193 protein-coding genes, 6 tRNA genes, 2 other RNA genes, 6 pseudogenes and 1 riboswitch (1 of these 208 cut by a window edge) are annotated in these 230,686 nt (G+C 48.8%); of the genes and pseudogenes, 123 read left to right on the forward strand and 84 right to left on the reverse strand.

What is annotated here, in order from left to right; all coding sequences use genetic code 11:
• Window positions 1-45 precede the first annotated feature (45 nt).
• The 4 genes from HA49_RS20740 to HA49_RS01120 all read left to right on the forward strand — a co-directional run bounded on the left by HA49_RS20740 (window position 46) and on the right by HA49_RS01120 (window position 2,647).
• Window positions 46-165: non-coding RNA, RtT sRNA (locus tag HA49_RS20740), on the forward strand.
• A gap of 36 nt (window positions 166-201) precedes the next feature.
• A tRNA-Lys gene (locus HA49_RS01115) sits at window positions 202-277 on the forward strand.
• Between the two features lie 57 nt (window positions 278-334).
• Window positions 335-454: non-coding RNA, RtT sRNA (locus HA49_RS20745), on the forward strand.
• A gap of 1,086 nt (window positions 455-1,540) precedes the next feature.
• Window positions 1,541-2,647: an SDR family oxidoreductase gene (locus HA49_RS01120; protein ID WP_038019573.1), complete on the forward strand. Its 1,107-nt coding sequence runs from the start codon at window positions 1,541-1,543 to the stop codon at window positions 2,645-2,647.
• 258 nt (window positions 2,648-2,905) lie between these two features.
• Here the strand turns inward: HA49_RS01120 and HA49_RS01125 are convergent, their stop codons facing one another.
• Entirely contained in the window at window positions 2,906-4,360 is a 1,455-nt protein-coding gene (locus tag HA49_RS01125) for an AlkA N-terminal domain-containing protein (RefSeq protein WP_038019574.1), read from the reverse strand.
• Between the two features lie 160 nt (window positions 4,361-4,520).
• On the opposite strand from HA49_RS01125, the gene HA49_RS01130 reads away from it, so the two are divergent.
• The gene (locus tag HA49_RS01130) at window positions 4,521-5,006 is read left to right on the forward strand and encodes a methylated-DNA--[protein]-cysteine S-methyltransferase (RefSeq protein WP_038019577.1); all 486 of its coding nucleotides are present in this window, start codon (window positions 4,521-4,523) and stop codon (window positions 5,004-5,006) included.
• A gap of 48 nt (window positions 5,007-5,054) precedes the next feature.
• Here the strand turns inward: HA49_RS01130 and zitB are convergent, their stop codons facing one another.
• Window positions 5,055-6,041, reverse strand: coding sequence for a CDF family zinc transporter ZitB (gene zitB, locus HA49_RS01135; protein ID WP_038019579.1), 987 nt, complete (start codon window positions 6,039-6,041; stop codon window positions 5,055-5,057).
• Window positions 6,042-6,314: 273 nt separating this feature from the next.
• Here zitB and aroG point away from each other — a divergent pair, with 273 nt between their 5' ends.
• Window positions 6,315-7,370 carry a 3-deoxy-7-phosphoheptulonate synthase AroG gene (gene aroG, locus HA49_RS01140; RefSeq protein WP_038019581.1) on the forward strand — a complete coding sequence of 352 codons (1,056 nt, stop codon included), beginning with the start codon at window positions 6,315-6,317 and terminating at the stop codon, window positions 7,368-7,370.
• Window positions 7,371-7,430: 60 nt separating this feature from the next.
• On the opposite strand, the gene gpmA is transcribed toward aroG, so the two are convergent.
• From gpmA to HA49_RS01170, 6 genes are all read right to left on the reverse strand, one after another.
• Entirely contained in the window at window positions 7,431-8,183 is a 753-nt protein-coding gene (gene gpmA, locus HA49_RS01145) for a 2,3-diphosphoglycerate-dependent phosphoglycerate mutase (RefSeq protein WP_038019583.1), read from the reverse strand.
• Between the two features lie 151 nt (window positions 8,184-8,334).
• Entirely contained in the window at window positions 8,335-9,366 is a 1,032-nt protein-coding gene (galM, locus tag HA49_RS01150) for a galactose-1-epimerase (protein WP_038019586.1), read from the reverse strand.
• Window positions 9,342-10,508 carry a galactokinase gene (gene galK, locus HA49_RS01155; protein ID WP_038019589.1) on the reverse strand — a complete coding sequence of 389 codons (1,167 nt, stop codon included), beginning with the start codon at window positions 10,506-10,508 and terminating at the stop codon, window positions 9,342-9,344. Before galK ends, galM begins: the two co-directional genes overlap by 25 nt.
• 1 nt (window position 10,509) lies before the next feature.
• Window positions 10,510-11,553 (reverse strand): galactose-1-phosphate uridylyltransferase, encoded by a 1,044-nt coding sequence (galT, locus tag HA49_RS01160; protein ID WP_038019592.1) that lies wholly within the window; start codon window positions 11,551-11,553, stop codon window positions 10,510-10,512.
• A 219-nt stretch (window positions 11,554-11,772) separates the two neighbouring features.
• A complete protein-coding gene (modF, locus tag HA49_RS01165; protein WP_038019594.1) occupies window positions 11,773-13,254 on the reverse strand; it encodes a molybdate ABC transporter ATP-binding protein ModF in 1,482 nt (493 codons plus the stop codon).
• A gap of 110 nt (window positions 13,255-13,364) precedes the next feature.
• A complete protein-coding gene (locus tag HA49_RS01170) occupies window positions 13,365-14,138 on the reverse strand; it encodes a TOBE domain-containing protein (protein ID WP_038019599.1) in 774 nt (257 codons plus the stop codon).
• Window positions 14,139-14,298: 160 nt separating this feature from the next.
• On the opposite strand from HA49_RS01170, the gene HA49_RS20750 reads away from it, so the two are divergent.
• On the forward strand, window positions 14,299-14,457 hold the full coding sequence (locus HA49_RS20750; protein WP_038019602.1) for an AcrZ family multidrug efflux pump-associated protein: 159 nt from the start codon (window positions 14,299-14,301) through the stop codon (window positions 14,455-14,457).
• Between the two features lie 48 nt (window positions 14,458-14,505).
• On the opposite strand, the gene HA49_RS01180 is transcribed toward HA49_RS20750, so the two are convergent.
• Window positions 14,506-15,324: a pyridoxal phosphatase gene (locus tag HA49_RS01180; protein WP_038019605.1), complete on the reverse strand. Its 819-nt coding sequence runs from the start codon at window positions 15,322-15,324 to the stop codon at window positions 14,506-14,508.
• A gap of 156 nt (window positions 15,325-15,480) precedes the next feature.
• Between HA49_RS01180 and pgl the strand changes: the two genes are divergently transcribed.
• Complete coding sequence (gene pgl / locus HA49_RS01185) at window positions 15,481-16,473, forward strand: 6-phosphogluconolactonase (RefSeq protein WP_038019608.1); 993 nt, start codon at window positions 15,481-15,483, stop codon at window positions 16,471-16,473.
• Window positions 16,474-16,528: 55 nt separating this feature from the next.
• Here the strand turns inward: pgl and HA49_RS01190 are convergent, their stop codons facing one another.
• Both HA49_RS01190 and bioA read right to left on the reverse strand, forming a co-directional pair.
• Window positions 16,529-17,005 (reverse strand): kinase inhibitor, encoded by a 477-nt coding sequence (locus HA49_RS01190; protein ID WP_038019611.1) that lies wholly within the window; start codon window positions 17,003-17,005, stop codon window positions 16,529-16,531.
• A 114-nt stretch (window positions 17,006-17,119) separates the two neighbouring features.
• Entirely contained in the window at window positions 17,120-18,418 is a 1,299-nt protein-coding gene (bioA, locus tag HA49_RS01195; RefSeq protein ID WP_038019614.1) for an adenosylmethionine--8-amino-7-oxononanoate transaminase, read from the reverse strand.
• A gap of 81 nt (window positions 18,419-18,499) precedes the next feature.
• Here bioA and bioB point away from each other — a divergent pair, with 81 nt between their 5' ends.
• Genes bioB through bioD form a run of 4 tightly spaced genes read left to right on the forward strand, consistent with a single transcriptional unit; the run spans window position 18,500 to window position 22,122 of the window.
• Entirely contained in the window at window positions 18,500-19,531 is a 1,032-nt protein-coding gene (gene bioB / locus HA49_RS01200) for a biotin synthase BioB (protein ID WP_038019616.1), read from the forward strand.
• Window positions 19,531-20,682, forward strand: a complete 1,152-nt coding sequence (bioF, locus tag HA49_RS01205; protein ID WP_038019619.1) for an 8-amino-7-oxononanoate synthase — start codon at window positions 19,531-19,533, stop codon at window positions 20,680-20,682. Before bioB ends, bioF begins: the two co-directional genes overlap by 1 nt.
• Window positions 20,666-21,442, forward strand: a complete 777-nt coding sequence (gene bioC, locus HA49_RS01210) for a malonyl-ACP O-methyltransferase BioC (protein WP_038019622.1) — start codon at window positions 20,666-20,668, stop codon at window positions 21,440-21,442. Before bioF ends, bioC begins: the two co-directional genes overlap by 17 nt.
• Window positions 21,439-22,122 (forward strand): dethiobiotin synthase, encoded by a 684-nt coding sequence (bioD, locus tag HA49_RS01215; protein WP_038019625.1) that lies wholly within the window; start codon window positions 21,439-21,441, stop codon window positions 22,120-22,122. Before bioC ends, bioD begins: the two co-directional genes overlap by 4 nt.
• On the opposite strand, the gene HA49_RS01220 is transcribed toward bioD, so the two are convergent.
• Complete coding sequence (locus HA49_RS01220) at window positions 22,115-22,831, reverse strand: ATP-binding cassette domain-containing protein (RefSeq protein ID WP_038019627.1); 717 nt, start codon at window positions 22,829-22,831, stop codon at window positions 22,115-22,117. The two genes, bioD and HA49_RS01220, sit on opposite strands and share 8 nt — an antisense overlap.
• An 851-nt stretch (window positions 22,832-23,682) precedes the next feature.
• Between HA49_RS01220 and uvrB the strand changes: the two genes are divergently transcribed.
• Window positions 23,683-25,713 (forward strand): excinuclease ABC subunit UvrB, encoded by a 2,031-nt coding sequence (gene uvrB / locus HA49_RS01225; protein WP_038019630.1) that lies wholly within the window; start codon window positions 23,683-23,685, stop codon window positions 25,711-25,713.
• Between the two features lie 2 nt (window positions 25,714-25,715).
• Here the strand turns inward: uvrB and HA49_RS01230 are convergent, their stop codons facing one another.
• Window positions 25,716-26,618, reverse strand: a complete 903-nt coding sequence (locus HA49_RS01230; RefSeq protein WP_038019633.1) for a gluconeogenesis factor YvcK family protein — start codon at window positions 26,616-26,618, stop codon at window positions 25,716-25,718.
• A 206-nt stretch (window positions 26,619-26,824) separates the two neighbouring features.
• A riboswitch (molybdenum cofactor riboswitch) is annotated at window positions 26,825-26,962 on the forward strand.
• On the opposite strand from HA49_RS01230, the gene moaA reads away from it, so the two are divergent.
• The 11 genes from moaA (at window position 26,952) to HA49_RS01285 (ending at window position 36,193) form a co-directional block, all read left to right on the forward strand.
• Window positions 26,952-27,938, forward strand: coding sequence for a GTP 3',8-cyclase MoaA (gene moaA, locus HA49_RS01235; RefSeq protein ID WP_038019636.1), 987 nt, complete (start codon window positions 26,952-26,954; stop codon window positions 27,936-27,938). Its footprint overlaps the riboswitch before it by 11 nt.
• Before the next feature lie 14 nt (window positions 27,939-27,952).
• Window positions 27,953-28,468 carry a molybdenum cofactor biosynthesis protein B gene (gene moaB / locus HA49_RS01240; protein WP_038019639.1) on the forward strand — a complete coding sequence of 172 codons (516 nt, stop codon included), beginning with the start codon at window positions 27,953-27,955 and terminating at the stop codon, window positions 28,466-28,468.
• A gap of 2 nt (window positions 28,469-28,470) precedes the next feature.
• Window positions 28,471-28,956, forward strand: coding sequence for a cyclic pyranopterin monophosphate synthase MoaC (moaC, locus tag HA49_RS01245; RefSeq protein ID WP_038019641.1), 486 nt, complete (start codon window positions 28,471-28,473; stop codon window positions 28,954-28,956).
• Window positions 28,949-29,194, forward strand: coding sequence for a molybdopterin synthase sulfur carrier subunit (gene moaD, locus HA49_RS01250; RefSeq protein WP_038019643.1), 246 nt, complete (start codon window positions 28,949-28,951; stop codon window positions 29,192-29,194). Before moaC ends, moaD begins: the two co-directional genes overlap by 8 nt.
• A gap of 5 nt (window positions 29,195-29,199) precedes the next feature.
• Entirely contained in the window at window positions 29,200-29,664 is a 465-nt protein-coding gene (gene moaE / locus HA49_RS01255; protein ID WP_038019646.1) for a molybdopterin synthase catalytic subunit MoaE, read from the forward strand.
• Between the two features lie 68 nt (window positions 29,665-29,732).
• Window positions 29,733-30,800, forward strand: coding sequence for a DUF1615 domain-containing protein (locus HA49_RS01260; protein ID WP_038020337.1), 1,068 nt, complete (start codon window positions 29,733-29,735; stop codon window positions 30,798-30,800).
• Window positions 30,801-30,873: 73 nt separating this feature from the next.
• Entirely contained in the window at window positions 30,874-31,584 is a 711-nt protein-coding gene (locus tag HA49_RS01265; RefSeq protein WP_038019649.1) for a Bax inhibitor-1/YccA family protein, read from the forward strand.
• 453 nt (window positions 31,585-32,037) lie between these two features.
• Window positions 32,038-32,430, forward strand: coding sequence for a YbhQ family protein (locus HA49_RS01270; protein ID WP_046791629.1), 393 nt, complete (start codon window positions 32,038-32,040; stop codon window positions 32,428-32,430).
• 223 nt (window positions 32,431-32,653) lie between these two features.
• Complete coding sequence (gene rhlE / locus HA49_RS01275) at window positions 32,654-33,970, forward strand: ATP-dependent RNA helicase RhlE (RefSeq protein WP_038019652.1); 1,317 nt, start codon at window positions 32,654-32,656, stop codon at window positions 33,968-33,970.
• A gap of 4 nt (window positions 33,971-33,974) precedes the next feature.
• A complete protein-coding gene (dusC, locus tag HA49_RS01280; RefSeq protein ID WP_038019654.1) occupies window positions 33,975-34,922 on the forward strand; it encodes a tRNA dihydrouridine(16) synthase DusC in 948 nt (315 codons plus the stop codon).
• Between the two features lie 74 nt (window positions 34,923-34,996).
• Window positions 34,997-36,193: an MFS transporter gene (locus tag HA49_RS01285; protein ID WP_038019657.1), complete on the forward strand. Its 1,197-nt coding sequence runs from the start codon at window positions 34,997-34,999 to the stop codon at window positions 36,191-36,193.
• 252 nt (window positions 36,194-36,445) lie between these two features.
• On the opposite strand, the gene HA49_RS01290 is transcribed toward HA49_RS01285, so the two are convergent.
• Both HA49_RS01290 and HA49_RS01295 read right to left on the reverse strand, forming a co-directional pair.
• Window positions 36,446-37,522, reverse strand: coding sequence for a L,D-transpeptidase family protein (locus tag HA49_RS01290; protein WP_038020343.1), 1,077 nt, complete (start codon window positions 37,520-37,522; stop codon window positions 36,446-36,448).
• 147 nt (window positions 37,523-37,669) lie between these two features.
• Entirely contained in the window at window positions 37,670-38,245 is a 576-nt protein-coding gene (locus HA49_RS01295; RefSeq protein ID WP_038019659.1) for a DedA family protein, read from the reverse strand.
• Between the two features lie 265 nt (window positions 38,246-38,510).
• Here HA49_RS01295 and pbpG point away from each other — a divergent pair, with 265 nt between their 5' ends.
• The 8 genes and pseudogenes from pbpG to rlmF all read left to right on the forward strand — a co-directional run bounded on the left by pbpG (window position 38,511) and on the right by rlmF (window position 50,659).
• Window positions 38,511-39,419: a D-alanyl-D-alanine endopeptidase gene (pbpG, locus tag HA49_RS01300; RefSeq protein ID WP_038019662.1), complete on the forward strand. Its 909-nt coding sequence runs from the start codon at window positions 38,511-38,513 to the stop codon at window positions 39,417-39,419.
• A gap of 187 nt (window positions 39,420-39,606) precedes the next feature.
• A complete protein-coding gene (locus tag HA49_RS01305) occupies window positions 39,607-42,057 on the forward strand; it encodes a DUF3772 domain-containing protein (RefSeq protein ID WP_038019664.1) in 2,451 nt (816 codons plus the stop codon).
• 127 nt (window positions 42,058-42,184) lie between these two features.
• On the forward strand, window positions 42,185-44,479 hold the full coding sequence (bglX, locus tag HA49_RS01310) for a beta-glucosidase BglX (protein WP_038020346.1): 2,295 nt from the start codon (window positions 42,185-42,187) through the stop codon (window positions 44,477-44,479).
• A gap of 51 nt (window positions 44,480-44,530) precedes the next feature.
• Complete coding sequence (locus HA49_RS01315; RefSeq protein ID WP_038019667.1) at window positions 44,531-45,406, forward strand: oxygenase MpaB family protein; 876 nt, start codon at window positions 44,531-44,533, stop codon at window positions 45,404-45,406.
• Window positions 45,407-45,469: 63 nt separating this feature from the next.
• Window positions 45,470-45,988 carry an isopentenyl-diphosphate Delta-isomerase gene (idi, locus tag HA49_RS01320; RefSeq protein WP_038019670.1) on the forward strand — a complete coding sequence of 173 codons (519 nt, stop codon included), beginning with the start codon at window positions 45,470-45,472 and terminating at the stop codon, window positions 45,986-45,988.
• A 416-nt stretch (window positions 45,989-46,404) separates the two neighbouring features.
• Window positions 46,405-48,607 (forward strand): annotated as a pseudogene (gene dinG, locus HA49_RS01330) (ATP-dependent DNA helicase DinG).
• 51 nt (window positions 48,608-48,658) lie between these two features.
• Window positions 48,659-49,627: a DNA-binding protein YbiB gene (gene ybiB, locus HA49_RS01335; protein WP_038019675.1), complete on the forward strand. Its 969-nt coding sequence runs from the start codon at window positions 48,659-48,661 to the stop codon at window positions 49,625-49,627.
• Window positions 49,628-49,720: 93 nt separating this feature from the next.
• Window positions 49,721-50,659 (forward strand): 23S rRNA (adenine(1618)-N(6))-methyltransferase RlmF, encoded by a 939-nt coding sequence (gene rlmF, locus HA49_RS01340; RefSeq protein WP_038019678.1) that lies wholly within the window; start codon window positions 49,721-49,723, stop codon window positions 50,657-50,659.
• 52 nt (window positions 50,660-50,711) lie between these two features.
• Here rlmF and dps read toward each other — a convergent pair whose 3' ends face one another.
• Entirely contained in the window at window positions 50,712-51,215 is a 504-nt protein-coding gene (dps, locus tag HA49_RS01345; protein WP_038019680.1) for a DNA starvation/stationary phase protection protein Dps, read from the reverse strand.
• 857 nt (window positions 51,216-52,072) lie between these two features.
• Here dps and ompX point away from each other — a divergent pair.
• Entirely contained in the window at window positions 52,073-52,585 is a 513-nt protein-coding gene (gene ompX, locus HA49_RS01350; RefSeq protein ID WP_038019682.1) for an outer membrane protein OmpX, read from the forward strand.
• 58 nt (window positions 52,586-52,643) lie between these two features.
• Here ompX and HA49_RS01355 read toward each other — a convergent pair whose 3' ends face one another.
• From HA49_RS01355 to HA49_RS01370, 4 genes are all read right to left on the reverse strand, one after another.
• Window positions 52,644-53,942, reverse strand: a complete 1,299-nt coding sequence (locus HA49_RS01355) for a c-type cytochrome (RefSeq protein WP_038019684.1) — start codon at window positions 53,940-53,942, stop codon at window positions 52,644-52,646.
• 10 nt (window positions 53,943-53,952) lie between these two features.
• Window positions 53,953-55,731: a GMC family oxidoreductase gene (locus HA49_RS01360; protein WP_038019686.1), complete on the reverse strand. Its 1,779-nt coding sequence runs from the start codon at window positions 55,729-55,731 to the stop codon at window positions 53,953-53,955.
• Window positions 55,731-56,459 carry a gluconate 2-dehydrogenase subunit 3 family protein gene (locus tag HA49_RS01365; protein ID WP_038019688.1) on the reverse strand — a complete coding sequence of 243 codons (729 nt, stop codon included), beginning with the start codon at window positions 56,457-56,459 and terminating at the stop codon, window positions 55,731-55,733. The genes HA49_RS01360 and HA49_RS01365 overlap by 1 nt, the downstream gene beginning before the upstream one ends.
• Before the next feature lie 199 nt (window positions 56,460-56,658).
• Entirely contained in the window at window positions 56,659-56,892 is a 234-nt protein-coding gene (locus HA49_RS01370; protein ID WP_038019690.1) for a hypothetical protein, read from the reverse strand.
• Window positions 56,893-57,115: 223 nt separating this feature from the next.
• Between HA49_RS01370 and mntR the strand changes: the two genes are divergently transcribed.
• The 3 genes from mntR to HA49_RS01385 all read left to right on the forward strand — a co-directional run bounded on the left by mntR (window position 57,116) and on the right by HA49_RS01385 (window position 60,506).
• The gene (gene mntR / locus HA49_RS01375) at window positions 57,116-57,583 is read left to right on the forward strand and encodes a manganese-binding transcriptional regulator MntR (RefSeq protein WP_038019694.1); all 468 of its coding nucleotides are present in this window, start codon (window positions 57,116-57,118) and stop codon (window positions 57,581-57,583) included.
• 667 nt (window positions 57,584-58,250) lie between these two features.
• Window positions 58,251-58,649: an H-NS family histone-like protein gene (locus HA49_RS01380; RefSeq protein WP_038019697.1), complete on the forward strand. Its 399-nt coding sequence runs from the start codon at window positions 58,251-58,253 to the stop codon at window positions 58,647-58,649.
• A gap of 264 nt (window positions 58,650-58,913) precedes the next feature.
• A complete protein-coding gene (locus HA49_RS01385; protein WP_038019700.1) occupies window positions 58,914-60,506 on the forward strand; it encodes an ABC-F family ATPase in 1,593 nt (530 codons plus the stop codon).
• A gap of 89 nt (window positions 60,507-60,595) precedes the next feature.
• Here HA49_RS01385 and HA49_RS01390 read toward each other — a convergent pair whose 3' ends face one another.
• The 3 genes from HA49_RS01390 to rimO all read right to left on the reverse strand — a co-directional run bounded on the left by HA49_RS01390 (window position 60,596) and on the right by rimO (window position 64,180).
• Window positions 60,596-61,354, reverse strand: coding sequence for a molybdopterin-synthase adenylyltransferase MoeB (locus HA49_RS01390; RefSeq protein ID WP_038019704.1), 759 nt, complete (start codon window positions 61,352-61,354; stop codon window positions 60,596-60,598).
• Window positions 61,355-61,357: 3 nt separating this feature from the next.
• On the reverse strand, window positions 61,358-62,593 hold the full coding sequence (gene moeA, locus HA49_RS01395) for a molybdopterin molybdotransferase MoeA (RefSeq protein ID WP_038019707.1): 1,236 nt from the start codon (window positions 62,591-62,593) through the stop codon (window positions 61,358-61,360).
• Window positions 62,594-62,821: 228 nt separating this feature from the next.
• Window positions 62,822-64,180, reverse strand: coding sequence for a 30S ribosomal protein S12 methylthiotransferase RimO (gene rimO / locus HA49_RS01400; RefSeq protein ID WP_046791630.1), 1,359 nt, complete (start codon window positions 64,178-64,180; stop codon window positions 62,822-62,824).
• 464 nt (window positions 64,181-64,644) lie between these two features.
• On the opposite strand from rimO, the gene HA49_RS01405 reads away from it, so the two are divergent.
• Complete coding sequence (locus HA49_RS01405; RefSeq protein WP_072055907.1) at window positions 64,645-65,844, forward strand: serine hydrolase; 1,200 nt, start codon at window positions 64,645-64,647, stop codon at window positions 65,842-65,844.
• Window positions 65,845-65,887: 43 nt separating this feature from the next.
• Here HA49_RS01405 and ybjG read toward each other — a convergent pair whose 3' ends face one another.
• A complete protein-coding gene (ybjG, locus tag HA49_RS01410) occupies window positions 65,888-66,493 on the reverse strand; it encodes an undecaprenyl-diphosphate phosphatase (RefSeq protein ID WP_038019710.1) in 606 nt (201 codons plus the stop codon).
• A 559-nt stretch (window positions 66,494-67,052) separates the two neighbouring features.
• Window positions 67,053-67,316, reverse strand: coding sequence for a GrxA family glutaredoxin (locus HA49_RS01415; protein WP_038019711.1), 264 nt, complete (start codon window positions 67,314-67,316; stop codon window positions 67,053-67,055).
• Between the two features lie 170 nt (window positions 67,317-67,486).
• Here HA49_RS01415 and HA49_RS01420 point away from each other — a divergent pair, with 170 nt between their 5' ends.
• From HA49_RS01420 to HA49_RS01455, 8 genes and pseudogenes are all read left to right on the forward strand, one after another.
• The gene (locus HA49_RS01420; protein ID WP_038019714.1) at window positions 67,487-67,726 is read left to right on the forward strand and encodes a DUF1418 family protein; all 240 of its coding nucleotides are present in this window, start codon (window positions 67,487-67,489) and stop codon (window positions 67,724-67,726) included.
• 34 nt (window positions 67,727-67,760) lie between these two features.
• The gene (gene nfsA, locus HA49_RS01425; protein WP_038019717.1) at window positions 67,761-68,483 is read left to right on the forward strand and encodes an oxygen-insensitive NADPH nitroreductase; all 723 of its coding nucleotides are present in this window, start codon (window positions 67,761-67,763) and stop codon (window positions 68,481-68,483) included.
• Between the two features lie 261 nt (window positions 68,484-68,744).
• Window positions 68,745-69,224 (forward strand): YbjN domain-containing protein, encoded by a 480-nt coding sequence (locus HA49_RS01430; RefSeq protein ID WP_038019720.1) that lies wholly within the window; start codon window positions 68,745-68,747, stop codon window positions 69,222-69,224.
• Between the two features lie 375 nt (window positions 69,225-69,599).
• Window positions 69,600-70,709, forward strand: coding sequence for a spermidine/putrescine ABC transporter substrate-binding protein PotF (gene potF, locus HA49_RS01435; protein WP_038019723.1), 1,110 nt, complete (start codon window positions 69,600-69,602; stop codon window positions 70,707-70,709).
• 91 nt (window positions 70,710-70,800) lie between these two features.
• The gene (potG, locus tag HA49_RS01440; protein WP_046791631.1) at window positions 70,801-71,931 is read left to right on the forward strand and encodes a putrescine ABC transporter ATP-binding subunit PotG; all 1,131 of its coding nucleotides are present in this window, start codon (window positions 70,801-70,803) and stop codon (window positions 71,929-71,931) included.
• Between the two features lie 91 nt (window positions 71,932-72,022).
• Window positions 72,023-72,903: pseudogene (gene potH, locus HA49_RS01445) on the forward strand (putrescine ABC transporter permease PotH).
• Window positions 72,900-73,751: a putrescine ABC transporter permease PotI gene (gene potI, locus HA49_RS01450; RefSeq protein WP_038019732.1), complete on the forward strand. Its 852-nt coding sequence runs from the start codon at window positions 72,900-72,902 to the stop codon at window positions 73,749-73,751. Before potH ends, potI begins: the two are co-directional and overlap by 4 nt.
• 42 nt (window positions 73,752-73,793) lie before the next feature.
• Window positions 73,794-74,252 (forward strand): YbjO family protein, encoded by a 459-nt coding sequence (locus tag HA49_RS01455; RefSeq protein WP_038019733.1) that lies wholly within the window; start codon window positions 73,794-73,796, stop codon window positions 74,250-74,252.
• A 95-nt stretch (window positions 74,253-74,347) separates the two neighbouring features.
• On the opposite strand, the gene artM is transcribed toward HA49_RS01455, so the two are convergent.
• Genes artM through artP form a run of 4 tightly spaced genes read right to left on the reverse strand, consistent with a single transcriptional unit; the run spans window position 74,348 to window position 77,212 of the window.
• The gene (gene artM, locus HA49_RS01460; protein ID WP_038019736.1) at window positions 74,348-75,016 is read right to left on the reverse strand and encodes an arginine ABC transporter permease ArtM; all 669 of its coding nucleotides are present in this window, start codon (window positions 75,014-75,016) and stop codon (window positions 74,348-74,350) included.
• Complete coding sequence (gene artQ, locus HA49_RS01465) at window positions 75,016-75,732, reverse strand: arginine ABC transporter permease ArtQ (RefSeq protein ID WP_038019739.1); 717 nt, start codon at window positions 75,730-75,732, stop codon at window positions 75,016-75,018. Before artQ ends, artM begins: the two co-directional genes overlap by 1 nt.
• Window positions 75,733-75,738: 6 nt before the next feature.
• The gene (gene artJ, locus HA49_RS01470) at window positions 75,739-76,470 is read right to left on the reverse strand and encodes an arginine ABC transporter substrate-binding protein (RefSeq protein ID WP_038019741.1); all 732 of its coding nucleotides are present in this window, start codon (window positions 76,468-76,470) and stop codon (window positions 75,739-75,741) included.
• Window positions 76,471-76,483: 13 nt separating this feature from the next.
• Window positions 76,484-77,212 carry an arginine ABC transporter ATP-binding protein ArtP gene (artP, locus tag HA49_RS01475; protein ID WP_038020357.1) on the reverse strand — a complete coding sequence of 243 codons (729 nt, stop codon included), beginning with the start codon at window positions 77,210-77,212 and terminating at the stop codon, window positions 76,484-76,486.
• 176 nt (window positions 77,213-77,388) lie between these two features.
• Here artP and HA49_RS01480 point away from each other — a divergent pair, with 176 nt between their 5' ends.
• Window positions 77,389-78,213 carry an N-acetylmuramoyl-L-alanine amidase gene (locus HA49_RS01480; RefSeq protein ID WP_038020360.1) on the forward strand — a complete coding sequence of 275 codons (825 nt, stop codon included), beginning with the start codon at window positions 77,389-77,391 and terminating at the stop codon, window positions 78,211-78,213.
• 20 nt (window positions 78,214-78,233) lie between these two features.
• On the opposite strand, the gene ltaE is transcribed toward HA49_RS01480, so the two are convergent.
• Together ltaE and poxB are read right to left on the reverse strand one after the other, a co-directional pair.
• Entirely contained in the window at window positions 78,234-79,235 is a 1,002-nt protein-coding gene (gene ltaE / locus HA49_RS01485; RefSeq protein ID WP_038019744.1) for a low-specificity L-threonine aldolase, read from the reverse strand.
• A 65-nt stretch (window positions 79,236-79,300) separates the two neighbouring features.
• Window positions 79,301-81,022: a ubiquinone-dependent pyruvate dehydrogenase gene (gene poxB / locus HA49_RS01490; RefSeq protein ID WP_038019747.1), complete on the reverse strand. Its 1,722-nt coding sequence runs from the start codon at window positions 81,020-81,022 to the stop codon at window positions 79,301-79,303.
• A gap of 356 nt (window positions 81,023-81,378) precedes the next feature.
• Here poxB and HA49_RS01495 point away from each other — a divergent pair, with 356 nt between their 5' ends.
• Window positions 81,379-83,013, forward strand: a complete 1,635-nt coding sequence (locus tag HA49_RS01495) for a DUF2813 domain-containing protein (protein WP_038019749.1) — start codon at window positions 81,379-81,381, stop codon at window positions 83,011-83,013.
• A 50-nt stretch (window positions 83,014-83,063) separates the two neighbouring features.
• On the opposite strand, the gene cspD is transcribed toward HA49_RS01495, so the two are convergent.
• The gene (gene cspD, locus HA49_RS01500; RefSeq protein ID WP_038019752.1) at window positions 83,064-83,291 is read right to left on the reverse strand and encodes a cold shock domain-containing protein CspD; all 228 of its coding nucleotides are present in this window, start codon (window positions 83,289-83,291) and stop codon (window positions 83,064-83,066) included.
• 304 nt (window positions 83,292-83,595) lie between these two features.
• Here cspD and clpS point away from each other — a divergent pair, with 304 nt between their 5' ends.
• Together clpS and clpA are read left to right on the forward strand one after the other, a co-directional pair.
• A complete protein-coding gene (gene clpS / locus HA49_RS01505; protein ID WP_038019755.1) occupies window positions 83,596-83,919 on the forward strand; it encodes an ATP-dependent Clp protease adapter ClpS in 324 nt (107 codons plus the stop codon).
• Between the two features lie 52 nt (window positions 83,920-83,971).
• The gene (gene clpA / locus HA49_RS01510) at window positions 83,972-86,254 is read left to right on the forward strand and encodes an ATP-dependent Clp protease ATP-binding subunit ClpA (protein ID WP_038019758.1); all 2,283 of its coding nucleotides are present in this window, start codon (window positions 83,972-83,974) and stop codon (window positions 86,252-86,254) included.
• A gap of 86 nt (window positions 86,255-86,340) precedes the next feature.
• Here the strand turns inward: clpA and infA are convergent, their stop codons facing one another.
• The 5 genes from infA to trxB all read right to left on the reverse strand — a co-directional run bounded on the left by infA (window position 86,341) and on the right by trxB (window position 92,215).
• On the reverse strand, window positions 86,341-86,559 hold the full coding sequence (gene infA, locus HA49_RS01515) for a translation initiation factor IF-1 (RefSeq protein ID WP_002211347.1): 219 nt from the start codon (window positions 86,557-86,559) through the stop codon (window positions 86,341-86,343).
• Between the two features lie 346 nt (window positions 86,560-86,905).
• On the reverse strand, window positions 86,906-87,598 hold the full coding sequence (gene aat, locus HA49_RS01520) for a leucyl/phenylalanyl-tRNA--protein transferase (protein WP_038020362.1): 693 nt from the start codon (window positions 87,596-87,598) through the stop codon (window positions 86,906-86,908).
• Window positions 87,599-87,612: 14 nt separating this feature from the next.
• The gene (gene cydC / locus HA49_RS01525) at window positions 87,613-89,346 is read right to left on the reverse strand and encodes a heme ABC transporter ATP-binding protein/permease CydC (RefSeq protein WP_038019761.1); all 1,734 of its coding nucleotides are present in this window, start codon (window positions 89,344-89,346) and stop codon (window positions 87,613-87,615) included.
• On the reverse strand, window positions 89,343-91,115 hold the full coding sequence (gene cydD / locus HA49_RS01530; protein ID WP_038019764.1) for a heme ABC transporter permease/ATP-binding protein CydD: 1,773 nt from the start codon (window positions 91,113-91,115) through the stop codon (window positions 89,343-89,345). The genes cydC and cydD overlap by 4 nt, the downstream gene beginning before the upstream one ends.
• A gap of 137 nt (window positions 91,116-91,252) precedes the next feature.
• Entirely contained in the window at window positions 91,253-92,215 is a 963-nt protein-coding gene (trxB, locus tag HA49_RS01535; RefSeq protein ID WP_038019767.1) for a thioredoxin-disulfide reductase, read from the reverse strand.
• A gap of 507 nt (window positions 92,216-92,722) precedes the next feature.
• Between trxB and lrp the strand changes: the two genes are divergently transcribed.
• The 13 genes and pseudogenes from lrp (at window position 92,723) to HA49_RS01600 (ending at window position 108,445) form a co-directional block, all read left to right on the forward strand.
• The gene (gene lrp / locus HA49_RS01540; RefSeq protein WP_038019770.1) at window positions 92,723-93,217 is read left to right on the forward strand and encodes a leucine-responsive transcriptional regulator Lrp; all 495 of its coding nucleotides are present in this window, start codon (window positions 92,723-92,725) and stop codon (window positions 93,215-93,217) included.
• Between the two features lie 115 nt (window positions 93,218-93,332).
• Window positions 93,333-93,992 (forward strand): annotated as a pseudogene (locus HA49_RS21925) (DNA translocase FtsK 4TM domain-containing protein); the annotation flags it as partial.
• The gene (locus HA49_RS21565) at window positions 93,976-96,936 is read left to right on the forward strand and encodes a DNA translocase FtsK (RefSeq protein WP_281177678.1); all 2,961 of its coding nucleotides are present in this window, start codon (window positions 93,976-93,978) and stop codon (window positions 96,934-96,936) included. The pseudogene HA49_RS21925 and the gene HA49_RS21565, both read left to right, overlap by 17 nt.
• Before the next feature lie 178 nt (window positions 96,937-97,114).
• Window positions 97,115-97,726 carry an outer membrane lipoprotein periplasmic chaperone LolA gene (gene lolA, locus HA49_RS01555; protein WP_038019776.1) on the forward strand — a complete coding sequence of 204 codons (612 nt, stop codon included), beginning with the start codon at window positions 97,115-97,117 and terminating at the stop codon, window positions 97,724-97,726.
• 7 nt (window positions 97,727-97,733) lie between these two features.
• On the forward strand, window positions 97,734-99,077 hold the full coding sequence (locus HA49_RS01560; RefSeq protein ID WP_038019779.1) for a replication-associated recombination protein A: 1,344 nt from the start codon (window positions 97,734-97,736) through the stop codon (window positions 99,075-99,077).
• A gap of 90 nt (window positions 99,078-99,167) precedes the next feature.
• Entirely contained in the window at window positions 99,168-100,460 is a 1,293-nt protein-coding gene (serS, locus tag HA49_RS01565; RefSeq protein ID WP_038019781.1) for a serine--tRNA ligase, read from the forward strand.
• Window positions 100,461-100,700: 240 nt separating this feature from the next.
• Window positions 100,701-101,107, forward strand: a pseudogene (gene tnpA, locus HA49_RS01570) (IS200/IS605 family transposase).
• Between the two features lie 875 nt (window positions 101,108-101,982).
• Window positions 101,983-102,462, forward strand: a complete 480-nt coding sequence (locus HA49_RS01575) for a Csu type fimbrial protein (protein ID WP_038019783.1) — start codon at window positions 101,983-101,985, stop codon at window positions 102,460-102,462.
• A 20-nt stretch (window positions 102,463-102,482) separates the two neighbouring features.
• Window positions 102,483-103,202: a fimbrial biogenesis chaperone gene (locus tag HA49_RS01580; RefSeq protein WP_038019786.1), complete on the forward strand. Its 720-nt coding sequence runs from the start codon at window positions 102,483-102,485 to the stop codon at window positions 103,200-103,202.
• Between the two features lie 187 nt (window positions 103,203-103,389).
• Window positions 103,390-105,513, forward strand: coding sequence for a fimbria/pilus outer membrane usher protein (locus tag HA49_RS01585; protein ID WP_169748761.1), 2,124 nt, complete (start codon window positions 103,390-103,392; stop codon window positions 105,511-105,513).
• Complete coding sequence (locus tag HA49_RS01590; protein ID WP_038019789.1) at window positions 105,504-106,460, forward strand: Csu type fimbrial protein; 957 nt, start codon at window positions 105,504-105,506, stop codon at window positions 106,458-106,460. The genes HA49_RS01585 and HA49_RS01590 overlap by 10 nt, the downstream gene beginning before the upstream one ends.
• A gap of 284 nt (window positions 106,461-106,744) precedes the next feature.
• A complete protein-coding gene (locus HA49_RS01595; protein WP_038019792.1) occupies window positions 106,745-107,029 on the forward strand; it encodes a hypothetical protein in 285 nt (94 codons plus the stop codon).
• A gap of 264 nt (window positions 107,030-107,293) precedes the next feature.
• Window positions 107,294-108,445 carry an MFS transporter gene (locus HA49_RS01600; RefSeq protein WP_038020368.1) on the forward strand — a complete coding sequence of 384 codons (1,152 nt, stop codon included), beginning with the start codon at window positions 107,294-107,296 and terminating at the stop codon, window positions 108,443-108,445.
• Window positions 108,446-108,510: 65 nt separating this feature from the next.
• Here HA49_RS01600 and pflA read toward each other — a convergent pair whose 3' ends face one another.
• From pflA to ycaO, 4 genes are all read right to left on the reverse strand, one after another.
• Complete coding sequence (gene pflA / locus HA49_RS01605; RefSeq protein ID WP_038019795.1) at window positions 108,511-109,251, reverse strand: pyruvate formate lyase 1-activating protein; 741 nt, start codon at window positions 109,249-109,251, stop codon at window positions 108,511-108,513.
• Window positions 109,252-109,391: 140 nt separating this feature from the next.
• Window positions 109,392-111,674 (reverse strand): formate C-acetyltransferase, encoded by a 2,283-nt coding sequence (gene pflB / locus HA49_RS01610; RefSeq protein WP_038019798.1) that lies wholly within the window; start codon window positions 111,672-111,674, stop codon window positions 109,392-109,394.
• Between the two features lie 90 nt (window positions 111,675-111,764).
• Window positions 111,765-112,625 (reverse strand): formate transporter FocA, encoded by an 861-nt coding sequence (gene focA, locus HA49_RS01615; protein ID WP_038019800.1) that lies wholly within the window; start codon window positions 112,623-112,625, stop codon window positions 111,765-111,767.
• Between the two features lie 324 nt (window positions 112,626-112,949).
• Window positions 112,950-114,722, reverse strand: a complete 1,773-nt coding sequence (gene ycaO, locus HA49_RS01620) for a 30S ribosomal protein S12 methylthiotransferase accessory factor YcaO (protein WP_038019803.1) — start codon at window positions 114,720-114,722, stop codon at window positions 112,950-112,952.
• A gap of 298 nt (window positions 114,723-115,020) precedes the next feature.
• Here ycaO and serC point away from each other — a divergent pair, with 298 nt between their 5' ends.
• The 11 genes from serC (at window position 115,021) to HA49_RS01675 (ending at window position 127,816) form a co-directional block, all read left to right on the forward strand.
• Window positions 115,021-116,106, forward strand: coding sequence for a 3-phosphoserine/phosphohydroxythreonine transaminase (gene serC, locus HA49_RS01625; RefSeq protein WP_038019806.1), 1,086 nt, complete (start codon window positions 115,021-115,023; stop codon window positions 116,104-116,106).
• A 77-nt stretch (window positions 116,107-116,183) separates the two neighbouring features.
• Window positions 116,184-117,467, forward strand: coding sequence for a 3-phosphoshikimate 1-carboxyvinyltransferase (aroA, locus tag HA49_RS01630; RefSeq protein ID WP_038019809.1), 1,284 nt, complete (start codon window positions 116,184-116,186; stop codon window positions 117,465-117,467).
• A 208-nt stretch (window positions 117,468-117,675) separates the two neighbouring features.
• Window positions 117,676-118,359 (forward strand): (d)CMP kinase, encoded by a 684-nt coding sequence (gene cmk, locus HA49_RS01635; RefSeq protein ID WP_038019811.1) that lies wholly within the window; start codon window positions 117,676-117,678, stop codon window positions 118,357-118,359.
• A gap of 126 nt (window positions 118,360-118,485) precedes the next feature.
• Complete coding sequence (gene rpsA / locus HA49_RS01640) at window positions 118,486-120,165, forward strand: 30S ribosomal protein S1 (RefSeq protein ID WP_038019813.1); 1,680 nt, start codon at window positions 118,486-118,488, stop codon at window positions 120,163-120,165.
• A gap of 88 nt (window positions 120,166-120,253) precedes the next feature.
• A complete protein-coding gene (ihfB, locus tag HA49_RS01645; RefSeq protein ID WP_038019815.1) occupies window positions 120,254-120,538 on the forward strand; it encodes an integration host factor subunit beta in 285 nt (94 codons plus the stop codon).
• A 226-nt stretch (window positions 120,539-120,764) separates the two neighbouring features.
• A complete protein-coding gene (locus tag HA49_RS01650) occupies window positions 120,765-123,017 on the forward strand; it encodes a DNA internalization-related competence protein ComEC/Rec2 (protein ID WP_245610136.1) in 2,253 nt (750 codons plus the stop codon).
• Window positions 123,018-123,051: 34 nt separating this feature from the next.
• Complete coding sequence (msbA, locus tag HA49_RS01655) at window positions 123,052-124,800, forward strand: lipid A ABC transporter ATP-binding protein/permease MsbA (RefSeq protein WP_038019818.1); 1,749 nt, start codon at window positions 123,052-123,054, stop codon at window positions 124,798-124,800.
• Window positions 124,797-125,777 (forward strand): tetraacyldisaccharide 4'-kinase, encoded by a 981-nt coding sequence (gene lpxK, locus HA49_RS01660; protein WP_038019821.1) that lies wholly within the window; start codon window positions 124,797-124,799, stop codon window positions 125,775-125,777. The genes msbA and lpxK overlap by 4 nt, the downstream gene beginning before the upstream one ends.
• Window positions 125,778-125,930: 153 nt before the next feature.
• Window positions 125,931-126,113 carry a Trm112 family protein gene (locus HA49_RS01665; RefSeq protein WP_038019824.1) on the forward strand — a complete coding sequence of 61 codons (183 nt, stop codon included), beginning with the start codon at window positions 125,931-125,933 and terminating at the stop codon, window positions 126,111-126,113.
• Entirely contained in the window at window positions 126,110-126,862 is a 753-nt protein-coding gene (kdsB, locus tag HA49_RS01670) for a 3-deoxy-manno-octulosonate cytidylyltransferase (RefSeq protein WP_038019826.1), read from the forward strand. The genes HA49_RS01665 and kdsB overlap by 4 nt, the downstream gene beginning before the upstream one ends.
• Window positions 126,863-126,922: 60 nt before the next feature.
• The gene (locus HA49_RS01675; RefSeq protein WP_038019828.1) at window positions 126,923-127,816 is read left to right on the forward strand and encodes a phosphotransferase; all 894 of its coding nucleotides are present in this window, start codon (window positions 126,923-126,925) and stop codon (window positions 127,814-127,816) included.
• Between the two features lie 4 nt (window positions 127,817-127,820).
• Here the strand turns inward: HA49_RS01675 and elyC are convergent, their stop codons facing one another.
• On the reverse strand, window positions 127,821-128,576 hold the full coding sequence (elyC, locus tag HA49_RS01680) for an envelope biogenesis factor ElyC (protein WP_038019831.1): 756 nt from the start codon (window positions 128,574-128,576) through the stop codon (window positions 127,821-127,823).
• 123 nt (window positions 128,577-128,699) lie between these two features.
• On the opposite strand from elyC, the gene cmoM reads away from it, so the two are divergent.
• The 7 genes from cmoM (at window position 128,700) to HA49_RS01715 (ending at window position 139,356) form a co-directional block, all read left to right on the forward strand.
• A complete protein-coding gene (gene cmoM, locus HA49_RS01685; RefSeq protein ID WP_038019834.1) occupies window positions 128,700-129,479 on the forward strand; it encodes a tRNA uridine 5-oxyacetic acid(34) methyltransferase CmoM in 780 nt (259 codons plus the stop codon).
• 2 nt (window positions 129,480-129,481) lie between these two features.
• Window positions 129,482-130,804 (forward strand): chromosome partition protein MukF, encoded by a 1,323-nt coding sequence (mukF, locus tag HA49_RS01690; protein ID WP_038019837.1) that lies wholly within the window; start codon window positions 129,482-129,484, stop codon window positions 130,802-130,804.
• A complete protein-coding gene (mukE, locus tag HA49_RS01695) occupies window positions 130,785-131,510 on the forward strand; it encodes a chromosome partition protein MukE (RefSeq protein ID WP_038019840.1) in 726 nt (241 codons plus the stop codon). The genes mukF and mukE overlap by 20 nt, the downstream gene beginning before the upstream one ends.
• Window positions 131,507-135,961 (forward strand): chromosome partition protein MukB, encoded by a 4,455-nt coding sequence (gene mukB / locus HA49_RS01700; RefSeq protein WP_038019843.1) that lies wholly within the window; start codon window positions 131,507-131,509, stop codon window positions 135,959-135,961. Before mukE ends, mukB begins: the two co-directional genes overlap by 4 nt.
• Before the next feature lie 159 nt (window positions 135,962-136,120).
• On the forward strand, window positions 136,121-137,965 hold the full coding sequence (ldtD, locus tag HA49_RS01705; RefSeq protein WP_046791633.1) for a L,D-transpeptidase: 1,845 nt from the start codon (window positions 136,121-136,123) through the stop codon (window positions 137,963-137,965).
• A 173-nt stretch (window positions 137,966-138,138) separates the two neighbouring features.
• Entirely contained in the window at window positions 138,139-138,690 is a 552-nt protein-coding gene (gene mepK / locus HA49_RS01710) for a peptidoglycan L,D-endopeptidase MepK (protein WP_038019849.1), read from the forward strand.
• Window positions 138,691-138,726: 36 nt separating this feature from the next.
• The gene (locus HA49_RS01715; RefSeq protein ID WP_038020375.1) at window positions 138,727-139,356 is read left to right on the forward strand and encodes an MBL fold metallo-hydrolase; all 630 of its coding nucleotides are present in this window, start codon (window positions 138,727-138,729) and stop codon (window positions 139,354-139,356) included.
• Window positions 139,357-139,410: 54 nt separating this feature from the next.
• Here the strand turns inward: HA49_RS01715 and HA49_RS01720 are convergent, their stop codons facing one another.
• The 4 genes from HA49_RS01720 to pncB form a co-directional block, all read right to left on the reverse strand.
• Window positions 139,411-140,601, reverse strand: coding sequence for an amino acid aminotransferase (locus tag HA49_RS01720; protein WP_038019852.1), 1,191 nt, complete (start codon window positions 140,599-140,601; stop codon window positions 139,411-139,413).
• Between the two features lie 246 nt (window positions 140,602-140,847).
• Window positions 140,848-141,936: a porin OmpF gene (gene ompF, locus HA49_RS01725; RefSeq protein ID WP_038019854.1), complete on the reverse strand. Its 1,089-nt coding sequence runs from the start codon at window positions 141,934-141,936 to the stop codon at window positions 140,848-140,850.
• Window positions 141,937-142,233: 297 nt separating this feature from the next.
• Window positions 142,234-143,634, reverse strand: a complete 1,401-nt coding sequence (asnS, locus tag HA49_RS01730; protein WP_038019856.1) for an asparagine--tRNA ligase — start codon at window positions 143,632-143,634, stop codon at window positions 142,234-142,236.
• A gap of 148 nt (window positions 143,635-143,782) precedes the next feature.
• Window positions 143,783-144,988: a nicotinate phosphoribosyltransferase gene (gene pncB, locus HA49_RS01735; RefSeq protein WP_038020378.1), complete on the reverse strand. Its 1,206-nt coding sequence runs from the start codon at window positions 144,986-144,988 to the stop codon at window positions 143,783-143,785.
• Window positions 144,989-145,251: 263 nt separating this feature from the next.
• Here pncB and pepN point away from each other — a divergent pair, with 263 nt between their 5' ends.
• The 3 genes from pepN (at window position 145,252) to HA49_RS01750 (ending at window position 149,806) form a co-directional block, all read left to right on the forward strand.
• Window positions 145,252-147,867, forward strand: coding sequence for an aminopeptidase N (gene pepN / locus HA49_RS01740; protein ID WP_038019858.1), 2,616 nt, complete (start codon window positions 145,252-145,254; stop codon window positions 147,865-147,867).
• Window positions 147,868-148,080: 213 nt separating this feature from the next.
• On the forward strand, window positions 148,081-149,091 hold the full coding sequence (pyrD, locus tag HA49_RS01745) for a quinone-dependent dihydroorotate dehydrogenase (RefSeq protein ID WP_038019860.1): 1,011 nt from the start codon (window positions 148,081-148,083) through the stop codon (window positions 149,089-149,091).
• Between the two features lie 172 nt (window positions 149,092-149,263).
• Window positions 149,264-149,806: a cell division protein ZapC gene (locus HA49_RS01750; protein WP_038019863.1), complete on the forward strand. Its 543-nt coding sequence runs from the start codon at window positions 149,264-149,266 to the stop codon at window positions 149,804-149,806.
• Window positions 149,807-149,808: 2 nt separating this feature from the next.
• Here the strand turns inward: HA49_RS01750 and HA49_RS01755 are convergent, their stop codons facing one another.
• Complete coding sequence (locus tag HA49_RS01755; protein ID WP_038019866.1) at window positions 149,809-150,921, reverse strand: YcbX family protein; 1,113 nt, start codon at window positions 150,919-150,921, stop codon at window positions 149,809-149,811.
• 107 nt (window positions 150,922-151,028) lie between these two features.
• Between HA49_RS01755 and rlmKL the strand changes: the two genes are divergently transcribed.
• The 6 genes from rlmKL to rmf all read left to right on the forward strand — a co-directional run bounded on the left by rlmKL (window position 151,029) and on the right by rmf (window position 159,026).
• Window positions 151,029-153,143 carry a bifunctional 23S rRNA (guanine(2069)-N(7))-methyltransferase RlmK/23S rRNA (guanine(2445)-N(2))-methyltransferase RlmL gene (rlmKL, locus tag HA49_RS01760; RefSeq protein WP_038019869.1) on the forward strand — a complete coding sequence of 705 codons (2,115 nt, stop codon included), beginning with the start codon at window positions 151,029-151,031 and terminating at the stop codon, window positions 153,141-153,143.
• A gap of 6 nt (window positions 153,144-153,149) precedes the next feature.
• Window positions 153,150-155,069, forward strand: coding sequence for an ABC transporter ATP-binding protein (locus HA49_RS01765; protein ID WP_038019873.1), 1,920 nt, complete (start codon window positions 153,150-153,152; stop codon window positions 155,067-155,069).
• 5 nt (window positions 155,070-155,074) lie between these two features.
• Window positions 155,075-156,358 carry a membrane integrity-associated transporter subunit PqiA gene (gene pqiA / locus HA49_RS01770; RefSeq protein ID WP_046791634.1) on the forward strand — a complete coding sequence of 428 codons (1,284 nt, stop codon included), beginning with the start codon at window positions 155,075-155,077 and terminating at the stop codon, window positions 156,356-156,358.
• Complete coding sequence (gene pqiB, locus HA49_RS01775; RefSeq protein ID WP_038020383.1) at window positions 156,345-157,988, forward strand: intermembrane transport protein PqiB; 1,644 nt, start codon at window positions 156,345-156,347, stop codon at window positions 157,986-157,988. The genes pqiA and pqiB overlap by 14 nt, the downstream gene beginning before the upstream one ends.
• Window positions 157,985-158,554, forward strand: a complete 570-nt coding sequence (pqiC, locus tag HA49_RS01780; protein ID WP_038019877.1) for a membrane integrity-associated transporter subunit PqiC — start codon at window positions 157,985-157,987, stop codon at window positions 158,552-158,554. The genes pqiB and pqiC overlap by 4 nt, the downstream gene beginning before the upstream one ends.
• A gap of 304 nt (window positions 158,555-158,858) precedes the next feature.
• Entirely contained in the window at window positions 158,859-159,026 is a 168-nt protein-coding gene (gene rmf, locus HA49_RS01785) for a ribosome modulation factor (protein WP_038019880.1), read from the forward strand.
• Between the two features lie 505 nt (window positions 159,027-159,531).
• On the opposite strand, the gene fabA is transcribed toward rmf, so the two are convergent.
• Both fabA and HA49_RS01795 read right to left on the reverse strand, forming a co-directional pair.
• Entirely contained in the window at window positions 159,532-160,050 is a 519-nt protein-coding gene (gene fabA / locus HA49_RS01790) for a bifunctional 3-hydroxydecanoyl-ACP dehydratase/trans-2-decenoyl-ACP isomerase (RefSeq protein WP_038019883.1), read from the reverse strand.
• Between the two features lie 68 nt (window positions 160,051-160,118).
• Entirely contained in the window at window positions 160,119-161,879 is a 1,761-nt protein-coding gene (locus HA49_RS01795; protein WP_038019887.1) for an AAA family ATPase, read from the reverse strand.
• 170 nt (window positions 161,880-162,049) lie between these two features.
• Between HA49_RS01795 and matP the strand changes: the two genes are divergently transcribed.
• Complete coding sequence (gene matP, locus HA49_RS01800; protein WP_038019889.1) at window positions 162,050-162,514, forward strand: macrodomain Ter protein MatP; 465 nt, start codon at window positions 162,050-162,052, stop codon at window positions 162,512-162,514.
• 88 nt (window positions 162,515-162,602) lie between these two features.
• On the opposite strand, the gene ompA is transcribed toward matP, so the two are convergent.
• A complete protein-coding gene (ompA, locus tag HA49_RS01805) occupies window positions 162,603-163,658 on the reverse strand; it encodes a porin OmpA (protein WP_038019891.1) in 1,056 nt (351 codons plus the stop codon).
• 346 nt (window positions 163,659-164,004) lie between these two features.
• Window positions 164,005-164,496 carry an SOS-induced cell division inhibitor SulA gene (gene sulA / locus HA49_RS01810; RefSeq protein WP_038020385.1) on the reverse strand — a complete coding sequence of 164 codons (492 nt, stop codon included), beginning with the start codon at window positions 164,494-164,496 and terminating at the stop codon, window positions 164,005-164,007.
• Window positions 164,497-164,714: 218 nt separating this feature from the next.
• On the opposite strand from sulA, the gene HA49_RS01815 reads away from it, so the two are divergent.
• Window positions 164,715-165,365, forward strand: coding sequence for a TfoX/Sxy family DNA transformation protein (locus HA49_RS01815; RefSeq protein WP_038019893.1), 651 nt, complete (start codon window positions 164,715-164,717; stop codon window positions 165,363-165,365).
• Here HA49_RS01815 and yccS read toward each other — a convergent pair.
• The gene (yccS, locus tag HA49_RS01820) at window positions 165,340-167,439 is read right to left on the reverse strand and encodes a YccS family putative transporter (protein WP_245610137.1); all 2,100 of its coding nucleotides are present in this window, start codon (window positions 167,437-167,439) and stop codon (window positions 165,340-165,342) included. The genes HA49_RS01815 and yccS overlap by 26 nt on opposite strands.
• A 59-nt stretch (window positions 167,440-167,498) precedes the next feature.
• Entirely contained in the window at window positions 167,499-167,942 is a 444-nt protein-coding gene (locus HA49_RS01825; RefSeq protein ID WP_038019898.1) for a YccF domain-containing protein, read from the reverse strand.
• Between the two features lie 124 nt (window positions 167,943-168,066).
• On the opposite strand from HA49_RS01825, the gene helD reads away from it, so the two are divergent.
• A complete protein-coding gene (helD, locus tag HA49_RS01830) occupies window positions 168,067-170,121 on the forward strand; it encodes a DNA helicase IV (RefSeq protein WP_038019901.1) in 2,055 nt (684 codons plus the stop codon).
• A 5-nt stretch (window positions 170,122-170,126) separates the two neighbouring features.
• Here the strand turns inward: helD and HA49_RS01835 are convergent, their stop codons facing one another.
• Window positions 170,127-170,606, reverse strand: a complete 480-nt coding sequence (locus tag HA49_RS01835; RefSeq protein WP_038019905.1) for a methylglyoxal synthase — start codon at window positions 170,604-170,606, stop codon at window positions 170,127-170,129.
• A gap of 68 nt (window positions 170,607-170,674) precedes the next feature.
• On the reverse strand, window positions 170,675-171,280 hold the full coding sequence (locus tag HA49_RS20530) for a YccT family protein (protein WP_052752416.1): 606 nt from the start codon (window positions 171,278-171,280) through the stop codon (window positions 170,675-170,677).
• Between the two features lie 171 nt (window positions 171,281-171,451).
• On the opposite strand from HA49_RS20530, the gene HA49_RS01845 reads away from it, so the two are divergent.
• Complete coding sequence (locus HA49_RS01845) at window positions 171,452-171,874, forward strand: CoA-binding protein (RefSeq protein ID WP_038019907.1); 423 nt, start codon at window positions 171,452-171,454, stop codon at window positions 171,872-171,874.
• Window positions 171,875-171,893: 19 nt separating this feature from the next.
• Here HA49_RS01845 and hspQ read toward each other — a convergent pair whose 3' ends face one another.
• Complete coding sequence (gene hspQ / locus HA49_RS01850) at window positions 171,894-172,208, reverse strand: heat shock protein HspQ (RefSeq protein WP_038019909.1); 315 nt, start codon at window positions 172,206-172,208, stop codon at window positions 171,894-171,896.
• A gap of 58 nt (window positions 172,209-172,266) precedes the next feature.
• Window positions 172,267-173,457: a 23S rRNA (cytosine(1962)-C(5))-methyltransferase RlmI gene (rlmI, locus tag HA49_RS01855; RefSeq protein WP_038019912.1), complete on the reverse strand. Its 1,191-nt coding sequence runs from the start codon at window positions 173,455-173,457 to the stop codon at window positions 172,267-172,269.
• An 85-nt stretch (window positions 173,458-173,542) separates the two neighbouring features.
• Between rlmI and HA49_RS01860 the strand changes: the two genes are divergently transcribed.
• Window positions 173,543-173,818, forward strand: coding sequence for an acylphosphatase (locus HA49_RS01860; protein ID WP_038019915.1), 276 nt, complete (start codon window positions 173,543-173,545; stop codon window positions 173,816-173,818).
• A gap of 11 nt (window positions 173,819-173,829) precedes the next feature.
• Here HA49_RS01860 and HA49_RS01865 read toward each other — a convergent pair whose 3' ends face one another.
• Together HA49_RS01865 and yccA are read right to left on the reverse strand one after the other, a co-directional pair.
• Window positions 173,830-174,156 carry a TusE/DsrC/DsvC family sulfur relay protein gene (locus tag HA49_RS01865; RefSeq protein ID WP_038019917.1) on the reverse strand — a complete coding sequence of 109 codons (327 nt, stop codon included), beginning with the start codon at window positions 174,154-174,156 and terminating at the stop codon, window positions 173,830-173,832.
• A 98-nt stretch (window positions 174,157-174,254) separates the two neighbouring features.
• Complete coding sequence (yccA, locus tag HA49_RS01870; RefSeq protein WP_038019919.1) at window positions 174,255-174,911, reverse strand: FtsH protease modulator YccA; 657 nt, start codon at window positions 174,909-174,911, stop codon at window positions 174,255-174,257.
• A gap of 225 nt (window positions 174,912-175,136) precedes the next feature.
• Here yccA and HA49_RS01875 point away from each other — a divergent pair.
• From HA49_RS01875 to agp, 3 genes are all read left to right on the forward strand, one after another.
• Window positions 175,137-175,224 (forward strand) — tRNA-Ser (locus HA49_RS01875).
• Window positions 175,225-175,283: 59 nt separating this feature from the next.
• Window positions 175,284-175,371, forward strand: a tRNA-Ser gene (locus HA49_RS01880).
• Window positions 175,372-175,636: 265 nt separating this feature from the next.
• Window positions 175,637-177,145, forward strand: a complete 1,509-nt coding sequence (gene agp, locus HA49_RS01885) for a bifunctional glucose-1-phosphatase/inositol phosphatase (protein WP_084706352.1) — start codon at window positions 175,637-175,639, stop codon at window positions 177,143-177,145.
• 292 nt (window positions 177,146-177,437) lie between these two features.
• Here agp and cycA read toward each other — a convergent pair whose 3' ends face one another.
• Window positions 177,438-178,829, reverse strand: a complete 1,392-nt coding sequence (cycA, locus tag HA49_RS01890; protein ID WP_038019921.1) for a D-serine/D-alanine/glycine transporter — start codon at window positions 178,827-178,829, stop codon at window positions 177,438-177,440.
• A 304-nt stretch (window positions 178,830-179,133) separates the two neighbouring features.
• The gene (locus tag HA49_RS01895; protein ID WP_038019923.1) at window positions 179,134-179,358 is read right to left on the reverse strand and encodes a DUF2594 family protein; all 225 of its coding nucleotides are present in this window, start codon (window positions 179,356-179,358) and stop codon (window positions 179,134-179,136) included.
• Window positions 179,359-179,695: 337 nt separating this feature from the next.
• Between HA49_RS01895 and uvrY the strand changes: the two genes are divergently transcribed.
• From uvrY to HA49_RS01940, 9 genes are all read left to right on the forward strand, one after another.
• Window positions 179,696-180,355 (forward strand): UvrY/SirA/GacA family response regulator transcription factor, encoded by a 660-nt coding sequence (gene uvrY / locus HA49_RS01900; protein WP_038020388.1) that lies wholly within the window; start codon window positions 179,696-179,698, stop codon window positions 180,353-180,355.
• Window positions 180,348-182,180 carry an excinuclease ABC subunit UvrC gene (gene uvrC / locus HA49_RS01905; protein WP_038019925.1) on the forward strand — a complete coding sequence of 611 codons (1,833 nt, stop codon included), beginning with the start codon at window positions 180,348-180,350 and terminating at the stop codon, window positions 182,178-182,180. The genes uvrY and uvrC overlap by 8 nt, the downstream gene beginning before the upstream one ends.
• Before the next feature lie 69 nt (window positions 182,181-182,249).
• Window positions 182,250-182,798, forward strand: coding sequence for a CDP-diacylglycerol--glycerol-3-phosphate 3-phosphatidyltransferase (gene pgsA, locus HA49_RS01910; RefSeq protein WP_038019927.1), 549 nt, complete (start codon window positions 182,250-182,252; stop codon window positions 182,796-182,798).
• A gap of 132 nt (window positions 182,799-182,930) precedes the next feature.
• Window positions 182,931-183,006: transfer RNA gene (locus tag HA49_RS01915), tRNA-Gly, on the forward strand.
• A 751-nt stretch (window positions 183,007-183,757) separates the two neighbouring features.
• Window positions 183,758-183,831, forward strand: a tRNA-Cys gene (locus HA49_RS01920).
• Window positions 183,832-183,836: 5 nt separating this feature from the next.
• Window positions 183,837-183,923, forward strand: a tRNA-Leu gene (locus HA49_RS01925).
• A gap of 1,002 nt (window positions 183,924-184,925) precedes the next feature.
• On the forward strand, window positions 184,926-185,606 hold the full coding sequence (locus tag HA49_RS01930) for a type 1 glutamine amidotransferase domain-containing protein (RefSeq protein ID WP_038019930.1): 681 nt from the start codon (window positions 184,926-184,928) through the stop codon (window positions 185,604-185,606).
• A gap of 96 nt (window positions 185,607-185,702) precedes the next feature.
• Window positions 185,703-186,308: a TetR/AcrR family transcriptional regulator gene (locus tag HA49_RS01935; RefSeq protein ID WP_038019933.1), complete on the forward strand. Its 606-nt coding sequence runs from the start codon at window positions 185,703-185,705 to the stop codon at window positions 186,306-186,308.
• A 491-nt stretch (window positions 186,309-186,799) separates the two neighbouring features.
• A complete protein-coding gene (locus tag HA49_RS01940; protein ID WP_156994505.1) occupies window positions 186,800-187,261 on the forward strand; it encodes a hypothetical protein in 462 nt (153 codons plus the stop codon).
• Between the two features lie 179 nt (window positions 187,262-187,440).
• On the opposite strand, the gene HA49_RS01945 is transcribed toward HA49_RS01940, so the two are convergent.
• Entirely contained in the window at window positions 187,441-187,776 is a 336-nt protein-coding gene (locus tag HA49_RS01945) for a DMT family transporter (RefSeq protein WP_038019939.1), read from the reverse strand.
• 472 nt (window positions 187,777-188,248) lie between these two features.
• On the opposite strand from HA49_RS01945, the gene HA49_RS01950 reads away from it, so the two are divergent.
• Both HA49_RS01950 and HA49_RS01955 read left to right on the forward strand, forming a co-directional pair.
• The gene (locus tag HA49_RS01950; protein ID WP_038019943.1) at window positions 188,249-189,424 is read left to right on the forward strand and encodes an amidase; all 1,176 of its coding nucleotides are present in this window, start codon (window positions 188,249-188,251) and stop codon (window positions 189,422-189,424) included.
• Window positions 189,424-190,695, forward strand: coding sequence for a Zn-dependent hydrolase (locus HA49_RS01955; protein ID WP_038019946.1), 1,272 nt, complete (start codon window positions 189,424-189,426; stop codon window positions 190,693-190,695). Before HA49_RS01950 ends, HA49_RS01955 begins: the two co-directional genes overlap by 1 nt.
• 124 nt (window positions 190,696-190,819) lie before the next feature.
• Here the strand turns inward: HA49_RS01955 and HA49_RS01960 are convergent.
• The 4 genes and pseudogenes from HA49_RS01960 to HA49_RS01975 form a co-directional block, all read right to left on the reverse strand.
• Window positions 190,820-191,014: pseudogene (locus tag HA49_RS01960) on the reverse strand (hypothetical protein); the annotation flags it as partial.
• Between the two features lie 88 nt (window positions 191,015-191,102).
• Entirely contained in the window at window positions 191,103-192,725 is a 1,623-nt protein-coding gene (locus HA49_RS01965) for a GMC family oxidoreductase (RefSeq protein ID WP_038019951.1), read from the reverse strand.
• Window positions 192,718-193,266, reverse strand: coding sequence for a sugar dehydrogenase complex small subunit (locus HA49_RS01970; protein ID WP_052752417.1), 549 nt, complete (start codon window positions 193,264-193,266; stop codon window positions 192,718-192,720). Before HA49_RS01970 ends, HA49_RS01965 begins: the two co-directional genes overlap by 8 nt.
• Window positions 193,263-194,678, reverse strand: a complete 1,416-nt coding sequence (locus tag HA49_RS01975) for a c-type cytochrome (protein ID WP_038019952.1) — start codon at window positions 194,676-194,678, stop codon at window positions 193,263-193,265. Before HA49_RS01975 ends, HA49_RS01970 begins: the two co-directional genes overlap by 4 nt.
• A 734-nt stretch (window positions 194,679-195,412) precedes the next feature.
• Here HA49_RS01975 and HA49_RS01980 point away from each other — a divergent pair.
• The 4 genes from HA49_RS01980 to yqfB all read left to right on the forward strand — a co-directional run bounded on the left by HA49_RS01980 (window position 195,413) and on the right by yqfB (window position 199,579).
• Window positions 195,413-197,488 carry an FUSC family protein gene (locus HA49_RS01980; RefSeq protein WP_038020391.1) on the forward strand — a complete coding sequence of 692 codons (2,076 nt, stop codon included), beginning with the start codon at window positions 195,413-195,415 and terminating at the stop codon, window positions 197,486-197,488.
• A 35-nt stretch (window positions 197,489-197,523) separates the two neighbouring features.
• Window positions 197,524-198,231: an alpha/beta hydrolase gene (locus HA49_RS01985; RefSeq protein WP_072055906.1), complete on the forward strand. Its 708-nt coding sequence runs from the start codon at window positions 197,524-197,526 to the stop codon at window positions 198,229-198,231.
• 162 nt (window positions 198,232-198,393) lie between these two features.
• Window positions 198,394-199,197, forward strand: coding sequence for a lipoprotein NlpA (nlpA, locus tag HA49_RS01990; RefSeq protein ID WP_038020393.1), 804 nt, complete (start codon window positions 198,394-198,396; stop codon window positions 199,195-199,197).
• A gap of 73 nt (window positions 199,198-199,270) precedes the next feature.
• On the forward strand, window positions 199,271-199,579 hold the full coding sequence (gene yqfB / locus HA49_RS01995) for a N(4)-acetylcytidine aminohydrolase (protein WP_038019955.1): 309 nt from the start codon (window positions 199,271-199,273) through the stop codon (window positions 199,577-199,579).
• 57 nt (window positions 199,580-199,636) lie between these two features.
• On the opposite strand, the gene HA49_RS02000 is transcribed toward yqfB, so the two are convergent.
• Window positions 199,637-199,825, reverse strand: a complete 189-nt coding sequence (locus HA49_RS02000; RefSeq protein WP_046791636.1) for a hypothetical protein — start codon at window positions 199,823-199,825, stop codon at window positions 199,637-199,639.
• Window positions 199,826-200,368: 543 nt separating this feature from the next.
• Between HA49_RS02000 and HA49_RS02005 the strand changes: the two genes are divergently transcribed.
• Genes HA49_RS02005 through HA49_RS02015 form a run of 3 tightly spaced genes read left to right on the forward strand, consistent with a single transcriptional unit; the run spans window position 200,369 to window position 203,606 of the window.
• Complete coding sequence (locus HA49_RS02005) at window positions 200,369-201,340, forward strand: HlyD family secretion protein (protein WP_038019959.1); 972 nt, start codon at window positions 200,369-200,371, stop codon at window positions 201,338-201,340.
• Window positions 201,322-202,476: an ABC transporter permease gene (locus HA49_RS02010; protein ID WP_038019960.1), complete on the forward strand. Its 1,155-nt coding sequence runs from the start codon at window positions 201,322-201,324 to the stop codon at window positions 202,474-202,476. Before HA49_RS02005 ends, HA49_RS02010 begins: the two co-directional genes overlap by 19 nt.
• A complete protein-coding gene (locus HA49_RS02015; RefSeq protein ID WP_046791637.1) occupies window positions 202,473-203,606 on the forward strand; it encodes an ABC transporter permease in 1,134 nt (377 codons plus the stop codon). Before HA49_RS02010 ends, HA49_RS02015 begins: the two co-directional genes overlap by 4 nt.
• A 37-nt stretch (window positions 203,607-203,643) precedes the next feature.
• Here the strand turns inward: HA49_RS02015 and HA49_RS02020 are convergent, their stop codons facing one another.
• Window positions 203,644-204,795, reverse strand: coding sequence for an iron-containing alcohol dehydrogenase (locus HA49_RS02020; protein WP_038019961.1), 1,152 nt, complete (start codon window positions 204,793-204,795; stop codon window positions 203,644-203,646).
• A gap of 159 nt (window positions 204,796-204,954) precedes the next feature.
• Here HA49_RS02020 and HA49_RS02025 point away from each other — a divergent pair, with 159 nt between their 5' ends.
• Window positions 204,955-205,779 carry an aldo/keto reductase gene (locus HA49_RS02025; RefSeq protein WP_038019962.1) on the forward strand — a complete coding sequence of 275 codons (825 nt, stop codon included), beginning with the start codon at window positions 204,955-204,957 and terminating at the stop codon, window positions 205,777-205,779.
• Between the two features lie 34 nt (window positions 205,780-205,813).
• Here HA49_RS02025 and HA49_RS02030 read toward each other — a convergent pair whose 3' ends face one another.
• The 7 genes from HA49_RS02030 to HA49_RS02060 all read right to left on the reverse strand — a co-directional run bounded on the left by HA49_RS02030 (window position 205,814) and on the right by HA49_RS02060 (window position 212,651).
• Complete coding sequence (locus tag HA49_RS02030) at window positions 205,814-207,160, reverse strand: PTS ascorbate transporter subunit IIC (RefSeq protein WP_038019963.1); 1,347 nt, start codon at window positions 207,158-207,160, stop codon at window positions 205,814-205,816.
• A 43-nt stretch (window positions 207,161-207,203) separates the two neighbouring features.
• Window positions 207,204-207,485, reverse strand: a complete 282-nt coding sequence (locus tag HA49_RS02035; protein ID WP_038019965.1) for a PTS sugar transporter subunit IIB — start codon at window positions 207,483-207,485, stop codon at window positions 207,204-207,206.
• Window positions 207,486-207,559: 74 nt separating this feature from the next.
• Window positions 207,560-208,000 carry a PTS sugar transporter subunit IIA gene (locus HA49_RS02040; RefSeq protein ID WP_038019967.1) on the reverse strand — a complete coding sequence of 147 codons (441 nt, stop codon included), beginning with the start codon at window positions 207,998-208,000 and terminating at the stop codon, window positions 207,560-207,562.
• Window positions 208,001-208,206: 206 nt separating this feature from the next.
• Window positions 208,207-210,171 carry an FUSC family protein gene (locus tag HA49_RS02045; protein WP_046791638.1) on the reverse strand — a complete coding sequence of 655 codons (1,965 nt, stop codon included), beginning with the start codon at window positions 210,169-210,171 and terminating at the stop codon, window positions 208,207-208,209.
• Window positions 210,172-210,447: 276 nt separating this feature from the next.
• On the reverse strand, window positions 210,448-211,008 hold the full coding sequence (locus HA49_RS02050) for a DsbA family protein (RefSeq protein ID WP_038019971.1): 561 nt from the start codon (window positions 211,006-211,008) through the stop codon (window positions 210,448-210,450).
• Window positions 211,009-211,186: 178 nt separating this feature from the next.
• Window positions 211,187-211,930 (reverse strand): aspartate/glutamate racemase family protein, encoded by a 744-nt coding sequence (locus HA49_RS02055; protein WP_038019972.1) that lies wholly within the window; start codon window positions 211,928-211,930, stop codon window positions 211,187-211,189.
• Window positions 211,931-211,946: 16 nt separating this feature from the next.
• The gene (locus HA49_RS02060; protein ID WP_038019973.1) at window positions 211,947-212,651 is read right to left on the reverse strand and encodes a GntR family transcriptional regulator; all 705 of its coding nucleotides are present in this window, start codon (window positions 212,649-212,651) and stop codon (window positions 211,947-211,949) included.
• 136 nt (window positions 212,652-212,787) lie between these two features.
• On the opposite strand from HA49_RS02060, the gene HA49_RS02065 reads away from it, so the two are divergent.
• Window positions 212,788-214,272, forward strand: coding sequence for an NCS1 family nucleobase:cation symporter-1 (locus HA49_RS02065; protein WP_046791639.1), 1,485 nt, complete (start codon window positions 212,788-212,790; stop codon window positions 214,270-214,272).
• Window positions 214,273-214,420: 148 nt separating this feature from the next.
• Window positions 214,421-215,023 (forward strand): 2OG-Fe(II) oxygenase, encoded by a 603-nt coding sequence (locus HA49_RS02070; protein WP_038019974.1) that lies wholly within the window; start codon window positions 214,421-214,423, stop codon window positions 215,021-215,023.
• 46 nt (window positions 215,024-215,069) lie between these two features.
• Here HA49_RS02070 and HA49_RS02075 read toward each other — a convergent pair whose 3' ends face one another.
• Window positions 215,070-216,488 carry an MFS transporter gene (locus HA49_RS02075; RefSeq protein ID WP_038019976.1) on the reverse strand — a complete coding sequence of 473 codons (1,419 nt, stop codon included), beginning with the start codon at window positions 216,486-216,488 and terminating at the stop codon, window positions 215,070-215,072.
• A 126-nt stretch (window positions 216,489-216,614) separates the two neighbouring features.
• On the opposite strand from HA49_RS02075, the gene HA49_RS02080 reads away from it, so the two are divergent.
• From HA49_RS02080 to HA49_RS02090, 3 genes are all read left to right on the forward strand, one after another.
• The gene (locus HA49_RS02080) at window positions 216,615-217,775 is read left to right on the forward strand and encodes an MFS transporter (RefSeq protein WP_245610138.1); all 1,161 of its coding nucleotides are present in this window, start codon (window positions 216,615-216,617) and stop codon (window positions 217,773-217,775) included.
• A 206-nt stretch (window positions 217,776-217,981) separates the two neighbouring features.
• The gene (locus HA49_RS02085; RefSeq protein ID WP_038020398.1) at window positions 217,982-218,587 is read left to right on the forward strand and encodes a cupin; all 606 of its coding nucleotides are present in this window, start codon (window positions 217,982-217,984) and stop codon (window positions 218,585-218,587) included.
• Window positions 218,588-218,615: 28 nt separating this feature from the next.
• A complete protein-coding gene (locus HA49_RS02090) occupies window positions 218,616-219,308 on the forward strand; it encodes an NADPH-dependent F420 reductase (protein WP_245610139.1) in 693 nt (230 codons plus the stop codon).
• 62 nt (window positions 219,309-219,370) lie between these two features.
• Here the strand turns inward: HA49_RS02090 and HA49_RS02095 are convergent, their stop codons facing one another.
• From HA49_RS02095 to mdoC, 8 genes are all read right to left on the reverse strand, one after another.
• Window positions 219,371-220,795: a cytochrome c gene (locus tag HA49_RS02095; protein ID WP_038019980.1), complete on the reverse strand. Its 1,425-nt coding sequence runs from the start codon at window positions 220,793-220,795 to the stop codon at window positions 219,371-219,373.
• Window positions 220,792-222,447: a GMC family oxidoreductase gene (locus HA49_RS02100; protein WP_038019982.1), complete on the reverse strand. Its 1,656-nt coding sequence runs from the start codon at window positions 222,445-222,447 to the stop codon at window positions 220,792-220,794. Before HA49_RS02100 ends, HA49_RS02095 begins: the two co-directional genes overlap by 4 nt.
• Window positions 222,448-222,475: 28 nt before the next feature.
• On the reverse strand, window positions 222,476-223,045 hold the full coding sequence (locus HA49_RS02105; RefSeq protein ID WP_038019984.1) for a sugar dehydrogenase complex small subunit: 570 nt from the start codon (window positions 223,043-223,045) through the stop codon (window positions 222,476-222,478).
• 189 nt (window positions 223,046-223,234) lie between these two features.
• The gene (locus HA49_RS02110; protein ID WP_038019986.1) at window positions 223,235-224,017 is read right to left on the reverse strand and encodes an ABC transporter ATP-binding protein; all 783 of its coding nucleotides are present in this window, start codon (window positions 224,015-224,017) and stop codon (window positions 223,235-223,237) included.
• Entirely contained in the window at window positions 224,014-224,778 is a 765-nt protein-coding gene (locus tag HA49_RS02115; RefSeq protein WP_038019987.1) for an ABC transporter permease, read from the reverse strand. The genes HA49_RS02110 and HA49_RS02115 overlap by 4 nt, the downstream gene beginning before the upstream one ends.
• 9 nt (window positions 224,779-224,787) lie before the next feature.
• On the reverse strand, window positions 224,788-225,804 hold the full coding sequence (locus HA49_RS02120) for an ABC transporter substrate-binding protein (RefSeq protein WP_038019990.1): 1,017 nt from the start codon (window positions 225,802-225,804) through the stop codon (window positions 224,788-224,790).
• A gap of 177 nt (window positions 225,805-225,981) precedes the next feature.
• Complete coding sequence (locus HA49_RS02125) at window positions 225,982-227,490, reverse strand: SulP family inorganic anion transporter (protein WP_038019993.1); 1,509 nt, start codon at window positions 227,488-227,490, stop codon at window positions 225,982-225,984.
• 143 nt (window positions 227,491-227,633) lie between these two features.
• Complete coding sequence (mdoC, locus tag HA49_RS02130) at window positions 227,634-228,758, reverse strand: glucans biosynthesis protein MdoC (protein WP_038019995.1); 1,125 nt, start codon at window positions 228,756-228,758, stop codon at window positions 227,634-227,636.
• Window positions 228,759-229,016: 258 nt separating this feature from the next.
• Here mdoC and HA49_RS02135 point away from each other — a divergent pair, with 258 nt between their 5' ends.
• Window positions 229,017-230,552 (forward strand): glucan biosynthesis protein G, encoded by a 1,536-nt coding sequence (locus HA49_RS02135; protein WP_211259039.1) that lies wholly within the window; start codon window positions 229,017-229,019, stop codon window positions 230,550-230,552.
• A pseudogene (gene mdoH, locus HA49_RS02140) lies at window positions 230,545-230,686 on the forward strand (glucans biosynthesis glucosyltransferase MdoH); it runs 2,410 nt beyond the window's last position. Before HA49_RS02135 ends, mdoH begins: the two are co-directional and overlap by 8 nt.

The raw sequence follows: 230,686 nt of genomic DNA on the forward strand, positions 1-230,686 counted from the left end.
GAGCGAAGCGAGTCATCCTGCACGACCACCAGTTTTAGAAATACGCAGTGATAGTAGACGTGCAGCATGAGAACCTGCTGCAGGTTCGAGTCGAACGCAGTCAGACAACGTTGTTAGCAACGGCCCGCAGGGCGAGCGAAGCGAGTCATCCTGTACGACCCAGCATTTAGAAAGAGTGTCGCAATACAAAAATCCCTTAAGGGGTCGTTAGCTCAGTTGGTAGAGCATTTGACTTTTAATCAATTGGTCGCAGGTTCGAATCCTGCACGACCCACCAATTTAGAAAAGAGCACCCCGTTGTTATAAACAGCGGCGTGCTTTTTTCGTTTCAGAGCTCAGAAGCAAAACGTGCAGAATGAGAACCTGCTGCAGGTTCGAGTCGAACGCAGTGAGACAACGTTGTTTACAACGGCCCGAAGGGCGAGCGAAGCGAGTCATCCTGCACGACCCTCCCATTCAGAAAATACCCCCCGTTTTTGGTTAAAAATAGTTCTGTTCGCTGAAGCAGCATGACTCTGGATAGCTGAACGCTGTCACCCTGTTTAGTCAGAAGGTACGAAGGGCTGATAATATGAATAACCCCTGTGTGCGATCCTCTCAGACGCTGTCAGAGCAATAATAATGTTGCTGGTCCGGGTTATATGGTGATCAAGCACTTCTGTGTCAATGAGTGCGTGGCATGGCTACGGAAACGGGTGCCTTGTTATGTTGAATCTGTGAAACACAGAAGTCTTTCCTGCCTCTTATTAGCCCAGAAGCTCATCGCCAGATAAGTATTCAATTGTAATATTCTTTATATCGTGAAGATTAATCAGAAGAAGACTGCACTGGTTTATGTAAATAGCCTGCTAAGTTTGTAGGGTAAAGGTTAGCTCTGAATTCAAGGAGTTTAAACTTCCGGGGTGAGATTATTTCTAAATAAATCTTAAGCGGAATGTCATTAATTATAGTTTTGAACTTATTAATTATTAAGATTAAATTATGAATGTTAATAAATCACCTGCGGTGAATTAAATATTTTTACTGTTTTTCAGGCCAGGAAGATCAGCATCTCTGATATTAAACCGAAATTAAACCATGACGTTTTTTCTCGTGTGAAATATCAGGGTTGATACTATTCTTGTACAGAAGGTGATTTCTGTTATTACATGGGTTTTTGAGTGTATTTTTAGTGTAACAATATGATTGTATGTTTTTTTAGTGGTGGTGATTGGTATGTTACGGTGACGATAGTGATTTGTTCGTAAGAAATTTTTTTTCCGTGAAATAATTAAAAACACATCTGTCAGATTTTTAAAAATTGAATAAGATTACCAGGCGTATTTCCAAGGGTGATTTAATGTTCTTTATTACAGTTTGCTATTGGGTGAATGGTTTGCTGTCGTGGAGTGAACGTCGCGTACATAAAATAGGGGAGAGGTGTTTTCTCTGCCCGGCCAGGTAAAACAATAATTGCAGTAGAATGCAGGCATAACTACACCGGTAGGCCGGATAAATTTTTTATCTGGCCCTGTGAAGTTTATTTAACAATGATATGGTTATGAAAAAAATATTAATTACAGGTTCTACAGGTTTTCTTGGCGGAGCAGTTGTTGCCAGCCTTATCAAAAATCATCAGGACAGTCTGTTTCTACTGGTCAGAGCGAACTCAGCAGAAGAGGGCTGCCATCGGGTGCAGGCCAATCTGAAGAATTTTGGGCTGACTGAATCACAAATAAGGCGTATCACCCCTGCAGATATCATTCCAGGTGATCTTAGCTGTCCTCAGGATTTTATTGAGGATAACCGACTGGATGAAGTTACCCACGTTATTAATTGTGCTGCGGTAGCTTCGTTTGGTAATAATCCATCCATATGGAAAGTTAATGTCGATGGCACTTTTTTGTTTGCGCAACGGATGAGCAGGGTTGAAACACTGGAAAAGTTTATCCATGTTGGCACTGCGATGTCATGCGTCCCTCAACCAAATAGTCTTGTCACTGAAAACAGCCTGAATTCTACCCGCGAGCAACACGTTGTTGAGTACACCTGGAGTAAAGCAGCCATTGAAAAAAAACTCACGGAGTCTCTGGAAAACTTTCCGTTAGTGATTGCCAGGCCTTCGATTGTGGTTGGACACTCTGATCATGGTTGTTTACCTTCTGCAAGTATTTTCTGGGTATTCCGGATGGTGCTGATGCTGGGGAAATTTACCTGCGGGCTGCAGGATCGTATTGATGTTATCCCGGTAGATTATTGTGCCGATGCTTTAGTCATGTTGCTGGATGCTAAAGATGTTGTGAATGAGGTTATACATATTTCTGCTGGCACTCACAGTAGTGTGACTTTTGCTGAAATTGATCAGGCGATGGCGAAAGCTTCCGGAAAAAAAGCGTTGGGGGTTGATTACCAGAGAGTGTCTTATGAACAGCTCTCCGCCAGCCGCAAAAGTTTTAAAACAGTATTCGGTCCCTGTAATGAACGGATTGTATTACGCGCCATGAAGTTATACGGACATTTTTCTGAACTTAATGTTGTGTTTGATAATACAAAACTACTGAATCTTGGTATGCAAAAACCTTCCCGTTTCACTGATTACCTGGATAGATGCGTGATATCTACGCAGAACTCGACGATTGCTGATCTGATGCAGGTGGATTTCAAATAACTCTTCCAGCTCTTTGATTAAAATATGCTATCAGGGATCGTTTCACTGTTACTGGCGGGTCAGTCAGTAACAGAGTTTATTGCTGGCTAAAAAAGCAGCTCTGGTATTCAGTCAGCGTTGTTATCCCCCCGGACTCATTTTGGTTGTTGTGGCTGACAGTTATATGGGCGAATCATGAATTTTCTTCAAACTCCATTTATCAAAAGAGCATGAACCGTAATCAGTCATTTCACAGGGGGAAGGTCTGGTTGTTGCAGATTATTGTGTTCCCAGTGAGCGCCATAGCAGCATAACAGCATAGCTGCGCCACGGGCGCCATGGTTGTGACAACTCTTCGGCCTGCCGGGCGGTGACGCCACCTAATGCTTTTCGTATTGCAATATCTTCTTTCGGAAATGCGTCTGTCCATGAAAATGCACGCATCACAATATAGTGTGCGGTCCACGGACCTATGCCCGGCAGGCTGGTCAGGGAGTCCAACAGGTGCTGGTGGTCGATAGTATATTTTTCACTGAATAGTCCCCCACGGCAGGCTTCTGCCAGCGCGAGAATAGCTCTGATCCGACTACCCACGATTCCCAGAGAGCCAATGTCATCCGCGACGGCGTCACTAAAATTCTCTGGTCGCGGCGACAAGCGACTCAGTTCCGGAAACGGGGTGGTAACTGGCTGACCAAATCTGCGGGCCAGCCTGCTGCTCAGAGTGGTCGCTGCCGCGACAGTGACTTGCTGCCCAAGAATCGCCCTCAGTGCCAGCTCAAAGCTATCAAAGCAACCCGGGACTCTTTCCCCGGGATAAGCCTCTACCAGAGGTGCCAGTCTGGAGTCAGTTGCCAGTTGTGCTGCAATCAAATCTGGCTGGCAATTTAGGTCAAACAGTTGTCGCAGCCTCTGCAGTAGCAAAGGCAGTACCGGCGCCAGAGAATGACTGAATTCTACCTCAAGGCAGGATTGTTGAGGATGCTGACCCACTCGGATCCATCCTGAATATTCGCCGATAGCTACCGTTCGCAGGTAATGGCCATTATCGATCCACTCAACTTCTTTAATGCGTCTTTTTTCAAGAAATCGTAACAGAGCCGCCCAGTCAAAAGGAGGCCGATAAAACAACCTGACACAGGAAGTATCAGCGAAGCCGGTTGAAGGTTGCTGCGGCGCATTCTTTCTGAATGCCCCAGGAGATAAATGATACTGTTGCAGAAATACTGCATTAAACTGACGAATGCTGCCGAATCCACTGGCAAAAGCGATACTGGTGACCGGCAATTGGGTCTCACTAAGTAACTGGCGCGCCAGTCTCAGTCGTCTGCTCTGGCGAAGTTCGCCCGGGGTAACCCCTAACTGCTGGCTGATTATACGGCGTAGCTGGCGTTCACTGAGAGAAAACTGGCTGGCAATGGTCGCAATCCGGAAGTGTTGCTCCAATAATCCGGCTTCAACGGCATCGATTAATTGCTGACATAAAACGCCAGACTGGTCTATAGGCGCATGGCCCGGGGCCAGCTCCGGACGGCAACGCAGGCATGGGCGATAGCCCGCTTTTTCTGCCTGTTCGGCATAACGAAAAAACTGACAATTCTTGCGCAGCGGTGTTCTCGCCGGACAGACCGGGCGGCAGTAGATTCCGGTTGAGCGTACCGCGGTAAAAAACAGACCGTCAAATCGTCTGTCTCGACTTACCAGCGCCTGGTAAGCACTCTTCTCATCAGTCATAAGTCTCTCCCTTGAAACCTGATAAGTATAGAGCTGATTGCGTCAGTTACTGGCGGTATTCGGACATCAAAACAAAATAGACTGATGTCCGAAAACCGCCAGCGTATGCCCGAAACAGTGGCATAATAGGTTATCTGATTAAGTCACCGGAGCTCACTTCATGTACCGTTATAAACTATTGCTAACCCCGGTAGGAGAACTGACATTGATTGCCGGAGGTCAGGGGCTGGCGGCTGTGGCATGGGAAAATGAACGCCCGGCGCGTATCAGGGCCAGCGCTGAGCTAATGTCTCCGAATCATCCGTTACTGCGACAAGCAGCGGAACAACTCACCGAATATTTTGCCGGAGAAAGGCTGCGGTTTGAATTGCCTTTGCAGCCGGAGGGGACTGATTTTCAGTTGCAGGTCTGGCAGGCTCTTGCAGAAATACCTTACGGCGAAACCCGCAGCTATCGTGATATCGCCATCCGTATTGGTCGTCCGAAAGCGGTCAGGGCAGTCGGGGCTGCGAACGGGAGAAATCCTTTGTCGATTATTGTTCCGTGCCACCGGGTTATTGGAACTAATGGCAGCCTGACAGGTTTTGCCGGCGGTCTGCGGGTTAAACAACAGTTACTGGAACTGGAAGGGATTTATCCCGGTTAAATAACCTGTTTCAGAGGTTATTCCGGCAGTCACCTGCCGGTATTGAGGTCAGTGGTCGTGGCTGTCTTTTTGTGCCTCATGTGTATGTGCCCGATGAGAATGCGTTGAATGAGAGTGCGTTGAATGCGTCTCTGTGCGATGCATCAACAGGCATTCCATTTGCGGGCAGGGTTGGTATTCTATCTGCACTGTGGCATGATCTATCGAGTAATGATTCTGTAACCACTGGTGAATACGTTGCAACAGCAGGTCATGCTGATAATTAGGGATGACCTGAGCATGCAGGGTCAGTATATTCTGTTCCCCTACCTGCCAGAAATGCACATGGTGGACATGGCGTACTTCAGCAATATTCAGCGTCAGTTGCCTGGCCAGTTTATTCACATCGATTTCTGTGGGAGCACTTTCCAGCAGTTCCCGTGAACTTTGCCGCAACAGTTGCCAGGCGCTGCGGACTATCAACAGTGATACCAGTACAGACAGGATCGGATCAAACGGCGTCCATCCGGTCCAAATAATTAACAGCGCTGCGATAATTGCCCCGACCGATCCCAGCAGGTCTCCCATTACATGAAGTGCCGCACTCCGCACGTTCATATTCTGCTCTCCGTCGCCCTGGCGCAGCAGGAAAAAACAGAGAATATTCGCCAGTAAACCGGCCACCGCGATGGCTATCATCAGCCACCCTGAGACTGGAGCAGGGGAGAAAAAGCGCATGATTGCCTCCCGGACAATCAGCACCGTAATCACCAGTAAAGCCAGCGCATTGACGAATGCAGACAGCGTGGTCAGCCGTAACATGCCATAAGTCTGATGCGCAGAGGCTTTGCGTTGCGCAAAATGTGTAGCGAGCAAAGAGAGTAGTAATGCTCCGGCATCGGTCAACATATGTCCTGCGTCGGCCAGTAATGCCAGAGATCCTGATAACCAACCACCAATCACTTCAATCAGCATAAAAATCACAGTGACAATAAAAGCCGCAAATAGCCTGGAGCGGTTTAGGTTGCTCTGTGTGTGGGGATGAGTATGGGCCATAGCTGCGGGGTCCTGAAATTATTTTAGGATGTTAGTTAAACAGCTACCGTAATCCGGTGACTGAGGTGTTGTTGGACTTCAGTATGGCATAAGCCTGCAGGGAGTAAAAAACTGCGCAATTTTTTAGTCGAAAATATTTCTTTTCTCTGGGAGCAAATTAACAGACAGTGGTGATTATCCGGGCAAAATTGTCCTGTTGAAGCTGATTTACTCCTCTGGTACAGCAAGTTAGAGTACAGGGGACCATGTTGACTTATTTTTAACGGAAGTATTATGAACTATCAGAATGACGACTTAAGGATCAGAGATATTAAAGAGCTGCTGCCTCCGGTAGCCCTGTTGGAGAAATTTCCGGCTACCGCGGAAGCTGCCTCGACAGTATATCGTTGCCGCGAGGCGATTCAGAATATATTACAAGGACAGGATGATCGTTTGCTGGTAGTCATTGGACCGTGCTCAATCCATGATCCGAAAGCGGCTCTTGAATATGCCGGACGTTTATTGTCACTGCGTAACGAATTGGCTGCCGACCTGGAAATTGTTATGCGGGTCTATTTTGAGAAGCCACGCACTACGGTTGGCTGGAAGGGGCTTATCAATGACCCGGATATGGATGGCAGTTTCAGAATTAATGATGGTCTGAAAATTGCCCGGAAACTGCTGCTGGAGATCAATGACAGTGGATTGCCAGCCGCAGGAGAGTTTTTGGATATGATTACTCCACAGTATCTGGCCGATATGATGAGTTGGGGAGCGATTGGTGCCCGTACTACTGAATCGCAGGTTCACCGCGAACTGGCTTCAGGCTTGTCCTGCCCGGTGGGTTTTAAAAATGGGACCGACGGTACAATTAAGGTCGCTATCGATGCTATCAATGCCGCTTCAGCCGGACACTGTTTTCTGTCAGTGACCAAATATGGGCATTCGGCGATCGTCGAAACTCAGGGGAATAAAGATTGCCATATTATTCTGCGTGGCGGAAAAGTTCCGAATTACAGCGCAGGGGATGTTGAATCTGTTCGTCAGGGGCTGGTAAAAGCCGGTCTTAAGCCACAGATTATGATCGATTTCAGCCATGCGAATAGTCTGAAGCAGTTTCAAAAGCAGATGGATGTTGCCGATGACGTCGCAGCCCAGATTGCCGGCGGAGATCGTGACATCATGGGGGCAATGATCGAAAGTCATCTGGTAGAAGGAAATCAGAATCCGGACAGCGGTAAACCACTGGTTTATGGCCAGAGTGTGACTGATGCCTGTATTGGCTGGGAATCCACCGAAAAGGTGCTGAAACAGCTGGCATCCGCCGTACGTGAACGGCGTCAGAAGTAAAGAAAAAAACGGCCGGGTATTTATCCCGGCCGCGGATCGCTAACTGATATCAGTCGCGGATTACTTCGCTTTACCCTGATTCGCGACGGCAGCGGCTTTAGCTGCAATTTCGTCGGCATTCCCCAGGTAGTAGTGTTTCAGTGGTTTGAAGTTTTCATCAAACTCGTACACCAGTGGAACCCCGGTAGGGATGTTCAATTCCAGGATTTCATCTTCAGACATATTGTCCAGATATTTGATCAGTGCCCGCAGAGAGTTACCGTGCGCTGCAATAATCACTTTCTCACCACTTTTAATGCGCGGCAGAATGGATTGTTCCCAGAATGGGATAACGCGCTCAATAGTCAGAGCCAGGCTTTCTGTGGTCGGTAACTGTTCAGCGGTCAGTGAAGCATAACGCGGGTCATGGCCAGGGAAACGTTCATCACTGCGTTCCAGTTCCGGTGGAGTCACGGCGAAACCACGGCGCCACTGTTTCACCTGCTCATCACCGTATTTTTCTGCGGTTTCTGCTTTGTTCAGGCCTTGCAGAGCACCGTAATGACGTTCGTTCAGACGCCAGGATTTTTCAACCGGCAGCCACACCTGATCGAGTTCATCCAGCACATTCCAAAGAGTGTGGATAGCACGCTTCAGCACCGATGTGTAAGCAAAGTCAAAGCTAAAACCTTCATCTTTCAGTAACTTCCCTGCGGCTTTTGCTTCTCCGCGGCCCTTTTCAGACAGGTCCACATCGTACCAGCCGGTAAAGCGGTTTTCCTGATTCCACTGGCTTTCGCCGTGACGTACCAGAACAAGCTTGGTTACTGCCATCGCTTAACTCCTTAATGCTTGAAAAGTTCTATGATAATGGAAACTGTGCCAAAACCGGAAATATGCCCCGGACAGTATACTGGTTAACATAGCCGAAAACCGTCTCTGGCGTAAGTCCGGGCTGCCACTCTGCAGATGATTTCTCTGCAAATTATCGGACAACAAACTGATAACGGGTACAGGTGTTCATTTTTTCACCTGGCTTTAGCCAGCAATCTGGTTGTGGCCATTCAGAGTGGTTAGGGGAGTCAGGAAGAAAACCGCTTTCTAATGCGATCCCCTGATAGTCCTCATATTCTCCCTGCCTTGCCGGTGTTCCGGCCAGATAGTTACCGGAATAAAATTGCAATGCTGGTGCATCCGTAAATACTGCCACGCTTAGTTTTCCGTCTTCCGATGTTAAACAGGCCGCAGGTTCACTGTTATGGTCACGCGGGTTGAGCAGGAATGCATGATCGTAGCCGCGAACTTTTTTCTGGTCAGCATCGGTCAGAAAATCATCTGCGATTTTTTTCTCATGACGAAAATCAAATCCGTTTCCTGCCACTGGCTGAAGAGAATTATCCGGAATACCATCGGTGGCCACCGGCAGATAGTGGTCAGCAGTTATTTGTAACCTATGCTGGCGAGCATCACCTTGATTCGCGTCAAGGTTAAAATACGCGTGATTAGTCAGTACCACCGGACACAACTGGTCAGTTTCTGCTTCGTAACTGATTAGCAGCGAATTGTCGTCAGTGAGTTGGTAGCGTACCCGGGCTGTCAGGTTGCCCGGGAAGCCCTGATCACCGTCAGGAGAATGCAGCTGGTAAAGCACTTCATCGGGAGCCTGGCTGACAATCAGCCAACGGCGGTGGTTAAAACCCTCAGGCCCACCATGTAACTGATGTGGTGGCTGATTAGCCGCCAGTTGATGGCCGGTACGGGTTAACTTTGCCTGATTAATCCGGTTAGCATAACGGCCAATACAGGCACCCAGGTAGGACGACTGGTTCAGGTAATCGGCAGGAGAAGCACACCCCAATACCGCCTCACGCACTGAACCATCGGGCAGTGGCACTCTGGCAGACAGCCAGGTCGCACCCCAGTCCATAAAGGTGACATCCATCCCGTTGGCATTACGTAATACGGTCATCCGCCAGGGTTGACCATCAGGTGCTATTGACTGGTTGCTGTGTGACATGTTCCTGCCCCCTGTGATGCATTGCATACATAAAAGGTTTCAGTGATTCCCGTCTGCGAAGCATATTGTTCGGCTACCGCCTGACGGACGTTTTCTGCCAATCCTGCCGGTATCAGTGCAACAATACAGCCGCCGAAACCGCCACCGGTCATGCGAACCCCGCCCTGGTCACCAATCACTGATTTGACTATTTCAACCAGCAGATCAATCTGAGGTACGGTTATTTCAAAATCATCACGCATAGAAGCATGAGACTCAGCCATTAAGCGGCCAACCGTCACCAGGTCACCCTGGCTTAACGCTTCAGCAGCATCCAGGGTTCGTTGGTTTTCGGTCAGGACATGACGGACTCGTTTGGCGACCAGCGGATCAATCTCTGATGCCACCGCATTGAACTCATCCAGTGTAACATCACGCAGCGAGGCTTTGTTAAACAGACGGGCGCCGGTATCACATTGTTCCCTGCGGGTATTGTATTCACTACCTACCAGCGAACGTTTAAAGTTGGAATTGATGATAACTACGGCGGCATTTTCCGGGACAGAAACGGCCCGGGTCGCCAGTGAGCGGCAGTCCAGTAATAAAGCATGATCCTTTTTACCCAGAGCGGAAATCATCTGATCCATGATACCGCAGTTACAGCCGACAAACTGGTTCTCTGCTTCCTGGCCAATCAGTGCCAGTTCAGCCGGTTCAAGCGGTAAATGCCAAAGCTGCTGGATAGTGGTACCAATGGCAACCTCCAGAGAGGCTGACGAACTTAACCCGGCACCCTGCGGCACATTACCACTAATGACTAAATCCATTCCCTTAAACCCGTCATTACGCTGGCGTAAATGTTTAATCACACCACGAACGTAATTGGCCCAAAGGGGGCTTTTAACACTAACGATGGGTTCTTCCAGGGAAAATTCATCCTGGGCGTTATCATAATCGGCGGCAATCACCCGTACCCGATTGTCAGTACGTTTTGCACAACTGATAACTGTCTGATAATCAATAGCACAGGGCAGTACAAAGCCCTCATTATAATCAGTATGTTCGCCTATCAGATTAACTCGTCCGGGGGCCTGAAAAGTATGAGTTGCCGGATAGCCAAAAAGGGTATTGAAAAGAGTCTGGGTTTTTTCCTGTAATTGCATCTCAGCGTGCCTCATTAAAATGGATATCACTTAACGCCCGTAATTTTTCAGCGGCCTGTTCAGCGGTTAAATCACGTTGTGTCTCAGCAAGCATTTCGTAGCCCACCATAAATTTCCGTACGGTGGCAGAACGCAATAACGGGGGATAGAAATGCGCGTGGAGTTGCCAGTGCTGATTAGGCTCACCATTAAATGGTGCTCCGTGCCAACCCATAGAATAGGGGAAAGAGCAGCTGAACAGATTGTCATAACGACTGGTAAGTTTTTTAAGGATCAACGCCAGATCCCGGCTCTGTTCCGCATTCAGATCGGTCAGCCGAAGGACATGAGCTTTGGGTAATAACAGTGTTTCAAAAGGCCATGCCGCCCACCAGGGAACCACCGCCAGCCAATGCTCTGTTTCTACCACGGTACGCTGGCCGTCAGCCAGTTCTTTGGCGACATAATCCAGTAGCATGGGGGTGCCGTGCCGCTGATAATAGCTCCGTTGGTGGGTATCTTCGCGCTGTGCTTCATTAGGTAAAAAGCTGTTCGCCCAGACCTGACCATGCGGATGGGGGTTGGAACACCCCATCGCTGCGCCTTTATTCTCGAATACCTGAACCCAGGGATATTCTTTCCCCAACTCTTCAGTCTGTTCCTGCCAGGTAGTGACTATTTGTTGAAGCGATTCCAGCGGCAATTCAGGCAGGGTTTTACTGTGATCGGGAGAAAAACAGATAACCCGGCTGGTACCCCGCGCACTTTCACAACGCATCAGCAAATCATCACTTTCCGGAGCCTCCGGTGTGTCGGTCATCAGTGCGGCAAAATCATTGGTAAATACCCAGGTCCCGGTATAGTCGGGATTTTTATCGCCGGTGATGCGTTGATTACCAGCACACAGGAAGCAGTCAGGATCATGAGACGGCAGAGATGTTACTGCCGGTGTTTCTTGTGCACCCTGCCAGGGACGTTTTGCCCGGTGTGGGGAAACCAGCACCCATTGATCTGTCAGGGGGTTATAGCGGCGATGCGGGTGATCGACCGGATTAAATGTAGGCATAAATTATCCTGAATATCATCATGTCTGGTGAGCGGATATGCGATGAGACTAGCATAGTGAAACCGGAAATTTTGTGATCAGTGTGGAGTAATGGAAACGTTTACACAACAGGAAAATTGCGCAAACCTGAAGAATTAAGGTGGAGACTGATGTCCGGAATTTGGCTGACAACCGGCGGGATGTGTTTGACAGGGCCGGGGAATCCCGGCCCTTCAGTGATTATGAATCTTTCAGAGAATCCTGCTGAAAGCCATAACCGCCACCTTGCTTAGGCACAAAGGTCAGGCGATGAGTGATACAATCAGGTGCATCTTCGGCATGGTGTGACACAAACAGCAGTTGAGTACGGCCTTCACCAATCAACACATTCACAAACTGACGAATCAGTTGCCGGTTAATCGCGTCCAGTCCCTGTAAAGGCTCATCAAGGATCAACACCCGCGGATGCTTAACCAGCGCTCGTACAATCAAAACCAGGCGTTGCTGGCCCCATGACAGGCTGTGGAAAGGGGCGGAAGCCAGCGAGTTATCCATTCCCAGCAAGGCCAGCCATTGTGTCGCCAGCTGATTTTGCCGGTCCGATACTGCCTGATATAAACCGATAGAATCGAAGAATCCGGACAGGATAACCGTACGTACTGTCGCACTGACACGGTATTCCAGGTGCAGGCTACTGCTGACATAACCGATATGTTGCTTGATATCCCAGATGGTCTCTCCACTGCCACGACGAATACCAAACAGGGTTAAATCATTACTGTATCCCTGGGGATGGTCGCCGGTGACCAGGCTGAGCAGGGTCGATTTACCTGCACCATTCGGCCCTGTGATTTGCCAGTGCTGGCCCGGATCTACCTGCCAGTTCAGACCGTCAATGATTAACTTATCGTCCCAGGAGACTTTACCGTTGCGCAGGATAATGGGGGACTGTGTGTCATTCTCACCATTGTCAGGTGCAGGATCATCTGCTGCCGGCAACGACACCGATTTTATTTTTTCGCTGTGCGCCAGTTGAATAATCAACGCCTGCTTGAGTATTTCGGCCCGCGGGCCGATATGGCTTAAGGTTCCTTCAGCCAGTACACCGACATGATCGACAAACTCCGGGATATCTTCAAAACGATTGAGAACCAGCACCAGCGTTGTCCCTTGCTGGCTCAAAGAATGTAACTGACGGCTCAGGTTTTCTCTGGAGCCGACATCCAGACCGTCAAAGGGCTCATCCAGCACCAGTAAATCCGGGGCAGACATCAGTGTTTTACAGAGTAACGCTTTGCGTGTTTCCCCCGTCGACAAAAACTTGAATGGCCGGTCGAGCAAATGCTCAATAGCAAACTGTTCGCTTAGCATCCGGCAACGCGATTCATCCGCGACCTCATCCATAATAATCTGTCGGGTCAGCCGGCCATCTTCGCTTTCGCCTTCACTGTAGAGGTCAGTATTATTTCTCTCCCACTCGGCAGCCACCAGTTGTGACAGCTGTTCCAGGGATAAGCGAACGGCACGTTTAAAGCCCTGATGAACGGTACCGGTGGTAGCTGGCAGTTCTGCGGTCACCGCTTTGGCCAGTGATGACTTGCCGCTGCCATTGGTCCCGACGAAAGCCCAGCTGTCTGCGGATTTTATTTCCAGTTGCTCAATGTGAAGTTTCCAGTGTTTACCCTGGCGAAACGTGCCTTGCGTTATTTGCAACGATGTCATGTTGTGTTCCGTTTTATGCATTGTTTTACACAGTTGTATCTGCCCGGGGAATACTTGTCAAACTTAAAGCAATGCAGACAGGAGGCAGGAGGGATTCCTGCCTGAGTGGGTTAGTTCAGACTGGCCAGTAAGGCATTTTCGGGGCGAAAGCTGGCTTGTACGTGCTGGCCAACAGTAAAATTATGCTCACCAGACGGATACGTGGCACATAACGTTTCACCATTCGCCAGTTGCATAATCACTTCATCACTGGCGGGTCCGTGGGCAATATGGCTGATCACGACCGGGAACTGGTTGGCAGCGTTGACCGTTTCCGGATGAATCTGTAGCCAGGAAGCTTTAATCAATACCAATACCTCTTTACCGTCAGACAACAAAAGCCGGTGACTGCTGTCGCGGGTAATTGAAACCCGGACAATAGTCTGTTTATCGCTGAGCAGAACGCTGATGATGTCAATCGGCCCGGCATGGTCTATAGCACTGACGGTGCCGAACAACTGATTGCGGGCACTGGTCTGTAGTGAGGATCGGGCGATGGCCGCCAGCAGGCTGTTAAGGGGTAAGGTATCTTTTTGCAAATTATCGAAGGCTTTTTGCTGAATTTGTTCCAGCAACTGATAAAGCTGAATTAACCGCTCACCATAGGCAGTGAGGTAAGCGCCACCACCTCCTTTCCCGCCGGTATTACTGGCCACTACAGGGTTTTCTGCCAGTGTATTCATTTCATGTATGGCATCCCAGGCGGTTTTGTAGCTAATCCCGGCCTGGCGGGCACCCTGGCTGATAGAGCCGGTCTGCTGAATTGCCCGGAGTAACCTGATTCGGCGCGGATCGGCAAACAACTTATTGCTGAGGTGGATATTTAATGAGATGTCAGCCTGCATAGTCGCTCCTGCTTCGGGATATTTACCGGATTACCGGCGGGATAGTAGCATCAGCCAGGTGCACGGAATAAGCCCCGCCCGCGTTAAAGCACAAAAAGCAATGGGCTTTCATCGATCCTCCCGGTAAACTGGCTTTTTTGGTGAACCTACCGAGGTTGATATGCTCGAACTGCTCGAAAGCCTGCTGATGGCGATTATCATGGTACCTGTTGTGATGGCCCTTATGTTGGGACTGATCTACGGACTGGGAGAATTATTCAACCTGATTTCTGGTTCACGTCGTCATGACCAGGCATCACAACAGACGACTCATTCGTAATCTGTAAGTGTCTGCCTGTCCGGAAAAGGCAGGCAGACCATCTCAGAATCACAGCACCTTTGCGTAAATCGCTTCTGCAATCGATGGACGGTTATTATCACCAATTACCCATCCGGCTTTGTCCTTAATGGCCTCATCTGCATTACCCATAGCAACACCCAAACCGGCGGTTTCCAGCATGCTCAGGTCATTATAATTGTCGCCGAAGGCAATCACGTCATGCATTGATAATCCCCGGGTTGCCAGCCACTGGGCCAGACGTTTGCCTTTGCTATTCCCTTGTCGGGCAATATCCACTTGATCCACCCATGACCATTCGCAGGTCACCCGAGCTTCATCGGCAATTCGTAGTGCAAAATCCTGTAACTGAGGGATATTGTCGTGAGAGAGGGCAAACTTCCACAACCGGTCTGACTGCCTGGCGGCACCGGCCAGACTTCCGACCCTGGTAAAAACCGGACGCTGCTCCACAGGCAGAGTTTCTCCCCAGGCTTTGGTTCGGATGACATGTGGGGTGGGTTGTTCGTAGAGCATGGCATCATCGGCATATAACAGGCCCTTTATGCCTTCTTCATCCAGCCGCTGAATGACTTTTTCAACCTGATCGACAGACATCGGGTCATTGTCCAGCACCTGCCGCTGCTGATAGTCATACAGATAGGTACCGTTACAGCAAATGGCCGGGGCTGTGAGTTGTAATGTCTGATAAAACGGGTGAATAGCACTATGATGGCGGCCTGTGACGATTAATATTTCAATCCCGGCTGCGCGGGCTTTTGACAGAGCTTCAACAGACTCTGGCAAAATCTTTTTTTCAGACGTCAGCAGCGTTCCGTCCAGATCAAGGGCAATAACACGATAGCTCATAGTGGAGTTTACCTGAAGAGAGAACAGACTTTGGAGTCTACCCCGGTTCCGCAGGTGCCAGCAAAAAACCGCATCAATAAATCATTTTTTGCGTCCGGATATTGCGTTACAGTGGGGGAAACCCGAAAAATCACCGATTCCAGGTAAGGAGAATTCATGCAACAAGTTGTTTATATTGCCAGTCCCGAAAGCCAGCAAATTCATGTCTGGCAGCTTTCTGAGGCCGGATCACTGACGCTATTGCAGGTAGTTGATGTCGACGGGCAGGTGCAGCCGATGGTGGTTAATCCTCATAAATCGGTGTTGTATGTGGGTGTGCGTCCTGATTTTCGTGTGATAGCGTTCGCGATTGCGGCTGACGGCAGCTTAACTGAAGCCGGGCACGCTGCATTGCCGGGCAGCGCAACTCATTTATCAACCGACCATCAGGGCAACAACTTGTTTGCCGGCTATTATCATGACGGGCTGGTCACGGTGACACCACTGGATGCACAGGGGTTGCCACAGTCGGTCAGTCAGACTCTCTCCGGGCTGGACGGTTGCCATTCGACCAATCTCAGCAGCACAGAACTGTTATATGCTCCTGCTCTGAAGCAGGACCGCGTATGTGCGTTTCGCTGGAATAGCGATGGTACACTGATTGAACCGGCCAGCGGGCAGATTTCGACCCGTCAGGGCGCAGGGCCACGACATATGGCCTTTCATCCCAACGGTAAATTCGGCTATCTGGTGAATGAACTGGACAGTACGGTGAGCGTACTGAAGCTGAATGCTCAGGGAGCAGAAACGATCCAGACTCTGGATATGATGCCGGAAGATTTCAACGGTACCCGCTGGGCGGCTGATATTCATCTGACACCAGACGGACGTTTTTTGTATGCCTGTGATCGTACCAGCAGCACTCTGACTATTTTCTCTGTCAGTGACAGTGGTGATGAATTGGTTATAAAAGGTTTCTGGCCGACGGAAACTCAGCCACGTGGTTTTAATATTGATAAGTCTGGAAAATATCTGATTGCTGCCGGGCAGAAATCACATCATATCGGGGTCTATGCCATAGCTGCGGATTCAGGGACACTGAGTGATCTGGGACGGTATGCGGTCGGGCAGGGGCCAATGTGGGTGACTATCCATCAGATCAGCGCGTAGCACTCAGCCCTGCAGGGAGGTTGCCCGCGGGTAAGCGGCAATCTCCCTGATAAAATCAGTTAAATGTCACTGTCAGACTGGCACTGGCCAGGGCATGAAAATGGACATTGAAGCCGACCATGGCACCGCTGGCATCGCTGGAAAGATCCAGTTTATCGGTATCCATCGCATGTACCGTGAACACATAGCGGTGTTTTTCACCCTCAGGCGGTGCAGCACCACCGTAAGCTGAGGTGCCGAAATCAGTACGGGTTTGTAACGCTCCGGCAGGCAGATCTGCCTTCCCTGACCCGGCACCTTGTTCAATCTCGGTCACTTCTGCCGGAATGTTGATGACAACCCAGTGCCACCAGCCACTGCCAGTAGGCGCATCCGGGTCAAAACAGGTAATGACAAAACTGCGTGTTCCTGCCGGTGCACCTTCCCACTGTAGCTGAGGTGACAGATTCTTACCCTGATAGCCCATGCCATTAAACACCTGGGCTTGCGGCATAGTTTGTCCGTCTGATAAATCCTGACTGAATAAGCGCATTTTGTCTCTCCTGATATCGATAACTCGCAGATTGTAACCCATCACCAGCACAAAATCTGCGTAACAGACAGCCGCCTGGTCAGGCGTTTATCCGGGGATGGACGAAATAAAAGTCTATTCCGGAAGGATAAACAGTGACGGCTGTACAACCGCCATCTGGATGGCCACGGTCAGACGTGACAGCTCTTCAGGCGTGACAATATAGGGTGGCATCAGATAAATTAGCCGTCCAAAAGGCCGTATCCATACCCCTTGCCGGACAAAAAATTGCTGAATTTCTGCCATTCTTACCGGGTAATGACACTCAACGACTCCAATCGCGCCCAGTACCCGAACATCGGCAACCAGAGGGCAATCATCCAGTGGCATTAACTGTTTTTTTAGTTGCTGTTCAATATGGCTGACCTGCCGCTGCCAGTGACCTTCTTCCAGCAGGGCCAGACTTTCACAAGCCACAGCACAGGCCAGCGGATTGCCCATAAAGGTCGGACCATGCATAAAGCAGCCTGCAGGACTGCGACTAATTTTATCGGCGACTTTCTCTGTAGTGAGAGTGGCTGAAAGTGTCATAGTACCGCCGGTCAGACCTTTACCTACACACATAATATCCGGTGATATACCGGCATGTTCACAGGCGAACAACCGCCCCGTACGCCCAAAGCCGGTGGCTATCTCATCTGCGATCATCAGGACCCCGTACTGATCACATAATTCTCTGACTTTTCGCAGATATTCCGGATGATAAAAGCGCATTCCGCCGGCGCCCTGAACTATGGGTTCCAGAATGACAGCGGCCAGTTGCTGGTGTTGTGCCGCCAGCATTTGTTGCATTTCAGCAATATCACTCTCCTGCCATGAGTCATAAAATCTGGTCGCCGGGGCAGAAACAAACAGATGCTCAGGCAGGTAACCTTTCCAGAGGGCATGCATGGAATTATCAGGATCACAGACTGACATAGCAGCGAAAGTATCTCCATGATAACCGTGGCGGACTGTCAGGAATTTATTGCGTGGGAGCGTATCCCCACTGTAATACTGGACAGCCATTTTCATTGCCACTTCAACTGCCACCGATCCTGAATCGGCCAGGAATACCTTTTCCAGACCCGCCGGAGCCATAGACACCAGCTTACGGCATAATGCTACCGCCGCAGGATGGGTGATCCCGCCAAACATCACATGTGACATCTGTTCCATTTGTTCGGTGAGTGCATGATTCAGTCGCGGATGGTTGTAGCCGTGGATAGCTGCCCACCATGAGGACATGCCCTCGGTTAGCCGGCGACCATCTGCCAGTGTCAGGGTACATTGGTGCGCTGAAACTACCGGATAACAGGGCAAAGGATCGATCATTGAGGTATACGGATGCCAGATATGCTGGCGGTCAAATGCGAGGTCTTCGGCTGTAAACATTGTCTTGTAAACCAAATTAAAAAGATTTAGTTTACAAGTATACGTATAACAGTCGCATTTGTTAATTATTCGGAGCATGTCATGTCAGAACGCTGGACGCTTTCCCGGGCCGGAGCCTTGTTTGAAAAACCGCTACTGGAACTCCTTTTTGAAGCTCAGCAGGTCCACCGCCGCCATTTTGACCCGCGTAAAGTACAGGTCAGCACATTGTTATCCATCAAAACAGGAGCCTGTCCGGAAGACTGCAAGTATTGTCCGCAGAGTGCCCGTTATAAAACCGGGCTGGAATCAGAACGCCTGATGGAAGTTGAGGAAGTTCTGGCTTCGGCACGTAAGGCACGACAGGCAGGGTCCGGACGTTTCTGCATGGGAGCGGCCTGGAAGAACCCGCATGACCGCGATATGCCTTACCTCGAAAAAATGGTCGCCGGGGTAAAAGCGATGGGGATGGAAACCTGTATGACTCTCGGTACACTGACTTCGGCTCAGGCTGATCGGCTGGCGAAAGCCGGGCTGGATTTTTACAATCACAACCTCGATACCTCTCCTGAATTTTACGGCAGCATTGTGACTACCCGTACCTATCAGGAACGGCTTGATACGTTAGGTGCGGTCAGGGAGGCCGGGATGAAAATTTGCTCCGGGGGGATCGTCGGGCTGGGAGAAACTGTCACCGACCGTGCCGGATTACTGGTTCAACTGGCTAATCTGCCGGTTCCACCGGAAAGCGTGCCTATCAATATGTTGGTAAAAGTCAAAGGAACGCCACTGGCCGATAATGACGATGTTGATCCGTTTGATTTTATCCGGACTATTGCTGTTGCCCGCATCATGATGCCAGCTTCCTACGTGCGTCTGTCTGCCGGACGGGAGCAGATGAATGAGCAGACTCAGGCCATGTGTTTTATGGCAGGTGCTAATTCCATTTTCTATGGCTGTAAATTACTCACCACAACCAATCCTGAAGAAGACAGTGATTTACGACTGTTCCGGAAACTGGGTTTGAATCCGGAGCAAAATTATACCGAACAAGGTGATAATGGTCGTGAGCAGGAGTTACAGCAGGCGTTACAGGAAAGTGATACCGCATTGTTCTACAATGCGGCGCTGTAATGAGCTGGCAACAGAGAATCGACACGGCGCTCGATAGTCAGAGAAGTAAAGGGCTATGGCGTCAGATGCTGCCGGTAACGACCTATCCGCAGGGAATTTTGTCGGATCAACACCGACAGTATATCCATTTTTCCTCTAATGATTACCTCGGGCTCAGTCGGAATCCGCAGGTTATTGAAGCATGGCAGCAGGGATTAAACCACTGGGGGGCAGGGGCAGGGGCCTCCGGTCACGTCACCGGCTATACTCCGGCCCATCAGCAGCTGGAACAGTTATTGGCGGACTGGCAAGGGTATGATGATGCCCTGTTGTTCAGCAGCGGGTTTGCCGCCAATCAGGCGCTAATTTTCGCTCTGACAGGGCAACATGATCGTGTACTGGCGGATAAGCTAATGCATGCTTCTTTGCTTGAGGCTGCCTCACTCAGTCCAGCCACCCTGTGCCGGTTTCAGCACAATAGTCCTGACAGTTTGCAGCGGCTGTTAGCCCGGTCCTGTGACGGTGAAACACTGATCGTTACCGAAGGTATTTTCAGTATGGATGGCGATAGTGCCCCTCTGACAGAGCTTCGCCAACTTGCCACACAGTCAGAAAGCTGGCTGGTCGTGGATGACGCTCACGGCATCGGCGTTTGCGGGCCAGAAGGCCGCGGCAGCTGTCATCAGCAAAGCATAATGGCCGATATTCAGATAGTGACCTTTGGTAAAGCATTGGGGGTGGCGGGCGCTGCAATATTATGTTCGAAACCGGTCGCGGATTATCTTCGTCAGACCGCACGCCATTTGATTTACAGCACAGCAATGCCTCCGGCTCAGGCTGACGCTATTCGTACAGCAATCACGCTGGTGCGTCAGGGCGATGAATTACGTGAGCAGTTACGGCAGAATATTGCGTTTTTCCGTCGTCAGATGAGTGGACTTAGCTGGGATCTTTTACCTTCGGACAGTGCGATTCAGCCGCTGATCATCGGTGATAACCATCTGGCACTTCAGTTGTCTGCAGAACTGCGCCAGCGTGGATTCTGGATTAATGCTATCCGGCCACCGACAGTACCGGCAGGCAGCGCCAGGTTGCGTATAACGTTATCTGCTGCCCATCAGAAACAACAGATAGAACAGCTGGTGGAGCAGTTATATGCACTGGGAAGCTGATGAACAACCCACTATACCGGTCAATAAATCAGCCATCGGCCGGGCATTTGGCCGGGCGGCGGAGAATTACGAACAGTATGCTACTTTGCAGAAAATCACTGGCGATCGCCTGCTAATTCTTGCGGATCTGCCCAAAAAAGGCCGGGTATTAGACGCTGGTTGCGGAAGCGGAAAATACAGCCGTTATTTTTCAGGCCAGGGCTATCAGGTGACTGCACTGGATATTTCCGCAGAGATGTTGCGAACCGCCCGGGAGCGTGATCCGCAACCCTGTTACCTGCAGGCGGATATTGATGCGCTGCCCGTTCGAACGCAAAGTTTTGATGTTATCTGGAGCAATCTGGCTCTGCAGTGGAGCGCTGATCTGAAAAAGGCCCTGGGAAAGCTGCGTCTGGCATTAACTCCGGGCGGCTCACTGTGTTTCTCTACTGTGGCAGCAGGGTCACTACCGGAAGTCGATCAGGCATGGAGGGCGTTAGACAATACCAGTCATATAAACCAGTTTTTATCTCCCGGGGAGATTGCCCGTGCGGCAGAGGGGTATGGCATACGGCTTTACCATGAACAGATTACACTCAGGTTCCCGTCCGTCAGAGCAGCATTGTGGTCGCTAAAAGGGGTTGGGGCCAGTTATTTGCATCGGCGGGATGAAGGATTACCACTGACCCGACAACGCCTCGCATTGTTGGACGCCGGATGGCCGAAAGACTCTCAGGGTTACCGGCTGAGTTATCAGATAGTGTATGGAGTATCAGAATGAAGAATTGCTGGTTTATCACCGGAACCGATACCGAAGCAGGTAAATCGGTGGCCACCTCGGCTTTACTACAGGCGGCAATGGGTCAGGGTTGGCGTGCTGCCGGTTATAAGCCGGTGGCCTCCGGTGCTGAGCGTACCCCACAGGGGTTGCGTAACAGTGATGGCTTACTGTTACAGCGCTCAGGATTGGCCGGGCTAAACTACAGTGAAGTCAATCCGTTGGTCTTCGAAGAGGCGACATCTCCGCATATTGCCAGTGCCGCAGAAAACCGGCCAATTACGCAGCAGGTCATGTCTGCCGGACTGCGTCATCTGGAACAGAAAGCAGACTGGATTGCGGTAGAAGGGGCGGGAGGCTGGTTTACCCCTCTGGCAGACGAGTTGCTATTTTCCGACTGGGTAGTATCGGAACAGTTACCGGTTATCCTGGTCGTTGGCATGAAACTGGGGTGCATTAACCACGCGTTATTGACGGCTAATGCTGTTCAGTCAGCAGGACTTAAGCTTGCTGGCTGGATTGCTAACAGTGTACAGCCCCCACAACATCGTCATAAGCCTTATCTGCAAACACTGATCCAACGGCTACCGGCACCCTTGCTTGGTGAAATCCCACAGTTAAGCGGTGAACAGCAATTTGCTTCCTGCGGGAAATACGTTGATTTACCCGCGGTTGTCAGCTGACCGTCATCCATTTGTTAATGATACCTTCATCCAGTTGATTGACCCGGCCATTCGCCACATTGCGTCCCCGGTGGAGTAACAGAAAATAGTCGGCAACACGACGGATGAAGGATACTCGCTGTTCAAGTAATAATATGGTCATTCCATATTCATGATTCAGACAGCGCAGCAGATTGCCCATATCTTCTTCCAGCCAGGGCGACATTCCACCGGTGGGTTCATCCAGGATAAGCAACTTAGGTTCCAGGACCAGAGCTCTGGCCAGTGCCAGTTGTTGCTGCTGATCCAGCGCCAGATCGCCACTGCGTTGATGACGTAAATCATACAGATGAGGGAAAAGATCAAAAATCATTTGTGGTATGGCATGAGGAGGTGTGCTTTGGGCGGCTTTCAGAGCAATAACCAGATTATCTTCGACACTCATTTGTGAAAATATCTGTCGCCCCTGAGGAACATAACCGATGCCCATTCGGGCGCGTTGTTCTGAAGGTTGCTGTTTTAAATCTTTGGGTGGGGAATTCTTCTCCTGCCAGGTAATCGTGCCACTATTCACCGGCAGATAGCCCATAATACAGTTCACCAGAGTCGTTTTCCCCATCCCCGGCTGGCCCAGCACAGCAGTGCAGGTGCCGGGCATCAGGTCCAAATCTACATCCCAGAGAATATGATTTTGACCATAAAACTGATTGATTGCACGTAAACTCAGCATCTGTTGCACTCCTCTGTGTGGGTAACGCCAGGCCAATGAGCGAATGTCCTGTGACTTCGCGCCATCTCTCCCTCAGGCGACAGCTTTAGAATGATTAAAGCAATTATCAGGCCAGTAATGAAATAATTGGTTTTGAGTGCAGGGAATAGCATCAGGTCTGTGATATGAATCCCGTTTCATTGAGACAGGTGTGCGGAACGAACCGGGATTGCACTTTGCAGGTGCTCACCGGAAAGTTTTACGGTGCATTTTGACCTGGAAAAAGGCAAAAAATCTGAAGAGGACTACTTGATTACAGTTAAATATAACGAAAAAAGTGAGGGTGACAACAAATTGAAAAACGCAGAAGTTTCGCAAAAAAAAAGCTGAAAAATTTTTTTTGGAGCTGTCCCGGAGGGGATAGGGATTTTATTCACAGCTGATTCCGTCAGGGTTAAAAACACTTATCCACCATTCCTGTGGATAACTATGTGCATTAGCAGCTTAAAACAGAGCTGACCCAAGGATATATGCGGCCTGGCAACGGGCTGGCTGTAAATCGGACTCCTGATAATAATTCTAAATTTTCAAATAGTTAATTAAAATCAACCCTGAGCAGGTTGCACCAGAGCATTCTAAGGATAATTTGTTACATTAACTTGACAAACAGAACAACAGCTGAGTTGGCGGTGGATAACCTGCGGGGCAGAAAATTATCGCCCGTGACGTAAAATTAATTCGTATAGAATTCCGTTACTCACGTTATTCGCCGGGGGCTAACTGTGTGCATATCCAGTATTCAGGCTGGCATATTTTGGGGTAGTGAGTAAACTAGTCAGCCCACCCGATAAAAAGCAACAGGTGACCAAACGATGAGCAAGGCTTTCAAACTTCACTCCGAATTTAAACCGTCAGGTGACCAGCCAGAGGCTATCCGGCGGCTGGAAGAAGGTCTGGAAGACGGACTGGTACACCAGACATTGCTTGGGGTTACCGGTTCAGGTAAGACATTTACGATTGCTAACGTCATTGCTGACCTTAACCGGCCAACCATGGTATTGGCTCCGAATAAAACACTGGCAGCTCAACTCTATGGTGAGATGAAAGCCTTTTTTCCTGACAATGCTGTCGAATATTTCGTCTCTTACTACGATTATTATCAGCCAGAAGCCTACGTTCCCAGTTCAGATACCTTTATAGAGAAAGATGCGTCGGTCAACGAACATATCGAGCAAATGCGATTGTCGGCGACTAAGGCACTGCTGGAGCGTCGCGATGTTATCGTGGTGGCTTCGGTATCGGCAATCTATGGTTTAGGCGATCCTGACCTGTATCTGAAAATGATGTTGCACCTCAGCCGTGGGATGATTATTGATCAACGCAGTATTTTGCGACGGCTGGCTGAACTGCAATATACCCGTAATGATCAGGCATTCCAGCGCGGTACTTTCCGGGTACGAGGTGAGGTTATCGATATTTTTCCTGCAGAATCAGACGAAATTGCTCTGCGGGTGGAATTGTTTGATGATGAGGTAGAGCGACTGTCGATTTTTGACCCGTTGACGGGGCAGGTAGCGCAAACAGTGCCACGTTATACCGTCTATCCTAAAACGCACTATGTCACACCGCGTGAGCGAATTATCCAGGCGATGGAAGAAATCAAGGTTGAACTGGCTGATCGTCGTCGGGTATTGCTGGAAAATAATAAATTGCTCGAAGAGCAGCGTATTACACAGCGGACCCAGTTTGACCTGGAGATGATGAATGAGCTTGGTTACTGCTCAGGCATTGAAAACTATTCCCGTTATCTGTCCGGGCGTGGTCCGGGAGAGCCACCTCCGACGTTATTTGATTATCTGCCGGCAGACGGTTTACTGGTTGTGGACGAATCCCATGTCACTATCCCACAGATTGGCGGGATGTATCGCGGTGATCGGGCCCGTAAAGAAAATCTGGTGGAATACGGTTTCCGCCTCCCTTCTGCGCTCGATAACCGGCCTCTGAAATTTGAAGAGTTTGAGGCTCTGGTCCCACAGACTATCTATGTCTCGGCGACTCCCGGGGCTTATGAGCTCGAGAAATCTGGTGATGAGGTCATCGATCAGGTGGTACGCCCCACCGGATTACTTGACCCGATCATTGAAGTCCGGCCGGTGGCGACACAGGTGGATGACCTGCTGTCGGAGATACGCCAGCGAGCTGAAATTAATGAACGCGTTCTGGTCACTACGCTAACCAAACGTATGGCTGAAGATCTGACGGAATACCTGGAGGAGCATGGCGAACGGGTACGTTATCTGCACTCTGATATCGACACGGTGGAAAGAATGGAGATCATCCGTGATTTGCGCTTAGGGGAGTTCGATGTGCTGGTGGGGATTAACCTGTTGAGGGAAGGGCTGGATATGCCAGAGGTTTCTCTGGTCGCCATTCTGGATGCAGATAAAGAAGGTTTTTTACGTTCAGAACGTTCGCTGATTCAGACCATTGGGCGTGCTGCTCGTAATATTAACGGTAAAGCTATACTCTACGGAGATCGTATTACGCCATCAATGGCACGGGCTATAGAAGAAACCGAACGGCGCAGAGAGAAACAACAGGCCTGGAATACCGCTCAGGGAATTGTTCCGACACGGCTCAACAAGAAAGTCACCGATATTCTGGAGCTGGGACAGGGCATTGCCCGGACCAAAGGTAAATCTCATGATAAACGCCAGAGTTCCGGACGTGCGGCGGAGAACAGTGGTCAGTATGCGGCACTGACTCCACAGGCTATGCAGAAGAAGATTACTGAGCTGGAAGCCCGGATGAATAAACATGCGATGGATCTTGAGTTTGAGGAAGCCGCACGGGTCCGTGATGAATTGCACGAAATCCGTGCCCTGTTTATTGCGGCTTCCTGATATTAACCCAGACTCTGAACGGCCTGTTCCAGGGCAATATGTAACAAGTGGCGATCATGACGGTATTTAATATCTCCGGCTTCGAGCGGATGTTGAATCACATGACGCCCTTCAAGGTGACTGATATCGGCCGCCGGGCTGACAACAATGGCATCAATGACACGGCGGCCTATCACCTGTTCGATATACTGCAGTTTATCACTCACGGTCAGTGAACCTGCCGGGCTTTTCTCTTTACCCAGATTACCAATAAAAATCATTTTGGCCGGTGTACGGCGCAGTGCCGTTGCCATTTGCTCCATTAACAACACCGGCATCAGACTGGTATAAAAACTGCCAGGACCTATCAGAATTAAATCAGCTTCGGCAACCGCCTGCAGGGCTTCGCGGGTTGGCGAGACATCAGGAAATAATTCAAGCGTGGCAGGAATCTCACTCATGGCATCGATGGCTGTTTCACCATACACGGCATGTCCCTGAGGGTCGGTAGCCACCAGATCCACTGGCTGCTCAGACATGGGGATCAGAAACGCGTCCACTTTCAGCACATTCCGGATCAGATTAATGGCCTCCAGTGGCCTGACACTAAGATTATCCAGAGCTTTTAGCATCAGATTGCCCAGATTATGTCCTGCCAGCTCACCCTGGCCACTAAAGCGGTATTCAAACATTGCGGAGGCAATACCGGGCTCGGTAATCAGCTGGTTAAGGCAATTGCGCATGTCGCCCCAGGCGATACCTCCTTCGGAACGACGAATTCTGCCGGTAGAGCCCCCATTATCCGTGGTAGTGACAATGCCGGTTAAACGTGAACCCAGAGCGGATAGTGAAGACATCACACGTCCTAAACCATGCCCTCCGCCGATGGCAACTACGCGGTCTAAATCTGCCAGTGTACGATTCATAAATCTCCTTTTAATGGCGGCTATCCTGTCAGAATAATACGGATATATAACAGCAAACCGTCCGGAGACCTATTCTCGCTGATTGATTGACTGTTTTACAGCGGATTAATCTGCAGGTATCAGTGAACATTTAAAGCGGAGCAACGCTGACAACATGGCTTCTTTATCTGTTTCGCGCTAGAATTCAGACACACGATTATCTGTACTGATAATTTACACTCCAAGCCCCTCGGACCTGTGTTATTGCTGATAATATGGCTGACGGGCCGCAGTTTTAACTGCCAGGGTGTGGGAAGAAATGACCACATCTCCCGACTTCGGAAAGGTGTTCTTGTGTCTCAGTTAATTGATACGTTTGACCGGCGTTTTTACTATCTGCGCCTGTCTGTTACAGATGTATGTAATTTCCGCTGTACTTACTGCCTGCCGGACGGTTACCGGCCAAACAGTGTCCGTAATAAAGGCTTTTTATCACTGGATGAAATCCGGCGAGTGACCCGTGCATTTGCAGCAGCCGGTACTGAGAAAATTCGCATCACCGGTGGCGAACCCTCCATGCGTCGTGATTTTACCGATATTATCGCCGCCATTCGGGAAAATTCAGGGTTGCGAAAAATTGCCACCACGACCAACGGTTACCGGATGGCCCGGGATATCCGGGAGTGGCGCGATGCCGGTCTGACTGCTGTCAATGTCAGTATCGACAGCCTTGACGCCCGCCAGTTTCATGCCATCACCGGACAGGATAAGTTTCACCAGGTGATGGCCGGGATTGATGCGGCTTTTGAGGCAGGCTTTAGCATGGTTAAAGTGAATACCGTGCTGATGCGTGATGTAAACAGCCAGCACCTGCAAACTTTTCTTGGCTGGATTCGTACCCGGCCAATACAACTGCGTTTCATCGAACTTATGGAAACCGGTGACGGTAGTGATTTGTTTAAGAAACACCACATCTCTGGTCAGGTCATTCGTCGTCAGTTACTGGAGCACGGCTGGCAGGCCGGAATCAGGGCCAAAGATGATGGGCCTGCGCAGGTCTTTACCCACCCGGATTATCAGGGCAGTGTGGGCCTGATTATGCCTTACGAAAAAGATTTTTGTCTGAGCTGTAACCGGCTCAGGGTCTCCGCGGTAGGCAATCTGCACTTGTGCCTGTTTGGCGATCACGGAATACCGTTGCGTGATTTACTAGCCAGTGACCAGCAACAGGAGGAATTACAGGCCAGAATCGCCTCCAGTCTGGGACAGAAGAAACAGACCCATTTTCTGCATCAGGGAATGACCGGACATACCCAAAATCTTTCATTTATCGGCGGTTAGTCAGGAGAGACATCATGAGTAAATCCCCAAAGGAATTTGTCCCGTTAACCGTGGCTGTGATGACTGTTTCAGACAGCAGGGATGAACATAACGATACCTCCGGTAACTATTTGAGCGAAGTGGTGGCTGCTACTGGTCATCATCTGGCAGAGCAGGTTATCTGTGCAGATAACCGCTACCAGATTCGTGCGGTGGTTTCACGCTGGATTGCCAGTGAACAGATTCAGGTCATTATTATCAACGGTGGCACCGGCTTTCATGTGAAGAACAGCACGCCGGAAGCACTGTTACCGTTATTCGATCGGACTATTGATGGTTTTGGTGAACTGTTTCGAATGATCTCATTTGAAGAAATTGATTCATCCACATTGCAATCCCGTGCGGTGGCGGGGATGGCTAACCAGACATTAATTTTTGCGATCCCGGGGTCCACGGGGGCCTGTCGTCAGGCATGGGAGAGGATTATTTCATCGCAGATCGATTCGACTACCGCCCCCTGTAATTTCGTTTCACAATTGAAGAAGTTCTGAGTATGTCGCAGCTAACCCATATTAACAGTGCCGGAGAGGCACATATGGTCGATGTTTCGGCCAAGCAGGAAACCGTACGGGAAGCCCGTGCAGAAGCATTTGTTTGTATGAACTCCACCACATTGCAAATGATTATCGATGGCAGCCATCACAAAGGGGATGTATTTGCTACTGCAAGAATTGCCGGTATCCAGGCGGCAAAACGTACCTGGGAACTGATTCCTCTTTGCCATCCGTTGATGCTGAGTAAAGTTGAAGTTTCCCTTACCGCTTTACCGGAAGAGAATCAGATTCATATTGAGACCTTTTGCCGGCTCACGGGTAAAACCGGGGTAGAAATGGAAGCGCTGACCGCCGCCTCTGTGGCTGCACTGACTATCTATGACATGTGCAAAGCGGTACAGAAAGATATTGTGATTGACCGATTACGACTGATGAGCAAATCCGGAGGCAAGTCGGGGGACTTCAGAGCAGATCACCATGATTAATATATTATTATTTGCCAGAGTACGTGAGCTCGCGGACACAGCCAGTCTCGAGATTCCATTTGAGTTCAGCGATGTTGAATCGTTGCGCCTGGCGCTGAGTGGCCGTGATAAAAACTGGGCTCTGGCGATGGAACAAGGAAAATTACTGGCGGCGGTAAATCAGACGCTTGTTCCGTTCAGTCACCCTTTAAAGGACGGCGATGAAGTAGCATTCTTCCCGCCGGTTACCGGAGGCTAACCTCTATGAATCAGACCCTTATTCGGGTAGGCGAAGCGTCATTTTCAGTGACAGAAGCTCATCAGTGGTTGTCAGAAAATGACGCGGATGGCGCCATTGTGACCTTTACCGGCAAAGTACGTAATCATAACTCGGGCGACAGTGTGGCAACGCTGACACTGGAACATTATCCGTCTATGACCGAAAAAGTGCTGGAATCAATTGCCGCTGAAGCCCGGCGGCGCTGGCAACTGCAGAGAATCGTGATCATACACCGCGTCGGTAGCCTGACGGCAGGTGAGCAGATTGTATTTGTCGGTGTCAGTTCAGCTCACCGTAACAGCGCATTTGCCGGAGCAGAGTACATCATGGATATTCTGAAGACCCGGGCCCCGTTCTGGAAGCGGGAAACGACGCCTCAGGGCGATCGCTGGCTGGACGCGAAAGAGAGCGACCATCAGGCCGCCAAACGCTGGTTAGCGTCGGACTGATGCCGGAGTCAGTGCTGGGTTTTATCTGTCATCGCTATTGCAGACTGAGCAGACAGCGGATCACGGGGATGAGTGGTTTACTGGTATTGCTGTTGCTGAACGGTTGCAGTCAGCATTCAGTCACTGCGCCGGCGCAAAAGCCGGTGACGGTGAAAGCCAAAATTCAGCGTCTGCTGCCGCCAACCGTTACCGATAAAGCGGGCTGGGCGGAGGATATTTATCAAAGCTTTCAGCATCAGTCATTATCACCTTCGGCAGATAATGTATGTGCTGTTATTGCTGTTGCTGGCCAGGAATCCGGATTTAATCCGAATGCTCCCGTCAATGGTTTACCCGCGATTGCTCTGAAAGAAATCTACCGGCGGGCGGCGACTCTTTATATTCCCCGGTTTCTGGTTAACACGGCGTTGAAAATTCCTTCATCAGACGGACGCAGTTACGCTGAGCGTCTGAATACAGTGCATACCGAAAAACAGTTGAGTGACATTTTCGATGATCTGATCGACAGAGTTCCTCTGGGACAACGGCTGTTTGGGAATCTGAATCCTGTTCATACCGGGGGGCCAATGCAGGTCAGCATTGCGTTTGCCGAGGCTCACGACGCCGGTTATCCATGGCCAGTGAAACATTCTGTTCGTCAGGAGGTTTTCAGTCGTCGGGGGGGAGTCTGGTTCGGAACATTGCATCTTTTGGGCTACCCGGCAGATTATCCGGCCATGTTGTACCGCTTCGCGGATTTCAACGCGGGGTGGTATGCCAGCCGCAACGCGGCTTTTCAGGCTGCCGTGATGCAACTCACCGGGCGTAAACTTGCTCTGGATGGTGATTTAGTTCGCTATGACAGTGATGCTGCAGGAGCCACTGAACAGGCAGTCCTCAGCCTGCAGTCACGACTAGGCTTAAGTGCTACAGAGATTCACCGCCAACTCACACAGGGAGAGTCTCCTGAATTTCAGCAGAGTCAAGTCTGGCAACAGGTTTTCCGGCTGGCTGATAAGCAGAAGGGAAGCGCGTTACCCCGCCAACGGTTACCTGGCATCGAACTGAACAGTCCCAAAATCACCCGCAATCTGACCACTGCCTGGTTTGCCCAACGGGTCAACAGTCGCTATCAACAATGCCTGGCACGGCAATGATCGGTGACTGGCGTAACTGACCTGATTTGTGTCACACTGTCAATATCTGTTTAACCGTCTAAAGAGGTGAATCATGGAGCGATATCAACGACAGGATAATTCGGCATTGCAACGGGCAGGCTCGGGTCTGCAAACTTATATGGCACAGGTCTATGGATGGATGACTTGCGGGCTGTTACTTACGGCGTTTATCAGCTGGTATGCGGCCAGAACCCCACGGGTGATGGAGTTCGTTTTCTCCAGTCAGTTGACGTTTTTTGGATTGATCATTATTCAGTTAGCTGTTGTGTTTATCTTATCCGGAATGGTCCATAAAATGAGCAGCGCACTGGCGACCTCATTGTTTATGCTCTATTCCGCACTGACCGGGCTGACACTGGCAAGTATTTTTCTTGTCTACACGTATTCATCAATTGCCAGCACTTTCTTCGTGACGGCCGGAATGTTTGGTGCCATGACCTTATTTGGCTATACCACCAAACGCGATTTAAGCCGGCTGGGTAGCCTGATGTTTATGGCACTGATTGGTATTCTGATTGCTTCACTGGTGAATTTCTGGCTGAAAAGCACCGCGATGATGTGGGCTATTACCTATATTGGTGTTGTGGTGTTCGTCGGTTTGACAGCCTATGACACTCAGAAGCTTAAGAATATTGGCGAATCGATTAACGCTGATGATAAGGAAAATCTTCGCCGATACAGTATTGTCGGAGCGCTGACCTTGTATCTTGATTTTATCAACCTGTTCCTGATGCTGTTGCGGATTTTCGGCAACCGCCGGTAACTACAATACATTCCAACACAGGGGCCAACCGGCCCCTGTGTTTTTATGCGAACGTCCTCTTGTCTTCCCGTTCCCGGTGATGGCCTTCTGCTGCTTTTGTTCGTGGGTGTCGCACTGTTCAAAACAGCATTTTTTGCGCCGGGAAAGAGCGGAATATCGACTTTAAACGAAAAAATCTGTTTTTACCTCATCTCACTAAAATCGGGCCTTGCAGGCGCATAACTGACTGCCTGACGGGGGGCAGGATTGCAAAAAATGAAATAAAAGTGATTTTTGTGGCATAATACTGTCGCTGAGTCACCTGGTCCGCAAAGAAAACTGGTGTTCTGATCACATTTGAACAACAGAAAATCAAAAATCACAGGTGCTTTTTTTGAAACTGGATTAGTCTGATAATCCTTACCGACATGTCGGTTTGTATCGGCGGCGTTCTTGCCTGCCAGGAGAGAAAAAATGAAATGGTCTAATCGCGTTAAGATTATCACCGGTCAAACCTGCTTCCATATTGCAATGCATCTGAGTGTCGTATTGCTGCTGGTGTGGGGCTGGAAACACCGGTTACTGACGGAGGTCAGTGCCAGTCTGGTGACGGCTTATGTCGTATTACTGTTGGCAATGATAGTGACGCAACGCTTACCACGTCTGCGGGTCGCGGGCGATTATCTGGAAGAAGCCAGTACCACCTACTATTTTGGCGCAGCTATGCTGTCCCTGTTCCTGTTCTCACGGGTAATCCATAATCCTTTACTGGTGGGTGCGCTGGGGGTTGTGATGTTGGTAGGGCCGGCGTTGATCTCCCTGTTGGCTAAAGAGCCTGTCCGTCAGATAGAAAAAAAACGTAGTTAATTCCGTTAGTTCTGTAGGATCAGTCATGACAATATCTGCTGATCCTTTACCATTCCGCCATCATTGATAGCCCGGGGCTCTCGCACAGTGACCTTAACTCTGTTAAACTGCCTACATCATGCATCGTAGTTTTTGCCCCTGACTTATCTCTGAGTCACATGACATAACCCCCTGAAAACTGCACCGTTACTTACGGTCAGGGCGTCCCGGAGTAATATTTTCCATGTCTTTTGAATCTCTCGGTCTTAGTGCCGATATTTTGCGTGCTGTCAGTGAACAAGGCTACAGCGAGCCGACACCTATTCAGAAACAGGCGATTCCTGTGGTTCTTGCGGGCGGAGACCTGTTAGCCAGTGCTCAGACGGGCACCGGGAAAACCGCCGGTTTCACCCTGCCGCTATTGCAACGGTTATCCGCGTCACAGCCTTCGGTCATCAAAGGCCGACGTCCGGTCAGGGCATTAATCCTGACTCCTACCCGCGAACTGGCGGCTCAGGTGGGGGAGAACGTACGTGAATACAGCCGTTATCTGAACCTGCGTTCGTTGGTCGTTTTCGGTGGAGTCAGTATTAATCCGCAGATGATGAAGCTGCGTGGCGGTGTTGATATTCTGGTTGCCACACCGGGCCGGTTGCTGGACCTGGTTCATCAGAATGCCGCTGATTTGTCAGCGGTCGAAATTCTGGTGCTGGATGAAGCTGACCGTATGCTTGATATGGGCTTTATTCATGATATCCGCCGTGTACTGGCAAAGCTGCCTCCACGCCGCCAGAATTTACTGTTTTCAGCCACCTTTTCTGACGATATTAAAGCGCTGGCAGAAAAGCTGCTTGATCGTCCGTCATTGATTGAAGTGGTTCGGCGCAATACCGCCTCTGAGCAGGTGAGTCAGCAGGTACATTTTGTTGATAAAAAACGTAAACGTGAATTACTGTCTTATCTGATAGGCCGTGATAACTGGCAGCAGGTATTGGTTTTTACCCGCACAAAACATGGTGCTAACCACCTTGCAGAACAACTAAACAAAGACGGAATTACAGCAGCAGCGATTCACGGTAATAAAAGCCAGGGAGCACGTACCCGTGCTCTGGCGGACTTTAAAACTGGTGAAATTCGTGTTCTGGTTGCCACAGATATCGCCGCCCGCGGTATTGATATCGAAGAACTGCCACATGTAGTAAATTATGAACTGCCTAATGTTGCAGAAGATTATGTGCATCGTATTGGTCGTACGGGTCGGGCGGCTTCTACCGGCGCTGCATTGTCTCTGGTATGTGTGGACGAGCACAAATTACTGCGGGACATTGAGCGGTTGCTGAAGCGTGAAATTCCACGTCTGGCTATTCCGGGTTATGAGCCTGATCCTTCCATTAAAGCCGAACCTATTCAGAATGGGCGGCAGGGGGGACGTGACCGTCGCCCTGGTGGTCAGGGCCAGGGGGCAGGCCGTGGTCAAAGTTCGCGTCCGCCACGTGCGGATAATAAAGGCAGCCAGCGTCCACGTCGTCCGGCAGCAGCAAAGAAAACGGAACGGACCTGACAGTATGCGGGTATTGCTGGCCCCGATGGAAGGTGTCCTTGATTCTCTGGTCAGACATCTTCTTTCTGAAGTCAATGAATATGATCTCTGTATCACCGAATTTCTTCGTGTGGTTGATCAGCTTCTGCCTGCTAAATCTTTCTACCGGCTCTGTCCCGAATTACATCATGCCAGCCGGACCTCCTCCGGCACTTTGGTCAGAGTTCAGTTGCTGGGGCAGCACCCGGGCTGGCTGGCAGAAAATGCTGCCAGAGCGATTGAGCTCGGATCATATGGTGTCGATCTTAACTGCGGTTGCCCATCAAAACTGGTGAATGGCAGTGGTGGCGGAGCCACGCTGCTTAAAGACCCTGCTGTGATTTATCAGGCGGCTAAAGCGATGCGCGAAGCCGTACCTGCTGAATTGCCGGTAACAGTCAAAGTCAGGCTGGGGTGGGATTCGATTTCCCGTTGCCATGAAATTGCTGATGCCGTCGCTAGTGCCGGCGCGACAGAAATTGTGGTTCATGGGCGAACCAAAGAAGATGGTTATCGTGCCGAGGCTATTAACTGGCAGGCGATTGGTGAAATACGTCAGCGGTTATCAATTCCGGTAATTGCCAACGGCGAAATCTGGGATCATGAAAGTGCCGCCGCTTGTCGTACGGTTACCGGGTGCGATGCGGTGATGGTCGGCAGAGGAGCGCTGAATATCCCTAATCTCAGCCGGGTCATCAAGTATAATGAAGCCCCGATGCCCTGGACACAGGTCGTTCAGTTGCTAAATAAATACTGTCAGCTGGAAAAGCAGGGAGATACCGGGTTATACCATGTTGCGCGGATTAAACAGTGGCTGGGTTATCTGCGTAAAGCTTACCCTGAGGCCATTGAAACATTTACCCGTGTGCGGGCATTAAAAACCTCCGCAGAGATTGCACAGACGGTCAGTACGATTGCAGCTAACACGTTGTGACATATAGATGTTGTGATCATCATCAACTGTGATAATGTGCATTTAGTCCTTCTTCTCCGGGTTTTCAGTTTATCATGTCCGAATCAGTGGTACTGAGTCGTTCTCAGTTAAACAAACGAATCTTATCTGTCATTATTTTTACCTTTTTCTGCTATTTATCCGTCGGTCTGCCACTGGCGGTGTTGCCTGGTTTTGTCCACCACCAGCTCGGCTTTAGTTCCTTTATTGCCGGAGTGATTATCAGTCTGCAATATTTCTCTACTCTGGTCAGTCGCCCGCAAAGTGGCAGGCTTGCCGACAGTATGGGGCCAAAAAAGGTCGTTATGCTTGGCCTGGTATTATGTGGAATGAGCGGCGTACTGACGATTATTGCGGCCTGTTTAACCTCCAGGCCGTTACTGAGCTTATCGCTACTGGCTGCTGGCCGGATATTCCTTGGATTTGGCGAGAGTTTTAGCAGTACCGGTTCTACGTTATGGGGTATGAATATTGCGGGTCCGGTACATACGGCGCGGGTCATTTCATGGAATGGCGTCGCCACCTATATGGCAATGGCGATTGGCGCCCCACTGGGAGTGATGTTGAATCAGGGCCTGGGAGTGTTTGGCTTTGCCGGTCTGGTTGCACTGATGGGTGCTGCAGGTTTCTTTCTGGCTAGCCGGAAACCCGCGGTGGTGGTGACGGTAGGCCAACGGGTTCCGTTTAGTCAGGTATTTCGCCGGGTCTGGATTTATGGTGTTGCCCTGGGGCTGGGAACCATTGGTTTTGGAGTGATAGCGACCTTTATCACCCTTTACTTCAGCAGCCGGGGCTGGAGCGGTGCGGCCATGACCCTGACTCTCTACAGCCTGGGTTTTGCAGGTGTCCGGTTAGTTTCAGGCAATGCGATCACCCGGTTTGGGGGCATCAAAGTATCGCTGGTGTCGTTTATTGTCGAAGCTATAGGATTGTTTCTGTTATGGCATGCAGATTCAGTACTGGCGGCAGATATCGGGGCATTATTGACCGGTTGTGGTTTTTCCCTGATTTTTCCTGCTCTGGGAGTAGAAGCCGTAAAACAGGTAGAACAGCAAAGTCAGGGTTCGGCACTGGGTACCTATTCAGCATTTTTGGATTTTGGCCTGGGCATTACCGGACCTGTTGCCGGACTATTGATGAATCATCTTGGGATTCGTTCGGTCTATCTGGCTGCATCACTGGTAGTGGTTGCCGGGATACTCATGATGATTCGGCTACTTATGCGCCCGGCTAAACCATTACCAACCAGTTAACTGGTCAGTGATTGCCTGGCCAATATAACGCTCTGTTTATCAGTGCGTTTTTTACCCGCAATAGAGTGAGCAGATATGACAGGAGAGGCCGAAAGTGCGGGTGCTGGTTGACACCTGCGGATGGGCAGTTTGTCGGAAAAATAAGATCGTAAAAAAACTGCCTGTTCGGAACTACACCTTACTCAGTGGATGATCCAACTTTTGGGGTGTAGTACTTCGCGGGCAGTTTTATATTTCAGTCAGAGCCAGTTTTTACTCAACAGGACCAGGCTGAGTAATGGTTGCCGGGGCATTGGTCTGAATGATATTGGCACCTTGGTCAGACATTGGAGTCATCGGTTCTTCTTTGGGTAACGCAGAGTCATTTTCAGGCACAGGATGCGGAGTAGTATCGATATTGTTTTCCACACCATTAATTTTCACTGGCATTCCGCTACGGGCTTTCAGCGCTGCATTCAGTACGTTCTGATTAATACTCGGGTCTGACAGCAATTTACTGACCGCCGGAGTTATCGTCAGAGGGACCTCAACGTTAGAAGTAAACTGTTCTTCTGTGGTAGACAGAGGGTTATGTACTTCGATATAACGCGAGCCGTCAGGTTCGACGGCAGCCTTGACAGGTTCATTGATAAATTGCACACGGGTTCCGACCGGCACATTTTCAAACAACCATTTAATGTCGTCAGCGCGAAGGCGGACACAACCATGGCTAACACGTAATCCGATACCAAAGTTAGCATTGGTACCATGGATGGCATACAGGTTTCCGATATACAGCGCAAACAGACCCATAGGGTTATCAGGACCCGCCGGGAAGACCGTGGGGATATTTTGACCGTTAGCAATATATTCTGCGTGCATTGCTTTAGTCGGAGTCCATGTCGGGTTAGGACGTTTAGACTTAATAGTGGTGACCCAGTTCAGAGGTGTGTCTTTACCTAACTGACCGATACCGATAGGCAGTACTACGACGGTGTTGGTACCCTTCGGATAGTAGTACAAGCGCATTTCAGCACTGTTAATAACGATACCTTCACGCGGTGCATCAGGTAACAGTAATTGCTGTGGAATGACCAGATGGGTTCCGCCTTTTGGCAAATAGACATCCACACCAGGATTGGCTTCCAGAATATTACTTAGCCCCATCTGATACTGAGAAGCAAAAGCTTCCAGTGGCAAATGGTTGTTCTGCGGAAGGGTGATCTGCAGATTCTCACCAATCAGACTGCTCTTCGCCGGGGGCAAAGGGTAAACCACTGCTAACGCTGAATGGCTGTAAGCCGCTAATGCCAGCGCAAATGAAGCTAAGACGCGAATGCTATTTTTCATGATCATATAACTTATTAGTGCCTGAATATGGGCTTGTTAAGGTTCCTGTAGCAGGACCGTGTTCTGTCCGGCTGCACATTATATGGGCTAAACCCGGAATCGGAAACTGACATTTTACAACCAGGCAGTTCTCCCGCGGTTCACCGGTCATTGTTGTCGTCGTTGCCGCAAAAAGCGAATACCTTTCCAGACTATGTACAATACCACTGCGATTCCTGCAACCCAGAACACCGGTTTCAGATACTCATCCAGCCTGTCAAACCATGGGGCAATCAGTTTCCCGGCAAAGTAACCAAGACTGACAAAAATTAACGCCCAGACTAACGCACCAATCACATTGAAAATCAGAAACCGGCGGGGTGATAGCTGGCTTGACCCAATAATAATGGGTCCAATAATGCGGAAACCATACATAAAACGTACACCAATCACAAATAAACTGGGGTGACGGTTGATCAGTTCACTGGCCCTGGCCACCTTATCCTGGTGATTATTGAACTTAGACAGTAGCCGGGTTCCATAACGGCGGCCTAGCCAGTACAGCAATTGATCGCCAATGATCCCTCCGGTCATGGCGGCCACGACCACGCCGGCAAAATGCAGTAATCCTTTATGAGCTGCGATGCCGCCAAGTAATACAAAAGTCTCACCTTCAGCCATACAACCCAGTAACAGGGCGAAATAACCGTAATGGTGAATCAGTGAGTTAATATCGATATGCAACGTTACGAGTCCTGGTCTGGTTCAGCAAAATTTAAGTTTACACGGCATTACGCTTTGGTGCGATGCCGGGACTCTGAGATATCATGTCTGCGGGATCACGGGTTTGTCAGACTTTCTTACAAATTCCGTGTCATAGCGACTCTCTCTGTTTTGGGCATTTTTCCTGTGGAAGGCGTATGATGCTGCCGCCAGCGGCATAAAATCGGCTATGGCTCCGCGGCCTGTGCCTGCACAGCATTAAATACATTCAGGTATCTTTGAGAAAATGTCCTTAAAATTACGCCATTCTTTACTTTTTTTTGCACTTTGTACCCCTCTGACAACTGCCATCATACCGGCTCAGGCTGAACGCAGTACTCCGGATGTTGTCAGTACAGTACAGCCTCAGATTGCTTCCGGGAGTGCGTTGGTGATTGACCTGAACACCAATAAAGTACTGTTTTCCAGCCACCCTGACAGGGTACGGCCGATCGCCTCACTGACCAAACTTATGACGGTAATGGTGGTCCTGGATGCACATCAGTCGCTGGATGAAGTGATTAATGTGGATATCAGCCATACTCCTGAAATGAGGGGGGTATTTTCGCGGGTAAAGCTAAACAGTGAAATCAGCCGTCGTAATATGATGTTGCTGGCACTCATGTCTTCAGAAAACCGGGCCGCTGCCAGCCTGGCAGCTCATTACCCTGGAGGGTATCAGGCATTTATCGTGGCGATGAATAATAAAGCCCGTTCACTTGGCATGATGCATACTCATTATGTCGAGCCCACGGGTTTATCACTGCAAAATGTCTCCACCGCCAGTGATTTAGTAAAGTTACTGAAAGCCACAGAACGGTATCCTCTGATAGGTGAACTGAGTAAAACGAAAGAAGAAACTGCGGTATTCAGTCATCCGGCGTATGCTCTGCCTTTCCGTAATACGAACCATCTGGTGTATAACGATAAATGGAATATCCGTCTCACCAAAACCGGTTATACCGATGAAGCGGGTCATTGTCTGGCCATGAGAACCACTATCAATGGCCGTCCGGTTGCCCTGGTGGTGCTGGATGCTTTCGGTAAATATACCCATTTTGCGGACGCCACCAGGATTCGAAGCTGGCTGGAAACCGGCAAAGCGGCTCCGGTGCCAGCGGCAGCTCTGGCGTATAAGAAAGAGAAAGCGCTGTAACCCAATCCGGTACTGCTGAATTACTGGTTACGTGGCCAGATTTTCGGGAGATCAGCTTATCCGGGCTTTCCGGAAGTCCATTTTCAGTGCCATTCTTATAGCTGAGTGGGGCATAACCCTCTACAACCTATAGCTGGCCAGTTATTTTTGAATTCATTGTTCTGCTATCTTTGGATACAACGTCATTATGCGTATTTTATCGATCACCTTTAGACTATTTTTATTACTGATAGGCTTGCAGATTTCGGTGCAGGTCTATGCGGACAATACTGATAACGGCCAGCAAACCACCGCAGCGCCCCAGGTGAATGCCAGCCGTGAACTGTCCAAAATGCAGATCATCCTCGATAAAATTAAAGGGCAGGTGTCAGGATCGACCAACGATGCATCACTAAGTCAGCTGAATGATATGGCGCAGCAGTTGTCAGAAAATGCGGATACCCTGGGACAGAGTCTTATTCCCGAACGACAGAAAGTGGAGGCTCAGCTTGCTGTGTTGGGCGCCGCTCCAGCCCCCGGCAGTGGTGTCAGGGAAACGGCGGATGTTACTAACCAACGTCGTTCTCTGGAAGCCAAAAAAACTGAGCTGGACAATCAGATTAAGCAGGCCGACAGCCTGAAAAATGGCAGTCTGAATCTGTCTGCTCAAATTCTTAATTTACGTCGCGACCAGCTAAAAACGCAACTGGCGTTGAATTCAGGCAGTATTTTATCGTCAGCGTTTTGGCAACCACTGTATAACAGTAATCAGTTTGACCGGGAGAAGATCACTAATTTCGGGGCTGAACTACTCAATACGGTGACACTTTCGTGGGCGCCGGAATGGAGGGCAGGCACCCTTTGCTGGTTATTAGCGGCAGTGTTGGTGATGGTGTTAGGTCGCCGATATATGGAAGAGTTCCTGGCCTGGGTCAGCATTAATAAATTACCTGAAGGACGGCTAAGACGCAGTTTTTTGGCAACGGCAGTAGCCCTGACGACCCTGCTGGCTATCGTTTTGTCATTCAATTTCCTGGCACATGCCTTTACCCGGATTGACGAGGTGAACAGTGATGTGGAGGACTATGTTACTCGTCTGGTCTATCTGAGTATCAGTTGTGGTCTGATTGCGGGACTGGGCAGAGCATTTTTATCAACCCGTCGTCCTTCGTGGCGTCTTGCCAATATCAGTAATGAAGTTGCGCAGGCGATGAAGCCTTTTCCGACGATTATTGCCTCACTGGTATTTATTTTTCAGGCTCTGGAAAGTTTTAACTACAGTGTCGGCACTAGTGTAAATACCACAGTATTTGGTAATGGTTTGACCGCATTACTGATCGGAATATTCTGCGTGGTGATTGTGCTGCGGATCAAACGTACCCGTCGGCGAATGAAAAATGAAGATAATACCCCTCCGGCTCGTTCGACACTGGCCGCACTGATTGAGTTTGCGTTGTTCGTTACCGGCCTTGTGATTCTGCTGTCACTGATGATTGGATATGTGTCGTTTGGTCGCTTTGTCAGTTATGAAACGGTCTGGGTTGGTATTTTGTTCAGTTCGTTCTATTTGTTGAGCCATCTGGCTGGTGACAGCAGTGAAGCCATTTTTTCTACCAGTAATGCCTGTGGTCGGCGGGTACAAAGTTCGTTGAATATTCAGGAACGTTACCTGACTCAGTTTTCTTCGCTGCTGGCCGCAGTATTAAAATCTGTGCTGGTACTTCTGCTGGTGTTCGGCTTATTTAACGGCACCATTACCTCTTCCTCACCGGCTGACATGCTTCAGAAAGCCCTGGCGTTCTGGGGAGGTAAAGGGCTGGAAAAGCTGAACATCGTGCCTTCACAGGTCGTCAATGCCATTATTATGTTGATTGCCAGTATCTGCGTTTTACGCCGAGTACGTCGTTGGCTGGACGATGAATTCTTACCTAAGACCGCGATGGACAAAGGGATGCGGGTATCCGTGGTCACCTTGTTCAGTAACGTTGGCTATGTGTTAGTGGTACTGATGACACTGTCTGTGATGGGGGTACAGTGGAACAAACTGGCCTGGATTGTCAGTGCATTATCGGTAGGGATTGGTTTCGGTCTGCAGGAGATTGTTAAAAACTTTATTTCTGGTTTGATTCTGCTGACAGAACGCCCGGTGAAGGTCGGAGATCTCGTCGGGATTGGGGGTTATGAAGGGGATATCCGTCGTATTAATGTCAGGGCTACTGAAATCCAGCTGTCGGATAAATCTACGGTCATTGTGCCAAATTCTCAGCTGATTTCTCAGAATGTGCGTAATGCGACCATGGGCAATGCTCAGGGGGTGGTGACTATTCCGATGACCTTCCCGTTGGATATAGACCCGGTTAAAGTCAAAGAGATTTTACTCAGTGTTTATAGTGAAAATGAACGCATACTTGAGAACTCGGCACCTTCGGTAAGTTTTAAGGATCTCTCTTCACAAGGGATTTCACTCAGCGTCACCGGTAATGTCGCGACTCAGCGTCTGATTTCGTCAGTGAAAAGTGAGTTGCTGTTTGAGATCCTGGTGCGTCTGAGAGATGAAGGCATTGCACTGTCATCTCCACAGACCATGGTGATTGAACAGAGATCATCAGCCGGTGCGGCGGATCCTGTAGAGATATTATCTGCTGATCGTCAGGGATGACCCTTAAGCACGGTGGCATTCGTTCCCGACGTCCGTGATGCATGCTATGCTTTTCATAAGCCTTTTCAGACCGGTGCAGGACGTTGCACCGGTTACGAGCCTGCCATCTACCGCCGAGAATCTGCTGATGAAATGGATTTACCCGTTACTGTTTGCCAGTATTACCCTTCCTTCGGCCATCGCTGCTGCGTCACAACCTGCTGCGTTTGGGGATGAGAAGGCACGCGATGCTTATGTCACTCAGTTGCTGGCAAAAATGACCCTTAACGAAAAAATCGGTCAGTTACGTCTTATCAGTGTTGGTCCTGATAATCCCAAATCAGCCATTCGCGAAATGATCCGCAAAGGGCAGGTCGGGGCAATCTTTAATACCGTCACCCGTCAGGATATTCGTGCCATGCAGGATCAGGTGATGCAGTTAAGTCGCCTGAAAATCCCGTTGTTCTTTGCTTATGATGTGGTTCATGGTCAGAGAACGATCTTTCCTATCCCGCTGGGACTGGCTGCCAGCTGGGATTTGGATGCCATAAAAACCGTAGGTCAGATCTCCGCTTATGAAGCCGCAGATGACGGGCTGAATATGACCTGGGCGCCGATGGTTGATGTCAGCCACGAACCCCGCTGGGGACGTATGTCTGAAGGTTTCGGTGAAGATACCCTGCTGACTTCTGAAATGGGACGAACCATGGTACAGGCTATGCAGGGCAAGAGCCCGGCAGATCGCTATTCTCTGATGACCAGCGTAAAGCATTTTGCACTGTATGGCGCGGTGGAAGGCGGGCGGGAATATAATTCTGTTGATATGAGCCCGCAGCGTATGTTCCAGGAATATCTGCCTCCTTATAAAGCGGCGTTAGATGCCGGCAGCGGCGGCGTGATGGTGGCACTTAATTCAATCAATGGTGTACCCGCCACCGCAGATAGCTGGCTGCTAAAAGATGTGTTGCGGGATCAGTGGAAATTTAAAGGGATCACCATCAGTGATCACGGTGCGATAAAAGAACTAATCAAACATGGTGTCGCCAGTGATCCACAGGATGCGGTGCGTATTGCGCTGAAATCCGGGATCGATATGAGCATGAGTGATCAGTATTACAGCCAGTATCTCCCCGGGCTTGTGAAAAGCGGTGCAGTGACGATGGCTGAAATTGATGATGCTACCCGCCATGTGCTGAACGTCAAATACGATATGGGTCTGTTCCGCGATCCTTACAGTCATCTCGGGCCGGCGGGCAGTGATCCGGCGGATACCAATGCGGAAAGTCGTCTGCATCGTCAACAAGCTCGCGACGTCGCGGCTGAAACCTTAGTTTTGCTGAAAAATCGCTTAGGCATTTTACCGCTGAAGAAACAGGGAACCATTGCACTGGTGGGGCCACTGGCAGATAGTCAGCGCGATATTATGGGTAGCTGGTCAGCAGCCGGCGTCGCAGGACAGTCAGTCACTTTATTGCAGGGAATGCGCGAAGCGCTGGACGGTAAGGCCACGCTGCTCTATGCCAAAGGTTCGAATATTACCGATAATCCGTTGGTACAGAAATTTCTTAACAGCTATGAGCAGGCGGTGACAGTGGATAAACTGCCTCCGCAACAATTGCTGGATCAGGCCGTTGCGGCAGCCAAAAAAGCCGATGTTATTGTTGCCGCGGTGGGTGAGTCTCAGGGAATGGCACATGAAGCTTCCAGCCGCAGTGATATTCGTATTCCGGAAAGCCAGCGTAAGTTACTGGCGGCACTGAAAGCTACTGGTAAACCCTTGGTGATAGTATTAATGAACGGCCGTCCTCTGGATATCAGTCAGCAGGATACGCAGGCAGATGCGATTCTGGAAACCTGGTTTAGTGGTACTGAAGGTGGCCATGCTATTGCTGATGTCCTGTTCGGCGATAAAAACCCGTCAGGCAAGTTGCCCGTCTCTTTCCCGCGTTCTGTGGGGCAGATTCCGATTTATTACAATCACTTGCCAACGGGGCGTCCGTACAATTATCTGCATCCGGATAAATATACCTCGCATTATTATGATGCGATGAACGGACCGCTGTATCCGTTTGGTTATGGTCTGAGTTACACGAAATTTACGGTGTCTCCAGTGACATTATCCGCCAGCCACTTTTCACGCGGCGGGAGCCTGCAGGCGAGTGTGACTGTCACTAACAGCGGTAAACGTGACGGAGCCACCATCGTGCAGATGTACCTCAATGATCCGGTGGCGAGTCTGAGCCGACCTGTCGAAGAACTGAAAGGCTTCCGTCGGGTCAACCTGAAAGCCGGAGAATCACAAAAGGTGACATTTACGGTGGATGAAGGTGCTCTGAAATTCTGGAATTCTCAGATGAAGTATGTGGCGGAACCCGGTAATTTCAATCTGATGATTGGCCTGGATTCAGTACGTACTCAGAAAACGCAGTTCACCTTTCAATAATCCTGGAAACTCTCAGTTCAGGGCAATCCCTTTGTCCTGAACCACAACAGTATGATAAATGTAATACGCGATAAAATAGCCCGACAGGTATACCGGTTGAACGGGTTATCTCTGAATGAGTTTGATCTGACGCGGCCGGTCGGCGACCCAGGGCTGTTCGGACCTGACAGTATGGTATGGACTGTTCACGGCGATTTCTCATCGATGATGTGTGGCGGGATTGCCGCCTTGTTACTTCAGATGCAGCACCCCTCTGCTCTGGCCGGTGTCTGGGATCACTCTGACTTTAGAAGTGATCTGTTCGGGCGCTTGCGCAGAACCAGTCAGTTCATTGCCGTCACCAGTTTCGGTAATCGCCAGGATGCTGAATTTTTGATTGATAAAGTCAGGCGTATTCATCTGCGGGTTTCAGGTATCAACCCCGATGGGGAGCAATATCAGGCCAGTGACCCCGGTTTATTGCGCTGGGTTCATGTGGCAGAAACCTCAAGTTTTCTGGCTGCCCATCTGCGCTATAAAAATCCTTCTCTCAGTGTGGCCGAGCAGAACCGTTATTATGCGGAAGCTTCACTGACCGGCCATGCTTTGGGGGCAACGGACCTTCCGCTCACGGTGAGTGATGTTGAGGACTATCTGGCGAGTATGCGACCACAATTACGTACCGATGAACGAACTCTGGAGGTTAGCCGGTTATTATTTTCTGCGCCCGCTCCGTCAAAGGCAGCCCGGCCGGTAATGAATATCATGCTCAGGGCAGGGGCCGATCTGCTGCCGGTATGGACTCAGGTTCCCGGAGTCCCACTACGCAGTGCCAGACAACAGGCGGCCACCCGATATAGTATGCACTGCATTGCCAGGCTACTGCGTTGGTCAATCCGACAGGGGGCCTGGCATAAAGCGATGCAGCGCGTTGGGAGGATTTCCTGAGGCAAACAATTTCATGGTGCAGTACAGAGGTATATACTTGCCGCAGGTTAATTAAGGAATTTTATGCCAGTGATCGAAGTTATTCTTGTTGATCAAGATGATAACCCCACAGGAAAAATGGAAAAACTGGAGGTGCATCAAAAAGGACTGATGCACCGGGCGGTGACTGTCTATGTTTTCAACGCCAGAGGTGAACTCCTGTTACAGCGACGCGCTGAAAATAAGTACCATTGCGGTGGTTTATGGAGTAATACCTGTTGCGGTCACCCTTTTCCTGGTGAGACGACACAGCATGCCGCGGAACGACGTTTACAGGAAGAAATGGGAATATCGCTTGCTTTGAATCCGGCGTTTGAGATCAGTTACAAACTGGCCCTGGATAACGGCTTAACTGAACACGAATATGGTCATATATTTTTTGGGGTGACTGACGCATTGCCAGAGTTAAATCCACAGGAAGCGGATGCATGGCGCTACAGCAGTCTGGCCGGGGTACAGCTGGAAATTGCCGCTAATGCTGAAAGGTTTACTCCCTGGTTCCTGTATACGATCCAGAAAGTTTTAGACAGTCAACGGCCATAGCCCCTGGTGGGCGGACGGGCAGAATGGATGTTTACCCGCGGTGAATCTGCCCGTAGCCGTGATTATTTACCGATGATAATGCTGTAGCCGACCAGCATCAGGCCACCCATACCGCCAAGTGCCATTAACAGGAAAAGGAAAGTAATGCCGATTTTTTGCAGGTTCATTTCTAGACCACTCCTCGTTCAGAGAACTGATAATAACTCTTAACGGGCTTGTGATAAACGTTAACATTATGTTGGACAGGAATTTTGATTTTTGCAGGGTATTTTTCTGTATAGCAACGGCCTGTTTCATCAGAAGTTGTCGTTTTACAAAAAAGCATGCTGTTTTTTTAGACTAATAGTCAGACAGGACTGCCGTCAAAAGAAATACTGTGTAAAAATACAGGCTGATTCTTTCAGCCGATGGTCGTTATGGTTCTGACACCTGCAATAAAATTACAGATTGGTGAATGGTATAAGCAGTTACAGGCACAGGTGACTGATTTTGTACCCCGCCAGCCTCAGCGTCAAATGATCGCAGAGGTCGCCAAAACGCTGTCAGGGGATGAAGGACGACATCTGGCTATTGAAGCCCCGACCGGAGTTGGCAAAACTCTGTCCTATCTTATCCCTGGCATTGCCATTGCCCGTTCCACCGAAAAAAACGCTGGTGGTCAGCACCGCAAATGTGGCCTTACAGGATCAGATCTTTGACAAAGATTTACCTCTTCTTAAACAATTTATTCCCGATCTGACATTTACCGCCGCTTTTGGTCGCCGTCGTTATGTTTGCCCGCGCAACCTGAGTTTTATGACCGAACAGCAGGATGCGCAGGGTGATCTGCTGTTCTATCTTGAAGAGGGATCGCCGACCAGTGATAAAGGTTTGTCAGGTGAAGCGCAGCAACGACAGCAAAAAATCGCTAACCGGTTACAGAAATCGCTCAATAGCGGGGAGTGGGATGGCCTGCGTGATCACTGTAGTGTTCAGATTGAGGATGTTCACTGGTTGCGTATGTCTACGGATAAAACCAGTTGTCTTGCTCATCATTGCCAGTGGTATCGCGAATGCCCGTTTTTCCTTGCCCGTAGGGAAATTGAACACTCCGACGTGGTGGTGGCTAACCACGCTCTGGTGATGGCGGCTCTGGAAACTGACGCTGTGTTACCCCCGGCGAAAGAAATGCTGTTAGTGATGGATGAAGGCCACCATCTGCCCGAAGTCGCACGGGATGCATTGGAGATGAGCAGTGATATATCGCCAGCCGGTGCAGGGCTTCAGCTGGATCTATTCTGTAAGCTGGTGGAAACCTTGCGCGGCTGGTTTACCTTTAAATCTCCCCCCTCACTGGCTAATCCTGAGAGGCTCGCTGAACATTGCGCTATCGTTCGTCAGTTGATAATGGAACTGGTGGCAGAGATGCTGCCATTATTACCCGAACAGGGAGAGACTCCGGTTGAATACCGTTATGTGCTGGGTGAACTTCCGGAAGAGACTGAGGAGCGTTGCCAGCGGTTGTTTAAGCTGAGTGATGCCTTACTTGGGCTGACCGAAAATCTGATTAATATGCTGGGAGAAATGACCGGCAAAGAAGACATTGTCCGTATTCATCGCGGGCTGTTACAGCTGAACCGTTTTCTGGGGTGGTTTGAATCATTGAGCAAACTGTGGTGGCTGGCGGGTCTAAAACAGTTGTCGGGGGCACCCGTCTCAAAATGGCTGACCACCGAATGGCATGAAGGTAAACGCCAGTTGTTCTTTCACTGTGCTGGTATTCGGGTGAGTGACCAGTTGGAAAAACTACTGTGGCGCAAAGTCCCGCATGTCATTCTGACGTCAGCGACGTTGCGTTCGCTGAACAGCTTCCGCAGGCTGAGTGAGATGTCCGGATTGAACGAAGCCGCCGGGGATCGTTTTATTGCTCTGGATTCTCCCTTTGATCATGTCAGGCAAGGTAAGCTGGTGGTTCCAAAAATGCAATACGAACCACACATTACTCAGGAAGCTTCGCATATTGCGGAAATGGCCCGTTACTTCCGACAGCAGGTTGAACAGAAGAAGCACACCGGGAGTCTGGTATTATTTTCCAGTGGTCGGGCAATGCAGTTATTCCTGAATGAAGTGGCTGATTTACGGCTTATGTTGTTGGTGCAGGGCGATCAACCCCGTTCCAGGTTAATTACTTTGCACCGGCAGAGGGTTAAGGATGGACAGCAGAGTGTACTGGTTGGGCTGCAGTCATTTTCAGAAGGACTGGACCTGAAGGGGGAATTGCTGACTCAGGTTCATATTCATAAAATATCTTTTCCTCCTGTAGATAGCCCGGTTATTGTCACAGAAGGAGAATGGCTCAGGAGCCAGCAACGTTACCCGTTCGAAATCCAAAGTTTGCCGAGTGCTTCATTTACCCTGATCCAGCAGGTCGGGCGATTAATTCGTAGTCACCAGTGCTTCGGTGAGGTGATTATTTATGACCGAAGGCTGTTCAGCAAGGCTTATGGCAGCAGGTTGTTGGCAGCTTTACCGGTGTTTGCCATTGAGCAGCCGGATATTCCACCCGCGGCTGTGAGTAAAGCTAAAAAAACGACAGTGACCAGCGGCAAAACTCAGAACCGGCGCCGTCCACGACGTTAGCCGGATATGGCTATTTTGAGCAGTATTGACTGCATACAGACAGGATATCAGATGGATATTACCCGGATAGTTAAAGAGATTGGGCGTGGAAAAAATCATGCCCGTGATCTCGACCAACTGACAGCCTGCCAGCTCTATCAGGCGATGCTGGATGATGAGCTCGACCCGTTAATTCTTGGTGCCGTTTTGATTGCTCTGCGGATTAAAGGCGAGAGCGAAGGTGAAATGCTGGGGTTCTGGCAGGCGTTGCAGGAAAAGTTGCCAAAGCTGCAGGTACCGGAACATCAGCCTATGCCGATAGTTATACCGAGCTATAACGGAGCCCGTCGCCAGGGGAATCTGACCCCGTTACTGGCCTTGTTACTGGAGAAAGTGGGTTTTCCGGTATTTGTCCATGGTGTTGATTATGATCCGACGCGGGTCACCACCGAAGCGGTACTGGCGGAATTGCAGATTTTTCCTGTCAGCAGCATGGCAGAAGCGCAACAACGCCTGAATCAGGGGAAGATGGTATTTATGACCGTTAGCCAGTGGTGCCCGCCACTGGCCAGGCAACTGGCCTTACGCTGGCAACTCGGACTACGTAACAGTGCGCATACGCTGGCTAAACTGGCGACACCCTTTCCGGACAGTGCTGCATTACGTCTGTCAGCCGTCTCTCATCCTGAATATATTCCGAAAGTGGCGACATTTTTTCAGCAAACCCGGTCCCCTGCCTTATTACTGAATGGTTGTGAAGGGGAGGTCTATGCTAACCCGCAGCGTGGACCCGCACTCTATTGGATTAACAGCCAGTTAAATCAGCCGGAGCAGTTGACGGAACGTCTGCCAGAGCAGCCGGTTGACTTGCCGCGATCAAAAACTGCAGAGGACACAGCGCGATGGATTAACGCGGTACTTGAGCGAAACATTCCGGTACCCCGGGCGTTGCGTTTACAGATTGCCTGCTGTCTGATTGCAACCGGTCGTAGCACGACAGTTGAACAAGGGTTAGCTGTGTTAGAGAGCCACGGCTACTAATGGCCGCCGATCCTTTTTGCACAGTGGTGAAGTCATCATTTTATATTATCGGCCGGCAGGCGAGTGAACTGCCGGTCTTTCCTGCGAAGCCCCATGAAAAAAACAATACTTAAACGCGCACTGCATCCCAGAAACCGTTATCAGGGACAGTATGATATTGAACTTTTATGCAGTATTAACCCGCAACTACGGCAGTGGGTAACCACGACACCTGCGGGCACAACTTCGGTAAATTTTGCAGAACCGGATGCTGTCAGAGCACTTAATCAGGCCTTGCTGAAACAGTATTACAATCTTAACTGGCAGTTAGCCGAAGGTTTTCTCTGTCCACCGGTACCTGGCAGGGCGGATTATATTCATCATATTGCTGATTTACTGGCTACAGACCTGGGCAGCCTTCCGGCGGCAATGGATGTTCTGGATATTGGATGTGGTGCAAACTGTATTTATCCGTTAATTGGTTATGCAGAATATGGATGGCGTTTTACCGGAACGGATATTAATCCTGCCTCGATAGCTTCTGCTAATGCCATTATTCAGAAAAATCCCGGATTGCAGCGTGCAATCAGACTGAGGCTGCAAAAACAGTCTGCTGCTGTGTTTGACGGCATTATCCGTAGAGATGAATTTTACCATCTGACAATATGTAATCCACCGTTTCACCGGTCTGCGGAAGACGCTCGTCAGGGGAGTGAGCGGAAATCCCGTAATCTGGGTCAGCCCGGTGACAGTAAACTAAATTTCTCCGGGCAACATAATGAACTATGGTGCGAAGGCGGAGAGCAGGGGTTTGTCGGGAAAATGATTCGTGAAAGTGTGCGGTTTGCCGATCAGGTTATCTGGTTCAGTAGCCTGGTGTCTAAAAAAGATAATCTTCAGCCGTTAAAACTGCTTTTACGACAATATGGTACCAAAGAGGTCAGGGTAGTGGAGATGGGACAAGGACAGAAACAGAGCAGGATACTGGCATGGACTTTTCTTTCAGGCGAGACCAGGAAAAAACGCCTTAGTCGATGTGCGACTGATAAATAAAAACAAGGTGCCCCGACTGGGGGCACCTTTAGCGAATTGGCAATTGCCTGAATTACTCAATATTAGCTTCGATAAACCACAGGAATTTATCTAAATCTCTGGAGGCTGCGGTAAAGATATCTGCGCTGTCTTCATCCGGAACTTCGTCAATGGCTTTACGGACATCATTGGCGACCAGAGCATAGCGTTCTGCCAGTGCGACCAGATGCTCCTGAACAGTATGGATATCTAACGGATAAGCCTTCAACGGTGATTTATCATTCACCACCTGAGTCGTACCCAACGCAACTCCCCCTAACTGAACGACACGTTCAGCCACGGTATCCTGATGCTCGGTAATCGCGGTACGAAAGCCATCCAGCATTTCATGGACAGCGATGAAGTTTGCACCACGCATATTCCAGTGAGCTTGTTTGGTAATCAGCGAGAGATCAATTAACTCAACCACCACGCGGCTTAACACTTTGATCGCTGCCTTTTTATCTTTCTCGACAACATCGTTGCGGGTGTAAATCAGATCAGAAGCCTTTGTTTTTACCAGTTTTGCGGTACTCATTTAATGATTTCCTCTCTTCGTTGATCTTGTCTGTCAGATCTCGTGAACACGCAAACAAGTATAGCAACCTTAATCATTTTTGCACGGAGGCGATACCAATCACTGACATTGCCAGAAACAATAAGGGCCAATATTCGCGGGCCGCAGTCGGAGAAATTAAAATTGTAAAGGTCATGGGGAGGGATAGTCGATACCGGTAGTGATATCAGGGAGCCTGCAGTCCGGTGACAATTAATCCCGAATCTACAGCTGATGTTTATTACGGTGAGCACCGGCAGAGATGAGGAGATGCCCTGTCCGGACTCCGGGCCGGGTAGCCATCTGACCAGATTTTCCGGATTAGTTAAAACAAAGCCCGTGATCTTTTAATTTCACTCTGCGGGGCAACTCCTGAGTTGAACTCATAGTGTCGTCAGCAATACCGTTGTTTCCGGAGAGAGGGCTTTACTCAACTCTCAAGGGGCAGTCATACCCTAAATTAACCGGGGGTGTCAGCGCTCAGAATCCGCAGAGGATCCTCACTGGATTCATGCCTGACTGACATGATTACAGAAAAAAATTTAAATGAGGAAATTTTGCACTTTAACTGCTCACTTTATAGACAGGAAAGCTTTTAAAACGTAAAGAAATGTCCGTGTTTTTTAAGATTATCCTTAAAGATTTGTCGATAGCACAAAATAATTACGAAGAGATTACGGGGTTAAATTAAAATAAAATCATGGCATTACAGAATTCTGTTTACTTTCTGTTACACCAAACAATCTGTTAGACAATAAAATTCCGGCAGAGTTTCTCGCTGTTTTTTGTTATATTTTCCCTGTTGTCAGAAAAAAAGTCGTTTCACATTTGAGGTGATTATGAAAAAAATTGCATGTCTTTCAGCATTAGCTTGCGTACTGGCGGTTTCTGCCGGTTCAGCAATGGCACAGAGCACCGTTAGTGCAGGTTACGCACAGAGTGATTATCAGGGCGTACTGAACAAAGCTAATGGCTTCAACCTGAAATATCGTTACGAAGATGGTTCTAACCCACTGGGCTGGATCGCATCTTTCACTTACACTGAAAAAGACCGTAACACCGGTAATGATTATCAGAAAGGTCAGTACTACGGCTTTACTGGTGGTCCGGCTTACCGTCTGAATGACTGGGCCAGCATCTACGGTGTAGTAGGTATCGGTTACGGTAAATATCAGCTGAACAACCAGACTTCTTATCAGAAACAAGATACCAGCGATGTTGGTTTCTCTTATGGTGCAGGTCTGCAGTTTAACCCAATCGAAAACGTTGCTATTGACGTTGGTTACGAGCAGAGCCGTATCCGCAGCGTTGACGTGGGTACCTGGATCACTGGTGTTGGTTACAGCTTCTAATAAGCTGGTTAACCAGTACAAAAAAACGGCCCCCAGGGCCGTTTTTTATTTTTGCTCATTACTTAGCAGCGTCTGGTGTGGGTTTCGGGACTAATTTGCGGATATCTGCGACCTGGCTAGTCGTCACCGCGGCAGCATGATTCCCCCATCCCTGTCGGATAAAGGTGGCGACATCCGCGACCTGCTGATCAGATAAACGCCAGCCAAAGTCCGGCATCGTTAATCCGGTCGGCATATCGGATGTGACTGCCCGTTGTCCTCCCTGCAAAATGATATGAATCACCGATGAAGGGTCACTGCTCAGTACTGCGGAATTGCCTGCCAGTGCCGGGAACGTTTTATCATAGCCTTTGCCATCTGAACGATGACAGGCAGAACAGTTATCCAGATAAGCTTGTGCACCGGTAGCAGAGACATCACCTTTAAAAAGTGCCTGAGCGGTAGCATCATTACTGGCCGGTGCTGCCGTCTGATGAGCGGCAGGTAACGATTTCAGATAGACGGCAATCGCCTGCAGATCACCGTCATTCAGATAGCGGGTACTGTCATGAACCACTTCGGACATAGAGCCAAATGCAGCACTCTGTGCCGTCACACCATTTTTCAGGAAACTGACAATATCCTGCTGTGACCATCGACCCAGTCCTTCAGACTGCGTGCCGGTGAGGTCTGGGGCATACCATCCCTCCAGAGTGTTGCCCGTCAGATAAACCGGATCGCTTTGATCAAGTGCTTTTTCCTGGAAAGCTATGCCCCTCGGGGTATGGCAGGCGCCGCAATGCTCTAATCCCTGAACCAGGTAAGCCCCCCGTTGCCATTCCGCTGATTTACCCTCGACAGGCTGAAAACGTTTATCGTCGGTAAATGTCCAGCGCCAGAACGCCAGTGGCCAGCGCATACTCAGAGGCCAGGGAATATCGGAAGCTTTATTCTGCTGGCTGACCGGTTTAACCTGTTGCATAAAATAATCATACAGGTCATGCATATCCTGATCCGATATCTTCGCAAAAGAAGCATATGGCATAGCCGGATAGAGAGTGGCACCAGATTTACTGATTCCCTGGCGGACAGCTTTGACAAAGTCATCATAACTGTAATTACCAATTCCGGTCTCTTTGTCCGGGGTGATATTAGTTGAGTAAATTGCCCCTACCGGAGTCGTCATCCTGAGTCCCCCGGCGAACGGTTGGCCTCCCTCCGTGGTATGGCAAGCCACGCAGTCACCGGCCCTGGCCAGATATTCGCCACGAGAGAGCGCGGTACTTCCTGACAGGGAGGGAGAGTTAGCCGCGTAAACAGAGCCCCAAACCCCTGCCAGCAAAATGGCTAACGGGGTAAACACACTTAATTTCTGCATACCAGGCTCCTTATAGTGCCACCAGTGGTCCGGGTGCAGCCAGATAACGGGTTTTAATCGCATGTGCCGAGAACAAGGCCGTGGCACAGACAATACCTGTCGGGTTGTAGGCCAGATTTTGCGGAAAACAGCAGGCCCCAAGGACAAACAGGTTAGGAACATCCCAACTTTGCAGATATTTGTTTACAACGCTGGTACGGGGGGAATCACCCATCACAGCACCACCGGTGGTATGTGTCGACTGATAAGGGCGAACATCGTAATGACTGTTCATGTTCATAAAGCCCATTTCGTAATGCGGTGGATTGATGACTTTTATGATCTCCTCGACTTTCCTGCCGATAAATTCCGTCATCTTCAGTTCATTAGGTTGCCAGTCAAATGTCATTCTCAGCAGAGGCTGACCGTGAACATCGCGGTAAGTCGGGTCGAGGTCGAGATAACATTGCCGGTATGGCATTACCGAACCAGAAGCGCCAATAGCCATGGTGTGGGCATAATGGGTCTTAATCGCCGTTTTCCAGCCACTTCCCCAGCGGGGAGCATCAGAAGGTAGCAATGTCTGCTGGATAGGACGGCCACCACTGAATGCTGCTGAGATAGTCGAGCCACCGACGAATCCCAGCGATGAATGGTCGAAGTTTTCGGCATTAAAGTTATCGATGAATGTTGCTGTGGTTCCACTGGCGGCGTAGGGTTTAAAATCCTGGTCGGGGCCAAAAAAAAGTTTCGCGCCCCCGGTCATCTGATAAGCATAGTTGCGTCCCACAACACCTTCGCCGGTTTGTGGATCATACGGCTTACCGATTTTGGATAATAATAACAACCGTACGTTATGTAGCTGGAATGCACTGAGGATCACCAGCGACGCTGGTTGTTCCACTTCATTACCACTGTCATCAATATAGGTCACCCCGGTGGCTTGTTTGCCGGTGTTGTCTGTGTTTACCCGAATGACCTGGGCGTTAGTCCGCAATTCGAAATTATCATAGGGTTTAAGTGAAGGAATGACACAACTTTGCGGAGATCCTTTGGAGTAATTGAAACAACCAAAGCGTTCACAGAAACCACAGTAGTTACACACCCCAATCTGAACCTTATATGGGTTCGTCCAGGGTTCGGTACAGTTAGCGGCGGGACAGGGGAATGGATGATAGCCCAATTTTTCCGCCGCATTTGCAAACAGATCTCCGGAATACAAACGTTGCAGGGGTTTGGTGGGATAGGGGTGTTGTCTTGGTTGCTCAAAAGGGTTTCCGCCAGTCTGAATTTCGCCTTTCAAATTACCAGCCTGACCTGAGGCACCACATATTCTTTCGAATTTATCGAAGAAGGGCTCCATCTCTTCGTAAGTAAAGGGGTAATCCTGGACAGTCATATCCGGAGGAATAAAGCTCTGACCATATTTCTCCACTAACGTGGTGTGCATTTGTAAATCTGCAGCCAAGGGGCGCCACAGCATTCCATTCCAGTGAACACCTGCGCCACCGACGCCATTACCTGGCAGAAAAGACCCAAAACGGCGATAGGGAAGCGCGGTTTGTGATGAAGTATGGCGGACGGTGACCGTTTCTCTGGCGGCATTCTGAAATAATTTTAGCCGGATACCATAGGTGAGTTCGTCAGTAATACGTGGATAGGCAAAATCCGGATAAGTATCCCGTTGCTCCCCCCTTTCCAGTGCCACAATTTTTAATCCGGAGTCGGCTAATTCGCGGGCCATCAATGAACCTGTCCATCCAAAGCCAACAATAACGATATCGGTGGCTGTTTTTTTTATTGTTGCCATCAGACGCTCCTTTTGCCAGAGATACTCACAGGTCCCAGCGGATAAGGAACATTTGGTTGAGCGACGGTATCGGTGTAGTCTGCCCGGGCCCCGGGAAAGCCTATCAGTTTCCAGGAGGCCAGTGTCTGGTTACCACCATGGACCGGGTCTGCCAGATATCCTTCCCTGGTATTCTCCAGCAATTGTTCGAAAAACAGGGAACCACTGAGAGTGGTATCACTCAGTGTGTTTTTTTCCAGCTGTTGTAACACCTGATCCTGTTGTCCGGACGTGAGTTGAGCAAATGTCTTATGGAATGTTTGCTGACAGTAATGTTCGGTTAACGCAATTCCTTGTCGATAAAGCTCGCGGGGAACCAGTGGAGACTGATAGCCCAGTGTCGGATCACTGTGTGGCGCAAACGGAGGCTGCATATACCAGAGGTGCCCGTACCCATAAGGCAGTTCCATCTGACGATCGATATAGACCGGGACTCCTTCACTGACGGCACCAGCACCATTATGGTCCTCCGGGATTAACCGATCGACGGCTGCGTTAATAAAAGCCCATTGTTGAGGATCAAAAAATTGCGGAACATAATCTGCGGTGACTGCCGGTGCTTTTTTTTCTGCAGCCTGGCCGGCTGAGAAGGCGCTGCCAGTCACTGCCACTAACGGGATAATAGATAATGAACGTTGTAAAAAAAGTCGTCTGCCGATGGAGTCCTTACTGCGGGGAATATTTTTCATACCATTGCTCCTTCCATAAGTATTCTCAGGTAGCGGCCTGTGACTTAAGGCTCTATGGCTAATTAAGCACCTGAAAATAGAAGTTACAATGTAAAAAGATAGCGTGCTATCTATCTGAAAAGGAGGGGCTGTTTATTTATGTTATAAAACAAGCTTATACCCATGACTGAAGTGAGGGTATAAAATGTAAATATTTATTTTATGTAACCTTTATGTTAATTTTCTGTAATTTCTGGAACGGGTGTTCAGCGCGAACGACTGAATGATTGTTGGGAATCATTCTTTTCAACTGATGAAACACCATAGTGACCAGCATCAGGCGTAAACTAAAAGGGGTACGGGTAAACAGGCATTGCAGTGACTGAGAACTGCTTTTAGTCGTTTCTGCTGAGAAGCGCTCCTTGCAGTTACTACATTGTATTGAGCTTTCCACCGTAATCTCTCCGTTTTCCGGACATCTGTCAGCTAATCATCCCCTTTTGTTACCGGAAAAGTACTGGCAAATGTATAATCGATGATTAAGGTATAGCATTAGCTATAAGATTTAGCCACGGCTATTGATGAAAAATTTGAGCTTCTGCACAGCTGGTTTACAATACACGGCAGATTGCCGGTTTCTAATCAGGAGACCGGCAAGATTATAAAGAGGAAGTTGAATGAATCGTCGAGCAAATAATGTCAGCACTCTTTTGGGTGCAATAAAGGATGTTGAAGAACATGTTGAAGGGTTCCGGCAGGTCAGGGAAGCGCATCGCCGCGAGCTTATTGATGATTACGTTGAGCTAATCTCTGATTTGATTCATGAATTTGGCGAAGCACGCCAGGTAGATATGGCTGCCAGACTCGGTGTTTCTCAACCGACGGTAGCAAAAATGCTAAAGAAACTTGCCAGTACCGGGCTGGTGGAACAGATCCCTTATCGTGGTGTTTTCCTGACCCCCGAGGGGGAAACTTTGGCGGAGCAAAGCAGGGAACGTCATCATATCGTCGAAACGTTTCTGTTGGCATTAGGTGTGAGCCAGGATATTGCTCACCGCGATGCTGAAGGCATTGAACATCACGTCAGTGAAGAAACTCTGGCCATATTCAAAGCTTTTTATCAAAAGCAGCAATCAGGAAAATAAATCACCGGCAGTTAAGTTCCGCAGCAAAACACATATATCAGCCTGCCTCGCATTTCCGTGGTTGAATCTTCCCCCGGGTTCCCCAGCCAGGGGCAAAGCGGTATCCGTCTTCTTAGCTGCGGGTACCGGCAACAGACTACTTTATTCTTAATGAAAAAAAATAAAGCTTTGTATATCCCTTTAGAGGTGACAGTAAGAATTTTGTCGGTAAAACACTGTAGTATCTACAGTAATAGCCAACTATTTTGACAATTAATCCTGTTGGCAACTGCCATTTCTCACTAAAGGCTCATTCCCTGGCGGGTTATTGAGTCAAATTTTGATTAATCGCCTTCCCGTCGGTATCTATATAAGCAATCGCCCTGATTTTTCTGTCATGTTATGATCAGAAAAGAAGACTTAAGTAATTAATCCCGACGAAATGTAATGGAGTGCTTATCTCATATACAGATAAGCGATATCTTAGCGGGGGGCTTAGCTACAGAGAAGGTAGAGACATAAAACCACCTACTGTTAAACAACCGTTAATTCTTATTCGGCCTGTAACCGATAATGCTAATTTCAAAATTTAAATTATATAATCAGTAACAGGCTATTTATTTTTCAATTTAAATTAGGTACCCTCAGCCCCACAGTTAATTGTACCCGGATAAGCAAGGAAAATATGATGAGTGATGCATTTAAAGTTCTCAATAACATTCGTACTCTGCGTGCGCAGGCCCGTGACCTGGCATTGAGTGATCTGGAAGAAGTTCTGGAAAAACTGACCGTTGTTGTTAATGAGCGTCGTGAAGAAATTGAAGCTGAACAAGCGCAGAACCGTGAAAAAGAAGAGAAACTGACAAAATACCGTGAAATGTTGTTGGCAGATGGTATTGACCCTAACGAATTACTGGGTGCGATTGAAGTCAGCAAAAAACGTGTCAAACGTGCCCCGCGTCCTGCTAAATATAAATACACCGACGAAAATGGTGAAAGTAAATCATGGACCGGTCAGGGCCGTACTCCAGCTGCTATCAAAAAAGCGCTGGACGAAGGTAAAAGCCTGGACGATTTCCTGATCTAATCAGGCGCAATACTCCTTGTTAATGGGAGAGCCAGTGACACTTTGTTGCTGGCTTTTTTGCTTTTAATCAGTAGCATGATTATTTTGTCAGGGACTCTCTGTTAATTGTCCGTGATCTCACCGGCAGTGTTCCGGTATCGGGGCTGTCAGCCAGTTGCCAGCAGTCCCCTGCAACCATAGTATCCCGAGGTGTCAGAAGCCTCGTGTTTAGGCGACGTTCTGACAGCATTCTACCTGAGTTTGATTTATCTATAAGGCTATCCCGTGTTAGTAACCAGTAATGTGACGATGCAGTTTGGCAGTAAGCCATTGTTTGAAAATATCTCTGTAAAATTTGGCGGAGGAAATCGTTATGGTTTAATTGGTGCCAACGGCAGCGGTAAGTCAACGTTTATGAAGATCCTTGGCGGCGATTTACAGCCAAGTAATGGTAATGTCTCTTATGATCCCAATGAACGTATTGGTAAATTACGCCAGGATCAGTTCGCATTCGAAAACTTCACCGTCCTTGATACTGTCATTATGGGACATAATGAACTTTGGGAAGTAAAACAGGAACGTGATCGTATTTATTCCTTACCTGAAATGAGTGAAGAGGAAGGGTATAAGGTGGCTGAACTGGAGGTTCAGTATGGTGAAATGGATGGTTATACTGCTGAATCCCGTGCCGGCGAGCTTTTATTAGGAGTGGGGATTCCTCTGGAGCAGCATTATGGTCCGATGAGTGAAGTCGCACCTGGCTGGAAATTGCGTGTGCTTTTGGCGCAGGCACTGTTTTCTAATCCCGATATATTGTTACTCGATGAACCGACCAACAACCTTGATATAGATACTATCCGTTGGCTGGAGCAGGTTTTAAACGAACGTAACAGTACCATGGTGATCATTTCGCACGACCGTCATTTCCTGAATATGGTTTGCACCCATATGGCTGATCTGGATTATGGTGAACTACGGGTTTATGCCGGAAATTATGATGAATATATGACGGCGGCCACTCAGGCCCGTGAACGTTTATTATCAGACAATGCGAAGAAAAAAGCTCAGATTGCTGAATTGCAGTCGTTTGTCAGCCGTTTTAGTGCGAACGCTTCTAAATCACGTCAGGCAACCTCCCGGGCTAAACAAATCGATAAAATTAAACTCGACGAAGTTAAAGCTTCCAGCCGTCAGAATCCATTTATCCGTTTTGAACAGGACAAGAAACTGTTCAGAAATGCTTTGCAGACTGAAGAGTTAAGTAAGGGATTTGATAAAGGGTTACTGTTTGACCGTTTCAACCTGTTGCTTGAAGTCGGTGAAAAAGTGGCCATTATCGGTGCCAACGGTATCGGTAAAACTACATTGCTGAAAACACTGGTAGGGGAGTTGACTCCGGATAACGGTACCGTTAAATGGTCTGAAAATGCCAGCCTGGGATATTATGCACAGGATCATGCGGCAGACTTTGCCAATGACCTGACGGTGTTTGACTGGATGAGCCAGTGGAAGCAGGAAGGTGATGATGAACAGGCGGTTCGCAGTATCCTTGGACGTCTGTTGTTTTCTCAGGATGATATTAAAAAGCCCGCTAAGGTTCTTTCCGGTGGCGAAAAAGGGCGGATGCTGTTTGGTAAATTAATGATGGAAAAACCAAACGTGTTGGTTATGGATGAACCGACCAACCACCTGGATATGGAATCTATTGAATCCCTGAATATGGCCCTGGAAATGTATGAAGGAACACTGATCTTTGTCTCTCACGACCGTGAATTTGTCAGCTCACTGGCCACCAGAGTGATTGAGATTAAATCCGGAGATATTACCGATTTCTCCGGCAGCTACGAGGATTATTTGCGCAGTCAGGGTATTTCCTGATAACCCGGCTGTCCGTCAGGGCAGCCGGCAAATGTTCTGTTGTCAGTGCAGAATGCAGGTTCGGTTGGTCAGTATTCTGCACGGTTGTTTTAGTGGCCAGAATGTCCGCAAACTTCGCAGTCAGGATCGCGCATCAGCCGGATTTCGCGAAACTGTGATGTCATTGCGTCATACAGCATAATTTTACCGCTTGCAGTCTCGCCATATCCGGTCACTACCTTGATAGCTTCCATCGCCTGCATCGCCCCAATAACCCCGACCAGTGGCGCCATTACACCGGCTTCAACACAACTCAGGTTTTGCTCACCAAACAGTCGGCTCATACAACGATAACATGGTTCGTTTTCCCGCCAGCGAAATACCGATAACTGGCCTTCCATCCGAATTGCTGCACCGGAGATCAGCGGGACTTTATGCCGGAAGCAGGCAGTATTCAGACATTCACGGGCAACTACATTATCGCTGCAATCCAGCACGGCATCATGACGACTGACCAGAGTGTCTGCATTATCTTCATTCAGTGGCTCAGCCAGGGTACTCAGTTCAACCCGGGGGTTAATTTTCTGTAATGCCAGAATGGCGGAATCTGTTTTTGCCATTCCGAGAGTGTCATCGTTATGCAGTATCTGCCGCTGAAGGTTAGAAAGTGATACGCTGTCAAAATCAACCAGTGTCAGCGCTCCAATGCCAGCGGAGGCCAGCCAGGGAGCGGCGGCGCAGCCCAATCCGCCAAGACCGACTATCAGTATTCTGGAGGATTTCAGCTGTTCCTGCCGTTCAAAATCAAATCCTTTCAGTACCAGTTGCCGGTTATAGCGGAGTATCTCGTCATCGTTCAGCGGCATCATGGTTTAGTGACTCAGCAGAGAATTAAACGGTTCAATCGTGACTGTTTCGCCAGGTTGCACGCTACCGCGCTCACGTTCCAGTACGATAAAGCAATTGGCTTTGGAAAATGAACTGAACACATGCGAACCCTGATGAGGGGTCGGGGTAACCTGCAAACGGCCATCGGGGGCAGTAGAAAAGAATCCACGTTGAAAATCGAGCCGGCCGGGCATTTTTTTCAGCGATGTAGAGGCTCGGGCGATGAGTCGTTCAGGGAGACTACTTTGTGTCTGACCCAACAAAATCGCCAGCATAGGCTGAACCAGCTGATAGAAGGTGACGACGGCAGAGACTGGGTTGCCTGGCAAACCACAGAACCAGCTTTCAGATAACCTGCCGAAGGCGAAAGGTTTTCCGGGCTTCATCGCCAGTTTCCAGAAGGTGACTGTTCCCAGTTCTTCGAGCATGTCCCGGGTAAAATCAGCCTCTCCGACTGAGACTCCTCCGGTACTGATCACGACATCTGCCTGTCGGTTAGCCTCTTCAAATGCATTTCTTAGTGGTTGCGGATCATCAGCAATAATCCCTAAATCAACCACCTCGCAGCCGAGCTTTTCCAGCATCAGGCGGATGGCAAAACGGTTGGTATCATATAACTGACCGTCCTGCAGCGGCTGGCCGACCGGAACCAGTTCATCGCCGGTGGAAAACAGTGCAACCCGTAAGCGGCGCAGAACACTGACTTCACTAATGCCTAATGAAGCCAGCAGTGGCAATTCTGAAGCACCCAGCCGTATTCCTGCTTCAAGAATCTGTTCTCCGGGTCGAATATCTTCCCCTGCACGGCGAATATTTTGCCCCGCCGTGACTTCAGCACTAAAACGAATCCCCTGGTCAGTGACTTCGGCCTGTTCCTGCATAATCACGGCGTCTGTGCCGGAGGGGATCGGGGCGCCGGTCATAATCCGGATGACTGTACCTGCGGGCCAGTCCCCGTGAAAAGGCACACCTGCCAGTGCTTTACCTGCCACAGGTAACGGACGGTTTTCGGTCAGATCAGCCAGCCGCACGGCATAGCCATCCATCGCTGAGTTATCGAATACTGGCACTGCCATCGGAGAGATTACCGGGTCAGCTGTGATGCGTCCTACCGCATCTTTCAGTTCAAGACTGACTTTGTCCCGGATGGGAGAGATCTGCTGACGAATTAAATTTTGTGCATCTTCCAGAGAGATTAATCCGGAGGTAAAGGGTTCCATATTGGCTCCTGCCTGGTTTACGCTTTGCGGAAAGGGACAAGATGTCAGTGGTACTTGTCCGGTCAGTCGTAACAATGGATTGAGGATAGCATTTTATGGGGGGAACGGGGAACCGGAAGCGAAAGGGGAGCAGTTTATGGCAAATGCAAAGTGGTCAGGTCACCTGGGGTAGATGTTTGCACCGGAGCACTGTGGCCTGTTCATCAGACCACAGTATAGAAGGATAAACTAATCGACTTTGCTGCCCCATAAATCGTATTCATCGGCATGTTCTACCCGTACACGCACGATATCTCCGGCTTTTACAGAGAGCTCGCCGTTAAGATAAACCGAGCCATCAATTTCAGGTGCATCTGCCATGCTACGGCCAACCGCACCTTCTTCATCCACTTCGTCAATCATCACCATAATTTCCCGGCCGACTTTTTCTGCTAGTCGCTCTGTCGAGATTTGCTGTTGTAATTGCATAAACCGGTGATAACGCTCTTCCTTAACTTCTTCAGGTACCTGATCTGCTAACTGATTAGCCGTTGCGCCTTCCACCGGACTGTACTTAAAGCAACCGACACGGTCAAGACGGGCTTCTTTGAGGAAGTCGAGGAGCATCGCAAAATCTTCTTCGGTTTCACCCGGGAATCCGACAATAAATGTCGAACGCAGTGTCAAATCAGGACAAACCTCGCGCCAGCGTTTAATTCGCTCCAGAGTTCGCTCCACAGACCCGGGACGTTTCATTAGCTTCAGGATACGTGGGCTGGCATGTTGCAGAGGAATATCCAGATAAGGCAGGATTTTTCCTTCAGCCATTAGGGGGATAACTTCATCAACATGCGGATAAGGGTAAACATAGTGCAGGCGAACCCAGACTCCTAGCCGGGCGAGTTGCTCGCACAGGCTAACCATACTGGTTTTGACCGGTGATCCATTCCAGAAGCCGGTGCGATGTTTGACATCAACACCATAGGCAGAGGTGTCCTGTGATATTACCAGCAGTTCTTTAACACCGGACTCCACCAGGCGACGGGCCTCATCCAGAACGGAGCCGATTGGACGACTATCGAGATCGCCACGCATGGAAGGGATAATACAGAACGTACAACGATGATTACACCCTTCTGAAATTTTCAGATAAGCATAGTGGCGAGGGGTCAGCTTTACGCCCTGCTCTGGTACCAGAGATAAAAAAGGATTATGGGCGGGTTTAGGTGCATAGTGATGCACGTGAGATAAAACCTGCTCATAGCTGTGAGGACCGGTGATTTCCAGAACTTTTGGATGAACCTCACGGATTTGGTCTTCTTTGGCACCCAGGCAACCGGTTACAATCACTTTGCCATTCTCGGTCAGTGCTTCGCCGATAGCTTCCAGTGATTCCTGTACCGCACTGTCAATAAATCCGCAGGTGTTGACAATCACCAGATCTGCATCGTTATAGCTGGGAACTACCTGATAACCTTCGGTTCTTAGTTCAGTCAGAATCCGCTCTGAATCTACCAGATTTTTTGGACATCCTAATGAAAGAAACCCGACTTTCGGGGCAGCAGGTAAATTATTTTCTGTAATAGTATTTATTGTTGTTTCCGACATCGCTCAGCTCCGCTTAAGTGCAGCAATAGCGCGCGATTTTAATCCAGGATTAGAGGAAATTACACAGTAATCTGGAAGATTCGGTGCTTACTATGTAAAGGTTGGCAGGATGAAAGGTTAACACCGCGAAAAATAACCCTTTTACCGTTGCGGGTGGAAAGAATGGCTGCCAGAGTATTTATTCGCTGGTTACACGCAAGAGAGTGGCGAGGGGAGCAAATTTTGCCGGTAAAGTATACAACCCCCTCTGGCTTATGTTATTCATAGTATCGGGAACAAAATCAGTAAATTAAATTATCTGATGATGCTGTCTGACCCGGAAGAAACTGTCTCCCGGCAGGGGGAAGCCTTAGTCCGGCTAATGTATTTGATGGTTCAATGACAGTAAGTTTCCGGTTGCCAAAATCCTGTGGATGGACCACATTTGCGAATACTCTTTTTTAAACAAGGACGGACTGTTAATGATGCAAAAAACATGTCACTCCCCCCGTTATCGTGCCGTGATGGTGGCTTTGCTGCTGGTTTCTCCAACGTTGGTACAGGCAGAACAACCTTCAAATGCCCCGCAAATCGATGCTAAAGCCTGGATATTGATGGATTATAACAGTGGTAAAGTCCTGGCGGAGTCCAATGCGGATGACCGGCTTGACCCTGCCAGTCTGACAAAAATGATGACCAGCTATGTTGTCGGGCAGGCATTAAAGTCAGGCAAAATCAAATCCACTGATATGGTTTCGATTGGTCAGGATGCCTGGGCGACCGGAAATCCACAGTTACGTGGTTCTTCTTTGATGTTTCTGAAGCCCGGTGATCAGGTTTCGGTTTCTGATTTGAATAAAGGTATTGTCGTGCAGTCAGGTAATGATGCCTGTATTGCCCTGGCGGATTATGTCGCTGGCAGCCAGGGTGCCTTTATTGAGCTAATGAACAACTATGTTAAGCAACTGGGCTTACAAAATACTCATTTCTCTACTGTTCATGGCCTGGATGAGCCAGGGCAGTACAGTACCGCGCGTGATATGGCGCTGATTGGTCAGGCGCTTATCCGCGACGTTCCGGATGAATACGCACTGAATTCGGAAAAAGAATTTTCTTTTAATAAAATCCGTCAACCGAACCGCAACCGGTTACTCTGGAGTACGGATTTACATGTGGACGGTATTAAAACCGGTTACACCTCCGGGGCCGGTAACAACCTGGTGGCTTCTGCTACCTCCGGCAATATGCGTCTGATTTCGGTTGTGCTGGGTGCAAAAACCGATGCGATTCGCTTCAGAGAAAGTGAAAAGTTACTTAACTGGGGTTTCCAGTTTTATGAAACAGTTTCGCCGATTAAGTCTGATAAGCCGTTTGTGCAGCAAAGGGTCTGGTTCGGAGATACTAAATATGCTGATCTGGGGGTGATTAAAAATCCTGCGGTCACTGTACCGAAAGGCCAGGTGAATAATCTGAAAGCAGGTTATACGCTGAACTCCCCGGCACTGGAAGCGCCTCTGACGAAAGGACAAGTGGTCGGTACGGTTAATTTTCAGCTGGACGGGAAAGTAATAGAGCAAAAACAACTGGTCGTACTGGAGGATGTTAAACAGGGAGGCTTCTTTAGTCGTATTTGGGATTACATCAGTCTGCAGGTGAGTTCTTTATATCACAAGTGGTTCGGCTGAGATAAATAACGGGCATAGTGTCAACTTTGCCCGTTATCATCGTTTAGTGACGTACCCAGCCTTTACGAATCATTGGGCCAAAAATATAACGGTATACTGCGCTGGCCAGCGCTAGCAGGCGCTCCCCGTACAGAGCCCATCCGCATTGTGACGCCATACAGCCCAGCATCCCAACCAGAAAACCACCCAACATATCCATGGGCCAATGAACTCCCAGATAGACCCTGGACCATGCAATACCCGTTCCGACGACCAGTAAAATTATCCCGGACCAGACTCTGTGCCAGAAGATAAATGCTAAAGCAAAAGTGAAGATAGTGGTGCCATGATCACTCGGATAAGAGCTGTCCGGGCTATGGCTGAGGAACTGATAACCCAGACCGATGGCAAATGGGCGTGGATGCGGGTAAATAAACGCAACAATGGTGGCAATGGCCAGTGCGTAAACTAACGCAGTGCCTGTTTTCAATACCAGTACTCGCTGACTGGTCACCTGACTATCTGGACCCCATAGCCACAGGGCAATAATCAGTAACGGGACTATCGCTATCAGATCTTTGGCAAAAAACAGAGCCAGTTCAATAAAGGCGTGAGGGGAATCGGGGGTGGCATTAATCCACAGGAACAGAATGTGGTTAAGGTTTTCCATTATTTCATGCGGTCCTTATCATCGTTCGAAGCGATGTTACAGCGTTCGGCGTCGGAGCTATTCTAAATCAGAACGTCAGCCTACTGTCTGGTGATTAAGATAATCTTAACAGCATAAAACAACGTCACAGAAAGTAAATAATCCTGGTCTTATTTCTTGTTTTAATGTGCTTTTGCTGTTTAGTAGCACGAAGTGTTGTAACGGGCGGTAGAAATAAAAAACCCGCCAGTAAACTGGCGGGACCCGAACATCAGGGGACTTTAAAGAAAAGCAGTGGCACAAGGTATGACGACCAGAGTCAGGGAAAGTTCGCTTCTGTACAAAAATTTAACTATTAAACGGCCAAATAAGCACAATAAGCGTTCCCGCCCGGGGGAATAGCAATGTGGGGTTCATCCTCAGTGAGGAGAACGTACAATCTACTCAATGAGGCTTTCTGAAGAGGGGGGGGATGGTAACAGGCGATGGCCCGTCACAAGGATTTCAGCGGCAGACAACGGAACAACAGAATACACTGATGTCAGGCACATAGCGGGAAACCATGCACCTGACTGAAGCATTACTGGTAGAGACCGAGATTCTCTTTTGCATAGGCTTCGAAGTCGGTAAAACCGCCAACGTGCAGTTGATCAAGGAAAATCTGCGGTACAGTTTCCACTGGCTTACCGACGGTTTTCTCCAGATCTGCTTTGGTAATCCCTTCAGCATGAATATCGACATAGCGATAGTTAAAATCATCGCGTTCTTCGGTTAATTTCTCTGCAAGGTCTTTAGCACGGACACAATATGGGCAACCCGGACGACCAAAAATCACTGCGAACATAGCGATCTCCTGTGTAAGTAATATCAGATTTCAGTACAATAAAGTCTGTGTATCATGCCTGTCAGCTGGCATGATTAAAAGCAGGAAATACCTGTCAGTCTGAATGCTACTATCAATCAGCGGCCCGGGACTATGGCGGTCGCACAATCGGTAAAAGAGGAGCCCATTGAATGCAGGATAGTACGCGATTACCCCGCAGGCTGATTATTCTGGAAGTTATTGGTATTTTTTTCGTTCTGCTCGCGTTAGTGTTACTCAATAGTGGTACAGGATTGAGATCAGCCGCAGATAAGCATGTCCTTGCTAAAATCAGCCTGTTTTGCGGGGTGATTATGATTTTACCTGCGGTTATTTTACTCATCTGGCGTACGCTTAAAGCCATGTTTCCGAAATTATCCGGTCGAAAATAAACATTGCTCTCATCATTTTATAAAGGAGAAAGTCATGACCCCAACGATCGATTTACTTTGCGATCATCGTTCTGTGCGGGCCTTCGGACAACAGCCAGTCACCGAACAACAGCGTCATGCTATTCTCAATGCGGCACAGTCTGCGTCTACCTCCAGTTTTTTACAATGTAGCTCAATTATCCGCATCAGCGATCCTCAAAAGCGTGACCGTCTGGCTGAACTGGCAGGGCAGCAACCCTGGGTCAGTGCTGCAGCAGAATTCTGGGTGTTTTGTGCTGACTTCAACCGCCATCAACAAATTTGCCCGCAGGCCGAACTGGGGCTGGCCGAACAGTTATTACTGGGTTGTGTTGATACGGCGTTGATGGCACAGAATGCTATGGTCGCTGCAGAATCCATGGGATTGGGCGGGGTTTTTATTGGCGGTTTGCGAAATAACCCGCGCGAAGTGACTGAGTTGTTGGAATTGCCACGCTTTGTTTTACCACTTTTCGGGCTGTGCATTGGCTGGCCTGATACAAAACCTGAAGTTAAACCACGTATGCCTCATACTCTTCTGGTACACGAAAATCGTTATCAGCCTGTCGATCCACAGGCGCTTCACGAGTATGACCAGCATATTCTTGCCTATTACCAGCAACGCGCAACCAACAGCCGTCACGAAAGCTGGAGTGAAATGATTCAACGGATGATCATTAAAGAAAACCGTCCATTTATGTTAGATTTTTTGCATCAGCAAGGTTGGGCAACCCGCTAATCCATTACCCTCCTGATTCCATTAACCATTTTCTGAGGATGCACAGAAAACACCCGCAAATTAGGGGGGGGGCACCGCCCTGGTGCATAGCGTTGCATCAGGGGAGTGCATTGCCCCAACAGTTAGATGATCCTATCCCGCTGAACTGGTGACTCATTCTGTTAATTTATGAGGTCCCGGTAGTGCTTTTTTCCGAATGCAGTGGTGTTTACTGTCATTCATGCGTAGTCTATTGCGCTGATTCTTTCGCCGGATATGAAAATGGAAACACTGGTCAAGCCAGGAACTCAAACACTGTGTGAATGGATGGATAAGCAACATATCGAATGGTTCGAATGTGACAGCTGCCAGGCACTGCATTTACCCGCGATGCAGAGTTTTGATGGCGTTTTTGATGCAAAGTTGGATATTGCGGACAATATTATTTTATTTACTGCCAGAGCAGAAGTCAGACCTTCCGCGCTGTTATCTCTGGCCGGTGAACTGTCCCACATCAATGCCAGCTCTCTGACAGCCAAAGTCTTTCTTGATGTTCAGGATGAGACTATCCCAAAACTGATTGTTTGCCAGTCGCTGAATATTGAATGTGGTATCACCTTTTCTCAGTTTGTTTACTTTATGCAGCAAAGTGAAGCCCAGGCCTCAATGATTATTATGGAAGCTTTTGCCAGTCATATGCTGATGGTGGCTGATGACAGTGATATGTTGCAACCTCTCTCTCGTCAGGCTGTACTTCATTAATCTTCAATAATTCCCACTACTGCTCTCCGGTGCGGGAGTGGTGGTTTTGAGTAATTAATTTCTGAATCCCTTCCATAACATATTCCGCTTTTGGTGGGTTTCCTGGTTTTTATTTCCTAAAAATGGCGGTTATCGCCATATAAAATTCTAAGATTTTTCGCCTGACCCGACTGAGTTGGTTTTTTGTACCGCCGCATGGCGCAAACCCGTGTGGAGTTATATTCTTGCAACAGCCTTATGTAACCACGGGTTTCAATGGTTACTTTTGATTAAGCCACAGCGTAAATGATTTTTATCGAGGTTGTCTGGAAAATGGCGTCAATTTTGCATCGCCTGAGCGGGTTTTTTCATTTTTGGTGTCGGAGGAAGGAAAATATGTTCAGCCAGGGTAAAAAATGGTTACCGGCAGTTATTGCCGGGGCACTGATGGCAATTTCTGCAACTACGGTGGCAGAGCAAAAAGTCTTACATGTTTACAATTGGTCGGACTATATTGCTCCGGACACAGTCGCTAATTTTGAAAAACAAACGGGTATCAAAGTTGTTTACGATGTGTTTGACTCGAACGAAGTGCTGGAAGGGAAACTGATGGCCGGGAATACCGGCTATGATGTTGTGGTACCTTCGTCCAGTTTCCTGGCTCGTCAACTGCAATCCGGGGTGTTTCAGCCACTGGATAAGAGCAAATTACCTAACTATAAAAACCTTGATCCGGAACTGATGGAAAAAATTACTCAGCATGATCCGGGTAATAAATATGCGATCCCTTATCTGTGGGCGACTACCGGCATTGGCTATAACATCGATAAAGTCCGTCAGGTATTGGGTAAAGATGCCCCGGTAGACAGCTGGGATCTGGTTCTTAATCCTGATAACCTGAAAAAGCTCCAAAGCTGCGGTGTGTCATTCCTCGATGCTCCCGAAGAGATTTTCGCCACCGTACTGAATTATCTGGGTAAAGATCCTAACAGCAGTAATCCGAAAGATTACTCCGGGGCTGCGACCGATCTTCTACTCAAATTACGTCCAAATATTCGTTATTTCCATTCATCTCAATACATCAATGACCTGGCTAACGGTAATATCTGTGTTGCTATCGGTTGGGCGGGAGACGTTTTGCAGGCAAAAAACCGCGCTGATACGGCTAAAAATGGTGTTCACCTGGCTTACAGTATTCCGAAACAGGGTGCCCTGGCATTCTTCGATACGATGGCAATCCCGAAAGATGCCAAAAACACCGAAGAGGCGTATGAATGGCTTAACTACATCATGGATCCTAAGGTCATCGCCAATATTTCGAACAGTGTTTACTACGCAAACGGAAATAAAGCTTCGCTGCCATTAATTAATGCAGATGTCCGTAATAACCCGGGAATATTCCCGACGCCGGAAGTGATGAAAAAACTGTTTGTCCTGAAAGTGCAGGATCCTAAATTAGACCGTGTACGTACCCGCGCCTGGACCCGGGTGAAAAGCGGCCAGTAATTAATGGTGTCATGAGAAACGTCAGTAAGTTCCGGGGGTATGTCGGGCTTACTGACTCTTTGTTCTGATTTTGCTGTCCCGGAGATATGCCGTGGTTAATGATATCCGCCCGCAACCTAAAACGGCTAAGCCGCTTACCCCGTTACTCGAAATACGTAATCTCACCAAATCATTCGACGGGCAGAACGCTGTTGATGATGTCAGTCTTACCATCTATAAAGGGGAAATTTTTGCTCTGCTTGGGGCATCTGGCTGTGGGAAATCAACATTGCTGAGAATGTTGGCGGGCTTTGAAACGCCAACCCATGGGCAAATTATTCTTGAGGGTAAAGATCTTTCCAGCGTGCCACCCTACCAGCGTCCTGTGAATATGATGTTCCAGTCTTATGCTCTGTTTCCGCACATGACAGTTGAACAGAATATTGCCTTTGGTCTGAAGCAGGACCGGCTGCCTAAAGCCGAAATTACAGCCCGTGTCGAAGAAATGCTGATGCTGGTTCACATGCAGGAATATGCCAAAAGAAAACCTCACCAACTCTCCGGAGGTCAGCGGCAACGGGTGGCATTAGCCCGAAGCCTCGCCAAACGACCGAGGTTATTACTGCTCGATGAACCCATGGGGGCGCTGGATAAAAAATTACGTGACCGGATGCAGCTGGAGGTCGTGGATATTCTGGAGCGGGTAGGGGCAACCTGTGTCATGGTGACTCACGATCAGGAAGAAGCCATGACGATGGCCGGCCGTATTGCCATCATGAATCGCGGTAAATTTATCCAGATGGGAGAACCGGAGGATATCTATGAGCATCCTACCAGCCGATACAGTGCCGAATTTATTGGTTCTGTGAATGTGTTTGAGGGGGTACTCACAGAAAAACTATCCGATGGCATGATTATCAGCAGTCCTGGTCTGGAGTTTCCACTGAAAGTAGACAGTGCAGAGACTGTTACCGAAAATGTGCCGGTTTGCGTTGCGCTACGTCCGGAGAAAGTCATGCTTTGCACTGAGTTGCCAGCGGAAGGTTATAACATTGCCCGTGGTGAAGTCGTACATATTGCCTATCTGGGAGATTTATCGGTCTATCATGTTCGTCTTGCCAGTGGACAGATGCTGAGTGCTCAGTTGCAGAATGCTAATCGCTACCGGGCTGGCGCACCAGTCTGGGGTGACCAGGTGACTTTATGCTGGGAAACAGACAGTTGTGTAGTTCTGACGGCCTGAGGAGGATGTGATGACTGAACTGTTTCGTGTGGAGCATGACAAGCCTGTGGTGGCGGATAAAATAAAGCCCAGGCTACGTGAACGTTTGCAGATGAAGCACGGCCGTAAACTGGTGATCCTTGCACCGGCTTTGTGGCTGGTGGTCTTTTTTTACTGCCATTTCTCATTGTCCTGAAAATCAGCTTTGCCGATATTGCCCGGGCTATCCCGCCCTATACTGAGCTATTGAGCTGGGCTGATGATCAGTTAAGTCTGGTCCTTGATTTCGGCAATTATCTGCAGTTAACCGATGACCCGTTGTATCTTGATGCCTATCTGCAATCGCTGAAGACCGCCGCTATCTCAACGGTGATCTGCCTGATCATTGCTTATCCCCTGGCCTGGGCTGTGGCTCACAGTAAACCTGCAACCCGTAATATCCTGTTATTACTGGTAGTATTGCCCTCCTGGGTCTCTTTCCTGGTGAGAGTATATGCCTGGATGGGACTACTGAATAATAATGGCATACTGAATCGTTTCCTGCTTTGGTTAGGAGTTATCGATCACCCGCTGGTCATTTTGTATACCAATATTGCCGTCTATATCGGTATTGTCTACTGTTACCTGCCGTTTATGGTGTTACCTATATATACTGCGTTAACTCGCATCGATTATTCTTTGGTGGAAGCCTCCCAGGATTTAGGAGCCCGACCTCTAAGGACATTTTTCAGTGTTATCGTTCCGCTAACCCGTGGCGGTATTATTGCCGGCTCGATGCTGGTATTTATTCCGGCAGTGGGTGAGTACGTCATTCCCGAACTGCTGGGCGGTCCGGACAGCATCATGATTGGCAGGATTTTGTGGCAGGAGTTTTTCAACAACCGTGACTGGCCGGTGGCATCAGCATTGGCAGTGATTATATTACTGATCCTGATACTGCCGATTATCTGGTTCCATAAGCAGCAAAATAAACAATCAGGAGCTGAACGATGAATGCACTACCGGTATCACGTTCGCCATGGCGGATCATCATTTTGCTGCTGTGTTTCACGTTTTTGTATGCACCGATGCTGTTGCTGGTGGTGTATTCGTTTAACAGCTCTGCACTGGTCACTGTCTGGGATCATTTCTCTGCGCGTTGGTACCGACAGCTGTTTCAGGACAGTGCTATGATAGATGCTGTGGTGCTAAGTCTGTCGATTGCCGCGATGGCGGCCTGTATGGCCGTGGTTCTGGGGACACTGGCAGCCTTTGCTATTGTCAGATTTGGCCGGTTTCGCGGTAATAAAAGTTTTGCATTTATGCTGACAGCGCCACTGGTTATGCCAGATGTTATCACCGGTCTATCGTTACTCTTGCTATTTGTAGCCATGGCAAAGGCATTTGGCTGGCCGGCTGACAGGGGGGCGCTGACTATCTGGATGGCACATGTGACTTTCTGTACGGCCTACGTGTCAGTGGTGATTAATGCCCGGTTACGGGAACTGGATCGTTCTTTTGAAGAGGCGGCACTCGATCTTGGTGCAGGCCCTGTTAAAGTCTTTTTTGTCATTACACTGCCAATGATTTTGCCGGCAGTGGTCACTGGCTGGTTACTGGCATTTACTTTGTCACTGGACGATTTAGTGATCTCCAGCTTTGTAACAGGACCTGGTGCGACAACTCTGCCAATGGCTATTTTTGCCGCAGTCCGGCGCGGGGTCAATCCGGAGATCAATGCCCTGGCATCCTTAATTTTGTTTATCGTAGGGTTGGTAGGATTTATCGCCTGGCGGATGATGGCTCAGGAAGAGAAGAAGCGGATACGGGATGGTCATAACGCACGGCATGAGACTTCCTGAGCAACGAACCTGAAGGGCTGTAAAATACAGGAGAAGTACGTGATGCCAGGGAGAGCCGACAAGGCACGAAGCCATTTACCCGCTCCGGTGATCGCTGCGGTGCTGGCGATAATTTTAACGCGATTGTTTAACCTGCTAATGTGTCTTTGGCATCCTGAAGGTCCGCCTCGTGATGGCGTATTTCAGGAACTCAGTACTCTGCCAGGTTATGTCTTGCTGTTTAGTGTATTGCTGGTGCTGTTGCTTGCGGAACTGATCAGTGCCGGGTTATTGCTGGCAGGCAGGCGAAGCGGCAGACTTATTTTTACCGGCTGCCTGTGTCTGACGTTAGCGATGGCAGGGATATTTGGCGGGCAGATTCCGGGGATTGCTGACGGGTTAGATGTTGCCGATGTCAGTCAGTTGAGTGTGCATCTGTTACTACAGAAAATCCCGGACATGGTAATTTTGCTGATGCTCTATCTGCCGGCCAGCAGCCGGTATTATTTTCGTCGTAAATAAGGATAGCCAGGCGGGCAGAATAAGTGTGACGACTCAGCAATCAGCCGCAGAGCAGAAATGTCGCGGGCAGCTAAAATTATTCTGCCCGCATTTTGTCAGTTACGGCGTTCGAAACGCAGAGCATAGTGTTCTACGCCGCGCAATAACAGGGTCAGCAACCCGTTGATACAAAGATAGATAATACCTGCCGCAATAAATACCGTGACGTCATAACTGCGGCCAAACAACAACTGGCCCTGACCCATCACATCCATCAGAGTAATGGTATAAGCCAGCGAAGTGCTCTTAAAAATCAGAATCACTTCGTTGGAATAGGCAGAAAGGGCACGTTTAAAAGCATAGGGCAACAAAATACGCAGTGTCTGCCCCTTACTCATGCCCAAAGCGACGCAGGATTGCCATTGCCCCGGGGCTATTGCTTTGACAGCACCATAGAATAACTGGGTGGTATAAGCTGCGCTGTTCAGGGATAACGCTACGATGGCACACAACCAGGGCTGGGAGAGCAGCGACCATAAATGAGGATAATGTTGTAACTGTGGAAACTGTCCAGGCCCATAATAGATTAGGAAGATCTGTACCAGCAACGGAGTCCCGGTAAACAGTGTGATGTATAATTTAACCGCTCTGCCGGCCAGTGGCTTTTTCAGCGCCAGAATCAGCGTAAAAATGACCGCCAGAATCAGCGCAATCACTATCGATGACAGCGTCAGAAACAGGCTGACCGGCAAGCCTTTCAGCAATTGAGGAAAATACTCAGCCATCAGGCATTCTCCTGTTCAAACCGGGTAGCGCGAAGCTCCACCCGCTTTAAAATAAACTGGCTAACCAAGGTCACCAGCAGGTAAACCGCTGCAGCAATTAAATACCAGGTAAAAGGTTGTTGGGTGCGGATAGCAATACTTTTGGTTTGCAACATCAGGTCATTGACGCTGATCAGTGATACCAGTGCAGTATCCTTCAGCAATACCAACCACTGATTTCCCAGTCCCGGCAGGGCATGGCGCCACATTTGTGGCAGAATTAACCGTCGGAAGATGGTGAATTTTTTCATTCCCAGGGCCTGTCCTGATTCCCACTGACCGTTGGGAACGGCTTTCAGGGCACCACGCAAAGTCTGGGAAGCATAAGATGAATATAACAGCGCTAACGCAATCACTCCGCACAGGAACGGGCTGACATTGAAATCACTGATGGTCATCTGGATATGAAACCGGGTAAACCCTAACGGGATATCAAAACCATCTGACAGAGTCAGCAATACCTGTGAGGCGCCAAAGTAGATCCCGAGCACGACCAGAATTTCCGGTAATCCCCGTAAAACGGTCACCAGTAAGGTTCCGGGCCAGGCCAACACTTTGAAACGCAGAGATTCCCAGCCGGCAAACAGCATTGCCAGCAACAGGCCAATCAACAGGGCGCAAACGGCAAGGCCGACGGTCATCCCGGCGGCACTTGCTATAGCAAATAAGTCAATCATCAGAAATTACTGCTGAAACCATTTGTGGTAAATCTTCTGATACTCACCGTCAGCTTTAACGGCAGTCAGGCCATCATTCAGAGACTTCTGCAGTGCAGTATTGCCCTGGCGGACGGCGATTCCCAGTCCGGTGCCAAAGTAATCTTTGTCGGTGACTTTATTACCCACCGCGCCAAGTTTAGGATCTTTCTTCAGCCACTCATTGACGACGGCAGTGTCTCCAAACACAGCATTCAGGCGGCCATTCTGCAGATCCAACATGGCATTTTGATAACTGTCATAAGGTACCATGGTAATTTCAGGGTGCTTGTCTGTCAGATATTTCTGGTGAGTTGTTCCGTTCTGAACACCTACACGTAAACCTTTCAGAGAGGCGATATCAGTGAACTTACCTTTCTGAGCAATGAACAGCGCTGAGTTGTCATAATAGGCCTGAGTGAACAGTACCTGCTTTTCACGGTCTGGCGTAATATCCATACCTGCCATGACTGCATCATAACGACGGAATTTCAGTCCGGGGATCAGGCTGTCAAAGGACTGGTTACTGAATACGCAGGTTGCGTCAATTTTTTTACAGATAGCGTTGGCCAAATCCACGTCAAAGCCCTGGATTTTGTTATCCGTGCCGATAAACTCAAACGGAGGATAAGAGGCTTCGGTGGCAAAATGCAGTGTAGTGGCAGCAGAGGCACTGAGGCTGGCACTGGCCAGCAGGGCGGCTACAATAATTTTTTTCATCGTTATTATCCGGTTAGTGAGACAGGTAATGTGCAAATTCAGGGGTCTGCGGCTGACTAAAATGCCCGGCATCACCCTGTTCGATAATATGACCGTTTTCCATGTATACCACGCGACTGGCCGTTTTACGGGCTACCTCGACTTCATGTGTAACAATCACCTGAGTAATATGGGTTCGTGATAATTCACGTATGATATCGACCACCTGGCTGGTGATTTCCGGGTCCAGCGCTGCGGTCGGCTCATCAAACAACAATACCCGGGGTTCCATCATCAAAGCTCTGGCAATTGCCACACGTTGCTGCTGCCCGCCGGACAGGTGAAGCGGAAAACGGCTGGCGAACGGCGTGAGCTTCAGTCTTTCCAGTAAGCCGTTGGCACGCTGTACGGCAGCCTCTTTACTCAGCCCCAGCACTCTGCATGGAGCCTCAGTCAGGTTCTGCATCACGGTTAAATGTGGCCAGAGATTATACTGCTGAAACACAATTCCTACGTTACGTCGAAGTTCACGAATATCGTTTTCAGAAGGCTTATTACTGAAATTGAACTGATTACCGGCAATAGAAAGTTCGCCGGAACGTGGCATTTCCAGTAGATTGAGTACCCGCAGGAGCGAGCTTTTACCTGCACCACTCGGACCGAGTAGTACCAGTGTTTCACCCCGGGGACAATTCAGACTAATGTCGAACAGTGCCTGGTGCTCGCCGTAAAAGCAGTTAATCCCGTTTAATTGAATACTCATGCGTAAAAATTGAATAGTGGTAAAGTGGTCAGATAGTAACGTTGCCAGCATAGTTATGCAATTCCGCTGGCTGAAAATTATTTTAATGCCTTATGCGGTCAGAACTGCAGCAGAATGTGTTGTGGTGTATGGTGCAGCCAGATATGACGGGACCCGGGGCAGTGGCAGGAAACAAAATGAAACGAAGTTGGTTATTGCTGGCCGTACTGCTGTGCGGCTGCCGTGCTCCGGGCATCACTCAGTATGCGGGTTATTCAGTCGATAATCGCCATCAGGCTATGGGTCAGGAACCACGGGTGCAGATGGTGGTTATTCATTACACTGCGGAGAATAATGTCGATTCGTTGCACATTCTCACGACTGAGAAAGTCAGCGCTCATTATCTGATCCCCAACCCGATTACAGCTGGTGCCGGCAGCGCAGACATTCAACAGCTGGTTCCTGAATCTCAGGTGGCCTGGCATGCGGGACAGAGCAGTTGGCAGGGGATGAGTCACCTGAATAACATTTCGGTCGGTATAGAACTGGTCAACCGGGGATATTACCGCACGGCCGGAGGGTATCGTTGTGATGTATACCCGGCCGGGCAAATTACCGTACTCACCAGGTTACTGCGGGATATTATTAATCGTTATCATATCCCCCCACAGAATATTGTCGGCCACAGTGACATCGCGCCGTTACGAAAACAGGACCCGGGCCCATGTTTCCCATGGCAGACTTTGGCAAGGCAAGGGCTGGGGGCATGGCCTGACCCGCAAAGGGTGACATTCTGGATAGCAGGCCGGGCACCTTTACAAGCCACGGACCCAACCATTTTGATGGGGTTATTGCACCAGTACGGCTACGGTCCGGATGAGAAAGCATCTGAGTCACAACAATACACAGTAATCAAAGCATTTCAGATGCATTTCAGACCCTGGCTGGTCAGCGGCAAAGCTGATGCCCAAACAGAAGCTATTGCCAGGGCGTTGTTGGAAAAGTATGGCTCACTCTACTGAATTAGTAGCAAGCCTTAAGGTTACTGCTGTAAAAAAGCTTTCCAGACGCTAATGACTTGTTGCAGTGCCTGACGGTCGGCATCGATATGAGTGACCAGCCGGGTCCGTGCCGAAAAACTGATAAGAATATTATGCTGAACCATCCACTGCTGAAGCGGCGCTATCTGTGTTTCCGCCAGGCGAATAAACAGCATATTGGTATGCTGGCATTCCACATCAACACCAAGTTCAGTTAATTCCTGCGCCATCCAGCGGGCATTTTCGTGATCTTCTGCCAGACGTTCTACGTTGTGATCCAGGGCATAAATACCTGCGGCGGCCAGAATTCCGGCCTGGCGCATTCCACCACCGGTCATTTTGCGCCAGCGATTGGCTTCATCAATAAACTCACGGCTGCCACACAGCAAAGATCCGACCGGCGTCCCGAGTCCTTTTGATAAACAGATCGACAGGCTGTCACTGTAACGGCTGAGTGATTCCAGTGGCTGGCCGCAGGCTACCGCTGCGTTAAAAATACGGGCGCCATCCACATGCAGGCCCAGCTGATGCTGGCGTGAGAAATCAAAAACTTCTTTCAGATAGGGTAATGGCAGCACTTTACCATGGTGGGTATTTTCGATGCTGATAAGCCGGGTACGGGCAAAATGGATATCACGGGGTTTGATAACCTTACGGATTTCCTCTAACGGTAAAGTTCCGTCATCCAGTGCCATGACCGGCTGAGGCTGAATACTACCCAGTACCGCGGCACCGCCGGCTTCATATTTATAATTATGGGCCAGCTGGCCGGCAATATATTCATCACCACGCTGACAATGGCTTAGCAAAGCCACCAGATTAGCCTGGGTACCTGAAGGGAAAAACAGCGCGGCCTGTTTACCACTCAATGCAGCCGCTTTTTCCTGCAGAGCATTAACCGTAGGATCATCACCATAGACATCATCGCCTGTTGGTGCGGCCATCATCTTACGTAACATTTCAGCACCCGGCCGGGTCACAGTATCACTTCGTAAATCAATCACAGGCTGCTCCGCAGTATCAGAAAGAGTATCAGGTTAAAGGGCCACCGCAGTGGCCACACCTCTTTTTAACGCAACCAGTTGGTTTTTGCCAGATCGATGACCTGATCGCCTCGTCCGTTAATAATTGCCCGCAGCATATACAGACTAAATCCTTTAGCTTGTTCCAGTTTGATTTTCGGAGGCATGACCAGCTCTTCCCGGGCGGTCGTGACATCTACCAGCACCGGACCCGGGTGGGCAAACGCCTGCTGTAGTGCTTCGGGAAGTTCTGAGGCTTTCTCAACATGAATCCCTTTGATGTTACAGGCAGCGGCTATCGCCGCAAAATCCGGGTTATCCAGCTCAGTGCCATCTGTCAGGAATCCACCTGCCTTCATCTCCATAGCGACAAAACCCAGCACACTGTTATTGAAAATAATCAGCTTAACCGGCAGTTTATGCTGAGCGATGGATAAAAGGTCTCCCATCAGCATGGCAAATCCACCGTCACCACACAGAGCCACCACCTGACGGGATCTATCCACGGTCTGTGCGCCCATGGCCTGAGGCATGGCATTGGCCATAGACCCGTGATTAAACGACCCAAGCAGTCGGCGTTTACCGTTCATTTTCAGGTAACGCGCCGCCCAGACCGTTGGGGTTCCCACATCACAGGTAAAAATGGCATCGTCACTGGCTAGTTTGCTGATCTGATCGGCCAGATATTGGGGATGGATCGGTAATTTATCGTTGGGTGTTGCCAGTTCGTCCAGATCTTTGCGTGCGTCATGGTAGTTTTCGATGGCTTTATCAAGATGCTTCCGATCCTGTTTTTCCTGCAACCGCGGCAGCAGCAGTTGCAGCGTCGCCTTCACATCCCCCACAACCGGAAAGTCTACATGGCAATGCGCGCCCAGACTATCGGCCGAAAGATCCAGTTGAATGACTTTGGCCTCTGTCGGATAAAAAGCACGGTAGGGGAACCGGGTCCCCAGTAACACCAGAGTATCCGCATTTAACATGGCGTGATACCCGGAGGAAAAGCCAATAAAACCGGTCATTCCTACATCATAAGGATTATCAAATTCAAGGTGTTCTTTACCGCGCAATGCATGAACTATCGGCGCCTTAAGCATTTTAGCAAGTTCAGTAACCTGTTGGTGAGCACCGGCGCAGCCACTCCCACACAACAGGGTAATATTCTGTGACTGATTCAGCATGGCAGCCAGGGTGTCCAGTTGGAGCAACGGCGGAACGGTGACAGGTAACGCTGGCGGGTACCAGGCTAAAGGCGCATGTTCCGGGGCGGGCTCCAGTGCAATATCACCGGGCAGTACAATCACCGATACCCCTTTATTTAGTATGGCCTTACGCATGGCTATGGATAGCACTACCGGTAACTGTTCCGGGTTAGACACCAGTTCACAATAGTGACTGCACTCTTTAAACAGTTCCTGAGGATGGGTTTCCTGAAAGTAGTTACTGCCAATTTCGCTGGAGGGAATATGGGCAGCAATGGCCAGAACCGGAACATTATTGCGGTGGCAGTCAAATAACCCGTTGATCAGATGAAGGTTGCCTGGTCCGCAGGAACCTGCACAAACAGCCAACTGTCCGGTCACCATCGCTTCGGCTCCCGCAGCAAATGCAGCGGCTTCTTCGTGGCGGGTGGACATCCATTCGATAGTTTTCAGGTTATTCAGACTGTCACTGATTCCATTTAATGAGTCACCAGTGACTCCCCAAATCCGTTTAACTCCGGCAAGTTCCAGACTTTTTACGATAAACGAGGCGACCGTATTCTTCATTCTCTACTCCTGTGATAGTGAAACCGGTACAGTGAAGTATCAATTTACAGCAGAAATAATGAACAAAAGTGTAGCTTAAATGATGAACCCCGACAGGATGTTGTGTGGCATTACCGCTGTCTCTGCAACGAAGGAGGAGAACCGGGTGGCTGGAATCTCCTCCGGGGGCCAGTCACGGGGAGCAGGTCGACTGTGGCGATATTTCCTGTGTATGGCTTAGCATTTGACAGGCACAGCCGGGTAAAATCAGCTATCTTTGGCTGGATGTCAGATATGCCATCAAGGTCAGATAAATTCCGGGAGTTCGGTGAATTTACAGCATTTCTAATCTGTTACGATGGAGTGATGAGCGGCTGATGATACTGGAACATATTGAAATAAAGGCGTTTCGCGGGATCTCCTATTTATCATTGCCGTTTAAGCAGACGATGCTGTTGATAGGTGAAAATACCTGGGGGAAATCCAGTTTGCTGGATGCACTTAGCCTCAGTTTATCGCCTCAGGGCATGGATTACAGTTTTACATCCCGCGACTTTTTTCAACCACAGGAAGAGCCCCGGGCTCACCGATGCCATATTTTACTGACTCTCAGCTTTGGGCCTGAAGCAGAGGCATTGCCAGACTCACTGAAAACTCTGCTGACCGGGGCTCCCTCAGAGCGGCGGGTATTACGTTATGGCGTATATGCGGTTCTGGAGGGGGAGAATGCACGTCAGTATTGCCGGTTTCCTGATGTGCCAGAGCTGTCTGATGCTGTTGCAAGCGAGGCTGCAGAGACTCTGCGTCGTCTGTTCCCGGTGCTGCGGTTACGTGATGCGCGCTTCAATCCCAGGCAACCTGCCAGCCACCGGAGGCTGGCAGATGCCACTGATGCATCAAAGTCAGCGGCTCAGTTGACCACATTATCTGGCCGTTTTGCAGATCCGACGCGCGGCGTGAATGCTGATATGATACGTCAGGCACTGGAAACTCTGCATCAGCTTGCTGATCACTATTTCCGTATTCAGCGGTCTGCTGTGCCCTCCGATCGTCAGGAAATTTTATCGTTACGTAATGAATTACCCTGGCAGCAGCTGAGTAATCTTAGTCGTCGTATTTCTGCCATGCCCGGGAATGAGAGAGATCCCTGGTTACTGGCGCTCTTTATGGCGGTTGCACAGCCTCAGGCGACAGATTCATTTTCTGACAGGGTCCGGCCCATACTGCTGCTGGAAGATCCTGAAACACGACTACATCCAAGGATGCTGTCGGTCACCTGGGAGTTTCTCAGCCTGTTACCGTTGCAAAAAATTGTCACTACGAATTCCGCAGAACTACTTTCAATGGTCACACTGGAGAATATTTGCCGGCTTGATCGGGGCAGGCAATCCACCACCAGTCGTCAGCTATCGGCCGGACAACTCCCCGCTGATGAGCTGCGTAAAATCACCTTTCATATTCAGGTTAACCGTCCGTCTGCATTGTTCGGTCGTTGCTGGTTACTGGTGGAGGGTGAGACTGAAGTCTGGATGATTAATGAACTGGCACGTCTGTCGGGATTATCGTTAACTTCTGAAGGGATTTATGTGGTGGAGTTTGCTCAGGCGGGACTCAGACCGCTGCTGAAATATGCGCGTCTGATGGGAATTCCCTGGCATGTACTGACCGATGGTGATGAAGCAGGTAACAAGTATGCGACGGTAGCCCAAAGTCAACTTTCAGAACAGCAACAGGTCCGTCATCACCTGACCCGGCTTCCGGCAAAGGATATTGAACATTACTTTTACCGGCAGGGTTTTGCTGATGTTTATCGTGAGGTGGCCGGACTCCCACCGGAGTCAGGAGTTAATATGCACCGCGTCATTACGCGAGCGATTCAGCGAAGTTCTAAGCCTTCACTGGCGATTGCTGTGTCTTCGGCGGTTGCCGGGCGGGGAGTGCAGTCGATTCCAATGTTGTTAAGAAGAATGCTGGGCAGAGTACGCGGGCTGGCACAAGGTAAATATCCCTGACCCCCTTTATTTAACGTGCTGTGCGGGGGAGACTTGCGCAGCCCGTTGGATTATGACAGATTGATCTCAGCGTCAGAGAGCGGAATAATCAGACTTGCCTGGTTACCTTTGTCGCCTTCGCTGGCGTTAAAATTGACTTTCTGTCCGGCCTTAAGTGTTTTATATCCTTCCATCTGAATGGTGGAGTAATGTGCGAAAACATCTTCACCTCCTGTGTCCGGACAAATAAAACCGAATCCTTTGGCATTGTTAAACCATTTTACAAAACCCGTTTCCATGTGACGATGCCTCTCACCTGAATTGCAAAATTGAAAGAAGATGGCTGAGTAACAATAGCCACCTGATGAAAAAACAGACAAGCCGTTAGCTGAGACTATCTCTTTACCTGCAAACAGGGTCAAGAAATTCAAACCGGCGACCAGGGATAATTGCTCAAACTTTGAAGCAGTTAACGCTATGGCGTATCGAAGGGAGTGTGTTTTATCTTTATCAATCGCCTTGCAGGCTGCGCATCATTTTTGCGGCATGTTAGACTTAGCGGATGAAACTTACGCAAAGTAGCGGGCACTTCAGTGGAATATTATGGCGAACACTAACGACTGGCTAAATTTCGAACACCTTGCAGAGGATAAAATCCGTGAGGAGCTGAAGCCACCGTCAATGTATAAGGTTATTTTGAACAATGACGATTATACACCTATGGAATTTGTTATTGACGTACTGCAAAAGTTCTTTTCTTATGATACTGAACGCGCAACACAGTTAATGCTGACGGTACATTACGAAGGAAAAGCCATTTGTGGTGTGTTTACTGCCGAAGTGGCAGAAACTAAAGTCGTCAGAGTGAACCAGTACGCACGGGAAAATGAACATCCTTTGCTGTGCACTCTGGAAAAAGCTGATTAAGCCACCATATCTACAGGCAGACATCAGAGCGTTAATTGAGGGGAGGTGCCTTATGCTCAATCAAGAACTGGAACTCAGTTTAAATATGGCTTTCGCCAGGGCGCGGGAGCACCACCATGAGTTTATGACTGTGGAACACCTGTTACTGGCGCTGATCAGTAATCCGTCAGCACGCGAAGCACTCGAAGCCTGCTCGGTGGATTTGGGGGTGCTGCGTCAGGAACTTGAAACCTTCATCGAAAAAACTACCCCGGTCCTTCCGGACAGTGATGCAGAACGTGATACCCAGCCGACGCTGAGCTTTCAGCGGGTGTTGCAGCGTGCTGTATTCCATGTGCAGTCTTCCGGTCGCAGTGAAGTCAACGGTGCCAATGTGCTGGTGGCTATTTTCAGCGAGCAGGAGTCTCAGGCGGCATACCTGCTGCGTAAGCATGAAGTCAGCCGTCTGGACGTGGTGAACTTTATTTCTCATGGGACCCGTAAAGACGAATCAGACAGTTCGCCGAATACGGATAACCAGGCCAATAATGAAGAACAGAGTGCAGGCGGGGAGGAACGTATGGAGAACTTCACCACCAATCTGAATCAGCTGGCAAGGGTCGGCGGTATCGATCCGTTAATTGGCCGGGACAAAGAGCTGGAAAGGGCGGTGCAGGTATTGTGTCGCCGTCGTAAAAACAACCCGTTACTGGTGGGTGAGTCCGGCGTCGGTAAAACCGCGATAGCCGAAGGTCTGGCATGGCGCATCGAACAGGGTGATGTCCCTGAGGTGATGAAAGACTGTACTCTGTATTCCCTGGATATCGGTTCTCTGCTGGCCGGCACTAAGTATCGTGGTGATTTCGAGAAACGCTTTAAAGCTTTGTTGAAACAGCTGGAGCAGGACGAAAACAGCATTCTGTTTATCGATGAGATCCATACCATCATCGGTGCGGGAGCCGCTTCCGGAGGCCAGGTTGATGCCGCTAATCTGATTAAACCACTGCTTTCCAGTGGCAAAATCAGAGTGATGGGCTCGACGACATATCAGGAATACAGCTCGATCTTCGAAAAAGATCGTGCGCTGGCACGGCGCTTCCAGAAGATTGATATTACTGAACCTTCTGCCGAAGAAACCATCCAGATTATCAATGGTCTGAAAGCCAAATATGAAGCACATCATGATGTTCGCTACACTGCCAAAGCGGTGCGTGCAGCGGTCGAGTTAGCGGTGAAATACATCAACGATCGCCATCTGCCCGATAAAGCGATTGACGTTATTGATGAGGCGGGAGCCAGGGCGCGTCTGGTACCCCAGAGCAAACGCAAAAAAACCATTAACGTCCAGGATATTGAGTCAGTTGTCGCCCGTATTGCGCGGATTCCGGAGCAGAGTGTTTCAGCCACGGATAAAGATACCTTACGTAATCTCGATTCACGGCTGAAAATGCTGGTATTTGGACAGAATAACGCCATCGATGCGCTGGCTGAAGCGATAAAAATGAGCCGGGCGGGCCTGGGTCAGGATCATAAACCGGTGGGATCCTTCCTGTTTGCCGGGCCTACCGGGGTAGGTAAAACAGAAGTGACGGTACAGCTCGCGAAAGCGCTGGGGATTGAGTTATTGCGCTTTGATATGTCTGAATACATGGAAAGACATACCGTGAGCCGACTGATCGGGGCCCCTCCGGGCTATGTTGGCTTTGACCAGGGCGGATTACTGACCGATGCGGTGATTAAACATCCTCACTCAGTAGTATTGCTGGATGAAATCGAAAAAGCGCACCCTGATGTGTTTAACCTGCTGTTGCAGGTGATGGATAATGGCACACTGACGGATAATAATGGTCGTAAAGCCGATTTCCGTAATGTGGTACTGGTCATGACGACCAACGCCGGAGTTCGTGAGACTGAACGTAAATCGATTGGTCTTATCCATCAGGATAATACGACAGATGCGATGGAAGAGATTAAAAAGACCTTTACGCCGGAATTCCGTAACCGTCTGGATAATATCATTTGGTTTGACCATCTCTCTGCCGAGGTGATTCATCAGGTGGTGGATAAGTTCATTGTTGAGTTGCAGGCACAACTGGACCAGAAGGGTGTTTCTCTGGAAGTCAGTGATGAAGCCCGTGACTGGCTGGCTGAAAAAGGCTATGACAAGGCAATGGGTGCAAGACCAATGGCACGAACAGTGCAGGAGAACCTGAAGAAACCGTTGGCGAATGAACTGCTGTTTGGTTCGTTGGTTGACGGAGGATCAGTCATCGTAGCGCTGGATAAAGCCAGCAATACGTTAACCTACCACTTTGAAAGTGCTGAAAAGCGCAAAGCAGCAGGTACGGTACATTGATCCGTTATCCTGTTCAGTAAAAACAGAAGGCCGGATATTCCGGCCTTTTTTATGCCGCTATTTCAGGCAAATTATTTTACTGAAAATCAGCGACTACGGAAGACAATGCGGCCCTTGCTCAAATCATAAGGCGTCAGCTCTACAGTGACTTTATCGCCGGTCAGAATGCGGATATAGTTTTTACGCATTTTACCAGAGATATGAGCGGTAACCACGTGGCCGTTTTCAAGCTCAACGCGGAACATGGTGTTAGGCAACGTATCCAGTACGGTACCCTGCATTTCAATATTGTCTTCTTTGGCCATCGAATCCTCTGAATGGACTAGCTAAATTTGAATCGGCAAGATAATGCCGAATTCTGGTATCTATGTAAAGAATTGTTGGTGCTTTTACCAACAGTTCGCTATGCGTCATGTGAAAACATGCGCACTCTACGGAAATTCGGGTGCTGTGACGTCAATCGTGGAAATAAGCAGGAGCTTTCATCGGAATAGCAAGTCGGGGAAAAACCTTCCTTGTTGTTCTTCTGGTACCCGGCATATTCACTCCCGGTAGCGGTGCAGGAGAGTCATTTCGAAAACGCTAACGACATAACAAGCTGACGCAGTCTACCACTTTTCCTGCCGAATGTATGCAAAACATTACAGCCAGCTAAATTACGTGGCCTGGTTGCCAGCAGTCAGCCTGCAACGGCTGGTTCTGCAGAGTACCGAGGAGTTGCAGATAATGCTCACGAGATATTTCCCTGGCCCCCAACGATGCAGTATGGGGATTAAGGATCTGGCAATCAATTAACCGACCACCGTGATCAGAAAAATGTTGGCAAAACTTCATCAGTGCAGTTTTAGACGCATTTTCAGCGCGGCTGAACATCGATTCGGCACAAAATAGCTGGCCGACCGCCATACCATATAAACCACCAGTCAACTGATCACCCTCCCATACTTCGACGGAGTGCGCCAGGCCCACACCGAATAGCTCCTGCCAGGCGGCGATAACCTGATCTGTAATCCAGGTGCCGTCTGTGCGTTGTGTAGCGCAGCCATGAATAACGGACGAAAAATCCTGGTCGACGGTGACTCTGTAGTGGGATGTCCGGTGGAAACGGGCCATACTGCGACTGACATGAAACTCTCCCGGAGGTAATACTGCCCGCGGATCAGGTGACCACCAGAGCAGAGGATCCTGTTCTGAAAACCACGGAAAAATACCCTGCCGATAGGCGCTGATCATTCTTTCAACGGAAAGATCGCCACCGAAAGCCAGTAATCCGTTAGGTTCCCGCAGTGCCGTATAGGGGTCAGGAAAACTCACAGAGTGGTCAGCTAATTGTGGCAGATACAGTGGCATGTTATTGCTCATTCACGGGTTAAACGCTGGCAAAATTGCCGGTAGCGACCATCAAGATGTAAGAGCTGCGAGTGGCTGCCTTGCTCAATGATCTTTCCGTTCTCCATAACGCAGATCCGATCCATTTTGTCCAGACCACTCAGACGATGGGTGACCATGATTACGGTTTTGTCGCGGGTTACACGCCAGAGTAGTTCAAGTATTTGCTGTTCTGTGTTGGCATCCAGACCTTCAGTGGGCTCATCGAGCAACCAGAGATCACCCTGATGCAGCAACGCCCGGGCAATGGCTAAACGACGTAGTTCTCCGCCTGACAGTGTCCGGCCGCCTTCACCCATCCAGGTGTTCAGTCCTTCGTTATCCAGCAATGTCTCCAGACCGGTGAGTTGTAACACGTCGACCAGTTCACTGTCACTACTGTTGGCTGCCGCAAGATTCAGGTTATCACGCAGAGTCTGGTTAAATAATGCAACCCGTTGTGTCACCACACTGGTTCTTTGACGCAGTGAAGTTTCGTCCCAGTCCCGAAGTGGAAGTTGGTTAAAACAAATTTCACCATGAGACGGGTCATATGCCCGGGTGAGCAACTGGAGGAGCGTTGATTTACCGCAGCCGGTGAAACCAAGCAGAGCAATCTTTTCTCCGCGACAAGCTTGCAGGTTAAGACCGTCCAGTACTGGTCGATGTTGACCCGGATAAGCAAAACTCAGGTTAGTGACCCGCAGAGCAATGCCGGTTGTTTGAGCGGCAGTTGACTGAGACGGAAAAATCACCTGCGGATCTTTATCTAATAGTTCCGTTAACCGGCGGGCCGACAATACCACTCTGGAAATATGCAGAAATGATGCTGCCACGGGTCCAAGCGCTTCGAACGCCGCCAGCACGCAGAAAGCAAACAGCGCGACAAACGTCGGATCCTGCCCGGGAGAGGTTAGCCACAACGAACCCAGCCATAAAATCAGACAAACTGTCGCTCCGGTGATGATGGTCAGGGCACTTTGTGACGCAGCGGTCAGAGATTGCTGCTGCTGTCGCGCTTTGGCTAATTGTTGTCCTGTCAAAGATAACTGCTGCTGCCAGTGTTTATCATGCTGGTAAATTTTTAGCTCTGCCATACTGCTCAGCCAGCGGGTCAGCTGCAGGCGGTATGTCGCATTTAGCGTAGTCACTTGTTGGCCGGATGAGATTCCCAGCCGGTAAAATATTATTGGCAGTAGCAACAAACTTAGCAGCATGATGCCGCCGGTAATCATTGCCAATGGCAGGCTAAGATAACTCAGGCCCAGGGTCACGACAATAATGACCAGTAAGGCACCTGCAAGTGGAGAGAGAACCCGAAGATAAAGATGGTCCAGGTTATCGACATCGGCGACAAAGCGGTTTAGCAGGTCCCCCTGGCGAAATTGAGACAATCCGGCAGGGGAGAGGGGAAACAGCTTGCTAAAGGTAAAAACCCGCAGATGTTGCAGAACACGGAATGTGCCGTCATGACTGACCAGACGTTCAAAATAGCGGGCAGCTGTGCGAATGATTGCCGCTCCCCGGACTCCGGCTGCAGGCAGCATATAGTTGAAACTGTAAAGTCCGGCGGTTCCGGCCAGGGCTGATGCTGCAAGGAACCAGCCGGAAAGTGTCAGCAGGCTAATGCTGGCCAGCAGGGTAACAATGGCCAGTATCAGGCCAAGGAACAGCCGTAATCCGTGTCTCCTCCAAAGGCGAAGAAAAGGCAACAACGCACTCATAGCTTTATCTCCTGACGCGAATGGGACAACATATCAGTGAACAGACCCGGGGCCTCGGCCAGCGCCTGCCAGTCACCCTGTTGAACAATTTGTCCCTGGCTCATCACCCAGATCTCGTCCCAATTCTGCAGCCCTTCGGGCTGATGAGTAATCATCAATGTCGTTTGTTGCAGGGAAGCAGCATGTAATGCCTGCATGACTTGTTGTTCGCTATGGCTGTCCAGGCTGGCGGCCGGTTCATCTAACAGCAACAGGCCGGCAGGCAGTAACAACGCTCTGGCCACGGCTACCCGTTGGGCCTGTCCGACAGATAATCCTGAGCTATCATCACCAATAAACGAATCAACCCCCCGGGCCAACTGAGGGAGAAACTGGCTAACCCCGGAGGATTGCAGAGTCTGCTCAAATTGTTGTTCGCTACATTTACGCCCAAAGGTAATGTTCTGACGTAGACTGGCTTCCGGCAATGCGGGGTTTTGTCCAACCCAGGCAATCTGTTGCTGCCAGTTCTCAACATCGGTTTCACGCAGTTCACTGCCATTAACCGTCAGCGAGCCCTGGTAAGGGAGAAAGCCGAGCAATGCATTCATCAGTGAAGTTTTTCCAGCACCACTGGTTCCCAGCAGCGCGACCCGCCTGCCTGCCTGAAGAGTAAAATTTAATGGCTGTGTCAGGGGAATGCCGCCGGCAGTCGTCACGACCAGATCGGTGGCGTGCAGAGTGACCGGTCCGATCCCCGGTGGCTGTGACCCTGGCCGGGGAATCTCCTCTGGCTGGGTTTGTTGCATAAAATCTTCCAGTACATCTGCGGCACCGGTGGCCTGAGCTTTGGCGTGGTAGAAATTCCCCAGATCGCGCAGCGGCTGAAAGAATTCAGGCGCCAGAATTAACACCAGAAAACCGGCAAATAAGGTGACCCCCCGGTGATAATCCCCAAAGTGCAAGACACCAAGATAAGAGAAGCCGAAATAGACGGCGACCACGGCTATCGAAATTGCTGCAAAAAACTCAAGAACAGCGGAGGATAAGAAAGCCATACGCAAAACCTCCATTGTGCGCTGGCGAAACTGCTCTGAACTGTCAGCAATAGCCCGCTGTTCTGCGCTACCACGCTGAAACAGCCGTAAGGTCTCCAGTCCCCGTAACCGGTCAAGAAAGTCACCGCTCAATCTTGCCAGTGCATGGAAATTTTTACGGTTTGCTTCTGCCGCCCCCATGCCGACCATTGCCATAAATAATGGGATCAGTGGTGCGGTGCAAAACAGAATTAATGCAGCGCTCCAGTTTAACGGGGCCAGTACTAACAGGATCATTAGCGGAATGAGGGCCGCCAGGGACATCTGTGGCAGGTAACGTGCATAATAATCATGCATGTTATCAATCTGTTCCTGCAATAGCGTGGTCCAGCTACCCACTGGACGGGTTTTAATCCCCACCGGGCCAAGAGATTCCAGGCGATCGATGATTTGTCGTCGGATAGCTTCACAGATGGCGGTTCCAGCCCGGAAACCAAACAGCTCCCTGAAATAATGCAACAGCGCCCGCAAGATAAAGCATCCTGCCAGAGCAAAGAGACGTGGTAGCAATGGGGTATCAGTTGCTGGCCGCACAATGATGGACTCAAGCAGGCTGGCCAGCAGAGCGGCCTGGGCAATAATCAAAATGGCACTGAATATTCCGGTGATCACAGAAAGGCGTAACCAACGCTGGCCAAAATGACGTTGCTGTTTCAGCCAGCGTATCAAAAACTGTTGTCTGGATTTATTCATAAGGTTTGCTGTGAGCCTGGCATGCAGAGGAAATGATTAATATCCCTTAATTTAATGCAGGAACTTTAGCATGATGGACAATAAAAAGGCGACAGATTCACTGTCGCCTTGTTTCACATCAAATTCTCAGCAAAAATTTACCACTCAGTACCTGCTAAACCATCCAGATACCGCTCAGCATCCAGTGCGGCCATACAGCCAGTGCCGGCAGAGGTAATCGCCTGACGATAAGTGTGGTCCATTACATCACCGGCAGCAAAAACCCCCGGGATGCTGGTCTGGGTAGCATTACCCTGCAGACCGGACTGAACAACAATATAGCCATTATTCAGTTCCAGTTGATCGGCAAAGATGGCAGTGTTTGGGCTATGTCCGATAGCTATAAACACCCCGGCGACATCAATCTGCTCAGGTTCTGACTGCCCGTCAGTAGATTGCAGGCGAGCACCCGTGACTCCCATGTCATCACCGGTGACAGCTTCCAGAGTTCGGTTGGTATGCAGAACGATATTACCGCTGGCGACTTTATCCATCAAACGGTTGATCAGGATTTTCTCGGCACGGAAACTGTCCCGACGGTGAATAAGGTGAACTTCGGAAGCAATGTTCGACAGATACAAAGCTTCTTCTACCGCAGTATTTCCGCCGCCAACGACCGCGACTTTTTGCTGACGATAGAAAAAGCCGTCGCAGGTTGCACAGGCCGAAACACCTTTGCCTTTAAATTCTTCTTCCGAAGGCAGACCTATGTAGCGGGCAGAGGCACCGGTGGCAATAATTAACGCATCGGCAGTGTATTCACCGCTGTCACCCGTCAGACGGAAAGGGCGATTTTTGAGATCCACAGTGTGGATATGATCAAACACGATTTCAGTATCAAATTTTACCGCATGTTCGTGCATCCGCTCCATCAACCCGGGACCGGTCAGATGCTCAGGATCACCCGGCCAGTTTTCGACTTCAGTGGTCGTCGTCAACTGTCCGCCTTTTTCAACTCCGGTAATCAGCACGGGGTTCAGGTTAGCCCGCGCAGCATACACGGCTGCGGTATAACCTGCAGGCCCTGAACCCAAGATGAGTAATTTACTGTGTTTGGCCATGCTTTTTTCCTCAATAGAGAGTCTGCTGAAAAATAATTTGCTGATTGTAGGCAAAGTGGCGGGGGAAAAAAAGAGTTCCGGGCTCGGGATTACTTATTATTGTGAATGTTAAAAGTAATCAGTCAGCGGCAGCACAGGTTTTATGTCCCGATTTCATGGGCTGAGAGGAAGAAAATGTCCAAAAACAGCTTCCGGAAACTATTATTGAGGGCCTGCTACGGAATGATGTACTGAAATTAGATGTTTTGCTTTGACAATCGCCTGTTGTTTTGCGAAAACATGGGGGTAAGCAAATAAACTTCAGCAAAACTGAGCCTGCATGAGTGCAGGGTCTGGTGACTGAATCATGAAACCTGAGCTGATTTTGGCAGCTTTCAACGTGGACAGACAATGAAAGCTATTGAAAGCATCAATATACAGGTATTGCTTAAACATAACTCAGGCCCCGGATCAGTGACAGATTAAGGGGCAAGTAGTCTTAGGGAAGGAAATAGAGAGACAATAATAATGACAGACAATAAGAAGCGTCCAGGCAAAGATCTTGATCGTATTGACAGGAATATTTTGAACGAGCTGCAGAAAGATGGCCGGATTTCAAATGTTGAGCTTTCAAAACGTGTCGGATTATCACCCACACCTTGCCTTGAGCGGGTCAGGCGTCTTGAGCGTCAGGGATTTATCCTGGGTTACACAGCATTACTCAATCCACACTACCTGGATGCCTCATTACTGGTTTTCGTTGAGATAACTCTGAATCGCGGGGCTCCGGATGTTTTTGAACAATTTAACGCCGCCGTGCAAAAACTTGAGGAAACTCAGGAATGTCACCTGGTTTCCGGTGATTTTGACTATTTGTTGAAAACCCGTGTGCCAGACATGTCAGCCTACCGCAAATTGCTCGGTGAAACCTTGCTGCGTCTGCCCGGAGTGAATGACACCCGGACTTATGTGGTGATGGAAGAAGTGAAGCAGAGTAACCGCCTGGTGATTAAAACTCGCTAAATCAGACAGGTGCAAAATCTTTAGCAATTAGGTACACTCCTGTAAATTCATACAGGGACAGTGCTAATACCGGTGCTGTTCCTCTCTTAAGTTGACAGGCACCTGGAGAGTTCTCTTGAGCCAGGAATATACAGAAGACAAAGAAGTAACTTTAACCCCGCTCAGTAGCGGGCGGCGACTGCTGGAAGCATTGCTGATTCTGGTGGCACTTTTTGCTGTTTATCTTATGGTTTCCCTGGTCAGTTTTAATCCTTCTGACCCCAGCTGGTCTCAGACAGCCTGGCATGAACCTATCCACAACCTGGGTGGCAGCCCTGGTGCATGGCTGGCAGATACCCTGTTATTTATTTTCGGGGTGATGTCCTATGCTATTCCTGTGGTCATTATTGGGCTTTGCTGGATAACTTTCCGCCACCGACATAATGACGATTATGTTGATTATTTTGCGATTGGCTTGCGGTTGATTGGTGTTCTGGCATTGGTGGTGACCACCTGCGGACTGGCAGCCATTAATGCTGACGATATCTGGTATTTTGCTTCCGGCGGTGTGATTGGCAGCCTGGTGAGCAGTGCCATGACACCCTATTTTAACCAGGCGACGGGGACACTGGTATTACTCTGTGTCTGGGCTGCCGGCATTACCCTCTATACTGGCTGGTCATGGCTGACGATTGCCGAGAAAATCGGTGGGGCAGTGATGTCGGTTCTCACCTTTGCCAGTAATCGTTCACGGGATGATAATCGCTGGGACGATGAGGATGATGAAGAATTCGAACCTGCGCCGGTCGCCAAAAAAAACTCGGGCCCCGGTCTCAGCTGAGCTTGCTACAGACAGCGAATCACATGATGCGTTGACCAATGCATCTCAGACAATAAATCCTGAGACGACGTCGCCGGATAAATCACCGACAGCACCTTATTATGAATCTGACGATGAGGATAACGACCCGTTGTTCAGCGCCCGACGCTATCCACAAGACGATAATGATCCTCTGTTCAGTCCTCCTCAGGCTGGGGTTCACTCCGAAGATAATGATCCGCTGTTCAGCCGGACACCACGTCAGACCGAGGATGATGCAAATGATCCACTGTTTAGTCCTTCACAGTGGACACAACCGACAGAACCTGTCCGTTCACCCGCTGCTGAATTTCAGCCGGGCACTTCCCATGCCCCGGTAAGTTCTCCGGCACCTGTGGCTCCCTCGCGAAGCCAGGTACCAGATAATACTGTTGCTCGTCAGGCTTATACCGCACCCGCTGAGGATCGAACAGTTCGGGGAGTTGAACCACCACGCTACCGTTTTGAAGTGCCTGAACAGGCTGTACCAGTGACTCAGTCGCAGCCTTCAGTACAACAAAGCACACCTGCACAGCAATACGTGCCATCTCCTGCACCGGCCTCTCCGGCTCCGGCAGCTCCGAACATTCCGGCAGCCCCTGTTGCAGCTGCCACGCCCGCTGCAAAACCGGCCGGACAGTCGCCGTTTGCTGTTGCGGCTAGTATGGGGAAACTCTCTTCCCATAGTCCGGTATTCGATGTTCCGCGGGACAGTAGTAATCCGCAGGTGAAAAAAGGCATTGGTGGCCCGGAACTGCCACGCCCCAATCCGGTTCGGTTACCTACCCGCAGGGAAATGGCGTCTTACGGCATCAAACTCCCTTCTCAGCGTATGGCTGAAGAAAAGGCCCGCGAGGAACAGTATAAGGCAGCTGGCGACGAATTCAGCGCGACTTACAGTGATGAAGAGCAGGCTGATATCGAACAGGCTGAGTTACGCCAGGCATTTGCAGCTCAGCAGACTCAACGTTATGGTTTTTCCGACAGCGAAGAATCTCAGGATGACGAAGATGTGCTGCAACAAGCCGCGCTGGCTCGGCAGTTTGCTGAGCAACAACAACAACGCTATCAGCCAGAACCCCGGGACCAAAAGACGACTCCGACCGCAGCTGAAACATTTTCGGCATTTGACTTTTCACCCATGGAGGATTTGGTGGATGACGGCCCGGGTGAACCTCTGTTTACCATCGCTCCGGTTAACGAACATGACCCCCATGTTCATCATCCCGAATATGATTCTCCGTCTGAAGGCTCAGCAGAGCCGTTTAATCAGTCACAGATAGCACATCCGGACAGTCAGGGTAATAATACGTCACCGGTAGTTGCTCAGGCTGAACAACAAAGTCTGTTTCATCCGTTCCTGGTGCGCCATGAACAACCCTTGCAGAAGCCATCAACACCGTTACCTACGTTGGATTTGCTGACACCTCCGCCTTCTGAAGAAGAGCCGGTAGATATGTTTGCTCTTGAACAAACCGGTAAACTGGTTGAGGCAAGACTCAGTGATTTCCGTGTGAAAGCGGAAGTTGTCGGGATTTCTCCGGGGCCGGTGATCACCCGGTTTGAACTGGATTTGGCGCCCGGGGTAAAAGCTGCCCGAATTTCTAACCTTTCCCGCGACCTAGCCCGCTCTTTATCGGCGGTGGCCGTGCGTATCGTTGAAGTCATCCCGGGCAAACCTTATGTGGGCCTTGAACTACCTAACAAGCATCGTCAGACCGTTTATCTGCGTGAAGTCCTGGATTGTGCGAAGTTTCGCGATAACCCATCACCACTGTCGGTGGTACTGGGTAAAGATATTGCCGGGCAGCCGGTGGTAGCGGATCTCGCCAAAATGCCACACTTGTTGGTTGCGGGTACTACCGGTTCAGGTAAATCGGTCGGGGTTAACGCCATGATCATCAGTATGTTGTACAAAGCAACACCTGATGAAGTTCGGTTTATTATGATAGACCCTAAAATGCTTGAGCTGTCAGTCTATGAGGGTATTCCGCATCTGTTAACCGAAGTTGTTACCGATATGAAAGATGCAGCTAATGCATTGCGCTGGAGTGTCGGGGAGATGGAACGTCGTTATAAGCTGATGTCAGCCTTAGGGGTTCGTAATCTGGCGGGTTACAACGAGAAAGTCGAACAGGCTGAAGCCATGGGTCGACCGATTCCTGATCCGTTCTGGAAACCTGGTGACAGTATGGACACCACGCCGCCGGTACTGGAAAAGTTGCCTTATATTGTTGTGCTGGTGGATGAGTTTGCTGACCTGATGATGGCTGTTGGCAAAAAGGTGGAAGAACTGATTGCCCGTCTGGCTCAGAAAGCCCGTGCAGCAGGTATTCACCTTGTGCTGGCAACTCAGCGTCCATCAGTAGATGTGATCACAGGGCTGATTAAAGCGAATATTCCAACCCGTATTGCTTTCACTGTTTCCAGCAAAATTGATTCACGGACCATTCTGGATCAGGCTGGGGCAGAGTCTCTGTTGGGAATGGGGGATATGCTGTATATGCCACCTAACTCTTCAATGCCGGTGCGAGTCCATGGTGCGTTTGTCCGTGATCAGGAAGTGCACGCCGTTGTTCAGGACTGGAAAGCACGTGGCAGACCACAGTACATCGATAGTATTACTGCCGGTGATGAAAGCGAAAGTGGTAACGGAGCTGCTGACAGTAGTGGCGAAGAGCTTGATCCATTGTTTGACCAGGCTGTGGCATTTGTGGTCGATAAACGCAGAGCATCGATTTCCGGGGTTCAGCGTCAGTTCCGTATTGGCTACAACCGCGCGGCAAGGATTATCGAACAAATGGAGGCCCAGGGTATTGTTTCTGAACCCGGCCATAATGGTAACCGTGAAGTTCTGTCACCTCCACCTCATGAAATGTAATTCACTGACATTTCATGACTAAACTTCAATGGGCCGGAACTTCCCGGCCCATTGCTTATCTGATGTATCACCCCCATAGTAAAGGATAGTTTTCGGTTTTATCTCCTGTCGGAATTGGGTGACAGTGACCAGGATAGTGAATGCCAGGTCGGTACTAATTAATAAGGAATGGTCTGAGATGAGAAAATATCTAATCGCTACAGGTGTATTGAGCTTAATGATATCAGCCAGTGTGATGGCTGATGCCGCGGCCGACTTGCAGGCACGGCTCAATAAAGTTAGCAGCTTTCATGCAGCATTTAGCCAGAAAGTCACCGATGGTTCAGGTAATAATGTACAGGATGGCCAGGGCGAGTTATGGGTAAAGCGTCCCAGCTTATTTAACTGGCACATGACAGCACCTGATGAGAGTACTATTGTCTCTGATGGTAAAACTTTATGGTTTTACAACCCGTTTGTTCAGCAGGTCACTGCCAGCTGGTTAAAAAATGCAACCAGCAATACACCCTTTATGCTGATAGCACGTAACCAGTCCTCTGACTGGAAGAACTATAATGTGAGTCAGCAGGGGGATACTTTTGAACTCACGCCTAAGAGTAATGGTGGGAATCTGAAACAATTTACTATCAATGTGACGCCTGATGGCACCATCCGCCAGTTTAGCGCAGTTGAACAAGATGGCCAGCGGACCAGCTATCAGTTAACTTCACAACAAAATGGGGCAATTAGCCCGGACAAGTTTAAATTTACCCCGCCAAAAGGCGTTACCCTGGACGATCAACGTCAGTGAGGTAACTGTGAATACACTTTCTCTGGATTTCTCTGCTAACGAATTTCAGCCACTGGCCGCGCGAATGCGGCCTGTGACACTGGCTGAATATGGGGGTCAGCAACATTTACTGGCGGCGGGTAAACCTTTGCCACGGGCTATCGAGGCCGGACATCTGCATTCGATGATTCTGTGGGGACCTCCGGGAACAGGAAAAACTACGCTGGCAGAAATTATTGCCCGTTATGCTGACGCCAGCGTGGAGCGGATTTCGGCGGTAACTTCAGGGGTTAAAGAGATCCGCGAGGCCATAGAGAGAGCCAGGCAAAGCAGACAGGCAGGGCGCAGGACAATTTTATTTGTCGATGAAGTGCACCGTTTTAATAAGAGCCAGCAGGATGCATTTCTGCCTCATATCGAAGACGGAACTATCACTTTCATCGGTGCAACGACCGAAAATCCCTCTTTCGAACTTAATTCAGCGTTACTCTCCCGTGCGCGGGTCTATTTACTGAAATCACTGACTCCGGACGATATCAAAAAAATTATCAGCCAGGCGATGTCTGATAAAGATCGTGGCCTGGGGGGGCAGAATATTGTTCTGCCCGATGAGACCCGGCGAATGATAGCCGAATTAGTCAATGGCGATGCACGCAGGGCTCTGAATACTGTTGAAATGATGGCTGATATGGCGGAGGCAGATGCACAGGGCCAACGGCATTTAACCCCGGCCCTGTTAACTGAGGTGGCCGGAGAACGTGCGGCCAGATTTGATAACAAAGGCGATCGTTTTTATGATCTGATTTCGGCCCTGCACAAATCAGTACGCGGTTCAGCTCCTGATGCTGCACTGTACTGGTACGCCAGAATCATTACCGCCGGTGGTGATCCTCTGTATGTTGCCAGACGCCTTTTGGCTATCGCTTCTGAGGATGTAGGCAATGCCGATCCCCGTGGGATGCAGGTTGCCCTGGCGGCATGGGATTGTTTTACCCGGGTAGGCCCTGCTGAAGGTGAGAGGGCGATTGCTCAGGCAATTGTATATCTGGCATGCGCACCTAAAAGTAACGCGGTGTATGCTGCATTTAATGCAGCCATGCGCGCAGCCAGAGAGTTTCCTGACTATGACGTTCCTGAACATTTGCGCAATGCCCCGACTAAATTAATGAAAGAGATGGGTTTAGGTAAAGAGTACCGCTACGCGCACAATGAACCCAATGCTTATGCAGCTGGTGAGAATTACTTTCCGCCTGAAATGGCAGATTCGCACTTTTATTCACCAGTTGAACGGGGTCTGGAAACTAAAATTGCAGAAAAGCTGGCATGGCTGGCTGAACAGGATCAAAATAGCCCGACAAAACGCTACCGCTGATAAAACATTACGGTAAGGTGAGTCGTAAAATTTCGTATTGTGGTTTTTCCCGACGAAAATTCAATTCATTAACTCATACACAGGATAAGCATGCTCGATCCCAATCTGCTGCGTAATGAGCCAGACGCAGTTGCAGAAAAACTGGCACGCCGGGGATTTACTCTGGATGTTGAAATGCTGCGTTCTCTGGAAGAACGTCGTAAAGTGTTGCAGGTAGAAACTGAAAACCTTCAGGCTGAACGCAATTCACGATCCAAATCCATCGGTCAGGCCAAAGCGCGTGGGGAAGATATCGAGCCATTGCGTAAGGAAGTGAATGATCTGGGTGAACGTCTGGATGCAGCAAAAGCTGAACTCGATGTATTGCAGGCCGAAATTCGCGACTTCTCACTGGCCCTGCCTAATTTACCTGCAGACGATGTGCCTTTGGGTAAAGATGACAGTGATAACCTTGAAGTCAGCCGATGGGGTGAGCCGACTGTCTTCAGTTTTGAAGTGCGCGATCATGTCGATCTTGGCGAAATGGCGGGTGGGATGGATTTTGCCTCTGCGGTTAAACTGACAGGTTCAAGGTTTGTCGTTATGCAAGGGCAGATTGCTCGTATGCATCGCGCTTTGAGCCAGTTTATGCTTGATCTACATACCAGCCAGCATGGGTATACAGAAATGTATGTACCTTATCTGGTCAATCACGATTCACTGTTTGGAACAGGGCAGTTACCAAAATTTGGTAATGACCTTTTCCATACCCGTCCTCTGGAAGAAGAAGCGGACAGCAGTAATTATGCCTTGATCCCCACGGCGGAAGTCCCGCTGACGAATCTGGTGCGTGACGAAATTATTGATGAAGATAGATTACCCATCAAAATGACCGCACATACACCTTGTTTCCGTGCTGAGGCTGGTTCTTACGGACGTGACACACGTGGCCTGATTCGTATGCACCAGTTTGATAAAGTCGAAATGGTACAGGTGGTTGCTCCTGAAAATTCCATGCAGGCGCTTGAAGAACTGACCGGGCATGCCGAAAAAGTGCTTCAGCTACTTAATTTACCTTATCGTAAGATGCTGTTATGCACCGGCGATATGGGATTTGGTGCCAGTAAGACCTATGATCTCGAGGTCTGGCTCCCGGCTCAGAACACTTATCGTGAAATTTCATCCTGTTCAAATACTATGGATTTTCAGGCTCGTCGTATGCAGGCCCGTTGCCGTAGTAAAGCGGATAAAAAGACTCGTCTGTTGCATACACTGAATGGTTCCGGTCTGGCCGTGGGACGTACCCTGGTTGCAGTACTGGAAAATTACCAGCAGGCTGACGGACGTATTCGGGTTCCTGATGTTCTACGCCCGTATATGAATAATATTGAGTTCATCGGTTAATTCAGTAAATTAATTCCAAAAAACCTGCCCTTTTGGCAGGTTTTTTTGTATCCAGAAAACCCCCAGCCAGGCTGGGGGTTCCGTAAAGCTTTCAGCTTTGGGCCGTATATAAAAAACCCTTTTGATTTGTTAAAACACCTTGCGGTCTGGCAACTGCAAAGGTTCAACAGGAAATCAAAAGGGGTCCCGATGAGGGACGAAAAGAGCTTAGCGCATACCTGATGGAACTGTAAATATCACATTGTTTTCGCACCTAAGTACCGAAGACAGGTCTTTTATGGAGAGCGGCGAAGGGTAACAGGGAGCATTTTAAGGAAGCTGTGTGAATGAAAAAATGTGAATATCCTGGAAGCAGAATGTTGTGCTGATCATATTCATTTGCTTTTGGAGATCCCGCCGAAGATGAGTGTATCGGTATTTATGGGTATCTGAAGGGCAAAAGCAGTCTGATGCTGTATGAACAGTCCGGGGATTTGAAATTTAAGTACAGAAACAGGGAGTTCTGGTGTCGGGGATACTATGTAGACACGGTAGGCAAGAACACGACAAAGATACAGGAATATATAAAGCACCAGCTCGAAGCGGATAAAATGGGAGAACAGTTGTCGATCCCATATCCGGGAAGCCCGTTTACGGGTCCTAAGTAATCCAAAATGCAAATGTCAGATTGCGACGCGCCTGTTAGGGCACTGCTGGTAAGAGAGCCTTACAGGCGCATTTGAAAAACCTCCGGCTATGCCGGAGGATATTTATTCAGTCTGAGTCAGGTTCAGATACATTAGCCATCAGACATATCATTCTTATCAGACGGATATTATTTTTTTACCAGTATGTTTGTCATTTTTATTTAGTATAGCCTTATAATAGATAGGTACCTGATAAAAACCTGGAGTGATAAATTCAGGGTGGAAATCTACGCAGTATTTTATATGGCTAAAAAAAAGACAAGCCTCTGTATTTAACATTTTTGATTCTCATTATCGCAACACAGATGCTGATATTTCATTCTCCGAATTTAACGCAACACCATACATGATGATAATTTGTTCTCTTTTATCTTATTGCTTACTGTTAGTTTACATTCCGCTCACATCTTACGGTAAATGAATATTAAATATACAAACGATAATCAATAATTTTAAATGTACCCGACTTTTTTACTCAGTTAAATTGCAGTGTATTACTCTGTTTATTTTGAAAGAAAATAAAGTTCAAGGTCTTTAAGTAGTGTGTACCTTCAGAGTTTTGTTGGTTTTATAACATAAATTAGAGATATTATATTTTTATTTAATTAGTCTGTGGTTTTTTATGTTTTGTTTTTTGAATGTTGCGACATTATAAACTTTTGTGACATCGATCAGAAAATATCCAGTTCCTTGATTATTGGTTTTTTACAGATGGCGCGTATAATGCTGCCGCATTGTGAATCATCCAATATGTTTACCAGTTGATTAGCGGCTGGTTAATTATCATGATGATTCGGACGTAATGTGTAATTAGAAATAATAACAAAGAGATAAAGATGTTTAAAAAATCACTACTATTGATTTCATTAAGCTCATCATTGATGTTTACTGCTGCAAGCCATGCTGATGACACAACATATACTGCACAGGCAACGGCTAATATGAATGTCTATTTGACGGTCTTAAAGGCATGTAGTATTTCTGCAGGTGATATGAATTTCGGTAGCCAGTACAGCAATGCTGGTAATTTATCTGCACAAGCAACAGCCAGTGTCGTTTGTACTAAGAATACGCCGTATGAGCTTTCTTCTGACAGTTCGCACGATTATGAGATGTCAGATTCAAGTGGTAATAAAATTGCTTACTCACTTTATTCTGATGAAGCAGCATCTTCTGCCTTAACCAGTGGAACGACTAATACAGGTACCGGTGAAGAGCAGGATATTAAAATCTATGGTCAGGTAAGTGCTGATGCCCTGAAAGTCGCACCTGCAGGTGATTACACCGATACCGTATTGCTGAAAATAGACTATTGATTTAATTTTACAGGCTGCATATGTTACGTTCATTTCGATTTTATATATCTGTCATCGTTATAGGTTTATTGCCCTGTCTAACATATGCCGCCAGCTTACAGGTTTTCCCGGTAAACATTAATTTTGCACCGGGGGAAAATGTTAAAGCTGTTTATGTCAATAACATTGGTAACGATCCGATCAGCGCTCAGGTTCGTGTCTATCAATGGGTTCAGTCCAACGATAATGACGTCTTGACGGAAACGCAGAACCTGGTGGTCAGCCCCCCCATGACCGCAATACCCGCAGGAAAACAACAGTTACTGCGGGTTATTATGCCAGTTGTACCCGTTGGGAAAGGCGAACAGTCATATAAACTGGTCGTGGATGAATTACCAGGGTCTGCGGATAAAAGTGGCAGGCATGCTGTCCGGTTTTTATTACGATATACCTTACCCGTTTTTATTAATACGCCTAAATCGGCACTGGACATGAACGATTTTGTTTTCCACCTGAATACTCATGTTTCACCTGAGCGTTTAACGGTTGAAAACCATGGACTGCAGCATTTGAAACTGAGTAATGTTGTACTCTCCTCTGGTCAGCAACAGGTAACTCTTAACAGAGGTTTACTGGGATATGTTTTAGCACACAGCACCCGTTCATGGTCTTTACCGAAAGGGAAGTATTCCGGTTCTACACTGACGTTTACCATAAATGATGATACAACAACAAAAACAGTACCGATCATTACTCAATAATTCCTTTATTCTTTGTACTGCACTCATTATTTCATCTAATTCATTTGCTGCAGCGGATGAAATGTTATACCTGACGATTACTATTAATGGATCCGCTGTTAATGGATTGTTTCAGGTTAGGAAAAGGGAACAACACTTCATTATCTCAAGGGAGGATGCCAGCAAACTGCATCTTAATTTGCAGAGGATGGAAAGTGGCAAAGAAAATATTGATTTCAGCTCACAACCAGGGCTGACAGTTAATTATGATCCTCTGAAACAAGTTCTGGATATTCAGGCAGATAAACGCTGGTTGGGTGGGGACCAACAACTGAAGAGTTCTCGCCATAGCGGATTCACTTCGGCCAGCCAGTTATCTCCGGCGGTTCATGGAATAGCACTAAATTATGATCTCTATGCCAGTCATCAACTCAACGATGAGGCGGTGACGGCTTATACAGAGCTGCGTTCCTTTGGAATTGGTCCGAGTAATTTCAGCAGTTCATTTAATAGTCGTGCAGAACAATTGCGTGGACAGTCAGATAACAGTACCCAAAGGCTGATGACGTCCTGGAGCTATCAAAACCCGGACAAACTGATGAGTCTCACATTGGGTGACAGCTACACCGGTGCTCAGTCCTGGACGAATAGTGTCCGTTTTGCAGGATTAAGTTTGTCTCATAATTACTCGCTGCAGCCTGACTTTAATACTTCGTCTCAGGATATTCTTTCAGATACCGCAGCGTTGCCTTCAACCGTAGATCTCTATGTGCAGGGGATAAAACAGTCATCACAACGTGTTACACCTGGTCAGTTTACCCTCAATACGTCGCCATTTTTCACCGGGAGCAGCACTGCGCAGGTAGTGATCACCGATATCAATGGTCAACAGCGGGTGATAAACCTGAATCTGTATGGTTCGAACCAGTTGTTATCGCGTGGGTTAGATACCTGGAGCCTTAATGCCGGATGGGTACGTGAAAATTATAGTTACCGGTCGTTCAGTTATGACCCAGATTTTATGTTGGTGGGTAACTGGCGTTCCGGTGTATCTGACCGTTTTACCTTTGAAGGACATACAGAACAGAGCCAACCGTTACAGGATGCCGGGGCTGGCTTTAATTATCTGCTTTCACCTGAGATAGGTATTTTACACAGTGATGTTTCGGTCAGTCGTCATGAATCTGAGACCGGGAAACAGTGGGGAATTGGGTGGCAGTGGGTTAATCAACGTTTTAATGCCTCGGCGACTGAGACCCGACGCGATAGTCAGTTTCGCGATATGTCGGTACTATCAGAAGGCACACTGGCAACCCGCTCCGATAATGCTTTTGTCAGCTGGTCGTTCGACAATATTGGTACGGTCGGAATGAGCTGGATAAATCTCCAGTATCCGGGAACTCACCAGCAGTATGCCGGGCTGTCGTGGTTTAGGACTTTCACACACCGGATTAATATTTCGACCAGTATAACTCAGTCGTTGTCTGAGAGCCGTGATAAAACAGTCTATATCAATCTGACCTTGCCATTGTCGGATCGACAATACATTGCTGTGCAACATTCTCAGCAAAGTGGAACGGTTTACAACCAGCTTAGTTGGTCCCGTGAAATTGACTCTAATAAGCCAGACTGGGGTGCTAATTTATCGATTCAGAACGGTACAAATCCGAATAAGCACGCGGACTACCGCCAACGTACCCGCTGGAGTGATCTGGAGCTGGGATACAATCAGTATAATCATCAGGACAGCTATTATGCTTCAATGTCGGGGGCTCTTGGCTTTTTTATGGGGCATCTGTATGCAACACGTGAACTGGGCGATGCCTTTGCCATCGTAGATACTGCGGGAGTACCGGATATTCCGGTCTATTTACAACATCGCCCGGCAGGTAAAACAGATGGCAGCGGGACGTTGTTCATCAATAATCTTGACCCTTACTTCCGTAACAACATTTCCATTGATGTGTTGTCATTGCCTGAAGACTATCGCGCTTTATATACCGAGCAACAGGTGATTCCTAAGAGCGGAGGCGGGGCAGTCGCGGCTTTTTCTATTTACCGTACCCATGCTTTGATGATCACCGGCAAACTGGACAATGGCAGCGTGTTGCCATTTGCCGCTGATGTTGTGGTCGTTGATGCCGGAGGAAATAATGTTACTAAAGGCACAACACATACAGTTGTTGGGTATGAAGGAAATATCTATCTGGAAGATCCACCTGCGGGAGGTGAGATCATTGTTCACGGACCACAAGGAGATTGCCGGATAGCATTGCCGGCAAAACTTCCGGCAGAAAAACAGGTGATTCAAATGGAGTCGGTATGTCATTAGTCAGAGTCAGTTTGCTAATCATCGCTGCCACGGTGGGATTTTGTTTTTCCGGCTCTGCATCAGCCGCTCCTACCTGCTGGAATGGCAGTGGTACCACGTTTAGTTTTGGGACCGTCACTGCAGGTCAGGCTGCCACTACCTCAGGCCAGGTCGTCTTTACCTGCAATAATTACGACACCAGGACGGAATATATTCGGGCCTGTCTGTTTCTGCAGGATAATGCGCCATTACAGATGAACCCAAACGGGGTCAGTGGTTATCCGCTGTATTTTAATGTTTATCCTTCAACGGATCCTTCCAATTCTTTAGGGGCGAACAATGGGGGGTATGCAGAAATTGATTATCAGCTGGCAAGTGGGCAATCACTTGAGCAATACTTTAGTCTGGTTGCTAAGGTTGTGTCAGGGCAGAGTAAACTCACTGCACTGGATTATTATAATTACGGATTTTGGTCAAATATCAAATACAGCTATGCCTCAAGCGCCAGTCAGCTGCCTTCCTGTGCATCCATGGCTCAGACCAGCATGGTGCAGGTTCAACTGGCCGCTAACGCAGTGGTGAAAAATGGTTGTCAGATTAATGATGTCAGTGATTTAGATTTTGGACAGCAAAGTCCCGCGGTTTCTTCATCTTTGTCAGCCACATCATCATCCACAGTGACTGTCACTTGCCCGGTAAATACTGCATTCTCGGTGGGATTAGGGACAGGTTTGCACAGCCAGCAGTCAGTCCGTCATATGTGCAACAGCAATGATAATCAGTGTGTGGCTTATCAGTTGTATCAGGATGCGGCTCATAGCACGGTCTGGGATAATAACAATACTGAGTCATTTCGTTCCGCCACCGGTAGCAGCCAAAGCCTGACTGTCTATGGGGTTGTTCCGACTCAGACATGGCCAACTCCGGGTGACTATAGCGATACAGTTACTGTGACACTTAACTATTAAGCTACCTTTCCCGACTGCACGGTTTTTGAGTCGCTGTGCAGTCTTACTTCTGTATTTGTTTTAACCTCTCGTAAAGCTACCCGCTATTTTTTAATCATCATAAAATCATAACTTTCTATTATTATGATTTTAATCATTAAAATTTATAGTTTTGTTTGAATTCATCTTATGCCTCTTGTATATCTAAATATGTAGGCAGCACAGATTGCCACATTTTTTATGTTTATTGGGGATAGAAGGCGGAAAGCATAAGCCTTATGCAGTAACTGCAAGGGGGAAGGTGTATGCGATATCCTGGGAACGTTCAGTTAGTTATTGTTCTGTCGTTTTTTTTAGCAACAGCAGGCGCGGGATTGTTTACCCCGGCCTCGGCGGCGATTATTGAAGCAGCTGTCAATGTTCATTTGCGCGTCGTTAAACGTTGTGCCATGTCAGTAGTATCTTCCACGACGAATCCACAGGTGGATGTTCGCTGTAGCCGGCCAGTGGCTTATCAGGTCAGAATTCACCAACAACAGCCCTCATCGGTCAGTGAGTCAGATTATGGGAGGGTGGTGATAACTTATTGAAATTATATTTAAATATCAGGGTTTCTCTAAGAATGGACCCGTATAAAATTCTCCGCCCGGAACTGTAGGTTCCGGAGTATCGCTTATGCCTGTTTTATATTTAAAATACTAATTTAATATTCATTTAAATACTGCCGTATATTACATTTCTGTGCTTATTTCTCAGGTTGGCAGCAAAAAATGCTCTGGCGTTTTTTGTTAATTGACTTTAATTTTGTTGGTGCCATTATTCGCCACAATTATTATTGTTCTGTGGTTATGGCTATGTCTGCATGGTCCCGTCCTGTCTTGCTTTTGCTTTCCGGCTTACTTTTATTAACTATCGCCGTAGCGGTTTTAAATACACTGGTGCCGCTATGGTTGTCTCATGATCAATTCGCTACCTGGCAGGTGGGTGTGGTGAGTTCTGCCTATTTCACCGGCAACCTGCTGGGAACGGTGATCGCCGGAAGAGTTATCCGGAAACTGGGTTTTAATCGCAGCTATTATGTTGCCACCATCGTGTTTGCCATAGCGACCTGCGCTCTGTTAGCTACCGGAGGTTTTACCGGATGGACACTATGGCGTTTTCTGGCCGGCATTGGATGTGCTCTGATTTGGGTGGTGGTGGAAAGTGCCTTACTTTGTTCAGGTACATTAAGTAACCGTGGCCGGCTACTGGCTGCTTATATGATCGTTTATTACGGCGCTACGGTTCTCGGGCAATTGCTGGTAAGTTTTTTCCCGGACGATGTCGGTTATATGATCCCAATGCTGGTCATGTTTATCATGGTGGCATTATTGCCGTTGTTCTTTGCCCGCATCAGTACTCCACAAATTGCTGAAGAAAACGGTACTCCAAAAATTCGCACTATGTTTACCCGAAGCTCATCGCGTCTGGGTATTAATGGCTGTATTTTGTCTGGTATCGTGCTGGGCTCATTGTATGGCTTATTGCCGTTGTACTTGTCACACCGTGGGATGAGTGACGCGAACGTGGGCTACTGGATGGCGTTGCTGGTTAGTGCTGCAATTCTCGGTCAGTGGCCGGTAGGAAGGCTGGCGGACCGTTTTGGCCGGTTGACAGTGCTACGGGTGCAGGTTTTTATGGTGATCCTTGGTGCTGTTGCCATGTTATCTCAACTAGCCATGGTTCCAGCGTTGTTTGTTCTCGGCTGCTCCTGTTTTACCCTCTATCCGGTAGCAATGTCATGGGCATGTGAGCGGGTGGCGCACCATGAGTTGATTGCAATGAATCAGGCATTATTGCTGAGTTATACAGTGGGCAGCCTGATTGGCCCGGGCATGATTTCACTGTTGATGGAACATTATTCAGACAATGTTTTATTTACCATGATTGCTGCGGTTTCATTTGTTTATTTACTGATGTTGTTGCGCAAAGCTAATCATCAGACAACTCCTGTGGCCCATGCCTGATATCTGGAAATGAGTTCAGTAATGATAAAAGGGCCCACAAGCCCTTTTTCTTTCCGGAAATAAACCTAGTAGATGACTTTATGCCCGTAACCGGCAAGAATGGTTTTGATCCGCTCCATCGTTTCCCTGGAAGGGGGGTTTACTCCTTCCAGTTGGTACTCTTCACCCATAGTGGTCCATTTATGTTTACCAAGCTCATGGTAAGGAAGTAACTCTATTTTCTCGATGTTTTCCATTGGCGCAGTGAACTGTCCCAGAAGATGAGCTGATTCATCATCATCGCTATAACCAGGCACAACCACGTACCTTATCCAGGTCCGTTTACTAATTTTGTGTAAATGTTCCGCAAATTCCAGCATCCTGTGATTAGGCACGCCGGTGAGTTTCTGATGAACTTCATCGTTGATTTGCTTCAGGTCGAGCATGACCAGGTCTGTGACATCTAACAGTTCAGTTATCACCTGATCATAACGTCTGACAAAGCCGTTAGTGTCCAGACAAGTATCGATACCTGCTTGCTTACAAGCCCTGAACCAGTCACGAACAAATTCTGCCTGAAGAATCGCCTCTCCGCCGGATGCAGTAACCCCTCCGCCGGAGGCTGAAATATAGTGGCGGTAGGCCAGCAAATCCTGCATCAGCTCCTCAACGGTGACATCTTTACCACCGTGAAGGTCCCACGTGTCCCGGTTATGGCAATACAGACAGCGCAGCAGACAGCCCTGAAAAAAGACAATAAAGCGAATTCCAGGACCGTCAACGGTGCCACAGGATTCAACGGAATGGATATGACCAGTGACTGACATGCGATGGTTCCTCCGGGGTAGGCTGCGGAAGAAACCGCAGGCCAGGATTGGCAGGTATCATTATATTGCTGTTGACTAAGGCCATGGTCATTAAGACCAGAAAGGCTCCCGCCGGGAGCCTTTTACCTGAGCCGACAACCTTAGATTGATTGAGTAAAGGTACGGGTAATCACATCCTGCTGTTGTTCTTTGGTCAGAGAGTTGAATCTGACCGCATAACCTGAAACACGAATGGTTAACTGTGGATATTTTTCCGGGTTATCCATGGCTTCAAGCAGCATTTCGCGGTTCATGACATTAACATTCAGATGTTGCCCGCCCTCTATATTTGCTTCGTGATGGAAATAACCATCCATCAGGCCCGCCAGGTTGGCTTTACGTACATCGTCATCTTTGCCAAGCGCGTTAGGTACAATCGAGAAAGTATAAGAGATACCATCTTTTGCGTAAGCAAAGGGCAGTTTCGCCACCGAGGTCAGCGAGGCAACTGCACCTTTTTGGTCACGGCCATGCATTGGGTTTGCGCCCGGACCGAACGGTGCTCCGGCACGACGTCCATCCGGGGTATTGCCGGTTTTTTTACCGTAAACCACGTTAGAAGTAATGGTCAATACTGACTGAGTAGGTACGGCATTACGGTATGTTTTCAGTTTCTGAATTTTTTTCATAAACCGCTCAACCAGATCACATGCCAGTTCATCAACACGCGAATCATTATTACCAAATTGTGGATATTCTCCTTCAATTTCGAAATCAATCGCCAGACCATTTTCGTCCCGGATCGGTTTAACTTTGGCATATTTAATGGCCGACAGTGAATCCGCTGCCACAGAGAGTCCGGCGATACCACATGCCATGGTCCGGTAAACATCACGGTCATGTAATGCCATCAGAGCAGCTTCATAACTGTATTTGTCATGCATATAATGGATGACATTCAGTGCGGTGACATACTGAGTCGCCAGCCAGTCCATAAAGTGATCCATCCGGGCCATCACTTTATCGAAGTCCAGGACTTCATCGGTCATAGGCGCTTCTTTAGGGCCTACCTGGATTTTAAGTTTCTCATCCATCCCACCATTAATGGCATACAACATAGTTTTTGCCAGGTTAGCACGGGCACCGAAGAACTGCATCTGTTTGCCGACGACCATTGGGCTGACACAACAGGCAATCGCATAGTCATCACTGTTGAAGTCAGGGCGCATCAGATCATCATTTTCATACTGGATAGATGAAGTATCGATGGAGACTTTTGCCGCAAATTTTTTGAAGTTAATGGGTAATTGTTCAGACCACAAAATGGTCATATTAGGTTCCGGTGATGGACCCATAGTGTAAAGAGTGTTCAGAAAGCGGAAAGTACTTTTAGTGACCAGAGTCCGTCCATCCAGACTCATACCGGCCAGAGATTCAGTTGCCCAGATAGGGTCTCCTGAGAACAGCTCATCATACTCAGGAGTACGCAGGAAACGGACCATACGAAGTTTCATTACCAGATGGTCAATCAGTTCCTGGGCTTCGTTTTCACTGATTTTGCCTGCCTGCAAATCACGTTCGATATAGATATCAAGGAAGGTGGATACCCGTCCGAAAGACATTGCCGCACCATTTTGTGATTTTACGGCTGCCAGATAACCAAAATAAGTCCATTGCACGGCTTCACGTGCATCAGTCGCTGGCAAAGAAATATCACAACCGTAGCGGCTGGCCATTTCTTTCATATCTTTAAGTGCCTGGTACTGATCGGCAATTTCTTCACGCAGACGAATGGTTTCTTCCAGACCGTTGCCGTTTTCCAGGTCACTTTGCAGTGATCCGAACTGTGCCAGTTTGTCTTTCATTAAAGCATCAATACCGTAAAGCGCGACACGGCGATAATCACCGATAATACGGCCACGACCATAGGCATCAGGTAATCCTGTCAGAATGCCTGATTTACGGCAACGCATGATATCCGGGGTATAGACATCAAACACCCCCTGGTTATGTGTTTTACGGTATTCAGTAAAGATTTTTTTGAGTGACGGGTCCAGCTCACGGCCATATACCTGACAGGAACCTTCAACCATGCGGATACCGCCGTAGGGGATAAGCGCACGTTTCAGCGGAGCATCGGTTTGCAGACCGACAATTTTCTCAAGAGATTTATTAATATATCCGGCATCGTGTGAAGTAATTGTTGAAGCCAGGTCAGTATCAAAATCTACCGGGGCATGGGTCCGGTTCTCAATTTTGATGCCCTCCATCACTTTGTCCCACAGTACAGTTGTTGCTTCTGTTGCTGTACTCAGGAAGGCTTCATCGCCCTGGTAAGGCGTATAGTTTTTCTGAATGAAATCGCGTACGTTAACGCTGCTCTGCCATTCACCGGCAGTAAACCCCTGCCAGGCCTGGTTCATTTTTTCATTAAGTTCAGTCATGATATACCTGCCTTGTTAAGTTGAATTCAGCATACAACCGACAATATTTCGTCAGTCTGTACAAAATCAGTTCAGTGCAGTTTCGATAAATTAATCTTCACTATTACCGTTCCGTAAGTAAATAATCCAGTAAGTCAGTCCCACTAACAAACCGCCACCGATAATATTGCCCAGAGTGACAGGAATAAGATTATTGGTAATAAACTGCCAGGGTGTCAGGGAAATAAACTGCTCTGCCGAAGCACCGCTTAGTTGCCAGAAATCGTGAGTGGCGAAGTATTTGATCACAATACCCATTGGGATCATGAACATGTTTGCGATACTATGTTCAAATCCGCTTGATACAAACATTGTCACCGGCAAAATCATCGCCAAAGTTTTGTCTGTCAGTGAGTGCCCGGAGTAACTCATCCAAACCGCCAGACAGACCAGCAGATTCGCCAGGACCCCAAGGGCCACAGCTTCAGTAAACGTGTGATGCATTTTATGGTCAGCAGTCTGCAGTACATTCAGACCCCATGCTCCGTTGCCCGTCATATGTTCTCCCGAGAGCCAAATCAGACCGACAAAAAACAGTGCACCACATAAATTCCCAAGGTAGACAATTATCCAGTGGCGGGTGAGTTGCCCCCAGCTAATACGCCCGCTGGCTTTAGCCACCACAATCAACACAGTGGAGGTGAATAAATCAGCACCACATATCACGACAAGAATCAGACCCAGTGAGAAGCAAAAACCCCCAATCAGTCTGGAAATACCAAACGGTAATGAGCCAGTGCCTGTAGTGGCAGTGATATAGAACGTGAAGGCGATTGAGATGAAAACACCGGCAGTTACGGCTAAAAAAAAGGTGGTGAGTGGCGATTTTGACGCTTTATACACCCCGGCATCTTCAGCAACTTTCGCCATAGCAGCGGGCATTAACAAATCAAAAGGATTGTCAGTTTTCACACCAGACCCTCAGGTTTTTCTCTGAATACAGAGTACCAAATGGCAATACGCCCTAAGTTGACCTGGATCAGTTTTAACTGTGAGCAAGGAGGGGAATGAAGCAAGTTTTTATGATTTTTTACATTAACTAATTGATATTTAAGGTTAAAATAATTTTTAATATCTGCTTTATTTTTTGATTGAAAACAGAGTAACCCACAGGTTAATCATAACCATGGAAAGTGACATTTCAGTGAAAAGGTGCGGTGCCAGTCCGGTGGGATTTCAGACAAAAAAAACGCCGGAAACCCGGCGTCCTGCAATTATCATTTTCTCAACAACAGGTTACTGTACGCTCTGGCTCGACCAGAACTGACGTTTCGCTACCTGAAGTTTCTCGTAAGCTGCCAGCAGTGACTGATGGGCAGGGAAAGCAGTAAGTTCAAGGTCAACCTGGTGCAATCCGTAGAAGGGTTCCTCTCCACTGATGGCTGCAGAAGCTGCCTGAACAGCGTCACTGCCATACATACGGTTGAATGCATTCAGGTATTCCGCCGGAGTACGTTCTTCTTCCAGGGCCAACAATAGTAGGGTTTGCAGACAACGATAATAATTTGCCCGTTCCGCACTGAATACTGAACTGTTAAACTCGATGGTCCATTCGGTCCAAATCAGTGCCTGTTCCGTATCTCCCCCCGCCAGTGCCAGCATGGCTTTTAATTCACCCACCCGCAGCGTGGACCAGCCATTATCTTTCCCCGTAGCCAGACCCAGCAACTCACGGACACGGGTAAAGTCATCCAGACCTTCATCGTCCATCTGAGAGATGAGGTCAAGATAATCCTGAGCCTCCCATTCACTCCCCGGCAGACTGAGCAAAGTTTCGCGGAAACCAGCACCCATATTATTGTTAGCAAGCAACAGATCTTCTGCCGGATAAATATCAGACATTCCCGGAACAATAATCCGACAGGCATAAACACCCAGATGCTCATAGTCGGCGATATAAACTTCTTTATTTTCGGCACGGAAAATGTTCATCAGCGTCGAAAATTCCTCGTCTGTGGTTCCGGAAAACGACCAGTCTGCAAACGGATAGTCAGGAGTATCTTTAAACATATCCCATGAAATCAGGCCACTGGAGTCAATAAAATGGGTTTCCAGGTTAGTGTGTTCTGCCACTTCTTCGTCATCAAATGTTGGCGGAGTAAATACATCCAAATCTTTCAGACTACGCCCTTGCAGTAACTCAGTGACGGTACGTTCCAGAGCAACGCCAAAATCAGGATGTGCACCAAAAGAAGCAAAACAGGTGCCGTTTGATGGGTTAAACAGCACCACACAGATGACCGGATACCGACCGCCTAACGATGCATCATATGCAAGAATTGGAAACCCTTCGGCTTCCAGTTGGTTAATAGCTGCAACCACGCCGGGATAGCGCGCCATGACTGCATCAGGTATCGCTGGCAGGCTGATGGATTCGGCAATAATCCGGTTTTTAATATAACGTTCAAAAACTTCGGACAGACCCTGTACCCGGGCCTCACTGGCAGTATTCCCGGCAGACATCCCATTGGAAACATAAAGGTTGCCAATAATGTTCATCGGAATATAGACCTGCTGATCGTCAGACTGACGGGTAAATGGCAACGCGCAGATCCCGCGATCATCATTACCGGACTGCAGATCAATCAGCAGGCTGGCACCCAGTACATTCTCTGGGTCATAGAAACGGCGCAATTCAGGATCGAGCAATCCTTCCGGCAAATCATCATCTTCGGTCAACGGAAACCATTTTTCATTCGGATAATGGACAAAGTCTCCGGAAGAAATACGGTTACCCAGCCAGAAGTCTGCAAAGAAATAGTTAGTGGATAAACGTTCAAAATACTCCCCTAACGCAGAGGCCAGTGCGGCTTTTTGGGTGGCTCCTTTGCCGTTAGTGAAGCACAGGGGACAGTCGCGATCACGGATATGTACCGACCAGACATTAGGTACCGGATTTAGCCATGAGGCCTCTTCAATATTAAAGCCTAAGGCCTGAAGTTTAGTCTGAAACCGTGAAATCGAATCTTCTAAAGCGGCATCTTTGCCTGGAATAAATGTTTGCGTCATAGCGCCGCGTTCTCCCGGGGAGTGATAAACAGAGGATTTGCTGAGCATGATACGGATTTTATCGGTTTACTGCTATCGGGCAGAGTGAAAATTACCTCTGACGTCCGTAGGATTCCTGAGGGAAACTGACCGGGAACATCAGTGTTCTGAAGTATAAATAAACAGGAAGAGTCAGGGGATTAGCCACAGATGAATAAAAATGTCATTGCGGGGAGATTAGTTATTGCAGCTGTTTTCCTGCAGTGATACAACCGATAGAGATCCGATAATCCTTTCGATGTAATCATGGTGAGTATAAATGACGCAGGTGTATAATTTTAGTTCTGGTCCGGCAATGTTGCCAACAGAAGTTCTTCGTCGTGCGCAACAGGAACTGGTCAACTGGCAGGGACTGGGTACCTCCGTAATGGAGATAAGCCATCGTAGTAAAGAATTTATTCAGGTTGCTGAAACCGCTGAGCAGGATTTCCGCGATCTGTTAAAAATCCCGTCAAACTATAAAGTTCTGTTCTGTCATGGTGGAGGGCGTGGACAGTTCGCTGCGGTACCAGGAAATTTGCTGGGCAACGCCAGTCACGCGGATTATGTTGATGGTGGTTACTGGGCACACAGCGCCGTAAAAGAAGCTGAAAAATACTGCACACCGAATGTCATTGATATCAAGGTCAACGAAGAAGGTAAAACTGCCCTGTTGCCAATGAGTCAATGGCAGCTTAATGATAATGCTGCTTACGTCCATTATTGCCCGAATGAAACTATCGACGGAACAGCTATTGATGAACAACCCGATTTTGGTGACAAGATTGTGGTTGCCGACTTCTCTTCTACCATCCTGTCACAGCCTATTGATGTCAGCCGCTACGGTGTGATTTATGCCGGAGCGCAAAAAAATATTGGTCCGGCAGGTCTGACCCTGGTCATTGTCCGTGAAGATCTGTTGGGTAAAGCGCGTAAAGAACTGCCTTCAATTCTGGATTACACTGTACTGGCCGAAAACAATTCGATGTTCAATACACCGCCGACATTTGCCTGGTATTTGTCCGGGTTGGTATTCAGCTGGCTGAAAGAGCAGGGCGGTGTGGCCGCGATGGACAAATTGAATCAGCAGAAAGCTGATCTGTTGTACGGTACCATTGATCGCAGCGACTTCTACCGTAATAATGTGGCTGCCAGAAGCCGCTCACGGATGAATGTCCCTTTCCAGTTGGCAGATTCTGCACTGGATAAAGTGTTTCTGGAGGAGTCTCTCAGCCAGGGCCTGCATGCACTGAAGGGACATCGTGTTGTTGGTGGAATGCGTGCTTCAATCTACAATGCAATGCCTCTGGCTGGTGTGACTGCACTGACCGAATTTATGCAGGACTTTGAACGCCGCCACGGCTAAATCTGCAGGAGTTGCAGGTTTTTCAAATTACCCCGTCACTGACGGGGTTTTCATCTTTGATAAAGAGTGATTTTTAAATGCCGGATTCTCTGACCTTACAACCTGTAGCCCATATCGACGGTACGGTAAATTTACCCGGCTCGAAGAGTGTATCAAACCGCGCTCTTTTGCTGGCGGCGATGGCCAGTGGGACAACCCGTCTGACTAATCTGCTGGATAGCGATGACATCAGGCATATGCTGAATGGTTTAACTCTGCTGGGTATCGATTACTCATTGTCAGAAGATCGTACTGAATGCGTAGTGAGCGGCATCGGCGGGCCATTACATGCATCCGCACCTGTCGAACTTTTCCTTGGCAACGCCGGAACGGCCATGCGTCCGCTGGCCGCAGCTCTGAGCCTCGCGGAGAATGATATTGTTCTTACCGGTGAACCACGTATGAAAGAGCGGCCGATAGGCCATCTCGTGGACGCACTTCGTCAGGGCGGAGCAGATATCAGTTATCTGGAAAATGAAGATTATCCTCCGCTACGTCTGAAAGGTGGATTCCGCGGCGGAAAAATCAGTGTGGATGGGAGCGTATCAAGCCAGTTTCTAACCGCTTTACTGATGACCGCGCCTTTAGCCAGTGAGCAGACGACTATCACAATCAAAGGTGAACTGGTTTCTAAACCCTACATCGATATTACCCTCAATCTGATGAAATGTTTTGGTATTGATGTTGAAAACCAGCAATATCAGACTTTTGTGATTCAGGGGGGGCAGCAGTATCAGTCACCTGGCCATTATCTGGTGGAGGGCGATGCCTCTTCTGCCTCATACTTTCTGGCTGCCGCCGCCATTAAAGGCGGTACTGTACGGGTGACCGGTATTGGCCGTAACAGCGTTCAGGGCGATATCCGTTTTGCCGATGTGCTGGAAAAAATGGGTGCAGTTATTGAGTGGGGGGATGATTATATCGCCTGTCGCCGCGGTACTCTGAAGGCTGTCGAGATGGATATGAATCACATTCCTGATGCTGCCATGACTATTGCGACCACAGCCTTGTTCGCCGAAGGCACGACTCTGATGACCAACATATACAACTGGCGGGTTAAAGAGACAGACCGGCTGGCTGCCATGGCCGCAGAACTGCGTAAAGTGGGTGCCACGGTAGAAGAAGGTCATGATTTTATTCGTATCACTCCGGCAGAGACACTAAAACATGCTGAGATTGAAACTTATAATGACCACCGAATCGCCATGTGTTTTTCACTGGTGGCTTTGTCTGATACGCCGGTCACGATCCTTGATCCCGGATGCACTGCGAAAACATTCCCGGACTATTTCCATCAGTTGGCAGCGATCAGCCACGAATAATCCGACGAACAGGCGTTTTATGGTCTATGGTTAGTGTGAGAGTGCCGGTGTGATTTCATCCCGGCATTGTCAGTTTTAGCGGAAAGTTCTGCTTTTTTGACCTGCTGGTGGCATAAGTCACTGCTACTTCCCCGCGGGAGAGGGTATACTTAGCGCCAGTGGCGTATTTATATGCCTGAAATCCAGAGCAGCGATGAAGGAGAGATGAATGACAACGGTGCCGGTAATTACAATTGACGGACCGAGCGGGGCCGGGAAGGGCACACTGTGCAAAGCAATCGCTGAACAGCTGCAATGGCACTTACTGGATTCCGGGGCAATTTATCGGGTGCTCGCGCTGGCGGCTTTACATCACCATGTCGATATCAGTTCAGAAGAAGCGTTGGTACCGATCGCCGCACATTTAGATGTACGTTTTGTCCCGACCGGGGAGGAAATGCAGGTGATTCTGGAAGGCGAAGAAGTCACTCATGAAATCCGGAGTCAGGAAGTGAGTAATACAGCATCGAAAGTTGCCGCTTTCCCAAGGGTACGTGAAGCACTGTTACGTCGACAACGTGCGTTCAAAGAAGCGCCAGGGTTGATTGCTGATGGCCGGGATATGGGGACAGTGGTGTTTCCTGACGCTGCGGTTAAAATTTTTCTTGATGCCAGCGCAGAAGAAAGAGCGCAGCGACGTATGCTACAGTTGCAGGAAAAGGGCTTTAGTGTTAACTTTGAGCGCCTTTTATCTGAGATAAAAGAACGCGATGACCGTGACCGTAATCGTGCTGTGGCACCACTGGTACCTGCAGCTGATGCGCTGGTCATCGATTCAACCGGAATGACAATCGATCAAGTGATTGATATGTCACTGGAATATGCCAAGTCGCGGTTGAAAGAAATCCGGTAACTGCCACGCGGTTAACCGAACGAATGCTCTACCCTCGTTCCATGGATGGTGCGGGGAATGTGAAACAACCCCATCCGACAAGAAGTCAGATGGACGTTAAATTGAAGAATCCTGAAGATTATCAATATGACTGAATCTTTTGCTCAACTCTTTGAAGAGTCCCTGAAAGAAATCGAAACCCGTCCGGGTTCCATCGTTCGTGGTGTTGTTGTTGCTATCGACAAAGACATCGTCCTGGTTGATGCGGGCCTGAAATCTGAATCTGCAATTCCTGCAGAGCAGTTCAAAAACGCAGCTGGCGAACTGGAAATCCAGGTTGGCGACGAAGTTGACGTAGCCCTCGATGCTGTAGAAGACGGCTTCGGTGAAACTCTGCTGTCCCGTGAGAAAGCTAAACGTCACGAAGCTTGGATCACGCTGGAAAAAGCGTATGAAGAAGCTGAAACTGTTACCGGTATTATCAACGGCAAAGTCAAGGGCGGCTTCACTGTTGAGCTGAACGGTATTCGTGCGTTCCTGCCAGGTTCACTGGTTGATGTGCGTCCGGTTCGCGATACTCTGCACCTGGAAGGCAAAGAGCTTGAATTCAAAGTAATCAAGCTGGATCAGAAACGTAACAACGTCGTGGTTTCACGTCGTGCAGTTATCGAATCTGAAAACAGTGCTGAACGTGATCAACTGCTGGAAAACCTGCAGGAAGGCATGGAAGTTAAAGGTATCGTTAAGAACCTTACTGACTACGGTGCATTCGTTGATCTGGGGGGTGTTGACGGCCTGCTGCATATCACTGATATGGCGTGGAAACGTGTTAAACATCCAAGCGAAATTGTCAACGTTGGCGACGAAATCACTGTTAAAGTGCTGAAATTCGACCGTGAACGTACTCGTGTGTCTCTGGGCCTGAAACAGCTGGGCGAAGATCCATGGGTTGCTATCGCTAAGCGTTACCCTGAAGGTACTCGTCTGACTGGTCGTGTGACTAATCTGACTGACTACGGCTGCTTCGTTGAAATCGAAGAAGGCGTTGAAGGTCTGGTTCACGTTTCAGAAATGGACTGGACTAACAAAAACATTCATCCGTCTAAAGTGGTTAACGTGGGCGATGTTGTTGAAGTTATGGTTCTGGACATCGACGAAGAACGTCGTCGTATCTCCCTGGGTCTGAAGCAGTGCAAATCTAACCCATGGCAGCAGTTCGCAGAAACCCACAACAAAGGCGATCGTGTTGAAGGTAAAATCAAGTCTATCACTGACTTTGGTATCTTCATCGGCCTGGACGGTGGTATCGACGGTCTGGTTCACCTGTCAGACATCTCCTGGAACGCGACCGGCGAAGAAGCTGTTCGTGAGTACAAAAAAGGCGACGAAATCGCTGCCGTTGTACTGCAGGTAGATGCAGAACGTGAGCGTATCTCTTTAGGCGTGAAACAACTGGCTGAAGATCCTTTCAACAACTACATCACCCTGAACAAAAAAGGTGTGATCGTCACTGGTAAAGTGACTGCAGTTGACGCGAAAGGTGCTACAGTTGAGTTAGCTGATGGCGTTGAAGGTTACCTGCGTGCTTCTGAAGCTTCACGTGACCGTATTGAAGATGCCACTCTGGTTCTGAATGTTGGCGACGAAGTTGAAGCCAAATTCACCGGCGTTGATCGTAAAAACCGTGTCGTTAGCCTGTCTGTTCGTGCGAAAGACGAAGCTGATGAGAAAGATGCAATCGCCACTGTTAACAACAAACAGTCTGACGAAGGCAGCTTCTCTAACGCAATGGCTGAAGCATTCAAAGCAGCATCTAAAGGCGAGTAATTGCCTGATATGACGGACAACGGTGAAAACCGTTGTCCGAATCAGGTAAGCTGTCAAATGTTCCATAAAGGAATTAACCGGAGGATTCATGACTAAGTCAGAGTTGATCGAACGCCTTGCCAGCCAGCAGACACATATTCCGGCCAAGGCTGTTGAAGATGCTGTAAAAGAGATGCTTGAACACATGGCATCAACCCTGGCTCAGGGTGAGCGTATCGAAATCCGGGGATTCGGCAGTTTTTCTCTGCACTATCGTGCTCCCCGTACCGGGCGTAACCCTAAAACCGGTGATAAAGTGGAACTGGAAGGTAAATACGTTCCCCACTTTAAACCAGGAAAAGAGTTACGGGATCGTGCAAACATTAGCGAATAATGTCTGAGCCTGAACTCATTGGATGCTAAAAACGATACCTTAGGGTGTCGTTTTTTTTTGCCATAAATATATTCTCTCCACTGATCTGCGAACATTCGCTGAAACGATACCCTCCTGCAAACCAACGATGATTTTGCATTGAGTAATATCCCGCAAACTGAGTATCTGTGGCTGAGTCATCATCCATTGTTACGGCACAATATTCTCCTGACTAACAGGAGAGTATGTGAACGCTATTTCAATTGCCTGGATTACGCCAGCAAGTCTGATGCCATTACTGTTTTTACCTTCGTTGCCAGGCCCGCTGTTTCTGCTATTTATCGCGTTGATGGCAGTCGTATTACTGCAATCATCTTATCGGCTGTTTTGGATAATGGCATGGTCCGGACTGATTTTTTGCTGGGGAGTCACGGTTGCCCGGCAACAATTACAACAAATTGAAGAGCTGACGATTCGCCCTGTCAATGCCCTGGTGAGAGTCACTGCCACAGAAAATAGCAGACAGAGGATTCGGGTGAGTATTGTCAGAACGGGGCATCAGATTAGGTTTCCTGTGTTATCTGCCTGGATACACGCAGGGGATTCAGTCGCCAACTTTTGTGTGGGGCAACGCTGGGAAATGCGTCTCAGATTACGGGCTGTTCATAGTCAACTGAACGAAGGGGGTTATGATCAGCAACGCCAGGCACTGGCAACCTATACGCCGCTGCAAGGAAAAATTCTCTGGAAAGTACCACTGACTACTGAATGTAATCTGAGACAGCAGATAATTCAGCGGGTGCAAAGCGAAATCGGGTTGATGGAAAGCCGCGGCATACTGCAGGCACTACTCTTTGGTCTGAGGGATGGGGTTTCTCCGTGGGTAAGCCAGTTATTTCGCGACACCGGGGTTGCTCACTTGATGGCAATTTCAGGTATGCATATCGGCCTTGCAGGTGGTGTTGGGTGGTGGTTAGCCGTCAGGATACAGTACTGCCTACCCGCGCGCTATATCAGACGGGAGGGACCTCAGATAGTCAGTTGGCTGATAGCAGCGATGTATACCTGGGTGTCTGGCATGCAGCCCCCGGCATTGCGTGCAATGCTGGCCGTCACACTATGGATGGTTTTTAGCCACCAGCGATTAAATATGAATAGCTGGCAGGTATGGATTTGCTGTGCCGCTTTGTTGGTGTTAGCCGATCCTATGCTGATCTTGTCCGACAGCTTTTGGCTGTCAATGCTGGCAGTACTGATGCTACTGGTATGGTATCGATGGTTTAACCTGCCCCGAAGATTCAGGTTACTAAGGCGCTGGTTTATTCTCCGGTTACTACATCTGCAACTGGGAATGATGGTGTTGATGCTGCCTCTGCAGGCGTTGTTGTTCAGTGGCACCAGTTTGTTCGCATTACCGGCAAATTTACTGGCAATACCGGTTGTCTCTCTGCTGACATTGCCTCTGGCCGGCACAGCATTACTGCTGACTCCGACAGGATATTCGGCGCCACTGTGGCAACTGGCCGACCAGAGTGTGATACTGCTGTGTACTGCGCTTGAAGCCTTACCTGCAGGTTGGTTGGTGATTAATGACGTCTGGTTATGGGGGGGACTGACCTGGGGAAGTCTGTTCTTTGTCCGTGCCGGTGTGTACGTCGGCTTCAAAATGTCGGGTATGGCGCTGTTACTGAGTTGTTTATTGTGGCGTTTCCAAAGTAGCTCAGAAATCTGGCGGGTGGATATGCTGGATGTAGGGCATGGACTGGCAGTAGTGATTAGCCAGCAAAATGAGGCGGTAATTTACGATACGGGTAATCGCTGGCAATACACAGATGCAGGGCAGCGTTTGATTATCCCCTGGTTATTACAGCGGCAACTGATGCCGAAAGAGGTGATTATCAGTCATCGGCACCTTGACCATTATGGCGGACTTAGCAGTATAAAACAGCGCTGGCCCAACGTTCTTTTGAGGACAGCCCTGAACAGACCCCAACATCTGCCGTGCTTCAGAGGGGAGACCTGGCAGTGGAAGAACCTGAAATTTAACGTGTTATGGCCACCCGTCGGGCAAAGCAGAGGGCAGAATGATGATTCCTGTATTGTAAAAGTGAGTGACGGGCGCTTCAGTCTGCTTCTTACCGGTGATATTGAAAGTCGTTCGGAAAAAGAACTGGTCAGACTGGAAAAAGAACAGCTACGAGCAACATTTATTCAGGTACCCCATCATGGCAGTAATACATCATCGGTACCTGTGTTACTGAGAAGAGTAAACGGCCAACTGGCGTTGGCTTCCCTGGCTCGCTATAACAGCTGGAAAATGCCATCTTCCGCAGTGGTCGGACGCTATCACGATGCCGGTTATCGCTGGCTCGATACTGCGGTTTCCGGGCAGATATCTCTGAGAATTTATAAGGATAGCTATCAGGTTTTAGAAATGCGCGAACAAATTTTCCCGCGCTGGTATCATCAGTGGTTTGGCGTGAAAGCCGAATCCAGGTAGAATAAGCCGCAATCTCTAACAACGTGAAGAAATAATGCATCCAGATAAAGATCTCTCAACGTGGCAAACATTTCGCAGGCTCTGGCCTCTCATCGCCCCACACAAAGCAGGACTCTTTGTGTCGGCTGTCGCTCTGATACTGAATGCTGCAGGCGACACCCTGATGTTATCGTTACTCAAACCCTTACTTGATGATGGTTTTGGCAAAGCTGATAAATCAGTGCTGATATGGATGCCATTAGCCGTTATTGGTCTGATGCTGGTCCGTGGTGTTACCAGCTATGTTTCAAGTTACTGCATTTCCTGGGTCTCCGGAAATGTGGTGATGGCAATGCGCCGTCGCTTATTCTCCCATATGATGGGAATGCCGGTTGCCTTTTTTGACCAGCAATCGACCGGAACATTATTATCACGTATTACTTATGATTCTGAACAGGTTGCTTCATCCTCATCCAGCGCGTTGGTGACGGTGGTCAGAGAAGGTGCTTCTATTATCGGCCTGTTTATCATGATGTTTTACTACAGCTGGCAGTTATCGTTGATTCTTATTGTGCTGGCTCCGATAGTCTCAATCGCTATCCGCATGGTCTCTAAACGTTTCCGTGGTATCAGTAAGACAATGCAAAATACCATGGGTCAGGTGACAACCAGTGCGGAACAGATGCTGAAAGGGCACAAAGAAGTGTTGATTTTTGGCGGCCAGGAAGTGGAAACCAAGCGCTTTGATGTGGTCAGTAACCGCATGAGACAGCAGGGGATGAAACTGGTATCAGCCTCCTCAATCTCTGATCCTATTATTCAGCTCATCGCTTCGCTGGCACTGGCATTTGTTCTGTATGCCGCCAGCTACCCCGGAGTGATGGAAACACTGACTGCAGGTACAATTACGGTCGTATTCTCTTCCATGATTGCCTTAATGCGTCCGTTAAAATCGTTGACCAACGTTAATGCTCAGTTCCAGCGCGGGATGGCGGCCTGCCAGACACTATTCACAATCCTCGATTCTGAACAGGAAGTGGATACCGGTACCCGTGTGGTAGAGCGTGCAGAAGGTGATATTGAGTTCCGTCACGTGACATTCAGCTATCCTGGCCGCGAAATACCGGCATTGCATGACATCTCCATGAAGTTACCCGCAGGTAAGACGGTAGCTCTGGTGGGGCGTTCAGGGTCGGGTAAATCCACTATCGCCAGCCTGTTGACTCGTTTTTATGATATCCAGTCCGGGGAAATTACACTGGATGGTCATGACCTGCGGGAATATACATTGCATTCATTACGTGACCAGGTCGCTTTAGTTTCGCAGAATGTTCATTTATTCAATGACACCATTGCGAATAATATCGCTTATGCGCGTGAATCTAAGTACAGCCGTGAGGAAATAGAAAAGGTCGCTGAAATGGCTCACGCAATGGACTTTATTGGCAAAATGGAACACGGCCTGGATACGGTCATTGGTGAAAACGGGGTGCTACTCTCAGGGGGGCAACGTCAGCGTATTGCTATCGCACGTGCTTTGTTACGTGACTGTCCGATCCTGATTCTGGATGAAGCAACGTCAGCGTTGGATACTGAATCTGAGAGAGCGATTCAGGCAGCACTGGATGAACTGCAAAAGAATCGTACCTCGCTGGTTATTGCCCACCGGTTATCAACCATCGAGAAGGCTGATGAAATTGTGGTGGTTGAAGATGGCAGAATCATTGAACGCGGTACTCATGCGGCCTTGCTGGAAAAAAGTGGGACTTATGCTCAGCTCCATAAAATGCAGTTTGGTCAATGATTGATAAGTTATGGAGCGGTAAATCAGGGTGGTGGCGCTTGCTGCTACCCTTTTCATTTTTGTATGGTGCGGTCAGCGGATTGATTCGGCTGAGTTACGTTAAAGGCTGGCGAAAAAGTTGGCGCGCACCGGTCCCGGTAGTGGTTGTCGGCAATCTGACGGCCGGAGGAAATGGCAAGACTCCGGTCGTTGTCTGGCTGGTAGAACAGTTGCAGGCCCGTGGGCTCAAAGCCGGAGTCGTGTCACGTGGTTACGGCGGCAAGGCTGACCATTATCCTCTGGTACTTAATGAGAGTACCACTACGGCTGAAGCCGGGGATGAACCGGTGTTAATCTATCAGCGAACAGGAGCTCCGGTGGCAGTAGCTCCAAGGCGGGCAGATGCGGTTACCGCTTTACTGGGCGCGGAGAAGCCTGATGTCATTGTTACCGACGATGGTCTGCAACACTACGCTCTGCAGCGGGATATTGAGATAGTCGTCGTTGATGGGGTCAGGCGTTTTGGTAATGGCTGGTGGTTACCTGCCGGACCAATGAGAGAGCGGGAATCAAGATTACGCGAAGTCGATGCCGTGGTGGTTAACGGCGGTGAGACCGGACAAAGAGAAATCGGTATGCAGCTTGTGGCAGGCGACGCAGTTAATTTGCTGAGTGGTGAGAGGCGAAACCTGTCCGACTTTTCCCGTGTAGTAGCGATGGCAGGAATTGGACACCCACCCCGTTTTTTCGCAACGCTCAGGTCGATGGGCCTTACACCTCTGGCCGAAATTGCTTTTGCTGACCACCATGCTTACAGCGTTCAGGAACTGGAACAGCTCGCTACAGCAGACCAGCCATTACTGATGACCGAAAAAGATGCCGTTAAATGCCGTAGTTTTGCCCGGGCTAACTGGTGGTATTTGCCGGTTACCGCACAGCTTCACGGTGATTCTGTCGAACCATTGCTTGAAAAAATCACCGGCCTCTGCCAGTCGTAAACTCCCTGATTCGCAGACTAATCAAGACGTACGCGCCTGAAGTTAGGGGGGGGCTCCCCTCTGAGAAATCCTCCATACGACAAACAATGTCTCCTGTGCCGGTGGCTGTGATATGCTAATCAACTGCACCCTGCGGTCCGTGATGGAGGAAATATGGATCACCGTTTACTTGAAATAGTGGCATGCCCTGTCTGCAATGGTAAGTTGCAATATAACCAACAACTACAGGAACTGACCTGTAAAGCCGACGGCTTAGCCTACCCGGTACGTGACGGAATTCCGGTCTTGCTGGAAAATGAAGCCCGGCCCCTGACCGCGGAAGAGAGCCTGCCATGAGTTTTGTGGTCATCATTCCGGCACGTTATGCTTCAACACGGTTGCCCGGCAAACCGCTGGTGGATATTAATGGTCAGCCGATGGTGGTTCATGTACTGCACAAAGCTCTGGCATCCGGAGCATCACGGGTCATTGTCGCGACTGACCATCCTGACGTTGCCGCTGCGGTTAGGATGGCTGGCGGGGAAGTCTGTATGACGCGTGAAGATCATCATTCAGGCACTGAGCGACTGGCAGAAGTCATCGCTAAGTATGAGTTTCCTGATGATACGATCATCGTTAATGTCCAGGGTGATGAACCACTGGTTCCGCCGGTGATTATTCGCCAGGTCGCGGATAATCTGGCAAAAGCGACCTCAGGTATGGCAACGCTGGCTGTTCCGATTGCAGATGCACAAGAGGCATTTAATCCAAATGCGGTAAAAGTTGTTACCGATCATCAGGGTTATGCTCTCTATTTTTCACGTGCGACGATCCCATGGGATCGTCAGCGCTATGAGCATTCGCGTGAACAGGCAGGAGATACTCTGCTCCGACATATTGGTATTTATGCTTACCGCGCAGGGTTTATCCGGCGTTATATCAGCTGGCAACCTTGTGCACTGGAGCAAATTGAGTTGCTGGAACAACTGCGTGTCCTTTGGTATGGCGAAAAGATTCATGTCGATGTCGCTATTGAAACACCTCAGGTGGGCGTCGATACGCCGCACGACCTGCAACGTGTTCGCGAAATTTTGGCCAGTAAGTAATCTGTGGTGTCAGCGGAGACCGGAACAGTTTCCGCTGACAGGCAGTTTTCAGGAGGAAACATGGAACTGTTAAAATCAGAGCTTAGTCTTATCCTCGGTGAATCGGTTAGCAGAGTCGAGACCCTGAACTGTCAGCCTCAGTCCTGTCTGTATGCCCTCTATGATCAATCCGGACAGGCTATGCCTATGGCTGTCCGCTATTTCTCACAGCCAGGTCTGGCAGAGCAGGAAGCCAGAAAACTGATGTTGTTAAGACAGAAGGGGACAGTGCATGTGCCTACTGTTTATGGGGTAGTTCTCAGCGAAAGGCCACCTTTTCACGAATTATTACTGGTTGAACGTTTAGGCGGGATATCTGCTGAAGTCCCGGCACATTCGGCACAGCAATGGGGGTCGCTCGAACAGCAAATCATTGATGGTTTGTCAGCCTGGCATAGTCAGTCAGCCGACGGGATGAGTGGCTATATTGACAGTAGCCAGAATCTGAGCTGGCCTGACTGGTATTTTCAGTACACTTCAGTGCTTTTTTCGCTGCTACAACAAAAACGACCCTCGGTGATTTCTGCGGACGATCAGCAAATTTTACACCGGACTCAGGTCCGTCATGATGAATTGTTTGCCGATCTCAGCCAGCCGAACGTGATGATCCACGGCAATCTCGAATTAAAAAATATCATCAAAGATTCCCATACTGACCGGCTGTTGGCTATGGTTCAGCCAGGCAGGATGCTCTGGGCCCCGGCAGAGTATGAACTGTTTCGGCTGTGGACGGAGGCTGCGGGGCAGAGTTTGGTCCTTGCTTACCGTCAACGGTATCCGCTGGATGAAGGCTTTATCTGGCGCTGTGCTTTATACCGGTTATGGTATGAAGTAGAGCAGGTGGTGTATAACCGTCCATTTTCTGCCCGGTTATTTGCTCAAGCCAAAACAGACCTTTTGCCCTGGCTTGGCTGATCACTTAACCAGTTAGCTTCTGCCATAACCTGCCCAGTGTTTCGTACCAGGCTCGCTCGCTGTGAGATAGCCATAGTGCAGAAGGCGTTATTCTCTCCCACCAATTTAACGGGCTGCTGATAGCCAGTTGGTTTGCAGGTGCAGGGTAAGGGTGTAATCCCTGTCGCTGGAAAAATACCATGGCTCTCGGCAGATGATTTGCAGAGGTCACCAGCAATAAAGAGTGGCTACCCACCACATTTTTTACTGCCATAGCTTCCTCAGCGGTATCTTTAGGCTGATCAAGCTCGATAATATCTGTGGCTGGTACTCCCAGAGAGATGGCAACTTCTGCGGCAACACTGGCATTGCTGCGAGGATTCCCTCCGGCTCTGGCGCCGGTAAAAATTAATTTTGCTCCCGGGCTTAGGCGCCATTGGCGGACACCTTCTGCTACCCGGGGCAGGCTGTTACCAATCAGGTTCGATCCGGGCGCCCATTCAGGATTGAAGGTATAGCCTCCCCCCAAAACCACGATATAATCAACCGGCTGCTTTCCCTGCCAGGTAGGGTAGTGATTTTCCAGTGGGGCAAGTAATCGATCAGCAACAGGCTGCAGGCTTAATAACAATAAAATCAGCCAACTGACCGAAATCATTATTTTGGCGGTTTTTTGCCGCTGGGTGAACCAGAGTAATAACAGCCCACAGGCCATTAACAGGATGATGACCGGCAGAGGAGAGAGTAGTGAGCCAATCAATTTTTTAACCATAAACAGCATAAATATCACCAGTTTTGTCTGAAAAAACAGCAGCCGGTCGCAATCTCAGGGATGAAAGCTACATTCTTGCAAGAGCTGTGACAAAATAGCATATTTCGTTCATCACCCGTCCGGAGCTTTAGCATGAAGGATCGTAATTTTGATGATCTTGCGGAGAAATTTACTCAAAATATTTACGGTACCGCAAAAGGTCAAATCCGTCAGGCAATTCTCTGGGATGAACTGGATGCTATATTAGCGAATCTTCCGCAGCGAGCTTTATCGGTGGTAGATGCCGGCGGTGGTATTGGGCAAATTTCCAGCAAGCTGGCATTACAGGGACATAATGTCCTGTTAGGTGATGTTTCAGGGGAAATGCTCAGGCGTGCCGAACACCATGCCAGGCAGTTGGGTGCCGACCAAAATATGGTTTTTAAACAAATGCGGGCTCAGGATATCGCTGACCATTTGGTTCAGCCCGCGGATCTGGTATTGTTCCATGCTGTGCTGGAATGGATCGCGGAGCCTGAACTGACGCTAAAGGCATTATATGACGCGTTAACCCCCGGAGGGATATTGTCGCTTATGTTTTATAATCTTCATGGATTGACGATGCAGAATCTGACACTGGGTAATTTTGGTTATCTGCGGGCAGATATGAAAAAGCGTAAGAAGAAGACGTTGTCGCCGGATTACCCCCGCGATCCACAGCAAGTCTACCGTTGGCTGGCTGACTGCGGATTTACTATTGAACAGCGGGCAGGGATCCGGGTGTTCAGCGATTTTATTCGTGATATGCCCCCAAGTGCTAATGGCTTTGATGGGATCCTGGAAATGGAACGGCGCTTCTGCCGTCAGGAACCTTTTCTCAGTCTGGGCCGATATATTCATGTCACCGCGCGTAAACCTCTGCAAAAGGATTAATTATGAGTGATTTCTCCCAGACGATCCCGGAGTTGGTTTCCTGGGCCCGTACCAGCGATTTTTCTATATCGCTGCCGACGGAGCGTCTGGCTTTCCTGCTGGCGATCGCGACGCTGAATGGCGAAAGGATGGATGGTGAACTGAGTGAAGGTGAACTGATAGATGGTTTCCGTCACGTCAGTAATGCCTTTGAACAAACCAGTGAAACCGTCCAGGCCAGAGCGAATAACGCAATTAATGATATGGTAAAACAGCGATTACTCAATCGTTTTACCAGCGAACAGGCGGATGGTCATGCGATCTACCGTCTGACCCCGTTAGGGATTGGAATTACTGATTATTATATTCGTCAGCGTGAGTTTTCGACGCTGCGTCTGTCTATGCAATTGTCAATTGTGGCCAATGAGCTGAAACGAGCGGCCGATGCCGCAGAAGAAAATGGCGACGAATTTCACTGGCATCGCAACGTGTTCGCGCCCCTTAAATATTCGGTAGCAGAAATTTTCGACAGCATTGATTTGACACAGCGTAGCATGGATGAACAGCAACAGGGGGTTAAAGACGATATCGCAGCGTTGCTGAATAAAGACTGGCGAGCGGCGATTTCCAGCTGTGAATTATTACTCTCCGAGACCTCCGGTACGCTGCGTGAACTACAGGATACCCTCGAAGCGGCCGGTGATAAATTGCAGGCCAGTCTGATGCGAATTCAGGATGCGACACTTAACAGCCCTGATTTAGGGTTTGTCGATAAGCTGGTGTTTGATTTACAGAGTAAATTAGACAGGATCACCAGCTGGGGCCAACAAGCGATAGACCTGTGGATTGGCTATGACCGACATGTCCATAAGTTCATTCGTACCGCTATCGACATGGACAAAAACCGGGTTTTCGCCCAGCGTTTACGCCAGTCAGTTCAGAATTATTTTCAGTCTCCATGGGCTTTGACCTATGCAAATGCTGACCGCCTGTTTGATACCCGTGAAGATGAGCTGACCTTGCGTAATGAAGAGGTCACGGGCGAATTACCGGCCGAGCTGGAATTTGAAGAATTTAATGAAATCAGAGAACAACTGGCAGCAATGATTGAAGAAGCATTGCGTGTCTACAAACAGCAATCCATCCCACTGAATCTGGCCGATGTGATGAAAGAATATCTGTCTCAGTATCCGCGGGCGCGGCATTTCGATTTAGCGCGCATCGTTATCGATCAGGCAGTACGGTTAGGCGTTTCCGAGGCTGACTTAGCAGGACTGCCTGCCGGGTGGCAAATTATAAATGATTACGGAGCCAAGGTGCAGGCACATGTCATCGACAAATATTGAACAAGTGATGCCGGTTAAACTGGCACAGGCACTGGCTAACCCGATTTTTCCGGCGCTGGACAGTCAGCTTAGAGCAGGCCGGCATATTGGTTTTGAAGAATTAGACAATCATGCCTTTTTAATGGATTTTCAGGGTGAACTGGAAGAATTCTATTCCCGTTACCATGTGGAATTGATCCGTGCTCCGGAAGGATTCTTTTATCTGCGACCGCGTTCTACCACGTTGATTTCACGCTCTGTGATGTCTGAACTGGATATGATGGTCGGTAAAATCCTTTGTTATCTCTACCTCAGCCCCGAACGGCTGGCCAACGAAGGCATCTTTACCCAGCAGGAACTGTACGATGAGCTGTTGTCTCTGGCTGATGAGTCGAAACTGTTGCGCTTTGTTAATCAGCGTTCTACCGGTTCTGATTTCGACCGTGCAAAATTACAGGAAAAGGTGCGTGCCTCACTCAACCGCCTGCGCCGGCTGGGTATGGTCTGGTTTATGGGCAATGACAACAGTAAGTTCCGGATTATGGAGTCAGTGTTCCGTTTCGGTGCTGAAGTCCGCAGTGGTGACGAACCACGTGAAGCGCAGTTACGTTTAATACGTGACGGAGAAGGTGTTTCTCTGGAATCGCAGGATAAAGCCAGCCAGACAGAAGCAGAAAATGAGATCAGTGATGATGCCGCTGACCGCGGGGAGGATGACGAGGAATGATTGAACGTGGAAAGTTTCGATCGCTGACATTGATTAACTGGAACGGTTTTTTTGCCCGGACCTTTGATCTTGACGATATGGTGACCACGCTGTCCGGAGGAAATGGCGCCGGTAAATCCACCACTATGGCCGCCTTTATTACCGCCTTAATTCCTGATCTGACATTGCTGCATTTCAGAAATACCACCGAAGCGGGAGCCACCAGTGGTTCACGTGATAAGGGGCTGCACGGTAAACTCCGTGCCGGAGTGTGTTACGCGGTACTGGATGTGGTTAATTCCCGCGGACAGCGCTCTGTGGTGGGAGTGCGTTTACAGCAAATCTCAGGGCGTGATAAGAAAGTCGATATTAAAGCGTTTAGTGTTCATGACTTGCCTGAGTCAATTGCCCCGACAGAATTACTGACGGAAATCGTTAACAGTCGCCAGGCGAAGGTACTGCCGCTTAATGATGTGAAAGAACGACTGGATGCCGAAGAAGGTGTGACTTTCCGTCAGTATAACTCTGTTACTGACTACCACAGTATGATGTTTGAGCAGGGAATCGTTGCCCGTCGACTTCGTACCCAGGGGGATCGCAGCAAATATTACCGTCTAATTGAAGCCTCGTTATATGGTGGGATTTCCAGTGCGATAACCCGCTCACTGCGTGATTACCTGTTGCCTGAAAACGGTGGAGTTCGTAAAGCATTCCAGGATATGGAAGCGGCTCTGCGTGAGAATCGCATGACCCTGGAAGCTATTCGTGTCACTCAGTCAGACCGTAACCTGTTTAAGCACCTGATCACTGAGGCGACTGATTATGTCGCCGCCGATTACATGCGTCATGCCAATGAACGCCGGATTCATCTGGATGGTGCACTGTTACTGAGAAATGAACTCTTTACCGGGCGTAAAGAGTTAGCCAGCGGTCAATACCGGCATGTTGAAATGGCAAGGGAACTGTCAGAGCATTCGGCCGCAGAAGGGTCTCTGGAATCAGATTACCAGGCCGCCAGTGATCATCTGAACCTGGTGCAGACTGCCGTGCGTCAGCAGGAAAAAATTGAGCGTTATGAAAGTGAACTTGATGAACTGACCTACCGGCTCGAAGAACAAAATGAAGTTGTGGCGGAAGCTGAAGAGATCTTTGAAGATAACCAGCAACGAGCGGAAGCCGCGGAGATCGAAGTTGATGAGCTGAAGAGTCAGTTGGCTGACTTCCAGCAGGCGCTGGATGTTCAGCAGACGCGTGCTATTCAATATCAACAGGCCATTCAGGCATTGCAGCGTGCCCGGGAACTTTGTCAGATTCCTGACCTGACACTGGACAGTGCCGAAGAGTGGCAGGAACGCTTCAGTGCCCGTGAGGAAGAGGCCACCAGCCTTTTACTGTCGCTTGAACAAAAGCTGAGTGTGGCTGAAGCAGCTCACAGCCAGTTTGAACAGGCACTTGAACTGGTCACCCAAATTTCGGGCCCGGTAAGCCGTCACGATGCATGGCAGACCGGACGTGAAATTGTCCGTGAAGCTGCAACCCAGCGGCATTACGCCGATCAGCTCTCTTCACTGCGTCTGCGTCTGGCAGAACTTGAACAGCGGTTACGTGAGCAAAATGAGGCCGATCGTTTGCTGGCCGATTTCTGTAAAAGCCAGGGGCAGCAGTATGATGCAGATGCGCTGGAAGGCTTGCATCGTGAACTGGAAGCTCAGATTGAGGCGCTATCTGAAACCGTGGCTAATGCCGGCGAGCAGCGGTTATCTCTGCGCCAGACGCTGAGTCAGATACGAGATAAAATAACCTCCCTGACCAGTAAAGCACCACACTGGCTGGCAGCACAGGAAATACTGACTCAGTTAAGCGAACAAACCGGCCAGGCATTAACCAATAGTCAGCAGGTGACGGGTTACATGCAACAACTGCTGGAACGTGAGCGCGAAACAACGGTGGAACGTGATGCTGTTGCCGCGAAGAAACGTGAAGCAGAGCAACAGATTGAACGCCTCAGTCAGCCGGGTGGTGCTGAAGATGCCCGCCTCAACCAGCTGGCTGAAAAGTTTGGTGGCGTCTTATTATCTGAAATCTATGATGATGTCACTCTGGATGATGCTCCGTATTTCTCGGCGTTATACGGGCCGTCGCGCCATGCCATCGTAGTCCCTGATTTATCTCTGATTCAGGAACAACTTTCCGGTCTGGAAGACTGTCCGGAAGATCTCTACCTGATTGAAGGGGATCCGCAGTCATTTGATGACAGTGTGTTCAGTGTTGATGAGTTGGAAGGCGCGGTCATTGTTAAGGTGGCTGATCGCCAGTGGCGTTATTCCCGGTTCCCTAAAGTGCCTCTGTTCGGCAGGGCTGCCAGAGAAAATCAGCTGGAATTACTGCATAACGAACGTGAAAAACTGGCCGAAACTTATGCCACATTGTCGTTCGATGTTCAGAAAACTCAGAGATTGCATCAATCTTTCAGTCGTTTTATCGGCAGCCATCTGGCCATTGCATTTGAGCAGGACCCCGAGGAACAAATTCGTCAACTGAACAGCCAACGCATTGATATTGAACGTTCTCTGAGTCAGCATGAAAACGAGACTGTTCAGCAGCGTCAGCAGTATGAAGCGGCAAAAGAAGGGGTTTCCCGATTAAACCGGTTACTGCCACGGGTGAGTCTGTTACAGGATGAAACACTGGCAGATCGTTGTGAAGAAATCCGTGAACAGGTAGAGGAAGCGCAGGAAGCTTCCCGCTATCTGCACCAGCATGGAAGTAAAATCACAAAACTTGAGACTCTGTTACCGGTACTACAGAGCGATCCTCAACAGCATGCACAGCTACAGGCTGATTATCAGACAGCTCAACAGAAGCAGCGTGAGTATCGCCAGCAGTCGTTTGCGCTTACTGAAGTTCTGCAACGCCGGGCCCATTTCAGCTATGCCGACTCAGGCAGTATGCTGGATGGCAACAGTGATCTCAGTAATAAATTACGCAAGCAGCTGGAACAGGCAGAAGGAGAGCGTGCGCAGGCCAGGGAGAAACTCCGGGAGCATCAGTCGATGCTGACTCAGTATTCCCGTGTGTTGGCTTCGCTCAAAAGCTCGTACGATGCCAAAAAAGATATGCTTCGCGAATTACATCAGGAGATGCAGGATATCGGTGTGGCTGCAGATACCAGTGCAGAAGAACGCTCCAGATTGCGTCGCGATGAATTATACAACCAGTTAAGCCATAACAGAGCTCGCCGTAATCAACTGGAAAAACAGATCACATTCTGTGAGGCCGAAATGGATGCCCTGCAGAAACGCTTGCGTAAACTGGAACGGGATTATGCGCAAAACCGTGAGCAGGTGGTCCGGGCCAAGGCTGGCTGGTGTACTGTTATGCGGTTGGTTAAAGACAACGGTATCGAACGCCGTCTGCATCGTCGTGAACTGGCCTATCTGAGTGGCGATGAGCTGCGCTCCATGTCGGATAAAGCACTTGGTGCATTACGGCTGGCGGTTGCAGATAATGAACATCTGCGCGATGTGCTGCGGTTATCTGAAGATCCAAAATATCCGGAACGTAAGATTCGTTTCTTTATTGCGGTCTATCAGCACCTTCGTGAACGTATTCGCCAGGATATCATCCGTACCGATGATCCGGTTGAGGCGATCGAACAGATGGAAATTGAGCTGAATCGTCTGACAGAAGAGCTGACTGCCCGTGAGCAAAATCTGGCAATCAGTTCACGCAGTGCTGCAAATATTATCCGTAAGACCATTCAGCGTGAACAGAATCGTATTCGCCAGCTAAACCAGGGGTTGCAGGCCGTGAGTTTTGGACAGGTCAACAGTGTTCGACTGAATGTTAATGTCCGTGAAGCCCATTCTGTTTTACTGGAAACCCTGGCCAGTGACCACGAGCAGCACCAGGACCTGTTTAACAGCCAGCGTCTGACTTTTTCTGAAGCACTGGCGAAACTCTATCAGCGCCTTAACCCGCAGATAGATCTCGGACAGCGTACACCGCAGGTGATTGGTGAGGAGTTGCTGGATTACCGTAACTATCTGGAAATGGAAGTGGAAGTTAACCGTGGCTCTGATGGCTGGTTACGGGCAGAGAGTGGGGCATTGTCCACCGGTGAAGCTATTGGTACCGGGATGTCAATTCTGGTGATGGTTGTTCAGAGCTGGGAAGAAGAGTCTCGTCGTTTACGCGGCAAAGATATTTCTCCCTGCCGGTTACTGTTCCTGGATGAAGCCGCTCGGCTGGATGGTCGTTCTATTGCGACGTTATTTGAGCTTTGCGAACGTCTGGATATGCAACTGGTGATTGCGGCTCCGGAAAACATTAGCCCGGAAAAAGGCACCACGTATAAACTGGTGCGTAAAGTCATCAATAATACCGAACATGTTCATGTGGTAGGCTTAAGGGGATTCGGTCCGGAACCCTCCGCTGCTACGCCTCCGGCCGGTGAAATGACACAGAGTTAACTGACAGTTTCACAGTTAAGTGAATCCGGAAATTAATTAACATAAACGGCATTTGTTTTTCAGCAGATGCCGTTTTATTGTTTAAACTTAATGTGATAGTGCGAAAATACTAAGACTGGACTACTGTTGTTGCTTACGGTGAGACATAAGGGGTCAGGGATGTTGAAAAATGGTCATAAATTCAGACCGATAGTATTACTCTGCGGGCTGTCATTAACATTGATGCCAGGTGCTTCGCTTTGGGCAGCTGAGGGGATGACCGGGACTGAAACTCATCATCAGCCAGCAAATCTTCACACGTCGGCAGAAAGCTTTAGTGCGATCACCGGTTCTCTGCCTGGTGGGATTCATCCTTACTACTTATCTCAACTGGCAGCGCTGTATCATGCACGGCATCTGCAGCCAATGTGGCAGGATCAGCAGGCCGTTGAAAGATTCCAGCAGCAGTTGGCGGAAGTTGCACTTTCTGGTGTACAACCGCAGTTCGGGCAATGGATCAGCTGGCTTTCCCGCAGTGATATTACCGGGATGCAAAGAGACCTGATTTTATCTGATGCAATGCTCGGTTATTTGCAGTTCGTTGCCGAAGCCCCGATAAAAGGGGAAAGCTGGTTGTATGGCAATACGCCTTATGCGCTGGCAATGCCGCCATCAGGGCAGATATCGTTATGGCAGAGTGCAGTGAACAGCCACCGTGATGCGGCGTTTGTGAACGGATTAGCTCCACAACACCCACAATATCTGCCAATGCAGGATGCATTAAAAAAATTACTGGCTGATCACGAGGTTTGGCCTCATATGAATGGTCGTGGATCGGTCAGGCCCGGCGACAGTAGCCCGGAAATCCCGGTCCTGCGCGATATCCTGATCCGTAGTGGTATGCTGAGTGAAAACGCTATACCCTCCGGGAGTACACCTGCGCCCGCCACTCATCCGGTGGTTATCTCACCTGCCTCCGCCAGTACTTCATCTTTACAATCTGCCCCGGCAGTTCAGCAGAGCAGTTTAGTCACCGACAGCACCAGTGGGACTGCGCCTCTGGCAGATCAGGGAACCGTACCTGTAACACCGTCTGCTACACCGGTTGATCCACAAACGGTCTACAGTCCGGAACTGGTTGATGCCGTCAAACGGTTTCAGCAGTGGCAAGGGCTGGCACCGGATGGTGTCATCGGACCACGTACCCGTGAATGGTTAAATGTGACACCGCGCATGCGTGCCGGATTACTGGCCCTGAATATGCAGCGCCTGCGTCTGTTACCTGACGATATGCACAATGGCATTATGGTCAATATCCCCAACTTCTCTATGAGTTTCTATGAGGACGGGAAAACTATTCTACGTTCCCGGGTGATTGTCGGGCGTCCTGACAGGAAGACTCCTCTGATGCGTAGTGCACTGAATAATGTGGTGCTCAATCCGCCATGGAATGTGCCCACCAGTCTGGTGAGGGAAGATATTGTCCCTAAAGCAAAAAGTGATCCTTCTTATCTGGAAAAGCATGGCTTCACACTGTTTTCCGGCTGGAGTGCAGATTCTGTTGTGGTCAATCCGGAAACGATTAACTGGACAATGGTGAACCCGGCCACTTTCCCGTATCGTATCCGCCAGTCCCCGGGGCCACAAAATGCGTTAGGACGGTATAAATTCAATATGCCAAGCTCCGATGCTATCTATCTGCATGACACCCCAAATCACATGTTATTCCAACGGGATATTCGGGCCTTGAGTTCCGGCTGTGTCAGAATTAACAAGGCTTCGGAACTGGCGGGGCTGCTACTGCAAAATGTCGGCTGGGATGGCAGTCGGATTTCCGGGGCCCTGCAGCAGGGTGATACCCGTTTTGTGTCTATCCGCCACCGGATACCGGTGAATCTCTACTATCTCACCGCCTGGGTTGCTGATGATGGTAAACCTCAGTTCCGGACCGATATTTATAACTATGATAACCTGGCACGTAACGGGCAGAGCAGTGTCGGTAATGCCGGTAAATTTATTCTCTGAAACCTGAGCTGAAACAGCTTCCCCCATACTAAATTGTGATGATGGTGGCTGTTTCAGTTTTTTATTTCAGGGATTACGCATTTATTGCCTGTGAGTGGCTTGACGCATACGAGCCATCTGGTTATGGTTCGTTTGTCTGTTTTTTGTTCCATTGCCTCAGGTTATAGCTTTTCATGGATAAATTTGATTCCCAGCGCCGCAAACTGCTGCTGTTAGGTGGAGCCTCCGCCGGACTGGTCCTGTTACCGGGACTGGCAGAAGCTTCCGTATCCTCTTCACGTCCGCGCATTCTGACTCTCAATAACCTTAATACGGGAGAGTCACTGAAAACGGAATTTTTCAACGGAACCAGTTACAATAAGAGTGAACTGGTCCGTCTTAACCATTTCTTCCGTGATTATCGCGCGAATCAGGTCCGCTCCATCGATCCGCGGTTATTTGATCAGCTCTACCGTCTGCAGGTCATGCTGGGCACCCGAAAACCCGTACAGCTTATATCGGGTTATCGGTCACCGGCGACGAATAACCGGTTACGCGCGCATAGCAGTGGTGTTGCTAAACACAGCTATCACACACTGGGCCAGGCAATGGATTTCCATATTGAAGGTGTCCAACTGTCGAACATCCGGGCTGCAGCCCTGAAAATGCGTGCCGGCGGGGTGGGTTATTACCCTAAAAGTGATTTTGTGCATATTGATACCGGACCGGTACGCCACTGGTCATAATATTATGTTTTATTTGAGGTTTATTCTTTGAGTCAATTGCACTATCAGCTTGTTACCGTGACTGCATTTTCCCAGAATTGTTCGGTTATCTGGTGTGATGAAACGGGAAAGTCTGCAGTGGTGGACCCCGGAGGGAACGCGGAGGTTATTGTTCAGGCGCTGACGACTTTACAGCAAAAGCCTGAAAAAATTCTTCTTACCCACGGGCATCTTGATCATGTCGGTGCTGCAGCTGAGCTGGCCGGTTATTATCAGATTCCGGTGATTGGGCCACATATTCGCGATAAGTTTTTGCTGGATTCATTACCGGCACAAAGCCAGATGTTCGGTTTCCCCTACTGTGAACCTTTAGTACCCGATCAGTGGCTGACACCCGGAGAAACGGTTGCCGTGGGTAACCATACATTGGAAGTTTTCCATTGTCCGGGACATACCCCGGGGCATATTGTGTTTTTTGACCGTCAGGCCAGGCTACTGATTTCCGGAGATGTTCTCTTCAGAGGAGGGGTCGGGCGTTCAGATTTCCCACAGGGAGATCATCAGCAACTGATGGAGTCGATTGTCACAACGCTGCTACCTTTAGGGGATGATGTCACTTTCATTCCCGGTCACGGGCCGCTTTCTACCCTCGGAAGGGAGCGTAATTCGAATCCTTTTCTCACCTGAGTCGTGCAAAAAAAAGCCATCCCGGAGGATGGCTTTTTTAATCGTGCAGAAAAATCACAGTACTGCAATAATCGACTCGCACAGCGTTGACATATTATCCGGGGTCATTCCGGCAATGTTGATTCGGCCTGAATCCACAGCATAAATGCCAAATTCACTCCGCAGGCGGTGTACCTGAGCAGTTGTCAGCCCGCTATAAGAAAACATTCCGTTCTGCTTATTGATAAAGGTGAAATCCTGTTTTGCCCCTTTGTCGGTCAGCGTATTCACAAACAACTGACGCATTCTCTGAATCCTCTGACGCATATCTGATAACTCCTGTTCCCAGACAGAGCGCAAATTATCATCACTAAGAATGGTCGCCACAATGGCCGCACCGTGTGATGGTGGATTAGAGTAATTTGCGCGGATCGCGAATTTAATCTGGCTGAAAGCAGCGTTCGCCGCAGTATCATTTTCTGCAATCAGTGTGACAGCACCAACACGTTCATTGTACAGACCGAAGTTTTTGGAATAAGAACTACAGATCAGCATCTCTTTATGTTTTTCTGCAAACAGACGCAGACCCGCGGCATCTTCGTCAAGCCCGTTACCAAATCCCTGATAGGCGAAATCGAACAGAGGTAACCATCCACGCGACAGAGAAAGTTCAGCCAGTTGTTGCCACTGCTCTGGTGTCGGGTCGATTCCGGTCGGGTTATGGCAGCAGCCGTGGAACAGAACGACATCACCAGCAGCTACCTGCTGTAAGGACTGCAACATGGCCGGAAAGTCCAGCTGATGATTTTCAGCATCGTAGTACCGGTAGGTACAGACTTCCAGACCACTGGCAGTGAAAATACTTTTATGGTTAGGCCAGCTTGGATCACTGACCCATACTCGTTTTACAGCGGTCTGCTGCACCAGAAAGTCGGCAGCTACTCTTAACGCGCCGGTACCACCGGGGGTCTGAGCTGTACGTACTCTTCCGGAGGCGAGCAGCGGATTTTCTTTACCTAACAATAATTCCTGTGTGACGCGGGCGAAAACCGGATAACCATCAATACTCAGATAATTTTTGGTGGTTTCGGTTTCAAGCAAATATTGTTCAGCTTTTTTCACACTGGTCAGTACTGCGGTTTTTGCTGTTTCATCTTTATAAACGCCAATGCCGAGATTAATTTTATTCGGACGGTCATCGGCACGAAACAGATCAGCCAGGCCTAAAATAGGATCAGCAGGTGCAGCAGAAATTAATTCAAACATGAGTGAGACCCGATAATGAGTAGAGAAACGGTTAGCAATAGTTCAAGGGTATCCTGAGCTCAGCCAATTGCCAACAGCTGCAGGACAATTTTATCTGCCGGGGATCATTATTTTTGCAAATAGTGTTGGGGTTTACACTGAATGCAGAAATGTCCTGCTCTGTGTACAAATATCAGTGTAGCGGTCAGTTACAGGCAAAAAAAAGGGGCCGTAAACGGCCCCGCAGATAATTTCCGAAACGGAAACTTAGAACTGGTAAACCAGGCCTACAGCAACAGTATCGTCGCTGGCAATACCCAGTTTGTTGTCTTTATCCAGTTGGTTGATTTTGTAATCAACATAGGTAGACATGTTTTTGTTGAAGTAGTAGGTGGCTGCAACGTCAACATATTTAACGATATCTACGTCACCCACTCCGTTTTCAACATTTTTAGCTTTAGTCTGTACGTAGCCCAGGGATGGACGCAGACCGAAGTCGAACTGGTACTGTGCTACCAGCTCGATGTCCTGAGTTTTGTTAGCAAAACCAGTAACATCGCCACCGTTGTAGGTACCTGAGATTGGGGATGCGTTCTGGCCTTCAGCATAGGTTGCTGCCAGGTAAACATTGTTCGCATCATATTTCAGGCCGGCAGCCCAAACCTGTGCACGGTCACCTTTACCATAGGTCGCTGCTTTTTGTTTTGAGGTACGGTCCTGAGAAGCAAATGAACCGGTCACACCCACACCGATTGGTGAGGTATAGCTGGTAGAAATACCGTAGCCATCGCCGTTAGATTTCTGGAAGTTAGACTCATCACGGTCATTTTTGCCCTGGTACTGAACGGCGAAGTTCCATCCATCAACCAGACCAAAGAAGTTGGTGTTACGGTAGGTTGCCACACCGGTAGTACGACCAGTCATGGTATCGGATACCGCATAGTCATCACCAAATTCTGGGATCATATCGGTCCAGCCCAGAACGTCATAGGTGATACCGTAGTTACGACCGTAGTCGATTGAACCGTACTGACCAGCTTTCAGACCCGCGAAGCCCAGACGGGTTTTGTTACCGTCTTGTGCGTCAGAACCTTCGGTATTGTTCGCCTGAACGTTATATTCCCATTGGCCGTAACCGGTCAGCCAGTCGTTAATCTGGGTTTCACCTTTGAAACCAAAACGGATGTAAGACTGGTCGCCATCGCTGTCGCTATCTTTTGAGAAATAGTGCAGGCCGTCGACTTTACCGTACAGATCCAGCTTGTTACCGTCTTTATTATAGATTTCTGCAGCATTTGCTGCGCCAGCGACGAGTAACGCCGGGATCACGACTGCCAGGATGTTGCGCTTCATCATTTATTACCCTCATTGGAGTTTATTGTAGACTACTGCCACTACCGTCAATAATTCTTTACGAGAACCGATTGCGAAGTTTCGTGTCTTTCTGTGTCAAAGGCATCTTTCCATTCATACGATGCCATTTCTAGCCCGAATATGCTACAAAAGTAGTATTACAGTTTCATTGTGCAAAAATGTATTACCAGATGTAAATACTACGGAACTTTGTGAGATGAATCAATATTTCAGAAAACAAAAAAGCCGGACGATGCCGGCTTAATTATCTATATGAATTTGTTATGCTTTAATTTCGAATTAGAAATTAGCATTCCTTGGGGTGCGTGGGAATGGGATAACGTCTCTTACATTCTGTACGCCAGTGACATAGGCGATTAAACGTTCGAAACCCAGTCCAAAACCGGAGTGAGGTACTGTGCCGTAACGACGCAGGTCGCGGTACCACCAGTAATCTTCTTTATTCAGACCCATATCCGCCAGACGCGCATCAAACACATCCAGGCGTTCTTCACGCTGTGAACCACCGATGATCTCACCAATACCGGGTGCCAGTACGTCCATGGCGGCCACGGTTTTGCCGTCATCATTAAGGCGCATATAGAAGGCTTTAATATCTTTTGGATAATTTTTCACCACCACCGGAGCCTTGAAATGTTTTTCCGCCAGGAAACGTTCATGTTCAGAGGAGAGATCAATACCCCAGGAGACCGGGTTTTCGAAGGTGTGGCCGCTGTTTAACAGGATTTCAATCGCATCGGTGTAATCGACCTGGGCAAAATCGGCATCAATAAAGGTCTCCAGACGAGTGATGGCTTCCTTATCTACGCGCTCAGCGAAGAACGCCATATCATCAGGACGTTCCGCCAACACAGCTTTAAATGCATACTTCAGCATAGCTTCTGCCAACGCTGCGGCATCGTTCAGATCAGCAAAAGCGATTTCCGGCTCAATCATCCAGAACTCCGCCAGATGGCGACTGGTGTTTGAGTTTTCCGCACGGAAAGTCGGTCCAAATGTGTAAATTTTAGACAGGGCACTGGCATAAGTTTCGCCATTCAACTGCCCGGAAACGGTCAGGAATGACTCCTGACCAAAGAAATCCTCACTGAAATCAACCTTTCCTTGTTCGGTACGTGGCAGATTTTCCATATCAAGCGTCGATACGCGGAATAACTCGCCGGCACCTTCTGTATCAGAGGCAGTAATTAACGGGGTAGATACCCAAAAATAACCATTTTCATGAAAGAAACGGTGAATCGCCTGAGCAAGAGTATGACGAACACGGGCAACCGCACCAATCAGGTTAGTTCTCGGACGCAGGTGAGCCACTTCACGCAGATATTCGATGCTGTGACGTTTGGCCGCCATTGGATAGCTGTCAGGATCTTCCACCCAGCCAGTGACTTCTACTTTAGTCGCGGCAATCTCATAGGCCTGGCCCTGGCCTGGCGATTCGACCACTTTACCGGTGACAATGACGGAGCAGCCGGTGGTCAGGTGTAATACTTCATCCTGATAATTATTAAGAGAATTATTCACAACTGCCTGAACAGGATTAAAGCAGGAACCGTCATAAATGGCGATAAAAGAAAGACCGGCTTTGGAATCTCTACGGGTACGGACCCAGCCGCGTACTGTGACTTCACTGTCAACAGCAACCCGGCCTTGCAGTACGTCCACTACAGGCACTACGCTCATAATTATCTCTCTATTCAATAATGTTTATAAATGCCCCATCAGGGGATGGCAGATATGTTACTTGCGAGTTTTCAGGAAACAAGAAAAATTACGCGAAGCGGAGTGATTTAGTGATACAGGCGGAGAGAACAGGGTCTCTCCGCAGATTTTAGCTGGCGCGTTTGACCGGCGGCAGGTCAAACGCTTTTTGCAGGGCGCGGACGAATGACTGGTCGTGGCAGATCATTTTACCGGGACTGTCGGATAATTTAGCCACCGGTTTGCCATTACAACTGACCAGCTTTATCACAATATTCAGGGGCTGTACTCCGGGAATGTCACAGGTCAGACGGGTGCCGACACCGAAGATCACATTGATCCGGCTGTCAAAATGACGATACAGCTCCAGAGCTTTACTCAATGTCAGGTTATCGGAAAACACCAGTGTTTTAGTCTGAGGATCAATTCCTAGCTGACGATAGTGGGAGATGACTTTCTCACCCCATTCGCGAGGTTCACCTGAATCGTGCCTCAGTCCCTGATAACGGCTGGCAAAGCTAAAGTCGAAATCGCGAAGGAAAACATCGGTGCTGATGCAATCAGTCAGTGCAATGCCCAGCTTATCATTATATTCATCCAGCCAAACCTGTAAGGCGGCCCGTTGACTGTTTGCCAGGTCCGGGCTGATTTGCTGATGGGCCTGGAACCACTCATGAGCCTGGGTTCCGACCGGAGTGATGTTCAGCCGTCTTGCCAGATCATAATTACTGGTGCCGGTTAGCCAACTGACATCCTGTTTCAGCGTTTCAACAATGGCCTGCTGAACCTGACGTGAATAGCGGCGGCGGGTACCAAAATCCATTAACCGGAACCGGCTGAGGTCCAGGTCAGCAGAGGACTGTCTAAAGTCTGACAGTTTGGTTTGCAGGTAATCAATCGCCTGGGTCACACCGACTTCAGGAGTACGATCCCGGTGCACCAGTTCACTGATCATTGCCAGCAACGGGACTTCCCACAGAATAACCTCTACCCACAGGCCACTAATGGTAATAACCAGTTTGCCTCGTTGATCACTCACCGTCACCTGTTGCGGATTAAAACGGAAGGTCTTCAGCCACTGCAGGTAATCAGTGCTAAAGAAAGGAAGACGGCTAAGATAATCATATTCTTCACTGGTGAGTGCCAGAGACTGCATTAACTGAATCTGCTGGCGAATCTCATCAGCATACCGGCCAGGCAGGTCCTCTCCGCGACAGCGAAATTCCGCAGTCACTGAGACATCACGATAGCGGTGATAGACCGCCTGCTGCATATGGAGCTTATAAGCGTCGGTATCCAGCAATGAAGACAGTATCGGGGAAGCAAGTTGTTTCATGTCGCGTATCTGCATCCTATTCCGCGGCGCCGGGCCTGGTCAGGTAAAAGTTAAGAATATTAAACAACAGTTGCAGTATAACCTGATCTTATGAAAAGTGAATCGAATCACAACACACTTTATGCTTTCGGGTCGAGGTTAAATCGTGCTTGATGTTAAAAAGATGTAGATAATTAGTCCGCTTATGCTTTCCGTCTGGAAACATAACCCGAGGAGGCTTAAACTCAGTCACTGAAACTATTTTCTAAGGCTGAGAAGGAATTATGACAGATCAACCGCAAATTAAGTATCGTCACGATTATCGGGCTCCGGACTTCACTATCACTGATATTGACCTGAGTTTTGATCTTGATGAGCAACAAACCAAAGTGACCGCTGTGAGCCAGGTCAGGCGTCTGAACGAACAGGCAACAGCACTGGTTTTGCAGGGTGAATCGTTAACGTTACATTCCATCACCATCGACGGAGTCAGCACGGAAGATTACACCATTGATGGCAGTCTGCTGACCATTCGCAATGTCCCGGAGCAGTTCAGCCTGCAGATTGTGAATACTATTCATCCGGATAAGAATACGGCGCTTGAAGGGCTATATAAATCCGGTGATGCACTCTGTACCCAGTGTGAAGCCGAAGGGTTCCATCATATTACCTGGTACCTGGACCGCCCGGATGTGCTGGCCCGCTTTACAACGACTATCAGCGCGGATAAGAAAAAATATCCTTATTTACTGTCTAACGGTAACCGTCTGGATTCCGGTGAGGGGGAGAATGGTCGGCACTGGGTCAAATGGCAGGACCCTTTCCCGAAACCTTGCTATCTGTTTGCGCTGGTTGCCGGTGAATTTGATGTGTTGCGTGACAGTTTTACTACCCGGTCTGGCCGTGATGTTGCGCTGGAAATTTTTGTCGATAAAGGCAACCTGGACCGCGCCGACTGGGCTATGACCTCTCTGAAACAGAGTATGAAGTGGGACGAGGAGCGCTTTGGTCTGGAATACGATCTCGATATCTTTATGATCGTGGCGGTCGATTTCTTTAATATGGGAGCGATGGAAAACAAAGGACTGAATGTCTTTAATTCCAAATATGTACTTGCTAAAGCCGAAACTGCGACCGATAAAGATTATCTGGGTATTGAGGCAGTCATTGGTCATGAATATTTCCATAACTGGACCGGTAACCGTGTGACCTGCCGTGACTGGTTTCAGCTCAGTCTGAAAGAGGGGCTGACTGTCTTCCGCGATCAGGAGTTTAGTTCCGATTTAGGATCACGTCCGGTAAATCGTATCGATAATGTCCGCGTCATGCGTGGTGCGCAGTTCGCGGAAGATGCCAGTCCGATGGCGCATCCTATCCGTCCGGATCAGGTCATGGAGATGAACAACTTCTATACACTGACCGTGTATGAGAAAGGTTCAGAAGTGATTCGTATGATGCATACTTTGCTGGGTGAACAGAAATTCCAGCAAGGGATGAAACTCTATTTCCAGCGTCATGACGGCAGTGCTGCGACCTGTGATGATTTTGTCCAGGCCATGGAAGATGCCTCAGGCGTAGATTTGACCCAGTTCCGTCGCTGGTACAGCCAGTCCGGGACTCCAGTGTTGACGGTACAGGATGAGTATGACCCGCATACCGAAACCTATAAATTGCATGTAAAACAGCACACCCCGCCGACAGCCGATCAAAAGGAAAAACTGCCGCTGCATATCCCGCTGGATATTGAACTCTATGACGGTGAAGGCGGGGTTATTCCATTACAGTACCAGGGACAACCGGTAAATCCGGTGTTGAATGTTACGCAAAATGAACAGACTTTTGTGTTTGATCATGTGTACTTCCAGCCGGTGCCTTCGCTGTTACGTGAGTTTTCTGCGCCTGTGAAACTCGATTATCAGTGGAGTGATGCACAGCTGACCTTCCTGATGCGTCATGCCCGTAACGATTTTTCACGCTGGGATGCTGCGCAGAGCCTGCTGGCCACCTATGTGAAACTGAATGTACTGCGTTTCTCACAGAAACAACCATTATCTCTGCCACAACATGTGGCAGAAGCGTTCCGTGCGGTGTTGCAGGATAAAGGCCGTGATCCGGCGTTGACTGCATTGATTCTGACCTTACCTTCTGAAAATGAAATGGCAGAGTGGTTTGAGGTGATTGATCCTCAGGCGATCGCTGCGGTCAGAACCGCAATTATCCGGACACTGGCGAATGCGCTACATACTGAGTTACTCGAAACTTATCAGCAGAACCAGACGGGAGATTACCGGGTAGAACATCAGGATATTGGCAAACGCGCATTAAAGAACATTTGCCTGAGTTATCTGGTGTTTGGTGAGCAGGCCGCTGCAGATGCACTGGTTCGTCAGCAGTATCAGCAGGCAAACAATATGACTGATGCCCTGGCAGCCTTAAGCGCTGCAGTTTCTGCGCAACTGCCATGTGTCGATGAACTTTTACAGCACTGGGACGATCGCTGGTACCAGGATGGTCTGGTGATGGATAAATGGTTTATTTTGCAGGCGACCAGCCCGGCAGATGATGTACTGGCAAGGGTTGAGCAACTGCTTGGACACCGTTCGTTTACGATGAGCAATCCTAACCGCGTACGTTCACTGGTGGGTGCCTTTGCCTCGGCGAACCCGTCAGCATTCCATGCGTTGGATGGCAGCGGTTATCGGTTCCTGACGCGTATGCTGACCGATCTCAACAAGCGCAATCCTCAGATTGCTGCGCGGATGATTGAACCGCTTATCCGTCTCAAACGTTACGATGGTAAACGCCAGCAACTGATGCGTGAAGCGTTAGAAGAGCTGAAATCACTGGAAGATTTGTCCGGCGATTTATATGAGAAGATCACTAAAGCCCTGACCGCCTGATTTAAGCAAAATCACAGTATCTCAGATAAACCACCGGCGAATGCCGGTGGTTTTTTTATGGAGGTAGCCATAAGGTTTGTTGATGTCCCTCAGTGTTGTGCAGCTGTGTAAGGGTTAAATTTACTTTTGCCCGAAAGCTCTTTACCATTCCGGCGCAGAATTCAGAATCGGCCAGAGGCCGCCAACCGCGACCAGTGTTCCCAGGGAGAGTGCATGTTATATCCAATCATCCGTCCTGCATTATTTAAACTTGATCCTGAACGGGCTCATGAACTGTCGATCAAACAATTAAAATTACTACGGGGAACCCCGTTTGAGCGGCTGATTCATCAGCGGCTTCCTTCACGGCCGGTAACCTGTATGGGGTTACAGTTTGATAATCTGCTGGGGCTGGCTGCAGGATTAGATAAAAATGCAGAATGCATTGATGCCTTCGGAGCAATGGGGTTCGGTTTTGTTGAAGTGGGTACCGTGACACCACGTGCTCAGGCAGGAAATGATAAACCCCGTTTATTCCGTCTGGTGGAAGCGGAAGGGATCATCAACCGGATGGGCTTTAATAATTATGGAGTTGACCACCTGGTTGAGAACGTCAAAAAATCGAATTATCGCGGCATTATCGGTATCAATATTGGAAAAAATAAAGATACGCCGGTTGAGCAGGGCAAGGATGATTATCTGATTTGTATGGAAAAGACTTATGCTCATGCAGGTTATATTACGGTCAATATATCCTCACCGAATACTCCCGGCCTACGCAGTTTACAATACGGTGAAGCGTTAGATGATTTACTATCAGCAATAAAAAATAAACAACAGGAATTACAAAAACGTCATCTGAAATATGTCCCGGTAGCAGTAAAGATCGCGCCGGATCTTTCTGAAGAAGAATTGATCCAGGTGGCAGACAGTCTCGTGCGGCATAATATAGATGGTGTTATTGCCACAAATACCACACTGGATCGATCGCTGGTGGAAGGTTTGCCACATGCAGCAGAAGCTGGTGGTTTGAGCGGGCGTCCGGTTCAGTTACGAAGTACTGAAATTATCCGCCGTCTGAACACTGAACTTAATGGGAGGTTGCCGATTATAGGTGTCGGCGGTATTGATTCGTTAATTTCAGCTAAGGAAAAATTAGTGGCGGGTGCAACACTGATCCAAATATATTCTGGCTTTGTTTATAAAGGCCCGTCCCTTATCCGGGATATTGTGACACATATTTAATCAGAAAAAGTGTAATATTTAGCCAGAGGGGTTTATTTATTCCTCTGGCTCGTTTATATTTTATCCGCATGAGGGCAATTTCGGGTTTACTCCGGCTATTTATGATTTAGCCCAGGTAGTGATTTATATTTCAGGGAACGGTAAATGACCGTATTAAGAGAGGCGGCTATATATGACATTAAAGCCTGATGATCGCTGGCAATGGTATTACGATGATACCCAGGATCGTATGATGCTCGATCTAACCGAAGGATTGCATTTTCGATCCCGGTTCCCGAAAAAAATGCTTACCCCGGAGGCTTTTGAATCTCAGAGTTTCTGTGTTGATGATGCCGCGAGCTTTTTTAATTTCGATGAGAAGTGCCGTGATGTTGATTTTAATCATCAGCAACGAGCCGAGTTGGTATTAAATGCGTTGGTTGCCAGCCGTTTTCTGAAACCTTTAATGCCTAAAAGCTGGCACTTTGTGGCCTGCCATTCAGGATGGCAACCTGAAGCCGGACAACTGGCAGAAACTACGCTGTCCGATACCTGTCAACCGGTACGTCTGTTGGTGGTTGAGAGTGGCAGTAGTGCAGCGCTGTGCGTGGTCGCTCAGACTTCCCTGGAGTTGTCCGGAAAAAAACTCTTGTTGGGAGAGGCAATCAAAATCATGAATGATCGCCTGCGTCCTCATGAACCTGCCACAGCGATTCGTTTCGAACAGGCAGGTTAATTTTAAACAGGTTGCAGCACCAGATCGCTGTGTGGAATGCAGCTGCAGCTTAAAATGATATCACCATTAATTGCTGAAGAATTCAGTGCTGTCACCTCTCCACTGACTAATTTCATCCGACAACAGCCACAGGCCCCAGCCCGGCAGGAATAGGGGATCCTGAATCCTGCCCCTTCTAACTGCTCCAGTAAAATCTGCTGAGTATTACCGGTAAATTTCTCTCCCTGCCAGCTGATATCTGCCTGTCTGGCGGGTGTTTTCACCGGGGAGATAGCGGTTTGGCGATCACTGGTGGTATACGGGCGGCCCGGTTTGGTACTGAGTACCTTAACTTCATCACCGCAACGAATCACACCACTGTTACGGGCGACCAGATTCAGCCCGAAGTCTATATCACCACTGTCATCAGCAGCCAGCCGAAAGGTTTTCAAGGTCGTCATGGGTTCCCCTGCCGGATGCTTTTTACCTCGCCCGGTGCTGACGGTTGTAAGAATACAACGACTGCAGGGTTTTGCGACATCAAAGGTGATATCACCCACCCGTATCACAGACCACTGATCTTCCTGCCAGGCAGCAGAGCCACTCACCACCAGATTTGGGCGAAACTGTTCAATACGAATGCCTGCCGGGCAGCGATTTTGTAAATCATAAAATGATGATTCACTCACCAGCAAAAAAGGATAACCATCGGCAAAACCTACCGGAATCTCCGGAAACTTTTTAACTCTGCGGTTAGGGTGGTCACCGGTCCAGCGTAACTGGACCGGATGTGGAAAATACTGACTCAGCCACTGATTGATATTATCCGGCGCTATCCTTGCGGCAAAGTGAGTTCCCCAAACCTCGGTACTGGCTTCATTTTCACTAAAATCTTCAAACCGGACCAGTAACTGACTACCGTCAGAGGCCTGAATAAATAGTCCCTCGGGGACCACCAGTGGCGAAAAAAGGACCATTTCAGGATACTGGCGCGCGGTGATAAACGTCCCCTCAGTGGTCGTCAGCATAAACGTCCGGTCCCAGGATAAACCCTGTGGTTGCACCAGTGACTGAGATACCGACGTTCCGCGCATTGATTTTACCGGGTGAATAAACAGACGTGACAAAGTGATCATCGGGGCTCCGTTCCGGGCTACGTATTAATAAAGACGCTAACTTTATGACATAGCGCTGTGATTCGCTATAATGCGCAACAATTTTCCATTAAGTAGACTTAAAAAATATGAATTCTCTGTTTGCCAGTACAGGCCGTGGGCTGGAAGAACTTTTAAAATCTGAGCTGGAAGCGTTGGGTGCTCAGAATATACAGCTGGTGCCGGGCGGTGTTCATTATCAGGGCGACGACAAAATGTTGTATCAGAGCCTGATGTGGAGCCGGCTTGCGTCACGTGTCCTGCTGCCTTTAGGAGAATTCGGCCTGTGGAGTGATCTTGACCTGTATGTTGGTGCTCAGTCTGTTCCCTGGACAGACCTGTTCGACAGCCACCACAGTTTTGCGGTGCATTTCAGTGGCACCAATGACATTATCCGTAACAGCCAGTTTGGCGCGATGCGGGTGAAGGACGCTATTGTGGACAGTTTTACCCGTAAAAATCTGTCCCGTCCTGACGTGGATCGTGAAGCCCCGGATATCCGGATTATTGCATGGCTTAACAAGGATAAGGTCAGCCTTTCACTTGATTTGAGTGGCGATGCTCTGCATCAGCGTAATTACCGCCAACAGACAGGTCAGGCGCCACTAAAAGAGAATCTGGCGGCGGCGATTGTCATGCGATCCGGCTGGCGCGCAGGAACCCCCATGATCGATCCTATGTGTGGTTCAGGCACTCTGCTTATTGAGGCGGCGATGATCGCTGCTGATCGTGCTCCCGGACTTGGCCGTAAGCATTGGGGATTCACTGCGTGGAAAGGCCACAATGATGCGGTCTGGCAGGAAGTTACCCGCGAGGCAAATCGCCGCGCCAGCCTGGCCATGCAAGGTAAAAAAGTTCGGTTCTACGGATATGATAATGATCCTCAGGTGATTCAGCGGGCACAAGCTAACGCCCGTAAAGCCGGCATGGCGGCGTTTATCAGCTTTAAAGCCCAGGATGTTCTGCAACTGAAAAATCCACTGCTGGCAGAAGAGACCGGAACCCTACTCAGCAACCCGCCTTACGGGGAGCGTTTGGAAAGTGAACCAGCGTTGATTGCCTTACACAGCCAGTTTGGGCGAATTGTAAAACGTGAGTTTGCCGGCTGGAAACTGTCCCTGTTTAGTGGTTCTCCGGAGTTGCTAAGCTGTCTGCAACTGCGTGCGGAAAGGCAGTTTAAAGCGAAAAATGGACCGCTTGACTGCGTACAGAAAAATTACCAGTTGATGGCAGATTCTGCAGATTCGACGCGGGATATCGCCGAAGATTATGCTAACCGGCTGCGTAAGAATATTAAGAAACTGGATAAATGGGCGAAGCAGGAAGGGACTAACTGCTACCGGATTTATGATGCTGACTTACCGGAATACAATATTGCGGTGGATCGTTATGCTGACTGGGTAGTGATACAGGAATATGCGCCGCCGAAAACAGTGGATGCCCAAAAAGCCCGGCAGCGTCTGTTCGATGTGATCAGTGCAACCCTGACGGTGCTGGATATGCCTGCAAATCGTCTGGTTCTGAAAACGCGTGAGCGACAAAAAGGCAAAAACCAGTACCAGAAACTGGGAGAGAAAGGGGAGTTCTTCCCGGTTGAAGAGTACAATGCCCGTTTACTGGTGAATCTGACGGATTATCTGGATACCGGTCTGTTTATTGACCACCGTATCGCACGCAAAATGTTGGGTGCAATGAGTCAGGGAAAAGATTTTCTCAACTTGTTTTCTTACACCGGAAGCGCCAGCGTACATGCAGGTCTGGGTGGCGCCCGTTCAACCACCACGGTGGATATGTCGCGCACTTACCTTGAGTGGGCCGAGCGTAATCTACAACTGAATGGTCTCTCTGGCAGGGCGCACCGGTTAATTCAGGCTGACTGTCTGAGCTGGTTGCAGGAGGCGCGAGAGTCCTTTGATCTGATATTCATCGATCCACCGACCTTCTCAAACTCCAAACGTATGGAAGACAGTTTTGATGTACAACGGGATCACCTTGATCTGCTGAGCCACCTGAAACGACTGTTGCGTAAAGGTGGCACGATTATGTTCTCGAATAATAAACGCGGATTCAAAATGGATCTCGACGGGCTGGCGGCGCTGGGACTGCAGGCTCAGGAAATTACGCAAAAGACCCTTTCTCAGGATTTTGCCAGAAACAAACATATCCATAATTGCTGGCTAATCACTGCCACGGGTAAGGAATAATTTTTTATGTCATTAATTAGTATACATAATGCCTGGCTGTCCTTCAGTGACGCGCCGTTACTGGATAATACCGAACTGCACATTGAAGAAAATGAGCGGGTTTGCCTGGTAGGGCGTAATGGTGCCGGTAAATCGACCCTGATGAAGATTATCAATCAGGAGATTCCACTGGATGATGGCCGGATTATCTATGAACAGGATTTGGTGGTAGCCCGTCTGCAACAAGACCCGCCACGTAACATCACCGGTTCAGTCTATGATTTTGTCGCAGAAGGTGTTGCAGAACAGGCGAAGTACCTGAAAGAGTATCACGCCATATCTCATCGGGTGATGCAGGACCCGAGCGAAAAAAACCTTAATGAGATGGCAAGACTCCAGACGTTACTGGATCACCATAACCTGTGGCAACTGGAAGGTCGCATTAATGACGTTCTGAAAAATATCGGTCTGGATGCGGAAACTGAACTGTCTTCTCTGTCTGGTGGTTGGTTAAGAAAAGCGGCGTTAGGCCGTGCTCTGGTCAGCAATCCTAAAGTATTACTGCTGGACGAACCTACCAACCACCTTGATATCGAAACCATCGACTGGCTGGAAACGTTTCTTAAAACATTCAGCGGTAGCATTGTGTTTATTTCTCACGACCGCTCATTTATCCGCAACATGGCAACGCGTATTGTCGATCTGGATCGAGGCAAACTGGTGTCATGGCCGGGAGACTATGACAGCTTCGTGCTGGGTAAAGAAGAAGCGTTGCGGGTTGAAGAGTTACAAAATGCTGAATTCGACCGAAAGCTGGCTCAGGAAGAAGTCTGGATTCGTCAGGGGATAAAAGCCCGTCGTACCCGAAATGAAGGACGGGTTCGCGCCCTTAAAGCACTGCGTCGTGAACGTTCTGAACGTCGTGAAGTGATGGGCAAAGCGAATATGCAGGTTGAAGAAGCCTCACGTTCCGGAAAAATTGTGTTTGAGCTGGAGAATGTTCATTACCAGGTCCAGGGCAGAACACTGGTAGAAGATTTCTCCGCGCAGGTCCAACGTGGTGACAAAATTGCACTGATTGGCGCGAACGGTTGCGGTAAAACGACACTGTTACGCCTGATGCTGGGGGATTTAACAGCTGACAGTGGCAAAATTCATCGTGGTACAAAACTGGAAGTCGCATATTTTGACCAGCATCGTGCTGAGCTGGATCCTGACCGTACAGTGATGGATAACCTGGCGGAAGGAAAGCAGGAAGTGATGGTTAACGGCAAACCACGCCATATATTAGGGTACCTGCAGGATTTCCTGTTCCATCCTAAACGTGCGATGACGCCGGTTCGTGCGTTATCAGGTGGTGAGCGTAACCGGTTATTACTTGCCCGGCTGTTTCTTAAACCCAGCAATTTACTGATTCTCGATGAACCTACCAATGACCTGGATGTTGAAACTCTGGAGTTACTTGAGGAACTGATCGACGGCTATCAGGGAACGGTGCTGTTAGTAAGCCATGATCGTCAGTTTGTGGATAATACCGTTACCGATTGCTGGATATTTGAAGGGAATGGCGAAGTTGGACGCTTTGTGGGGGGATACCATGATGCTCAGCAGCAACGTGCCGCTTATAAACTGGCGAAAAAACCCGCTTCCGGTAAACCAGCCGCAGCCCCGGTAGTGAAAACAACGACTTCAGTGGATGCTAAATCCAGCAAACCCGCTAAGCTAAGTTATAACCTGGCGCGGGAGTTGGAACAGTTGCCACAGAAACTCGAAACACTGGAAACTGAAATCGCGCAATTGCAGGCTAAAATGAGTGAAGCTGATTTTTTCAGTCAGCCACATGATAAAACGCAGCCAGTTATCGAACAGCTTTCGGTCGCCGAACAGGCACTGGAAGAGGCGTTTACCCGCTGGGAATATCTTGAAAATCTCAGGAATGGAGTGTAACCCCGATGAACATTACCCGGTGTGAGCAGCTCAAAGATGCAGACACATGGGTTTTGTGTCCTCAGTGTGATTTGGCATGCCGTTTACCGACATTAACCGTCGGAAAAAAGGCGGTATGCCCGCGCTGTCATACCACCGTGGATATGCGCTGGCCAGATTCGGCTAAGCGGCCCACGGCTTACGCCATTTCAGCGCTGTTAATGCTGGTACTGGCGAACCTGTTCCCGTTTATCAGCATGCATGTGGCGGGGCTGAGTAGTGAAATCAGTCTGACGCGTATTCCCGGGATTATGGTGTCTGATGATTATCAGGCGCTGGCGGTACTGTTCCTGTTACTGGTTCAGGGCATACCGGCCTGTTGCCTGATTATCATCATCCTGCTGGTAAACCGGGTGAAAATGCCGCTGTCAGTGAAGGTGCATCTGGCAAAGCTATTTTTCCATTTGCGCAACTGGGGAATGGCCGAAATTTTTATGGCTGGTGTGCTGGTTAGCTTTGTGAAACTCATGGCTTACGGCGAAATAGGATTGGGAATAAGTTTCTGGCCATGGTGTCTGTTCTGTATTTTCCAGTTACGGGCTTTCCAGTGTGTGGATAGACGTCGTTTATGGCAGCATATCCAGTCCGCACCAGAGCTTCACACAATGCCACGGGCTGGTGTGAGTGGACTGGCTCAGGAGCTACGTTCCTGTCCATGCTGCACGGCGATTCTCCCTTTGCATGATGCTGTCTGCCCACGCTGTTTTACCCGCGGAACGGCACGTAAAAAGCAGAGTCTGCAGTGGACATTGGCACTATTGCTGACTTCGGTGATGCTTTATATTCCCGCTAATATCCTGCCAATTATGATCACCGATGCTCTGGGCTCGAAAATAACGTCAAATATTATGGCGGGTGTCGTATTGCTGTGGAGTGATGGTTCATACCCTGTCGCATTGGTGATTTTTATTGCCAGTATCATGGTACCGACGTTAAAGATTCTGGCCATTGCCTGGCTGAGCTGGAACGCCAGTGGCCGGGGGCAAAGGGATAATGAAAAAATGCATCTGGTCTATGAGGTGGTCGAATTTGTTGGCCGCTGGTCTATGATCGATGTATTTGTTATCGCGATTTTGTCATCGCTGGTACGGATGGGAGGATTAATGAATATTTATCCGGCACCTGGTGCATTGCTTTTCGCAGGTGTTGTTATTTTAACCATGTTTGCCGCGCTGACGTTTGATCCCCGGTTGTTATGGGATCGTGAACCAAAGGACCGCGTTGAGGAATCCGGTGTTGAAACAGAATAATCAGGAAACAGCCCGCATAGAGAGCATCAAAAGATGGTCTCCGGTTTGGATTGTGCCGATAGTCACGGTACTGATTGGTGCATGGATATTGTTTTATCATTTTTCGCATCAGGGGCCTGAAGTTACGTTGGTTACCAGCGATGCGGAAGGTATTGTGCCCGGAAAAACTGCCATCAAAAGCCGCAGTGTCGATATCGGCATGGTACAAAGTGCCGAACTTAGCCCGGATCTCCGTCATGTAGAAATTAAGGCACGGCTGAATTCCGGTATGAGTAAGATGCTACATGAAGATTCGGTATTCTGGACGGTTAAGCCTCAGATTGGACGGGAAGGCGTCACCGGACTTGGCACTTTACTCTCTGGTTCCTATATAGAATTACAACCAGGAACTCGTGGCGAGCAGCCAGAGCAGTATCAGTTGCTGGATTCGCCGCCGCTGGCAGGTCCGGATGCTAAGGGTATTCGTATTATTCTGGATAGTGCAAAAGCAGGACAGCTTAATCCGGGTGACCCGGTACTGTTCCGTGGTTTCCGTGTGGGTTCAGTCGAAACCAGCAAGTTCGATACCGCAAAACGGATGATGAGTTATCAGTTGTTTATTCAGTCTCCCTATGATCGGTTAGTGACAACAAATGTGCGTTTCTGGAAAGACAGTGGTATCGCGGTAGATATGTCAGCCTCCGGTATGCGCGTTGAAATGGGCTCGCTAACAACATTATTCAGCGGAGGCGTAAGTTTTGATGTGCCTGATGGTTCTCCTCTGGGTGACCCTGCACAGAATAAGGCGGATTACCATTTATTTGACGACCAGCGTTCCATTCAGGAATCGATGTACACTCAGCATACAGATTTCCTGATGTTCTTTAATGAGTCCATCCGTGGTCTTGAACCTGGTGCGCCGGTAGAATTCCGTGGTATCCGTTTAGGAACTGTGGAAAAAGTCCCTTATGTTATTCCTGGCCGGTTTAACACTCTGAACAATGATTATCGTATCCCTGTGCTGATCCGTATTGAACCCGGACGGTTTGCCTCCAGTGTTGGGAATAATTTCAATATCGACCAGCATCTGCAGGAAGGGCGTTTGCATGGATTAAGGGCCAGCCTGAAAACAGCGAATCTGATCACAGGGTCTCTGTATGTGGATCTGGACTTTTATAACAATGTTCCGCAGTTTACGGGCCCGGATACTGTATCTGGTTATAAAATCATTCCAACGGTCGTTGGGGGTCTGAATCAGATGCAGCAAAAAGTGATGGCCATCCTCGATAAAGTGGAAAAATTACCACTCGCCCCGATGATGAATGAAGCTACGGGGACATTAAAAGAGAGCCAGAAAACACTGAAAAATCTGCAAACAACGCTGGATAACCTGAACAAGATCACCGCGAGTCCGGCAATGAAAACTTTGCCGGCTGATATGCAGCAAACCTTGCGTGATCTTAACCGTAGCCTGAAAGGGTTGCAGCCCGGTAGCCCGGCGTATAACAAGCTGGTCGGTGATATGCAGCGACTTGATCAGGTATTACAGGAATTGCAACCGGTACTGAAAACGCTCAATAACAAGAGTAATGCATTAGTCTTTGAAGCGAAGCCAGGTAAAGATCCTGAGCCGAAGAGGGCAAAACAGTGAACAGAGTATTACTATTAATCACTGCACTGTTACTCAGTGCCTGTAGCAGCGAAGCTGAAAAGCAATATTATCAGTTACCATCGACGCCGGTGACCACGCCGGCAGTGGCCAGTTCTGCCTCGCTGACCGGCAATCAGCACGTGCTATGGGTGGAACCGGTTAATGTGTCAGATTATCTGTCCGGTAACGGCTTAGCGTATCAAACCAGTGATGTACAGTATGTTATTGCCACCAGTAATTTATGGGCCAGTCCACTGGACCAGCAGTTACAGCAAACTCTGGTGAGTAACCTGAGTCAGTTGATGCCAGGCTGGTTGGTGAGTGGATCGCTGGCCGGAAATAACTACGATACGTTATCTGTTACAGTTACCGGCTTCCATGGCCGCTATGACGGTAAGGCGGTGATCAGTGGTTCCTGGATATTGCAGCAAGGCAATCAGACGATCCGCAGACCTTTCTCACTGGTGCTGAAGCAGGATAAGGATGGTTATGCCGCCCTGGTCAGAACTTTGGCTGAAGGCTGGCAACAGGAAGCCAGACAGATAGCACAGCAAATCAGTCAGTAAGCTATTCTGTGTACCTAAAAGCCTCCATTTGGAGGTTTTTTTTTTGAAGATTTCTCAGCGAGTGGGAAAAATCCGGACTTTTAATTAGATTTGTAAAAATACCTCAGCAGAAAAATGGCGTATGCCGCTAACACATTGTCTTAAGTCCGGTTCCGGAAAAGCTATTGCATTAATGTGACAGTGAGATGAATTTTAGGCATTGATCTTTTGGTTTTGAGGCGGTAGAAATAGGGCGTGGTTGAGCGTTTATTAACCACAGATTCTTTCTATCCCGTCCCACCTTAAACTATGAGGGAAAGCTGGTATGAAGAGACAAAAAAGAGATCGCTTAGAGCGGGCACATTCACGCGGCTATCAGGCCGGAATATCCGGACGATCGAAAGAGATCTGTCCGTATCAGACCACCGACACACGCTCACACTGGCTGGGCGGATGGCGGATGGCAATGGCCGAACGTTCGGTGTTTGCTTAACTCTTAGGGTCTGAACGTGCCGGAGCCTTTGCTGAGTGTGGAGGCTCCGGCAGGAAATCATTATTGTAACCCTCTGCCGATATATTTTGTTTCTCAGCACAGATGACTCCCGGGCTTCTTCCCGCCCACAATTTCGCTTACCGATGTTCCACTCATCACCCGTTAGAAAATAACGGCAACAGCATCCAAACGTCTATGGGATCACCGGATGGGGAACCTTAAATTTATGGTCGCGAGACGGTGCTGACTGGAGCAAAACTGAGAATCCTGCACAGAGCCGTGCCTGCTGGCAGGTGGATGTTATCTGATACATCTCTGTCGGGGATCGACTTTCTGCCATGAGTAGAATGAAAGGGACTGCCACTGCCACCTGCCAAAAGTCAGGTAAATCTGACGAAGAGGTAAGTAAACTGAGCTGTAATAAAGGCTCCCGAAAGCCGTGGTTTAAGAAGTATTAAAAAGGCGGGAAAGATACCCGCCTTTGAAAGGAGAACCTGAAACCGGCTTAGAAAGCGGTCGCATCCTTGAACAAGCCAACTTTAAGGTCGTTGGCATTATAGATCAGCTGACCATCGACGAAGACTTCACCATCAGCAACGCCCATCACCAGTTTGCGATTGATAACACGTTTAAAATGGATCTTGTAGGTGACTTTTTTCGCTGTCGGCAATACCTGGCCGGTGAATTTGACTTCACCCACACCCAGTGCACGGCCTTTACCTTCTGCACCCAGCCAGCCAAGATAAAAACCAACCAGTTGCCACATAGCATCAAGACCCAGACAACCAGGCATCACAGGATCATTGACAAAATGGCAGGCAAAAAACCATAAATCGGGAGTGATATCTAATTCAGCTTCAACGAAACCCTTATCGTACTTACCACCCGTTTCGGACATTTTGACGACACGGTCCATCATCAGCATGTTCCCTGCCGGTAATGGCGGGCCATTCTCGCCAAATAACTCTCCGCGCCCGGAGGCTGCAAGGTCTTCTTTTGTATAGGAATCGCGTTTATCTACCATGTCTGTTTTTAGCCTTAAATTTGTGAATGGGGGAGAATAGCTTACAGTTGTACGCTGAGCAAGTCTGATTAACGCTGGTTAAACCAGTTTAACCAGCGAAATAGCCCTGTACCGCTCCTGGTTTCAGGTTGTGTTGCCCGGGCAATGCGTTCCTGAATCAGAGATAACAGATCTTCGGTTTCGTCATCGGTTCGCCATTTCTTGCCACTGAGTATCTCAATGGCTTCTTCGACACTGTCTACTGCCCACAAATGAAATTGTCCTGCTTTGACTGCTTCCACCACATCATTATTGAGCGAAAGATGTCGGACATTGGTTTGCGGAATAATCACCCCTTGCTTGCCAGTAAGTTCACGCTGAGAACATACAGCGAAGAACCCTTCAATTTTTTCATTAAGTCCGCCAACCGGCTGAATATTACCCAACTGATCTACCGAACCGGTAACGGCGATTGATTGTGTCAGAGGTTGCTGAGATAAGGCACTTACCAGAGCACAAAGTTCAGCCAGAGAGGCACTGTCACCGTCAACTTCTGAATATGACTGTTCGAACACCATTGAGGCACTGAATGGTAACTGTTGATCGAGTTCCAGCTCAGAAATAAGATAGGCTTGGATAATCATCATACCTTTAGCATGAAGATTCCCACCCAGTTCAGATTTCCTCTCGATGTCCATCACCTCACCATCACCGTAATGGACCACACAAGTGATGCGTGAAGGCTCACCCCAGGGGCGGGGATGGCCCGGAAAATCCAACACCGACAATCCGTTAACCTGGCCGGTCACTTCGCCATCAGTCTCAATAAGGATTTGTTGTTCGCTGATCTCTTCCTGCATTCTTTCCGGGAGGAAACTTTCACGCCATAATCTGGCTTCCAGTGCTCCGCGCAGTGATTCTGCGTTAATTTCGCCGCCAAAAGTGACGGCATCCATCAACTGTCGTTGGATCCAGCGAGGACAAAGTGGTAGCAAAGTTTGATCACCGGTATAACGACAACCTTCAACCATCAGCAGTGGCCAGCCATCATCAGCAATTTCAGGCAACATGAGTTCGCGGGACAGAGTTCTGATCCATTCACACCATAAAGTCACATCTTCATCATCATGGATACGCCATTGCTCTTCAAATTCGGTATAGAGAGCATTCTCCATTAGCTCAGGTTCCGATTCCTGAAATGCCGCTAATGCATCACGATCGCCGCAGAGGATCAGTTTAACATCCAGAGGCAGAGCCGGCAGGGCAACGGGGAAGGGGTTACGCTCATCGGGCGGAAACCATTCAAAAGACCCGGAGGTAATGAATTTTCTGAGACGTAACCACATCAGGGGTTGTTCAAGCAACGTACGAACAGAAAGGATAAGTGTTCCGCCATTGGCCTGGTGGAGTAAGCCTGGTTCAGGAACCAGCTTGTCACCCTGACGGCGAACAACCCCAAACAATTCGCTGCTTTCGATCCATTCGGTGAAATAAATTCCGGATTGCTGACAGAACGTGGCCTGTCCTGCGGGTGCCTCCGCCAGTAAATAACTACCATCAGTTTGTTGTTGGTAATTCCAGCGTTGTGTTACTACAGGCTCATCAGGATCAGATTCAGACACTGCCAGATATGCAGAGGCAATTCGGGAAAGATAGTCAGTATTTTCCTGACTACGTACCATCAGCACTGGCATCAGCGTCTGACTGTCTAAATAGGCTAATGCATTCATTAAACGGGGCTGAACAGATGCCTGAATATCGTCATCATCAGCAGACGGCCGGGAGAAAGCAGCCTGAAACTGGCTGGTATCCGGCTGCAGGGCTTGCCAGGAAAGTTGAGAGCTGATCAAAGTAATCGCATTTATCCGGTGTAGAGAAAGCGACGATTATACAGGAAATATGGTGATGAAACAGTGTGGTTTGATAGGCGTACAGCACAGAATAAGCTAAAGTAATCCTGACTACAGCGACCCAAAAAACTGTTATTCTTAATCTGATCCCTGAAGATGATGAGACCCCGATGAAATATCTGCAACTAGAGAATCTGGAGTCCGGCTGGAAATGGAAGTACCTGGTGAAAAAGCACAGGGAAGGTGAAGCCATCACCCGTTATCCGGAACAGAGTGCTGCGGAAGAAGCGGTGAGAATACTGATCACTCTTGAACACCGGCCGGGTGAAATTGCTGGCTGGATTGAGCAACATATGAATCCGGTGCTGTTTAACCGGATGAAGCAAACTATCAGAGCGCGCAGGAAACGGCATTTCAACGCGGAGCATCAGCATACCCGCAAGAAATCTATCGACCTGGAATATCTGGTATGGCAGCGATTAGCAGGGCTGGCACAACGCCGCAATAGCACGCTATCGGAAACGATTGTACAGTTGATTGAAGATGCGGAAAGGAAAGAAAAATATGCTTCGCAGATGTCGTCACTAAAACAAGACCTGCAATCGATTCTTGGACATGGCTCTAAAAGCAAATAGCTCTGAAGCAAAGTTTTAGCGCACTCATCAGGTTTATCTCCGTAAATAAAAAACCCCGCATTAGCGGGGTTTTTTTCACTGTTACATATTAGCCCTGTGGCTGAGTAACAACGTCTTTGATACCTTTAACTTCGATCTCAACACGACGATCTGGACCCAGACATTCGATCAGGGCAGCACGGCCTTTCACGTTGTCACAGGTGCTGCCGGTAACCGGGTCAGCTTTACCCATACCTTGTGCAGAGATTTTGTTTGAAGGGATACCTTTAGAGATCAGGTAATTAACAACAGACTGTGCACGCTGCTCAGACAGTTTCTGGTTGTATTGTGCTGAACCGATACGGTCGGTGAAGCCCAGAACAACAACAGAACCATCTTTAGGATCTACAGAGCTCAGCTGAGTGTAAAGCTGGTCCAGAGCCTGCTGGCCGCTTGCTTTCAGAGTTGATTTGTTGAAGTTAAACAGTACGTCTGATTTCAGAGTAAAGTGTTTGGTTTCAACAACCGGAGCCGGAGCTGGTGCCGGAGCAGCAACAGGGGCTGGAGCATCATCCTGACCAAAACGGTAAGAAACACCCAGGCTCAGCATTGAGTTATCAGGACGTGCACCAACGGTCTGCGCATCACCGATGTTGTTAACCCACTGGTAGTCCAGACGGGTAGCCCAGTTCTGAGTGATCGCATATTCAACACCCACTGCTGCCAGTGGAGAAACACCGGTGTCGTGGTCAGACTGACCGTTACGGTAGTCTTTACTGTCTGCACGCCATACCATGCCACCCAGACGAGTATACACGTCCAGATCGTCCATGATTGGGTAGCTCAGTTTAGCTGCTAACTGAACGCCCTGGGCTTTGAAAGCACCGTGGTTAGTTGAACCGTAAGGCATGCGGCCTAACCAGTCATAACCCAGTTCGAAGCCCAGATACTGGTTTGCCTGATAGCCAACGAATGCACCGGCACCCAGCTGGTTCTTTTTAGGAGCGTTGCTGACGTCGTAGTTGTTACCGTAGAACCCGGTATCGTGGTACTGAGACCAGCCCAGTTTACCACCGGTGTACCAGGTGTTATCTTTTGGTGCGGCCTGCGCTACGGTAGCGAAACCTGCCAGTGCCACTGCAATTGCGATAGCTGTCTTTTTCATTTTGCGCCTCGTTATCATCCAAAATAGGCAATGAGCATAAATGTTGCTCTTGGTTGTAATCCTTCGCCGGGTTGTATCGCTCGATTTTTACTCTGCCAAAGAGGAGATTATTGAGCACCCTGGCGAGCTAAAGTCTACAACGAGATTAGAAAGTTACAAGTAAGATATGATGTTGTACAGTAAAAAAACAGCAAAACGTACACATTCTGTAACATTTAAAACTGAACTCTGGTCGGTGAACTTATCATAAATTGACCTTAACCCATTGTTGGCTCAGGAATGTCATGACTCTTCAGTGATTTATTTTTCTTCACGCAATTTTTTCTGAGAAAAATCTTATTTTAGCTCAATGTAGTAAGGGAGACTGAATTTTCAACCGATTTTCCTGTCTGCCGGGATAATTAAAGTCATTTTCTTCCCGCATAATCAGACCGAGAGTACGACCCTCTTTTGCTGCCTGTTCGAGTTCTGCGCGTTCAGCTGCCGTTAAATGTCCGGGCAACCAGGCAAGGACGACACTAAAATTTCCCGAACGAAGTGCTTTGGCCATCGCTCTCACACCGCCTTCGGCGGTGAGTGAAGGAACCTGCATGCTTTTTTCCAGGGGTAATCCTGATTGCTGTAGCCAGTGACGGTTTAATTTATGTGCCGGAGTTAGCCATAGCTGCCAGCGGGACTGCTCACTGAGCTGCTTTAATAAAGGTAGCAGTAAACTGTTAAGTAGGGCAGGATGCTGCGCATGGTAACTTAGCTCACTGATGCAGCCGCAGACCTCAGAAGAGGGTGCTGAGTGACGGTGAATGTTGAAAGTTTCTGATTTCAGTAGCTGAGTACGCATTTTTTTACCCATCCGCAATGAACTGTATGTATATACAGTATTCCTGTTATGAACAAAGATCAATCATTTTTCTGAAAACAGTGCGCAGAATCTTAAACTAACTCACCAAACTACGATTTATACATTGAACAACTAATAGCTTTTGTTTACCTTCCAACATGTTGATAAATATTATTTTATTGGCAGCTATGCCATTGCCTGAACCAGGGAGGTTCGCGATGAATATATCCGTTCAACGTGTTGAAGAATCAAAGAAACATCTGGCTGAATTAGGTGAAATTCAGTCACGTACCCAGTTTGGCGGGTACTCTTTGTCAGTGGAAAAAATTGTATTTGCACTGGTGAGTGACGGGGAGTTGTATCTGCGTGCCAGCGAAACTATGCAGCGCTACCTGCAACAACGTACGTTACAGCCGTTCATTTTTCATAAACGCGGGCAATCAATTAGCCTGAACTATTTTAAAGTCGATTCCCGCCTCTGGCATCATACTGATGAGTTGCTGGCGTTATCACGCGGATCACTCAATGAAGCCAGAGCATTGCGTGAAGCACAACTTAACTGCCAACGCCTTAAAGACCTGCCTAATCTAAGTATTCGTCTGGAAATGTTGCTGATAGAGGTTGGAGTGACAACCACGACCAGATTAAGAGATTTAGGGGCCAAGCAATGCTGGGCGAGGCTAAGAAGTAAAAACCGTCATCTTGGTCTGAAAACATTATATGCATTACAAGGGGCGATTTCTGGCCAGCATCAGGAAGTGCTGGCCAGAGAGGTGAGGGAAGAGCTTAAACACTGGTATCAGCAATTTACTCAGAGTTCGGCCCTTACCACGTGTAAAGCCACTAAAGGATCTTCATTTCCTTCCTGATGCTGATAATTTCAGGTAGTACTTTCAGTAACAAGCCAATCTGTTGCAGCATCACTTGCTCCCTGCTTTCCGGATTGGCTTCAATAGTGTTCATCTCTTTAATGAGTGAATGAAGTTTTTCGGTAATTTGTTGTTCGTTATCCGGCGTGGCATGCAGTACATTTTCAGACAGGTTAACCGTATCGTCCAGTAGCTGTAATAAATCCTGTCGGTCGGTTCTTTCCCTGTGGGCTCCCAATGCTGAAATGTAACTGAGAAAACTGTGATTAAGGCATAGCACCCTGAACGCCAGATCTTTGACGGGAAGTGTCAGGCCATTTTCACTGTTAAGATTAGAGATCACCAGTGCCAGTTCTGCATCAGAATTGTGTGCATCCCTGCGGGCAACCCGGTAAGACATACGGTTATCTTTACCTTCGTGGTATTGCTCAAGGATAGCATCCAGATACTTATTATTCGCAGCCAGTGCTTTGTTAATTACGTCAGGTAACTGACGATAACGCCAGTCAGGAAAAATCCAGGCTACGGCCATCCAGGAGAGAGCACAGCCGATGAGAGTGTCTAAAATTCTTGGCAGCGCAACATCAAAACCTTCACCTAACAGATTGAAACTGAGTAGTGCCAGTAAGGTGATAAATAATGTTGCCTGTGCATACTGAATAAGCCGGAAGGCAAAAAATAGCACTCCACTGACCACGATCAGAATCAGTTGACCCTGAATTGAGGGGACCAACCACAGTACTGGCAGGCCGATGATAATTCCGGCAAGCGTGCCAATGATTCTGAGAGCCAGACGCTTTCTGGTTGCAGCGTAATTTGGCTGACAGACGAATAAGCTGGTGAGTAATATCCAATAGCCTCTGTCCATGCCGGTCAGCACAATGAAAGCATAACCGACGCACAGTACGACAGACATACGTACCGCATGGCGGAATAGTGCCGATTTAGGGCTAAGATGGCGGGTCAGGCGAACTTTGACGTCCTGCCAACCGGTCAGTCCTTCCTGCGAAAGGTGCGTATCACTGTTTAGCCACAAATTATTCAGTAGTTGTTCCGAGGCTATGGAGATCAACTGATCATCTATCGCTTTCAGGTTCCGCAACAACCAGTGTAATCCTCTCGCCTGTGAGTCCCCGGGAGAAAGGGTAGCCAGACGATCCAGAGCTTGTTGCAAATGGAAAAACGACCGTTCAAACCTTGAATCATGGTGATAGGGTTGTTTCATAATAACTGAGTGAGCCACCTGACGGCATGCACTCGCTTGCATATGCATCAGGCGTTGAAAACGGAAAAGAATTTCGCTGTATCGCCACTCTTTACGCAACAGGTGGTACTGAATGTGCGAGGAGTTAGCTCGTTCGTGAATTTCCTGAGCTGCAAAATAATAGAGCAATGATCGCCTGCTGTTACGTGCCGCACGCTCACCGCTCAGTCGGCTCTGAATGGCAGTCTTAGTCTGATTAAACTGCGACACCAGTTGGCTGTTGACCAAAGCTGCCTGGATTAATGATGGATCATCTGTTGCTTCAGCATCAGGGTCAAAAAGAATGGCTTTAGCATCCAGATAACCAGCCAGCTGGTTATAGGTTTGAGCAAGCTGTTCCTGCACGGGTTGTACCGGAAACAACAAGTGCATCAGCATCGTTAACAAATAGTACCAAAGTGCCCCACTGAGCAGGAGAACAGGCTGGAGATACCACAGGCTGAATAAATGAATACCCAGCATGGTGTAAATAGCCATTAGCAAAGCACCAAACGCGATGGTGGCATAACGTTGTCCCAGGGCGCCTAATAAGATGTAGATCCAGCTGGAAAAGGCGAGACCAAAGAAAAAGAGCCAGGGGTGAGGGAACAACAGTTCGACGGAGACCGTCGCCAGGCAAAAACAGGCAAGCGTAATGCTTATATTACGCAGTCGCCCGGCTAAACGGTCATCAATATCGGTGAGTGCAGCGGCAACCACACCAAGGATCAGAGGAATAGTCCAGGTAATATTCTGCAATGACCAGGAAAGAATTACGCATCCGGTCATTGCGATAAAAATCCTGACCGGATCGCGCCACAGTTTATTCATTAAAAATGTACGCCAGCCGTTGAGTATACCCGAGCCAAACTTCATTAATTCTGTTGTCCTTAAAAACGACTACGAGCCGCATTCTCGCGGGCATATTTTGCTTCTTCAACAGAGACTACCCGACGGCCAACAGGCCATAAAGCAATGGCTGCAATTTTGAAATTAGCAATACCCACAGGTATACCGATGATGGTAATGCACTGCACTATTCCGGCTGAAATATGAGCCAGACATAACCACCAGCCAAAGAAAATAAACCAAAAAATATTCAAAAGAGTTCCACCGGAGTTACGTAATGAACTTTTATTCTCCGGGCGCAATAAATCCACATGAACAGCTTCATTTCCGAAAGGAAACAGTGATAGACGGGTGATCTCCCAGCAGGAACGGGTCAATGGTAGAGTGAAAATCAGCACAATGGTTATCAGAGTAGCGAATAACCATGCAAGTGTTGTGGCAAATCCACCCAGGACAAAATTAAGTATATTCAGCACAGTCCGCATATTTCGGGGTTCCTTTTATCGGTGTGACTCATTATGCACAGTGTAACCTTGTTTTTTGTCTGGAGCACTTAGTGACTCACAGTTAAACTATGACTTCAGCATGGTATTGATAATGGCGTGACGCATGGAACTTAAAGCAACTTCAATGGGCAAACGGCTGGCACAGCATCCATATAACCGGGTTCGCCTGTTGCCTGCAGGTGTTGAAGTCAGTGGCGACCGCCATGAATATATTATACCTTTTAATCAGTTACTCGGTATTCAGTGTAAACGAGGCGTAGTTTGGGGAGAACTTGAATTTCAGTTGCCGGAAGATAAGGTTGTCCGGCTGCATGGTACCGAATGGCAGGAAACTCAGCAATTTTATCATTATCTGCTGCAATCCTGGCATCAATGGAGCCAGCAGATGGCAGAGGTCTGTTATCAGGTACTTAGTGAGTTGCAACACTATTTATTAAGTCAGGTGCAGCGTGATAGCTGGCTGACCCGCAGTGATATCCGGGGTTTTCGCGAGAAAATTGAGCAAAAATTTTCGGCATTACCACTGCCACATGAGCGTATTCCCGAATTCGATCAGTGCCAACCATTATGGCTGTTTTGCCAGAGTTGGCTGAAATCAACAGAACAACAGCGAAGTGAGCGCAATCGTCAGTGGACAGAAGAGATTCTGGAACGTTACCGTGACTTTTTTAACACAGTTGAATCTTCTCCACTCAATCCGGCACAGTGTCGTGCCGTGATCAATGGGGAAGACAATCTGCTGGTACTGGCGGGAGCGGGTAGTGGTAAAACATCTGTGCTGGCTGCCCGCGCGGCCTGGTTGATAAAACGCAAACTGGCGTCGGCAGACCAGATTTTGCTGCTGGCATTTGGCCGGGATGCTGCCGATGAAATGAATAAACGGGTCATTAAATCGACCGGTGAAGCAAACGTAACTGCCCGGACATTCCATTCCCTTGCATTACACATTATTCAGCAAAGTAGTAATAAACAGCCAAAGATCAGTCAGCTGGAAACTGATGCAGATTTCCGTCGTAAAATGCTGACTGACGTATGGCAACAACAGTGTGCTGAGAAAAAATCTTTTGCCAATGGCTGGCGGCAATGGCTGCAGGAAGAACTGAAGTGGGAGTTACCTTCAGATACTTTCTGGCAGGACGAAAAATTGCTGTCCCGGGTCTCTGGCAGACTGGAGCGTTGGGTATCTCTGATGCGTAACCATGGAGGAGCTCAGGCAGCCATGATTGACGAATCTCCGGAGGATATTCGTTTACTATTTGGCAAACGTATCAGACTGTTGGCTCCGCTAATGAAGGCCTGGAAGAGTCACCTGAAGCAGGAATCGGCGTTGGACTTTGCCGGCTTGATCCAGCAGGCCGTCGCTTTACTGGACAAAGGGCGTTTTATCAGTCCCTGGAAGTATATTCTGGTGGATGAGTTTCAGGACATCTCTGTTCAGAGGTCCTCACTGATTAAAGCCCTGCGGGATCAGAATAAGCGTTGCAGTTTATTTGCTGTGGGTGATGACTGGCAGGCTATTTATCGCTTTGCAGGAGCTGAAATTAATCTGACTACCCGTTTTCACCAGCAATTTGGAGAAGGAGACATCTGCATTCTGGACACGACCTATCGTTTTAACCAGCAAATTGGCCAGATTGCGAACCGGTTTATTCAGCAAAATCCGTTGCAAATGAAAAAAAACCTCAACAGCCTGATCAAAGGCAACAAAAAATCGGTGTCATTACTGGCGGAAGATCAACTTGAAGCACTGCTAAATAAAATGAGTGGCTATGTTAAAGATGATGAAACGGTTTTAATTCTTGCGCGTTATCACTACCTCAGACCACCCGTGTTAGCCAAAGCGGCAACCCGCTGGCCTAAATTATCGGTCAGCTTTATGACAATGCATGCCAGTAAAGGGCAAGAGGCCGACTATGTCATTGTTATCGGTCTGAACGAGGGAAGCAGCGGATTTCCTGCCGTAGCCAGAGAATCAGTGATCGAACAAGGTTTGCTACCCAAGCCGGAAGATTTTCCTGATGCCGAGGAGCGTCGACTGGCTTATGTTGCGATGACAAGGGCCAGACAGCAACTGTGGCTGCTCTACGACAAAGCTTCTCCATCATCTTTTGTAGAAAATTTCAGGGACCTGGGAGTCCCTGTTGTTCGTAAACCCTGAATGTATTACTCGTTGTCCAGCAATGGTTCCTGTAATCGTTCAGCCATATAGCGTGGATAGTCAGGAATAGAAATTTCGACATTTTGCCGGTACAGGACAGAGTTTACGATGAAGTCGGCAGTAGCGCGGTTGGTTGCCACGGGAATATTCCATACGGTGGCCAGCCGTAATAACGCTTTCACATCAGGATCATGGGGGACTGCATTTAACGGATCCCAGAAGAAGATTAACATATCCACTTTCCCTTCAGAGATCATTGCTCCCACCTGCTGATCCCCACCCATCGGGCCGCTTAATAACGGATTGACATGCAAGCCACAATGCTTGTTGATTAAATTCCCGGTAGTACCGGTTGCGTAAAGTGTCTGTGACTCAAGTGAGGATTGATTTTGTGTCACCCACTCCAGGAGGGAAGCTTTGCAGTTATCGTGGGCAACCAGGGCGATATTTTTCTTTTCCGGCAACGTTCTGACCGTCTGCTCCATTATTGATCCTTATGATTGAGCGAATTAGATGAGTGTTTAACCAGTGTAGCGCGGGGGGGAATAACTGTTCAACTGGTTCGAAATTCACGCAGCCAGGATAAAAAAGAGTCGATAGAGTGTTCGGCAAAGGATAAAGAACTGTTTACTGAAGGAACAACCTGATTAACATATTCACGGGGCTTATTACCAGGCAGAATATTTCCCTGTAAACCAGCACCGGTAAATTTTTCCACTGAGGCTTTTCGTTTTAGCTGGTTATAGGCAGTCATTTCGGCAACATAATCCACACCCGGCGAGAGTGATAAATAGTCCTGGATCGCAGGAACGTCATGATTATTCTCATCAACCACGCGGAAGCGGGTTGCACTGGTGACTTGTTTAGCTGACTCCCCTGGCCCTGCAGGCGGTGGAAAAACGACATTCACCCTCTGACCCCGGGCGGTAAAAGTAATAATAAATGCCGGGGAATTTTTTTGCTGATCAATAGTAAATAAAATCTGATGCTGTCCACGGTTGAGTTCAATACTGTCGGCTCCTTTCAGCAGACTACCTGGCAATGGGTGGCCGTCCAGAACCAGTAAATTCATTTCCGGGTTTAGTCTGAAACTTAATGCTTCTGCAGCAGATGAAAAACTACCGATCAACAGGCAGAGGAGAGGCACTAAAAACTTCATCTTTGCTCCGGGGCAACCTTAGGACTATGCATTTATCAGCAGTTCGTATTATGGCATTAATTTTTACATTTTGTCATATTTATTGTGCGGTAACGCGACTGGTGATTGTCAGTTTTAGCGATACACTGAGTAATCATTCCGGCGAAAATGCCGGCCGAACAGGGGGGAATAATGAACCAACCAGATATTGGCGGGATACTGACAAAGGCGCGACGCATAGCGCTGGTGGGAGCCAGTGATAACCCGGAGCGACCTGCCTGGCAGGTAATGATGTTTTTATTGCAGCACGGTTATGAAGTGATTCCGGTGAGCCCGAGGGTTGCCGGTAAAACACTGGCTGGTCAACCGGGCTATGCTTCGCTGGAACTAGTGCCTGGCCATATTGATATTGTTGATGTATTCAGGAATCCGGAGGTCGTCCCTGCGATTGCGCAGCAGGCTATCACTCACGGTGCTGATGTCTTATGGATGCAACCAGGTACTTACAATCCTGAAGCTGAGGAGCTTGCCCGTGAGGCGGGACTGAGTGTTGTAGCAGATAAATGCACTAAAATTGAAATTATGAAACGGGGTCTGCCGCCTTTAACAGCATAGCTGATAAAGGCGACAATAATCAGTGACAACGATGCGGTGCACGTAATTGTTGGCGGACATTTTCGGCCAGCTCATCCAGTACCGGCTGATCAGGGTGTTCATCATAAACCTCCCCGGTCAGCTGGAATTCAGCGACATAGGTATGCACTGTATCACCGGCCTCATCTTCCATCACAACATGGTACCAGGGACGGGTACCATGCAGGTCATAACTCGGTTCTTCAGGAACCGGCATATCCAGTGAAAACTCAGCATCTACATCAACAACCACTCCGAGAGTTCCGGAGAGTTTGTGCCGGACTTGCTGGCCAATGCCAAATTTGCTGCTAATCATAAATACCTCCGGAAGCGAACTTTCCAAAGATATAAGGGCTGATTTACTTTTTTTCAAGCTATTCTACGTAACAAACAAATCCTTTCAGATACAGACCTTCAGGATAGGATGAAATAACCGGATGATCGGCGGCCTGACGCAACTGATCGACAAACTGAACATTCTTTCCTGCATCCAGCGCAGCATCTGCGATGACTTTCTGGAAAAGATCAACCGTCATCAGCCCGGAGCAGGAAAAGGTCAGTAATATCCCACCCGGATTCAGTAACTGCATAGCCAGCATGTTGATATCTTTATAACCACGACAGGCACCCGCCAGCTGATTTTTATTTTCGACAAATTTAGGTGGATCCATGACGATAACATCGAATTTTTCACCGCTGTCCCGGAAACGGCGAAGCAACTTAAACACATCATCACGGATAAATTGGGCTTTTTCCAGTGGTAACTGGTTAAGCTCGACGTTCTGCCTGGCCACATCCAGTGCGGATTCTGAGGTATCTACACTAAGGACCTCACGGCAATTACCAATTAACGCTGAAACGGCAAATCCGCCGGTATAAGAGAAGCAGTTCAACACCCGGGCATCTTTACAGTAACGGCGCAATGCATAACGGCTGTCCCGTTGATCAAGATAATAACCGGTCTTATGTCCTTCCCGAATATCGACCAGCAGTTTCATGCCATGTTCGGTAATCGGTAGCAATGCAGGAGGTTGCTGTCCGCAGATCACGCCGTGGGTGAGTGGCAGTCCCTCTTTTTTACGGACCGAAACATCGGAACGATCATAAACAGAGCATTCTGGAAAGCAATTTTGAAGTGCAGTAATGATGGCAGGGCGCTGGTATTCAGCCCCTGCTGATAACAGCTGTACCACCAGGTAGCCGGCAAACTTATCAATAGTCACACCAGGAAGGCCATCGGATTCGCCGGCAATCAGGCGATAACTATCAAGATTATCGGTTTTAGCCAGCCATTCACGCCATTTTCTCGCTTTGTTAAGTCGTTGTTCAAAAAAGGCGATATCAATCGTTTCTTCTGGCTGCCAGCTCCAGACCCTGGCGCGAATTTGCGATTGAGGAGAGTATGCCGCACGTGCCAGCCAGCTACCTTTATGGTCACAAATATCCACCGTTTCCCCGGAGTTCGCGGAACCTTCAATGCGGCTGATTGCACCGGAGAAAACCCATGGATGGCGGCGTAGCAGGGATTTTTCACGTCCCCTGGAAAGAATTAATCTGGCAGTCATAATATACAGGTAGCAAAGAATAAAGGCGGTATTGTTAAGCGGATATCGCCAAATTGCAAACTAATCAACAGCAGGGGACAACAGAATGCATTCGATCTGTAAGGTCCGGGTGACCGGACGGGTACAGGGAGTATTTTTCCGCGACAGTACCCGACGTCAGGCGTTGAATCATGGTATCGATGGTTATGCTAATAATCTCAGTGATGGCAGTGTTGAAATACTGCTGTCCGGCGAGCGCGCTGCGGTTGAAACAGTTTTGGCATGGATTACTGCCGGCGGGCCTCCTTCTGCCAGAGTGGATAGTGTGGATGTACAGTCTCTGACATCTGATGGAGGAGTTAAAGGATTCAGTACTGGCTGACGACCGGGGGATTAAAGGCATTTTGCCGGTTTAGGTAATCCGGCAATTTTTGTCGCCTGCTTTGCTGGTCCGTCAGGGAACAAACGAAACAGATAACGACTGTTGCCTTTATCTTCGCCGAATTTTTTAGCCATTGCTTTGACCAGCATACGAATGGCCGGGGAGGTATTAAATTCCAGATAGAATTCCCGCACAAAATTGACAACCTGCCAGTGGGCTTCTGTCAGGGTAATGCCTTCGCCAGCGGCTATCTCTTCCGCCAGTGCTACAGACCAGTCAGCCGGAGATTTCAGATAACCTTCTGAATCTGTTTCAATGTCATGTCCTGCAAACTTCACAATATGTCCTCTTCAGTTACCGTGCAGCAGTGTAGCAAACTGTGAAGGACGAAAAAATACCCGCCGGAGCGGGTATTTAACAGGAGAATTCCGGTTTATCAGTTGCTGCGTGAAAAACCTAACAGACTCAGCAGGCTGACAAAGATATTGTACAGAGAGACATAAAGGCTGACGGTAGCACGAATGTAGTTAGTTTCACCGCCATGAATAATATTACTGGTTTCCCACAGGATGGCACCGGCAGAAAACAGAATAAACAGGGCACTCAGGGCCATTTGTAATGCGGGTAAATGCAGGAAGATATTAGCGACCATACCCACCAACAATACGACAAAGCCTGCCATCATCATCCCACCCAGGAATGACATATCCTTACGCGTAGTAAGCACATAGGCTGAGCAGCAGAAAAATACTAATGCAGTCCCGCCCAGTGCCAGCGCTATCACATCACCCATTCCTGCGGCCAGGAAACTACTGAGTATCGGGCCAAGGCAATATCCCAGGAACCCGGTAAAGGCAAATGCGGCCAGAATGCCTGCAGGGCGATCAGCCAGCCGGTAAGTCAGAAACATCAGACCGTAGAATCCCACAAGCATGAGAATCAGTCCCGGTGCTGGTAGTGCCAGCATAGTACTTGCGGTAGCAGTGACTGCGGAGAAGGCCAGTGTCATCCCCAGTAAGAAATAGGTATTACGCAGTACCTTATGGGTACTAATTAAACTGTTACTTCTACCAGGGGCAAGAATTCTGTCCATACAGACTCCTTAACTATTCAAAATGGTTATTTTAATCACCGCAGAATACGCACTGCCGAACCAGGGATGAAGTCGTTTTACCCATCTTTACGTGGAAAATTGTTCCATAAACCGGCAATCTGCTGTTTTTCACAGCATTCAATGATAGTTTGGCTGTTTTTCAGGCAAATGGAACATTCAGGGCTTTACAATGTTCGGGGGGATGTTTATAGTGCGCCTCATTGCGGAGGGGTGGCCGAGCGGCTGAAGGCAGCGGTCTTGAAAACCGCCGATGGGCAACCATCCGAGAGTTCGAATCTCTCCTCCTCCGCCATCATTTATACTCTGTATTTTTGCTTTACAGAACAGCTGATTGTTTGTTCTGACCCTTACGGAGGGGTGGCCGAGCGGCTGAAGGCAGCGGTCTTGAAAACCGCCGATGGGCAACCATCCGAGAGTTCGAATCTCTCCTCCTCCGCCATATTTAAGAAAGACCAGCCTGATGGCTGGTTTTTTTTGCCTGTGGTCTGGTTGTATTCCACTTTTCATTTCCCCGGGAACTTTCATCAGCACACGGACTCTATTCCCTCTTACGTAGTGAATTAAGTTTGATATAGTGACGTAAACTTTTGCTCTGACATCATTAACTGACAAGGAGAAAACAGTGGCCAACGCGGTATTCATCCGGATAGACAATGTCAGAGACAATTTTTCTCGGGCCCCTCAGAATTCATGGAACAGTGACAATGATTAAGAAATTGAGCTTGTGTACACTCGCTGTACTTGCAGCACTACCTGTGAGCTTGCAAACGTTTGCGGCAGATAACAGTATGCAGCTGGAACAGGTGTTAATGCTTAGCCGTCATAATCTGCGGGCTCCCCTGGCGAATGGTGGCAGTCTTCTCGAACAGTCTACCAATAAGAAATGGCCCCAGTGGGATGTCGCTGGTGGTGAACTAACCACGCGTGGTGGAGTCCTTGAGGCGTACATGGGGAAATATACCCGCGACTGGCTGGCGCAGCAGGGGCTGGTGGATAAAAATCAGTGTCCGGCCTCAAATTCTGTCTTTGTTTATGCCAACAGCCTACAACGTACTGTGGCAACTGCACAATTTTTTGTGAGCGGTGCTTTTCCGGGGTGTGATGTTGCAGTCACCCATCAGGATGCTATGGGCACCATGGATCCTGTATTCAATCCTGTGATTGCCAATGATAGTGCCGAATTCAAAAAATCAGCGCTTCAGGAGATCTCGGCCGCAGACAAACAGCAGCAACAACAATTACAGGCTGCCTATAGCCAACTGAGTAAAGTGGTTGATTTTTCAGCATCACCGTTATGTAAAGGTAAAGAAAAATGTAGTCTGGGAAGTCAGTCAGATTCTTTCAGCCTGGACAAAGGAAAAGAACCCGCGGTTGAAGGCCCGCTGAAGATCGGTAATGCGTTGGTAGATGCTTTTACCTTACAGTATTACCAGGGTTTTCCGGCCGACCAGGTTGCCTGGGGACAAATCAAAACCCCTGAGCAGTGGAAAGCATTATCAGAAATCAAAAACAGCTACCAGAATATCCTGTTTACCACCCCCCAGGTCGCGCGTGACGTTGCGGCGCCACTGGTTGATTATATCCGCAGCCAACTGATTGATCAGGATAAAGCCAGTGCCCCGGCATTCACATTTATGGTGGGTCATGATTCAAATATTGCTTCAGTACTGGCAGCGCTGAAGGTGAAACCTTATCAGTTACCTGGTCAGTATGAGCAGACGCCTATTGGTGGTCAGCTGGTATTCGAACGTTGGCATGATAAGAAAACCAATAAAGATCTGCTGAAAATGGAATATGTCTACCAAAGCACTCAGCAGTTACATGAGGCGTCGACACTTAGCCTGGCGAATCCGCCACAGCGAGTGACATTGCAACTGGAAGGTTGCCCTGCGGACAGTAATGGTTACTGTTCATGGGATGATTTCAGTAAAGTTCTGAATACGGCGTTGCAGGGTACGTCGATGCAACCTCATATGGCGCCGGCTGAAACCGCTGCCACTCCGGCAGCTCCGGCAACTCCTCCGGTTTCTGAGAGCACGTCCACATCAACCCCGGCCACAACAGCGCCTGCTGAGGCTAATAGTCAGACAAAATCGCCTGCCGCTGCCGCTCCGGCGAAAAATGAAGCTGCCAGTAAATCCCCTTCATCCGGCGCCAGCCACTCCTCCGCTGGCCATAGTTCGGGTGGTGGAAAGGGCGGTGATGCAAAATAACTCTCCGGTTACTCTTGTGGCACAGTGATCATTGACTGGAAAAAAATCCCCGCGTTATGCGGGGATTTCTTTTATGTATGCAGGAGTCTATTCGTCATCATAAACCAATGAATGTCTCATTAGCCACACGATCTCCCTGCCAGCAATAGGTTCATTTAGGTGGTGGTTCTGGTCGTTGACCGGGATTTCGGCGGCCAGAAATCCGTCGGGAACGACATTAACGGATTTCTGAGACCAGGGATGCCGGGCAACACAACTGCCATGACTGCACTGTATTACCCGGCGGGTCGGTTTATGAGATCTTACGTTTCTGTACCTGCCAGCCAATAGCCAGCACGATGAACCAGAGCGGCGTGACCATTAGTGCCTGACGGGTATCCGGCTGGAGGGTTAATAACACCAGGATAAAGGCGAAAAAGAGCAGGCACACCCAGCACATCAGTTTGCCCGCAGGCATTTTGAACACTGAGGCCTGATGCAGTTCAGGGCGTTGACGGCGGTAAACCAGATAGCTGCATAAAATAATAGACCAGACGAACATAAACAGAATCGCCGATACGGTGGTAACCAGCGTAAATACCGTCATAACATTTGGGATTAGATAAATCAATGCAACCCCCACCAGTAAGCAGAAGCAGGAAAAAAGTAATCCACTTACCGGGACCGAGCGGCCGGATAGCCGGGCGAAGCGGCTGTGAGCGACACCTTGCTCTGCCAGGCCGAACAGCATCCGGCTGGTAGAGAAAATACCGCTGTTAGCAGAAGAGGCTGCAGACGTCAGAACGACAAAATTGATAATACCGGCAGCCGCAGGTAAGCCAATCAACACAAACATCTCTACAAACGGGCTGCGCGAGGGAACGACCTGGTCCCACGGAGTAACGGCCATAATAACCAGCAGTGAAAAGACGTAAAACATAATAATACGTAGTGGAATGGCATTAATGGCCCGTGGCAGGACTTTCTTCGGATCACGGGTCTCAGCGGCGGTTGTACCGACCAGTTCTATACCCACAAACGCAAACACTGCAATTTGGAATCCGGCAAAGAAGCCACTAAGTCCCTTCGGGAAGAAACCGCCATGGGTCCAGATATTACTGAGTGCAGCATGCGGTCCGTCGACAGGGCCATAGTGGATACAAACCAAAACAATACCAATGGCAATCAAAGCAATAATGGCCACGATCTTAATAATTGCGAACCAGAATTCCATCTCACCAAACATTTTTACAGTCGCGATATTCAGCACCAGGAAGATAGCAATACAGAGAATTGCACTCATCCAGACCGAGAATCCGGGCATCCAGAACTGTAAATAAGAGGTGATAGCAACGATATCAGCAATACCCGTGACTACCCAACAGAACCAGTAAGTCCAGCCGGTAAAATATCCGGCCCAGGGGCCAAGCAGATCAGCGGCAAAATCACTGAATGATTTATACTCAAGATTAGACAGTAGTAACTCACCCATTGCTCTCATGACAAAAAACAGCATAAAGCCAATCAGCATATAAACAAAAATGATCGACGGTCCGGCAAGGCTGATGGTTTTACCTGAACCCATGAATAATCCGGTTCCGATGGCTCCGCCAATTGCTATCAACTGAATGTGACGGTTATTTAAGTTCCGCCGTAGCTTTGGTGTGTCCTGATCGGGCACATTTTGCTGAGGTTGGTGTGTCATTCCTTCATTTCCTGTGATGATTGTGTCAGCTCTGCTGGCTGTTTTTATTGTTTTCTGCCCGGAGTTGATTGTGGCAGTGACGAGTAAATCAGTTCAATGTTTGCAGGAGTCACCTTTTATCACACTCTCTATAACGTGAGAAATAACAAGCGTTACATCTGTGGCTGACTGATGTTTTTTCGTTCGCAATATGGTAAGACATGTAAGGTTGTATCGCAGCGGGGGACATTGAAAGCTAAAATAATAAGTAAAGGTGGTTACCGTGGAGGGTTCCTGCCTCAGACAGAGACAGGATATTACTGTACTACTGAAGATATCCGGCTTTTATTTGTTTCAGGGTTGAAATAAACACTTCTGAATCAGCTGTGTTTTCCAGGGAACTCAGATAACGCTCCATATTCAGGATGGCTTTACCTGCATCCACCTGGCTCATGGACTGTAAAATACAGGTGATCATCATTTTCAGACAGGTCACTTCCCTGGCCAGCGATTCAGGTTTTTTTTCAGTTGGAAATTCTACATGGTTCATTACTTCAGACTCCGTTAATCAGCGAAAGCTCGCCATAATTGCGGATAATATAACAGAATCAAAATGTTGACATTAGCATTTTAGGGGATATGACACCTTCGCTGGTGATAAATGTGGTATGTGATGCTAATAAAAGAAAATAGCTCTGATTTATGGGCCTTAACACAGCTTGATTTTGTCTGGAGAAACAGTGAAAGCCATTAATTATGCTATAATCAAAAATTGATTGTCGTCAAATAATGGTCGCTTATAAAGGATTTGCCAGGGCGATTATGTAAAACTGTTCGTGGCTGACTCTGCCAAAATTTCCTCTGTGTGCCTTTTGGAGTACATCCTTTTGATCAGTATCCTCCTTGTTGATGACCACGATTTAGTCCGGGCCGGTGTACGTCGTATACTGGAAGATGTTACTGCCATGGTGGTTAGCGGTGAGGCGTGTTGCGGAGAGGATGCCATTAAGTGGTGCAGGCAGAATACGGTAGATGTGATCCTGATGGATATGAATATGCCAGGCATTGGCGGACTGGAGGCCACCCGGAAAATTATGCGTATTCATCCGGATATCAAGATAATCATGCTGACCATCTGTTCTGAAAATCCTTTACCCGCCAGAGTGATGCAGGCTGGGGCGGTGGGATATCTGACGAAAGGTTCGACTCCACAGGAGATGATTAACGCTATCCGGGCGGTTAATGCAGGGCAGCGCTACATTGCACCAGATATTGCGCAAAAAATGGCGTTAAGTCAGGTGGAATATCATGGCGGCGAATCGCCATTTTCAAGTCTGTCAGAACGGGAGTTACAGATTATGCTGATGATAACTAAAGGTCAGAAAGTGACCGATATTTCTGAGCAGTTGAATCTCAGTCCTAAAACAGTTAATAGTTACCGTTATCGTATGTTCAGTAAGCTGAACATTAACGGTGATGTTGAGTTGACGCATCTGGCGATACGGCATGGGTTAGTTAATTCGGATTTGGTAATCAGCAGTGAGTGAAATTTTTGATTCAGTCGATTTCCTTCGGACTGTCACACATCAGCCCGGGGTCTACCGGATGTACGGTGCCGGCGATGAAGTGATCTATGTAGGAAAAGCCAAAGATCTCAAAAAGCGGCTCAGTAGTTATTTTCGTACTCAGGTCAGTAGTCGTAAAACGGAAGCTCTGGTAGCGAATATCCGCCATGTGGATGTCACTGTGACCCACAGTGAAACTGAAGCTTTGTTGCTGGAACATAACTATATAAAGTTATACCAGCCACGATATAACGTGTTGCTGCGTGACGATAAGTCCTATCCCTACATACTGTTAAGTAACGATAAACACCCTCGTCTGGCATCTCATCGTGGAGCTAAACATGTGAAAGGGGAGTATTTCGGCCCCTTCCCGGGCGGCAGTGCTGTGCGCGAAACGCTGGCGATTTTGCAAAAAGTGTTTCCTGTTCGTCAGTGCGAAAATAATGTCTATCGCAACCGTTCCCGACCTTGCCTGCAATATCAGATTGGTCGATGCCTGGGACCTTGTGTGGAAGGCCTGGTTTCTGAAGAGGAATATCAGCAACAGACCGAATACGTCAGATTGTTTTTATCCGGTAAGGATGACCAGGTGCTGAAATTACTGATCAGTCGGATGGAGCAGGCAAGTGCATCTTTGAAATTTGAAGAAGCTGCGCGGATACGGGACCAGATTCAGGCTGTCAGGCAAATTACCGAAAAACAGTTTGTCTCTAATCAGGGGGATGATCTGGATGCGATCAGCATTGCGTATGATTCAGGAATGGCCTGTGTTCATGTGCTGTTTATCCGCCAGGGTAAGGTGCTGGGTAGTCGGAGTTATTTCCCGAAAGTTCCGCCGGATACTGAATTGTCGGAAGTGATACAGACGTTTGTGGGGCAGTTTTATCTGCAGGGGAGTGAGGTGCGTACTTTGCCTGGCGATATTTTACTGGATTTTGCACTGCCGGAAATCAGCGTTCTCAGTGCATCGCTGACCGAACTGGCAGGCAGAAAAATCAGTCTGCAAAGTAAACCTCGTGGTGACCGGGCACGTTATCTTAAGTTGGCCAGAACCAACGCGGCTACAGCGCTGGTGTCCAGGCTGGCTCAACAATCGACAATCCATCAGCGGCTGGCAGCGTTGGCCGGGTATCTCAAATTGCCGGCTATTCGCCGGATGGAGTGTTTCGATATCAGTCATACGATGGGCGAACAAACGGTCGCTTCCTGCGTGGTCTTTGATGCCAACGGGCCGGTGCGAGCCGAATACCGACGTTATAATATCACCGGTATTACCCCGGGAGATGATTACGCGGCTATGAACCAGGTCCTGCAACGGCGTTACAGCAAGTCGCTGGAAGAAAGTAAAATTCCTGATGTCATTGTGATTGATGGTGGAAAAGGCCAACTGGCGCAGGCCAAAGAGGTCTTTGCCGGACTGGATGTTGACTGGGATAAAAATCATCCACTGTTGCTAGGGGTAGCAAAAGGCAGTGATCGTAAAGCGGGTCTGGAAACACTGTTTTTTGAAGCCGAAGGGGAAGGAATGTCATTACCGCCAGATTCTCCGGCATTACATGTCATTCAGCATATTCGTGATGAATCTCATGACCATGCTATTTCTGGACACCGACTGAAGCGTGCCAAAGTAAAATCCGCCAGTAGCCTGGAAGGCATTGAAGGTGTCGGACCTAAACGTCGTCAGCAGTTACTGAAATATATGGGAGGGTTACAGCCGTTGAAAAATGCTACGGTTGAAGAAATTGCCAAAGTTCCGGGCATATCTGTGACACTGGCGGAAAAAATATTCTATTCTCTCAAACACTAGCATTGAAACAGCAGGGGCAATGTAGGAACATAGAGACAAACACCATCCCATCCAGGCTGTTAGTGCCCTATGCAATTTAATATACCGACATATCTTACGCTTTTCAGGGTTGTTTTAATTCCCTTTTTTGTTTTGGCGTTCTATTTGCCATTCAACTGGGCACCTGTTTGCTGCGCATTATTGTTTGTTATCGCCGCAATAACGGACTGGTTCGACGGGTTCCTGGCGCGCCGCTGGAAACAGACCACTGCTTTTGGCGCGTTTCTTGACCCGGTGGCAGATAAAGTCATGGTGGCAATTGCACTGGTACTGGTGGCGGAATATTTTTATTCCTGGTGGGTAACCTTACCTGCGGCGACGATGATTGCACGTGAAATAATTATTTCAGCCTTACGGGAATGGATGGCTGAAATTGGCAAACGAAGTAGTGTGGCAGTTTCCTGGATTGGCAAAGTAAAAACCACGGCTCAGATGTTGGCTCTGGTCGCATTACTCTGGCGACCAAACGATATGGTCGAGATGGTAGGAATTTTGGCATTATACATCGCTGCAGTGCTCACTTTCTGGTCGATGTTTCAGTATCTTAGTGCGGCAAGAAAAGATTTGCTGGATGAATGAGCATAATGATGGAATTAGCAGCAAACAATAGTTGTTTTGACATAAACTGATTGACGGGACAGCCGCTGTCAGTAAAATGCGGCACATCAAAGGTTGTTCCGGTTATCTGTTTTCACAGTTCAGAACAATTTTGCGGGAATAGCTCAGTTGGTAGAGCACGACCTTGCCAAGGTCGGGGTCGCGAGTTCGAGTCTCGTTTCCCGCTCCAGTTTATAAAGGCCGAATCATTCTGATTAGCGGGCTTTCACAAAAAAGGACCTCAGGGTTCTTTTCTTGTTTCCTGATATCACCATTCTCATCACTCTGTTATTGGGTATTGGCTTTATTTCATCTTCCACCAATCAGCCAGATGTTCGCCGCATAATAAAACCCGGTTATCCTCCGTACTCAACCGGTTGCCGCAGAGTGCAAAATCAGTAACACCGAATTGAAAGTGGGGTTCTGCGGGGGAGTACTATCGCAGTGGCACATATCCTGCCTTACCTGGCTCACCAGTGAAGGCTGCAAATAGTGATTAACCATATACTATACAGCTGCCAACTGACAGTCCCTGCTGCATCAACCTGAGCGTGTCTTGCAGAAGAGCGCAGTCGTAGAGCTCGCCGTGAAAACAGGTACTGTCACTATCCCTCGCTCACAAAATTGAACACAGGCGCGCTGCGGGCTTGCTCATTTGCCACACAGGCAGTGAATTAAGTTGCTAAAATCACCAGTTTAACGGAAGGGTGTTTGCTCATTGAACAGGTTGCTGAATTTTCGGGCATTCAGACATTATTATCGGAAAAAAAAGGGGATAGCTCTTGCCAAGCCCGGGGAACCAGTCCATAATAGCGACCATTCCGAAGACGAAGGGTGATTAACTCTTTAGGAATCAATAAGTTAAACCAAAGGTTTTGGTGCAACTGACAAGAGTTAACAATTATAACATCTCTAATATGTTGTAATTTAAAGGAATAAAAGGCGCGTTGGCAGAGTGGCCATGCAGCGGATTGCAAATCCGCCTACCTCGGTTCGACTCCGGGACGCGCCTCCAGATTTGCCCAGGTGGTGAAATCGGTAGACACAAGGGATTTAAAATCCCTCGGCTGTATGGCTGTGCGGGTTCAAGTCCCGCCCTGGGCACCACCGATTATAATGAACAAAAATAAGCACATATGTGCAATGTCGTTTAACCGCCGTCAGGCGGTTTTTTGTTTTCTGCGCCCGTTGTCGAAGATGCATTTTTGCATTTGCTTAATCATCCATTTATCTGATCACCAACAACCGGCACAATTTTTATCTTTCTGTCATAAACTGCTGCCTGACCCGTGTCATTGACTGAACTTACTCGCCTTTCTCCCAGGCTTCATTCCGAAACATAAATCTGTTTAATATTAAAGCTTAAAACGTGTAACCAGTTTTAAGTTGTGGGTAATCTGGTCTGAAGTTCTGTGTAGCATCCCACTGGTGTAGATAAAAGCCATCGCGGCTGTTCGCGCTTCCTGCGGGCCCGGGAATAGGCAATGAATTGCAAATTTCCTTGACAGCCCTGTCAGGTCAGAGAGTTGGGAGTTTCTTTTGTATCTGATAGTTAAGGGATTTTTTTGTTTTCAGGAACTCCGCGATTAAAGACAAACAATTTGTTCAGCGGATGAACGCCGACCAAAGCTTTTGAAGCAAAACAAGGTAGTCTACCGCACTCAGAGTGGCTGTGGGGGGAATGCACTCTCTTTTATCAGTAGATAAAGTTGCCTCAGACTAAATGAACTTAGCCCGAATCTTCCCTGTTTGTCACATGCTCGCACAGGGCAGAAGATATCATAATTAACTTTATGAATAAGATGACAAATAGTGAATTCAGGTGGTAACACCGTTACGTGCCTGACATTACATTCCGGAAAATATTTAAGTTGTCCGATTAAAATTACTAGACGACCGGTCTATTAGTTGTTAGCGTTGAGATACGGAACAAGCTGGTGAGGCTTTGAAACATCGATACTCTCTGGTGCTACGATGGTTCAATCCAGCTTCGGATTGTTCCCGGTTTTATCGCTACAGGTGACACCTATAAATAGACGACCGGTCTACTAATGGTTCATGCTGATTACCTGTTTGCTTAATCCTGAGTCTATATTTTGGAGAACGATAATGAAAATTCTGATGGTACTGACCTCACACGACAAACTGGGTGATACTGGCCGTAAAACGGGTTTCTGGCTTGAAGAGCTGGCTGCGCCTTACTACGCCTTCAAAGATGCAGGTGCTGAAATTGTGCTGGCATCTCCGTTGGGTGGAAATCCACCGCTGGACCCGAAAAGTAACGAACCAGATTTCCAGACTGAGTTTACCCATCGTTTTGAAGCTGATGCTGATGCAGTGGCACTGCTGGCTACCACCGTCCGTCTGGACAGCGTTTCGCAGGCAGAATTTGACGCAGTATTTTATCCGGGGGGGCACGGTCCGCTATGGGATCTGGCAGAAGATAAGCATTCCATTGCGCTGATAGAGTCATTTTTCTCTGCGGGTAAAAATATTGCTTTTGTTTGTCATGCACCAGGTGTGCTGCGTCATGTGAAAACCCCGGATGGCAGTCCGTTGGTTGCAGGCCGTCAGGTTACCGGTTTTACCAATACCGAAGAAGAAGCTGTTGGTCTGACCCGGGTGGTGCCATTCCTGGTAGAAGATGAGCTGAAAGCAAAAGGTGGTATCTATTCCAAAGGTGCAGACTGGAGTTCCTATGTGGTCACCGATGGTTTGTTGATAACCGGTCAAAACCCGGGGTCTTCAGCAGCTGCGGCAGTTCAGCTACTGGACCAACTGGCGAAATAAGCTCCCCTGTTCAGGGATAAAAATTTTAACCCTGAACCTTGGGTAACGCTGGTCTATTTCATAGACGCCCAGTCTGGCCTTTGATAAATTGACGACATGAAATCTGCAACCAAACAACAAAATCATCATGTCCGTGAACACATTCTTGTCACCGGCCAGCGTATTATGGCGGGAAAAGGGTTCTCGGCGGTGGGGCTGAAAGAGATCCTTGAGGAATCAGATATTCCAAAGGGATCTTTTTATTATTATTTTTCCTCGAAAGAAGAGTTTGGCGTAGCCATGCTTGAGCACTATTTTGAGGGCTATCTGGACGAGCTCAACCAGACACTGGCTGAGCCAGGGATTAACAACGCTCAGAGGTTGATAAATTACTGGCAAAAATGGCGGGCTACTCAGTCATTCCATGATTGTCAGGGGAAATGTCTGGCGGTCAAACTTGGGGCAGAAGTGGCAGACTTATCAGATAAAATGCGTATGGCATTGATGTACGGAACGGCTGGTATTATTTCCCGCCTGGCAGAAGCATTGGAAGCCGGTGCTACCGAAGGGTCATTGACGCTCGACGACGAACCGGAAAAAGTTGCAGAAAGTTTGTACCAATTGTGGGTGGGTGCCAGTGTCATGGTGAAAATAGTCAGAACAGTCACACCATTCGATACGGCGATGAATATGACCCTGCAGGTTTTGCATATTCCGGACTAATGAGTCGTCGAATCCGTTTGCCCTGATGGTATGTTTATTAGCCGCTGTCAGGTGGGATTTATCTGTTCCTGCAATTCCTTATCCTTCTCTTTACGGCTTAGTTAGTCAACCTGCGGTTTTCATTTTGTTTTCAGTGAAAACGAATCAGCATAATCCAGGACATTTATACAGGTTTCTGGATTACTTATTAGAAATAATATCCTAAATAAACTATGTTTTACTGAAAGTTACAATCAGGTTTCCAAATGTTTTTTTTCGGTCTTTAGTCTTAACCTGAGATAAGAGTACATCCGGAAGGACGACAGAAATATCTTTATTTATCAAGCGAATTAACCGATATAAAAACAACAAAATATAAGGCTATATAATGAGCCCATGATTACAAATAGCCTCGCGGCCCTGCTCTGGCAGGGCCATTGTGTTTTGGCGCACAGGAAATATTTTCTGCAGTTACTATGATTATCAGTGAAAGTCCGGTTAAGGAGAAAACCATGAATATTACCTACGATGATTTATTGGAAAAACAAAGAGTTTTAGATCGTAAATATACGGAAAGGCTGGCAGATCTGATTGAGGGTGCAGAAAAAATTCTCGAAGAGTATCGGGAGTCACTGGTATATCATGGGGATAACAGAGCCAAAATTGCCTTCATCGGGGAGCCCGGAAATGGTAAGGCAGAGTTTGTCAGGCTGAGTGAAGCGCAACTCGATGCGGAGCAGCGCCTGAAGTTCGGTATTATGACCGACCTTTCCGTTAATGACCTGAAAAAGCGCTTTGCTTATGTTGAACTGACGTTATCCATGCACGAAGGAAAAATTTTCGTGTCAGTGGGGGATTCTGTTGGAGTCCCTTACATTATTCCTGCCGACAATTCTGCGTACAGTTATCATCAGGTCTGTCTGGCAATCAAGAAAAATATTTCCGACAGGCTGGATGCCGAAATGCCACGTTAATAATATTCTGAACCCCGCTATGCGGGGTTTTAATTAGACAACATATCCATTGAAATTCTCGTTACCTGAGTGATTTCCTGAAGAATACGATTAATCCCTGAACGACTACCACAATATTAGTTACTTTCAGATGCGGGTTAAGTTATTCAAGGAATTCGCTGACTCAGCACTGCTGATATTTAGTGTGAGACTGATTTAGAGAATAGCTGAATGACGATAACACCGCTGATAATCAGGGCAATACCAAGGACGGCCGGTAGATCCAGTTTTTGATGAAAGAACAACCAGGAAATCAGTGATACCAGACAAATACCCACCCCGGCCCAGATAGCATAAGCCACTCCGACGTTCATGACTTTGACCACCTGTGACAAGCCGATAAACGATATGGTATAGCCAAAAATAACCGCCAGAGAGGGAAGTAACCGCGTGAAACCTTCTGAAGACTTAATCATTGAAGTAGCGAAGGTTTCAGAGATGATAGAAATAAAAAGAATAATCCAGACTTTAAACATTGCGGCATCCTATTAGCGTCAGAGGGCAGATACCGGCCTGTCAGGCCCTTTAATCATGCCATTATGCTGATTTATCCGTGCTGTTAAGCTGAAACATCGGATGTGAACAGCGATTTTAGCGTTTTCCGGTAAGGGATGGCAATCCGGAAGACCCCGAAGAGAGCCGTTTCGCGACCAGGATTGGTTGCGATAATGAGGGCTCCTGCTGTGCTAAGTTTTCTGTGTAGTGAACTTATTTCCCCAATTCAGTGCACTGTTCCGGCAGGAATACTTCAGCTAGTTGACCCGGGAGTGCCTGGTAACTTCTTTTTTTCAATAAGATAAGTTTAATTTCTTTCTCGTGTTTTTGGCATGTCCGGGCTGGTATGGCATTTGCTTATAACCCATACCTTTTTAATTCAGATGGTTGCGTTGTTGTTACCTGTCGGTAGCGGCAGACATGATTGTCAGGAATACTTTCCCGGAGGGAGCAATGTGGGACCAGTCACGGTCATTTATGCCGTATCCGTTTACTGAACTGGAGCATGCAGAGCAGGGGCCGTTAAGTGGTTTAACTTTTGCAGTAAAAGATTTATTTGATGTTGCAGGATATCCCACCGGTGGGGGCAATCCGCATATTCTGGCATTGTCAGGCATCAAACATCATACTGCCCCGGCGGTTCAGCAACTGCTGGATGCCGGCGCACGTTTTGTTGGCAAAACGCATACCAATGAAATGGCGTTTTCCATGAGTGGTCACAATATTCACTACGGAACTCCGCGCAATGGCGCGGCTCCGGACCGTATTCCCGGTGGTTCTTCTTCGGGTTCCGCCGCTGCGGTTTCCAATGGGTTATGCGATATTGCCCTGGGAACCGATACCGGAGGTTCCGTCCGTACTCCGGCCAGCTATTGTGGTCTTTTCGGTATTCGTCCTACCCATGGGAGGATTTCGTTGCAGGGCTGTCAGGCACTGGCTCCTTCCATGGATACTTGTGGTTTTTTTTCCTCTGATGCCCAACATTTTTCACTGGTCGCAAAATGTCTGCTCGGTGAAGACACCCCACAGCCTGCTGAAATCCGGCTGGCCTGTAACAGTGATCTGTTCGAAAGATTGCCGGAAAAAAGCCAGCAGGCGCTGACCCCTGTTTTACAAAGAATCAGTCGGTTATGGGGAGAGTTTCTGCCTGTGTCAGACTGGCCTGAACAGCGTGAAACTCTGTTTAATGCTTTCAGAGTGATTCAGGGTTATGAAGCATGGCAGGCACAGGGGGAAATTATTGAACGTTACGGTCTGAGCCTCGGCCCGGATATCGCGGCACGTTTTGCTTTTGGGCGTGGCGTCACCTCTGATGAATACCAGAGTGCCTGCCGTGCCCGGCAACAGTTTACCGAATGGTGGGACCAGCAACTGGCCGGACGAATTCTGGTGTTACCGACAGTCCCTGATATTGCACCGTTACTGACAGCGAGTGAAGAACAGATCGAAGTAACCCGTCGTCTTTCTCAGGATTTACTGATCATTGCCGTCATGACAGCAGCTCCGCAGGTCAACGTGCCGATGGCTGCAGTGGATGATGCACCCCTGGGAATTTCTTTACTTGGCCCGCGTGGCAGTGACCAGCGGTTGGTTGAGATGGCAACAATACTTTCTTCCGGAGAAAAATAATGACTAACGATGTGCTGGTAAATTCAGTTTCCGCGATGTCAGACCTGCGGATTAACGGCGAAAGGTTATGGGGTTCATTAATGGAACTGGCCGAAATTGGCGCGACGGCTAAAGGCGGCTGTCGCCGTCTGGCGTTGACTGACCTTGATCGTCAGGGCCGTGATTTGGTCATTCGCTGGGCTAAAGCCGAAGGGTTGTCTGTGACCATCGATAAAATTGGCAATGTCTTTATGCGCAGAGAAGGACGGAATCCTCAACTTCTGCCGGTAATGGCGGGTAGCCATATTGATACACAGCCGACAGGTGGAAAATACGACGGAAATTATGGAGTACTGGCGGCACTGGAAGTTATCCGGACTCTGAATGACCTGGATATTGTTACCGAAGCCCCGCTGGAGGTTGTATTCTGGACCAATGAAGAGGGATCGCGCTTTGTTCCGGTGATGATGGGGTCCGGAGTATTTGCAGGGGTTTTTCCACTGGAACAGATTTATGCCGTTAAGGACAGTGAAGGCAAAACTGTTGGCAGTGAGTTGGAAAATATTGGTTATATCGGTGAACAGATGCCAGGCGACCACCCGGTCGGCGCCTATTTTGAAGCCCATATTGAGCAGGGGCCAATCCTGGAGGATGAAGATAAGGTAATTGGTGTGGTGCAGGGAGTACTGGGAATTCGCTGGTATGACTGTAAAGTCACTGGTCAGGAGTCTCATGCGGGCCCGACCCCAATGTCCCTGCGTAAAGATGCCCTGCAAACCGCCACCCTCATTATGCAGCAGGTAATTAGTATCGCCGGGAGAACCCCGGAAGGCCGGGGGACTGTCGGCAGTGTTCAGGTCTATCCGAACAGCCGCAATGTGGTGCCGGGAGAAGTGACGTTCTCTGTCGATTTACGGAACATCAGTGATGAGCTGGTGACGGAAATGGATACCGAACTGAAAACCTTTATTGCAGATCTTAGCCTGAAGAGTGGCATGGAGATAGAACTGACAGAAGTGAGTCACTATCCGGCTGCCCCCTTCGATAAAGGCTGCCAGGCAGCCATTGCCGGAGCGGCAGAAAAACTCGGATATCCGTCACGGGAGATTGTCTCCGGTGCAGGGCACGATGCAGTTTATATGAGTTATCTGGTGCCGGCAGGGATGATTTTTATTCCTTGTAAAGACGGTATCAGCCACAACGAGGCAGAGTATGCTTCACCGGAACATGTGACCGCGGGGGCTAATGTGCTGTTGCAGGTGATGTTGCAGTATGCCGGAGTGGCGGGTTAAACGGTATGCGCGGACTGCTTTAACTCCGGAAGTTAGCCAGGCTTAACTCATGGCATGAGATAACCGTAACCCTTCTTAGACAATCACTCAGCTCGCAGGAGAGCGGGCTGAGTGATTCATTACATCAGAACGATGCCGTCATCCCCATTGAATAAGCGCGTCCTGGCTCGTTGTAGGTGGAGGCACCTTCATTCGAACGATAGATTTTCTTATTCAGCAGGTTACTGATGCCGGCATTTACCCGCAGATTTTTGGTGATCTGATAGTTAGCGGTCAGGCCAAAGACAGAGTATGCACCGACTTCCGTTTCATCCATAGCACCGAGTATGGCCGATAGATCGTTAAGGTAACAGTTTACCGGCCAAACAGAGCAGGGTGATGAGGTTGCAGAGCCAGGATGACGGAACTTAACTCACAGGATCTTTTAATAAAGTGTCGGCAATACGTAATGCCAGCGCGGCACCTGTCAGGGTCGGATTAACACAGCCGACAGCAGGGAATACACTGGTCCCGGCAATATACAAATTGGGGTGATCATGAGTCCGGCAATTTTTGTCCACTACTGAATCGGCGGGTGAGTTGCCCATAATCATGGTTCCCAGGATATGCTCGCGGTTTTGTTTATTGGTATCGGTTGCTACTATCTTTGCATTCAGAATTTTTGCGATATTTTGCACATCGGCGATGGCTGCATCTCGCCCCTTGTTCCAGTAATCGTCCACATCGTAGTGGATTTCCGGGACAGGAATACCCAGGCTGTCTGTCCGGTCCTGACTTGGGACAATACGATTCTGAGGGTTGGGTAATGTTTCCAGATCAACGGCAACAGATAACTGGCGGGCCGACTGATATTTAATTTGCCTGTAAAGTTCATTGCCCATAACTCCCTGATTAATCAGGGACTGGGTGACAGAAAAATTGACTGCAGTATTACGAAATTTAGTTTTATAAGACGCTCTTTCGCTTCTGAACTGGCCTTCACGGGCATTAAGCATCACCAGCAGAGCATTCGGTCCGGTGCCTGGCCAGACTTCGTCTTCGGTGACCAGATTAAAGCCCAACCCTGTGTGGTCCATTAGATTTCGGCCAACCTGGCCTGAAGTATTAGCAATACCCTGAGGATAGCGCTCCGAAACTGACATCAACAGTAATTTCGGCGTCTCTATCGCGTTAGCCGCAATCACAAACATCTTGCCATTGACTGTTCCCGTCGATTTATCCGGCCTGCGGAAATGGACGGCAGTAATTTTTCCATCGTCCGCAGCATCGACACGATAAACCACCGAATTAGACAACAATGTACAGCCATGATCGAGGGCTTTCCGCACATGGAAATCCGCCGTGTACTTGGCGCCTATCGGGCAGATTGGGTCGCAGGTATTATTTCCGGCACAGGCCGGACGTTCAGCCGTTGCCACTGAAAGTCTGGCATTGGGTTCATGAATGGCTGAATAACCCGCAGCTTCGAGTTTACCGGCAACAACCTGCTGCCCCCAACTGAACGGATGACCGGGGGTAGGATAAGGCTGAGAGCGAGGAGGATAATGATCGTTGCCCTGGCCACTCTGGTCTTCAGTATCCCAGCCGTTGACCCCAAGTTCTTCTTCGGCTATCTGATACCAGGGTTCCAGATCCTCGTAGCCAATCGGCCAGTCACGACCTACGCCGTAGCGGGTTTTAAGTTCAAAGTCTGAGGGTAACAAGCGCCAGGTGGCAGAATCCCAGTGCCAGGTGGTACCTCCAACCATGCGAATATAGGTTGTGGCATACTTCACTGGTCCTTTTTGTTCAAGATAATGTCCGCCAATCGGATTTGGTGCCCACTCCAGATTAGGGTAAGGTGAATTATTGGCGATGCTTTTATCCGGTAAACTGCGGTAATGTTCTATCGCCTTCCAGCGTGAAACATAATCGCCCGCCTCAATCATACAGACCCGCTTGCCGTGACGGGATAGTTGCCAGGCAATCAGCGCTCCGGTAACGCCGGAGCCAACGATAACGTAGTCGAAATCTAAAGTTGTATTAGCCATTTTGCTGTTCCTGAGAGGTTTCTTCACTGAGGACATCGGGATGTTTTCGCGTGACCCAACTGTCGGGGCCGCCGCCATAGCTCGGCACAAAAACGTATTCGCGGGTTGGCTGAAACATCAAAGCATCATGAAAGGCGATCAGGGTCGCTGAGGCTCCTTCACCGACGATTCCCAGGTACCAGGCAGAGGTGATTTTTTTGAGGGTGTTAAAGATTTCACTGTCGTGCGAGAGCGATACCAGCATCGCATCGATGCCGTTGCTACGGAACGGTGCACTGGCAGCCATTGCCTGATTAAGTTGTCCGATAAAATGTCCATCGGCCGCTTGTAACGCTGCAAAGTAACGGCCTGACAAAACCGGATCCACCGGACGGCCGATGACAAAGGCTGAAAACTCATGAAAATCTGCGCTGGCAGGTAATCCGCCGGCAAATGCAGGGCAGGCTACCAGACGCAGGCCACTGACTGAAAACACGGTCAGTAGCGATAATGATTTAATCAGCTTACGGCGATCTGCCGAAAAATTATCCATGGGTTTCATACTTTCCTCCCTCTGCGCCTTACAGTGAAAATCAGAACGGCTAATAACAGCAGAATTACGACGACCGCTGCTTGTATTCTTGCGTCGGCCAGCCAGCCGATGAGTGGTTTTGGCCCACCCTGATACACCTGTTCTACCTGCTGTTCGGTAACAGGTTGACCACCTGCTCCGTAATTCTGCCGAACATAGGTGGCCAGTGTGGCAATCTCCTTAAAGCTGAGCTGATTAGGGTAACCTTGTGGCCCAAAGGCTGGCATAGTGACTGTTTGTTGGCCAATGGTACGATGGACGCCAAACAACAGAGTGGCAATCAGGTTAGTTGGATCAGCACTGCCGGTAGTAGTGTTGTGTACCAGTGACGGATAATACTGGCTGTAGGAACCTGAACCGGAAGGTGTGTGACAGGCGGCACAGTTACCTGAGTAAAGAATGGCACCCGCCAGCGGGCCGGAAACAGGCTCTCCGCTGGCAATCTTGCTGCCACGGATACTGTTTTCGTTGGAGATTATCCTGCCCTGGTCAGCCCTGTCGGCAGAAGCGGTATGACCAGGTCTGGTTTGTCTGAGACTGGCAACAATCGCATGCAGGTCATCGTCAGACAAGTACTGCAGACTGTGTTCAATAGCTTCTGCCATTGGCCCGGCGGCCTGGGCTTTGCCGGCAACATGACCGGTCTTCAGATACTGGTAAAGTTGCTGATCGCTCCAGTTTCCGATTCCTGACAGCTTATCTGACGTAATATCAGGGGCATACCACTGGCCTAGCGATCCCCCGGCCAGTGGTTGATCTGATTTTTCCGCCATCAGTGCATTACGTGGCGTATGACAGGTATCACAATGCGCTAATCCATAAATCAGATAATTTCCCCGGTTAATCTGATCAGTTTGCGAGGATGACGGATGAAACGGCTGGTTGTCCGCATACAGGACATTCCAGAGTTTCATGCTGAAGCGGAGGTTGAAAGGAAAGGGCAACTCTGTCGTTCCGGCGGCGCGATCGACCGCAGTCACTCCGTGCATAAAATAGTAATACAACGCGTGGATATCGCTGTCAGTCAGCAGGCTATAGGAAGTATAAGGCATGGCAGGGTAAAGGTTTTGCCCCTGAGCATTTATTCCTTTGCGCACAGCATCAGCAAATTGTTGTTCGGTGTAATTGCCAATCCCATAGTGCTTTGACGGGGTAATATTACTGGCAACAATTTTCCCCAATGGCGAGCTTATACTGTTTCCGCCAGCCATGACATGGTGATCGGGACTGTCATGGCAGGCACTACAGTCTGCAGCCACAGATAAATACTTTCCTTGTGCAAGCAGAGTCGCTGCCGACGTGGGTGTTTCAGCCTGAGAGGCAGGCGAAAAAACGCCACACAACAGCGTACTTATCACTAAAGATAAATAAGCGCATTTCATGGATGACTCCGGACATTACTCGAATAGTTTTTAAAATTATTTTACCTTTCCATAACATCTTATCAGTTAATAAGGGCTGAAATAATTTCCGGAGATTTCACAATGTAAAAATAACACTGTTAACATGTCATTGTGATTCTATGATTAAGCAGCGGTAAGGCAGGATAAAACGCTGGGGTTGTGAGAAAAAGATGAGTCAGCGGGATTAATTCTGACAGAGATTAACTTTAACCAATTGATAAGTATATATAATTATTATGGCGGTGGTTATCTTATGATGGGACGTATGGCAGTACAACTGTTGCGGATGTAAATATCATCTGTTCTAAAATGTGTCAGAAAGAAGAAGTGGTCATAATTGGAGGGGGAATACCAGCTAATAAAGTGATTGATTATATCTTTATAAAATCAGATTAATTAAACGGTGTTTGTGGAAAATTAATTCGGGTTTATTTGCATAAATAATTAAACAATCCGAATTGTGATGGGAAATATATTGCCTTAAATCCCACCGTGGATGATCAAATTTTTTATCAGTGCTGAGGTGTGGGTAACACTGTGAAATTATGTCTGAATAAGCAGGGGGATGGGTACATCGTATGTTAATCATTTACACCGCGAGGGGTTACAGTTAAATCACATTAGGGTTGTTACAATTTTTATCGTGCCCGAAACTGGCGGTGTATTATACTCAAACCTCTGATCAGAAATTAATCCTCAACCTACTGAGTCCTATGAATTTTTTAACAAAAAGTGCGTTTATTTTTTCGTTAAAAACGACACTTGCTGCTTTTCTCGCCTTTTACCTGGCATTGAAGCTTAATCTGGAAAAACCGACCTGGTCTCTGACGACGGTGTATGTAGTTTCACAGATTTATACAGCCTCTACTGTGTCCAAATCTCTGTTCAGGCTGGCGGGAACGGTCCTCGGTGGAGTGTTTATTTTCCTGATTTATCCTTCCACAGTGATGTATCCCATGATGTTTAGTCTGGCGGTGTCAGGCTGGGTAGCCCTGTGCCTCTATTTATCCTTACATGACCGGACTCCAAAAAGTTATATTTTTATGCTGGCAGGTTACAGCGCTGCGATCATGGGCTTTCCTGATGTGACTACACCTTCCGATATTAGCTATACCGTGATTTCAAGAATAGAAGAGGTCGCTGTAGGTATCATCATCAGTAGCCTGGTCCATGTATTGATTTTTCCGGTCAGTATGCGTTCGTTGCTGGAAAACAGCGTGAACAACTGGTATCTGCAGGCAAAAAAAGTTTGTGGTTCCTTGCTGACCCAGCACCAGTCTGCAGATACCCCGGAAAGAGATCAGATTCTGGTACAGATGGCAAATTACCCGCTGAATGTTGAAGTTCTGATGACTCACTGTGCCTATGAAGCTAATCAGGTCCAGCGTCTGGTTCGTCTGGTGTCGGCCCAGTATCAGCATCTCTCTTATCTGGTACCCACACTGACCGCTATCGAAAAGCGCCTGAAATTACTGGCAGCGGAAAATATTCAGTTACCTGACGTGGTACATCAAAGTGTTACACGCTTCCTGGCATGGCTGGATGATTCAGCCGACGAGAGTAGCGAGTCAGTCACTCGCCATCTTGAAGAAACACAGGAAATTATTCAGCAGCGATTTTTGAATAATGAACTGAGCACAGAGCAAAGTTTGTTATTTACCGGACTGATTGAACGATTGCAAAACTTTGTCCGAATTCTGACCGCGTATCATGGTGTGGAGGTCAGACTGTCGCAGTTGAAACGGCGTCGTGGTAAACCTGAAGTGATGCACCGGAAAAAATATGTCGATGAAGGCATGGCTGCCCTGTCCTCCTTTACTGTGTTTGTTGCCACCTTTGTTTGTTGCCTGCTGTGGATAGGTACCGGCTGGAGCAGTGGTTCTAACGCCGCGATGTTCGCAGCAGTAACCTGCTCATTTTTTGCGACCCACGATAGTCCCATCGGGGGCATGCGCATATTTATGAAAGGTGTGATCATTGCTATAGCGATCAGTATTTTTTACTCAATGGTCATAATTCCGCGGGCGATAACTTTTGAAGCGCTAATCATTTGCCTGTCACCGGCCCTGATTCTTATGGGGCTAATTATCGCTAATCCGGCAACCAATTTTATTGGTCTGATTATTGCTACCCAGTTACCAGGATACATCGGTTTCAGCCACGATTACGCACCAGATACTTACGCCACGATTAATGCTGCGATTTCTACCACCGTCGGAATTGTCCTTTCTCTGGTGATAACGCTGTTAATTCGTAATAAACGACCTTCATGGATTGCGAGAAGGGCTCTGAGGGCAGGGTTGCGTGAGTTGCTTCAGTTACTGGGTGATATCCGTCTGCAGAAATCTACATTGTTGCAACGTCAACAATTTATTCAACGGATGCTGGACCGGATTAATATTATTCTGCCCCGTAATGTTGTCGATCCCGGGATTAGTATGACCATGGAAAATAATCTGATCACCGAGCTATGGCTGGGGGCTAATTTATTCGATTTTTATGGGCGTTATTACCAGATATTGCAGCAGGCGGGAGTAAAGACCGATCCCTTGTTTCATGAAATCAGCCTGTATCTGAAGCGGCGGTTAAAAAATATTCACGAGCTACCCGGTGGAGAAGTATTACGTGAACTGGAAAGAGTGTTAGTGGAGATGGAGCCACTGGCGAAAAATAATATCAGTCTTTATATGCCTTTCTATTTTGTTTTCAATATCCGGTTAGCTTTGTTCCCGGCTGTCCGCTGGAGCAGTTCTCAGGGCCAGTGGCAGTTATCCGGTGACGTTGAATAGGAGTCATTAATGATGATAAGAAGTGAGGTAATCTGGTGAAAAAATCTCTGGCAACGTTGAGTATTTGTAGCGCCTTGCTGAGGGCGCCTTTCGCAGGGGCTGCTGAGCTCAGTTATTTGTTTATGCCCGCCGCAGTACCCGACCAACATCCCTCAATGCTGGTCATGATGCATGGTTATGGCGCCAATGAGCAGGATTTCAATGATTTTCCGGTCATAGTCCCTGGTAACATGCTGGTGGTGTCGTTACGTGCACCATTGCCGGTCGCCGGTGACAGTTATCAGTGGTATCGGAGTAACGGGAATGAACAGCAGCAAGTGAACGATGTGGCGCAAAGTGATGAAGCGGTCGTTAAAACTGTCACTACTCTCCAACATCAGTACCATATACCGCCCAGCCACACTTATCTGGGGGGCTTCAGCCAGGGAGCTGTGATGACTTATGCGGTGGCTCTGACTCATCCGCAATTATTTCATGGTGCGGCAGTGTTCAGCGGGCGATTACCGGCCGGTTTTGATCCGTCGTCAGTTCCCCTGGCAGCAGCTAAACAGTTACAGATATTTGTCGGTCATGGGGAAGCCGATCAACGGATTCCGCTGAAAAGTGCTCAGCAGGCGGTCAAAAGGTTAACCTCGTTGACACCCTCCGTGACGTTTAAAACCTATCCTGGCATGGGACATACCATCAGCCTGGATGAAATCAGAGATTTCAGACAGTGGTTATTCCATGAGGAGACCCCCTGAGCCGCTCAGTCAGGCTGAGATTTTTAGTTGTTTCAGCGGGGGAATATCAGGATTTATTATTGAAAATTAGCGGATTAACCGCTTCTTCCTGTCTGTGGGTTATGTCATTATAAGAAAAAATTACATTTTGGAATGACTCCCGGAGTTTAGGTGAAGAAATTTATGAAGTTGCTGTTTCCTGCATTACTCATCCTCAGTGGTTGCCTGATTTCCGGATGTGATAAAACGTCTGAAGACAGTCACCATATTAAAGTGGGGGTTATCAACGGTGCGGAACAGGATGTGGCTGAAGTCGCTAAACAGGTTGCGCTGAAAAAATATGGTTTGCACGTCGAGCTGGTAGGCTTTAGTGGTTCGTTACTCCCTAATGACCCCACCGCTCATAAAGAGCTGGATGCCAATGTGTTCCAGCATCGGCCTTTCCTGGAGCAGGATAATAAGGCCCGCGGTTACCACCTGGTGGCTGTGGCGAATACCTTCGTATTTCCGATGGCGGGTTATTCACGAAAAATTCATCATGTTACAGAGTTAAAAAGTGGTGACACAATCGCCATACCTAATGATCCTACTAATCTTGGCAGAGCGCTGTTATTACTGCAAAAAGAGAAGCTGGTTACCTTGCGCGAAGGTACCGGGCTGTTACCCACTTTACCCGATATTATCAGTAATCCGCTGAATCTGAACATTATAGAGATGGAAGGGGCCCAGTTACCCAGAGTACTGGATGATCCAAAAGTCACGGTAGCCATTATTAGTACGACTTACATTCAGCAAACCGGATTATCTCCGACCCGTGATGGGATCTTTATTGAAGATAAAAATTCACCTTATGTAAATATTATCGCCACCCGTGAAGATAATAAAAATGCAGAAAATGTGAAGACATTTATCAAAGCGTACCAGTCGCCTGAAGTGGCCGCCGCGGCAGAGACTATCTTTAATGGCGGGGCGGTTAAGGGGTGGTAATCTTCCGCAAAGAGGATGGCGTTGGGTGCCGTTGATGACCCGGCGCTTTCAGACAGAGTACAAAAGGTAAAAAATGAGCGTCGATATTACATTTTACCGGCATTTTGCGCCGGATATTTTAGCTGGTAAAAAGACTATTACCCTGCGGGATGAGAAAGAATCGGGTTTCAGGCAGGGGCAATGTCTCCGGGCCGGCTACCAAGATGATGGAGAATATTTCGCTACGCTGGAAGTGCTGAGTGTGACTCCGGTCCGCCAGTCGGAGTTGACCACCGAACATGCCCGCCAGGAAAATATGACAGAACAGCAACTTCGCCAGGTGATTGGACAAATTTATCCGGGCGTTGAACAACTGTATACCATTCACTTCCGTGTCTGCTGAGTCTGTAACTCACTTATTTTCCGGCGGGTTTAGTAAATACGCCGCTGGCATTAAAGCTTAGCTTTCAAAAGAGAAAGCAGGCTGAGGCTGTTTTTCCGGTAATTGTGATGAATTAAGTAACCGGTTAAATGACTGTTCGGCAGCTGTCACAGCACTCAGGAATTCTGCCGGAGACAGACGTTCTTTCTGTGCAGAAACATAAGCCAGCGCCAGTTCTTTACTGTTAAAACGGTTTAATGAAAACATAGTCACCTCTGTTAATAAATGTATTTTTGAACTGGCTAAATGATAACCTCCTCCGGGGTAAGGTTAAATCTGGTACTGCTTATCAATTTGATAGGCAGTGACTTCGAGGTGTGATCTTTGTCACAGTTTGGTGCCCCTTTACGGAGGTCAGTCGCAACTCAATGATGTCTTTTCCCGACGAAAAGTTTGTTTCTGCCGGCTCGCTGGTGTCTGTCGACACGAAGCAATCATTTGCATCGCTACGACTTTCTAAAATACCGGTATGTTTGTATTCTGCTGACAATGAAAATCAAATTATTCGAAGGCACTATTTTTATTCTGCTCTTCAGCAAATACTACGGAATCAGCGAAAGTGAATTATTATTTATTGAGCAGGGTTTGACTGTATGTACGCACTGAAAAATAAGCACTTCTCAGGAAAAATTTGTAATAATTTGTCTAAACTACACATGCATAATCTATATCAATGCTCTATGCTGAATTTGTGTCAGACTGGTCACAAAGGGTCATGGAGCAGACAGATTGTAAGCCGGAGCAGTTAGTATGAATAAGAAAATAATACTCACCGTGTTATTAATGATTGCGGTGATTTCCCTGGCAGTTTTTTTCAGAGCACAAAATCAGGGGTTGTTATTACAGGGAGAAGTTGATGCTCCTGAGGTAATAGTCGCGTCTAAAGCAAAAGGCCGTGTAGTCGAACGACTTGTTGAGCGGGGTGATGATGTAAAAGCAGGGCAGGTGCTGATGAAACTCGATGCCCCGGAACTGATTGCTCAGCTACGTGCGGCTGAAGCCGCACGGGATCAGGCGAAAGCACAGCTTGATTTATCGCTCAATGGTACCCGGGAAGAGAGTCTTCGTAATCTGCGGGCCGAACTGGCTTCAGCAACGGCTGATTATCAGAATGCCCGCGATGAATATGAGCGCCAGCAGAAAATTGCCGCCAAAGGCTATATCTCGGCACAGGATCTGGAAACTGCACGAACCAGCCGGAATACCGCGCTACATGCTATGCAAAGTGCCCGGGCAAACCTCGATGCAGGGCTGAACGGTGATCGTCTGGAGCAGCGTGATATCTATGCAGCGCAGTTGGATGAAGCTGAACAGCAATTGCTGGAAGTGAAAGCCCAGACCGATGATCTGCTGGTCAGAGCTCCGGTTGCCGGAGAGGTTGGCCCTATCCCGGCGGAGGTAGGGGAGTTACTCTCAGCTTCCAGCCCATTGTTGACACTGGTCAGGTTGCCGCAGGCATACTTTGTATTTAATTTGCGTGAAGATATTCTTGCCGATGTGCGTAAGGGAGATACCGTCAGGTTAAGAGTGCCGGCATTAAACAACAAAATGATTGAAGCGAAGGTGCACTATATTGCACCGTTGGGAGATTTTTCAACCAAAAGCGCGACCAGAGCCACCGGGGATTTTGACCTGAAAACCTTTGAGGTTCGTTTGTGGCCGGTTCAACCGGTGGAAGGATTACGACAGGGAATGAGTGCATTATGGCAGTGGCAACACTAAAACGTAGCTGGCGCTGTTTCAGCCGTGCATTCAGCAAGGAAATTCGGGTCGATTTTCGTAAGCCGGTCATTCACTGGCTGACATGGTGTTTCCCGCTGTTATTGTTCTGGCTACTGAGCAGTAACTTCTCGGCCGGAACGCTGCTTCATCTGCCTGTTGCGGTGGTTGATAATGATCACAGCGAGTTATCCCGGGAATTGATTCGTAAACTGGATGCCGGCCCTCATGCAAGACTAACGGAATGGCCTGGCGGACTGCCTGAAGCCGTGGAGAAGTTACGAACCGCTGATGACTACGGTATTCTGTATATTCCTGCGAATTTTGAATCGGATGCACTGTCTGGCCGTCAGCCACAGGTGGTGTTTTACTACAACGCACTTTTCTATGCCGCCGGACTCTATTCTACCCAGGATTTTTCGGGGCTGATGACGGATATAAATACCCGTTACCGGACTATTATTGCCGAAAAAATCGGTAAAAGCGTGCCAACATTGCCTCAGGTATCACTGACTTATCAAAGTCTGTTTAATGCCAGTGGCAGTTATATTTATTATCAGCAGTTTGCTGCCACCATCCATCTGATGCAGTTGTTTGTCGTGACCTGCATGATTTATGTTCTTTCCCGCAGTAAACCCCTGGTTTATTCGAGCTCGTTTACCTTATCTTTGTTGGGTAAACTGGCCCCATACACCCTGATGTACACCACAGTGTTGATGGCTCAGATTGCCTTGCTGGTATGGAGCTCTGATGCCCGGGTGGTGGGAAATCCGGTATATATGTTCTTTGTGGCCTTCTTTTACATTATTGCCGCCCAAAGTCTGGCAGTGTTCCTGTTTACTTTTACCCGTACCGCCATCACTGCTTATACCCTGATGGCATTGATGGTCAGTATCGCCATGACCTTCTCGGGAATGGCCGTGCCGGAACTTTCAATGCCCTGGCCGGCTCAGCTAATCTCTAACCTTGAACCTCTTACTCATGCGCTGTATGCCATGTTTGATCTGTTTTTGCGCCAGGTGCCTGCCATGCCTGTGGCAGAAGTCTGTGCTTTATTACTGATCTATCCGGTGGTGGTCAGCCTGTTGGTTCGTAAACGGCTTCCGGCAAGGTTACGAGAGCAGGAGGCGATGGTATGAATGAATTTCGTCAGACCTTTCTCACCGTACTTTCGGGAATGCTGGCCCGGCCAATGTGGGCCATCCTTCTGATATCTTTATGTATTATGAGTATGGTCTACGCGAACCGAACCGTCTGGGATTTACCGGTGGCGGTGGTGGATATGGACCACAGTCCTGCCAGCCGGTTACTTATCCGGTCTCTGGACGCGACTTCAAAAATCGACATGATTAATTACTCCAGTCTCGATCATGCCCGGCGTGACCTGGGATGGCGTAAGCTGTTTGCCGTGATTGTTATGCCGGTTGATTTAGAGAAAAAAATGTTGGCAGGAAACAGTGTGGCTATACCAGTTTTTGGTGATGCGACTAACCGACTGGCTAACGGGCAGATAGAACAGGATGTTATCGCCGCCTATCAGCAAATGCTGACTGAGTATAACAGTACCATTCTGCTGAATAACGGTTTTACCCTGCCAGAAGCCAACGTACTGTTGACTCCGATACGTGCTATCACTCAACCGCTGTTTAACCCGGGAATCAGTTTTGCGGCCATCATCTTTCCCGGGCTGTTGGTGATGTTGTTGCAGCACTCTTTGTTGATTGCCAGTGTCCGCGTGAATCTGACCATCAGTGCGCGTGGCAAACCCTCGCTGGCGGTGATACTCGGGGCCTATTCTGCTCTGGTGCCCATCTGGTTATTTTTGTCGGTTGTACTGTTCGGGCTCTGGCCCTGGGTTCTCGGTTACCGGCAAACAGCGACTATCATTGAACTTTTGTTACTGACATTCCCGTTTTTGCTGGCGGTGATAAGTCTTGGCAATTTGCTTACCGAATGTATCCGGCGGGTCGAGATTGTTTATCTGACACTGTCATTTATTACCATGCCGGTATTCTATATTTCCGGCACTATCTGGCCGGTACAGGCAATGCCATGGGGGGTTCGTCTGTTATCCGATTTACTGCCTTCGACATGGGCTGTTAAAGCGATTGCCGGAGTTAATCAGATGGGATTACCCTGGCAAAACGCATTACCTTATGTGATGGTGTTATTATTACTCTGTTTATTATTTAACCTTCTGGAGTTTCTGATCAGTACCTTTCGGGACCGTCAGCACAGAAACGCCTTTCTGCGATTTTTCCGGCGCTGATATACCGGTTGCCGGTGAACCAGACACCGGCAAGCGGTTATTCATCGATAACCGGCCAGCTCTCGCGAATCATAAACAGCATTTGTTCACGGTTATAGTTGATCAAAGAGTTTTTACTGTTTGAGGTACTCAGTATTTTTTCCAGTTGCGAATGATTCAGACAGGGAGGAGACTGCCAGAAATCACAAACTGAATTTTGTTTCAGCCACCCCGCCAGAAACTGAGCCGGGTTGGCCTCTTTGTGTGACGGAAACAGGTGATGATGCAGTTCAGTCAGTCTGGCCTGCAGTTCAGGATGCGACTCTTCGGCACATAAGGCGAGGAACGGCAACAGTAACCGACCACACACTTCGCCGTGATGCCATGGCATAATAGCACCAGCTTCACCTGCAATTCCGTGAATCACGCCGAGTCCTGCCATTGATAAGCTCAGCCCGCCCAGCCACGAGGCCATCATTATCTTCTCCCTGGCCTCATCTCCGCGCTGATCCTGACGGTCTAGATCTGGCCATGCGGCGATAAATAACTGCATACCCTGCAGCGAAAACTGGCGACTAAAAAAGCTGCTTTTTGCAGAGAGCCAGGCTTCAAAAAGATGAGTAAAAGCATCGATACCGCAGCGGGTTAACACGGCAGCCGGCGCATGGCGGAGCAGTAACGGGTCGAGTATGGCAATATCCGGAACCAGACGGGGATGACGCAAAGACGCCTTTACCTGGTAGTGCTGCTGATCTGTCACTACCGAGTTTTGGGTGGCTTCACTGCCTGTACCGGCGGTGGTAGGGACGGCGATAAGCGGCAGCCGTTTTCCATCCAGTGGGGTATCGCCAATTTTTTCCAGGTAATGGACGGTCGAAAGGGGTTGCAGGCAGAGTGTACTGAAGGCTTTACCGGCATCCAGCACACTCCCTCCGCCAATAGCCACCACTCTTTCCGCTCTGCCACGCCAGTCAGAAACCCATTCATCCAGTTGTTGAGGTGAGGCTTCATGGCTGACCGTGATTATCCCGATAATCCAGGGCGAAAGGGTTTCCTGTAACTGCTGCCAGACCTCACTTTCCAGAAAAGAACGGCAACTGAAGATAAGGGTAGGCAACGCGGGTTGTGCAATGAGCTGGCTGAGTTGGCGGATACTTCCCGGACCGGAAATGGTCTGTTGATTACAAAAGAGGCTGGTCTGTTGTGCCACCGTCTGACTCCTAAGGTAAATTATTAGTGTCGTGCAGAGTCTCTGATTATTCCAGTTCCCGTGAGCTCTCTGACATATATAGTGGAGGCAATTTGCGGTTAAGGCGATCCTGATCACATACTGATAACAGCGCATTCTGATTTTAATCGCAGGAGTAGTATGAAAAAACAGCAAGATCTTTCGCCACTGGCTGCAGGTACCTGGCATCTGGGTACCGGTCGCTATCCGGAAAAAACGGAGATAAGTGCGTTACATCAGGCCATCGATTCAGGGATTACGACCATTGATACCGCAGAAATGTACGGGCTGGGTCGCTCAGAACGGCTGGTTGGCAAAGTGATGGCGACCCGGCGTGAGGAAGTGTGTCTGATATCGAAAATTTTCCCATGGAATGCCAACCCGTTACTTGCCAGGCGACAGTGCCTTGCCTCGCTCAAACGGCTCAGGACAGACTTTCTGGACTTTTACCTGCTGCACTGGCGTTACCCGGGTTATTTGCCCTGGGCGGTGAGAAGTCTGGAAGCCTTGCGAAAAGAGGGGCTGATTGGGGGGTGGGGCGTTTCAAATTTTGATATTCAGGATATGTCGCGTTTACTGAGTATTCCCGGAGGTGAAAACTGCCAGATTAATCAGGTGCTTTACAATTGTCAGAGCAGAGGCATTGAGTACCGGCTGATTTCGTTGTGTCAGCAGGCAGGTGTCAGGCTGATGGCCTATTCTCCGCTGGGCGGGGCCGGAGCTCCCTTGCTAAGGGCGCCGGTACTGGAACGGATAGCAATGGAACATGGCACAGAGGCTTCTGTGATTGCTCTGGCATGGATATTGTTGCAGAAAAACATGACGGCGATTGCAGAAACCGGTAATCCTGAACATGCACAGCGTAATGCACTGGCCAGTGGAATAATGCTTTCCCCGGCTGATATTGCGGCCATTAACGGCGTTTTTCCACCGCCGACCAGCAAGCAACCGCTTGATCGGCGGTGAAACGGACGGGAGAGGTCTCCCGCCCGTTAGCATATCAGGCTTTTTTCCTGGCAATCATGTTGTAGCCGATCATCAGGATGTAGATAACCACCAGCAGCGAAATAATCACGGTAGGTGTCAGATATTTTATCGCGTTGCCCAGCAAAATTCCTACCACACCGAAGTCAGAATCCGAGAAGGTGGTATTTTGCAGACCGACCTGGCCCAGTAACGGCAGTAATATTGCCGGCAGAAAGGTGATGAGAAGCCCGTTAGCAAAGGCACCAATCACGGCACCGCGTCGTCCACCGGTAGCATTACCAAATACTCCGGCAGTCGCTCCGGTGAAGAAGTGAGGTACGACCCCTGGCAGAATCAATACCCAGTCCAGTTTGCCCAGAATAAGCAGCCCAACCAGACCACCGACAAAACTGGAAACAAAACCGATCAGTACCGCATTAGGTGCGTACGGGTAGACAATCGGACAGTCCAGCGCAGGTTTTGCATCAGGAACCAGTCGCTCAGAAAAGCCCTGGAATGCAGGAATAATCTCCGACAGTATCAGACGTACCCCGGCAAGGATGATATACACTCCGGCCGCAAAGGTAATGCCCATGATGACCGAGAAAATAACGAAGTTCTGACCCTGGCTGAAATTCTGCTCAACATAGCTACTGCCTGAAAAGAGGCAGAGAATGATATATACCACCATCATGGTCAGCGAAATCGAAATGGTACTGTCACGCAGAAAACCAAGGTTCTTAGGTAAATTCATCTCCTCAGTAGATGCTGAATTTTTACCGACCAGCTTACCGATAACTCCTGAAAGTACATAACCAATAGTACCGGTATGTGCCAGTGCGACATCATCTTCCCCGGTGATCTTGCGCATAAATGGCTGTGCCAACGCCGGTAGAGCAACCATGAAAATGCCCATTATCAGAGAACCACAAATCACCAGTGAAATACCACTGAAACCGGCAATGCTTAAAATAACCGCCAACATACAGGCCATATAAAAGGAGACGTGGCCAGACAGGTAGATATATTTTAACCGGCTGAACCTTGCCAGAAATATATTGGCGACCATTCCAAAAGCCATAATATAGGCGGTACTTTCACCGTATTTACTCATTGACAATGAAACTATGGCTTCATTATTCGGAATAACCCCCTGCACATTAAATGCATGCTCAAACATGCCACCCAGGGGGCCAAGAGTGGTCACCAGAACGGAAGCACCACCGCTCAGTACCAGAAAACCAAGGATAGTTTTAATGGTACCCTGGATAATTAAATCGATACTTTTTTTCTGTGCACACAAGCCAATCAGTGCAATAAGACCGACCAGGATGGACGGTACTTTCAGGATATCAAGGAAAAATGAGAGAACTGAACCCATAGTTACGCTCCCTAAGGCATACCATTCAGATGGTTAACAGTAATCAGGCGTTATCCGCCAGCCATTGAGTCAGTTTCTCTTCCAGTTCTGCTTTAGCGATAATACTTTTCAGCACGACAACCTTATGAGCGTCGACTTTGCCGGTAATCCCCGGAGCAAGGTCCTGGCCTACTACAAAGATATCCGCTAAATTATTAGTGACCGAGGCAAGGTCAATATGGCTGACCTCGGCTTCCTGTCCAATTTTGGTCATCACCGTTTTAATATTTTTTTCCAGCATAAAACTACTGCCCAGACCGTGGCCACACACCGCATAAATTTTCATAGCAAATCCCCTGAGAAGTAAAGTGGCCCGGGATAAGTTGCCGGGCCGTAGTTTAAATAACGTCGCTGCGTTGTTTAATAACGGTTAATCACTTCAAGAATAGTCTCGCGGTTACCTGTGGCGAGAAGATCAATATTTTCCTCTTCATCCAGCAACTCAGCCAGTGAGGAGATCAGTGATATATGGCTGTCAGCATCTTTGGCAGCAAGGAAAAAAATGACTTTGACCGGGTCGTTGTCCGTGCTGCCGAAGTCCACACCCTGTTTAATCACCAGTAGCGAAAGACCTACGCCGACTGAGCCATTCTCCGGACGGCTGTGGGGCATGGCAACACCCGGCGCCAGCACATAGTAGGGACCGGTACGCCCGTGTTCGGCAATGATTTCATCAATATAGCGTTGGGTGATGATCCCTTGTTTTAACAAAGGGTCTCCCGACAATGTAATGGCTTGCTGCCAGTCGGCAACAGAGTCACAAATATGGATATTTTGGTCATTTAGATAATCAACTAACATTGCATACCCTTTTCATAATGAAAACCGCAGGGATTTAAAAAGCCTTTTAAATCAGTGTCTCACATTACATAAAGCCGAAAGTTAATGTTGTGATGTATTTCACAATTAATTGCGGGGTATCTGTAACAAAAAGGGTGGGGGAACTGGTATCCGCCGGTGTCAGCGGCAACCCGGTGACCACTGACAGGCGGAAACACAAAGAGGTATCAGCGACTGATTAATTCACCACGGTAGGTGCTGAGTAAAGCCTGTAAATCATTGACCACCGCGGTTATTTTTTCATTATCTGGCAGGATGTTTATCACTCCCAGATATTCGTGCAATAACTGCTGTAGCCTGATATAAGCACGTTCCCGCTGAATAGCCATTTTTTGGCTGGATAAATCCTCGGCTGTTTCACGAATTTGCTGGTGGAACTCTGACAGTGTTTGCAGATAAGGGATGTTTAATGCAGTGATCCGTCGGTAAATAATAATCAGATTAATCGCCAGCCTGTAACGCATTAATTTGCGACTGTCGAGGGTAATGAGCAGTAGTAGATCATCATACAACGCACTAAGGCGGCTGACTTTACGGCGTTTCGGATTGGTTGTCAGAGTCTGCAGTGACGTGGTGAGGATATTACGCAGCAGGGAATTCGACATCGAACTGCGGCTCAGGTCAGGAATTAACCAGATGATCAGTAAAGTCACGATAGCACCAAGAATCTGGCCCAGCGCACTGTCCAGGTAGTGGTTAAAACTGAAGGTTTCCGGGTTGGTAATTGGGATTAAGTTGAATATAAACATCAGTGATGCACCACTGCCTGGCATTTTCCACTGTACGCAAAGAGAAAAGAAAAACACCAGCAGACCGACGGAGATGATCAACAATGTGAAGCTCTGCTGAGTTCCGGGCAAAACAATCAGATAATAGAAGATACTGATCGGAAGGATGTAGATCATTCCGTAGATAAAATCGACCGCCACTGTGCGTGGGTTTTCGGCCCGCATTGCCAGAGTAGAAACTATACTCGAAATAATAAGAAATCCGGTGACAGCGCTGGAGGTGGTGGTAAACCACAGACAACAGCCTACAGCACCGGTCAGAAAAGTACGGAATCCGTTGACCAGGGCATGAGCTTTTTGCACTGAGGCTGCGGCATTGATCTCGTAACGGCCAATGATCTCTTTTTCGACATCATGTAATGGCATTTTGGAGTGGACGCCGGTACATAGAATTCGTAACTCCTTGAGTCCCTTAATCCATGATGAAAGAGCATGTGGGGTCTGCACTGGTGAAAGTTGATGAATCAGCAGGGTGAACTGATGAATTTTCTGGGACAGCGTAACCTGAGAATCGGGAATCTGACTGAATAACATATACCAGCTGGTGCTACGTTTTTCAGGACGCAGGTGGAAATACTGCCAGGTTTCGTACGTCAGGGTACACAAATGAAACATCAGTCCGTTGATTCCTTTCAGACGCTGATGCAGTGCCGGGTTATTGTGTGTTGACTCCATTTTTAAGACCTGGCGCATCGCATTAAATTTCTTGCATTCCGCCAGCATATGTTTAAAACGGTCTTCGAATTCCTGCTCGGTCGTCGCGGTGAAACAGCTGGACATCAGCCCAAATAAAGCCATCGGGCTTTCATCAATAAATCGTCTGATTTGCGGTTTAATACTGCGTGGCAGAAAGATTAAATCTGAGAAAATAATACACAATAATCCGAGTGATATTTCCAGAGACCGGTAGATGGCAATCTGTGGTGCTTCCTGCGGGGTCTGCCAGGCGGTAACAAGAATAATAAACACCGAATAGCCAGCCAGCCCAAAAGCGTAAGAGATTTCCTGTTTAACCACGGTAAACAGCCAGGAAAAAACTCCGGCCCACAGACAGCAAGCAAACAACATCAGTACCGGGGCACGGGCTAATCCACAGATAATGATTACCGCCCCCAGAGATCCGACCGCTGTACCTATCAGTCGTAAAAAACCTCTGAATCTTAAGACGCCAGTCATCGGCTCGCCGCCCGAGGCAAAGGCCGGAGAAGCTGCAATGATAGCCACCGTCATCATTGACCATTTGGGGGTATCCAGTTGCAGGACAAAGCTCAAAACTAACGCCATCACCAGGGCAAAAGTCGTTTTGCAGGCAAAACGCAGCCGAAAAAGTAATGAATTATGCATTTTTTATTGAATCATTATTTAAATAGTTGCAGGAAGCCAAAAAAAAGCCACACCATGACGCGAGCAACCCTGGAAAGGGTTACAAAACAGTGGGTTAAATTAACGGTGCATCTGGAGAATGTCCACACAGGAATAAGGTGATAAAAGTCATCTTACGCCTTTGTGAAGAAACACAAAAGTGTGATTTACATCAAAGTAATAAAAAATATTTCAGGGGTCGTTATGGCGGGAGGGGGAAAATTACGGTAAACAGACCAGCTGTTTACCGTATTTTGTTTAGCCTTTGCGGATGCGTTCAGCCCACTGGCTGATCTCTTCGCCGCTGCCCATATCGGCCTGAATCAGTCCATTAATCATAAAGGTCGGTGAGACATGAATCCCGTTCTGCCGGGAATATTTACAGTGCCATTTTATCAGTTGTTGCAGTTCTGGCTTATCAAACGGCTCACTGACACTAATACCGCTGTATTTTTCCAGTCGTTCAAGGATCTGCTGTGGCGTGGCATCCATATTCGGGCCACGACAGTGATCGGTAAACTCGAACTCTTCACGGTGATCCCCCACCGCTTTAAGAATTTTCAGCGCTGCAGTATTACCCTCTGGCAGAGTTAACGCTGCCAGAATGGCACGGGTGATAACTCCGGAAAACATATGCCAGGGTTGTGACTGCAGATAAATTTTCACGGTTAACTGGTCTTCACCCATCAGGCTTATCAGACCATCCAGCTTGTTAAAAGCACGTACCGAGAAAGGGCAGGTCGGTTCAAGGAAAACTTCGAGTAACGCCGGACCTTGGCCCAGTGTCAGAGCTTTGGCGGAAACAGGTGTTGCAGCCATAATTATCCTCATGATTCATTGCAGACCAGTAATACCGGTCTGGTGCGATGGAAAACAACAGCGCTAAAGCCGTTGCTTTTATGATTTGAATATTTATTTCAGGATAAGGGGCATAACTCAATGATGCAACGTCGGTCAGTGCTGTCCTGCGCATGCCGCGAACTGTCAGGCCTGATGCTCAGACAGGACTCAGGTCAGAGAAGATGCCACTCAGTGGTTTAGCGACCGGATAAGCCAGATCACCAAGCTTGCTGGTCGTTAACCTCAGACTGAGTAGTGACTCCATCAGTTTCACGGCCGCGGTAACTCCGTCAATGACCGGGATCCCCAGTTCAGAGGTGAGTTGTTCCGCCAGTCCGGCCATCCCACCGCACCCCAGTACCACAGCGCCACTGTTATCCTGTTGCATGACAAGACGGCACTGCTCGCGTATCCGATCTCTGGCCAGTGTACTGCTCTCTTCCAGAGATAATACGGGTAAATCGATGGTCCGGATCGCGGCACAGTGTTCTGTAAAACCGTATTGCTTTAACAGGTGTCTGGCGATGATCACCGTCCTGGGCAGAGTCGTTACAATGCTAAACCGGGTAGAGACCATGGTGGCCAGGTGCATCGCTGCTTCGGCAATCCCCAGCACCGGGCCGCTGGCCAGTTCTCTGGCGGCTAACAGTCCCGGGTCACCAAAGCAGGCAATAATATGGCCATCAGCCCCTTGTTGGCGTCCCTGATGAACCTGCTGTAACACCCCCACCGCCGCAATGGCTTCGTCAAAATGACCTTCAATGGAACCCACACCAGACTGTGGATTCACCGCCAGAATCCGGGTACCCGCAGAAGCCACTGATCTGGCAGCCGTGGCCATATTTTCGGTCATGGACTGGCTGGTGTTAGGATTTATTAATTGTATACAATGCTGACTCATTTTTACTCCGATGCATTCAGGCTGAAAACAGTTTCCGGAAATCCGGAGGCGGGGTTTTGTTATTGTTGAAATTCAGGCTGCCAACAATATTCTCAAAGTGCTGCTGTAATAAAGAACTCAGCAATGGCACATCCTTTTCCTGCAGAGCTTCCAGTAATTGATGGTGCTCTGACTCACGACACCCTTGTTGCCACTGGCTCCCCCAGGCGGCAATCACCAGCGACGAACGCAGGGTCAGGTTGGTGATAATGTCACTGACCACCGGATTGGCGGCCACGGCATGCAGCCGGATGTGAAACATCGCTGAGTAGCGAATGGCCGCTGCAGCATCCCGTTGATGATGTGCCTGATGCTCCTGCATCATAATCTCAGTCAATTCCTGCACATCGGCAGGGCGTACCCGGGTTGTCACATCCGGTAAATTGGCCAGTTCTACCAGTGAACGGGTACGGAAAATATGCCGTGATTCTCGCTCATCGGGGTTGGCCACGAATGCACCACGCTTGGGCGTCATATTGACCATTTGCACTGTAGCAAGGCGTGTCAGTACTTTTCTGATTCCTGTGCGGCTGATACCAAAGGCCTCAGCCAAAGCTTCCTCCGGCAGTTTGCTGCCTGGCGGTAACTGATGCTCAACGATTGCTTTCATTAACGCTTCACGAATTTTGTGCTCTTTTTCATGTACTTCGGCGTTTTCGCGATAGGGGCTGGCGCTAAACATGGTGTTCTCCTGAATCACTGTCTGTATTAGGTATACTCATTTTTTAAATTTTGTATACAAAAAAATGAAAACTGGTCCGGATCCTGCAGGGTGTTATGAGTCTAATACTATTCAGCAATCTACAGGGGCTGCAACTATGCCAAAAAATGAATCACAGAATTCCGGGCTCATCAAACCAGGTTACAGTCCGCGCTTAACTAATGATGATTTAGCGCCGGTCCGGGAACAACACTGGAACTGGTATAATATTTTTTCCTTCTGGATGTCAGATGTACACAGTATGGGGGGTTATGTAGTCGCCGCCAGTTTCTTCGCACTGGGCCTGGCGGGCTGGCAGGTCCTGTTATGCCTGTTAGCAGGGATCTGCATTGTGCAGGTTTTTGCCAATCTGGTCGCGAAGCCGAGTCAGCAGAGCGGGGTTCCTTATGCGGTAGTGTGTCGTCAGGCTTTCGGGGTGTTTGGGGCAAATATTCCGGCAGTCATCCGTGGCTTAATCGCGTTTGCCTGGTACGGTATCCAGACCTGGCTGGCATCTAACGCGTTGATGCTGGTTTTGCTGAAGTTCTGGCCATCGCTGGTATCCATGACAACCTCCCATTTTCTCGGTTTGTCGACACTCGGCTGGATATGTTTTGCCGTGATGTGGGTATTACAGGCACTGGTCTTCTGGCACGGTATGAGTGCCATTAAGCGTTTCATCGATATCGCAGGTCCTGCGGTATACATCGTTATGCTGGCACTGGCAGTGTGGATTATCTCGCAGACCGGTTTCTCAGGAATTTCTCTGACTCTTTCCGAAAAATCTCTCTCTCCTGCGGCTCAGGGCTGGCAGATGATAACTGCGGTGGCTCTGGTGGTTTCTTACTTCTCTGGCCCTTTACTGAACTTTGGCGATTTCTCACGTTATGCCAGCAGTATGCAGGATATCCGTCGCGGTAACCGCTGGGGATTGCCGTTTAACTTTTTACTGTTTTCTATTATTACCGTGGTGATTGTCTCCGGGACCCACTCATTATTTGGGAGAATGATTACCGACCCTATTGAAACGGTTTCGCAGGTGGGGAGCGGGGTAGCGATGGCGGTAGCATTGCTGACGATGATTACTGCGACTATCGGAATCAATATCGTGGCGAACTTTGTCTCGCCGGCGTTCGATTTTTCTAACTGTGCACCGCAAAAAATCAGCTTCCGTATGGGCGGGATGATTGCAGCCGTCGGGTCTGTCATTCTGACGCCATGGAATCTGTTCCAGTCTCCGGAACTTATCCACTATACGCTGGATGTATTGGGTTCGTTCATTGGGCCGCTGTTTGGCATTCTGCTGTGTGACTTCTATCTGATTAATCGCAGCCAGATTAAAACCGACGATTTGTTTAACGATACTCCGTCAGGGGCTTACTGGTACAGGAGTGGTTTTAACCCGAAAGCGATTTTGGCACTGATCCCGTCAGTCGCTTTGTGTCTGGTGATAAGTTTTATTCCGGCATTACATGAAATTGCCAACTTCAGCTGGTTTATTGGCGTCGCACTGGCCGCAGGTATCTATTACCGTGTTGCTCTGGTCAAACGGGGGGCACGGACCGATGCTGCTCTGACAGCCCGTGTCACTAAAGATATCTGACTGTGCTGAGTTCCGTCAGCCTGGTAATTCTGTCAGGCTGACACTTTTCATCTAAAATCCTTCCCTGGTCACATTGAATCCGATGGTTGCTACCCGGCCATCCGGCTATAATCACGACACTTTCCGTGTTACCCGTCGCAGAGGCGCTATGCTTGATTCTGAGGTGTTAGTTCAACAACTGTGTGAACAGGGGTGGTTTTATCAGCAAAACGTACTGGATGCCGCTCTGGTGTCACAGTTAGCCGAAATATGCCATAGCCGTACCTTCCTGCAAGCAGGCATTGGTCAGGGGGTAAAAAACATTATTAATGAGTCGATCCGTTCAGACAGCATCAGCTGGATAGACAAGGATGAACAGTTGCCGGCTATCCGTGATTACCTGGGGCTGGTAGAAACTATTCGTCAGCTACTTAATCGTGAGTTTTATCTGGGGCTCAACGATTTTGAAGGGCATTTTTCCCGCTATCCCAGCGGAGCCTATTACAAACCGCATTATGATTGCTTTGCGAATGATAAACGCAGGGCCGTGACGCTGATTATGTACATCAACCAGAACTGGCATCCACAGGACGGAGGACAGCTGTGCCTGCATCTGCCGGAAGGGGAAAGATTGATAGAGCCGGTGGCCGGCAGTGTTATCTGTTTTCTGTCGGAACAAATTCTGCACGAAGTTAAACCGGCGCATAAAGAAAGAATGGCGCTGACCGGCTGGTATATTCGTAATAACGGTCAGGATTACTACTACAGTTGAATGAGCTTGCCGGGAACCCGGGCACCCGGCAAGCAATACGGGTAGGTTACTTACGACCTGCCGCGACCTGGCTGCCGGCATTTTTCTCCAGTAACAGAATGTCCACCATCGCTATCAGACATAATATCCCTAAAGCAATAAACGACAGACGGAAGCTGACAGCCGGAAGCTGTGACAACCATTCGACACTGTGACTCAGTTTTTGTGTGAGAAACAGACTCAGTGCACAGAAAGTGATTCCTACTCCCATCGATAACTGTGATGAGGCGCTGAACAGGGAGTTTGCATGGCTCATCTGAGCTTTAGGTACATCACAGAACACCAGGGTGTTAATGGCGGTAAATTGCAGAGAACGGACCACCCCGCCAAGGAACAACACCAGCATTATCAGTGCATGAGGGGTCTGGGCGGTGAAGAAGGCACAAATTACCATGCCCAAAACATTCAGCAATCCGTTAATGGTCAGAACAGTTTTGAAGCCAAACGCTCTGAGTATTGGGGTGGTGGCCGGTTTAATGGCAAGGTTTCCGGCAAATACTGCCAGTACCAGTAAGCCAGAATGAAAAGCATCCATGTGAAAGCCCACCTGAAACATCAGTGGTAACAGAAAGGGTACCGCAGAAATGGCGGCGCGAAACAGGAAGCCTCCGACCAGCGTTGCCCTGAATGTCGGAATGGCCAGGGCGTCCATTCGGATCATTGGTTCCGGTACCCGGATCATATGTCGGTAACTCAGCCAAAATCCGGCCAGGCTAATGATCAGTAACCCAAGAGTCAGAACCATCGGAACCGATGAAGAGACCATCTCCATACTACAGACGAACCCAATCATCGACAGGGTTGACAGGATAAAACCGGTCACATCGAACGGACGCTTCTCCGTATCGCTGTTATTTTTCATCAGCCGGCGGGCCAGTATGAAACCAGCAATTCCCAGAGGCAGGTTCAGGAAAAATATCCAACGCCAGTTGAAATAGTCGGTGATAAAGCCACCCAGAGGGGGGCCGATAACCGGGGCGACCAGTGCCGGCCAGGTCAGGGTAGCAATGGCGGTGATCAATTGATCTTTTGGCGTGTTCTTTAACACTGCCAGCCGTCCAACGGGAACCATCAGTGCGCCACCGGCACCCTGCAGAATGCGCATTGCCACAAACATTGGCAGATTATCTGACAATCCGCACAATACTGAGGAGAGGGTGAAGATCGCCAGTGCCAGAGAAAAGACATTTTTAGCACCATAACGATCGGCAATCCAGCCACTGACCGGAATGAGTACTGCCAGAGTCAGCAGATAAGCACTGATCCCCAGATTGAGTCGTGTGACCTCGGTAGAGAAGGTTTTTGCCATATAAGGTAACGCTGTAGCGATAACGGTACCGTCGAGGAACTCCATGAAAAACGCACCAGCAACCAGCAATGCAACAGCGGAGACGGACTTATTCGAATTATTTATCAATCCAGACATGACTCTTGCTTATCAGAGATGAGAGTATACAGGTGAGGGAATAATAACGAATCAGTGAAATCGATGCACCTCATGAATGTATGTAATTTTGTTTACTGAATATTAATTAAATGTATTGGAGTTTGTGTGCAAAAAAACGACACGGGTATCGGTATGGCGTTGCTGGCGATGGCCATCGGAGGATTCGCCATCGGGACAGGTGAGTTTGTCATTATGGGACTGCTGCCTGATGTAGCCCATGGCCTGGGGCATTCAGTGACCAGTACCGGTAATGCAATTACCAGTTATGCACTGGGGGTGGTTTTTGGGGCTCCGTTAATTGCGGTGTTAGGTGCTCAGGCATCACGTCAGCGTTTACTGATTTTTCTCATGGGATTATTTGCTGCAGGGAATATTGCCAGCGCCCTGGTCCCTGAATATTTCAGTTTTGTGCTGGCAAGGTTTATCAGTGGATTACCGCATGGCGCATATTTTGGGATTGCTTCACTGGTGGCCGCCTCGATGGTACCGGCAGAGCAACGTGGTAAAGCCATCGGGCGGATGATGACCGGTCTGACGGTCGCGACGTTACTTGGTGTACCGCTGGCGGCCTGGATGGGCCACCATCTTAACTGGCATTATGCTTTCCTGTTTGTGGGTATTTGTGCGCTGATCTCACTGCTGATGGTGATCCGTTATGTTCCCCATTTGCCCGGTGACAAAACAGCCCATCCGTTACATGAGCTGACCGCGCTGAAAACACCTCAGGTGTTACTGGTGCTTCTGACCGGAGCTGCGGGATTTGGCGGAATGTTTGCGGTGTTCAGCTATATCACTCCGACGCTGGTTCATGTCGCAGGGATGCCTGGCTGGGCTATTCCATGGGTCATGGCTGCATTTGGCCTGGGGATGATTGTGGGTATGTCTACCGGAGGTAAGCTCTCTGACTGGAGTGTCAGAAAAGGGATCACCGTGGCTCTGGTGTGGAATCTGGTGGTGATGATGCTTTTTCCTCTGATGGCCACCCACGCTCTGAGCGGAGTTATAGCCACTTTCCTGATTGGCACTACCTCAATGCTCATTCCGTGCCTGCAGATTCGTTTGATGGATGTCGCGGGTAAAGCCCAGACTCTGGCGGCAGCAATGAATCATTCAGCGTTAAATATTGCTAATGCATTAGGAGCATTTTTAGGGGGAATGGTGATCGATGCCGGATACGGATGGACCTCTACAGCCGGTGTCGGTGCAGCATTAGGTATCATCGGACTGCTGGCATATCTCTGTTCTTTGAGCCGCAAACAAGCGTAACAATCCTCCTGCGTATCTTAAGTTTCAGACATCTTCTGAGACAATTTTCCGGAAAACACAGACCGTCCCGGCTTTACAAATAGCCGGACGGGTTTTATACCTGAAAGAGCAGGATCGTTTCAGCTCGTGTCAGACACTACCGGTCTGTCGCATGTCATTCTCAGTGCCGGAAACTCTGGCACTGTTAACTAATGCAAGGGGGAAAAATGTCTGTCGATTCCCGCCGGGATTTTTTACGTGTGATGAGCGGCATTGCTCTGACCACACCATTACTGTTATCTGCGGCTGCCCGTGGTGAAACAGTGTCCCGCATCACTCCGGAACATTTCAGATTATCCAAAAATGGCTGGGTGCCTAATAACCCGAATCTGCCGGTACTGCTTTACCGCCAGGTTTTGCCATTATCCGGCAATATTACCCAAAATTCAGAAAGCGCATTTCAGCAACATGGCTGGCCACCCCAATGGGTGGCCGGGGTGTTCGATTTTCACCATTACCACAGCACGGCACATGAAGTTCTGGGGTTTGTCGGTGGTGAAGCAAAATTGATGCTCGGTGGCCCCGGAGGGAAAACAGTGACTGTAAATGCGGGAGATGTGGCACTCCTGCCGGCCGGAACAGGTCATTGTAATCTTGGCAGTAGCGATGACTTTCTGGTTATTGGCGCTTATCCACCGGATCAGCACTGGGACATTTGTCGTTCTGCGCCCACGGCCGCGATGCAGAAAAGTATCGACACTCTGGCTTATCCGCACCAGGACCCTGTCAGTGGCCAGCCACAGCCATTAATGACGTTATGGGACAGGACATAAATAATTTTCGTTAAAAGAGGAGGTCTTTGTGACTGGATTCAAACGTTGGTTGATGGGGGGCCTGATGCTGGCCGGAGTCGTGGCCGCTCATGCAGAAACATTACCTACGATTGGTATTATCGGTGCCGGTCAGATGGGCGGTACGCTGGCAACGCTGTGGAGTAAAGCCGGCTATCCGGTTATTTTATCGTCAAGGCATCCGGACCAGCTAAAAGCTCAGGTAACCGAACTAGGCCGGCAGGCCAGTGCTGCCAGTGTGCAACAGGCAGCCGAAAAAGCCAACATTGTGGTGCTGGCTGTTCCCTACGGAGCACTGCCGTCACTGGCTAAATCAGTCGGGAGTGAACTGAAAGGAAAAGTGGTCCTCGATGTGAGTAATCCCTATCCTGGAAGAGATGGTAATGTCGCCGAACAGGCCCTCAGTAAAGGGGTAGGGCTTTACAGTGGCGGGTTATTCCCCGGGGCAAAACTGGTACGTGGCTTTAATTCAATTGCTGCCGCGACGCTCAGTTCAGAAGCTCATCGTTCAGGAGAAAAACTGGCGGTTCCGCTGGCAGGCGATGATCAACAAGCTGTGAAAGAGATATCATCGCTGGTCACTGCTGCCGGATTTGATCCGGTGGTGGTCGGTGGGCTGGACAAAGCGCGGCTGTTTCAGCCGGGCAGCTCGCTGTTCCTGAGCAGTCTGACCCGTCAGCAGTTACAACAACAGTTAAAATAGTCATAAAAATGGGGGGCCGACTGGCCCCCCAATTCTGGTGATAATTCAGCGTTCAGTGATGATTAAGCTTTGCGACGGCTACGACGTAACCGGAATGCCACCAACAACAGGATGATAATAATTACCCCAACCACCATCGCCGGAATCATGTAAGGCTGCAGCGCAACGAGTGCCGGAGGGTGCCCACCTTTACGAACCCAGGCAACATCACCTGCCTTCACTGTCACCGCAGGATTCCCGTAATTATGCAGGACATAGTTACTGATATCCGCAATCTGTTGATCGGTCAGGTTATCCACATAGGTTGGCGAACTGAAACCTGGCATCAACACCTGATGGTCTTTAGTGTTGCGTTGAACCCCAAACAGAATCGTCGCAATCAGGTTTTGTGGATGAATCATCCCGGTCGCAGTATTATGGAACAGCGAAGGATAGGCCTGATTCTTACTCCCCGCACCATCTGGCTGGTGGCAGCTGGCACAGTTTCCGCTGAATAAGGCAGCTCCGCTGGTTAATGAGTCACGGGCATTATTAGGAGCCATACCGCGAACCTGATCATCAACATTGGTGGAAGATGAACCATAGCTATAAGCCGCCTGAGTCTCACCAGGAGTACGAATGGGGGCGGTTTGCTTCAGATAAGTGGCAATTGCCTGCAAATCACTGTCTGGCAGATACTGCAGGCTGTGTTCAACGGCTTCAGCCATCCCGCCAGCTGCCTGATTTTTACCCGCCGCACGGCCGGTTTTCAGGTACTCCACGATCTCATCGTTACTCCAGCCACCAATACCACTGACTTTATCTGAAGTAATATTTGGCGCATACCAGCTCCCCAGATGAGCACCCGCCAGAGGCTGATCCGTCTGCTCATTCATCATAAAACCACGTGGTGTATGGCAGGTGTCACAGTGCGCCAGACCGTTGACCAGATAATTCCCGCGATTCCATTCGGCACTTTTCTGCGCATCTGGCTGGAATGTCTTGTTGTCAGCGTACAACAGATTCCAGAACTTCATGCTAAAACGCATATTAAACGGGAATGAGAGCCGGGTTTCGGTGTTTTGCTGAACCACCGGTTTTACGCCATGCATAAAGTAGTAATAAAGTGCATGGGCATCGCTGTCTGTCATCATCCGGTATGAGGTGTAGGGCATGGCAGGATACAACTGAGCACCATCTGCCCGGACCCCATGGCGAACTGCCTCAATAAACTGCTGTTCAGTGTATTTACCGATCCCTGTTGCCGGGTCAGGGGTAATGTTGGTGGAATAAATCGCCCCCATCGGTGAAGCAATCGCATAACCGCCACTGAACGCTGTCTTACTGCCGGGCGCAGTGTGACATGCCTGACAGTCAGAGGCGGTCGCTACCTGTTCACCCTGTTGCAGTAATGTCTGATCGATATCCGCCGCATTTGCCGCCAGTGAACCCAGACCGCCGCACAGCAGCCCCAGTAAGGTGAGTTTTATCTGCGAGAATCGTTTCATGCGAACTCCTTCATACGCAGGGAAATATCGTGTGCAGCTTTCAGACCGAGAGCAGCCATACTCAGAGTACTGTTTACCACGCTGGCAGAAGGAATTGCGCCACCGCCGGGTAACCATAAATTTTCATGGTCAAAGGTCCGGCAGTTACCATCGACTACGGCATCTTTGGCGCTTTTACCCATGATGGTTCCGCCCATAATATGGTTATTCGCGTTCAGCGCAGTGGTAATATTGAACTCTTTACCATTGAACAGAGAACCAATGTGTTGCAGTTGCTCATGGGCCGCGGTCGCGCCTTTACGTACATAATCGCCAACATCGTAATGAATGTCAGGGCATGCCAGGCCATGAGGGTCTTTACGGGTTTTGCTGAGTGTCAGGCGGTTTTCCGGATCGGGTAACGGTTCCAGACTGATGGAAAGATCGACCCCGTGAATCGAACGGTAACGGATCTCTTCGTCCAGTGCTTTCCCGACCAGACCTTTAGCCAGAGCCTGTTTGGTGGCAGGAACAACCCTCGAAATATTATTCAGGATCATTTTGTTAGCAGAATATTCGCTACGGAAAGCACCGTCACGAGGACCCACCATACAGCTACTCTGCGCAGGGCCGCGACCCAGCCAGACAGGTTCTTCGGTCAGGAAGCTACAATGGAAACCGGAGTGGTCCATCATGTTACGACCGACCATATCTGAACTGTTGGCAATCCCTGTCGGGTTTGCTTTGTTCGCTGCCTGTAACAACAGACGCGGTGTCTCAATCCCGTTACATGCCAGCGCAAAAGCCTTACCGGTCGCTTTGTGTGATGCGCCCTGATTGTCCAGCCAGTGCACCGCAGTGACACGGTTATTGTCATCAGTATCGATTTTGTAAACCACCGATTCCGCCAGAACAACCGCACCTTTGCTCTCAGCACGCTCAATATGGTGGATACCGTTATACATTGCACCAATCGGGCAGATAGGCTGGCAGTTATTGTTACCACAGCATACCGGTCGACCTTCCCACGGACGGGTACTCCGGCCCTGTGGGATTGGAACAAGATTATAGCCGTGCGGGTTAACCACGCTGGCAAAATAAGTATCGCCGTGGGCAAACGGTACCATATCCATCGGATAAGGCCGGCTACGTTCACTGGGTGACTGCATAGAGGGATCACTCGGGCCCGCGACACCAATTTCATATTCCGCTTCGCAGTACCAGGGTTCCATCTCGTCATATGAGATTGGCCAGTCACGGCCCACACCGTATTTACTTTTCATCACAAAGTCACTTGGGTGGTGACGCCAGCAGGAGGCAGCCCAGTGCCAGGTGGTGCCGCCGACAGTACGCAGGTAGCCCTGCTGAAAGCTACCTGCACTCGGGCCGGTGACATTGACATAGTTATTCGGTGGAAAATAGAGCGGGGCAGGTGCCAGTGGCGACTGCGGATATAAGCCCTGGAAATCTGAGCCAGCGCGGTTAGCAAACGGCATATTACGCCAGTTCTCTACGGCCTGAGCGCGGCTGATTCGCAACCCGGCTTCGAGTATCAGTACTGAATATCCCTGACTGACCAGTCTGTCTGCAATCAGTCCGCCAACAATACCGGAGCCCACAATAACAATATCTGCGGAGGCATCACCGCCCGCAGTAAATTCTGGTTTTTTCATCATCATCGTTCTGTTTTTAAGTGTTTATTTACAGGTTATCGATCAGTTCAGGATCGAGAGGATCGGGAACAGGTACAGTCCACCAGAGTGGACCATTGCCGCAGTAGGTCGGAACCACTAAGCCATCGCTGACGGTGGCGTACATCAACGCTTCCTTGTAGGCGACCAGGGTACCTTTGTAGTCATCGCCAATCGTGCCGGTATACCAGGCGGTTACGATTTGCTGCAGAAAATCACCCAGGCCGGCGGCCACTGCTTTGTCTTTAAAAGCGACAGCGGTATCGCCCGTTTTGTACAACTGCGCAAGCCGGGTAATTTTGCTGCTGAACTGATTGTCCCGTTTGATGAACGCGCTCAGGAAGTGAGCGGCTAACTGAGGGTTGATATGTTTGTGTTCGGTGATTGCCTGCGAAACACTGATAAAGTCCTGAGTTGTGTCGCCACCATGAACCACACTGCTGGCAAAACTTCGCAATGGCAAAGAAGCCACCAGACCACTGGCAGTTAACACCAGGGCGGATTTAATAAATCCTCTGCGACTGGAACCGGTTCCATTTTCCGGTAGATCGGTTTGACTTTGCTCAAATATTTGCTTCATTGGAAATCCACATCTGTCATTCTATTTGTGATGGAAGTCACATTCTATAATCAAAAGAAAAGAGTTTGTTAAAAAGAATTGATGTTCAGTGAGGGAAAAAGCACTTTTTGTTCTTAACCTGCGGTGGAGTGTTACAACGCGAACCCTGCTTGCCCGGGATTGCAGCGCACAGGGGGATCACACAAAGGCCTATATTGCGGCCATTTCCCGTTTAAATACCTGCAAAGTATGCGCTTTTACGCGGATAAACTCCGGGTCGCTCATGGCTTCTGCAGTGCGTGGTCGTGATAAGCCGAAAGGCACAATTTCTGCAATCCGGGTCGGACGCCGTGTCAGTAACAAAATTTCATCGGCGAGAAAAACAGCATCCTCCAGGTCATGAGAAACAATAAACATGGTGATGCCGGTAGCCATCTGCACCTGTTGTAGCTTATCTCTGATGAACAGCGTCATTTCGAAATCCAGCGCGGAAAAGGGTTCATCCAGGAACAACACTTCCGGAGAAATCGCCAGCGCGCGCATGATACATACCGTCTGCTGCTGTCCGCCGGAAAGCTCATACGGATAGCGCTGTAAATCGAAGCGAATATCAAACAGCGCTGCAAGCTCATCAACACGGGCTTTAACCTGAGCTTTGTTGTAACCATGGCGAATTAACGGATAAGCGATATTTTTCCAACTGGTCATCCATGGAAACAATGCATCGCGGTAATTCTGGAATACGTAACCGATACGGGTTTCTGCCAGTGTTTTACCATCAAACAGGACCTGACCACTATCCATCGGCATCAGGCCGGCAATCATATTCATCAGGGTTGATTTACCGCAGCCATTCGGACCGAACACCGAAATGATTTTCCCACGCGGCAGGTCCAGACTAAAGTTCTGGTACAGGGGTTGGCCGGCGAAGCTTTTACACAGTCCCCGTACCGAGACCTGCGAATCCGGTTTTGCATAATCAGGCAGACTCATGATTTACCACTCCAGTGGATAAAGCGTTTCTCGATAAGTAAGAACGCGAGGTTCAACAGATAGCCAAAAGCCCCGGTAAACAGGATAGAGGCGTACATGTCATTAATATTAAATAACTGTTGAGCATCGATAATCCGGTGACCCAGCCCGGTCTCTGAACCGATAAACATTTCAGCGACAATCACAATTACCAGCGCCATCGAGACACCGGTACGCAGACCGACAAAAGTTTGGGGCAGGCTTTCAATCAGCATCACATCCTTGAATACATGCCATGAGGAAACCCCCATCACCCGGGCGGCCATAATCCGGGTTTTACGGGCATTCATCACCCCATAGGCACTGTTAAACAAAATCACCAGTACGGCAGCAAACGCAGCAATCGCAATTTTGTTGGCATCTGTAATCCCGAAAATCAGCATAAACAAGGGGATGAGTGCTGAAGAGGGGGTGGAGCGGAAGAAATCCACCAGGAATTCAACGCTGCGATATACTTTCTCACTGCTACCGAGCATCACGCCAAGAGGCACACCGATGGCTGCGGCAATCACGAACGCCATCAGGGTCCGGTACAGTGTGGCCGCGATATCGGTATTCATGCTGCCACTGATCAATGCATGGTAAAGGTACGAAAGCGTCTCCTGTGGCGCTGGCAGTAATACAGGGTTTAACCATCGGGCACTGACTGCGGTCTGCCACAGCAGCAATAACACCACCGGGCCTATCAGCGGCAAAAAGGTTCCGGCACGAAAACGGGTCATGGCTACTCCTTATGCGCGATAGATCAGGCTGCTGACGTCCACTTTCTGGCGAAAAATCTTACGTTCCGTAAAGACATCATAGAATTTCTGGAACCATTGCAAATTATCGCCGGTAAGTTGTGGATACATTACAAAGCCGGGTAAGGGGACTTCACTGACCAGTGCCGGAGTAATACTGGTATAACCGGCGATATATTTACGCGCTTCCTCCGGGTTTTTAGTGACAAAATCAGCGGCATCTCCGTAGGCCTTGATAAACGCCTGTGCTTTAGCAGACTGTGAACTAATAAACGCCCTGGTGAGTGCGGCAGCACCACCGAACCAGGGCGCGTTTTCATCCCCCAGCACATAGCGGGAGATGACGCCGGTTTCCAGGACTTTCCCCATATGGTTGACCCGAGCCACCGTCCCGGTGGGCTCCAGGGTATAGACCCCGTCAATCTGGCCTGCGGCCAGTGACGGGGCATGTTGTCCGACCGGTAGCTCGATGATCTGTGGATTTTCAAAACCGTTTTTCTCAAGAATGATTTTCGCCATAGTGACATTCTGAATACCCGGGCCACTGGCTATTTTCTTGCCTTTAAGGTCAGCGATGCTTTTGGCGGTGCTGTTGGCCGGAATAAGGAACTCATCCAGCACCATATTCTTATTTGACGGGTTCGCGCAGATGATTTTGAACAGTCCCGGACTGGATATTTCACCCAGCCCCAGCGCACCTGTCGCGGTTCCGTTGGCACAACCATGGATTCGGCCGGTCAGCATAGATTCCACTACCTGCTGAGGGCTGGCGAATTTGACGGCCCGGACATTCAGTCCGGCCTGTTTAAAAATACCTTTTTCTATCCCTGCATACAGCGGCAAACCACCGACAATCGGCCAGTAGCCGATCAGTATTTCGTCATCCGCGGCATAGGCCCGGCTGATTCCGGCCAGCGGATTCAGTGCCAGCCCACCCAGAGCCAGACCTGACAGCTGAAGGAACCGACGGCGTTGTGCAGAATGGTTGTTGTTTTTATCCCGGGTCATAAGCATCTCCTGATAGCGAAAGTGGTATTCAAACTTGTATACCAACCACTAAGCAGAAAGCGTGCCAATCTTCAGGGATAAGGTATTACTACCATCGGAGCATCTCAGGCCAGAGGGAAGGCGGTAATCAGTGCATCATTCGGGTGCACTGATTGCCGCCGATTGTGCAGAGAGAATTCAGTCAAGATTACCGCTCAGGCGCTGGTGGAGTTCTTTGCTGCGCCCGTTAAGACCGATAATCGTGACCCTGGCATGATAACGCTGATAGCGTTGTTCAATGGCATCCAGAGCCGCCACGGTGGAAGCATCCCAGATAACGGCGGAAGAAAGATCGATGGTAACCTCGGAAGGATCATCGGCATAACTGAAATGTTCATACAGATCATTACTGCTGGCAAAAAATAGCGGCCCGTGTACCCGATAACAGACCGAACGGCCATCTTCAGACAGTTGCCGGTCAGCATAAATGACATGGCTGAGTCGACGGGCAAACCACAGTATAGCCAGCAGGACTCCGCTGACGACGCCTAACGCCAGATTGCCGGTCGCCACAGTGATGCCGACTGTAGCCAGCATGATGACTGTTTCTGATAACGGAAACCGTTTCAATGTTTGCGGGCTGATGCTGTGCCAGTTTAGTGTCTTCACTGCCACGACCATCATAATCGCGGCCAGCACAACCATCGGAATATGCGCCAGTACCCGGCTCAACACACTCACCAGTAACAACAAGACTAAACCCGCGACAAGGGTCGAAACACGACTTCTTGCTTTCCCAAGACCGACGTTGACGATGGTCTGACCAATCATGGCACATCCGGCGATTCCACCATAAAATCCGGCAAAGATGTTAGCAATACCCAGTCCGGTCGCTTCACGCAGTTTTGAAGAGGGTGTATCGGTCAGATCATCCACTACCTTGGCCGTAAGCAAGGTTTCTATCATCCCGACCAGTGCCACACTCACGGCGGTTGGCCAGATAATCTGTAGAGTGGTGATATTCAGGGGAACCAACAGCTGGGTCAGACCAGGTAAGCCGCCACTCATGGAGCCTTCATCACCGACGTTAGGTACGGAGTAACCCATTCCCCAGGTGATGGCGGTGACCAAAACAATGGCTATCAGCGGGGCAGGAACAGCAGTGAACACCCGGGGTAACAGCAACACCACCGCCAGGGTGATGGCAAAAAACACCCAGACGACAGGGGATTGTCCCCAGACATGGGGGACCTGGGCGAAAAAAATCAGTATTCCCAAAGCATTCACAAAACCGGTCATTACCGATCGTGGGATATAACGCATCATGCGGGTCATCCCTGACAGGCCGAAGATAATCTGCAGAATGCCCGCCAACACCACTGTTGGCAGAATATAGTGGATTCCGTGTTGATGAACCATCGGGCCTATGACTAACGCAACCGAACCTGCGGCAGCACTGACCATCGCAGGACGCCCCCCCAGAATACTGAGGGTCAGGCAAATCACTACCGAAGCTATCAGGCTAACCTGTGGCGCAACGCCGGAAACCACCGAAAATGAAATCACTTCAGGAATGAGAGCCAGGGCAGTGATTACCCCGGCAAGACATTCGCGGGTCATTAATGCCGGAGATCGCAATACTGAGGTGACTCCGGGTGAATGGTGGGATGTTACAGAGGCAGACGCCGGGCTATTTTCCTGATTCATAGGATTGGAAACTCATTATCGGTCACGGGTAAAGGGGTGGTTACTACCTGAAGGGGTAATCCTTGGATTATATATGATCAACCCTGTTTTCAGCCAGTTGAAACAGGGCTGTGGCGGGCCTCCCGTGTTGGGAGGCCGGGAGATTATGATTTTGTGGGCTTGCCTGAGAACAGGAAACGCAATAACGGAATACGTAAATGAATTTCATACAGCAGGAATGAGACCCCAAATACGCAGAATAAACCGACAAAGAATCCCAGAGTATCATTATGGATGTAGGGCATTAAGAACAAACCATACATCAGTGTCAACGGATGGTGCACCAGATAAATAAACAAGGAAGCATTGACCAGATACATCACGGTCGCAGAGGAATTGTTGAGAAAACGGTGACCGAGGCTGAAACATATATTTAGCATACACAGACCCATGGCCATAGAGATCAGCGCATCCAGTTCATAGAGCCAGCCATCACCGGAGCTGTATTGCTGATTCAGGTGATAGGCGATAAATACCAGTACCGCGGCGACCCAGATGGGGGGATGTGGTCGAACAAACAGTGCCTTGGCCTCCGGGTTAGTCCAGGCAATGGCACCGAGCAAAAAGAATGGCAGAAAGAACAGTGACTGCATCACTGCAATATTAAACAGGCCGTCGCCCAACAGGCCAGGGAGCTGCCACAGCAACAACCGGCGTAAGACCGCCCAGCCACACATACAGACCGCCAGCGCCAGAAAAATCCGCGGCCAGGTCATTGTCAGTGTGCTCAGACGTTGCTGGTATTTTTTGACGACAGAGAACAGCAGCAAACCTGAGGCCGTCAGCAACAAAAGGACCAGTAAAAACCACAGATGCGAAATCAGCTCCCACACCAACGTATTATAATGTTGGTAGGGAGTGAGTTGTGGCCAGTCAGTAAATTTGTCGGACAGATGCTTTAGCATAAAGAATTGCGGAAGAGTGATAAGCGGGATAGCGGCCAGAAATGGGATGCCGACGCGCTCCATCCTGACTTTCAGCCAGCGTAACGGCTGATAGCGTAAATACAGCATGTAGGAAAAATATCCGGAGATAACAAAAAATACCTGCATCCGAAAAGAGTGAATAAATTCGTTAAACAAGGTCAGCCACAGTGAATCCACCGGGCTATTGACGGTCCACTTCTGGCTTGAGTAGATCAGCGACACATGAAAAGGGACACCAAGTAACATCAGCGCGGCCCTGATAGAATCCAGAAAATACTCCCGCGGGGGTTTCGCATTAACCATAAAACTCACTCGTCAGATAAATTAGAACTTTCCGGCAGTAAGCACCGGAAAAATCATACTATAATTGTATCAGACAAGTGCCCGGGGGGCCGGGTTTCGTTCAATATTCTTAAAAAAAAGCGTTCATGGAGATCATTGAGGACAATCTGTCGCCACCGCTGTCAGAATCTCAAATAATCCATTACTATGAGCGCGATTGATTCAGGCACACGCACGCAAGGGGGAGATGTGCTTACTAAAGAACATAAAAAATCAGGGTTGATGAAAATGCACTGGGTTGGTGCTGCAGTCCTGTTTGCCATGTATGCCAATAGCAGTTGGGCATTTGATCTCAATGACGTTGCTAAACAAGCGAAATCTCTGGCGGATAAAAGCTACGACGCACCTAAAAGTAATCTGCCTTCCCAGTTCCGCGATATGAAATTTGCTGATTATCAGAAGATTCAATTCCGCCGTGACAAAGCGTACTGGGGAAAATTGCGCACGCCTTTTAAACTCGAATTCTATCATCAGGGGATGTACTTTGACCTGCCGGTAAAACTGAATGAAGTGACCGCGTCTTCGGTGCGGGAAATCAAATACAGCCCGGATTATTTTGATTTTGCTAACGTTCCTCATGATGCCGATGCGGTCAAAAATCTGGGTTTTGCCGGATTTAAAGTGCTTTACCCGTTGAACAACAAAAATAAACTGGATGAAATCACCAGTTTCCTGGGAGCCAGCTATTTCCGTGTCATCGGGGCCGGCCAGGTTTATGGTCTGTCGGCGCGTGGCCTGGCTATAGATACCGCCTTGCCTTCGGGTGAAGAGTTCCCGAGATTCAAAGAGTTCTGGATTGAGCGTCCAAAACCTCAGGACAAGCAGTTGGTTATCTATGCATTGCTGGACTCCCCACGGGCCACCGGGGCATACCGGTTTGTGTTGCACCCGGGCAAAGAGACTACCGTGGATGTTCAGTCCAAAATCTTCCTGCGGGATAATGTAGGCAAACTGGGTATTGCTCCGCTGACCAGTATGTTCCTGTTTGGGGCGAATCAGCCTTCTCCGAACATTAATTACCGTAACGAACTGCATGATTCTGATGGTTTATCCATCCATAACGGTAACGGCGAGTGGATCTGGCGTCCTCTGAATAATCCGAAACGTCTGGCCGTCAGCATTTATACGCTGGAAAATCCGAAAGGTTTTGGTCTGTTGCAGAGAAACCGTGACTTTAGTCATTATCAGGATCTGGATGACCGTTATGATCTGCGCCCAAGTGGCTGGGTTGAACCTCAGGGTGACTGGGGGAAAGGCCACGTAGAGCTGGTTGAGATTCCGACGAACGATGAAACCAACGATAATATCGTGGCTTTTTGGTCGCCGGAGAAAATGCCGCAACCTGGTAAAGAGACCGATTTTAACTACCGTTTGCACTTTACCCGCAACGAATCTGAGCTTCATTCACCGGATGTTGCCTGGGTACAGGATACGTTGCGTTCAGCAGGGGATGTTAAGCAGTCGAATCTGGTTCGCCAGCCGGATGGTTCTATCGCATTTGTGATTGATTTTAAAGGCACTGCGATGAGCAAACTCCCGGAAGATACTCAGGTATCACCTCAGGTGAGTATCGGAGATAACGGCGATGTGGTTGAACAAAATGTCCGTTATAACCCGGTCACTAAAGGCTGGCGTCTGGTCCTGCGGGTTAAAGTGAAAGACCCGAAAAAGACTACCGAAATGCGCGCTGCGTTAGTGAGTGGCGATAAAACGTTGACGGAAACCTGGAGCTATCAGTTACCAGCCAATGAATAAATCAACTTTTACTCCCGAAAAATATGCCGAAGCTCTGCCGCTGTCAGCGACGGAGCAGGCACACCTGCGATCATCCGCCCAGGGCAGTTTCGCGGATTTTCAGCAGCAACTTGGTCATGACAACGCCGCCAGTG

This window comes from Tatumella morbirosei (genome assembly GCF_000757425.2).
Taxonomy (GTDB): domain Bacteria; phylum Pseudomonadota; class Gammaproteobacteria; order Enterobacterales; family Enterobacteriaceae; genus Tatumella; species Tatumella morbirosei.

Coding starts and splice junctions, on each gene's coding strand:
- HA49_RS01120 (WP_038019573.1), top strand. CDS start 1,541: ATGAAAAAAATATTAATTACAGGTTCTACAGGTTTTCTTGGCGGAGCA.
- HA49_RS01125 (WP_038019574.1), bottom strand. CDS start 4,360: ATGACTGATGAGAAGAGTGCTTACCAGGCGCTGGTAAGTCGAGACAGA.
- HA49_RS01130 (WP_038019577.1), top strand. CDS start 4,521: ATGTACCGTTATAAACTATTGCTAACCCCGGTAGGAGAACTGACATTG.
- zitB (WP_038019579.1), bottom strand. CDS start 6,041: ATGGCCCATACTCATCCCCACACACAGAGCAACCTAAACCGCTCCAGG.
- aroG (WP_038019581.1), top strand. CDS start 6,315: ATGAACTATCAGAATGACGACTTAAGGATCAGAGATATTAAAGAGCTG.
- gpmA (WP_038019583.1), bottom strand. CDS start 8,183: ATGGCAGTAACCAAGCTTGTTCTGGTACGTCACGGCGAAAGCCAGTGG.
- galM (WP_038019586.1), bottom strand. CDS start 9,366: ATGTCACACAGCAACCAGTCAATAGCACCTGATGGTCAACCCTGGCGG.
- galK (WP_038019589.1), bottom strand. CDS start 10,508: ATGCAATTACAGGAAAAAACCCAGACTCTTTTCAATACCCTTTTTGGC.
- galT (WP_038019592.1), bottom strand. CDS start 11,553: ATGCCTACATTTAATCCGGTCGATCACCCGCATCGCCGCTATAACCCC.
- modF (WP_038019594.1), bottom strand. CDS start 13,254: ATGACATCGTTGCAAATAACGCAAGGCACGTTTCGCCAGGGTAAACAC.
- HA49_RS01170 (WP_038019599.1), bottom strand. CDS start 14,138: ATGCAGGCTGACATCTCATTAAATATCCACCTCAGCAATAAGTTGTTT.
- HA49_RS20750 (WP_038019602.1), top strand. CDS start 14,299: ATGCTCGAACTGCTCGAAAGCCTGCTGATGGCGATTATCATGGTACCT.
- HA49_RS01180 (WP_038019605.1), bottom strand. CDS start 15,324: ATGAGCTATCGTGTTATTGCCCTTGATCTGGACGGAACGCTGCTGACG.
- pgl (WP_038019608.1), top strand. CDS start 15,481: ATGCAACAAGTTGTTTATATTGCCAGTCCCGAAAGCCAGCAAATTCAT.
- HA49_RS01190 (WP_038019611.1), bottom strand. CDS start 17,005: ATGCGCTTATTCAGTCAGGATTTATCAGACGGACAAACTATGCCGCAA.
- bioA (WP_038019614.1), bottom strand. CDS start 18,418: ATGTTTACAGCCGAAGACCTCGCATTTGACCGCCAGCATATCTGGCAT.
- bioB (WP_038019616.1), top strand. CDS start 18,500: ATGTCAGAACGCTGGACGCTTTCCCGGGCCGGAGCCTTGTTTGAAAAA.
- bioF (WP_038019619.1), top strand. CDS start 19,531: ATGAGCTGGCAACAGAGAATCGACACGGCGCTCGATAGTCAGAGAAGT.
- bioC (WP_038019622.1), top strand. CDS start 20,666: ATGCACTGGGAAGCTGATGAACAACCCACTATACCGGTCAATAAATCA.
- bioD (WP_038019625.1), top strand. CDS start 21,439: ATGAAGAATTGCTGGTTTATCACCGGAACCGATACCGAAGCAGGTAAA.
- HA49_RS01220 (WP_038019627.1), bottom strand. CDS start 22,831: ATGCTGAGTTTACGTGCAATCAATCAGTTTTATGGTCAAAATCATATT.
- uvrB (WP_038019630.1), top strand. CDS start 23,683: ATGAGCAAGGCTTTCAAACTTCACTCCGAATTTAAACCGTCAGGTGAC.
- HA49_RS01230 (WP_038019633.1), bottom strand. CDS start 26,618: ATGAATCGTACACTGGCAGATTTAGACCGCGTAGTTGCCATCGGCGGA.
- moaB (WP_038019639.1), top strand. CDS start 27,953: ATGAGTAAATCCCCAAAGGAATTTGTCCCGTTAACCGTGGCTGTGATG.
- moaC (WP_038019641.1), top strand. CDS start 28,471: ATGTCGCAGCTAACCCATATTAACAGTGCCGGAGAGGCACATATGGTC.
- moaD (WP_038019643.1), top strand. CDS start 28,949: ATGATTAATATATTATTATTTGCCAGAGTACGTGAGCTCGCGGACACA.
- moaE (WP_038019646.1), top strand. CDS start 29,200: ATGAATCAGACCCTTATTCGGGTAGGCGAAGCGTCATTTTCAGTGACA.
- HA49_RS01260 (WP_038020337.1), top strand. CDS start 29,733: ATGAGTGGTTTACTGGTATTGCTGTTGCTGAACGGTTGCAGTCAGCAT.
- HA49_RS01265 (WP_038019649.1), top strand. CDS start 30,874: ATGGAGCGATATCAACGACAGGATAATTCGGCATTGCAACGGGCAGGC.
- HA49_RS01270 (WP_046791629.1), top strand. CDS start 32,038: ATGAAATGGTCTAATCGCGTTAAGATTATCACCGGTCAAACCTGCTTC.
- rhlE (WP_038019652.1), top strand. CDS start 32,654: ATGTCTTTTGAATCTCTCGGTCTTAGTGCCGATATTTTGCGTGCTGTC.
- dusC (WP_038019654.1), top strand. CDS start 33,975: ATGCGGGTATTGCTGGCCCCGATGGAAGGTGTCCTTGATTCTCTGGTC.
- HA49_RS01285 (WP_038019657.1), top strand. CDS start 34,997: ATGTCCGAATCAGTGGTACTGAGTCGTTCTCAGTTAAACAAACGAATC.
- HA49_RS01290 (WP_038020343.1), bottom strand. CDS start 37,522: ATGAAAAATAGCATTCGCGTCTTAGCTTCATTTGCGCTGGCATTAGCG.
- pbpG (WP_038019662.1), top strand. CDS start 38,511: ATGTCCTTAAAATTACGCCATTCTTTACTTTTTTTTGCACTTTGTACC.
- HA49_RS01305 (WP_038019664.1), top strand. CDS start 39,607: ATGCGTATTTTATCGATCACCTTTAGACTATTTTTATTACTGATAGGC.
- bglX (WP_038020346.1), top strand. CDS start 42,185: ATGAAATGGATTTACCCGTTACTGTTTGCCAGTATTACCCTTCCTTCG.
- HA49_RS01315 (WP_038019667.1), top strand. CDS start 44,531: ATGATAAATGTAATACGCGATAAAATAGCCCGACAGGTATACCGGTTG.
- idi (WP_038019670.1), top strand. CDS start 45,470: ATGCCAGTGATCGAAGTTATTCTTGTTGATCAAGATGATAACCCCACA.
- ybiB (WP_038019675.1), top strand. CDS start 48,659: ATGGATATTACCCGGATAGTTAAAGAGATTGGGCGTGGAAAAAATCAT.
- rlmF (WP_038019678.1), top strand. CDS start 49,721: ATGAAAAAAACAATACTTAAACGCGCACTGCATCCCAGAAACCGTTAT.
- dps (WP_038019680.1), bottom strand. CDS start 51,215: ATGAGTACCGCAAAACTGGTAAAAACAAAGGCTTCTGATCTGATTTAC.
- ompX (WP_038019682.1), top strand. CDS start 52,073: ATGAAAAAAATTGCATGTCTTTCAGCATTAGCTTGCGTACTGGCGGTT.
- HA49_RS01355 (WP_038019684.1), bottom strand. CDS start 53,942: ATGCAGAAATTAAGTGTGTTTACCCCGTTAGCCATTTTGCTGGCAGGG.
- HA49_RS01360 (WP_038019686.1), bottom strand. CDS start 55,731: ATGGCAACAATAAAAAAAACAGCCACCGATATCGTTATTGTTGGCTTT.
- HA49_RS01365 (WP_038019688.1), bottom strand. CDS start 56,459: ATGAAAAATATTCCCCGCAGTAAGGACTCCATCGGCAGACGACTTTTT.
- mntR (WP_038019694.1), top strand. CDS start 57,116: ATGAATCGTCGAGCAAATAATGTCAGCACTCTTTTGGGTGCAATAAAG.
- HA49_RS01380 (WP_038019697.1), top strand. CDS start 58,251: ATGAGTGATGCATTTAAAGTTCTCAATAACATTCGTACTCTGCGTGCG.
- HA49_RS01390 (WP_038019704.1), bottom strand. CDS start 61,354: ATGATGCCGCTGAACGATGACGAGATACTCCGCTATAACCGGCAACTG.
- moeA (WP_038019707.1), bottom strand. CDS start 62,593: ATGGAACCCTTTACCTCCGGATTAATCTCTCTGGAAGATGCACAAAAT.
- rimO (WP_046791630.1), bottom strand. CDS start 64,180: ATGTCGGAAACAACAATAAATACTATTACAGAAAATAATTTACCTGCT.
- HA49_RS01405 (WP_072055907.1), top strand. CDS start 64,645: ATGCAAAAAACATGTCACTCCCCCCGTTATCGTGCCGTGATGGTGGCT.
- ybjG (WP_038019710.1), bottom strand. CDS start 66,493: ATGGAAAACCTTAACCACATTCTGTTCCTGTGGATTAATGCCACCCCC.
- HA49_RS01415 (WP_038019711.1), bottom strand. CDS start 67,316: ATGTTCGCAGTGATTTTTGGTCGTCCGGGTTGCCCATATTGTGTCCGT.
- HA49_RS01420 (WP_038019714.1), top strand. CDS start 67,487: ATGCAGGATAGTACGCGATTACCCCGCAGGCTGATTATTCTGGAAGTT.
- nfsA (WP_038019717.1), top strand. CDS start 67,761: ATGACCCCAACGATCGATTTACTTTGCGATCATCGTTCTGTGCGGGCC.
- HA49_RS01430 (WP_038019720.1), top strand. CDS start 68,745: ATGGAAACACTGGTCAAGCCAGGAACTCAAACACTGTGTGAATGGATG.
- potF (WP_038019723.1), top strand. CDS start 69,600: ATGTTCAGCCAGGGTAAAAAATGGTTACCGGCAGTTATTGCCGGGGCA.
- potI (WP_038019732.1), top strand. CDS start 72,900: ATGAATGCACTACCGGTATCACGTTCGCCATGGCGGATCATCATTTTG.
- HA49_RS01455 (WP_038019733.1), top strand. CDS start 73,794: ATGCCAGGGAGAGCCGACAAGGCACGAAGCCATTTACCCGCTCCGGTG.
- artM (WP_038019736.1), bottom strand. CDS start 75,016: ATGGCTGAGTATTTTCCTCAATTGCTGAAAGGCTTGCCGGTCAGCCTG.
- artQ (WP_038019739.1), bottom strand. CDS start 75,732: ATGATTGACTTATTTGCTATAGCAAGTGCCGCCGGGATGACCGTCGGC.
- artJ (WP_038019741.1), bottom strand. CDS start 76,470: ATGAAAAAAATTATTGTAGCCGCCCTGCTGGCCAGTGCCAGCCTCAGT.
- artP (WP_038020357.1), bottom strand. CDS start 77,212: ATGAGTATTCAATTAAACGGGATTAACTGCTTTTACGGCGAGCACCAG.
- HA49_RS01480 (WP_038020360.1), top strand. CDS start 77,389: ATGAAACGAAGTTGGTTATTGCTGGCCGTACTGCTGTGCGGCTGCCGT.
- poxB (WP_038019747.1), bottom strand. CDS start 81,022: ATGAAGAATACGGTCGCCTCGTTTATCGTAAAAAGTCTGGAACTTGCC.
- HA49_RS01495 (WP_038019749.1), top strand. CDS start 81,379: ATGATACTGGAACATATTGAAATAAAGGCGTTTCGCGGGATCTCCTAT.
- cspD (WP_038019752.1), bottom strand. CDS start 83,291: ATGGAAACGGGTTTTGTAAAATGGTTTAACAATGCCAAAGGATTCGGT.
- clpS (WP_038019755.1), top strand. CDS start 83,596: ATGGCGAACACTAACGACTGGCTAAATTTCGAACACCTTGCAGAGGAT.
- clpA (WP_038019758.1), top strand. CDS start 83,972: ATGCTCAATCAAGAACTGGAACTCAGTTTAAATATGGCTTTCGCCAGG.
- infA (WP_002211347.1), bottom strand. CDS start 86,559: ATGGCCAAAGAAGACAATATTGAAATGCAGGGTACCGTACTGGATACG.
- cydC (WP_038019761.1), bottom strand. CDS start 89,346: ATGAGTGCGTTGTTGCCTTTTCTTCGCCTTTGGAGGAGACACGGATTA.
- cydD (WP_038019764.1), bottom strand. CDS start 91,115: ATGAATAAATCCAGACAACAGTTTTTGATACGCTGGCTGAAACAGCAA.
- trxB (WP_038019767.1), bottom strand. CDS start 92,215: ATGGCCAAACACAGTAAATTACTCATCTTGGGTTCAGGGCCTGCAGGT.
- lrp (WP_038019770.1), top strand. CDS start 92,723: ATGACAGACAATAAGAAGCGTCCAGGCAAAGATCTTGATCGTATTGAC.
- HA49_RS21565 (WP_281177678.1), top strand. CDS start 93,976: ATGATGAAGAATTCGAACCTGCGCCGGTCGCCAAAAAAAACTCGGGCC.
- lolA (WP_038019776.1), top strand. CDS start 97,115: ATGAGAAAATATCTAATCGCTACAGGTGTATTGAGCTTAATGATATCA.
- serS (WP_038019781.1), top strand. CDS start 99,168: ATGCTCGATCCCAATCTGCTGCGTAATGAGCCAGACGCAGTTGCAGAA.
- HA49_RS01575 (WP_038019783.1), top strand. CDS start 101,983: ATGTTTAAAAAATCACTACTATTGATTTCATTAAGCTCATCATTGATG.
- HA49_RS01580 (WP_038019786.1), top strand. CDS start 102,483: ATGTTACGTTCATTTCGATTTTATATATCTGTCATCGTTATAGGTTTA.
- HA49_RS01585 (WP_169748761.1), top strand. CDS start 103,390: ATGGAAAGTGGCAAAGAAAATATTGATTTCAGCTCACAACCAGGGCTG.
- HA49_RS01590 (WP_038019789.1), top strand. CDS start 105,504: ATGTCATTAGTCAGAGTCAGTTTGCTAATCATCGCTGCCACGGTGGGA.
- HA49_RS01595 (WP_038019792.1), top strand. CDS start 106,745: ATGCGATATCCTGGGAACGTTCAGTTAGTTATTGTTCTGTCGTTTTTT.
- HA49_RS01600 (WP_038020368.1), top strand. CDS start 107,294: ATGTCTGCATGGTCCCGTCCTGTCTTGCTTTTGCTTTCCGGCTTACTT.
- pflA (WP_038019795.1), bottom strand. CDS start 109,251: ATGTCAGTCACTGGTCATATCCATTCCGTTGAATCCTGTGGCACCGTT.
- pflB (WP_038019798.1), bottom strand. CDS start 111,674: ATGACTGAACTTAATGAAAAAATGAACCAGGCCTGGCAGGGGTTTACT.
- ycaO (WP_038019803.1), bottom strand. CDS start 114,722: ATGACGCAAACATTTATTCCAGGCAAAGATGCCGCTTTAGAAGATTCG.
- serC (WP_038019806.1), top strand. CDS start 115,021: ATGACGCAGGTGTATAATTTTAGTTCTGGTCCGGCAATGTTGCCAACA.
- aroA (WP_038019809.1), top strand. CDS start 116,184: ATGCCGGATTCTCTGACCTTACAACCTGTAGCCCATATCGACGGTACG.
- cmk (WP_038019811.1), top strand. CDS start 117,676: ATGACAACGGTGCCGGTAATTACAATTGACGGACCGAGCGGGGCCGGG.
- rpsA (WP_038019813.1), top strand. CDS start 118,486: ATGACTGAATCTTTTGCTCAACTCTTTGAAGAGTCCCTGAAAGAAATC.
- ihfB (WP_038019815.1), top strand. CDS start 120,254: ATGACTAAGTCAGAGTTGATCGAACGCCTTGCCAGCCAGCAGACACAT.
- msbA (WP_038019818.1), top strand. CDS start 123,052: ATGCATCCAGATAAAGATCTCTCAACGTGGCAAACATTTCGCAGGCTC.
- lpxK (WP_038019821.1), top strand. CDS start 124,797: ATGATTGATAAGTTATGGAGCGGTAAATCAGGGTGGTGGCGCTTGCTG.
- HA49_RS01665 (WP_038019824.1), top strand. CDS start 125,931: ATGGATCACCGTTTACTTGAAATAGTGGCATGCCCTGTCTGCAATGGT.
- kdsB (WP_038019826.1), top strand. CDS start 126,110: ATGAGTTTTGTGGTCATCATTCCGGCACGTTATGCTTCAACACGGTTG.
- HA49_RS01675 (WP_038019828.1), top strand. CDS start 126,923: ATGGAACTGTTAAAATCAGAGCTTAGTCTTATCCTCGGTGAATCGGTT.
- elyC (WP_038019831.1), bottom strand. CDS start 128,576: ATGCTGTTTATGGTTAAAAAATTGATTGGCTCACTACTCTCTCCTCTG.
- cmoM (WP_038019834.1), top strand. CDS start 128,700: ATGAAGGATCGTAATTTTGATGATCTTGCGGAGAAATTTACTCAAAAT.
- mukF (WP_038019837.1), top strand. CDS start 129,482: ATGAGTGATTTCTCCCAGACGATCCCGGAGTTGGTTTCCTGGGCCCGT.
- mukE (WP_038019840.1), top strand. CDS start 130,785: ATGTCATCGACAAATATTGAACAAGTGATGCCGGTTAAACTGGCACAG.
- mukB (WP_038019843.1), top strand. CDS start 131,507: ATGATTGAACGTGGAAAGTTTCGATCGCTGACATTGATTAACTGGAAC.
- ldtD (WP_046791633.1), top strand. CDS start 136,121: ATGTTGAAAAATGGTCATAAATTCAGACCGATAGTATTACTCTGCGGG.
- mepK (WP_038019849.1), top strand. CDS start 138,139: ATGGATAAATTTGATTCCCAGCGCCGCAAACTGCTGCTGTTAGGTGGA.
- HA49_RS01720 (WP_038019852.1), bottom strand. CDS start 140,601: ATGTTTGAATTAATTTCTGCTGCACCTGCTGATCCTATTTTAGGCCTG.
- ompF (WP_038019854.1), bottom strand. CDS start 141,936: ATGATGAAGCGCAACATCCTGGCAGTCGTGATCCCGGCGTTACTCGTC.
- asnS (WP_038019856.1), bottom strand. CDS start 143,634: ATGAGCGTAGTGCCTGTAGTGGACGTACTGCAAGGCCGGGTTGCTGTT.
- pncB (WP_038020378.1), bottom strand. CDS start 144,988: ATGAAACAACTTGCTTCCCCGATACTGTCTTCATTGCTGGATACCGAC.
- pepN (WP_038019858.1), top strand. CDS start 145,252: ATGACAGATCAACCGCAAATTAAGTATCGTCACGATTATCGGGCTCCG.
- pyrD (WP_038019860.1), top strand. CDS start 148,081: ATGTTATATCCAATCATCCGTCCTGCATTATTTAAACTTGATCCTGAA.
- HA49_RS01750 (WP_038019863.1), top strand. CDS start 149,264: ATGACATTAAAGCCTGATGATCGCTGGCAATGGTATTACGATGATACC.
- HA49_RS01755 (WP_038019866.1), bottom strand. CDS start 150,921: ATGATCACTTTGTCACGTCTGTTTATTCACCCGGTAAAATCAATGCGC.
- rlmKL (WP_038019869.1), top strand. CDS start 151,029: ATGAATTCTCTGTTTGCCAGTACAGGCCGTGGGCTGGAAGAACTTTTA.
- HA49_RS01765 (WP_038019873.1), top strand. CDS start 153,150: ATGTCATTAATTAGTATACATAATGCCTGGCTGTCCTTCAGTGACGCG.
- pqiA (WP_046791634.1), top strand. CDS start 155,075: ATGAACATTACCCGGTGTGAGCAGCTCAAAGATGCAGACACATGGGTT.
- rmf (WP_038019880.1), top strand. CDS start 158,859: ATGAAGAGACAAAAAAGAGATCGCTTAGAGCGGGCACATTCACGCGGC.
- fabA (WP_038019883.1), bottom strand. CDS start 160,050: ATGGTAGATAAACGCGATTCCTATACAAAAGAAGACCTTGCAGCCTCC.
- matP (WP_038019889.1), top strand. CDS start 162,050: ATGAAATATCTGCAACTAGAGAATCTGGAGTCCGGCTGGAAATGGAAG.
- ompA (WP_038019891.1), bottom strand. CDS start 163,658: ATGAAAAAGACAGCTATCGCAATTGCAGTGGCACTGGCAGGTTTCGCT.
- sulA (WP_038020385.1), bottom strand. CDS start 164,496: ATGCGTACTCAGCTACTGAAATCAGAAACTTTCAACATTCACCGTCAC.
- HA49_RS01815 (WP_038019893.1), top strand. CDS start 164,715: ATGAATATATCCGTTCAACGTGTTGAAGAATCAAAGAAACATCTGGCT.
- yccS (WP_245610137.1), bottom strand. CDS start 167,439: ATGAATAAACTGTGGCGCGATCCGGTCAGGATTTTTATCGCAATGACC.
- HA49_RS01825 (WP_038019898.1), bottom strand. CDS start 167,942: ATGCGGACTGTGCTGAATATACTTAATTTTGTCCTGGGTGGATTTGCC.
- helD (WP_038019901.1), top strand. CDS start 168,067: ATGGAACTTAAAGCAACTTCAATGGGCAAACGGCTGGCACAGCATCCA.
- HA49_RS01835 (WP_038019905.1), bottom strand. CDS start 170,606: ATGGAGCAGACGGTCAGAACGTTGCCGGAAAAGAAAAATATCGCCCTG.
- HA49_RS20530 (WP_052752416.1), bottom strand. CDS start 171,280: ATGAAGTTTTTAGTGCCTCTCCTCTGCCTGTTGATCGGTAGTTTTTCA.
- HA49_RS01845 (WP_038019907.1), top strand. CDS start 171,452: ATGAACCAACCAGATATTGGCGGGATACTGACAAAGGCGCGACGCATA.
- hspQ (WP_038019909.1), bottom strand. CDS start 172,208: ATGATTAGCAGCAAATTTGGCATTGGCCAGCAAGTCCGGCACAAACTC.
- rlmI (WP_038019912.1), bottom strand. CDS start 173,457: ATGACTGCCAGATTAATTCTTTCCAGGGGACGTGAAAAATCCCTGCTA.
- HA49_RS01860 (WP_038019915.1), top strand. CDS start 173,543: ATGCATTCGATCTGTAAGGTCCGGGTGACCGGACGGGTACAGGGAGTA.
- yccA (WP_038019919.1), bottom strand. CDS start 174,911: ATGGACAGAATTCTTGCCCCTGGTAGAAGTAACAGTTTAATTAGTACC.
- agp (WP_084706352.1), top strand. CDS start 175,637: ATGATTAAGAAATTGAGCTTGTGTACACTCGCTGTACTTGCAGCACTA.
- cycA (WP_038019921.1), bottom strand. CDS start 178,829: ATGACACACCAACCTCAGCAAAATGTGCCCGATCAGGACACACCAAAG.
- HA49_RS01895 (WP_038019923.1), bottom strand. CDS start 179,358: ATGAACCATGTAGAATTTCCAACTGAAAAAAAACCTGAATCGCTGGCC.
- pgsA (WP_038019927.1), top strand. CDS start 182,250: ATGCAATTTAATATACCGACATATCTTACGCTTTTCAGGGTTGTTTTA.
- HA49_RS01930 (WP_038019930.1), top strand. CDS start 184,926: ATGAAAATTCTGATGGTACTGACCTCACACGACAAACTGGGTGATACT.
- HA49_RS01935 (WP_038019933.1), top strand. CDS start 185,703: ATGAAATCTGCAACCAAACAACAAAATCATCATGTCCGTGAACACATT.
- HA49_RS01940 (WP_156994505.1), top strand. CDS start 186,800: ATGAATATTACCTACGATGATTTATTGGAAAAACAAAGAGTTTTAGAT.
- HA49_RS01945 (WP_038019939.1), bottom strand. CDS start 187,776: ATGTTTAAAGTCTGGATTATTCTTTTTATTTCTATCATCTCTGAAACC.
- HA49_RS01950 (WP_038019943.1), top strand. CDS start 188,249: ATGTGGGACCAGTCACGGTCATTTATGCCGTATCCGTTTACTGAACTG.
- HA49_RS01955 (WP_038019946.1), top strand. CDS start 189,424: ATGACTAACGATGTGCTGGTAAATTCAGTTTCCGCGATGTCAGACCTG.
- HA49_RS01965 (WP_038019951.1), bottom strand. CDS start 192,725: ATGGCTAATACAACTTTAGATTTCGACTACGTTATCGTTGGCTCCGGC.
- HA49_RS01970 (WP_052752417.1), bottom strand. CDS start 193,266: ATGAAACCCATGGATAATTTTTCGGCAGATCGCCGTAAGCTGATTAAA.
- HA49_RS01975 (WP_038019952.1), bottom strand. CDS start 194,678: ATGAAATGCGCTTATTTATCTTTAGTGATAAGTACGCTGTTGTGTGGC.
- HA49_RS01980 (WP_038020391.1), top strand. CDS start 195,413: ATGAATTTTTTAACAAAAAGTGCGTTTATTTTTTCGTTAAAAACGACA.
- nlpA (WP_038020393.1), top strand. CDS start 198,394: ATGAAGTTGCTGTTTCCTGCATTACTCATCCTCAGTGGTTGCCTGATT.
- yqfB (WP_038019955.1), top strand. CDS start 199,271: ATGAGCGTCGATATTACATTTTACCGGCATTTTGCGCCGGATATTTTA.
- HA49_RS02000 (WP_046791636.1), bottom strand. CDS start 199,825: ATGTTTTCATTAAACCGTTTTAACAGTAAAGAACTGGCGCTGGCTTAT.
- HA49_RS02005 (WP_038019959.1), top strand. CDS start 200,369: ATGAATAAGAAAATAATACTCACCGTGTTATTAATGATTGCGGTGATT.
- HA49_RS02010 (WP_038019960.1), top strand. CDS start 201,322: ATGGCAGTGGCAACACTAAAACGTAGCTGGCGCTGTTTCAGCCGTGCA.
- HA49_RS02015 (WP_046791637.1), top strand. CDS start 202,473: ATGAATGAATTTCGTCAGACCTTTCTCACCGTACTTTCGGGAATGCTG.
- HA49_RS02025 (WP_038019962.1), top strand. CDS start 204,955: ATGAAAAAACAGCAAGATCTTTCGCCACTGGCTGCAGGTACCTGGCAT.
- HA49_RS02030 (WP_038019963.1), bottom strand. CDS start 207,160: ATGGGTTCAGTTCTCTCATTTTTCCTTGATATCCTGAAAGTACCGTCC.
- HA49_RS02035 (WP_038019965.1), bottom strand. CDS start 207,485: ATGAAAATTTATGCGGTGTGTGGCCACGGTCTGGGCAGTAGTTTTATG.
- HA49_RS02040 (WP_038019967.1), bottom strand. CDS start 208,000: ATGTTAGTTGATTATCTAAATGACCAAAATATCCATATTTGTGACTCT.
- HA49_RS02045 (WP_046791638.1), bottom strand. CDS start 210,171: ATGCATAATTCATTACTTTTTCGGCTGCGTTTTGCCTGCAAAACGACT.
- HA49_RS02050 (WP_038019971.1), bottom strand. CDS start 211,008: ATGGCTGCAACACCTGTTTCCGCCAAAGCTCTGACACTGGGCCAAGGT.
- HA49_RS02055 (WP_038019972.1), bottom strand. CDS start 211,930: ATGAGTCAGCATTGTATACAATTAATAAATCCTAACACCAGCCAGTCC.
- HA49_RS02060 (WP_038019973.1), bottom strand. CDS start 212,651: ATGTTTAGCGCCAGCCCCTATCGCGAAAACGCCGAAGTACATGAAAAA.
- HA49_RS02065 (WP_046791639.1), top strand. CDS start 212,788: ATGCCAAAAAATGAATCACAGAATTCCGGGCTCATCAAACCAGGTTAC.
- HA49_RS02070 (WP_038019974.1), top strand. CDS start 214,421: ATGCTTGATTCTGAGGTGTTAGTTCAACAACTGTGTGAACAGGGGTGG.
- HA49_RS02075 (WP_038019976.1), bottom strand. CDS start 216,488: ATGTCTGGATTGATAAATAATTCGAATAAGTCCGTCTCCGCTGTTGCA.
- HA49_RS02085 (WP_038020398.1), top strand. CDS start 217,982: ATGTCTGTCGATTCCCGCCGGGATTTTTTACGTGTGATGAGCGGCATT.
- HA49_RS02095 (WP_038019980.1), bottom strand. CDS start 220,795: ATGAAACGATTCTCGCAGATAAAACTCACCTTACTGGGGCTGCTGTGC.
- HA49_RS02100 (WP_038019982.1), bottom strand. CDS start 222,447: ATGAAAAAACCAGAATTTACTGCGGGCGGTGATGCCTCCGCAGATATT.
- HA49_RS02105 (WP_038019984.1), bottom strand. CDS start 223,045: ATGAAGCAAATATTTGAGCAAAGTCAAACCGATCTACCGGAAAATGGA.
- HA49_RS02110 (WP_038019986.1), bottom strand. CDS start 224,017: ATGAGTCTGCCTGATTATGCAAAACCGGATTCGCAGGTCTCGGTACGG.
- HA49_RS02115 (WP_038019987.1), bottom strand. CDS start 224,778: ATGACCCGTTTTCGTGCCGGAACCTTTTTGCCGCTGATAGGCCCGGTG.
- HA49_RS02120 (WP_038019990.1), bottom strand. CDS start 225,804: ATGACCCGGGATAAAAACAACAACCATTCTGCACAACGCCGTCGGTTC.
- HA49_RS02125 (WP_038019993.1), bottom strand. CDS start 227,490: ATGAATCAGGAAAATAGCCCGGCGTCTGCCTCTGTAACATCCCACCAT.
- mdoC (WP_038019995.1), bottom strand. CDS start 228,758: ATGGTTAATGCGAAACCCCCGCGGGAGTATTTTCTGGATTCTATCAGG.